Below are 212,357 nucleotides of genomic sequence, written 5' to 3'. Positions count from 1 at the left end.
CCGCAGCCTCGCTCACCTGATCCGCAATCTGATCGGCCACATCGGACATCTCAACCCTATGGTGCGGCGCAGAGGCGCCCGTGGATGTGGGGGATTCGGCATGACCCTGCATGGTCTCAGATCCTCGTTTGAGGCCAATGGCGGGTGGTTAATGATTAGTTAGTGCCGGGCTTATAGACGCCAATTAAGGGGCTGACAAGGCGGCAGCTATTTTATTTACCCTGCCTAAACAGGTTAGCTTTGTAAAAAAGTGCATATTGAACGGGGATTAAGCCGCCATAGGCGGGGTTGTCGCGCAAACCTCACGTTCAGTAGTTGATACCGAATCCCCGGCGCAGTCCGTCCGAAACAACGGCCCGGACAACAACTTACGCAGCATTCGATTGTGCGCCGCACAAGCGGAATCCGCACAGGCTGCTGGCGGCCTCGAAGCGTGGCCGTGCTGGGTCGGGCGCTCATGGTGCAGCGCCGAACCCCCAAACGAACAACCTGCCAAAACCGTTGCATCGCGAAGGAACAGAAATTCGCGACCCGGCCCGGCGCGCGTCGGACAGCCCTCTTGCGGGGCGCGGGACAGGGCTGAGCGCCGCAGCACCCCGGAAAAGGGGCCGTTCCAGCAGCGGAGCAAGTGCCGACGACGCCCGTATGGCGTCACCGATCGGCGTACCGCCCTGTGCGCGACCGCACCCGGATCGGCTGTTCCGGTCGGACGAAAGTGCGAGCCTTCGGCCATATGGCGCATGTCAGCCATGCGAATACCGAATTCGGGCGTGTAGCTCGCTAAAACGTCGCTTTTCACACCGAACTTAAGCCGCGTTATTGCGAATCCGCAAAGGCGCGGCATGTTGCCGATATGAAGAACGCGGGACCCGCCATGTGTCTATCGCGCCGGTACGGGAGCGTGTTTCCGGTCTTTGCGGCGCTGATCGTCTGTATCGCGCCGGCCAAGGCCGATATGCGCATCGATGCCGCCAAGATCACGGCCGGCGACCTGTGGGTTCTGGGCAATACCGGAGAGCCGGACACCGACATCACGCTCGACGGCCGGTTCCCGCAGCGCACCGACAGCCGGGGCGCCTTCGAGTTTCACGTGGTCTATCACCCGGCCACCTGCATCGCGACGCTGCGGACCCCCAAACAGGTGCGCAGCGTCGTCGTGGGCGAATGCGGCCAGCAGGCGCCGGGGCTTCCCGGACCGCCCGGGCCGCGCGGCGAGGCCGGGATCCGGGGCGAGCCCGGTCCTCAGGGGGCGATGGGACCGCCTGGCCCCCCGGGTGCCGAGGGCCCGGTCGGCCCGCCCGGTGAGCGCGGTCCGCCGGGACCGGAGGGTCCCGTGGGCAGCGCCGGGCCGGCAGGTCCGCCCGGACCACGCGGCCCGCAAGGTGTGCCCGGACCGATCGGGAAAGCGGCGCCCCCGAGCCTCGCCGTCAAAGCCAAGCCCTCGCCGACCCGGACGGGCTCGGTGGCCAAGCCCCGCGCGACTCCTCCGCTGCGGGAACCGGCGCCGGGCACCGACGATACCGCCCCGTCGGACCCCGGAGCGGGAGTTTCCGCGGATGATCGCTACTAGCGTCCGTTACGGGGGCGTGCCGGTCCGTGGAGATTCCGAGACGCCGCCTTGGAAAAGGAAAACCCCCTCCGACAGGCCTCAGGCCTCGCGCCGCGCCCGCCACGCGGCGTAGGGCGCCGCGCCAGCGGGGCGGATCTGGCTGAGGCGCATCGGCTGTTCGTCCAGGGGGCGGCACAGCTCCGCGTAGATCGCCGCGCTGCCGGCCCCGTGCTCCTCGGCTTCCTCGGCCGAGAAGGCGAAGTAGCCTTCGCGGAAGCCCGCGAGCCGCATCGCCGCGTGGCACATCGGGCAGGGGCGGCCGCTCGCATACATCACGCAATCGGAGAGGTCGCGGCTGGCCAGAACCTGGCTGGCCTCGCGCAGCGCCACCATCTCCGCATGGGCGCTCGGGTCGTTGGTGGCGTGCACCGTGTTCGCGGCCCGGACCAGCACGGCCCCGTCGCGCACGATGACCGCGCCGTAGGGCGAGCCGCCGGCCCGGACATTCGCCTCGGCCAGCGCGACCGCCTCGCGGATATAGGCTTCGTGCTCGGACATCCCTGCGCCTTTCCCTGAACCCGCGCCCCAACGCGCCGTCGGCCCGGGAGTTCAGAAGGCGTAGCGCACGGTGCAGTACGGCAGGGTCTCGGCCAGCAGGGCCTTGAACCGGGCGAGCCATTTCCCCTTCCAGCCGGTCCGGTAGCGCAGGTTTGTGCCGCCGCCCTCGGAGACCTTCGCCTCCTGGATGTCCGGCCGCCACAGCAATTCCTCGGCCTTGGGGTGCCAGCCGAGATTGACGTCGTGCAGGCCCGCATTGTGGGTCAGCATGATGATCTCGCATTTGAGCTGGGCCTTGGCGGCGTCCGAAAGCGTGTCGTCGATCTCGGCAAACAGCGCGCGCCAATCCGCCTCCCAGCCCTCGTAGAGGATCACCGGCGAGAAATTGGCGTGGACCTCGTAGCCCGCGGCGACGAAATCGCTGATCGCGGCGATCCGCTCCGGGATCGGGCTCGTGCGCACGTCAACGATCTTGGCGATCCGGGCGGGCATCAGCGAGAACCGGATCCGCGTCTTGGCCTGCGGGTCGTAGGCGAGGAGGTCGCGGTTGACCGCCTTGGTGGCGAAGGAGGCCTTGGCGTTCGGCAGGGTGCGGAAGCGCTCGACCAGGGTGCGCACGCCGGTGCTCACCGCCGCATCGACGGAGAGGTCGCCGTTCTCGCCGATATCGTAGATCCAGTAGGCCGGGTCGATCGTGTCGGGCTCCGGCAGGGGGCCCTGGCGGTCGGCATGCCGGGCGATCGCCGCGCAGGCCTGGTCCATATTCACGAACAGCGAGATCGGGTTCGAGAAGCCCTTGCGCCGCGGCACGTAGCAATAGGCGCAGGCCATGGCGCAGCCGTTCGAGGTCGAGGGCGCGATGAAATGGGCGCTCCGGCCGTTGGGGCGCATGGTCAGGCCCTTCTTCACCCCGAGCACCAGGGTGGAGCGCTTGATGCGCACCCAATCCTCCACGGAGCCCGCGTTGCCGTGAAGCGCCGGGATGTTCCAGTGCGACGGGACCGGGATCCGCTCGGCGTCGGGAAAGCGCGCCAGGATCTCGTGCCCGATCGGGAAATCGCCGACATTGGGCTCGTGATAGATCGTCCGGATGTCGAGGAGGTCGCTGGTGAGGGCCATGGGGGATCCGGGGCCCGGCGGCGGCCCGGGACCGGATATGGCGCGGCGTGGCGGCACCGGAATGGCTTGCGACGCGGGGTCCCAAGTCCACAGACCGTGTCGGTCGATTCAACCGATCAACACGTTCAACACTCTCTTACGACTCTGGGTGGATAATCCGTGCGCCTCGGATTGGACGCACGATGACGCTTCACGACCTGGAGGGGCGCGCTCCTGGGCTGGCGGCCCCTGGTGCGACGTCCGATGATCCGGATCGCCGGCCGCAGGCGCTTGTCCGTCGGGATCAGCTCGAGGCCGTACGGCGCAGCGTCCTCACCGCTATTCCGGTCAACATGCTGCTGGGGCTCGCCAGCGTGCTGGTGGCGTTCCAGGCGGGCAACGGCCGCGCCGGGCTGATCTGGTACGCGGCCTCGACCGGCGCCAACCTCCTGCGCATCGGCCTGTGCAGGACCGCCTGCCCGGGGCTCGCCCTGACCGCCGCGATGCCCCCCGACATGGCCCAGGAGGCCGCGCGCTCGCTCGATGGGCATCTGCGCGCCTGCACCCTGGCGGCGTTGCTGTCGGGGCTCGTCTGGGCCTTCCAGCCGCTGCTCTGCGCCGGCTACACCTCCGCCCAGACCCTGTTCTACCTCACCATCACCTGCGGCATCACCGCCGGCGCGGTCACGCACGGCACCGCCTATGCCCGGATCCCGGTCTGCTTCATCCTGCTGCCGCTGCTGTCGGTGGCCTATTGCCTGTTCGCCGCCGACGGGTTCGACCAGAGCTGCCTGGCGCTCTGCGTGCTGCTCTATCTGGCTGCCCTGTCGCGGTCGGCGTTCCAGAGCGAGGCGGGTTTTCGCGAGGCGAGCCGGCTGAAGAACGAGGCCACCGCGCTGGCCCGCTCCCGGGCGGACGCGCAGGCGAGTGCCAACGCGCTCATCGAGGAGATGCGCTGGCGCGCGACCCATGACGACCTGACCGGCCTGCTCAATCGCGCCGGCTTCATCCAGCAGGCCGAGGCTCACCGGAACGCCGGGACCGCCTGCCTGCTGCTGCTCGACCTCGACGGCTTCAAATCGGTCAACGACGTCTACGGCCACCAGACCGGCGACAGGGTGCTGGTCGAGGTGGCCCGCCGGCTGCGGACCACCCTCCCGCCGGGTGGCCTGGCCGCCCGGCTCGGCGGCGACGAGTTCGCGGTGCTCTACGATCCCTCGGCGACCGGCGTGACCTACGCGGCCCTGGCCGCCGGCCTCATCGCCGCCATCGCCCAGCCCTTCGACGGGTTCGACGAGGGGCGGGTCGGGGTCAGCATCGGCATTCACGCCGAGCCCGAGCCCAGCCTGATGGAGATGCTGAGCTGCGCCGACGAGGCGCTGTACGCGTCGAAGGCGGTCGGGCGGAACCGCTTCCGGCTGTTCGACGCCGGTTTGCGCAGCTGCCTGGAGATGCGGCGCGACCTGGAGCGCGACCTCTCGCACGCGCTGGTCGAGAACGCCCTCGAGGTCTGGTTCCAGCCGATCTACGCCCTCGATGCCCGGACCCTAGTCGGGCTGGAGGCGCTGGTGCGCTGGCACCATCCGCGCCTCGGCTGGATCTCGCCGCCTGACCTGATCGCCGCCGCCACGACGGCGGGGCTGACCGAATCGCTCCTGCGCTTCATCCTCGATCGGGTCTGCCGGATGATGCAGATCCTGCGTGCCCGGGGGCTCGGCACCGTCCGCGTTGCGATGAACGTGTCGCCCCGGGAGATGGCGCAGATCCCGGTGGACGAGATCGTGATCGAGCGCCTCGTAACCCTGGGCCTGCCGGCCGAGATGCTGGAGATCGAGATCACCGAGGAGACCGCCCTCGATCTCGGCGCGGTGCAGGGCAAGCTGCAGGCCATCTCGCGCGCGGGTATCCGGGTGGCGCTCGACGATTTCGGGATCGGCTATTCGTCGCTGTCCTCGCTGCGCCAGCTGCGGGCCGACCGGATCAAGATCGACCGGAACTTCGTCACCGGGCTCAGCGCCTCCGACGACAAGCGCGGGCTGGTCCTGGCCGTTCTGGGCCTCGGCACGCTGCTCGGGCTCGAGGTGGTGGCCGAGGGCGTGGAGACGCAGGAGGATCTGCAGATGCTGCAATCCATGGGCTGCCCGTTCCTGCAGGGCTATCATCTCGGGCGGCCCAGCCGGGTCCAGGATCTCGAAGCCGTCTTGTTCGCCCAGCAGCCGCAGGCGGCCTGAGGCGGGCGGGTCGGAACGCCTGGCGGACGCCGTGCGCACGACCGGTGCGGCGCTGCCTTCCAAGACCAACGCCGCGCCGAGGTGCTTCCTCGCGGTCGTCGAGTCGTGGAAGGAGATGCGATCTCCTCGGCAGGTCCTGATCTCACACCACGTCGCCGAAGCGGCGCGATCGCTGTGTGCGCGTCAAAGCCGTGCCGGAACAACTGAAGAGCGTATCCTATTTATCAACACAACCGGTAGACGCGCCAGCATGCAGAGGGTCGCCGCTGCCTAAAGATGCGACATTTTAACAGAATTCACAGCGCAAATTACTTGATATAGCTCTGAATTGATTGCTTAAGAGGATTAATATTTTATTAAATAGAGTTTTATGCCATGGCCTCTGAGGTGCGATATGAGGTTCTCGACGGGCTCAGAGGGGCCGCTGCAGTCGGGGTCATGATCTTTCATTTCTCCATCATCGGGCTCCCGCTCGCACCGCATGGCTATCTGGCGGTCGATTTCTTCTTCGTCTTGAGCGGCTTCGTCCTTTCCCACGCTTACGCCGCGCGGCTCGACGCGATGCCGCTGGTCGATTTCATGCGGTTGAGGCTGATCCGGATGCTTCCGCTCAGCGTGCTCGGGCTGTCCATCGGAAGCTTATATTTCCTAATTAGATTTTATACTCAGAATTATTCGCGATACAGCGTGTTCGATATCGTCGGCGGAACGGTGTTCAACACGGCCCTGCTGCCGAAGCCGTGGTCCAGTCCGGCCCCGACGGATACGATCTTCACGACGAATACGCCGCTATGGTCATTGTCGCTCGAGATCCTGATGAACCTCGTCTGGGCGGCGTTTTTTTATAAGGCCCGGTCCTGGATCTTGCTGATCGTTGCGCTCGTATCTGCTCTCGCCATCTACGCTTTCGCACTTGAGAATGGCTCGGCCGATCTCGGCGCGACGTGGCCCACCTATCCGGGCGGTCTCGCCCGGGCGGGATTCGGGTTCTTCATCGGTGTCGTTCTGTGGCGATACCGGCCTGAGCCCGACAAGGGTGGCTTTCTGCCGGAGATTGCGGCGGTGCTGCTCATCGCCGTTCTGTTCGTTCCGGACGTCGGCCCGTTATTCGATGTGTTTGCGATCCTCTTTCTGCTGCCCGCAATCATCTATCTCGCGGCCGGCTCGGATTATCGCAAGGAACGGGCGCTGTTCAGGGCCGCGGGCGGGTTGTCCTATCCCCTGTATGCCATCCATGTCCCGATGCTGCACTTCATGGTTGGCTCGGTGAAGATCCTCCACATGGAGAATCGTCCGGTCTTCGTCGCCGTACTCGCCGCGCTTCTCTGCACCGGGACGGCCTACGCGCTGGATCGGTTATATGATCGCCCGATACGCAGGGTGTTGACGCGGGCCTTGGCCTCCGACCGCCCGCGACCTTCAACCTAGCCGGTAATCCGCCATCCGCGCCCGCCGCGCGCTGCGGCGGTAGGCCATCACCGAATCGGGCCATAGGGTCGTGTTGCGGCCCTGGGCATCGAGGTACCAGCTGCGGCAGCCGCCGGCCTGCCAGATGCTGTCGGCCAGCCGGCTCCGGATCCGATCGAGGAACCGGGCCTGCGCCTCGGGGCGGACCTCGATCGCCCGGGCGCCGCCGCGCAGCGCCGCCAGGCAATCGAGGACGTGCCGCACCTGGATCTCGATCATCGCGATGATCGAGTTGTGCCCGAGCCCGGTATTGGGTCCGAGCAGCATGAAATAGTTCGGGAATCCCGCGACCGTGATGCCCTGATAGGCGCCCATCCCGTCCGACCAAGCCTCCGCGAGGCGCTGGCCGTTGCGCCCGACGAGGTTCATCCGGGCGAAGCTGCCGGTGACGTCGAAGCCGGTGGCGTAGACGATCACGTCGAGAGCGTGCGCCCGGCCGTCCGCGGTGGTGACGCCGGCCTCCGTGATCCGGGCGATGTCGCCGGTCTCGAGGGTCACGTTCGGGCGCTGGAGAGTCGGGTAATATTCGTCGGAGATCAGGACGCGCTTGCAGCCGAGGCGATAATTCGGCGTCAGCTTGGCCCGCAGGGCCCGGTCCGGCACCGCCTTGGCGAGGTGGTGGCGGGCCAGGCCCTCGGCCTGCTTGGTCAGTTTCGAGACTTTGGTGAAGCCGAAGAACGCACGCAGCTCGTGCAGCCAGAACAGGCGCGCCCGCTCAAGCCGCCGGAGGACCGGCAGGCGCCGGTAGCGCGCCTTGGTGGAATCCGCGATGGCGTGATCGTGCTTCGGCATGATCCAGGGCGGCGTCCGCTGGAACAGGGTCAGGTGGCCGGCGACCTTGGCGATCTCCGGCACGACCTGGATGGCACTCGCCCCGGTGCCGATCACCCCGACGCGCTTGCCCGCCAGATCGACGGAATGGTCCCACGTCGCCGTGTGGAAGGCCGCACCCGCGAAGGCGTCCCGGCCGGGCAGGTCGGGATAGGCCGGATGGTGCAGGCCGCCCATGGCGGAGACGATCGCCCGGGCCGTGATCGGCCCGCGATCGGTCTCGACATGCCAGAGCGCGCGCGCCTCGTCCCAGGTCGCGCCGGAGAAGGCGGTGCCGAGCTGGATCAGGGGCATCAGCCCGTGGCGCTCGGCGGTCTCGCGCAGATAGGCCTGGATCTCCGGCTGCGGGGCATACATCCGCGTCCAGTCGGGCTTGGGGGCGAAGGACAGGGAATAGAGGTGCGAGGGCACGTCGCAGGCCGCGCCCGGATAGGTGTTCTCGCGCCAGGTGCCGCCGATATCCGCGGCCTTCTCGATCACCCGCATCGGACCGATCCCGGCCTGCCGGCAGCGGATCGCCATGGCGAGGCCGGAGAAGCCGGCGCCGACGATCAGGACTTCCAGGGGCTCGGCGGCGGGCTCGGTCGCAGGGGCCTTCATCGCGGCGAACTCCCCGATCCGGCCGCGTTCTGCGGCGCGTGGGCCTTGAGGAAGGCGGCGGCCTCGCCGAGCGAGGTCCGCGCCTCCGGGAGCATATGGGCGGCGAACTGCCAGGCATGGGCTACGACCGGGAAGAGCTTCAGCTCGGTCACGACCCCGGCCGCCCGGGCCTTCTCGGCCATGCGGATCGAGTCGTCGCGCAGGACCTCGCGCTCGCCCACGTGGAACAGCAGGGGCGGGTAGCCGGTCGGATCGGCGAAGATCGGCGATATCCGCGGATCGGCCGGGTCGGCATCGCCGAGATACATCGTGCGGATCACCGCCAGCGCCCCGGGGTCGAACATCGCGTCCCGCCAGGCATTGGTGCGCCGCGATCCGTCCTCGGAGACGAAGTCGGTGGCCGGCGAGAACAGCGCGGCCGCCCAGGGCATCGGCAGGCCGCGGGCGCGCGCCTCGCCGATCAGCACCAGGGCCATGTTGGCGCCCGCGGACTCGCCGGCGACGCAGGCCGGACCCTCGGCGCTGAACGCCTGCCAGACCGCCATCACGTCCTCCACGGCAGCCGGGAACGGATGCTCGGGGGCGAGGCGGTAATCGGGGACGAAGAGCGTGAAGCCGCGATTGGCCAGCGCGCCGGTCACCGGCCGATGGGTGCGCGGCGAGCAGGCGATGAAGCCGCCGCCATGGATGTAGAGCATCCGCAGACCCGATCCGGATTTCGGGCGGACCCATTCCCCCCGCACCCCGCCCAACGTGCCGGGCTCGTAGGTGACGCCCTTCGGGTCGGGAAACGCCGGCGCCTCGAAGATCCGGCGGAAGGCGGCCGCGTCCCGGGCCTTCGACAGGGGGCCGCGCACTTTGTTGCGGACCATCCAGGTGCCCAGATAGGCGCGTAGGCTCGCCATGCTCAGACCTTCCCGCCGGACAGGCGCACGATCGTCTTCCAGTAGCCCGCCGGCATCAGGCGCTGGATCAGGGCCGCGCTGCGCGCATCCTTGCCGATCAGGATGCGCGGCTGGCGACGCTCGATCCCCTGGATGATCGTGGCCGCGGCCTCCTCGGGCGAGAGCGTCAGCAGCTTGCCGAACGCCGCGCGCGCCTTCTCGTCCTCCACCCGGGCGCGCTCGGCGGCCTCCGGGTCCGTGGGCGGGCGCGGGCTGCGGGCGCTGCGGGCGATGGCGGTGGCGACGCCGCCGGGATGGACCACCGTGACCCCGAGCCCGGTGCCGGCATATTCGTGCCGCAGGGCCTCGGTGAAGCCGCGCACGGCGAACTTACTGGTCGCGTAGGCGACCTGGCCGGGCGGCGCGATCAGCCCGAACAGGCTCGACAGGTTGACGATCTGGGCCGCCGGCCGGGCACGCAGCATCGGCAGGAAGGCGTGGCACATCCGCACGACGGCGCGCAGGTTGATGTCCATCAGCCACTCGAAATCGTCGAGATGCGTCTCGTCGAACCGCCCGCCCAGCGCGACGCCGGCATTGTTGATCAGGACGTCGAGGCGGCCGAAGCGCGCCTCGGCCCAGTCCGGGAGCGTCTGGATGGCCTCGGCGTCGGTGAGGTCCAGGACCCGGGTCTCCACGGCGGCACCGGCTGCGCGGGCCTTGCCGGCGACGGCCTCGAGGCCCGCCGCGTCCCGGTCCACCAGCAGGAGGCTGCAGCCCTTGGCCGCCAAGCCCTGGGCCAGGGCGGCGCCGATGCCGCTCGCCGCGCCGGTGAGGAGCACGACCGCGCCCGCGAGTTGGAGTTTCTGGGCCAAGCCTCACCTCCCGTTCCGCCGAGCTTGCCCGACGACGCCATGGGGATAGCCCCGGCCGCGCGGATTGTCTAGGGTGGATACCCTAGAGCGGATTCGGGGATCATGCTGACAGGCGACAGCCGCAGGGGGCGCGGGGGCGACGGCCCGGAACGGCCCACGGGGACACGCGAGAAGATTCTCGCGCAGAGCCTCGCGCTGTTCAACGCCCGCGGCCTGGGCCGGGTGACCACGGCGGAGATCGCCGCGGCATCCGGGATCCGGGAAGGCAATCTGCAATACCATTTCCCGCGCAAGAGCGGCCTCGTGGAGGCGCTGTTCTCGGCTTTCGAGGTCGAGGCCGAGACGGTGGCCGGGCGCATGCCGGCCGACCCCGCCGCCCCGGAGGCACTGCTCGCCTATCAGCGGGGCTGGTTCGACCTGATCTGGCGCTATCGCTGCATCTACCGGGACGGGATCGCCATGGTCGAGATCGCCCCGGCGCTGCGCCCGCGGGTCCATGCCCTGCGGGCGCGGACGCAGGCGCTCGCCCGCGGCGTGTTCGAGGCGGCGGTTCGGGCCGGGCGGCTGCGGATCGCGCCGGATGCCCTGGGGCGGCTGATCGACAACGCCTGGATCGTGTCGAGCCACTGGATGAGCCACCGGCTCCAGGGCAGCACCGAGCTGACCCAGGCCGATCTCGACTGGGGCTTTGCGCAGGTCAGCGACCTGTTCGCTCCCTACCTCGTGATGGACAACCCGGATTGACGGGCCGGTTGGCCCGAACCTTCCATCCGGCGGTCAAGCTCGGACCCGAAGGATGCGATGCCCGACCGCCTGATCCATGCCGGCCTCTCCATCCTGCTTCTGCTGGCGATCGCCGCCCTGTGCTCCAACAACCGCCGGGCGATCCGCCCCCGGGTCGTGCTCGCCGCCCTGGCGCTGCAGGTCGGGCTCGGCGCGCTGGTCCTGTTCCTGCCGGCCGGGCAGGCCGCGCTGAAGGCCGCCGCGGACGTCGTGGTGACGGGGCTCTCCTACGGTGACCGCGGCACCGCGTTCCTGTTCGGCGGGCTGGTCGAGCCGAAGATGTTCGAGCTGTTCGGCGGCTCGGGGTTCATCCTGGCCCTGCGGGTTCTGCCGCAGATCCTGTACGTCTCGGCGCTGATCGGGGTCCTGTACCATGTCGGCGTGATGCAGGTGCTCGCCCGGGGGCTCGGCGCGGTGCTCCGGCGGATCCTGGGCACCTCGCCGATCGAATCCTTCTCTGCGGTGATCACCATCGCCATCGGCCAGAGCGAGATCGCGGTGGCGTTGCGCCCGTTCCTGCCGCTGCTCACCGGGGCGGAGCTGTTCGCCGTGATGGCGAGCGGCGCCTCCTCCACCGCCGGGTCGATCCTGGCGGGCTACGCGGCGCTCGGTGTGCCGATGACCTACCTGCTGGCGGCCTCCGTGATGGCGATCCCCGGGGGCCTGCTCTACGCCAAGATCCTGATGCCCTCGGTCGAGCCGACCCGGATAGCCACCACCCGGGTGGAGTTCGGCGAGATCCGGGCGGCCAACATCATCGAGGCGGCCGCCGACGGCACCCAGAAGGGCCTCGCGGTCGCGGTCTCGGTGGGCGCGATGCTGATCGCCTTCGTGGGCCTCATCGCCCTGGCGAACGGGATCGTCGGCTATGTCGGGGGCCTCGCCGGTTATCCGGCGGCCTCGATCGAGGGCGTGCTCGGCTGGGCGCTCGCGCCGCTCGCCTGGCTGCTCGGCGTGCCCTGGGAGAACGCGGCGCTGGTCGGCGGCGCGATCGGCCAGAAGATCGCCTTCAACGAGTTCCTCGCCTACGCCAACCTGTCGCCGACCCTGAAGGCCGAGACCCTCGACCCGCGTTCCCAGGCGATCGTCTGCTTCGCCCTGTGCGGCTTCGCCAATTTCGCCTCGATCGCGATCCAGCTCGCGAGCTTCTCCAGCCTGGTCCCCGAGCGCCGCGCCGAGGTCGCCCGCTACGGGCTGCGCGCGATCCTGGCCGGGACCCTGGCGAACCTCACGAGCGCGGCGATCGCCGGGATGTTCGTGGCCTGAGGGGCGGGGGCGTCAGCGGCCGAAGGCGTAGCGTTCCAGCCCGACCTCTTTCGGAGACAGGTAGGTCGGGTCGTGCGCGAAGGGCAGGGCGCGCCCGTCCCGCAACGCCTCCAGAATCTCGGCGAATCCGGTCCGGCAGCGGAAGCCGAGCACCGTCTCGGCGCGACGCGAATCGTAGACCCGGCCGATGCTGGCCGGCAGCGTCCAGCCTCTTCGGGCGTAAAGTTCCGCGGCGTCGGGGAAGTGACGCGCGATGACGGATGCGGCGTCCCGCTTGAGGTCCCGTGCCTCGGCGCGGTCGAACGGTGTCGGCGCGGCGAGGAGGAACAGGCCGAACCCGATCTCGGGCGCCCGCAGCAGCGCCGCGACGTGCCCCTCGGCGGCGTCCTCGACGGTCAGACGCCGGTTCAGGAACTCGTTGGCCTTGAGGTTCTCGCCGGATAGCACCCGGTGCGTGTCGTCCTCCTCCGGGAAGAACCGGGCGGTGCGCAGGACCACGCAGGCCAGCCCGTACTCCGCGGCGTAGAGGCGGCACAGGCCTTCGGCCGCGAGCTTGGTCACCCCGTAGATGTTGCGCGGCGCCAGCGGCCCGCTGGTCTCATTTAGCCAGATTGCCGCGTCGCCGGCCTCGTCGCGGATCGCCTGGCTGATCATCAGCGAGGTCGTGGAGGTGAACACGAAACGGTCGTTGCCGGCTGAGACCGCCGCCTCGAGCAGGTTCAGCGTTCCCGTGACGTTGCAGTCGATGAAGGCCTGCGCCGGGTAGCGCACGATGTCGGGCTTATGCAGGGCGCCGGCATGGATCACGGCCTCGATCCCGCGATCGAACGCCCGGCTGACGGTGCCGCGATCCGCCACGGAGCCGACCAGATCGGTCTCGGGCCCGGGGGCTACGTCGAGGCCGGTCACCCGATGGCCGAGGGCGCGCAGGCGCGGGGCGAGGAACCGGCCGAGCCAGCCGGAGGAACCGGTGAGCAGGACGTGCATGGCCCGACCCTTGGGGACCGGCGCTCCCGCGTCGGGGATCGCCGGGACGTGTGGAAGCATCCGGCAAGGCTTCCGCCGTCAGCGACCGCCCGGGATGAGACCGCGCGAAGAAATCCGATCCTGCGCAGGTGATCAAGATCGTCCACCGGGCCAGCGCGCACAAAAAAGGCGCCGCTTCGTGTGAAGCGGCGCCCGAAACCATCCGGTGGATGGATGTCTCAGTTGAACGTGTCGATCTCAGCCGACTCGTAGCTGGTGACTTCCATGCCGACGCAGATCTCGGAAACGACGGGAGCGGACCAGGCCATGTTTTCCTCCAGGAAATGAACGATGGGACGATGACGACGACAATCCCCAGATCATTCAGCGACCCGGGGCGGGGTCGACTTAGTTGAAGGTGTCGATCTCGGCCGACTCGTAGCTCGTGACTTCCATGCCGACGCAGATCTCGGACACGATCGGGGCAGACCAAGCCATGGCGTTTCTCCTCGCTGTTGATGAGGATCATATAGGCAATATCTTGGGCGCAATACAAGCGAGCACAACACTTATATTTCTCATATGGACGCCGCCCGGTCCGGCCGCGGCCTTCCGGCAACGCTGCCGCGCCGTCGTGCACGAGGCCCGGGATGGGGGCCGGTTTCGGCTTGACGGATTTTTCCCGCAGGGGCACGAGGCAGCCGCGCGGGGCGTCCATCCGGGGGCGCCGCGCTCCCTTTCAGCATCGACCAGCGAAGCGACGTGCCAGACCGATCGTGCCTGCCGTGCCCGGCGACGCGCCGTCATCCCGCCTGAGCCGCTGAGAGGCCCGGCCGCGGGGTGAGCGGCGTGGCTCACCGGTCGCGGCCCTGAGAGCCAGCAAGACCGGCGGCGCGCCGTCTCGTCACCCGAGAGGCGAGGCCATGAACGAGATCGCCCCCATCGACGCGCGCGTCGACCCGTCCGTGCTGGCCGCACGCCTGTCGGACGAGCGCGCCCCCGACATCGTCGAGGCCCTGAACGAGGAGGCCCCCGAGGTCGCCGCGGCGATCATCCTCGGCCTGCCGATGGAGCGGGCGATCGAGGTGCTCGACCAGCCGGAACTCGACTGCGCGGCCGACATCATCGAGATGCTGCCGCGCGACCGGGTGGCCGCCTACCTCTCGGGCATGTCGGCCGACCGGGTCACGGACGTGTTCCGCGAGATCGAGGAGCCCGGCCGGTCCGACCTGCGCGCCCGCCTCGACGCCGAGACCCGCGGCGCGGTCGATCGCCTGTCGGCCTACGGCGAGGAGACGGTCGGCTCGCTGATGACCACCGAGTTCGTCACGGTGCCGGGCACCTGGACGGTGGGCCAGACGCTGGAGCACATCCGCCACGTCGAGAAGACCCGCGAGACCATCTACGCGATCTTCGTGCTCGACCCGCGCACCCGGGCGCTGACCAAGGCCGTGCCCCTGCGCCGGCTGATCTCGGGCGACCCGAACGACAACGTGCTCAGCGTCGCCCCCGGCCGCCGACCGCTCGCCGTCTCGCCCACGGCGAGCCGCGAGGAGGCCGCCCGGCTGATCTCGAAATACGACCTGCTGGCGCTGCCGGTGGTCGACGCGGTCGGCCACGTGATCGGCATCGTCACGGTGGACGACATGATCGACGCCATGGTCGAGAAGCAGACCCAGGACGTGCAGCGCTTCGGCGGCATGGAGGCGCTGCCCGAGCCCTACATGGATATCGGCTTCTTCACGATGATCCGGAAGCGCGCCGGCTGGCTCTGCGCGCTGTTCCTGTCCGAGATGCTCACCGCCTCGGCCATGCAGGGGTTCGAGGGCGAGCTGGAGAAGGCGATCGTCCTGACCCTGTTCATCCCGCTGATCATGAGCTCGGGCGGCAATTCCGGCTCGCAGGCGACCTCGCTGCTGATCCGGGCGCTGGCCCTGCACCAGATCCGTCTGAGCGATTGGTGGCGGGTGGCCCTGCGCGAGCTGCCCACCGGCATCGTGCTGGGCAGCATTCTCGGGATCATCGCGGTGATCCGGATCGTCGCCTGGCAGAAATTCGGCCTCTACGATTACGGCGAGCACTGGCCGCTGGTCGCCGCCACGGTCGGCGCGGCCCTGGTCGGCATCGTGATGTTCGGCTCGCTCGCCGGCTCGATGCTGCCGTTCATCCTCCAGCGGATCGGCTTCGACCCCGCCACCGCCTCGGCCCCGTTCGTGGCGACCCTGGTCGATGTCACAGGGCTGGTGATCTATTTTTCGGTGGCGCTGCTGATCCTGCGGGGGACGCTACTGTAGGGGCGCGGTTCCCGTTGGGCCCGGAAGCGCGGGGCAGGCAGATCAAGCCACAATGTCATGCCGGGCTCCGCTCCTCGGTCCCGGTGTGACAGGCTGGATGTTTGCGCGCCGTGCACAACGTCCCGCGTCCTGAGCGTCCCAGGTCTCGATGAGCGGTCGCTCACTCTACAGATTGAGGATGCGGCCTCACCCCAAAGCCTCAACCAGACGCTTGCGCTGCACCTTGCCGTTGGCCGTCCGGGGCAGGGCCTCCAGAAAGCGGATCTCCCGCGGGCGCTTGTAGGCGGCGAGCCGGGTCTCGCACCAGGCGAGCAGGTCCGCCGCGTCGGGCTCGGCGCCGGGCTGGAGCACGACGAAGCCGCAGATGACGGAGACGTCGGCGCGCACCGGCAGCTCGGCCACCCCGACCTCCGCCACGGACGGGTGGGCGGAGAGCACCACCTCGACCTCGTTCGGCGAGACCCGGTAGCCCATCGCCTTCATCAGATCGTTGTTGCGGCCCTCGAACCAGACGTAGCCGTCGGAATCGAGCCGCGCGAGGTCGCCGCCGACGAACCAGTCGCCGCGCATCACCTCGGCCTCCTCGTCGGGGCGGTTCCAGTAGCCGAGCATCAGCGCCGGCTCCGAGCGGTGGACGGCGAGCAGCCCGGTCTCGCCGGCGGGCAACGGCACGGGCTCGCCCTCCACCGGCAGGATCGCCACGCGCCGTCCGGGCTGCGGCCGGCCCGGGGAGCCCGGACGGACCGGGATGGTCGGGCCGCTGGAGATGTAGGTGGAGATCTCGCTCATCCCGAGCGCCTCGTAGAGCGGCTTGGCCGTCGCCCGGGTCCAGGCCTCCAGCAGCTCCGCCGACAGGGGCTCCCCCGCGGTGCAGCCGTGGCGCAGGCTCGACAGGTCGTGCCGGGCGAGGGCGCCGTATTTCAGGATCTGGCGGTAGAGGGTCGGGACAGCGGCGAACAGGGTAGCGCCGTATGCCGCGATCAGGCGCGGCCAGACCGCGGGGTCGCGGGGGCCGTTGTAGAGCACGGCGGTAGCGCCCACCGACCAGGGGTCGCTCAAGCCCACGCCCAGCGTATAGGTCCAGTTCATGGTGCCGGCATGGAGCATCACGTCGGATTCGGTGAGCCCGAGCCAGTGCGCGACCATCGGCCAGCGGCCGAAGGCGGCCCGGTGGGCGTGCAGCACGCCCTTGGGCCGGCTGGTGGTGCCGGAGGTGTAGATCAGCATCGCCGGGTCGTCGGCGGCGGTGTCGGCGTAGTCGGGCAGCGCCGGGCCGGCTTTCAGGGCGGCGATGGCGGCGGCATCGAGCAGGAGCCGGTTGCCCAGGGCCTCGGGCGGGACCGTGCAGCCGCCGCCGACCACAATCGCCGCCGCGCCGGAATTCTCCATCAGGAACGCGGCCTCGCTCTCGGTCAGCTGCGGCGAGGACGGCAGCGCCACGAGGCCCGCCGCCAGGGCGCCGAAATAGACCAGGACGTAATCGGCCTCGTTGCCCATCCGGATCATCACCCGGTCGCCTTGCTTCAGCCCGAGGCCGAGCAGGCCCGCCGCGATGCTGCGCACCGCCCGGTCGACCGCGGCGAAGCTGAGCCGGCTCTCGGTTCCGTCGCCGACCAGAACCAGGGCGGTCTTGTCCGGGCGCAGCCGCGCATTCTCGGCCAGGCAGTACCGGGCCGCGTTGAAGCGGGCCGGCGGGTGGCGGTCGTGGGGCCGGAGGGCGTCGGACAAAGGGCGTTCCCCGTGGTCTAGGGTTTTGCCCGGGTGTCCCGCATCGGCGCCGCGCCCGTCAACCGTGGGTGGGGCCGGTGCCGATGCGATGCGCGTCAGGTTCGGCGCTGGGCCTGGCCCTCCTGCTCCTCGAAGCCCTTGAGCACCTTGTCGAGGGTCATCGGGTACTCGCGGATCCGGATGCCGGTGGCGTTGTGGATCGCGTTGGCGAGCGCCGCCCCGGCGCCGCAGATGCCGAGTTCGCCGAGACCCTTGCTCTTGAGCGGGTTCGCCTTGTCGTCGAGTTCCGGCAGGAACACCGCGTCGATCGCCGGAATGTCGGCATGGACCGGCACATGGTACTCGGCCATGTCGTGGTTGACGAAGAAGCTGTAGCGGGAATCGACCACCGCGTCCTCCATCAGCGCCGCACCGACGCCGAAGGTCATGCCGCCGATCGCCTGGCTTCGCGCCGTCTTCGCGTTGAGGATGCGGCCGCCGGTGAAAACGCCCAGCATTCTTCGCAGCCTGATCTCGCCTGTATCGGCGTCGACACCGATTTCTGCGAAGTGAGCGCCGTAGGAGTACTGCGAGAATTTCTGCTTCATCTCGCCCGGCTTGATCTCGCCGGTCGCCTCCAGGCCGTTCTTGGCGAGGTCGGTCAGGGTTTCGGTCCGGTTCCCGGACGTCACGGCCCCGTCCCGGAAGGTCGCCCCCTCCGGGTTGAGATCGCCCGCCTTCAGCAGCGCCTCCCGCAAATTCTCGCAGGCGACGTAGAGCGCCGAGCCCGACGAGCCGGCGCCGAACGAGCCGCCAGAGCCGGCCGCGAACGGGAAATCGGTGTCACCCATCTCGACCCGCACCCGCTCGGGGGGCAGGCCCAGCATCTCGCCGGCGATCTGGGTCAGGATCGTGTAGGTGCCGGTGCCGGGATCGGTCATCGCCATGCGCACGACCAGCACGCCGTCCGGCCCCAGCCGCACCTTGGCGGCGGACGGCATCAGCGGGTTGAGCCGGGCGGCCGCCGACATGCCCATGCCGACGAGCCAATTGCCCTCGCGCCGGCTGCCCGCCGCCTGCCGCTTGTCCCAGCCGAACAGGCGGGCACCCTCGCGCATGCAGGGCACGAGCTGGCGGGTGGAGAACGGCACCTTCTTCTCGGGATCCTCAGCGGGCTCGTTGCGCACCCGCAGCTCAATCGGATCGATCTTCAGGTGCTCGGCCAGCTCGTCCATGGCGCATTCGAAGGCGAGCTGACCCACAGCCTCGCCCGGCGCGCGCATCGATGACGCGATCGGCATGTTCAGGTTGACGAGCCGGTGGCGCGTCACCCGGTTCTGCGCCGCGTAGAGGGAGCGGGTGACGTTGGCGGAGGTCTCGAAGAAGCCGTCGCCCTCGGCGGTGTCGGACCACGATTCGTGGCTGATCGCCGAGAGCTTTCCGTCCTTGTCGGCGCCGAGCCGGATCCGCTGGATCGTGTCGGTGCGGTGGGTCGCGACGTGGAATTCCTGCTGCCGGGTCAGCGCGACCTTCACGGGCCGCTGGATGACCTTGGAAGCCAGGATCGCCAGGGTCGCCTCCGGCTGGACCTGCAGCTTAGCCCCGAAGCCGCCGCCGATATAGGGGCTGACGATCCGGACCTTCTCGGGGGCCAGCTTGAGCACCGAACCCAGCGCCTTCTGGCCGCGGTTCGGCATCTGGTTGGAGGTGTACAGCACCACGCCGTCGCCCTCCCAGGAGGCGATCGTGGCGTGCGGCTCCATCTGGGCGTGGATCTGCGGCGGCGTCGTGTACTCCACGTCGAGCTTCACCGGGGCCGCCGCGAAAGCCGCGTCGAAATCGCCGAGCTTGGAATCCGGCGGCGAATTCATAGGCTTCGGCTCGTAGGCCGCCCCAATGTTGTCCTTCAGCAGCGCCCTGGGCTTGGCCGCGTCGTACCGGACCTTCACCAGCATCGCGGCGGCCCGGGCCTGCTCGAAGGTCTCGGCGACCACGAAGGCCACGGGCTGACCGTAGAACTTGATCTCGGTGCCCTGGAGCTGCGGCCAGACCTGCTCCTTCTTCTCGCCCTGCTCGGGCACGTTCTCGTGGGTCAGGACCAGGATCGTCCCCGGGGCCCGGCGGGCGGCCTCGGCGTCGATGGCCTGGATCGTTCCGGCCGCGATAGAAGCCGGCACGATGTAGCCGTAGGCCGGGTTCTTAAGGGCCCGGGTCTCGTAGGCGTAGGGGGCGTGCCCGGTGACCTTGAGCGGACCCTCGACGCGGTCCAGCGGCTTGCCGACGAGGCCGTCGGGCCGGTCGTCGAGGGGCGTCCGGCCGATCGGCTGGTTCATCTCCATGGGATTGGTCCTTGCTGGATTTTACGCGCGGGTCGCCTGCGCCATCACGGCGCGCAGGGTCCGCCGCGTCAGCGGGATCTTGAAGTCGTTGGCGCCGTAACCGCGGGCGCCCTTCAGAGCGGCGTCGGCGGCGGCATCGGCGGAGCCGGTCCGCACCAGCGCCTCCTCGGCCTCGGCCACGCGCCAGGGCTTGTGCGCCAGGCCGCCGAAGGCGAGCCGCGCGGCGGCAGGCTTGCCGCCTTCGGCGCCGGTGATGATTGCGGCCACCGACACGGTCGCGAAGGCGTAGGAGGCCCGGTCGCGGACCTTGCGGTAGATGTGCTGGCCGGCCACCGGCTTCGGCAGAGTCACCGCGGTGATGATCTCGCCCTTGCGCAGGTCGGTCTCGATCTGCGGCGTGTCGCCCGGCAGCCGGTGGAAGTCGGCCATCGGGATGGTCCGCGCCTGCCCGGCCGGATCGACCGTCTCGACGGTGGCGTCGAGCGCCCGCATCGCGACATTCATGTCGGACGGGTTGGTGGCGATGCAGGCCTCGCTCGTGCCGAGCACCGCCATGATCCGGTTGAACCCGCCGATTGCCGAGCAGCCCGAGCCGGGCTCGCGTTTGTTGCAGGGCATTGCCGTGTCGTAGAAATAGTAGCAGCGCGTCCGCTGGAGCAGGTTACCGGCGGTGGTCGCCTTGTTGCGCAGCTGGCCGGAGGCCCCCGCGAGCAGGGCCTTCGCCAGCACCGCGTAATCCTTGCGCACCCGCGGGTCCGCGGCGAGATCCGCGTTGCGCACCAGGGCACCGATCCGCAGGCCGCCCTCCGGCGTCGCCTCGACCTTGTCGAGCGGCAGCCGGTTGACGTCGATCAGCGTCGCCGGGGTCTCGATCTGGAGCTTCATCAGGTCGAGCAGGTTGGTGCCGCCGGCGATGAACTTAGCGTTCGGCCGCTCGGCCGCGAGCTTGGCCGCGTCCTGCACGGTGGCGGGACGCTCGTAGGTGAAAGCCTTCATGTCCGCCCCCTCAGAGGTTGCTGGCGGCGGTATCGCGGATCGCCGCGACGATGTTCGGGTAGGCGCTGCAGCGACAGATGTTGCCGCTCATCCGCTCGCGGATCTCGGCGTCGCTGAGGCTGGGCTGTGACGCGATGTCCTCCGTGACGGCGCTCGGCCATCCGGCCTTGGCCTCGCTCAGCATGCCCACCGACGAGCAGATCTGGCCGGGTGTGCAGTAGCCGCATTGGAAGCCGTCATGCTCGATGAAGGCCGCCTGCATTGGATGGAGCGTGTCGCCGGTCGCCAAGCCCTCGATCGTCGTGATCGCGTCGCCCTCGTGCATCGCCGCCAGCGTCAGGCAGGAATTGATCCGCCGGCCGTCCACCAGCACCGTGCAGGCACCGCATTGACCATGGTCGCAGCCCTTCTTGGTGCCGGTGAGGGCCAGGTGCTCGCGCAGGGCGTCCAGGAGGGTCGTGCGGGTGTCGAGGATCAGGTCACGCGGTTGGCCGTTGATCGTCAGGCGCACCGGCATGGTCTGCGCGGCGGGATCGCCGGGGGCCGCCGCGGCGGGGGCCGGGCGCAAGCCGAGGGCGCCGAGCGCGCCGGCGGCCGCGCAACCTTCCACGACGGCGCGCCGCGTCAGGGCGAACGGCTTCGTCGGTATCTCGTCAGTCATGCTGCTATCCCGCCCATGCGCGACGCTCACGGCGCGGCGCAGCCTGGAATCCAATGTCCCAACGTCAGCGTCTGCGGATTAGATCCGGTCCAGACTGCGCCCGTTCATCGCGGCCCCGCTGGCGCGGCCGAACGTCCGGCCCTGGTCGATCACCGGGCCCGATCCAGGTGAAGCGGTTGGAACACGCGTTTGGGAGTTCTCAGTATGGCCGTCACCGTCCCGACCCTGCCCCTGAACGACGGGCGCCACATTCCGCAGCTCGGCTTCGGCTGCTGGCAGCTTTCGGACGCGCAGGCGCCCGAGCTCGTTGGTCATGCGCTTCAGGCCGAGTATCGGCTGATCGACACCGCCGCCGCCTACGGCAACGAGGAGGGCGTCGGGCGGGGGATCCGCGAGGCTCAGGTGCCGCGCGCGGATGTCTTCCTGACCACCAAGCTGTGGAATGATCGGCAGGGCCGCGATGCGGCGCGCAAGGCCTTCGACGAGAGCCTGAAGCGCCTCGGGCAGGATTATGTCGACCTCTATCTGATCCACTGGCCCTGTCCGCAGCGGCGGCTGTTCGTGGATACGTGGCGGACGCTGATCGAGCTCCGCGACGAGGGCCGCGCCAAGTCGATCGGCGTCTCGAACTTCACGCCGGAGCACATCGCCACGCTGATCGGCGAGACCGGCGTCGCGCCTGCCGTCAACCAGATCGAGCTGCATCCGCGGTTCCAGCGCGCGGAGCCGCGGGCCGACGATGCCCGTCGCGGCATCGTGACCGAATCCTGGAGCCCGCTGGGGCAGGGCAAGGAGCTGAACGATCCGGTGATCGTCGCCATCGCCAGGGCCCACGGCAAGAGCCCGGCCCAGGTGGTGCTGCGCTGGCAGGTGCAGATCGGCTGCGTGGCGATCCCGAAGACCGCCCGGCCCGAGCGCATCGTCGAGAACGTCTCGGTGTTCGACTTCGTCCTCAGCGACACCGAGATGACCCAGATCGCCGCCCTCGACCGGCCGGATGGGCGGATCGGACCGGATCCCGCGACCTTCTGCTGAGCGTCATGCCCTTCGGCGGCGCAGCATAACACCGCGTCGCAAAAGATTTATGCTCAAGGCTAGCATATCTAGACAGACGGATCCGGCGCCCATAAGTTAGACGGCACAATGCTCAAACTGAGCATAATGGAGGACGCCATGACGGCGACCGTGTCACCCGTCTCTCGCACGTCGGTTCCGGGCCTGCCGCTGCCGGATCTCTACGCCCGTGTCAGCCGCCACATCCCCGCGATCGAGTGGCCGGCGCTCGCCCCCGATATCGAGGCGATCCTGCGGCTGAAGCGCGAGCGCAATGCCGTGATCCTGGCGCACAATTACCAGGCGCCGGAGATCTTCCACACGGTGGCCGACATCGTCGGCGACAGCCTCGCGCTCGCCCGGGAGGCGGTGACCGTCGACGCCGACGTCATCGTCCTGGCGGGCGTCCACTTCATGGCCGAGACCGCCAAGCTGCTGAACCCGGGCAAGACCGTGCTGATCCCCGATATGGGCGCGGGCTGCTCGCTGGCCGATTCGATCACCGCCGCCGACGTGCGCGGCCTCCGGGCCAAGTACCCGGGCGTGCCGATCGTGACCTACGTGAACACCTCCGCCGCCGTGAAGGCCGAGTCGGACCTGTGCTGCACCAGCGGCAACGCCGTCGCTGTGGTCCGATCGCTGAACGCTCCCCGGGTCCTGATGATCCCGGACGAGTTCCTGGCCCAGAACGTCCAGGCCGAGGTGCCCGAGGTCGAGATCCTGACCTGGGCCGGGCATTGCGAGGTGCACGAGCGCTTCACGCCCGGCGACATCCGCGACGTGCGCGACAGCTATCCCGGCGTCACGGTGATCGCGCATCCGGAATGCCCGCCGGACGTCGTCGCCGAATCGGACTTCTCCGGCTCGACCGCGATGATGATGGACTTCGTGCTCCAGAAGCGCCCGAGCCAGGTCGTTCTGGTGACCGAGTGCTCGATGGCCGACAACATCGCGGCCGCGAACCCGGATATCGAGTTCATCAAGCCCTGCAACATGTGTCCGCACATGAAGCGGATGAGCCTCGGCAACATCCGCCGCGCCCTCGAGACGATGACCCACGAGGTCACGGTCGATCCGGCGCTCGCCGACCGCGCCCGGGCGGCGGTCGAGCGCATGCTGCTGGTGCGCTGACGATGAACGCCGTCTCTCCCAACACGGCCGACCGCGTCGTCGTGGTCGGCGGCGGCGTCGCCGGGCTCAGCGTCGCGCTGCGGCTCGCCCCGCGTCCGGTGACGCTGATCACCGCCTCGGCCCTGGGGCTCGGCACCGCCACGGGCTGGGCGCAGGGCGGCATCGCCGCCTCGGTCGGGGCCGACGATGCCGCCGCGCTCCACGCCGCCGATACCGAGGCCGCCGGCGCCGGGCTGACCGAGCCCGACGTGGCGCTCCGGGTCGCCCAGGCCGGGCCGGAGCTGATCGACTGGCTGGTGCGGATCGGCGTCCCATTCGACCGCGCCGAGGACGGTGCCTTGGCGCTGGGTCTCGAGGCCGCGCATGGCCGGCGCCGCATCGTCCGATCCGGCGGCGACGCCACCGGCGCCCGGGTGCTGGAAGGCCTGGTGCGGGCGGTCCTGTCCGCCCCCTCCGTCGAGGTGGTCGAGGCCCGCGCCTGCGGCCTGCTGCGGGACACGAACGGCGCGGTGGCCGGCATCGTGGCCGAGCGCGACGGCGCCCGGTTCCGGATCCCGGCCCGCGCCGTGGTGCTGGCCACCGGCGGCGTCGGCGCCCTCTACGCGGCCACGACGAACCCGCCCGGCGCCGTCGGCGGCGGCCTTGCGCTGGCCGCCCGCGCCGGGGCGGTGATGCGCGACATGGAGTTCGTGCAGTTCCACCCGACCGCCATCGCGGCCGGCGCCGACCCGATGCCGCTGGCCACCGAGGCCCTGCGCGGGGAGGGGGCCCGGCTGATCGACGAGACCGGCGCGGCCGTCATGGCCGGGATCGCGGGCGGCGACCTCGCCCCGCGCGATGTGGTCGCCCGCGGCATCTTCCAGGCACTCCAGCGCGGCCGCACGGTCTATCTCGACACCCGCGGCGCGCTCGGGGCCGCGATGCCGGTGCGCTTCCCCACCGTGGCGGGCCTGTGCGCCGCCGCCGGCATCGACCCGGCCGCGCAGCCGATCCCGGTCCGCCCGGCGGCGCACTATCATATGGGCGGGGTGAAGGTGGACGCGCATGGCGCCACCTCGGTCCCGGGCCTCTATGCCTGCGGCGAGGTCGCCTCGACGGGGCTGCACGGCGCCAACCGGCTCGCCAGCAACTCCCTGCTGGAGGGGCTGGCCTATGCCGGCTTCATCGCCGACGCCCTCGACGCCCCGCTCCCGGGCGCGATCGTGCCTGAAAAGGCGGCGCCCCGGTCAGTCGCCGACTTGCCGGCGATCCGCAGGCTGATGGAGGCAAAGGTCGGCGTCGTGCGCGACGCCGCCGGCCTCGCCGAGGCGGTGTCGGCCCTCGAGCCCCGCGCGGACCAGTGCGACGCCGCCCTGGTGGCGCTGATGATCGCCCGGGGCGCACTCGCCCGCCAGGAGAGCCGCGGCGCCCATTGGCGCAGCGACTTCCCCCACAGCGCCCCGGCGGTGCACACCGAGACGACCCTCGCCGCGCTGAAGGCCGAGCACCGCGAGACCATCGAAGCAGGGACGGAGCTGACGCCATGACGCAATCGGTCCTGACGCAATCGGTCCTGACGGCAGAGATCCTTCCCCTGCCGCGGCTCCTGGTGGAGCCGGTGGTGCGCGCCGCCCTGGTCGAGGATCTCGGCCGGGCCGGCGATATCACCACCGATGCCATCGTGCCGCCCGGCGAGCGGATGCGCGGCGTGATCGCGTCCCGGCAGGCCGGTGTCATCTCCGGCACCGACGCCGCGTCCATCGCCTTCGCGCTGATCGATCCGGCCGTGACCGTCACGGTCGAGCGCAGCGACGGCGCCCGCGTGTCGCCCGGCGACGTGGTTCTGCGCCTCGAAGGGCCGGCCCGGGCGATCCTGACCGCCGAGCGCGTCGCCCTGAACCTGCTATGCCGGATGTCCGGCGTCGCCACGGCGACGAACGGCCTCGTCGAGGCGGCCCGCCCGCACGGCAATGCCTCGATCGTCTGCACCCGCAAGACCACCCCCGGCCTGCGCGCCCTGGAGAAGCACGCGGTCCGGGCCGGCGGCGGCTCCAACCACCGCTTCGGCCTCGACGACGCGGTGCTGATCAAGGACAACCACGTGGCGGTGGCCGGCGGCATCGTGCCGGCGATCGAGCGCGCCCGGGCCCGAGCCGGCCATCTGGTGAAGATCGAGTGCGAGGTCGACAGCCTCGATCAGCTGGAAGAAGCCCTCTCGATCGGGGTCGACGCGGTCCTGCTGGACAATATGGGTCCCGACCTGCTGACCCGCGCCGTCGCGATGATCGACGGCCGCGCCCTCTCGGAGGCGTCCGGCCGCATCACCCGCGAGACCGTGGGCGCGGTGGCGGCCTCGGGCGTCGACCTGATCTCCTGCGGCTGGATCACCCATTCGGCGGCGATCATCGATCTGGGCCTGGACGCCGCCTGAGACAGAAGACTCCCTCCCCGTGTTCGGGGAGGGGGCAACGAGCTTCATTCCAATGTCATCGGGTTCGGGTGACAAGTCTTCGCCGCGTTCGCGGCGGTGAGGGATTAAGTCTTCCGCCCCGCATCCGGCTTGCTAAGGTCGCGCACGACAGTGCCGCCATCGACCGGATACGCCCGTGCGCCAAGCCCTGAGTTCCGCGGCTGCTCCGGCGGTCACCCTGCCCGCCGCGCCGGTGGCGCGAAAACCCGGCGCCGTCCGGCACGGGCCCGGCCCGGCGCTCATGCTCGGGGCGCTGGGCGTCGTCTACGGCGATATCGGGACCAGCCCGCTCTACGCCTTCAAGGAGGCCGTGAAGGCGGCGACCGCGGGCGGCGCCGCGGTGCCGGCGGCGGCGCTGGGGGCGGTGTCCCTGATCCTGTGGTCGCTGATCCTGATCGTGTCGCTGAAATACGCGGTGCTGATCCTGCGCGCGGACAACCGGGGGGAGGGCGGCATCGTCGCCATGCTGGCCCTGCTCGGCGCCCGGCAGGCGCGGCCGGGGACCTGGAAAGCCGTGCTGCTGGTGGTCGGGCTGGTCGGCGCGGCCCTGCTCTACGGCGATGGCGCGATCACCCCGGCGATCTCGGTGCTCTCGGCCATCGAGGGGCTGAAGGTCGATGCGCCGGTGCTGACCCCGTTCGTGGTGCCGATCACGCTGGTGATCCTGGTCGCCCTGTTCGCCGTCCAGCACAAGGGTGTCGCGGTGATCGGTCGGGTGTTCGGCCCGGTGATGCTGATCTGGTTCGTGGTCCTGGTCCTGCTGGCGATCCCGAGCATCCTGCGCGCCCCGGAGATTCTGGGGGCGGCCAATCCCTGGCGGGCCGTGGACTTCCTCGCCCATGCGGGCTGGCATGTGAGCTTCATGATGCTCGGCGCGGCCTTCCTGGCGGTCACCGGTGGCGAGGCGATGTATGCCGATCTCGGCCATTTCGGCGCCCCGGCGATCCGCGCGGCCTGGTTCGGCCTCGTCCTGCCGGCGCTGCTGATCCATTATTGCGGGCAGGGCGCCCTGCTGATGGCCGATCCGAGCGCCATCGAGAACCCGTTCTACCTGCTGGCCCCCGAATGGGCGCATTATCCGCTGGTCGCCCTGGCGACGATGGCCACGGTGATCGCCTCGCAGGCGGTGATCTCGGGCGTGTATTCGCTCACCCAGCAATCGATCCAGCTCGGCTTCATGCCGACGATGCGGGTGGTCCACACCGATCAGGACGAGCGCGGCCAGATCTACGTGCCGGCGGTGAATTGGCTGCTCGCTGCGGGGACGCTGACCGCCGTCGTGGTGTTCGAATCCTCCGACGCGCTCGCCGGGGCCTACGGGATCGCGGTCTCGGCGCTGATGGGCATCACCACCCTGCTTGCCGCCCTCATCGCCCTGCGCTGGGGCTACAACCCGATCCTGGTTTTCGCGGTCAACGGCTTCTTCCTCGCCATCGACGCCCTGTTCTTCGCCGCCAACAGCGTAAAGCTGTTCGAGGGCGGCTGGTTTCCGCTGGTGCTCGCCGCCGCGGTCGCCTTCCTGATGCTGACCTGGATGAAGGGCAACCACGTCCTGGAGGCGGTGCGCGAGACCATGCGCCAGCCGGAGGCGACGTTCCTGGCCCGCCTCGCGTCTCACCCGCCCGTCACCCTGCCGGGCACCGCGGCCTTCCTCACCGCCGCCACCGAAGGCATCCCGATGGCCCTGGGCCGGCTGGTCGAGCGCAGCCGCTGCCTGCACGAGCGCATCCTGCTGATCACCGTGATCTACGAGGAGGCCCCGGTGATCCCCGCCGAGGAGCGGGCGCAGGTGACCCTGGTCGCCCAGGGCATCCGCAAGGCGATCTCGAAATACACCCCCGGCATGGAGCGCGTCGTCCTGCGCTACGGCTTCATGCAGACGGCCTCGATCCCCGAGGGGCTGCAATGCGCGGTGAAGAGCGGCCTGCTGCCGCCGGAATACCTGGAGGATCTGACCTACTTCGTCGGCCACGAGGTGGTCATCCCGTCGGCCAGACCCGGCATGGCCCTGTGGCGCCAGGGCCTGTTCGCCTTCATGAAGCGGAATGCCGAGCGCACCGGCGCCCATTTCTGCCTGCCGACCCGGCAGATCGTCGAGGTCGGGACCGAGATCGAGATCTGATTTCTTCACACCCTGCCGATCCCCCTGACGCCTCATTGAAAACGGCTGGTCGCGCGGGCATATCCGCCCCGCATTTTCCCCTACGCGGAGGCATCACCCGTGAGCGAGACGATTGAGCGGCACGAGTTCGGGGCGGAGGTGGGTCGGCTCCTCGACCTCGTCGTGCACGCGCTCTATTCCGACCGCGAGATCTTCCTGCGCGAACTCGTCGCCAACGCCGCCGACGCCATGGATCGGCGCCGGTTCGAGGCCCTGACCTCGGCGGCGAGCGCCCTGCCGCCGGACGCGAAGGTCCGGATCGTGCCCGACAAGGAGGCGCGCACCCTGACCATCTCGGATGCCGGCATCGGCATGACCAAGGAGGATCTGGCGGCCAATCTCGGCACCATCGCCCGTTCCGGCACCCGGGCCTTCTCGCAGACCCTGGACGCGGCCAAGGCCGAGGACCGCCCGAGCCTGATCGGCCAGTTCGGCGTCGGCTTCTACTCGGCCTTCATGGTCGCCGACCGGGTCACGGTCACGTCGCGCCGGGCCGGCAGCGACGAGGCCTGGACCTGGGCGTCCGAAGGCCAGGGCAGCTACACGCTGGAGCCCGCCACCCGGGCCGAGCCCGGCACCGACATCGTGCTGCACCTCAAGGAGGATGCGGACGAGTACCTCGAACCCTACCGCCTCGATCACCTCGTGCGGAAATGGGCCGACTTCATCACCGTCCCGATCGCCATCGTCCGCGACGGCAAGGACGAATCGGCCAACCAGGGCACCGCCCTCTGGCGGAAGCCGAAATCCGAGGTGACCGAGGAGCAGTACGAGGCGTTCTACCACGCCATCGGCATGAACTTCGACAAGCCCTGGGCGACGCTGCACTGGCGCGCCGAAGGCCAGCTCGAATTCTCAGCTTTGCTGTTCGTGCCCGGCGCGAGGCCGTTCCAGGCGCTGGAGAACGACCGGCAGAGCAAGGTCCGTCTGCATGTCCGCCGGATGTTCATCACCGACGAGGCCGAGCTGCTGCCGCCGTGGCTGCGCTTCGTCCAGGGCGTCGTGGACACCGAGGACCTGCCGCTCAACGTCTCCCGCGAGATGCTGCAATCGACGCCGGCACTCGCCCGGATCCGCCGCGCGGTGACCGGCCGCGTCGTCTCCGAGCTGACCACCCGCGCCAAGGATGCCGAGAGCTACCAGACCTTCTGGGAAAATTTCGGCGCGGTGCTCAAGGAGGGCATCTACGAGGATTTCGAGCGCCGCGGCGAGATCGCGCCCCTGCTGCGCTTCCGCTCCTCCGCCGTGGAGGGCTGGACCTCGCTGCCGGACTACGTGTCCCGCATGAAGGACGGCCAGGATGCGATCTACTACCTCGTCGCCGACGATGCCGAGGCGCTGAAATCGTCCCCGCAGCTCGAGGGCTTCAAGGCCAGGGGCCTCGAGGTGCTGCTGCTCTCCGACCATGTCGACGCCTTCTGGCCCGACCAGCTCGGCAGCTTCGAGGACAAGCCGCTCAAGTCGATCACCAAGGGCGGCCTCGACCTGTCGAAATTCGCGCTCGCGGGTGACCAGCCGGAGGCGCCGGAAGGCATCGACGCGTTCGTGGCCGCCTTGAAGACGGCTCTGGGCGCCGAGGTCTCGGACGTCCGGACCACCGACCGGCTGGTCGACTCGGCCGTGGTGCTCTCGGCCGGCAGCGCCGGCCCCGACCTGCAGATGCAGCGGCTGATGCGCCGTGCCGGCCGCGGCGCCGCCGCGCAGCCGGTGCTGGAGATCAACCCTCGCCACCCGTTGATCCGGGCGCTCGCCGCCGCGCCCGAATCGGACATCACCAAGGAGGCCGGCACGCTGCTCGACCTCGCCCGCGTTCAGGACGGTGACAGCCTGCGCGATCCGGCGGGGTTCGCCCGCACGATCGCGGCGGCCCTGGCGGCGGCCCGCGGCGCCTGACGCTGAGCGATTCGCTCCGCGGGATCGCGGCCGGGCCCCATGCGCTCGGGCCCGGCTGCGCTCGCGAAAACGGGGAGGCGCTTCGCACAGCGGACCTCTTCGCAGCCACGTTGCTGCAACAGGCGGATGTGTGCTCACACACATCCGCGACGAAAGTTTCCGAGTTCGGTTGATCATTCCGAAACAGGCGAGCCATAACTTCGCCACCGGTCGGGGCCATCCCCCGATCGGAGGCGCGGGCGCGGTGGGGGCCGCAGGCGTCTGAGCCGATCCCTCTCGTGCGCGCGGCCTGCGCGCCTCACGGACGCTGCATGAACCCGGTCGAGGCTTCAGCCGGCAACGGACAGGCGGTCGCGGCGGCGCGCACGCGGGCTCATGCCCGGGCGTACCGCCACAGCGGCCGTGTGCGGACGATGCGCCGCCTCATCCCGGTCGCGGCCGGCGGCTCGGTCGCGCTGCTGCTCGCCTATCTGTTCAATCCCTTCGCGACGAACCTGCCGGGCGTCTCTCTCGGCCCGGTGACGGTGGCCGGCTCCAAGGTCCGCATGGAGAGCCCGCGGCTCGCGGGCTTCCGCCAGGGCAACCGCGGCTACGAGGTGACGGCCGACGCCGCCCTCCAGGACGTCCGCAAGCCGAGCCTGATCGAGCTGGAGCGGATGCGCGGGCATCTCGCCACCGACGACCAGGGCGGCATGGCCCGGCTCTCGGCCGCGTCCGGCCTGTTCGACACCGCCCGCGAGGCGCTCGACCTGAAGGACGACATCCGGATCTGGACCGACAGGGGCGAGGAGGCGCGCCTGCGCTCGGCCGCGGTGGTGTTCAAGACCGGCTCGGTGAGTTCCCAGGAACCGGTCACCGTCGCGACCCCGCGCGCCACCGTGAATGCCAACGCCCTCGACGTGGTCGAGAACGGCAAGCGGATCTCCTTCGTCGGGAACGTGCATGTCGTGATCGTCAACGACGACCCGGCCGACAAGGCGCCCTCGCGCATCCTGACCTCGAACGCCGAGCCGGCGGAAGGCAGCCGATGAGCGCGCGCGCAACGCTCTGTGCGGCCCTGGCCGTGGGCCTGGCATTCGCTGGCCCGGCCCTCGCCGAGAAGCCGGCGAAGAAGGATTCGCCCTTCGGCAATATCGGCGGCGGCGGCAAGGACCCGATCAAGATCGACGCCGACCGGCTCGACGTGTTCGACCGGGAGAACCGGGCGGTGTTCGTCGGCAACGTCGTGGCCGTGCAGGGCGAGAGCACGATCCGCTGCTCGACCATGACCGTCTACTACAAGCGCGGCAAGGACAGCGCGGCCAAGGATGCTGCGAGCAAGGATGCGTCCGCGGATGCGGGTGCCGAGGCACCGGCGCCGAAGAACCCGGCCGAGAACGGGATCCAGAAGGTCGATTGCGCCGGCCCGGTCACGGTGGTCCAGAAGGACCAGGTCGCCACCGGCGATCACGCGGTGTTCGACCAGGATGCCAAGCGCATCGTGCTCACCGGCAACGTCGTGCTGAGCCAGTGCCAGAACGTCACCCGCGGCCAGCGTCTGGTCTACGATATGGGCACCGGGCGGGCGAACATGGACCCGGTGGCCGGCGGGCGCGTCTCCGCCCTGTTCGTGCCCGGCGAGAAGGCCGACGCCAAGGATGGCAAGCCGAAGGGCTGCGCGCAGCCGCCGGTCAAGCCGCGGGCCCAGGTCAATTGAGCGGCGCGGTCGCGTTCCGGGCGGAGCCGCAGGATTCGGCGGCCCGCCCGACATGGCTCGGCCGCCTGTTCGGCCGGCGCGCCGATCCGCCCGTCGCGGATGCCGACGAGATCGCTGCGGCGGAAGAGGGTGGGCCCGGCATCCTGAGCGTGCGCGGCCTGCGCAAGAGCTACGGCGCCCGCACCGTGGTGCACGAGGCGGGGCTCACGGTCCGCACCGGCGAGGCGGTGGGGCTGCTCGGCCCCAACGGTGCCGGCAAGACCACAATCTTCTACATGATCACCGGGCTGGTGGCGGCCGACCGCGGCCACATCACCCTGGACGGCCTGCCGATCACCCATCTGCCGATGTACCAGCGGGCGCGGCTCGGGATCGGCTACCTGCCGCAGGAAGCCTCGATCTTCCGGGGGCTCACCGTCGAGGACAATATCCGCGCCGTGCTCGAAGTGGTCGAGCCGGATCGCAAAGAGCGGGCGCGCAAGCTCGATGCGCTGCTCGAAGAGTTCGACATCGCGCGCCTGCGCAAGTCGCCCTCGATCGCGCTGTCGGGCGGTGAGCGGCGGCGCTGCGAGATCGCCCGGGCGCTCGCCTCCTCGCCGACCTTCATGCTGCTCGACGAGCCCTTCGCCGGCATCGACCCGATCGCGGTGGGCGACATCCAGGATCTGGTGAAGCACCTCAAGCAGCGCGGCATCGGCGTGCTGATCACCGATCACAACGTGCGCGAGACGCTGGGCCTGATCGACCGCGCCTACATCGCCCATTCCGGCCGCATCCTCACCGAGGGCACGCCGGAGGAGATCGTGGCGAATCCCGATGCCCGGCGCCTGTATCTCGGCGAGGATTTCAGGCTCTGATGGGTGTCGGCGCTGCGGGTCGGTGCCGTGTCAGGGATAGGAATATCCCGGTCGCCGTCAGCACGCATCCGGCCGTCAGCAGGAGGACGGCCTCCCGGCCGAAGCTCGTCAGGATCGTTGCCAGGATCGGCGGAGCAGCAGCCGTCACGAGGTTGAGCGGGAGCGCGATGCGCGAGGCGGCGCGCGCATAGGCGCCCCTGTCGTAGAAGGCCAGAGGCAGGGTTGCGCGCACGACCGCGAGGACGCCGCTGCCGAGGCCGTAGAGCAGGATGAAGACCATAGCCGCGCCCGGTGTCCCGCCGCCCGCGGCCAGCAGGATCAGCGCCGTCACCACGAGGATCCCGGCGAACAGGCCGCTGGTCAGCCCGTCCCACCGGCCGCCGCCCAGGAAGTCGATCCCGCGCGCGCCGACTTGAACGACGCCGAGCATCGCGCCGTAGCCGACCGCGTCCGGCCGGCTCACCCCCTCGGTGACCAGCAGCTCGATCAGTATGGCGCTGAGGCCGAACGTGACGAAGGCGTTGAGGGTGATCCCGCAGGCGATCAACCAGAACGTGCTTGACCGCGGCGGAGCAATCGCATCCGGCCCTGGCTCGACCCCGGCGGCGGGTGGCGCGCGCGGCGACAGACCGCGCCCGTACAGAGGCAGGCAGAGGAACCACATCGCTCCGGCGTAGATGAGACAGGTGCCCCGCCAGCCGCCGAGACCCGTCAGGAAGGCCGTAGTCGGCCAGAACAGGCTGCTCGACAGGCCGGTGACCAGCATCAGAGCCGCGATGGCCCGCCGGGCGCCGGACCCGGCAATCTCGTTGAGCAGGATGCTGGCCGCGTTGGTCAGCGTCGCGCTGCCGGCCACGCCGAGGAGGATCCAGGCCGCGAAATACGAGATGGGGCCGCTTGCCAGGGCCAGTCCGACGAACCCCGGTCCCGCCAACGCGCTGCCGGCAATCATCACGCTCCGCGCGCCGTATCGGACGAAGGCACGTTCGAGGATCGGCGCCGACAGGCCCATGGTCGCGTACAGGATCGAATTGCCGGCGAAAACGGCGGGCAGGTCCATCCCGAGATCGGCCGCGACCAGGGGGGCAACAACGGCTGTGAGGCCGACGCTGCCCCACCCGATGATCTGTGCAACCGCGAGGACGATCAGGACGCGGAGGCTCGCGCGGGCGGGACGCAGGGACGCTGGCGACATCTGGAGCGTGAATTTGCTGCCGACAGGATACCGTCGATCCGGCTGGTGACAGACAGGTGTCGGGCGACCATCGCACGGCACCGGGTTGCACCGTCGTATCCGTGCAGCTCAGCCGTGATCGCGAGCGGAGCGCCTCAAGGCAACGCCAGACGACAACGCGTGGCGCCGCTGGATTGCTTCGCCCGCAACGACGCGAACCCGAAAAGCCCGACGCCCGTGGCCTCACCCCTTCCAGTTCTTCAGCGCCGCGAACGGGCTGTCCGCCTCCGGCGGCTTGTCCGGGTTCAGCACCGGCTCGACCTGGGCGATCGCGTCCGTCATCGAGAAGGCCGAGCCGCTCTGGAGCCGGCCGCCGGCGGCATCGCGGTGGCCGCCGCCGCGGAACAGGCGGGCGCCGTCGAGCGCCGTGCCGTCGTTGGAGCGGAACGACAGCGTGCCCATCCGCTGCACGTTGACGACGCGCTTGGCCCGGCCCGCATCCATGATCAGGTCGGAGACCCGCTGGAACGTGCCCGAATCGAGGGCGAAGGACAGGAGCGTGCCGTCCTTGAGGGGGCGGAACAGGGCGTCCGAGCGGGCGAGCGCCCGGGCGAGCCGCATGCGCGTGGTCAGCGCCCGGTCGTCGTCCGGCGCGTCGCGCAGGAGGGTCTCGACCACGTCGGACCGGATCGCGAGGGCGCGCCGCTCGAGATCGGCCGGGGTCGCACCCTCGCGCAACGACACGGCGGCCGCCCGCAGCAGGCCGGACATGAAGGTCTCGTGCCAGGGATGGCCGACGGGCACGAAGCTCGACACGCTCTCCCAGAACAGCTCGTCGAGCGCCAGGCCCCCCGGGAAGGCGGGGCTGTCCTTGCGCCAGAGGTCAACCGCGTCGATCGCCGCCAGCAGGGCGGTGAGGTCGGTGTCGGGCTCGTGGGTGGCGAACAGGGCCCGGTGATCGAAGGCCATCCGGGTGGCGCAGACACTCTCGTCGATCAGCAGGGTGCAATCCGGATCGCCGAGGTCGATTCGGCTCAGGCCCGGCCGCTCGGGATCGGCCACGGGCTCCAGGCCTTGACGGCGCAGCTGGTCCAGCGAGGAGGCGTGGTGGTCGAGGACCACGAGCCGGTGCTTCCGGCCGTCCTCACGGCGGCGGTTCATGGCGGCGAACTTCTTCAGGCCCGCGATGGTCTGCTCCTCGAGGCCGAGATCGGTCATGAGCAGGATCTCGCTCTCGCCCGCCCGGGCCAGGCGCTTGGTCTCGTCCTCGAAGACGGGGCCGACATCGCTGTAGCGCGGCACGTGGACGACGCGCTCGACCGCCGCGCAGGCGGAGGCGACCGTGGCGGCGCCGTAGCCGTCGAGGTCGTGGTGGGTGATCTGGATCAGGCGCACGCGGGACGGTCTCGGTCGGTGGCGGGTCCGGGCGGTCTACGACGCCCGGCGCCGCGACGCGAGGGGGCCACCTGTTAGCCGGCAGCTTCCCCTGGCCGGCATTCGGTGCAGAATATCGGCGGGACGCCGTGAGTCGCTGACGCGCGATCGGGCCCGAAGCACCGTGAAGAGTGCGCGTCAGCCCAGGGGGGGAAACAGTGGCTCCAGTCGCAACGCCGCGCGTGAAGCGCATCCAGACGATCTCGCTCACCCTTCTGGTGACGGCCGGGGTGGTCAATTACGTCGATCGCGCCACCCTGGCGGTGGCCAATCCGCTGATCCGGCAGGATCTCGGCCTGTCGATTTCCAACATGGGCCTGCTGCTGTCGGCCTTCCTGTGGGCCTACGCCTTCGCGCAGCTGCCGGCCGGCGCCCTGTCCGACCGGCTGGGCCCGCGCCTGACCCTGACCCTCGGCTTGGGCTGCTGGTCGCTCGGCCAGATGCTCGGCGGTGTGGTGACCTCGTTCTGGCAGTTCGTGGGTGCGCGGATCGTGCTCGGCGTCGGCGAGGCGCCGCATTTTCCGACCTGCGCCCGGGTCTCGCGCGACTGGTTCAACATCCGTCAGCGCGGCACCGCCACCGGGATCTGGAACTGCGCGTCCTCGCTCGGCACCTTCCTGGCCCTGCCGCTGCTCACTTTCCTGATGGTGACGTTCGGCTGGCGGTCGATGTTCGTCATCATGGGCGCCGCCGGGCTGGTGCTGGCCGGCATCGTCTATCTGGTGTTCCGCAATCCCCCCGAGGTGGACCTGACCCCGGCCGAGCGCGCCTTCCTGGAGGAGGGCGACGCCCCCAACACCGACCGGCGCGTCACCTGGCACGCGTGGCAGCGGCTGTTCCACTACCGGACCAGCTGGGGCATGATCATGGGCTATTTCGGCTGCATCTACATGACCTGGCTCTACACGGCCTGGCTGCCGAGCTATCTCGAGATCGAGCGGCACTTCACCCTGCAGAAGACCGGCATCATCGGGGCGATCCCGTTCGCGTTCGGGGTGCTGGGCGGCATCCTCGGCGGGCGGATCGTCGACATCCTGGTCCGCCGCGGGATCGACCCGATCCGGAGCCGCAAGATCCCGATGGTCGTGGGCCTGCTGGCGACGGCGGCCTGCACCGTGGTGGCCGCGCTGACGCCGAGCGACACGCTGGCGATCGCATGCATCTCGGCCTCGCTGTTCCTGGTCTATGTGAGTTCGTCGGCCGCCTGGGCGATGGCCTCCGTGGCGGCCCCGGCCAACTGCACCGCCTCGCTCGGCTCCATGCAGAATTTCGGCGGCTATATCGGCGGTGCCCTGGCGCCGATGATCACCGGCTTCATCGTCGGCGGGACGGGCCAGTTCTCGCTCGCCTTCATCACCGGCGCGGCGATCGCCGTGGTGGCGGCGATCGGATACTGGGTGCTGATCCAGGACCCGATCGCCGCCGAGACCCCGGCCGAGGCCTTCGCCGCCGGCCTCACCCCGGCCGAGTAGGCGGCGGTCAGCCGCGCATATGCGGCACAGGCGCGTGGAGATCGCGCGCCGGCCTGCGGGCCTGGAAATGCCGGCGCATCAGGTCGACGAAGGTCGCGGCCGGGCCGTCCCAATCGTGGCGGGCGGCGTGCGCCCGGGCGGCGCCGGCGTCGAAGGGCAGGCGGCCGTCGATCGCGGCGCCCATCAGGTCGGCCAGCCGCTCGACCCGGTCGGGGGCGTCCGGGTCGAAATAGCTCGCCGCGCTGCCCCCCGCCTCCGGGATCGCCGTGAGGCTCGACGCGATCACCGGCGTGCCCCGGGCGAGACTGTCGAGCACCGGGATGCCCCAGCCCTCGCCGCGGCTCGGGAAGACCAGGGCGGCGGCCCGGGTGTAGAGGTCCGACAGGCCGTTATCGTCGATGCCGGCGATGTGCACCGCGTCCGGGGTCCGGGTCAGCCGGTCGAGGGTCTCGGGCCGCTCGCCGTCGCCCTTGCCCACGACGATCAGCCGAGCCGCTCCCTCGGGCAGCCGCGCGAAGGCGTCGAGCACGAGGCCGAGATTCTTGCGCGGCTCCAGGCGGCCGACCATCAGCAGGTACGGACGCCCGTCCGCCAGCGGACTCCGTTCGGCGGAAGCCCGGGGCGGTGTCGAGCCGCAGCGCACCTCCGCGATCCGCTCGCGCTCGATGCCGTAGACCTTCGCGATGGAATCGCGGCTGTAGTCGGAGATGGTCAGGACCAGCTTGGCCCGCTTGGCCGAGAGCCGGGTCAGCACGCGGTTGCGCCAGCGCATCCGCCAGGAGAAGAATTCCGGGTGGGTCTCGAACAGGATGTCGTGGACCACCACGACCTGCCGGCTCCCCGGGACCAGCGGCGGGGCGATGTAGGTGGTCAGCAGGGTGTCGAGGCGGTCGCGGATCACCAGCCACGGCCAGATCGCGAGCAGGCGCAGGCTCGCCGGCACTCGCGGCAGCCGCTTGTGCTCGATATTGGCGCCCGAGACGATGCGGGCGCAGGCCTCCGGGTCGTGGGAATAGACCAGGTAGGTCGCGTCCGGGTGGCGGGCGGCGGCCCGCCCGATGATGTTGACGAGCCAGGTGCGGCTGCCCTGGGGCTTGCCGGTGAGCACATGCGCGTCGATGCCGATGCGTAGCATGTTACGGGCTCCTGTAGGCGCCGAAGGTCGGGGCTTCGCCGGCCGCGTAGGCGCGCCCGGCGAGGTCGCGCGTCGCACCGAGCGGGATGCCGGCGCGGGCGGGGGGCGTGGTCAGCGCGAGGCCGTCCGCGAGCGGCTTCGTCGGGTCGCGGAAGGCGGGGGTGCCGACGAGGTCGGGGCCCTGGCCGTTCAGCGGCAGGGTCGCGCCGTCGCTGGTCGTGGTGGCGGCCCAGCGATAGAGCGGGGCGCCTGCGCCGCTGCCGATGAAGTTCGGCCCGATCGCGTTGTTGTTGTCGGCGGTGGTCGCCTCGACCGCGATGGCCGCGATGCCGGGCCGGGTCGCGAAGGCGATGTTGTTGAGCACCCGGTTGCCCGCGGTGCGGTCGACCTGCTTGGTATAGTCGGAGGCCAGCACGATCTCGCCGCGATAGACGTGCTTGCCGCCGGAATCGCGCATGTTGCCGGTGACGGTGTTGTTCACCACCAGGTTCGAGCCGGCATCGAACAGGTTGATGCCGGCGCCGTCATTGTCGGTCGCCACGTTGAACGCGACGGTGTTGCCGTCGCACCATTGGTCGATCTGGATGCCGTTGCCGTCCTGGCCGGTGGTTTCCTTCTGGCCGGTGACGATGTTGTACCGGATGGTGTTGCGGTCGCCCGCGTCCTGCGCGGCGTCCTTGGCGTAGACGTGGATGCCCGAGGTGCCCGACATCCCGACGCCGTTGCCCGAGACCCGGTTGCCCTCGACCACGTAGCCGGAGCCGTTGATCTCCATCCCGTGGATGCCGTTGCCGGTCACGGTATTGGCCAGGATGAAGCTCGGATCCTCCGGCGGCACGTTGATCACGTCGACGGCGACGCCGTGGGTCTTGTTGTCGGCCAGCGTGTTGCCGGTGAGGCGGTGACCGGCTCCCGCGCCGTCGCCGATCCAGATGCCGAGGCCGGATTTCGACACGGTCGAATCCGCAACCGTGACGTGGTGCGAGCCGCGGCGGATGATGAAGCCGGAATTGACCGCGCCTCGCACGGTCAGGCCGGTCACCGTGACGTAGGCGGCATTCTCGAACACCACCGAATTCGACAGGACGGGCTTGGTCCCGGCCACCGCCGCCACCGTGACCGGTGCCTCGGCGCTGCCGCGGGCGCCGATCACCGCCACGTCGCCGTAGCTGCCGCCGCGGACCAGCACGCTGGAGCCGGGCGCGAGGCTCGCGAACGGGACATCGGCGAGCCGGGCCACCGTGCGGTAGCCGTCCATCGTGCCCCCCGCCGGGTCGACCAGGATGTTCTGCTGCGACTGGGCATCGGCCGCGCCGCAGGCGGCGAGCGCCGGCAGCAGCAGAGCCGCGAAGAGGCTTCGAACGTGCATCCGCGGGCGCCTCACGCCGCCAGCGCCCGGGCGATGGCGAGCCGCTTCTGGCGCTGGAACAGCCGCCGCCAGATCGTGCGGCCGGCCTCCGGGCTGATCCGGGTCAAAGCCCGCGCCGCCATCTGCCAGCCGGGCAGAAGGGCGGTCGGCATCGCCAGATCGGCGACCCGATGGCGCGGCGAGGCGGCGAGCGGCGGCGGGCCGACGAGGCCCAGCCGGGTGAGGTCGGCGACCAGGTCCGGACGCTTGCGGTACCACAGCACCAGGGCCGCGCCCTCGCGCTCGGCGATGCGCAGATAGGCCGCCTCGTCGAGGAGGTGGTGGTGATAGGCCAAGGCTTCCGGAGCGTAGAACAGGTGCATGCCGCGCCGGGCGAGACGCTCGCCGAGCTCGATATCCTCGTGCCAGGTCAGCCGCGGGTCGAAGCCGCCGGCCTCGTCGAGCAGGCGGCGGTCGACGCTGACGTTGCAGGTCAGGAAGGCGTCCCAGCCGACCTCCACGCGCCCCGCGAGGGCGTCGTAGGACGCGTCGTGGTGCAGGGCCGAGAACGGCGAGAACGGCAGGGCCGGGTCGATGGTCATGCGCCCGAGGATCGCGGTCTCGCGCCCGCCCCGCTTGGCATGGGCGGCGCGATGCGCCGCGACGAGACCGGGGGACGGGATCGTGTCGTCGTTGACGATCAGCAGCCGCTCGCCCCTTGCAACCCCGATGGCATGGTTGCGGGCGGCGTTGGCCCCCTGGTTCTCCTGGCGCAGATGCACCACCGGAACGCGGCCCGCCGCCACCGCCCGGCTGATCACCGTGCCGGTCGCATCCGTGGAGCCGTCGTCGCAGACCACGATCTCGAACGGGACGTCGGTCGTCTGCCGATCGAAGGCCCGCAGGCACAGGCGCAGCGTATCGGCGCGGTTGTAGGTCGGGATGATGACCGAGAGCACGGGGACGTCGCTCATGACGAAGCTTCCGGGATCGACAGGGCAAGGGGATCGGTGGGCGGATCGGCGGGGGCGCGCCGGCGCAGGCACAGCCAGGCGGCCACCGCGGCGGAGAGGCCCGCGGCGGCCGGCACCGTCAGCGGCGCGAGCGCCGCCGGGCCGGCGGCCCAGACGAGCGCCGTGACGAGGCCGGGCCCCAGCACGGTCGGTACGTCAGCCAGGGCCAGGGGCGGCCCCGCCTCCCGCCAGAAGGCGTGGGCGACCACCGCCAGCATCGCGACCTCGGCGAGGAGTGCGGCCCAGGCCGCGCCGAGCAACGGATCGAGGGGGATCAGCACCGCGCAGGCCGCCAGGTTCGTGGCGCAGGCCGCCGCGCTGCCGCGGACCGCGAAGCCGGTCCGGCCGAGCGGCACGAGCCCGGCAAACAGCACCGTGGCGGCGATCAGCAGGGCGCTCATGGCGGCCGCGATGCGCAGGACCGGCGCGGCGGCGGCGAAATCCGGTCCGAACACGAAGCGGACCAGGGGCTCGGCGACGGCGCAGGCCGCCACGGTCCCGGCGATCGCGGCCGCCAGGATCAGGGTCAGCGCCGGGCGCACGCTGGCGCGGAGGCGATCGGTGCCGGATCGCGGCCGGCCGGCCTCGAGCGGCCCGACCGCCCGTCCGAAGACCGGCACGAGCGGAGCGCACAGGGTGATCGCCACCGCGGCGCCGAGCTCGAAGAACCGGAAGCCGGCGGTGAACTGGCCGAGCTCGGCCGCCCCGGCCAGGGCCGCCAGCATGATCAGGCTGATGCGGCCGTTGAGCGAGCCGAGCGCGTTCGAGACGCCGACGCCCGCCGCGGCCCGTATGGTCGCCCAGCCATGCGCCACGGAGGCGGGGCGCACGGGTACGAGCCGGGCCGCCAGGACGAGGCCGACCGCGCCGTAGACGATGCCGGAGGTCACCGCGACGACGCTCAGCGCTGCCTCGGGCCATTGCAACCAAAGCGCGAGTGCCGTGCCGCCGACCAGGGTCGCGGCGTTGGCCAGGGACGGCCAGACCGACCAGCCGGGCCGGCCGCAGACCTGGAACAAAGAGTCGAGAAAGCGCGCGGCCGCCAGCGGCATCAGCACGGCCGCGAGCGCCAGGGCCGGCCGGATCTCAGCGGGCAGGAGCGGCAGGGCGCAGAGCAGCAGCGCCCCGGTGGTGACACCGAGGAGCAGGCGCGCCGAGATCATGCGGCCGAGCTCGACCGCGCGCATCTCCGGCGCCCCGGCCCCGAGGCGCGCGCCGAAGGTCAGCGTCGTGCCGAAATCGGCGGCGATGAGCGCCACCGCCAGCACCGCCAGGGCGAGCCCGTAGCGGCCGAGCGCCTCCGGGCCGACAGCGTGGCCGACCATCACGAAGGCGGCGAAGCCCGCGGCCAGATAGACGCCGCGCCCGGCGGCCTGCCCGAGCAGATTGGCGCCGTAGCGCAGGCCGCCGGTGCGACCCCGTCCACGCAATCGATTCACCAACCGGTACATCTCTCGGTGAAGCCCTGCTGAAATCCGCGACCTACGATTGCATCGTGGCAGGCTGCGTATGGCTTGCAACCGCATCTTCAATTTATGGTTGCAGAGATAGAGCGTCTGAGGAAACCGGAGGACTGCGTATGTCCGAGCGCGCCGAGACTGCAGCCCGAGGGATCCACCTCGCGGGCGCATCGGGATCCGCTGGGGAGCGACGGCCGAGCTGGGCGCAGATCCGCGCCGCCCTGGCGGCGGACCGCGCGCACTGGCATCGCCGGGGTCACGGCTCGGCGACCCTGCGCCGGGGCTATCACGCGGTCTGGCTCTACCGGCTGTCGCGCTACAGCCACGAACGCGGCTGGCGGATGGCGGCCTGGCTGCTGTGGCTGGTCAACGGCTGGTGGACCGGCGCCGACATCCCGCCCTCGAGCCGCATCGCCGGGGGGTTGTTCCTGCCCTATCCCCACGGTGCCGTCATCGCCGGGGCCGTGGGGCACGATGTGGCCTTCGGGCTCCAGGCCTCGATCGGCGGCCTGCTGAAGGAGCCCGATCAGGATATCGGCGGCGGTCCGGGCCTGCCGGTGCTGGGGGACGGCGTGGTGCTGGAGGCCGGCGCGATCGTGCTCGGCGCGGTGCTTGTCGCCGACCGGGCTCGGATCGGCCCGCGCACCATCATCCTCAAGGATGTCCAGATCGGCGAGACGGTGATGCCGCAGCCCTGGCGTCCCCTGCCGGGTCGCGGGGCCGCCGCGTGACCGGCGCCGCTTCGACCACAGAGGCGGGCGGCCCTCCCGCTGCGACCGGGTTGGCGGAGCTGCGTCGCCTCCTGGCGGCGGATTTCGCCCGCGTCCTGCGCCAGACAACCGGCGGCAAGCCGACCTCGCGGCTGCGCCGCCTGATGCACCTCACCCTGCCGGCGATGCAGGTCGCGATCTGCCACCGCACCGCCCATCTGCTCTACGGCCGCGGCTGGCGGCGCTCGGCTGCCCTGGTCTCCGACCTGTCGCTGCGGCTGACCGGCGCGAGCCTGCATCCGGGCTCGTCGATCGGTCCCGGCCTGTTCGTGCCGCATCCGGCCCGGGTGGTGTTCTGCGCCAGCGCGGGGACCGACCTGATCCTGCTGCCCGGGACCCTTGTGGGTCCGCGGGACTGGGTGTTCCCCGGGCAGCCGTTTCCGGCGGACGCGCCGCGCCTCGGCGACGGGGTGGTGGTCGGCGCCCACGCCGCCATCCAGGGCGCGGTCACGGTCGGCGCCGGGGCGACGATCGGGATCGGCGTCTGCACCCTGCGGGACGTGCCGGCCGGCACCGTGACGATGCTGGCCCAGCGGCAGATCCGCAGCCTCCAGGCGGGGCCGGAGGGCGCCGATGCAGCCTAGCCCGGAACAGCCGGTCCGGCGCTCAGGCCGGCCCGTGCTCGTGCCGGCGCAGCGCCTCTCGGCCCCGGCGGGCGGCCCGCCGGGACGGGAGCTGGCGCCGGAGCACGTCCTCGTAGGCATCGAAGATGCCGCGCCACCCGAAGGCGTCGGCGTGCCGCTCCCGGGAGGCTGCCGACAGGGCGTCGAGCCGGCTCGGCGCGGCGCGCACGAGGTTCAGGATGCCCCGGCGCAGCTCGGTCTCGTCGCCGAAATAGACCGCGCCGTCGCCCGCCACCCAGCGGTTGAACGGGTTGTCGTGGGCGAGGATCGGGGAGCCGGCGCCGAGCGCCTCGACCAACGACGGGTTCGTCCCGCCGACGGTGTGGCCGTGGATGTGGAAGCGGGCATGCAGCCGCAGGGCCGCCACCCGCTCGGATTCGTAGATCGCGCCGGCGAAGATCACGTCGGGGCCGCCCGCGGCCTTCACGACCCGGTGGTAGGGATCGGACTCCATCAGCTTGCCGAGCACGACCAGAGGCAGGCCGGGGCGGATCTCGCTCCAGGCGCGCACGATCTGGAGCACGAGGTTCTCGGGCACCACCCGGGCGATCAGCAGCCCGTAATCGCGCGGGCGCACCTTCAGGTCGGCCAGCGGGGCGGTCGATGCCTCCAGCACCGGGTCGGCGCCGTACGCGATGGTGGTGATCCGCTTCGCCGAGGTGTTGCGGGCGAGGTGCCGGGCGATCTCCGGATGGTCGGCGACCAGATGCGTGGAGAACAGGCTGCCGAGGCGCTCGTTCAGCCAGAACCACGCCTTGGCGAGCTTCGACCACCGGTCGCGCTTCCACTCGATCCCGTCCATGTTCATCACGCTGCGCTTGCCCGTGAGCCGGTACAGGATCGAGAACGCGGCGGTGTTGTAGCCGAGGACCAGCGGCAGGGCCGGCCGGAACGCCGCCTTAAGCGTGCATTTCAGGTCGAACACGATGGTCGCGAAGGCGCCGTCGCCGCGGACCGCCACCGGGATCAGCGCGATGCCGCGCCAGACGCTCGGCGGGGTCGGTTTGCTGACCTGGCAATAGACCTCGACCCGCCAGCCGCGCTCGACGAGCTCCAGCGCCAGGCGTTCGGCCAGGGTCTCGAATCCCCCATGCGCGGCCGGCACGCCGCGGGTGCCGAGGATCGCCACGGCCGGACGCCCGTCCGGCTCGCCCCCCTTCACCACCACCGCGCGCACCGCGCCGTCAGAGGAGCCTGAAGAATGGTCACCGTCGAACAGCGCCTGTTCCGGGAGATGGGCGCCGGGGGGTATTCCCGGCAGGACCACCGGATGGAGTACATCGTCCGCGTCAACGCGCTGCTCCGGCCGGATATGCGGGTGATGGAGTTCGGGGCCGGGCGCGGCAAGTGGAGCGATGACCCGGTTCCACTGCGCCGGCACCTCGGCGACTTCCGCGGGCGCTGCGCCCACGTCATGGCCTGCGACGTGGACGAGGCGGTCCTCGAGAACAAGTCGGCCGACGCGGTTCGGCTGATCGGTCACGACGGGATCCTTCCATTCCCGGATGCGAGCTTCGACCTGATCTCGGCGTTCTCGGTCCTCGAACATATCGAGCATCCCGAGGTCACCGCGTCCGAGCTCGGCCGGGTCCTCGCCCCGGGGGGCTGGCTCTGCGCCTGGACGCCCAATCGCTGGGGCTATGTCGGGGTCGGCGCGCGGCTCATCCCGAAGCGGCTGCACGCGCAGGTCCTGCGCTGGGTCGAGCCGCGGCGGGTCGAGATCGACTCGTTCGTGCCGCTCTACACGATGAACACGGAGGCGGCGCGGAAGCGGCTTTTCCCAACTGATCGGTTCGAGCACTTCACCTACAGTTTTGACGGGCAGCCGTTCTATCATGGCGAGAACATCGTCCTGGGCAAGTTCTGGGAGCTGCTGTTCCGGCTGACGCCGGGTCCGTTGAAGGGCTATCACATGGTCTTCATCCGCAAAAAGGCTTGATGCCGGTGTGAAGTCAGCTTCGAAGACTGCGCAGGTGGGCGGAAAACCTGCGCATGTCTTCGGCCTTCCGGGCCAGTTCCGGCTGCCGTTTCAGCCGACCGGCGAGCCCGTAGGCCAGCGCCCGCAGGGTGAAGCCGAGCTGCAGCGGGCCCGAGAAGAAGGCCGGCGAGGACAGGAGCCGGCCGGCATTGCGCAGGCGGTAGATCCCCGCCAGCCCGTCGAGCCACCGGGCCGAGCGCGTGCCCGCCGATCCGCCCTGGAGATGGACGACCGCGATCCCCGGCAGGTAGGCGACCCGCCATCCGGCATCGCGCAGCCGGCAGCCCCAGTCGACATCCTCGCCGTAGAGAAACATCGGGCTCTCCAAGCCGCCGATCGTCTCGATCGCCGCCCGGCGCATCAGCACGAAGGCGCCGCAGACCCAGTCCACGTCGAGGGCGGCGCGACCTCTGGCCTGTCGGCTCGCCAGGTAGAGGCCGCGCAGGCCGAAGCGCCCGGACAGCCCGGCGGCATGGACCAGGGTCGAGAGCGGGCGCGGCTCGTAGCCGGCATCGCCGACCTGGTGCCGGCCGTCCGGGAAGATCAGGCGCGGCCCGAGCGCGCCGACATCCGGATGCGCGTCGAGATGGGCCAGCGCCCTGGCGAGCGCCTCCGGGTCGCGCAGGAACGCGTCGGGGTTGAGCAGCAGGATCGTGTCGCCCTGTGCCGCCGCGAGAGCCACGGCGTTGCCGCCCGCGAAGCCGTGGTTGGTCCGCTCCGCGATCAGCCGCACCCACGGGAAGCCGCGGGCGATCCGCTCCGGCGTCCCGTCGGACGACGCGTTGTCGACCAGGATCACCTCGTAGGGACGGTCGATCCGGCTGGCCGCGAGGAGCTGCAGGCAGGTCTCGATGTCGGCGCCGGTATTGTAGGTGACGATCAGGACGCTGAGGCGGATGCCGCTCATGGTCCGTATCCTTCCCGATACCGTTCGGCCGCAGCCCGTCTCTGCGCCGCCCGCACGCCCGCGATCAGGCCGAGGCCGGTGTAGAGCAGCTCGGCGATGCCGAGATTCAGGCGGAAGCCCGGGTCGACGAGCCCGTGCAGGAGATGGGCGATCAACCCGATCGCGCAGGCGGCCGCGATGGCGGCGAGGGGATCCCCCACCGGCGCGCGCCAGGCCGCCCGGAAACCTCGGACGATGCCGACCAGGAAGACCAGGGCGAAGGCCGCGTAGCCGACGATCCCGACCTCGGTGAGGATCAGGATGTGCAGGTTGTGCACCACGTGGTTCGAGCGGTCGAACAGGCCGGTGAGGCGGGACAGGCCGGTCTGGTCGAGCACCGCGAACTGGTTGCCGAAATTGTTCAGCCCGACGCCGAAGATCGGGAATTGCGCGAACAGCGCCAGGGCGGCCGCGTTGAGCGGCCCGCGCTGGGCCGCCGAGCCGCCATCGTCCGCGGTCAGGCGCTCCCAGACCAGCGGCCCGGCATAGATCGCGCCGATCCCGGCCACCACGACGAGCAGCGCGAACACGATTAGGCTCGCCCTGGAGAACAGCCGGTCCCGGTAGACCAGCAGGATCACCAGGGCGGCCGAGAGCGGGTAGGTCAGCCAGGAGGCGCGCGACAGGGTCAGCACCACGCCGACGACGGCCGAGCCCGCTCCGGCCGCCCCGATGAGGCGCAGGAGCTTCGGGCCCCGCGACAGGGCGAGCGCCAGGGCGAGCGGCCAGACGAACTCGTAATAATAGCCGAGGATGTTCGGGTGGACCTTCAGCCCGCCGGCCCGGCGCTGCGCGGTGAAGTTGATGTTCTCCTCGACGATCTGCTCCTCGCCGAGCACCGAGAGGCCGAGTTCGGAGCCGGAGACGTATTGCAGCCCCGCCACCGCGGTCTGCACCAGGCAGAGCGCGCAGATCGCCAGGGCCAGGGTGCGGATATCGGTGCCCGACAGGTTCGAGACCGCGACCGAGACCAGGAGGAGGCCGAGGAACCGCCAGGCATCGAACCACAGATAGGCGGTGTCGGTGGCGTTGCTGAGGGAGAGCAGGCCGGCGGTCAGGAAGCCGAGCTGTGTCAGCACGAGCGGCCGGTCGAGGCGCAGGCCCGGGACGCGCTCGCCGATGCCGGTCAGCTTGGACAGGATCAGCGTCAGCGCCACCAGGAGGGCGACGCTGACCGTCAGCCCCGCCCCGCCGCCGATGCTCGGCAGGTATTGGCCGACCGCCTCGAAATGCTGGAAGAAGCTGACGTCGAGCTTCACCGTCAGGCCGACCGCCAGGGCGACGAGCAGCAGGGGCGTCAGGCGGTACCGCTGCCCGGCGATCAGGGCGCCGACCCCGCCGAAGGCCGCCGCCAGACCGACGACCGCGAATTTCAGCGGCGCCGCGCTCAGCGCCACCGCGCCCGCCGCCGCGGCGAGGCCGAGCCCGGCGACCGGCAGGGCGCGCGCTATGAACTGCATCGAACCGGATCTCGGCTTATCGGGCGAGCGCGCCGAATTTGCTCAGACGCGACAGGCCCCCTCTCCCGCACGGGAGAGGGGACCCGCGCCTCATCCGTCATTCGAGACGAAGGCATGCCGAACCCACACTCGCCCCGCCCGTTGCTCCTGCAGGAAGGGGCGCCGCTCATCCGAGCCACCGGTACAGCCATTTCGGGATCGGCCGCCGGGTGCCGTTGAGGACGATGCCGAGCGGCGCGCCGCCGGCGGCCTTGAGGTCGGCCAGCGCCCGCTGCGCCACGGCGCGCCGGGTGCGCTCGGCGCCGATCACCACGACGAACCCGTCCACGAAGGGCGAGAGCGCCGCGGCGTCGCCGATCTCGGTGATCGGCTCGCAATCCAGGATCGCGAGGTCGAAGCGCTCGTCGACCAGTGCCAGGAAATCCTCGACCCGGCCGTCTTCCAGGGTGGCCCGCCGGATCGCCGCCGGGTTGCCGGCCGGCACGACGCTGAGGCCATCGGCCACCGGGTGGACCCCCAGGCTCGGCGCGACCTCGCCCGCGATGATGTCGGCAAAGCCCGGCCGGCCGACGAGGCCGAAGGCGTCCGCGAGGGACGGCCGCGACCAGTTCGCCTCGATCAGTGCGGCGGTCCGGCCGCGCCGGGCATAGGCGCCGGCAAGCTCGCGGGCGAGCGTGCTCACCCCCTCGCCGGGCTGGACCGCGGTGATCCCGACCCGACGGAGCCGGGTCTCGTGGCGGCTGAGTTGGACGAGTGCCGGCTCGAGCACGGCCGGGTCGATCATCGGGGCATGGGCGGCGATCATGCGACGGCTCCACCGAAACGCGGCCGCCGCTCGGCGCTCGTGCGCAGCGGAACCGCGGCCAGGACCGGCACGCGCAGCGAGCGGGCGACCTCGGACGGGCTGCGATAGGTCTGGGCGAGGATCTCCGCGAGCGCGACGTAGGCCAGCGCGGCGAGCAGCCCGAGCCCGGCCGCCAGGCCGAGGATCAGCGGGCGGTTCGGGCCGGAGGGCAGCCGCGGGGGCACGGCGCGCGCCACCAGGGCGGAGGAGGTCACGGCCTGCGCGTCGAGCCCGGTGCCGGTGCGCAGGGCGTCGATCCGCTTCTGGGTGTCGGTGATCTCGTCGGTGAGCAGGCCCTTCTGTTGCACGAGCCGCCCGTAGGCCAGGGCCGCGTCGCTCTGGCCGATGGCGGCCTTGCGGCGGCTGGCCTCGATCCCCGTGATGGTTTGGATCTTCTCCGCCAGCACCGCGAGGCGGGCCGTGTCGGCGGCGATCAGCGCCTGGTACTTCTGCCGGGTCAGGGCGGTGAGATCCCGGTCGAGGCTCACGAATTCCGGCGCGGTCGGCCGGAACCGGACGGCGAGCTCGGCCCGCTTGGTCCGGAGATCGGCCCAGCGCGTGTCGAAGGCCGCAACAGTCGGGTCGGCGTCGGGGGGCGTCGGCTGCCAGCGGTCGGGGCCGGTCTCGCGGGTGCGCTTGAGCCGGGACTCGACGCCCTCGCGCTCGATCTGGGCCGCCGACTTCTGGCGGGCGAGGTCCGAGAGGGTGCCGAGGTCGTTCTGCTGCTCGATCTCGAAGCTGGCGGTGTTGTTCCCCTTCAGGGATTTCGCCAGCTGCGCGTCGATGGCGGCGAGGTCGGCCTGCGCCCGCTCCAGCTTGCTCTGGTAGAAGGCCGCCGGGGTCTCGTCGGCGTAGACCTCGACGTGGCGGCGCTTGTAGGCGTCGAGGAGCCGGTTCAGCGCCTGGGCCGCGAAGGTCGGGTCGGTCCAGGTGAAGCCGGTCAGGATCACGTCCGTCTCCTTGACGAACACGACCTTGAACGAGGCGAGATAGGCCTCGAACAGCTTCTCGTCCGGGCTGAGATGGCGCAGCAGGCCGAGCGCCTCGAAGGGGATGCGGACCGTGTCGACCACCCAGGTCTTGACCGCCTTGGCCCCGCGCATGGCGACGCGGCCCTGGTAGATCAGCCAGTCCATCCACTCCTCGGGGGGCGGCCCGAGATCGCCGACCGGGGTGATCGCTTTCAGGGCCGCGAACTCGCCGCGCACGATGCTCGGGTCGCGCAGGATCTCGACCTCGTTGTTCACGTTCTGCGCGCGCTCGGAGAACATGTAGTTCTGGTTGGCGCCGCCCTGGACCGGGGCGGCGGCCTTCTCGCGGCCGAGACGGATGATCAGCTTGGCGTCGGCCGTGTATTCGGCCGGCGTCAGCAGCAGATAGATGCCGGCACCGAGGATCGCGGCGGTCAGGATCAGCAGCGCCGGCCGGATGTGCCGGAACAGGGCCGCCAGGGCGTCGCGGAGATCGAAGGCGCTATCCGCGACGGCGTCGGGCGCGGTCCGGTCGAAGCGGGGCAGGTCGGACTTCGTCACGTCCCGGACCTCACGGTGGCGCTGGTGGAGGTGTTGGCGGACGGGCCGGTGATGTAGTTCACCCCGAAGCCGGTGCCGTTGAAGAGCAGGATCTGGCGGACCACGAGGTCGACGGCGCGGGCGGTCTTGGCCAGCAGCGACGGCGGCACGTAGACCGTGGCGTTCGGCGGCACGATGATCGTGTCGGCGAGGCCCGGCTGGCCGATATCGACGATGCGGACGCTGCCCGCGGCTTCGGCGTCGAACCGGATGATCCGCACGGCGTCGCCCGCGGCGGTCGGCAGGATGCCGCCGGCCGAGCCCAGGACTTGCGCCAGGGTGCGGGCGCCCTGGAGGGTGACGGGACCCGGAGCCCGGACCTCGCCGAACACCATGGTGTTGGCCGGAACCAGGCTCGCGAGCCGCACGCTCGTGCTCACCGTGGCGAGCTGACGGTGGTAGGCCGCCGTGAGGTTGCCGGCGAGCTCAGCTACGGTCTTGCCGGCGGCCTGGACGGGGGGCACCATCGGCAGGTTGATCTTGCCGTCCGGCTCGATCGCCAGCACCTTCACGCGGCCCATATCGGCTCGCTGGGTGAGCTCGCGGAAATCATCGGTCACGGTGCGGAACTTGCGCAGCATGATCGTGACGACCGGGTCGATCAGCACGTCGTCGTAGGTGCTCTTGATCAGCGCGGCCGCAGCCTCGGGCGACAGTCCGGCGACCTTGATGCCGTTCTTGCCCGGCAGCGAGATCCGGCCGTCCGGGCGCACCAGCACCGTACGGTTGTATTCCGGGTGGGTGCGGAAATCGACGTCGAATTCGTCGCTCGGGTTGAGCCGGTAGGTCGGCTGGACCACGCTCGAGTCGATCAGGAACGACACTTCGAGGTTGTCGCCGACATTGAGCCGGTAATTGGCCAGGCCCAGGCGCATGGTGCGCCCGACCTCCTCCTGGGCGGCCGCCACCACCGCGGGCGGGAGACCGTCGGGGATCGAGCCGGTCTGCGTCACGTCCGGGCCGGACCGCGCGGATGAAGGCGGCTTGCCGGACATGCACCCGGTCAGCAACGGGGCGCAGGTCAGGACCGCCAGCGCGGCGGTGCGACCTCGCGGATGATCCGCGATGCTGGATGCCCGGGAGACGCGCCGGGTCGCCGCGGCAAGGAACGCAGACAGGAAAAACGCCATCGACCTTCAGCCGCACCATGCTCGACTGCGCCCGTCCGATGACAACCCGTGATCGAACCGCGCAGAGCGATACAATCGACGGGTTTGGTTAACGACGCTTGAACCCGGCCCGCCAGAACTCTATCAGAAGTTGTGAAGGCGGCCCTGTGGCAAAATGCGGAGTCGCAGAGCGCGGCTGCCGCAGCCGGAGGGACCGCATCGGGCGCCGCGACGTCGCTTCGGCGATGCCCGCACAACCCCCAGAATAGCGATTGCGGTTGCGCCCCCGCCGCGCCTCCAGAAACCGCTCCGCCAAAGCGTCGCGGATCTCGCTGACGGGCGGCTCGCGCGCGGAATGCCGCTGCGCCGAAATCAACATTCGACGCAGCCGCGGATTTTGCGGTGAACTGTCGATCGCGCGGGTTTCGCAATCTACAGCGCTAGCTCTTCAAGTGCTTGCTTGCGATTGATGGTTTGATTAGCTGGGGTATCGAGCGAATCGCCGCCGATATGCTGATGAGGCCGGGGCGATGCGGTCCTGATCGCCGGTATCCGCCGGCCCGGAGTCGAGCGCCATGCCCGGCCTGAATCCCGCGCTGTTCGCCCGCCTCCACGACGACCTGGAGGCGGGCTTTCAGGAGGATCTGGAGGAGGCGGTGGTCGATCCGGCGCGCTGGCCGGACCTGATCGAGCGGGTCTCGCTGGCCTCCGGAAGCGAAGGCGCGCTGCTTCTGCGGACCGACCGGACGGCGCTGAATGCGCTCACCACGGCGTCGCTCGCCGAGTCGTCGAAGCGCTATTTCGAGGAAGGCTGGCACCGGGAGGATCATCGGTTCCGCGGCCTGCCGATGATGCGCGCCCGGGGCATCGCGGTCGACCAGGACTTCACCACACCCGACGAGATCGCGCGGCTGCCGTTCTATCAGGACCTGCTCGCCTCCAGCGGCCTGCGCTGGTTCGCCGGGGTCGGCTTCGAGGTGAAGGGGCGGCTCTGGTGCCTGGCGCTCCAGAGGACGGTGGCGCAGGGTCTGTACGAACCGCACGAGCAGGCGCGCCTCGCCACCCTGTCGCCGCTGCTGCGGCGCGCAGGTCTCCTCACCGCGATGATCGAACAGGCGCGGCTCGCCGGACTGGCCGAGGCCTTCGACGTGATCGCGCGCGCCGCCATGATCCTCGATTCCGAGGGCCGCGCCCTGCGCTGGAACGCTGCGTTCGGGGCCCTGTTCGGTGCCGACCTGAAGCTCGCGGGCGGACGCCTCGCCGTCGAGGAGGGTGAGGCCGCACGGCAGCTCGAGGCGCTGTCGCGACCATCCGGCCGGGCGCCGATCTCCGCGATCGTGGTGGCGCGCCGGGACGCCGCGCCGATCGCCATCCATGTCGTGCCGCTCGTCGGCCCGACCCGCGGCCTGTTCGCGGGCGCAAGCACCCTGCTGATCGCCAGCGTTCCAGGGAGCGCGCCGGTCCCCGCGGCCACCATCCTTCAGACCGCGTATCGCCTGACCCCCGCGGAAGCGCGCCTCGCCCAGACCCTGTCCGGCGGCCTCACCCTGGCCGAGGCGGCGAGCCGCTTCGCGATCACCGCCGCCACCGCGCGGTCGCAGCTGAAGGCGATCTTCGCCAAGACCGGCGCGACCCGGCAATCGGATCTGATCCGGCTGGTCACCGGGCTCGCCCGCTAGAGTCACGCGATCGATCGGGATGCGGATGCCGGCGGGATCCCACGGCCCGGCGCCACCCCGGCGTCGCCGCACCCTGCGGTGCGGGGGCGGAGCGCCGGGGGAACGTGTCGGGTCGTGCAGCCGTTTGCAGGGACACGAATGGAGTGAACACGATGACCTATCGGATCGCACTGGCCTCCGCGCTGACCATCGGCGCTCTCGTCGTCGGCGCGCCCGCCGAGGCGAAGGGCTGTCTCAAGGGGGCGGTGGTCGGCGGTGTCGCCGGTCACATGGCCGGGCACGGCAAGATGGGCGCCGCCGCCGGCTGCGCCGTGGGTCATCACCGGGCCAACAAGAAGGACAAGCAGGGCTGATCGCGCCGTCCGGTCCACCGCTCGCGCCGCATCCGGCGCGGCGGCCATCCGAGACGACGCACGGCCTCGTGAAGCCGGGTCCCCGATCGGGGCCCGGCTTCACGCGTTTTGGGAGCCGGTGTTTCGCCGGCCGAGACCGACCGAGACCGACCGAGGCCGATCAGGGATCGGGGACGGGGCCGCATCGGGCCGAACCCTTGACCCTTCATTGGAGTTGTTCTAATTAACAACTGTGAGCAGGCGGCCAGCCTTCGGTCGCCTCCGAAGCCTTCACGACGACGGAGAGATACGATGACCGGTACCGCGAACGCCGCCTGCGAGAGCTGCCGCTTCTTCGACGATCACAAGCTCAACGGCGCCCAGGCGCAGGGCGACGAGGGTCTCTGCCGCTTCAACCCGCCGGTCAGCCAGCCGGCCCCGCAGTCGAAGGGTCTGTGGCCGGTGGTCGCGTCCCAGGATTGGTGCGGCCACTTCACCGCCGAGATGACCGCCGCCGAGTAATCGGACCCGGGCACGTCGATCGCGGGAAGGCCGAGCGTCCATCCCCGCGCCGTCCGGCCCGGCGATCGATCCATCTCGAAATGCGCGCGATCACCCGGCCCCACGGGGTGGTCGCGCGCATTGCCGTTCGGGCCGGCGCACGTATGCTCGCGCCGTGACCCACACGATTCGTCCCGCCACCGAGGCCGACATCCCGGCCATCGCAGCCATCTACGACGAGGCCGTCCGCACCAGTACGGTGAGCTTCGAGCTGGAGCCGCCGGGCGTCGCGGAGATGGCCCGCCGCTTCGCGCTCCTGCGGGAGGGCGGCTTCCCGTATCTCGTGTCCGTCGGGAACGGTGCGGTTGCCGGCTACGCCTATGCCGGACCCTATCACCAGCGCGCGGCCTACCGATCGACCGTCGAGGATTCGATCTACGTGGCGCGCGCGGCCCGGAGCGCGGGCGTCGGGCGGGCCTTGCTCACGGCCTTGATCGCCGAAGCCGAGCGGATCGGCGCCCGGGCGATGATCGCGGTCATCGCGCAGAGCGATATGGCGGCCTCCGTCGCGTTGCATGCCGGCCTCGGCTTCACGCCGGTCGGCACCCTGGTCGGCGTGGGTTACAAGCACGAACGCTGGCTCGACGTCACCCTGATGCAGCGCGCGCTCGGACCCGGCCGGAGCACGAGGCCGACGCGCCTCTGAACCGCCAGGCGCCGCAACGAAGACTATCCAATACCTCTCAGCCCTAGGCTGCGCCGTCATGATGCGGACAACTTCGCGCGAGAGACGGCGGGCAGGACGCGCAAGCCGCCGGGTTGTCGACCCGGCGAGAGCGCGATGACGCGAGCGAGGGGGCCTTCCGCATGGCGGGCGGTCCTGGCCCCCAGGGCTCGCGAGGCAGGGGAGTTCGGGTATGACGATGTCTTCGATCGGTCGGCGGTTCGCGCCGCTCGCGGCCCTGGCGCTGGCCGCGCTGTCGGCTCCGGCGCATGCGGCGGCCCCGGCCGACCCCAGCGGCACCTACCTGACCGAGGATGGCCGCGCCCGCGTCCGCCTCGAGAAGTGCGGGCCCGCCAACGACCGGCTGTGCGGCTACGTGGTCTGGCTGAAGGTCCCGCTCAACGACAAGGGCGAGCCGCGGGTCGACTTCAAGAATCCCGATCCGAAGAAGCAGGCGCGCCCCTCGCTCGGCCACCAGCTGATCATGGGCCTGAAGCCGAATGCCGACGCCCATTACGAGGGCAAGATCTACAATTCCGAGGACGGCAAGTCCTACGACGTCACGATATGGACGGATGCCCCCAACGAGCTGACCGTGCGGGGCTGCCTGATCGCCTTCCTGTGCAAGTCGCAGACCTGGAACAAGGTCGTCGACCTCGCCCCCGGCCAGCTCGCCGGCCCGACCAACGGCCCGAACGGCCCGCGCAGCGACCCGGAATTCGCCACCGGGTCGCCCAAGCCCACCGCCAAGGCGGGCGCCAAGGCGGCGCCGAAGCCGGCCGCCGCGGACGCCCCCGCCGCGCAATGAGCCGGGACGGCGGCCCTCAATCGTCGAGGGCCGCGTAGGTCAGGACGCGCAGCTCGCGCCGGATCGGCAGCGCCGAGGACGGCACGAGCTGCGTCATGAGCACGACCGAGAGATCCTCGGCCGGATCGATCCAGAAGGCCGTCGAGGCCAGGCCGCCCCAGGCGACCTCGCCGGGCGTGCCGAGGATCTGGGCCCGGGCCGGGTCGAGCATCACCGAGAAGCCGAGGCCGAAGCCGATCCCGGTGTAGGAGGTCTCGGCGAAGCGCGGCGTGCCCATGGAAGCGAGATCCCCCGTCAGGTGGTTCGCCAGCATCAGCGCGACGGTCTTGCGGCCGAGCAGCCGGTTGCCGTCGAGCGTGCCGCCGTTGAGGATCATCCGGCAGAAGCGCTGGTAGTCGGCCGCCGTCGAGACGAGGCCGCCGCCGCCGGAGGCGATGGCCGGAGGCCGCGCGAAGCTGGTCTCCACGGAATCGTCGAACAGCTTGAGCTGCCGCGCCCGGTCATACGTGTAGGTCGCGCAGAAGCGCGGCATGAGCTCCGGCCGGACCTGGAAGTCGGTGTCGACCATGCCGAGGGGCGCGATGACCTCTTCGCGCAGGTACTGGTCGAAGGGCCGGCCGGTGAGCGCCGCCACGTACTGGCCGAGCACGTCGGTGGCGACGCTGTAATTCCAGGCGCTGCCGGGTTGCGCGAGCAGGGGCAGCGCCGCGAGCCGGCGGGTCATCTCGGCGAGGCTGCCCTCGCGGGCCAGGAAGTCGATCCCGTGCTCGCGATACTGCGCGTCGACGAGGGTCGCCTCCATGAAGCCGTAGGTCAGCCCGGCCGTGTGGGTGAGGAGGTCGCGCACGGTGATGCCCCGGCGCGCCGGCTCGGTCTCGATCTTCGCCCGGTTGCCACCCACGGCCACCCGCATCTCGGCGAAGTCCGGCAGCACCCGCGCGATCGGATCGTCGAGCTGGAACCGGCCCTGCTCATAGAGCTGCATGACCGCCACCGAGGTGAGCGGCTTGGTCATGGAGTAGATCCGGGCCACCGTATCCAGGGTGAACGGCGTGCCCCGGGCGAGGTCGGCCTGCCCGCAGGCGCGGGCGAAGGCCACACGGCCCCTGCGCGCCACCGTGACCGACAGGCCGGCAAGCCGGCCCTCCGCCACAAGTCGGTCCATCCAGGGCGCGATCCGCGCGAGCGCGTCCGGGTTGAACCCCGCGCCCGTCGGGTCGATCTCGGTCAGCGCGCTCATAGCGTCTCCTTCGGCCGGCAAGGCTCGATCCGGGACGATAGAGTGCGCAGGCGCGGCGTTACCAGCCCATCGTGCCGGGGCCGCCCTTGAACGGGCCGACAATCCCGGGCGTGATCCAGCCGCCGTAGAAGGTGCCGGGCTGGGGCGTGACCCGCGCGGCGCCGACGAAGCAGGCATCCATCGGCAGCGCGTAGAACGCGACATAGCCCGCGATGGCGTCGAAGCCCTGCGTCGGCTCCGGATAGGACCAGGCGGCGCTGGGCGCCAGCCGGTCGCCGCCATGCACATCGAACAGCACGGCCTGGCCCTTCCATTCGCAGATGCCGCCGCGCCGCGGCCCCGAGAGGACGCCGGCGCTCACGTCGCCCGGCGGCAGGTAGTAGGTCGGGGGATGGGCGGTCTCCAGAACCCGGTAGCCGGCTTTCGATTCCGCGATCACCGCGCCACCGAGGATCACCCGCAGCGTTTCGGCGACGCGCTCCAGCCTGGGCGGCCGCGGATAGTCCCAGACACTCTCTTGGCCGGGCTGGGTCGGTTCGGGGACGGGGCGTGCGAGCGGGCGGGCCATTATGAAGCCGGCGTATATCGTATCCACAATGAACGCTAGGTTGATGCCGGGCGCCGTTCCGCGAACAATCGTCGCGTGGTAGCCCGGCCCCCGAGAGTCACGGCCCGGGACAGACCGCGATGGATATAGCCCTCTTCCTCGACTTCGACGGAACCCTCGCGGAGATCGCCCCGCGGCCGGACGCGGTGCAGGTCGAGCCCGGTTTGGTCGCAGACCTCGAGCGGCTGCGCGACCGGCTCGGTGGGGCGCTGGCCATCGTCACCGGCCGGCCGGTCTCGGTGATCGACGGATTTCTGGCGCCTGCCCGCCTCGACGCGGCCGGGCTGCACGGCGTCGAGCGCCGGGTCGGCGGGGCTTTGTCGGGCGGCGGCGCGGAGGATCATCCCGCACTGCGTCGGCAGGTCGAGCGCCTGCATGCCGAGAGCCGGCCGCTGGCCGACGTGCTCATCGAGGACAAGGGCGCCTCGGTGGCGGTGCATTGGCGCCTCGCGAACGCCGAGGACGCCGCTCGGGCCGAGGCGCTGGTCAAGGACGCGGCCGAGGCCCTCGGGAGCGCCTATCGGCTCCAGCTCGGCAAGGCGGTGGGCGAGATCGTGCCGGCGCAGGCGACCAAGGCCCACGCGATCCGCGCCTTCCTGGAACAGCCTCCCTATGCCGGGCGCCGGCCGGTTTTCTTCGGCGACGATCGCACGGACGAGATCGCGTTCGCGTCGGTGAACGAGGATGGCGGCATCGCCGTCCGGGTCGGCGACGGCGACACCGTGGCGAGCCGGCGCCTGCCCGATCCGGCCGCCGTCCGCGCCCTGGTGCGAATGTGGGCCGAGGGGGGAAGGATCGATCCCGAGGCCCTGCCGCCGGCCTGAGCCCGCCCTATCCTTCGTGGAACGCCGGTCGGCACGCGACCTGCCTGGGGCATCATCCCGAACGGTGGTTGCCGGTGTTCGGAATACGATGCTGCACACACAGAAGCCCGCTCAGGAAAAGGCCTTTCGTCGATGTTCGAGTTTCCGGTTCTGATCGGTGACATCGGTGGCACGAATGCCCGCTTCGGTCTGATCACCGAGAAGGGCGCGGAGCCTCGGCTTCTCTCGCACGAGGCGACGGCCGAGCATCCCGATCCGTCCCACGCCATCAGGGCGGCTTTGGCCAAGGGTGGGGATGCCCTGCCGCCCCCGCGCTCGACCATCCTGGCGATGGGCGGGCGGGTCGACGGCCCCGAACCGCAGCTGACCAACGCGGACTGGCGGATCGGCGGCGAGCGCATCGCGAAGGATTTCGGCCTCTCCTCGGCGGTGGTGGTGAACGATTACGTGCCGGTCGCGGCCGGGGCTGCCGATATCGAGCCCCACGACCTCACGCCGGTCGGGCCCAGTCCGACGATCCCGGGCGGCGCCCGGGTCGTGCTCGGACCCGGCACCGGCTTCGGGGCGGCGGCCCTGGTGCCCTACGCGGCCCACCTCGCCATCGTCTCGACCGAGGCCGGCCACACCGATTTCGGCCCGACGACCGATTTCGAGGAGAAGGTCTGGCATGCGCTGGAGCGGGTCGAGGGGCGGATCACCGTCGAGGCGGTGCTGTCCGGGCCGGGTCTGGCGCGGCTGCACGCGGCGGTGGCGCATGTCCGCACCGGCCAGCCGCACGAGAAGATCGATCCGGCGGCGGTGACCGAGGCCGGGCTCAAGGCCTCCGATCCGCACGCCGCGGAGGCCTTGGAGCTGTTCGGGCGCCTGCTCGGCCGCGTCTGCGGCGACCTCGCCCTCACATTCCTGGCCACCAGCGGCGTCTATATCGGCGGCGGCATCGCGCCCCGCATCGTCAAGGTGCTGGAGGAGAGCGGGTTCCGCGAGGCGTTCGAGCGCAAGGCGCCCTTCGAGGAGATGATGCGCCAGATCCCGACCAGCGTCATCACGGTCCACGACCCGGCCTTCAAGGGCCTCGCCGCCCTCGCCAACGAGGGGCGGCGCTTCGTCTACCACGGGCAGGTTTGGCGGAAGGAGGGCTGAGGGTCTACGATCCCCCGGGCTGCCGTCGCGCGGCTCTGCGAAGCTGGGGTGGGATTGGGGCCGGATCGATGCGGACGGTCACGTTGAAGGATGCCAAGTCCGACCTGCTGCGCCTCGTAGAGCAGGCAGCGTCCGGCGAGCCATTCATCATCGCGAAGGACGGCAAGCCCCTCGTCCGGGTCGTCCGGTTCGACGCGCCAGCGCCTGCCGCGACCTCGCGGATCGGGTTTCTGGCGGGATGCATCCGCGTCCCGGACGATTTCGATCGTATGGGCAGCGAAGAGATCACGGCTTCGTTCGAAGGCCGGTGAGCTATCTCCTCGATACGCATAGCCTGCTCTGGGCTGCCGCCGGATCCGACCGGCTGACCTCGGCAGCACGCCGTCTCATCGGCGATCCCGCGAATACGCTCGTGTTCAGCGCGGCGAGTCTGTGGGAGATCGCGATCAAGAGCGGCCTGGGCCGCGACGACTTCCAAGTCGATGCGAAGCGCCTGAGGACAGGTTTGCGCGACAACGGCTATGTCGAGCTTCCCGTGACGGGGGCACATGCTGCCGCTGTCGCCGACCTTCCACCCCTCCATCGCGACCCGTTCGATCGGCTTTTGATCGCACAGGCCCGGATCGAAGGGCTGGAGCTCGTCACGGCCGACCGGATCGTCGCGCAGTATGGCGGTTCGATCCGATTGGTTTGAGCGGATGCCGTTTGCCCGTTCCGCCGGATCTCGATGCGTCGCGCGCAGGGAGATCCGGCTTGGGGCCCGTTTTCCGCCTACGCCGCCGCGAGCGGCTTCGACACGTCCTCCAGGGACTTGCCCTCCGCGGCCGTGCCCCAGATCCCGCCGACCACCGCGGCGATCAGCATCAGCGCGGCGCCGATCCCGTAGCCGAACAGGACCCAGTCCCGGGAGCCGGTCTCGACCAGGCTGCCGAACAGCAGCGGGCCGGAGACGCCGCCGATGCCGGTGCCGACCGCGTAGAACGCCGCGATGGCGAGCGCGCGGATCTCCAGCGGGAAGGTCTCGGAGACGGTGAGGTAGGCCGAGCTCGCCGCGGCGGACGCGAAGAAGAACACCACCATCCAGGCCGCGGTCTGCCCCACCGGCCCGATCACGTCGAGGCGGAACAGGAGGCCCACGGCGACCAGCAGCACCGCCGAGATGCCGTAGGTGAAGGCGATCATCTGGCGCCGGCCGATCGTGTCGAACAGCCGCCCGAGGAGCAGCGGGCCGAGGAACGAGCCGAGCGCGAAGGGCAGCAGGTACCAGCCGACGCTGTTGCCCGGCACGTCGTAGAACCGCTCCAGCACCAGAGCGTAGGTGAAGAACAGGGCATTGTAGAAGAAGGCCTGCGCGACCATCAGGGCGAGGCCGACCATCGTGGCCAGCCGGTTCGTGACGAACAGGGCGTGGAACACCTCCGAGAGGGGGGTGTGGTCGCGGGTGCGGACCTTCATGCGCTTGGTCTCGTCGATCGGCGGCAGCGTGACCCCCGCATCGGTGAAGCGCTTCTCGATGCCGGTCACGACCCGGTCGGCCTCCGCGGCGTAGCCGTGGGTGGCGAGCCAGCGGGGGCTCTCGGGGATCCAGGTGCGCAGCAGCAGGATCACCAGGCCGATGGCGCCGCCGGTGAAGAACGCGACCCGCCAGCCCCAGGCCGGATCGATCACCTCGGGCTTGAGCAGCACGATCGACATGAACGAGCCGAGCGCCGCGCCGATCCAGAACGAGCCGTTGATGACCAGGTTGGTCCAGCCGCGGACGCGGGCCGGGACCAGCTCCTGGATGGTCGAGTTGATCGCCGTGTACTCGCCGCCGATGCCGGCGCCGGTGAGGAACCGGAAGAAGCAGAAGCTCGCGACGTTCCAGGACAGGCCCGTGGCCGCGGTGGCGATCAAGTAGAGGGCGAGCGTGATGAAGAACAGCTTCTTGCGGCCGATCCGGTCGGTCAGCCAGCCGAAGCCGAGGGCGCCGGTCACCGCGCCGACGAGGTAGCAGGAGGCCGCGAGCCCGACATCGAATTCCGAGAACGACATCGGCGCCTTGCGCAGGGCGCCGACCAGGGAGCCGGCGAGCGTCACCTCCAGCCCGTCGAGCACCCAGGTGATGCCGAGCGCCACGATGACGAGCACGTGGAAGCGGCCCCATGGCAGCCGGTCCAGCCGCGCGGAGATGTCGGTGTCGATGACGCGGCCGATCTCCGCGCGCTCGGGTGTCCCGGCGCTCCCCTCAACCTTGCTCGCCATGCCCGCGCATCCTCCCGATTCGTTCGTTTACCTTGCCTCAAGACCCGGCGTTTACCGCAAGACCAGACAGGTGTTGGGAACGGGTTGGGAATCGATTCGGTTCGATCCCGTCTTCATCCCCGGCAGGCAGAACGAGCGTGTCCACGCGGGTTCTCTGCCATGTCCTCCCCCTCACTGCGCTCCCGACCGTCGCGCCGGTATCGCTACGGCCTCCTCGCGCTCATCACCCTGGCCGGGCTCGCCACCGTACCCACCGAGGGCGCGGACCGGCATCTCGAGCGCCCGAAGCCGCCGGTCCCGATGGCGAGCGCCGAGCGCTGGCGCCTGCGGCCCACCGAGGTAGCGGTGCCGGTCACCACCGGCAGCCTGCGCAGGCGCGCCGCGACCGCGATTCCCGAGGATCGGCGCAACGTCCGCCTCGTCTACCCGGCCCTCGTCGAGGCGCGCTGACTTGGCGAAACCGTCGCGAGCCGGCACAGCGCCTGCATCGCCCTGAGCGGGCGTGGCCCGGGACGCGTACGGAGTTCGAGGATGGCGGAGGTTGTCGCGCTGGTCGGGTGCAAGGGCCCGGCCCAGGAGGCGGAGTACCTGCAGATCCTCTCGGCGGCGTTGCCCGGTGAGCGGCTCGTCCCGTTCCGCACCATGAACGAGGCCGAGCGCGCCCAGGCGCAGGTCGCCATCGTGGCAAATCCCGATCCCGCCGAGGTCGCCGCCCTGCCGAGTCTCGTCTGGGTGCAGAGCCTGTGGGCCGGCGTCGAAAAGCTCGTTGGCGCCTTCGACCGGCCGCTGCCGATCGTCCGTCTGGTCGACCGCGAGATGGCGCGCGCCATGGCCGAGGCGGTGCTGGCCTGGACCACCTACCTTCAGCGCGACATGCCGGCCTATGCCCGCCAGCAGCGCGACCGGGTCTGGAAGCCGCATCCCTATCGCAAGCCCGCCGACACGGTGGTCGGCCTGCTCGGCCTCGGGGCGCTCGGCACCGCGGCGGCGGAGCGGCTGACCGGGGCGGGGTTCTCCGTCACCGGCTGGAGCCGGACGCCGAAGACCATCGCGGGGATCGAGACCGTCCACGGGGCGGACGGCCTCGCGCCGATGCTCGGGCGCTGCGACATCCTCGTCTGCCTCGTGCCGCTCACCTCCGAGACCCGCGGCCTCGTGAATGCCGACCGGCTCGCGGCGCTCAAGCCCGGAGCGGCGCTGATCAACTTCGCCCGGGGCCCGATCGTGGTGACCGCCGACCTGATCGCGGCACTCGATGCCGGCCACCTGTCGCATGCCGTGCTCGACGTGTTCGATGTCGAGCCCCTGCCGGCCGGCTCGCCGCTCTGGACCCATCCCGGCGTGACCGTGCTGCCGCACATCTCCGGCCCCACCGACATGGATTCGGCCGCCGCGACCGTGGCCGCCAACCTGCGGGAATACCGCAGCACCGGGCAGCCGCCGCAGGGCGTCGATGCCGGGCGGGGGTATTAGGGACTGTTTGGCGAGCGAGCATCCACCCCTCGACCTCATCCTGAGGAGCTTGCGTGTAGCGCAAGCCTCGAAGGAGCCCTCCAGCAGCCGCGCGATCCCTGGAGGCCTCCTTCGAGGCCTCCGCTGCGCTCCGTCACCTCAGGATGAGGGGGTTGGACTGGAGGAGGTGGGATCAGACAGAGGCTTCGATCAAGATGCTGACGCCTCGATGCCCTAAGCCGCCGAGGCGACGGCCGGGGAGATCCGCTTGCGCGCCTTCTTGTCGGTGCTGCCGAGGAACGCCTGGGCCTCCTCCTTGCGCTCGAACACGTGGGGGGCGACGCCGCGCTTGGTCAGCGCCTCCTCCATCTTCAGGCGCAGGAACGCGCTGGTGACGTAGCGGGTCGTGGTCGCGTAGTAATTCGCCTGGAGATACTGGATCATCCCGGCGTAATCGTCGATCAGGTTCTCGTTGAGCCGGAAGCCGTCGTGGTTGATCACGGCGTTGACCCGCTGGCCGGCCTTGCGGCAGGCCTCGACGATGGTCATGCGCAGCTCGTCCATGTCGCTCTTCACCCGGCAATACCAGCCTTCGAGGTTGATGAAGAGGATGTTGCGCTCGCCGTCGTAGCTGATGCGCGAGGCCAGATCGAGGTTGAGCAGATCGGAGAGCAGCTCCATCGGTTCGTCGCGGAAGATGCGCGGGTCCATCGGCACCGGATTGCGCACCACCGGCTTGAAATCCATGTGGGCGAGGATGTCGCGCTCGATATCGATGCCGGGCGCCACCTCGATCAGCTCCAGCCCGTCGGCGGTGAGCTGGAAGACGCAGCGCTCGGTCACGTAGAGGACCGGTTGCGCGCGCTCGACCGCGTAGGGCCCCGAGAAGGTGTTCTGCTGGACCTGGGTCACGAACTTGCGCGAGCGGCCCTCGCTCACGATCCGGACCACCCCGTCATCGACGGCGATCTCCAGCCCGCCCGCCGTGAAGGTGCCGGCGAACACCACGGTGCGGGCATTCTGCGAGATGTTGATGAAGCCGCCGCAGCCGTTGAGCTTACCGCCGAACTTCGAGGTGTTCACGTTGCCGGCCGCGTCGCACTCGGCCATGCCGAGGCAGGTCATGTCGAGGCCGCCGCCGTCGTAGAAGTCGAACATCTGGTTCTGATCGATGATGCAGTCGGCGTTGGTCGCCGCGCCGAAACTCGATCCCGAGGCCAGCACCCCGCCGACCGCACCCGCCTCGGTGGTCAGCGTGATGTAGGGGGTGATCTTCTCCTCGTTGGCGACCGAGGAGATGCCCTCCGGCGCACCGACACCGAGATTGACCACGCCGTTCGGCGGCAGCTCGAAGGCGGCCCGGCGGGCGATGATCTTGCGCTCGTTGAGCGGCATCCGCTTGATGCCGGTGACGGGGACGCGGATCTCGCCGGCCAGAGCGGCGTCGTGCATGACGCCGTAATTCATCCGGTGCATCTCCGGCTCGGCGACCACCACGCAATCGACCAGGATGCCGGGGACCCGTACGTCCTTGGGCAGCAGGTAGCCGTCGTCGACGATGCGCTCGACCTGGGCGATGACGATGCCGCCGTTGTTGCGCGCCGCCATGGCCTGGGCCAGGCAATCGAGGGTCAGCGCCTCCTTCTCGTAGGACAGGTTGCCCGACGGATCGGCCGAGGTGGCGCGGATGAAGGCGACGTCGATCTTGGTGGCGGTGTAGAACAGCCACTCCTCGCCATCGACCTCGACCAGCTTGACGATGTCCTCCGTGGTCAGGGTGTTGACCTTGGCGCCGCCGTGGCGCGGGTCGACATAGGTCTGCAGGCCCACCTTCGAGAACAGGCCGGGCTGGCCGGCGGCGCAGGCCCGGTAGAGCTGCGAGATCACCCCCTGGGGCAGGTTGTAGCCGCGGATCAGGTTGTTCTGTGCGGCCTGCGCCACCTTCGGCATGCGGCCGAAATTGGCGGCGATCACCCGCGCGAGCAGGCCGTCGTGATGCAGGCGGCCGGTGCCGAGGCCTTTGCTGTCGCCCGCGCCCGCGGTCATGATCAGCGTCAGGCCGCGGGGCGATCCGGTCTCGACGAAGCGCTTCTCCAGGGCGGCGTGCAGCGCCTCCGGGATGCAGCTCTGGACGAAGCCCGTGGTGGTCACGACGTCGTTCACGCGGATCAGCGCGATCGCCTCGTCCGCCGTGATGACCTTGTTCTTCCTCATGAAGCCCACGATCCTCCCTCCGGCCCGGATGTCCGGCCGGCCTCGGCGCCGGCCGTCCCCGAACCTGTTATCGGCCGGCCGCCCGGCGCTGGAATAATTCCAGCTGCCCGATCAGCGACGTTTCGCCTGTCATCGCGGGTGCGCTGCAGCAAAGATTTGCGGCATTGCAGTCAATGCAGGTCGGCTACACCATGCTAACGCATAATCAGCCGACAATGCTGCTGAAAAAGTCTTTGGCGTGAGGTCAGAAAAATTGCGCGGCCGCGCTGTATATGGCCAACGCGTATCCGGCCCCCGTCGCCCACTGTCGAAACCGTGACAGCCGGTCCCGGCTGACGGCGTGAACCTCGGCGGCGAATCGCCGTTGATCGCCGGCCGCCGATCCCCGCATGCCTGCCGGGTGGCGGGCCGAGGCTATCGAAGACGATCCATGGGTTGGTCCCGCCGCATCCTCGTCACCGCCGGTCTCGCGACCGTCGCGGCCGGTGCCACGCTCGGCCTCGGCCGGTTCAGCTACGCGCCGATGCCGGACCGGGCGGACCTGCTCAACCCGGACCGCTACCCGATCCAGACCGCCTTCGACGTCCTAGGGCGCCGGGTCTCGCGCGCGGAGGCGGATCGGCTGAACGCCACCGAGGCGGGCCGCAAGGAGCTCTCGGCGTCCAGCGGCGCGGTGGCGATCGATCCCGCCATGGTTGAGCGCGGGCGGCAGGCCTTCTACCAGGAGACGTTCGGCAACGAGGTCTTCCTCACCGACGTGATGGGCATGCTGGACGGCGGGCTGACCCCCACCCAGGTGGCTTTGGCGGTGGCCAAGCTCGGCGGGCAGGGCACCACCAACCTCCAGGTCGCCCTGGCCCGCGACGTCCGCATCGGCGAGCGGACCTACCGTACGGGCGAACTGGTCCCGACCGGTCTCGACGTGCCGAAGGGCGGCGCCTTCATCATCGGGATCAAGACCTTCTCCGACCGCGGCCACCTGCGCATGGGCATCACCTGCGCCCTGTGCCACGCCGCCGTCGATCCCGGGACCGGCAAGGTCGTGGAGGGGGCGCCCAACACCGATCTCAATGCCGGGCTGCTGATGGCGCTGGCCAAGAATTCCTCCGCCTACTTCATGCATGCCAGCGTGCCGGAGGCCGACGCCAAGCCGGCGGCCGAGCCCGAGCATACCGGCTCCACCGGCAAAGGGCCGGCCCTGTCGGACGCCGAGGCGGTCGAGGCCGCCACCAAGGTCCAGGTTGCGAGCTGGCCGCCGGGCAGCTTCGATTCCTCCGCCGACCGGGTGACCAACCCGACCTCGATCCCGTCGAGTTTTTCGGCCCACGGTGAGCCTTATAGCTGGAGCGGGCGCGAGGCGATCGGGCCGTTCGCGGGCCTGTCCTCGCTCAACAACAACGTCCACGCCGCGAATTCCGACACGACCCAGCTCGCCGCCGCCGCGCCCTGGCTGTTCGGCATGGATGCGGAGACCTATCTCGGCATCGTCCTGCGCGGGGCGGCGACCGAATCCTTCCGGTACCGGCCCGGCGGGTCCTGGACGCCCTCGGAGGTGCTGCGCAGCGTCGACCCGACGCCGGCCGCGCCGGGGCTCAACAGCTACGCGGTGCTGCCGACCTATCCGGCGACCAACTACGTGACCGACAACGGCCTGTTCACCTCGGTGCCCGGGGAGCCGGTCAACCACGCCAACAACGCCATGTCGGCGTTCCAGAATCTGCTCCACCCGCCGGTTGCCAAGCGGGATGCCGCCACGGTGCAGGCCGGACGCGCGGTGTTCGAGAAGGCCGGCTGCGGCGGCTGCCATTCCGGGCCGGCGCTCACCAACCACCGGATCATCCCGGCGGCCGAGATCGGCACAGAGCCGACCCGGGCCAGGGCCGGCGCCAAGATGGAGGCCCGCCTCTCGGCCCCCAGCCTGTTCGCCACCGATACGCCGTTCCCGCTGCCCACCGACCCGGTGATCGTCCCGGTGCCGCTCGCGGGCGACACGCTCGCCCAGGTCCAGCTCGCCTGGGGGCAGGGGGGAACCGAAGGCGGCTACAAGGTTCCGAACCTCGTGGGCCTCGCCTGGACGGCGCCCTACCTGCACGATTCGGGGGTCGCGGTCGGCCCCGATCCGGCGACTCAGCTCGGCGTTCCGGGCACGCTCGCGCGCGGTATCGCCCCCGATCCGTCGAATAGCCTGCGCAGCTTGGTTGACCGGGACCTGCGGGCGAAGGTCGTCGCTGCGAACAAAGCCTCGGATACGGCGCGGATCGCGCGCGTTACCGGCGAGGGGCACGCCTACTGGGCGGATGCCGGCACCGGCGTCTCGCGCCGGGACCAGGATGCGCTGATTGCCTACCTGCTGTCGATCGATACGCTGACCGAGCCGGCGGCGACGCCCTGATCACGACGGAACGGATCCCATGCCAAACACCCAACCGGTCTGGTTCATCACGGGCTGCTCCACGGGCTTCGGCCGGGAGCTCGCCAAGCTGGTCATCGCCCGGGGCTGGCGGGCGGTGGTGACGGCCCGGGATCGGGCCAAGGTCGCCGACCTGGCGGAGGGCGCGACCGACCGGGTCCTGGCCCTGGCGCTGGATGTCACGGATGCGAGCCAGATCGCTCAGGCGGTGAGCGAAACGTCGAAACAGTTCGGGCGGATCGACGTGCTGGTGAACAATGCCGGCTACGGCTACCAATCCTCGATCGAGGAGGGCGAGGAGGACAAGATCCGCGCCCAGTTCGATGCCAACGTGTTCGGCCTGTTCGCCCTGACCCGCGCCGTGCTGCCCCTGATGCGGGCGCAGCGCGCCGGCCATGTCCTCAACGTGACCTCGGTGGCCGGCTTGGTCGGCTTCCCGGCCTCCGGCTACTACGCGGCGACCAAGCACGCCGTGGAGGGCTTTTCCGACGCGCTGGCCGCCGAGGCCGGGCCGCTCGGCATCAAGGTCACCTGCATCGAGCCGGGCCCGTTCCGGACCGACTGGGCCGGCCGGTCCTTGATCCAGACGCCCAGCACGATCCCCGACTACGCCGAGACCGCGGGCGCCCGCCTCAAGGCCACGGCGGAGAAGAGCGGCACCCAGGCCGGCGATCCGATCCGCGCCGGCGAGGCGATGATCCGGGTGACCGAACTCGCCAACCCGCCCCGCCACCTCGTGCTCGGCGCCTGGGGCTACGAGGCGGTGACGAGCCGGCTCAAGCAGCGCTTGGCCGAGATCGAGGCCTGGCGCGAGACCAGCCTGGGGGCGGATTACCCGGAGGGGTGAGTTAGCCGCGACCGCATCATCACGGTTGGGTCAGGATCGATACGGCTCCGGGAGGGATGGCTCGTCCCGAGCCGTCATCGCGCTCGCAGCGAAGCGACCCCGGGGCGGCGCGCGATTGTTGAACCTGGCGGGTCCCTGGGTTGCTTCGCTGCGCTCGCAATGACGGTGTGGGCTGTGGACTTCCGTCTTGCTGGCCGAGTTCGCATCCCGTGACACGATCGCGGACAAGATCTCTCAGATCACCGCCTCGATCAGGCCCCGCCGCTTCGCCTCCTGCGCCTCGAGATACCAATTCGCGGGCGCCTTCTCCAAGACCTCGTCGAGGCTCACGTCCGAGCCCTGGATGAGGTTCGCGAAGCCCTCGTTCTGGATCACGATCGAGCATTCGATCTCGTGCAGGGTCGCCGTCACGGAGGCGATGCAGGTGGTCAGCGGGCCCTGGACCTGGAGCTGCTTGTTCATCTTGCGCTCGTGGATCATCAGCCGCGTGCCCCGGGTGAGGTAGCGGTTCGGCCGGGCGAAGAAGCTCATGAAGGTGGTGCCGGCCGAGTAGATCGCGGCCTTGCCCAGGAAGACGAAGCGGCGCTCCGGGCTCGTCTCGGTGTGGTAGCGGATGTCCTCGCCCATCATCCGGGCGACCTCCGGGTCGCCGCCCAGCGTCGAGAGCTCGATCACGACGAGGTCACGCTCGGCGGCCGCGGCGAATTGGCGGCGGAACTCCTTGTACATGTCGTAATCGACCGGGCCGGACAGCAGCACGGCGGGGCTGCGGAACGCAGTCGGGTCGAGGGGCGTGGTGTCCATGGGGGTCCTGGGCGTTGCGCCGGCCCGCGCCCGAAGACGGGAGCGGGCCGGGGGAAATCAGCGGACCGGGTCGGGAGCGCCCTGGCCCGTGCCGACGAACGGGATGCCCTCGATCGGGCATTCCTCGGTGCCGACGCTCTGGCGGGTAATGGCCCGAACGGCGTCGCGGGTTCCGTCGGGATCCTCGATCCAGCGCCGGTAGAACTCGTAGGGGCATTCCGACATCCCGTGCCGGTTCTCCTTCGAGTTGATCATGCCGGTATAGCCGCGGTGCAGCAGCTTGAAGAGGTGGTTCTCGGACTGGCCGTGGGCGCGGAAATCCCGAATCAGGAACTTCGAGAGGGCCGCGTACTGGATGCCCATCTCCTCCTCGCCGCACTCGCCGAGCGTCCGGCCGTCGAAGCCGATGATCGCGGAATGGCCGAAATAGGTGTAGACGCCGTCGAACCCGGCGGCGTTCGACACGGCCACGTAGGTGTTGTTGGCGAACGCCATCGCCTTCGAGATGACGATCTGCTGCTCTTTGGCCGGGTACATGTAGCCCTGGCAGCGGATGATCAGCTCGGCGCCCCGCATGGCGCAGTCCCGCCAGATCTCCGGGTAATTGCCGTCGTCGCAGATGATCAGGCTGATCTTCAGGCCCTTCGGCCCGTCCGAGACGTAGGTCCGGTCGCCGGGATACCAGCCCTCGATCGGCGTCCAGGGCATAATCTTGCGGTACTTCTGAACGATCTCGCCCTGGTCGTTCATCAGGATCAGGGTGTTGTAGGGCGCCTTGTTCGGGTGCTCCTCGTGGCGCTCGCCGGTGAGTGAGAACACGCCCCAGACCTTGGCCTCTCGGCAGGCGGCGGCGAACACCTCGGTCTCCGCGCCAGGCACCGAGGAGGCGGTCTCGTACATCTCGGCGGCGTCGTACATGATGCCGTGGGTCGAGTATTCGGGGAAGATCACCAGGTCGAGACCGGGCAGGCCGGTCTTCATGCCGATGATCATCTTGCCGATCGCCTTGGCGTTCTCCAGCACCTCGGCGCGGGTGTGGAGACGCGGCATCTTGTAATTGACGACGGCGACGCCGACGCTGTCCTGGCTGGACGAGATGTCTCCGTGCATCATGGCGGGGGTTACTCCGGGTTTCGATGGATCTTCTTCGGAGGCGATGCAGATCGGCGCTCGATAAGCGCACCGTCATTCCGGGGCGCCGGAGGCGAGCCCGGAATCCAGACGCGCAGCAGCGGCAGGATCGGGCGCCGGCGGCGGCTCTGGATCCCGGGCTCCGCTGTGCGGCCCCGGGATGACACGGTGGTCGTTCGGATGTGATCGCCCGCCCCCGCGGAGGGGGAGGGCTGTTCGCGTGAGCTCAGTGGCTGATCATCCAGGGCCGTGCGCTCGGGAAGCTCTTGGCCGCGGCGGGGGCCGCATTCGTCTTCTTCGGCGCGCAGCAGCTGCAGCCGGCGCCATGGCCCGAGGAGCGTCGGGGCGCGTGGCGGCTGCGCTCGTTGGTGGCGTGGGCGGCCTTGAGCCCGGCATCCATGCCGGAGATCCGCGGCGCGGTGAGGAAGGCCCGCTGGCAGGCCTCCCCGCAATCCGGGCAGGCGTGCGGATCCTTGAACTCCGCCATCGGCCGCATGGCGGTGAACGGCCCGCAGGCCGTGCAGGCGTAATCGTAGACGGGCATTTCGAGGCTCCCGGCGAAATGTAAGGGCGCGGGTTCCCTCTCCCGTGCGGGAGAGGGTGCAGGTCGCGTCCGTGACCGGCGGCAGATCAGAGATCCGGCGAGAGCGGCATCTGGATCGAGCCGTCGAGGAACTTGGTCGGTCCGTCGGCACCGGGATTGATGTCGAACTCGAAGATCTTGGTGGGAATCCACAGGGTCGCGCAGGCGTTCGGGATGTCGACCACCCCCGAGATGTGCCCCTGCACCGGCGCCGTGCCGAGGATCGAGTAGGCCTGGGCGCCCGAATAGCCGAACTTCTTGAGGTACTCGATCGCGTTGAGGCAGGCCTGCCGGTAGGCGATGTGCACGTCGAGGTAATGCTGGCCGCCGTGCTCGTCCACCGAGATGCCCTCGAAGATCAGGTGATCGTCGAATTTCGGCGTGATCGGCGACGGCTTGAAGATCGGGTTCTTGATCCCGTACTTCGCCATGCCGTCCTTGATCAGCTCGACCTTGAGATGGACCCAGCCGGCCATCTCGATGGCGCCGCAGAAGGTGATCTCGCCGTCGCCCTGGCTGAAGTGGAGGTCGCCCATCGAGAGCCCGGCTCCGGGCACGTAGACCGGGAAGTAGATCTTCGAGCCGCGGGACAGATCCTTGATGTCGCAATTGCCGCCGTGCTCGCGCGGCGGGACCGTGCGGGCGCCGGTGGCGGCGGCCGCGTCCTTCGCCTCGCCCGTGAGGCGGCCCATATGGGCGGTCGGCCCGAAGGGCAGGGTGGCGAGCGCCGGCACGCGGTCCGGGTTGGTGTCGTAGAGCGCCTTCTCGCGGGTGTTCCAGGTCTCCAGCATCTTCGGATCGGGCAGGCAGCCGATCAACCCGGGATGGATCAGGCCGGGGAAGCGCACGCCCGGTACGTGGCGGGATTTCGTGAACATGCCCTCGAAGTCCCAGATCGACTTCTGGGCCTGGGGGAAGTGCTCGTCGAGGAAGCCGCCGCCGTTCTTCTTGGAGAAGAAGCCGTTGAAGCCCCACTGGCTCTCGGGCTTGGCGCCGATATCCAGCAGGTCGACCACCAGCAGGTCGCCAGGCTCGGCGCCCTCGACGCCGATCGGACCCGAGAGGAAGTGGACGATCGACAGGTCGATGTCGCGCACGTCGTCGGCAGAATCGTTGTTCTTGATGAAGCCGCCGGTCCAGTCGTAGGTCTCGACGATGAAGTCGGCGCCCGGCTTGACGTAGGCGACCATCGGGATGTCCGGGTGCCAGCGGTTGTGCACCATGTCGTTGTCGTAGGCCGATTGCGTGAGATCGACCTTGATCAGCGTCTCGGGCATTTTTTATCACTCCCTGCTGCGATCTTGACTGCCAAGTCTTCACGGACGGCCACACGGGATTGTCCGGCGCGACATGCCCCCTCTCCCGTTCGGGAGAGGGCTGGGGTGAGGGAGGAGAACCCTCCGGAGAGGGCACGCCCCTCACCCTGTCCCTTTCCCTCAGGAGAGGGGACCCGCGTCCGACCCGGGACCGGGCATTGCCTTCGCTGGCGCCGAAGCCGGCGGATCCTCACACCGACAGGAACCGGGCGACGGCCGCCTCGTCGATCCCGGCGCGGGGCGCCTCGTGGACGATGGCGCCGTTCTCGATCACGATCACCCGGTCGGCGACGTCGAGGGCGAAGCTCAAAACCTGCTCGGAGACCACGATGGAGAGGCCGCGGTCGTCGCGGATCTTCTTCAGGGTCCGGCCCATCTCGCGGATGATCGAGGGCTGGATGCCCTCCGTGGGCTCGTCCAGCAGCAGCACCTTCGGGCGGCTGGCGAGCGCCCGGGCGATGGCGAGCTGCTGCTGCTGGCCACCGGACAGGTTGCCGCCGCGCCGTCCCTGCATCTCGAGCAGGACCGGGAACATGTCGTAGAGGTCCTGCGGCACCTTGCGGGCGCCGGTGACCGTCAGGCCGGTCTCGATGTTCTCCTGGACCGTCATGGTCGAGAAGATCATACGGCCCTGCGGCACGTAGGCGAGGCCCTTGGCGACCCGGGCATGGCTCTTGAGCCCGGCCACCGCCTCGCCCTCGACCCGGATCGCCCCGGACTTGACCGGCACGAGGCCCATCAGGGTCTTCATCAGGGTGGTCTTGCCCATGCCGTTGCGGCCCATCACGGCGACGATCTCGCCGGGCGCCACCGAGAAGGTCAGCCCGTGCAGGACCTCGCTCTGGCCGTAGGCGGCGTGCAGGTCGTGGACGTCGAGGGCCGGGGCCACGTCCGGGATCGCGGCGCGCGGGGGCGCCTTGGCGAGGGGCGGGTGCGCGGTCTGGAGCGACGCCATCGTCAATGTCCCAAATACACTTCGATGACCTTCGGGTCGTTCTTGACCCGCTCCATCGACCCTTCGGAGAGAACCTTGCCCTGGTGGAGCACGGTGACCCGGTGGGCGATGTCCTCGACGAACTTCATGTCGTGCTCGATCACCAGCACCGACCGGCCCTTGATGATCTGATTGAGCAGCTCGGCGGTCTTGATCCGCTCGCCGACGCTCATCCCGGCCACCGGCTCGTCGAGCATCAGCAGCTCCGGGTCCTGGATCAGCAGCATGCCGATCTCGAGCCACTGCTTCTGGCCGTGGCTCAGGAACTCGGCCCGCTCCTTGAGCTGGTCCTTCAGGAAGATCGTCTGCGCGATCTCGTGGATCCGGTCGCGGACCTCGGCGTCGCGCTTGAAGGTGAGGGCGCCGAACACCGAGCGCCCGCGGGGGAACGAGATCTCCAGGTTCTCGAACACCGTGAGGTCGTCGTAGATCGACGGCGTCTGGAACTTGCGGCCGACCCCGGCCTGCACGATCGCGCTCTCGGTGAGCTTGGTCAGCTCCTGGCCCTTGTACTTGATCGATCCGGCGCTGGCCCGGGTGCGCCCGCAGATCAGGTCGAGCACCGTGGTCTTGCCGGCGCCGTTCGGGCCAATGATCACCCGGATCTCGTCCGGGTCGACGTAGAACGAGACGTCGTTGACCGCCTTGAAGCCGTCGAACGAGACGGTCAGCGCCTCGACGGCGAGGAGGTAGTCGGGCGGAGCCGCCTCGGCGCCGACCACGGGGGAGGAGAGGATCGCGGCGTTCATGACATCCTCACTCGGCCGGGGCGCTGTGGGGCGGGGCGATGGCGGACGGGGGCGCGCGCAGGCCCTTCACCCGGCGGGTCAGGCGGGGCTCGATCTGCTCGCGCCAGATGCCGGCGAGACCGTTCGGGAAGGCGAGCACCACCGCGATGAACAGGGCGCCGAGGCCGAACAGCCAGAGATCGGGAAAGCTCTCGGAGAAGCTGGTCTTGGCCCAGTTGACCAAGAGCGTGCCCCAGACCGCGCCGAACAGGGACAGGCGCCCGCCGACGGCGGCGTAGATCACCATCTCGATCGAGGGCACGATGCCCACGAAGGACGGGGACATGAACCCGACCTGGAGGGTGAACATCGCCCCGCCGATCGCCGCGAAACCGGCCGCCAGGCAGAAGGCGAAGACCTTGAAGCCGGCCACCGAGTAGCCCGAGAACCGGACCCGGTCCTCCTTGTCGCGCATGGCGACCAGGATCCGGCCGAGCTTCGACTTCTTCACGTATTGCGCCGCCAGGATGCAGGCGATGAGCAGGCCGCCGTTGACGAAGTACAGGATCACCTTGGCGTGGTCGGTGCGGATATCCCAGCCGTGGAGGGTGCGCAGATCCGTGATGCCGTTGATGCCGCCGGTATAGCCCTGCTGGCCGACGATCAGGATCGTCAGGATCGCGGCGATCGCCTGGGTGATGATCGCGAAATAGGTGCCGCCGACCCGGCGCTTGAACATCGCGTAGGAGATGATCAGCGCGAACAGGACCGGGACTGCCACCACCAGGATCAGGGTCAGCGGCAGGCTCTTGAACGGCTGCCAGAACCAGGGGAGGGTGGTGATCTGGTTCCAGTCCATGAAGTCCGGGATGCCCGGAGTCGACTGAATTTTTGTATTTTCGACACTCGAAGCTTCGAGCTTCAAGTACATCGCCATGCAATAGCCGCCGAGCCCGAAGAACACTCCCTGGCCTAAGGACAAAATACCGGCATAGCCCCAGCAGATCACCAGCCCGAGGGCCACGAAGGCGTAGGTCAGGTACTTGCCGACGAGGTTGAGGCGGAACCCGTCGAGGGCCAGCGGCAGGACCACCAGGATCACCCCGGCCAGCAGGAGCAGACTCAGCCACTCCACCGGTTTCATGAACGGGTTGTCGTTGACGGTGACCGACTTGGTCAGGGTCTGGACCGGATTGGTCATCGGGAAATCCTCAGCGCCGGACCTTGAGGGTGAAGAGGCCCTGCGGCCGCAACATCAGGATGCCGACCACCGCGAGCAGGGTGATCACCTTGGCCATCGAGCCGGAGAGGAAGAACTCCAGGGTCGACTGGGTCTGGGAGATCGAGAAGGCCGACGCGATGGTGCCGAGCAGGCTCGCGGCGCCGCCGAACACGACGATCAGGAAGGTGTCGACGATGTAGAGCTGGCCGGAGGTCGGCCCCGTCGAGCCGATCATCGTGAAGGCCGAGCCGGCGACGCCCGCGATGCCGCAGCCCAGGCCGAACGTGTAGCGGTCGACCTTCTCGGTATCGATGCCGACAGCGCCGGCCATGGCGCGGTTGGCCATCACGGCCCGGACCTGCTGGCCGAAGCGCGAGCGGAAGATCAGCAGCGCCACGCTCACGGTAATCAGGATGGTCACCGCCATGACGAACAGGCCGTTGACCGGGATCTCGATCGTGTCGGTGACCTGCACCGAGCCGATCAGCCAGGACGGCAATTCGACGCCGACCTCGCGGGCCCCGAAGATCGACCGGTAGGCCTGCTGCAGGATCAGCGACAGGCCCCAGGTGGCGAGCAGGGTGTCGAGGGGGCGCTTGTAGAGGAACCGGATCAGGCTCCACTCCACCAGCATGCCGAGCGCCCCGGAGGCGAGGAACGCGAGCCCCATCGCGACGAAGAAGTAGACCGGGAACAGGGCCGGCAGGTAGCTCTGGCAGAAGGCCGAGCAGAGATAGGTGACGTAGGCCCCGAGGATCATGAACTCCCCGTGGGCCATGTTGATCACGCCCATCTGCCCGAAGATGATCGCCAGCCCCAGCGCCATCAGCAGGTAGACCGAGAACAGGATCAGGCCGGCAAAACCCTGCATGGCGAAGATCGCGCCGAGGTCGCCGAGGGAGTAGTCGCCCAACATGTTGGCCTGTCTCCGATCCGTGAGGCGGTTCGCGCGCGGCGAAAGCCCGTGATCCCGGTCCCATCACCTCATCCTGAGGTGCCGCAGCGCAGCGGAGGCCTCGAAGGAGGGCTCCAGAACTCTGGGTGGGTGCTGGAGGGCTCCTTCGAGGCAGGGCGATCGAGGATCGCCCTGCACCTCAGGATGAGGTTGCGTCCTGGTGGCGCCTGACCGGCGCCGACTACTGGTAGCCCTTCGGGAACGGATCCGGCTTGATCAGTTCCGGGCTGGTGTAGACGATCTCGAACTGGCCGTCGGGCTTGGCCTTGCCGACCCGGGTCTTCGACCAGAGGTGATGGTTCTCGTCGATCTTGACGTAGCCCTCCGGCGCGCCCTTGAACTCCAGGCCCGGCGAGGCCGCGACCACCTTGTCGACGTCGAAGGATCCGGCCTTCTCGCAGGCCATCTTCCACAGGAACGGGCCGAGATAGGCCGCCTGGGTGACGTCGCCGATGACCGTCTTCTCGCCCCACATCTTCTTGAAGGCGGCCACGAACGCCTTGTTGTTCTCGTTGTCGATCGACTGGAAGTACTTCATGCAGGCATAGGCGCCGGCGATATTCTCGCCGCCGATGCCGTCGATCTCGTCCTCGGTGACCGAGATCGTCATCAGCACCTGCTTCGACAGGTCGATGCCCGCGGCCTTCAGCTGCTTGTAGAAGGCCACGTTCGAGCCGCCGACCACGTCGGTGAAGATCACCTTGGGCTTGGTCAGCTTGATCTTGTTGATCACCGAATTGAACTGGGTGTGGCCGAGCGGGAAGTATTCCTCGCCGACCACCTTGCCCTTGAGCACGTTCTCGACGTGCTTGCGGGCGATCTTGTTCGAGGTGCGCGGCCAGATGTAGTCCGAGCCGATGAAGTAGAAGCTGTCGCCGCCCTTCTCCTTGTGGACCCAGTCGAGCCCGGCGAGGATCTGCTGCGTCGCCTCCTGGCCGGTGTAGAAGACGTTCTTGGACTGCTCCAGGCCCTCGTAGAAGGTCGGGTAGTACAGGAGGCCGTTATACTGCTCGAAGACCGGCAGCACCGCCTTGCGCGAGGCCGAGGTCCAGCAGCCCATCACGGCGGCGCAATGGTCGTTGACCAGCAGCTTCTTGGCCTTCTCGGCGAAGGTCGGCCAGTCGGAGGCGCCGTCCTCCTGGATGATCTTGATCTTGCGGCCGAGCACGCCGCCGGCCTCGTTGATCTGGGCGATGGCGAGCTTCTCCGCCTCCTGGGCGCCGGTCTCGGAGATCGCCATCGTGCCGGTGACCGAGTGCAGGATGCCGACCGTCACCTCGGTGTCGGTCACGGCGAGCCCGGTGGTGTTCACCGCCGAGGTGGGCGCGGCGGCCCAGGCGCCGCGGGGCATCAGGGCGAGGGCCGGTGCGCCGGCCAGACCCATCAGCAGCCTGCGCCGCAGCGGGGAGCGCAAGCCGTTCGTCGCGCCGGTCTCGGTGTCGTCAGCCATCGTGCCTGCCCTGGTTCGCGTCCGGGCCTCGAGAGGCGGCCCCGGATCGACCAGTCCAGGCTAGGTCTTCGGCTACGCTACGGCCTATACGATGTTTTGCGTATGGCCGTTCTCTTGCATCGGGCGCACCATCGCGGCGCAGAAGTCTGAGGGATCGTTGGAAGCGAGGGCGGAGAGCGTGGGCGGCGCCCGGTCGGCGGAGTGTTTCCGCGCGCGCGCGCGCGGACGAAGCCCCATGCGCCGGACCGGGCTGCGATGAGCGGTCCCCAGCGCATCATCCCGATCCGCCGGGACTACAACCGCTTCGTCGCCGACGAGACGCTGGAGGATTACGCCCTCCGCTTCACCGCCAAGAAGGCCCGGCGCTGGTCCGGCTTCCAGGTGGCGCAGACGGCGCTCGGTTCGGTCTCGTTCCTGGCGCTCGAGGCGATCGGCGGGACGCTGGCGCTCACGGCGGGCTTCCCCAACACGCTGGCGGCGGTGCTGGTGGTGGGCTTGATCATCTTCGCCACCGCGGCGCCGATCACGGTCTACGCCGCCCGCTACGGGCTCGACATGGACCTGCTGACCCGGGGCGCCGGGTTCGGCTATCTCGGCTCCACGGTCACGTCGCTGATCTACGCGAGCTTCACCTTCCTGTTCTTCGCCATCGAGGCGGCGATCATGGCGCTGGCGCTGCAGCTCTGCTTCGGGCTGCCGCTCGGCATCGGCTACCTCGTCTGCGCCGCCGCCGTGATCCCGCTGGTGGTCTACGGCATCCGGCTGATCAGCCGATTCCAGATCTGGACGCAGCCGCTCTGGGTGGCCTTGAGCCTGCTGCCGCTGGTCTTCGTGGCGGCCCAGGGCGCCGCGCCCCTGCACGCGCTCGCGGCGTTCCCGGGCCTCGACGGCGGCGGGGCGGCCTTCGACATCGGCCGGTTCGGGCTCGCCACCGGGGTGCTGCTGGCCCTGCTCGCCCAGGTCGGCGAGCAGGTCGATTTCCTGCGCTTCGTCCCCGAGCCGGTGAGCGAACGCGACTGGCGCTGGTGGCTGGCGGTGCTCTCGGGGGGCGCCGGCTGGATCGTGCCCGGCATGCTCAAGATCCTGCTCGGCGCCGGCCTCGCGGTCCTGGCGCTCGGGCACGGCGTCCCGCCCGAGCACGCCGCCGAGCCGACCCGGATGTACGCGGTGGCGTTCGGCTACGTGACCGGGGAGGGCGGCCGGGCGGCGCTCCTGCTCACCGGGCTGTTCGTCCTGGTCTCGCAGCTCAAGATCAACCTGACCAACGCCTATGCCGGCTCGATCGCGTGGTCGAACTTCTTCTCCCGGCTGACCCACAGCCATCCCGGGCGGGTGGTCTGGCTGGTGTTCAACGTGGCGATCGCGGTGCTCCTGATGGAGCTCGGCATCGACAAGACCATCGAGAGCACGCTGCCGCTCTACGCCTCCGTGGTCTCGGCCTGGGTCGGGGCGCTGGCCGCGGATCTCGCGGTGAACAAGCCGCTCGGGCTCTCGCCCGAGGGCATCGAGTTCAAGCGCGCCCATCTCTACGCCATCAATCCCGTGGGGACCGGCGCCATGGCGCTGGCGCTCGCCCTCGGCGGCCTCGCCTATGCCGGCCTGTTCGGCCACGCGCTCCAGCCCTTCGCGCCGCTCCTGACCCTGGCCGCCGCCTTCGCGACGGCCCCGGTGATCGCCTGGGCGACGGGCGGCCGCTGGTACCTCGCCCGGACCCCGAAGCGGGATTGGGGGGCGGGCGAGGTCACCTGCCGGGTCTGCGAATTGCCGTTCGAGGGCGAGGACATGGCCCATTGCCCGGCCTACGACGCCCCGATCTGCTCCCTATGCTGCTCGCTCGACGCCCGCTGCGGCGACCTGTGCAAGCCGCACGGCCGGCTGGAGGCTCAGGCGCAGCAGACGCTCGGCCGGATCCTGCCGGGCCGGACCGCCGCCTGGATCGGCGCGCCGCTCGGGCGCTACCTCGCGGTCATGCTGACCCTCTGCGCGGTGATCGGCCTGATCCTCGGGATCGTGCATGCGGGGGCGACCATCGCGCATCCCGAGCATCGGGCGGTCCTGCGCACGGCGCTCACCAGCGTGTTCTTCATCCTGGTGGTGATCCTCGGGGTGGTCGCGTGGCTGTTCGTGCTCGCCCAGGAGAGCCGGCGGGTCGCCCAGGCCGAGACCATGCGCCAGACCGCGCTCTACGAGGCCGAGATCGCCGCCCACAAGCTCACCGACGCCAAGCTGCAGGAGGCCAAGGAGCGGGCCGAGGCCGCCAACCAGGCCAAGAGCCGCTACGTCGTCGGCATCAGCCACGAATTGCGTACGCCGCTGTCCACCGTGCTCGGCTACGCCCAGCTCCTCGAATCCGACCCCGCGATCCCGGCCCAGCGCCTCAACGGAATCCGGGTGATCCGGCGCAGCGCGCAGCACCTGTCCGGCCTGATCGACGGCCTCCTCGACATCTCGCGGATGGAGGCCGGGCGGCTCGAGATCCACCGGGACGAGGTCCGGTTGACCGAGTTCCTCGATCAGCTGGTCGACATGGTCCGGCTCCAGGCCCGGGAGGCGGGCCTCGAATTCCGGTTCTCCCGGCCGGAGATCCTGCCCGCGGTGGTCGCCACCGACGAGAAGCGCCTGCGCCAGGTGCTGCTCAACCTCCTGTCGAACGCGATCAAGTTCACGCCCTCCGGCACGGTCACGCTGGACCTGAGCTATCGCAGCCAGATCGCGATGTTCACGATCCGCGACACCGGCCCGGGCATCCCGGAGGCGGATCTGGCGCGGATCTTCCAGCCGTTCGAGCGGGGCTCGACCCCGGCCGCCCGCAGCACCCCGGGGACGGGGCTCGGGCTCACCATCGCGGACCTGCTGGCGCAACTGCTCGGCGGTGAGATCACCGTGGCGGCGGCGCCCGGCGGCGGCACCCAGGCGCGGCTGCGCCTGATGCTGGCCTCCGTCGCGCAGCCCGCCCCGATCGTGCTGCCGGCCCCGGCCTCCGCGCCGGAGCGGGCCTATGCCGGCGCCCGTCGCACGATCCTGGTGGCCGACGACGACACCGCCCACCGGGCCCTGATGCGGGCGATCCTGGAGCCGCACGGGATCTCCGTGCTCGAGGCCGGCTCGGGGCCGGAATGCCTGGCGGCGGTGGCCCGGGGCGGGATCGACCTGATCCTGCTCGACATCGCCATGCCGGGGATGAGCGGCTGGGCCGCCGCCGCGACGCTCCGGGCGGAGGGGCATACCGGGCCGATCGCCATGATGTCGGCCAACGTCCACGAGATCAGCCCCGTGCGCGGCGACGACGCCCCCCACGACGCGATCTTCGCCAAACCCTTCGACCTGCGCGACGTGCTGGAGCGGATCGGAAAGCTGCTCCACCTCGAATGGACCGACGCCGCGACGCCCGCCCTGCGCGAGCCCGCCCCGGCGCTCGCCGAGATCGGCCATCCCGGGCCCGAGCATGTCGGCGAGTTGCTGCGCCTCGGCCGGATCGGCCATATCCGGGCGATCGAGGCCAAGCTCGCCCAGATGGAGGGCGATTCGACGGTGCCGCCCGCCTTCGTGGCCCAGATGCGCGGGCTGGTGGAGGGCTACGACCTGCGCCGCTACCTCTCGGTCCTGCAAGGACTCGCCCGCCATGGCTGAGGCGCCGACGAACCAGCCGAGCCGCGACGTCGTCCTGGTCGTGGACGATTCGCCCGACACGCTGAGCTTCCTCACCGAGGCGATCGAGCGCTCGGGCGCCACCGTGCTGGTGGCGGTGGGCGGCGACCTCGCCTTAGCGCTGGTCGACGAGATCACCCCGGACGTGATCCTGCTCGACGCGGTGATGCCGGGCATGGACGGGTTCGAGACCTGCCGGCGGCTCAAGGCCAAGCCGCAGCTCGCCGGGGTGCCGGTGATCTTCATGACCGGGCTCAGCGAGACCGAGCATATCGTGAAGGGGCTCAGCGCCGGCGGGATCGACTACGTCACCAAGCCGATCGCCCCGGACGAGATCCTGGCCCGGATCCGCGTGCACCTCGCCAGCGCCCGGGCCGCGCAGAGCGCCCGCGCCGCCCTCGACACCGCCGGGCGCACGCTGTTCGCCGTCTCGGAGGCCGGGGCGGTGCTGTGGTCGACCCCGCAGGCCGGGCGGCTGCTCGCCGGGCTCGGCCCCGATCCGGCCGGCGCCCTCGAACTGCCCGCCCGCGCCCGGGACTGGCTGCGCGACAGGCGCAGCAGGATCTCGTCCGGGGCCTCGGCCAACGCGCTGACGCTCACCGGCCCCGACGGCACCGCCTACACGCTCAGCTTCATCGGCCGCACCCCGGACGAGATCCTGCTGCGCCTGTCGCGCGAGGAGGGCTCGGGCGCGGTCGAGCGGCTGCGGGCGCGGCTGCCGGTCACCGGCCGCGAGGCCGAGGTGCTGCTCTGGCTGTCGCGGGGGAAATCGAGCCGCGACATCGGCGAGATCTTAGGGCTGAGCCACCGCACCGTGACCAAGCACCTGGAGGGCATCTACGCCAAGCTCGGCGTCGAGAATCGCACCGCGGCCTCGATCATCGCGGCCCGCCACCTGCAGGATTGAGTCGCCGCACGACTCGCTCGCTGCCGATCCAGAGGCCGGTTCGGCGTCCGCGCGCGGGGTGAATCCACGGCCCCGACCGTTGTCCACAGGCATCGCTGCAGCGCGAAACCCGTTGGTAAGCGGCATCCCACCACGGTCCGCGCACAGACGAACCAATTCGGGAACGGATGCGATGATGACCAGCCACCAGCTCGCCGACGAACTGAGGCGGGTCGCCACCACGCAGGTCAGCGACATCACCCGCGCGGTCAAGGAAGGCCAGAAATCGATCGCGCTGAACGAGGTGCGGGACATGGCCCGCCGCCTCAGCCTCCTGGCGGACGCCTTCGATCCGAAATCGGCGACCGAGAAGGCCGAGCCCCAGGACGGCGCCCAGGCTGCTTGACCCACGCCCGCACGATCCTGAGGAGCGCTCCCGTGATCCGCGCCTATTTCTACATTCGCCTCGACGGCGCCTACCTGGCCGCGCCGACGGCCCAGGATATCGCCGACATGGATGCGGCCCGGGTTGCCGCGCGCACGATCGTCCGGGGGCTGATGCGCCAGCACGGCGGCGACCCGCGCCTGCTCGACGCCGCCCTTGTGATCGCCGACGAGGCCGGCACGACACTCCTGGAGATGTCGTTCCTCGAAGCCCTGTACCTGCCGGTCGAGCCGGTGAACGATCCCAATCGCCGCCGCCCGATCCCGCGGGAATTCGGAGCGCTCCGCACGCCGCGGATGCTGTTCAGCGCCGCCATGGCCCCGATCCGGCGCTTCGCCGCCGGGCGGGCGATGCGCTGAGCCGGCCTCAGCCGAACAGATCGGTCGTCACGAAACCCCGCTCCGCCAGCCGCTCGGCCAGGACGCGCCGGTGGCAGCGGGCGGGATCCCGCTCGAAGCACAGCAGGCAGATCGGGGACGCCTCCGCCAGGGCGGCGAGCTCGTCGAGGGCGACGCCGCCGGCCGCCGTATCGAGCACCTCCTCGCAGTAGATCTTGCGCATCAGCGCCGCATCGTCGGCCCGGGCCGCCTCGCGCCCGGATTTCGGCGTGCCCAGGCTGCGCAGATGCACGTAGCCGAGCCCGGCCTCGACCAGCCCGCTCCCCAGCGCGCCCTTCGAGAAGCCGCGCTTGCGCGAGTTCGCCACCGCCCGCACGTCGGCCAGGACCGAAACGCCCGCCGAGCGCAGCGCATCCGTAAGGCGCTCGGGGTCGAGCCCTTCGTAACCTATGGTGAATAATTGCTTGCTCACGGGACCGTGACGGGACTCGCGTTGCGGGACGGGCACTTAGCCGGATCTCGGGCTGTGCACCAACCGGGGATTGATGCGGTATGTCGCGGCAGCGCAACGCATCCCGGAATTCCGCCGCAAAGATCGCAAAGCTCCGTTAACTGCGTCAGGGCCATCGATTACGCCTGACTTTGGCGCTTCTTCGGTGGCGGGCTGAACACTGATGGTGCGGGATTACAAGCTTTCGCAGGTTCCGTCCGCCGAGCGCGGCCGTGGCGTCGGCCCCCTGAGGGGCGTCCGGCGAATCGCCACCCGGGTGCTGGCCATCGCCGCGCTGGCGGGCTTGGCGGCCTGCGCCTCGAGCACGAATTTCTACCCGACCAAGGGCGACGCGAAGCCCCATCCGGGCGTGGCCAAGGCCAAGCAGCACCCGATCCAGGGCATCGACATCTCGAAGTGGCAGGGCAACGTCGACTGGGCCTCGGTCCGGGCCGCGGGCACCCAGTTCGCCTTCATCAAGGCGACCGAGGGCGGCGACCACGTCGACGAGCGCTTCCGGACCAACTGGGATGGCGCGGCCCGGGCCGGCGTGCCGCGGGGCGCCTACCATTTCGTGTTCTGGTGCCGCTCCGCCCGGGACCAGATGGAGTGGTTCAAGCGCAACGTCCCGAACGACCCGACGGCCCTGCCGCCGGTGCTCGATGTCGAGTGGAACGGCCACTCGCAGACCTGCCCGAAGAAGCTACCGAAGGCGCAGGCCCTGGCGATGGTCACCGAGATGCTCGAGGAGATGGAGCGCTACACCGGCAAGCGCCCGATCATCTACACCGACATCACTTTCCACAAGGATGTGCTGGAAGGCGAGCTGCCGGACTACCCGCACTGGTTGCGGTCCACCGCGGCCGAGCCGGAGCAGCGCTTCGTCAACCGCAAGTGGATGCTGTGGCAGTTCACCTCGACCGGGCGCGTCCCCGGGGTGCAGGGCGACGTCGACCGCAACGCCTTCTACGGCACGCCGTCCGACTGGGCCTCGTTCCTGTCGACCGATTGTGATCCTCGCGAGCACCGGCGGCTCTCGGAACAGGGCCTGTGCACCGACAAATAATTGAGCGGGCCCGATAGACTTAAGTTGGTTCACGAACACGGGGTGGGATATAAGCGTGTCCGGTTCGCCGGCTCGCAGGCGGGCAACCGGTGAGGATCCTTTCGGGAGCCTCTTGTTCCACGATCCTCATCCCGCAATGCCCGCTGACCGCGCCGCCGCCCCGACCGGCAACCTGCTCCTCGACGCGCTTCGAGGGGCCGACCGCGCGCTGATCGCGCCGCATCTCGAGCCGGTGGCGTTCGACAAGGGCGCGATCGTGTTCGAGGCGGGCTCGGACGTGACGCACATCACCTTCCCGTGCGGGCAGACCGTGGTGGCGCTGATCATCGCCACCCGGGACGGGCGCTGCGCCGAGACCGCCACGATCGGCCGCGAGGGCGCGGTCGGGGGGATCGTCAGCGCGGGCCGGGTGCCGGCCTCCACCGAGGCGATCGTGCAGATCGGCGGCCCGATGCTGCGGCTCGAGACCGACCGGCTGCAGGAGGCCAAGCGCCAGTCCACCGAGATCCGCAACCTGTTCGCGCGCTACTCCGACTGCCTCCTGGCCCAGGTGCTGCAGGCGGCGGCCTGCAACGCCCTGCACCCGATCGAGCAGCGCTGCCTGCGCTGGTTGCTGACGCTCCAGGACCGGATCGGCGGCGACACGCTGCCGATCACCCACGAATTGCTGGCCTCGATGCTCGGCGTCCAGCGCACCTATCTGACGCGGATCCTCAGCACCCTGCAGGACCAGGGCCTGATCCGGGTCGGGCGCGGGCGGATCACCGTGCTCGACCGCCGGGCGATGTCGGCGGCGGCCTGCGAGTGCCATTCCCGCGTGCAGCGGCATTTCAAGACCGTGCTCGGCGCGGTCTACACGGCGGAGGGCCTCGACCGGATCGAGCCGCCGGCCCCGGTCGATGCCGATCCGGAGCCCGCCCTGGCGTTGCGCAGCAGCGCGCACGGCTGAGCCGGGCCGGCGTCAATCGGCCGACCGGCGCTCCAGGATCTCGATCAGCGCCCCGTCCGGTCCCTCCACGAAGGCGATCCGCAGGCCCGGGCCGCGCTCGGTGATGCCCGCCCGCACGGTGACGCCGCGGGCCGTGAGATCGGCCATGGCCGCCGCGATGTCGGCGACGCGCAGGCCGATATGCTCGATGCCCAGGCAGGGCGTCTGCGTGGCGGGGGCGGTCTCGGGCGGGGCCTGCTCGATGAAGACGGTCAGGCCGCCGAGATCGAGCACCATGCGCTGCACCGGGTCGGCGCCGACGCGCTTCACTTCCCTGGCCCCGAAAGTCTCGACGTAGAAGGACGCGGCCTTCACCGCATCGCGGCTGCGCAGATGGACGTGGTCGCAGGCGTACTGCATCGCGTGTCTGTCTCCGGGGCCCGGTCCCGGCCGGCCCGTCATGGCGTCGCCGACAAAGGGTAGGGGGTCGAGCGTCCCGGGGCGAGATCCGCCGCTTGACGCAGCGCACGAACCCGCAGACTTTCGCCGCCGCGATCGTTGCAGGGATGCAACATCCTTCCCACATCCGGGTGGAAATCCCACACCGCACAGCTCAAGAGACCGATGCGCAATCCCTACGACGTGCTGGGCGTCCCCAAGGGAGCGAGCGAAGCCGATATCAAGAAGGCTTATCGCAAGCTCGCCAAGGACTTCCACCCCGACCGCAACAAGAACGACGTGAAGGCCAAGGACCGGTTCGCGGAGGCGAACTCGGCCTACGAGATCCTGGGCGATTCGGAGAAGCGCAAGCAGTTCGACCGCGGCGAGATCGACGCCGATGGCCGGCCCCGCGCCTCCGGGTTCGAGGGATTCTCGGGCGGGTTCGGCGGCGGCCGGTCGAGCGGCTTCGATTTCGAGAACATGGCCCGCGGCCGACAGGGCGGCATGGGCGGTGGCATGGGCGGCGGCGGGATGGGCGAGGATATCTTCTCGCACATCTTCGGCGAGGCGTTCCGCGCCGGCGGCGCCGGGCCGGGCGGCGCCCGCCAGGCCGCCAAGGGCGACGACGTCGCGGCCGAGCTGTCCGTCAGCCTGGAGCAGGTCGCCAGCGAGGAGAAGCTGCGCCTGGCCCTGCCCACCGGCCGCGAGGTCGACGTGGTGATCCCCCGGGGCGTGGAGGATGGGCAGACCATCCGGCTCCGCGGCCTGGGGCAGAGCGCCGGCCCCCGCGGCGAGCCCGGCGACGCGCTGCTCACCATCCGGGTCCGGCCGCATCCCCGCTTCACCGTCGACGGGGCCGACCTGAAGACCAGCGTCGAGGTGCCGCTGGAGGATGCCGTGCTCGGCGGCACGATCCGGGTGCCGACCCTGACCGGCGCCGTCGAGATGAAGATGCCGCCCATGACCAGCTCGGGCCGCACCTTCCGGTTGCGCGGCAAGGGTCTGCCCAAGAAGGACGGCACCCGCGGCGACCTGCTCGCCACCACGGCGATCACCCTGCCGGAGAGCGAGGATCCGGCGCTCATCGAGTTCGCCCGGAGCCGGCGCGCGAAGGCCGCCTGAGCGCCTGCGTGACAGGCGCGGCCTCTCGGGCCGCGCGGCGGCCCGGTGCGGACTTCCGTCGCCGGTCCGCCTCCGCTAAGGAGACCGCCGGTGCCGCGAGGGGCCGAGAGGTTTCCAGGATCGATCATGGCGGAACACGGGCAGGGCATTCTGGCGGGCAAGCGGGGCCTCGTGCTCGGGGTCGCCAACAACCGCTCGATCGCCTGGGGCATCGCCTCCAGCGCCCGCGCGCACGGGGCCGAACTCGCCTTCACCTACCAGGGTGACGCTCTGCGCAAGCGGGTCGAGCCCCTGGCCAAGGAGCTCGACGCCCACGTCATCGGGCATTGCGACGTGACCGAGGCGGCCACGATCGACGCCGTGTTCGCGGAGGCCGCGCGGGTCTTCCCCGAGGGCATCGACTTCGTCATCCACTGCATCGCCTTCTCGGACAAGGACGAGCTGACCGGCCGCTACCTCGAGACCTCCGAGGAGAACTTCACCAAGTCGCTCCTGGTCTCCTGCTACTCGTTCACCGCGGTGGCCCAGCGCGCCGAGAAGATCATGCGCCCGGGCGGCTCCCTGGTGACGCTGACCTATTACGGCGCCGAAAAATGGATGCCGCACTACAACGTGATGGGCGTGGCCAAGGCGGCGCTCGAAGCCTCGGTGCGCTACCTCGCGGCCGATCTCGGCCCGAAGAATATCCGCGTCAACGCGATCTCGGCCGGCCCGATCAAGACCCTGGCGGCCTCGGGCATCGGTGACTTCCGCTACATTCTGAAGTGGAACGAGTACAACGCCCCACTGCGCCGGACCGTCACGATCGGCGAGGTCGGCGAGACCGCCGCCTACCTGATCTCCGACATGTCGGCCGGCATGACCGGCGAGATCCTCCACGTGGATGCGGGCTACCACGTCGTCGGCATGAAGAACCCCGAGGCGCCGGACCTGACCCTCGACAAGGATTAGTCGTCTGCGTCGTCCGCGAAATCCCCCGAGAGTCTCAGCCCCTCGATCCAGGTCTCGCCGTCGCGCTTGACCACGACCCGCGGCCGGGCGCCGCCATGGCTCGCGATCCCGTCTGCGAGCCGCACGGAATGGGTGACCAGCCAGATCTGGGTGCGCTGGGCCGCCCGGGCGATCAGCCGGGCCAGCGGGTCCATCAAGTCGGGATGCAGGCTGGTCTCCGGCTCGTTCAACGCGATGAACGGCGGCAGCCGATAGCCGAGCAGGGCGCCCATCAGGGCGAGGTAGCGCAAGGTCCCGTCCGACAATTCCGGGGGGCCGAAGACCCGGTTCGGAAAATCCGGCACCGTCATCCCGAAACGCGCCTCGCGGCCTGGCACCGGCACCAACAGCCGGGCGCCCGGGAACGCCTCGTCCAGGGCCTCGTCGAGATCCGCCATGTCCTGCCGGATATGAGCCAGCGTGGCGAACAGGGCCGCGAGGTCGGACCCGTCCGAGGCGAGCGTCGGCGTCGTCACCGCGAGGCAGGGGCGGCGGAGCGGCGACTCGGCGTCGGTGCGGAAGGCGTGGTGGAAGCGCCACGCCGTCATGGCGAGACGCACCAGGGCGATCTCGGGATACAGGGTCGCGTCGAGGAAGGTGCCGAGCGCCGTCTCGGTGGGCAGCAACTCCGTGCCGAGCGAGCGCTTGCGCCCGTCCTCGTCCCGGGCGAAGCCGGTCCGGCCGTCGCGGTCGAGGATGACGGCGGTCCGGCCGCCCGTGCGCACCGACAGGCGCTCGGTCTTGACCTGCGGCTCCTGGGCGAAGGCCGCGCCGGTGGGGATGCCGTTGACCTGCGGCACCAGCCCGATCTCGACCGCGTAGGCGAAGTCCTGCCCGGTCCCGTCCTCGTGCAGGGTGGCGGACAGGCGGACCCGCGCGGCCTCCCCCTGCCGCCGACGCCCGGCCCAGAGCGCCGAATCCATCCCGCCCTCCGCGGCGAGCTCCCGGGTGAGCGTCCCCCGGGCTGCGGCCTGCAGCAATTCGAGGCCGCGATAGAGGTTGGTTTTGCCGGTGCCGTTGCCGCCCACGAACACCGACAGGCCGTCCACCGGGAAGCCGATCCGCCGGAGCGAACGGTAGCCCGAGACCGCGACCTCCCGAACCACCAGCATGCGGCACCCCTTCGTTCAGTCCGGGACCTTCAGGTCGGCGATGCCCTTGGCGGCCTTCGGGAATCGCGGGTCCATCGCCTCCAGCGTATCGGCGATCGTGCGGGCAATCACGTAATTGCGGAACCACTTGTGGTTGGCCGGCACCACCAGCCACGGGGCGTGCGGGCTCGAGCATTGCGACAGGGCATCCGAGAAGGCCTGCTGGTAGGCGTCCCAGGATTTCCGCTCGACCAAGTCGGCCGGGTCGAACTTCCAGTGCTTCTCCGGGTCGGCGATCCGGGCCTCCAGGCGCTTCTTCTGCTCGTCCTTGGAGATGTGCAGGAAGAACTTGATCACCACCGTGCCGGATTCGGTGAGCAGACGCTCGAAATCGTTGATCAGCCGGTAGCGACCCTGCCAGACCGCGTCCGGCACGAGGCCCTTCACCCGCACAACGAGGACGTCCTCGTAATGGCTGCGGTTGAACACGCCGATCATGCCGCGCCCCGGCGTCTTGGCGTGGTAGCGCCACAGGAAATCGTGATCGAGCTCGTCGCTCGACGGCACCTTGAACGACGACACCGTGCAGCCCTGCGGGTTCACGCCCTTGAGCACGGCTCGGATCGTCCCGTCCTTGCCGCCGGTATCGATCGCCTGGAACACGAGCAGCAGGCTGCGCGCGCGCTCGGCATAGAGCCGCTCCTGCAGCGCGCTGATGCGCTCGCGCTCCTGGCCGAGGGCGTCCTTGGCCCAGAGCTTGTCGAGGCCGCCATCGGCGTCCGCGTCGACCGCCGACAGGTCGATCCGCGTCCCGGGCTCGACCGCCACGATCCCCGGGGCGGCCAGGATCGGGATCTGCCGGTGGCTGCCCAGGGCGGCCGGCACCGTCCCGGCAATCGCGTCCGCCGCCCCGGCCCAGACGGCGGTCGAGGGCGCCCGCGCCCGGGCGGCCTGGTGCCGATCCGGGCCGTCTGTCACGCTCCCGTCCTGCGAGTGGCCGGGAAGATGCTTGCCGTGCTTCTTGGACATGGGCAGGACCGTGTTGAGGGGCTTTGCCGACGAACGCGCAGAACGGTTGGCAAGCCCGGCCGTTCCGGGCGCCTGCGCAGCGACAGGATTTTAAGACGGTTGGCCACGATCTATTTCATCCGCCACGGCCAGACCGCCTGGAATGCCGAAGGCCGCCTGCAGGGCAGTCGCGACATCGACCTCAACCCGCAAGGGGAGGCGCAGGCCGTCGCCGTGGCCGAACGCCTGGCCGCGGTGGCGGGGCCGGGCCTGGCGGAGGCCGAGTTCCTCGCGAGCCCGCTCAAGCGCACCCGGCGGACCATGGAGATCCTGCGCACCACGCTGGGCCTGCCGCCGGGCGCGTACCGGACGGATCCGCGGCTGCGGGAAATCGGCTTCGGCACCTGGGAGGGCTCGACCTGGGCCGAGATCCGCCGCCGGGATCCGGGGGGCGCCTCGGCGCGCGACCGCGAACGCTGGAACCACCGTCCGCCCGGCCTCGGCGGCGAGAGCTACGCCACCCTGGTGGAGCGGGTCGGGCCGGTCCTCGCCGATCTGCAGGGGGATGCCGTGGTGGTGGCCCATGGCGGCGTCGCCCGGGCGGCCCTGGTCGCCCTCGGCCTGCTCGACGTCTACGCCGCGCCCCGCCTCGGCATCCGCCAGGGCGAGGTGCTGGTCCTGGAGCCGACCGGCTGGCGCTGGGCTTGAGCGTCGCGCGCGGGATGCCCGCGGCACGCTCGCGTGCGGTGGAAGACAGCCCGGCGGATCGTGCGTTTGGTAAGGCGCGCTAAGCCGTCCTTCACCCAGGGTTCAAAGCCGCCTCGATAACGGCATGATCGACTGGCTATAGGGCGGTCGCCACGGTATGCGCCGACCTGTTCGGTCGGCCAGCGGAGCAGCGGATGAGCGACCTCGCCGAGAAGACCCGGTCCGGACCGGCTGCCGAGGCGCGTGAGCGTCCGGCGGACGGGGCGGCCGTGCTGCGCGGCGCGCACCGCCCCGACCTGATCCGCGACGAGGTACTGGCCGAGATTTTTCTCGCCTCGGCGCGTGCCCGGCCGGAGCATCCCTGCCTGATCGACGGTGCGCGCGTGATCGCGGGCGGCGTCCACCCCAGCCTGACCTATGCCGAGGTCGCTGCCCGGGCCGGGCGGATCGCCGCCGGCCTCGCCCATCGCGGCATCGGCCCCGGCGACATCGTCGGGCTCTGGATGGCCCGCGGGCCCGACCTTCTCGTCGCCCAGATCGGCATCACCCTGTCGGGTGCCGCCTGGCTCCCGTTCGACGCCGAGGCGCCGGCCGACCGGGTCGGGGTCTGTCTGACGGATGCCGCCGCCAAGGCGCTGCTGGTCTCGCCGGCGCTCGCTGCCGCCGCGCCCGACGCGGCGCCGGCCCTGACCCCGGCTGATCTCGATGCCGCGACGCCCGCGGATGCGCCGGTGCCGGATGCCCGCGCCGCCGGCCTGACGCCGGAGCATCCCGCCTACCTGATCTACACCTCGGGCTCGACCGGCGTGCCAAAGGGCATCGTCATCAGCCACGCCAACATCTGCCACTTCCTCCGGTCGGGGAACGCGCTCTACGGCATGCGCGCCGACGACATCGTGTTCCAGGGCGCCTCGGTCGCCTTCGACCTGTCGATGGAGGAGATCTGGGTCCCGTATCTCGTCGGCGCGACGTTGTTCGTGGCGAGCCCGGCCATGATGGGCGACGTCGAATCCCTGCCGGGCATCCTGGAGGCCGAGCGGATCACGGTGCTCGACACCGTGCCGACCCTGCTGGCGATGATCTCCGGCGACCTGCCGACCGTGCGCCTGGTCCTGCTCGGTGGCGAGGCCTTGCCCGAGCCGCTGGTCGCCCGCTGGGCTACCGGTGCGCGCCAGTTGTTCAACACCTACGGGCCCACCGAGGCGACCGTGGTCGCCACCGCGGCCGAGATGCGCCCGGGCGAGCCGGTGACCATCGGCGGCCCGATCCCGAATTACTCGGTCTATGTCGCGGGCGAGGATCTGAGCCTGCTCGGCCGCGACCAGCAGGGCGAGTTGCTGATCGGCGGTCCCGGCGTCGCCCGCGGGTACCTCGCGCGGCCCGAACTCACGGCGGAAAAGTTCATCGCCAACCCGTTCGCCTCGGACGGGACCGACTCGATCCTCTACCGCTCGGGCGATGCGGTCTCGCTCGATGCCGCCGGGCGGATCCTGTTCCACGGCCGCATCGACGACCAGGTGAAGATCCGCGGCTTCCGGGTCGAGCTCGGCGAGATCGAGGCGCGGATCCGCAGCGTGCCCGACATCAACCAGGCCGCCGTGGTGCTGCGCCAGGACGACGGCGTCGACCGGCTCGTCGCCTTCCTGATCCCCGAGCGCGGCCGGACGGTGGACACCGCCACCTTACGCCGGACGCTCGCCGGCCAGATGCCGCCCTACATGGTGCCCGGCCATTTCGAGCTGGCCGAGACCCTGCCGCGCCTGACCTCCGGCAAGGTCGACCGCAAGGCGCTGAAGATCGCCCCGCTCACGGTCGTGTCGGCCGACGGCGAGCAGGAACCCCCGGCCAACGAGACGGAAGCGGCGCTGGTCGCCGCGGCCAAGCAGGTCTTCGGCAACCAGCCGATCCCGCTGGAGGGCGATTTCTTCGCCGATCTCGGCGGGCACTCGCTGCTGGCTGCCCGCTTCGTCTCGGCGGTGCGCGAGGCCCCGGCGCTCGCCGGCATCACCCTGCCGGACGTCTACGCCCTGCGCACCATGCGGGCGATGGCCGACGCGCTGATCGCCCGCACCGGCGGCATGGGCGCGGCGGCCTCGGTCCGCGACCTGAGCTTCGAACCGCCGCCGTTGCTGCGGCGGGCCCTGTGCGGGCTGGCCCAGGCCGTCGCGCTGCCCTTCGTCATCGCGCTGGCCACCGCGCAGTGGCTCGGCATGTTCGTGACCTACCTGCTGCTGACTGGCGGCGGCCTCAGCTTCTTCGCCGAACTGGGTGTGCTGCTCCTCGTCTACATCGCGATCAACGGCGTGACCGCGGTGGTCGCGGTGGCGGGCAAGTGGCTGGTTCTCGGCAAGACCAAGCCCGGCCGCTACCCGCTCTGGGGCGCCTATTACTACCGTTGGTGGCTGGCGCAGCGTCTGGCACCCCTGGTCCACGTGAAGTGGCTCCAGGGCTCGCCGGCGATCTCGGTCTACCTGCGGCTGATGGGGGCCAAGGTCGGCCGCGACGCGCTGATCTCCGACATCGAGATCGGCGCCCCCGACTTGCTCACCATCGGCGACGGCGCGTCGCTCGGCGGCCGGCTGGTGATCGCCAATGCCGAGATCGTCGGCAACGAGCTGGTGATCGGCTCCGTCGAGATCGGCGCGGATGCCGCGATCGGCACCTCCTGCGTGATCAGCCACGACACGGTGATCGGCGCGCAGGCCGAGATCGCCGACCTCACCACGATCCCGACCGGCACCCGGGTCGGCCCGGCCGAGATCTGGGATGGTTCCCCCGGCCGCAAGGTCGGCCTGGCGAACCCGGCCGAGCTGCCGGCGGCGGCCGAGGCCTCCTTCCCGCGCCGTGCCGCCTTCGCGGCGGCCTATATCGTGCTGCTCGGCGCGATCCCGGCGGTCGGCCTGCTGCCGATCTTCCCGGCCTTCTTCATCTTCGACCAGATCTCGGATTCGCTCTCCGACATCACCGATGTCGACTACCACTGGTACCTGCCGATCCTCACCTGGCCGACCGCCATGCTGATGACCGCCGGCACGGTGCTGCTGATCGCCGGCATCCGCTGGATCGTGCTGCCGCGGACCCGCTCGGGCACCTACTCGGTCCACTCGCTGTTCTACCTGCGCAAGTGGTCGCTGGCGCTCGCCGTCGAGGTGACGCTGGAGACGCTCTCGTCGCTGTTCGCCACGGTCTACATGCGCGCCTGGTACCGGCTGATGGGCGCCAATATGGGCCACGGCGCCGAGATCTCGACCAACCTCGCCGGCCGCTACGATCTCGCCGAGGTCGGCGCGAAGAACTTCATCGCCGACGAGGTCGTGTACGGCGAGGAGGAGATCCGCCGCGGCTGGATGCATCTCGAGCCGGTGCGCACCGGGGCGCGGGTCTTCGTCGGCAACGATGCCGTGGTCCCGCCCGGCGCCGTCATCCCGGACGACGTGCTGATCGGCATCAAGTCGAAGCCGCCGGCCAACGACGCGATGAGCCCCGGCGAGACCTGGTTCGGCTCGCCGCCGATCCGGCTGCCCGCCCGCCAGAAGGTCGATCTCGGATCGAACGCCCAGACCTACGAGCCCGGGATGTGGCCGAAGATCCGGCGCGGCGTGTTCGAGGCGTTCGCGACCTCGTTCTCGCCGATGCTCTACATCACCCTGGCGATCACCGTGATCGACTGGTACTTCTATCCGGCGATCCTGGAGAAGGATTGGACCGGGCTGGCCGTCAGCTTCGTCACCGCCAGCGTCTGCATCGCGCTGATCCAGTCCGCCGCGGTCATCGCGATGAAGTGGCTGCTGATGGGCGTCTACAAGCCCGGCATGCAGCCGATGTGGTCCTGGTGGGCGATGCGCACCGAGGCGATCGCGGTGGCCTATTGGGGCCTCGCCGGCAAGGTGCTGCTCGAGCACCTGCAGGGCACGCCGTTCCTGCCCTGGGCCCTGCGCCTGTTCGGCGTGAAGGTCGGCAAGGGCGTGTGCATGCTCACCACCGACATCACCGAGTTCGATTGCGTGTCGATCGGTGACTACGCCACGATCAACCGCGTCTCCGCGCTGCAGACCCACCTGTACGAGGACCGGATCATGAAGATCGGCCGCGTCGTGGTCGGCCGCGGCGTCTCGGTCGGGTCGTTCGCGACGGTCCTGTACGACACCAAGGTCGGCGACTACGCGCGCCTGCGCCCGCTCACGATCGTGATGAAGGGCGAATCGATCCCCGCCAACACCGAGTGGGAAGGGGCGCCGGCGGTGCCGGTGATCCACGCGGCGCGCGACGCGGGATAGTGTGTCTCGGCCTTGTCCCCACCCGCGCCCTCATCGTGACGTGCCCTCCGATCGCCGGGCGCCTCAGGATAGGGGCGCCGGGTCGGAGGGGGCACCAAGCAAGACCAGGCGAGCCCTCGTCGTGGACCGCGACCGGCCCCCAGGAGGGCGGGCCTCGCGCCCGTTCGGTGGCGTCCAGTACTGCGCAGCATCCATGGCGCATCGGGCCTGAAGAGGCACAGCCGCCCAAGGTCTGGGCGGCCGGACTAGCCTGAGGTGTCCCGCGACATCACAACCGAAGGTTGCTATCGCGCTGACGTGTAAGCATCGGCGCGGTATTTTCGTCGCTCCGGTGCGAAATGAGCCGGAACGTGCGTTGAGGTCCGGCCAATATCAGATGGCTCGTGCTATCGTCCGAGTCGGAGACTGATAGAACGCCGTGCATCTCGATCCAGCCACCCTGCTGATCGTTAGTTCCGTGATGACCTTGCTGGTCGGCACGCTGTTCGTTCTGTCGTGGCGGCAGGCGCCGGCGTCGCGCGCCCTGGCGCTGTGGGGCGCCGCGCATATTCTCGGTGCCGTCGGCTCCGCCGGCCTCGCCCTGCGCGGCCAGATTCCCGACCTCGTATCGATCGCGCTGTCCAACGCCGTCGTGCTGGCGGCCTATGGGCTGATCTGGAGCGGCGTCCGCTCGTTCGAGGGGCGGCCGATCCGGATCGGCCTGGCGCTCGCGGGGGCCGCCATTTGGTGCGTGCTCTGCCTGGTGCCGGCCTTCTACGGATCGATGGAGGCCCGGATCGTGTACGCGTCCGCGGTGGCGGCCCTCTATTCCGCCGATTCGGCCCGCGCGTTCTGGCGCGGCCGCGGCGAGCGCCTCGCCTCGCGGGTGGCGGCCGTGACCACGCTGGGGCTGCACGCCACCTTCTACCTTGTGCGCATCCCGTCGACGCTTCTGGCGCCGCCGCCCCCGAGGCTGAACCCGTTGACCTCGCCCTGGGTGGCGATCCTGTGCTTCGTCACGCTGCTGTTCTCGATCGCCCTGGCCTTCACCTGCATGGCCCTGGTCAAGGAACGGGCCGAGCGCGAGCAGCGCCTCGCCGCGGCGACGGACCCGCTCACGGGAATCCCCAACCGGCGGGCCTTCGCCGAGGCCGCGGCGGCGGCCCTCGCCACGCGCCGGGATGTGGCCCTGCTGCTGTTCGACCTCGACCGGTTCAAGGCGGTCAACGATGTCCACGGCCACGCGGTCGGCGACGCCGTGCTGGTCGGGTTCTGCACCATGGCGGCCTCCCTGCTGCCCCGGGAGGCGGTGCTCGGCCGGCTGGGCGGCGAGGAATTCGCCTGCCTGCTGCCCGACGTCTCCCCGGCCGAGGCCCTGGCGCGGGCCGAGGAGCTGCGCCGGACCTTCGCGAGCCTGTCGGTCTCGGAACTGCCGGACCTGCAGGTCAGCGTCAGCATCGGGATCGCGCAGGCCCGGGACGGGGTCGATTACGAGGCGCTGATGCGTCGGGCCGATGCCGCACTCTACGTCGCCAAACATGGCGGGCGCGACCGGGTCGCGGTGGCGGAGCGGGTGCAAGCGGCGTAAGCCGGCGCGGTCGGAAACCGGCCGCAGATGCGGTATCGCGGGCCGGATTGGAGACCGGCCATGGACGAGCCCACCCGCATCGATCGCCTGGAGATGCGCCTCACCGAGCAGGACTCGGTCATCGAGGATCTGAACCGCACCGTCACGGAGCAGTGGCGGGTGATCGACCGGCTGGTCCGCCAGGTCGCGGCGCTGCGGGATCAGGTCGAGGAGGCGGCGGCCCGGTCCGCGCCGCGCGGGCCGGAACCGCCGCCGCCGCATTACTGACGGATGTCGGCGCGCCGCTTGCGGCGACGCGCCGGGTCGTGATCAGAAGTTGGCCTGCGTGACGAACTTGGTCACCAGATAGGCGTCGAGCGCTTCCGAGCCGCCCTCGCTGCCGTAGCCGGATTCCTTGACGCCGCCGAAGGGCGTCTCCGGCACCGCGAGGCCGTGGTGGTTGATCGAGATCATCCCGCTCTCCACCCTGTTCGCCACCCGCGCGGCCCGCTCGGCCGAGCGGGTATAGGCGTAGGCCGCGAGCCCGTAGGGCAGGCGGTTGGCCTCGGTGAGCGCCTCCTCGTCCTCCGAGAACCGGTTGATCATGGCCACCGGGCCGAACGGCTCCTCGTTCATCATCCGGGCGGTCAGCGGCACCTCGGTGAAGACCGTCGGCTCGAAGAAGTTGCCGCGGTTGCCGATTCGCTTACCGCCGGCCCGCAGCGACGCCCCGGCCGATTCGGCATCGGCGGTGAGCGCCTCGATCGCCTCCAGGCGACGCCCGTGGATCAGCGGGCCCATCTTGGTATCGGGGTCGAGGCCGTCACCGACCTTCAGGCTCTTGGCGTGGCTGGTGAAGCCCTCGACGAACCGGTCGAACACCGAATCGTGGACCAGGAACCGGGTCGGCGAGACGCAGACCTGGCCGGCATTGCGGAACTTCGACGGGGCGAGGACCGAGACGGCCTTCTCCACGTCGGCATCGCCGAACACGATCACCGGGGCGTGGCCGCCGAGCTCCATCGTGGCGCGCTTCATGTGCTCGCCGGCCAGCGCCGCGAGCTTCTTGCCGATCACCGTCGAGCCGGTGAACGAGATCTTGCGGATCACCGGGTGCGGGATCAGGTAGGCCGAGATCGTCCCCGGGTCGCCGTAGACCAGCGACAGGGCATCGCCCGGGATGCCGGCATCCAGGAAGGCGCGGACCAGGGCGGCGCAGCTCGCCGGCGTGTCCTCGGGGCCCTTGAGGATCACCGTGCAGCCGGTGCAGAGCGCCGCCGAGATCTTGCGGACCGCCTGGTTGATCGGGAAGTTCCAGGGGGTGAAGCAGGCCACCGGGCCGACGGGCTCGCGCACCACCGCCTGCAGCACGCCGTCGGCGCGGGCCGGGATGACGCGGCCGTAGGCGCGCTTACCCTCCTCGGCGAACCAGTCGATGATGTCGGCGGCCGCCAGGGTCTCGACCCGCGACTCGGCCAGCGGCTTGCCCTGCTCCTGGGTCATGATGCGGGCGATCTCGTCGGCGCGGCTGCGCAGCAGGTCGGCGGCCTTGCGCATCAGCTTGCCGCGCTCGAATGCCGACACCTTCCGCCAAGCCGGGAAGGCACGGGCGGCCGCGGCCAGGGCCTCGTCGAGATCCGCCGTGGTGGCGACGGCGCATTGGCCGATCGTCTCGCCCGTGGCCGGATTCAGGACGCCCAGGGTCTCCCGGTCGGCGCCCGCGCGCCAGCGTCCGGCAATGTGAAGCTCGGTATCCGGATACATCGGTCAATTCCCGCCCGGCCGCATGCTCGGCCGTGGCCGACATGTGGCAACGTGGCGCGGATCGGCAATCCCGCTCGCGGCATGGCTGAGGTCGGATCGGAGCGTTCGCCGCCGGAACCCGGTCAGGCGGCGCGGGAGCGGATGGCCTCGGGGCCCGAGACGATGGTGGCGCTGCCGTGTCGGGCCCGCAGGGTGCCGCCCTTCGGAACGACCTGCCAGCCCTCGCGGCAGCCGTCGATCGGCTCGGACACGACGACGATCCCGCCCGGGCCATCGCGGAAATACAGGCTCGGCGGCCGGCCGTCGCAGGCCCAGCGATAGGCGGTCAGCGTCTCGCCGTCGGTAAGCAGGGCGGTGAAGCGCAGCGGCTCCGAGACGCCCGCCTCCTTCATCAGGCCGCGGACCGTTTCCAGGGTGCGGGCCATGGCGCCGACCGGGTCCTGCTCGAGCCCGTTGGCCAGGGCCAGCAGGAAAGTCGCCTCGGAATCGGTGCTGCCGCGCCGGTGATCGTAGAACGTGTCCGGGATCAGCGCTTCCAGCCGCCGCTTGATGCGGTGATAGCCGCCGATCTGGCCGTTATGCATGAACAGGTGCCGCCCGTAGACGAACGGATGGCAATTTGCCCGGGCCGTGGCAGTGCCGGTCGAGGCGCGGACATGGGCGAAGAAGGTCCGCGCACGCACCTGGCCGCACAGGTTGGTCAGGTTCTCGTCCGACCAGGCCGGGGAGATGTCGCGATAGACGCCGGGCTCCGGGCGCTCGCCGTACCAGCCGATGCCGAACCCGTCGCCGTTGGTCTCGGTCTTCCCCTCGTCGGCGTGCAGGGATTGGTGCACCAGCGAATGCGTCGGCGCGCAGACCAGGTCCGAGAGAAAGACCGGCTCACCGCTATAGGCGAGGAAACGGCACATGTCGGACGTCGATCCTTCTGTGGTCCGTGCGCGATCCGCTGAAGGTCACCCCCGGAACGGAACGGGTGCCCGCGAATGAGATTAACAGTCGGTCCACACGGGTGAACAGTTTCTTAACCGCGACCCAGCTGCGCCATTTTCGGGCGATCCGAGCAAAAATGGCGCCGCTTGATCGCGGAGCGGGCAAGAACGGCTCGACCACGGGGACACTTGTGAGCCGGCTCCTCGCAGGTCACCATGGCCGAATCGGGGAATCAGCGGTCCATCAATGAGGCCGCGACCCGTCGAGGGGTCGAACGCAAACCAGAACAGGAGATTTACATGGATCGCGCACAGCCCGAGTGTTCCGCCCCCGTGGCCCTTGTCGTGGAGGACGACGCGGCGGTGCGCGACCTCGCGACCGCGGTCCTGGAAGAGAGCGATCTCGGCGTGATTGCCTGCGAGAGCGCCGAGGCCGCGCTCTCGGTGCTGGAGCGGTCCGACGTCACCGTGGCGCTGCTGTTCGCCGATATCCGCTTGCCGGGCGCCATGGACGGCGTGTCGCTCGCGCAGGCGGTCGAGCGCCGCTGGCCGGACGTGCGCGTGGTCGTCACCTCCGGGGCGAGCCGCGACGAACGCCTGCCCAACCAGGCGGTCTACATGCAGAAGCCCTGGCGGGCGCTCGACGTGCTGGTCCAGGCCGAGCACGCCACGATGGCCGCCAAGGCGGCCTGAAACGGGGGTGCGGCGCGCCTCCTCCCGATGAGGGGAGGGGGCCGCGTATCCGGGCTCCGCGGAGGCTCTGTCCCGGCGAAGATGCGCGAGTTGCGATTCTGCTCAGCCGCACACGATGGTTGCCGGCAGTGGGTTGCAGCCTCTTCTGCCGTCATTGCGAGCGCAGCGAAGCAACCCAGCGAAACGCCACGTTCGGGAAGCGCGCGCAGCCCTGGGTTGCTTCGCTGCGCTCGCTATGACGGAGCTCGGCAACGAACGGGAGGCTGATGGGTATCCGTAGCTGTGGCCGCGCCCGGAACCCTCACGCTCCAAGCGATGATCGAACGCAAAAAGCCCGGCCGCTCGCGCGGTCCGGGCTCCTACCGTTCGGGGACGAACGTCTTAGGCGACGGGCGCCGGGTTCACCGGAACCTGGCCGGCGGCGTTGCCGCCCTGCGGGCCGGCGGCGGACGGCGACGGGAAGCCGGGGCGGCGGCTGCCGGCCGGGAAACGGGGCTTCGGCTTCGGAGCGGCGATCAGACCCTCGCGGATCGCGGTCTTGCGCGCCTGCTTGCGGGCGCGGCGGACGGCTTCCGCCTTCTCGCGCGCCTTGCGGACGGACGGCTTCTCATAAGCCTTGCGCTGCTTCATCTCACGGAAGATGCCTTCACGCTGCATCTTCTTCTTGAGGACGCGGAGCGCCTGATCGACGTTGTTATCGCGAACGAGTACCTGCAACGGACTTGATCCTCTGGACCTGGATTTGGGGCTCGCGCAGCCCGCCGCCGATCTGGAAACCGGCAACGTCCCTCGCCCGGGAGAACCCGGGAGGGACGGGAACGTCGGTTTCCGAATCGGCGTGGAGCCCACGCCTTGGCGCGCCTTCTACACCAAGCGCGAACCAGTTCCAACATCTTCGCGGCAGCGATCTTCGCCGTGGCGGTCTCGAAACCCCTGGCGGCGAGTCGGATACCGGTTCCACGCGCACCAGCCCTGCTCCGCCTCGATTTGGCGCCGCGCCCGATTGCAACGCGATCGGACGCGGATCTAGGCTGTGCCCATGCAACACGACGACTCGCAGCAATTCGCCAGTGACAATTACTCCGGCATCTGCCCGGAGGCGTGGTCCGCCATGGAGGCGGCCAATCGCGGCCACGCGCCGGCCTACGGTGAGGATGCCTGGACGGCCCGGGCCGCGGACGCGTTCCGCCGCCTGTTCGAGATGGAGTGCGAGGTGTTCTTCGCCTTCAACGGCACCGCCGCGAACGCCCTCGCTTTGGCCGCCTTGTGCCAATCCTACCACAGCGTGATCTGCGCCGATTCGGCCCATGTCGAGACCGACGAGTGCGGGGCGCCGGAATTCTTCTCCAACGGCTCCAAGCTGCTCACGGCGCGCACCGAGGGCGGCAAGCTCACCCCGGAGGCGATCCGCGGGCTCGCCACCAACCGCAGCGACATCCACTTCCCGCGCCCGCGGGTGGTCACGATCACCCAGCCGACCGAGACCGGGCAGGTCTACACGCTGGCCGAGCTGCGGGCGCTGTCGGCCACCTGCCGGGACCTCGGCCTTGCCCTGCACATGGACGGCTCGCGCTTCGCCAATGCCTGCGCCAGCCTCGGTTGCAGCCCCGCCGACATGACCTGGCGGGCCGGGATCGACGTGCTGTGCTTCGGCGGCACCAAGAACGGCATGCATGCCGGTGAGGCGGTGGTGTTCTTCGATCCCAAGCTCGCCGAGGATTTCGGCTTCCGGTGCAAGCAGGCCGGCCAGCTCGCCTCGAAGATGCGCTTCCTGTCCGCCCCCTGGGTCGGCATGCTGGAGAGCGGCGCCTGGCTGCGGAACGGCGCCCACGGCAATGCCTGCGCCCGGCGCTTCGCCGATGCCGTCGCCGGGCTCCCGGGGATCCGCGCGCTGTTTCCCGTCGAGGCCAACGCCGTCTTCCTGGCGATGCCGGCCGCGACCATGGAGCGGCTGCGGGCGCGGGGCTGGCGGTTCTACACCTTCATCGGCGGCGGGGCGCGGTTCATGTTCGCCTGGGATGCCGAGACCGCGCGCGTCGACGCCCTCGTGGCCGACCTGCGCGCCCTGGCGGCCGAGGCCGCCTGAGGCCGGGTTGCCGACCAGCTCGGCCCTTGGGCGGTTGATCGGCGCAGGGCCCCGACGGCGGCCGCTCAGATCAGCCCGAGATCGGCAGGGTCGGCGCCGGAGAAGACCCGGTGGAGGCTCGCCTGGTCCAGGCCGTAGAGGCGCTGGAGCAGGCCGCCGAGCAGGGCGCGGTAGTTGGTGAGCACCGGGTAATCCCGGTTCTGGAACAGATGCGCCGCGTCGGCGCGCACCTGCGGTCCGACGATGCGGCCGCCCCGGATTCCACCGCCCAGCACCCAGTAGACGCTGCCGTGGCCGTGATCGGTGCCGCGGTTTCCGTTCTCCCGGAAGGTGCGGCCGAACTCGGACAGCACCACCACGACGGTCTCGGACCAGCCCGGCCCGATCTCCTCGACGAAGCCCGCCAGGCCCCGGCCCAGTTCGCCGAGCCTGTCGGCGAGATAGCCGGTGCCGGCGCCCTGGTTTACGTGGGTGTCCCAGCCGCCGACATCGACGAAGCCGAGGTTGAAGGTCTCGCGCATCAGCCGGCCGATGCGCCGCGCCGAGAGCTCGAAGCCCTTCGGCGAGACCGCGCCGCGATCGGCCTGTCCGGCATGGTCCGAGATCGTGTTGTAGACCGCGTCGCGCACGCGAAACCCCTCGGCCACGGCGCCGGCCAGCTTGGTGTCGCCGTACATGGCGGCGATCAGCCTGGCCTGCCGGGCATCGAGACCCGGCTTGGCGACACCGTTGATGGCGACGTTCGGCACGGTCTCGCCGCCCCGGAAGATCAGCGGCATCTGCTCCGTGAAGGCGATCGGCCGGACCCGGGTCAGCTCCGCGGCGAGCCGCGCCATGAAACCGGAATTGTAGTCGCGGGTGGCGCCGACCGTCTGGCCGAGCTCGATCGTGTCCTGGGTCTCAAAATGGCTGCGGGTCAGGTCGTCGGTGCCGGCGAAGGGCACGAAGGCCGCCTGGCCCTTGGCGTAGAGCGGCAGGATCGTGTCGCGCAGCGCCGGGTGGAGCCCCCAATCGGCGTCGAGCGCCAGCGCGGCGTTCGGATTGCCGGGATCGGGCCTGGCCACGGCGAGGTTGGGCCGCGCCTGGTAGTAGAACGCGCTGCCCGTGGGGATCACCACGTTGGCCGCGTCGTAGGCGCCGCGCAGGAACACGACCAGCAGGCGGGCATCCGCCTTCGGGGCCGCCCAGACGCGGCCGGCCACGGACGTGAGGCCGAGGGCCGTGGCGGCGCGAAGAAGGTCACGGCGATTCATCGCATGAACTCCGGCGAGGCGAGGTAGAGCGTGTTCCAGTCCTGCGGCGAGACCGCCTGGGCCAGCGCGCCCTTCGTGTTTGCGCTCAGCGTCCCGGCCAGCGTCGAGAAGTAGAGGGCGTTGGCGAGGACTGGGAAGGCCGGCTCCTCGGGCCGGTCCGGGGCGGCCGGCTTGAACAATCCGGCCGGGCCGGAGCCGATCTGGCGGGCGATCTCGAACCGGGTGGTGAGCTGGCCCGGGCCGCTCCAGGCGGCGGCGTCGAGGGCGTAGCCGTCCGGCGTCGAGCGGTTGAACAGGCCCTCGCCGAGGCGGTTCAGCCAGCCGAGCACCGGGCCGGTGTTGAGGATCACCCGCTCGTCATAGGCCATCCGCAGGGCCGAGAAGACGTAGCGCACCGGATCCTTGAAGGCGCTGGTCTGCGCCGCCGCGAAGGCGGGATCGCGGATCAGGGCCTCCAACACGGCGGCGATGTCGCCGTCGGTGCGGGTGAAGATCGCGGCCAGCCGGGCCACCAGCGCGTCGTCCGGCGCCTGGCCCAGGAAGTAGGTGGCGAGCGCCCGGGACACGCTGGAGGCGGTGGCGGGGTGCCGGGCGATCAGGTCGAGCGCCTCCTCGACCTCGGGCCAGCCGCGGCCGCGGATGCGCGTGCCCAGAAAGGTCTTGTCGCCGTAATCGTGCCGGTTCGGGTTGAATTCGAACAGGCCGTCCCGGATGAAGTCGGCGGCGTGCTCCGGGCGGAGCTTGGGCGATTCGGGCTTCAGGTCGATCCCGACCCCGGTGAGGATCCGCGCGAGGGCCTCGACATCGGCCTGGCTGTAGCCGGAGCCGACGCCCATCGTGTGCAACTCCATGATCTCGCGGGCGTAATTCTCGTTGATGTGGCCCGCCGCGTTGGCGTCGTTGTCGAGGTAGCGCAGCATCGCCGGGTGGCGCAGGCTCGCCATCAGCAGGTCGCGGAACCGTCCGAGGACGTGGGGGCGGATCGCCGTGTCGACGTAGTCGCCCACCGCGGCGCGCAGGGTCGACTTGCCCTGGTGGACGTTGAGGCGGTTGAACCAGAACCAGGTCAGCCGCTCGCGCAGCTGGTCCGGGCCGTAGAGGGCGCGCAGCACCCAGGCGGAGGCGGCGTTCCGGGCGGCATCGTTCAGCGCGGCCTGGAACGCGCTCTGGGCGGCCTTGCGGGCCTCCGGATCGGCCAAGTCCTTGGCGGCCTTGGATTGCGCCTCGAGGGATCGGGCGCGTTCCAGCAGCGTTCCCGGGGGCGTCAGCGCGTCGACCTGCGCCTGCGCGGCCGGCGGCAGGCGGGGCTCGACCGGCGGGTGGAGCTGCGCCTGCAGCCAGCGGGCGCGGCCGTCCCGGCGCAGCTGCGCGAAGGCCGACGGGGTGGCACCCCAGGTCAGGGCGTCGAGGAACGCGACGTCGGCGGCCGGCGACGCACCGGTCTGCGCGGCGAGCGGCCCGGCGGCCATCAGCATCGCCGCGAAGGCCACGCGAAGGTACAGCTGTGCGGTGCGCATCATCGGTGCTCTCGCCGAAGAATTGGTCGCCCGGTCGAGCCTGATCCGGCGCGCCTGTACCGCAGATTAAGGGCTCCGGCGGCGGTTCTTTGCCAAGGCCGGGGCTTGCCGCTACACGATCCGGAGACCTTCGCCCGTGACGGCACCGCCGGGCGACGCCCCTCACGTTTTGCCGACCCAGAGCGTTCGCTCCATGCTGATGCAGACCAAGTCCGAAGCGAAGCCGGCCGATCCGGTTGCGCGGCGGCGCACCTTCGCGATCATCTCGCACCCGGATGCGGGCAAGACCACGCTGACCGAGAAGCTGCTGCTGTTCGGCGGCGCGATCCAGCTCGCCGGCGAGGTCAAGGCCAAGCGCAACCGGGTCTCGACCCGGTCCGACTGGATGGGCATCGAGAAGGAGCGCGGCATCTCGGTGGTCACCTCGGTGATGACCTTCGAGTACGGCGACTGCGTCTTCAACCTGCTCGACACGCCGGGCCACGAAGACTTCTCCGAGGACACCTACCGGACGCTGACCGCGGTCGATTCGGCCGTGATGGTGATCGACGCCGCGAAGGGCATCGAGGCGCGCACGCGCAAGCTGTTCGAGGTCTGCCGGCTGCGCGACATTCCGATCGTCACCTTCGTCAACAAGCTCGACCGCGAGGCCCGCGACCCGTTCGAGCTGCTCGACGAGATCGAGAAGACGCTGGCGCTGGACGTCGCCCCGGTCACCTGGCCGATCGGCACCGGCCGCAACTTCTCCGGGACCTACGAGCTCGGCGGCAACCGCGTGCGCCGGCTCGACGCCGCCGAGGATGCCGGCATGGTCGCGGTGTCGGGCCCCCAGGACCCGCTGTTCGACGAGCTGCTCACCGAGAACGGCGCCGCCGATGCGTGGCGCGAGGAGGTGGAGCTGGCCGAAGGCGGGCTGAAGCCGTTCGATCTCGACGCGTTCCGCGAGGGCCACCTGACGCCGGTGTTCTTCGGCTCGGCGCTGCGCAATTTCGGCGTGCGCGACCTCATCGACGGCCTCGCCAAGGTGGCGCCGCCGCCGCGCGGCCAGGATGCCGACAAGCGCCTGGTCGAGCCGACCGAGCCGCGCATGACCGGCTTCGTGTTCAAGATCCAGGCGAACATGGACCCGAACCACCGGGACCGGATCGCCTTCATGCGGGTCTGCTCGGGCAAGCTCAGCCGGGGCATGAAGGCCCGGCTGGTGCGCACTGGCAAGCCGATCTCGCTCTCGGCGCCGCAATTCTTCTTCGCGCAGGACCGCGCCATCGCGGACGAAGCCTTTGCCGGCGACGTGGTCGGCATCCCGAACCACGGCACCCTGCGGATCGGCGACACGCTCACCGAGGGCGAGGATCTGCTGTTCCGCGGCGTGCCGAGCTTCGCCCCGGAAATCCTCCGGCGGATCAAGCTCACCGACGCCATGAAGGCCAAGAAGCTGCGCGAGGCGCTGCAGCAGATGGGCGAGGAGGGCGTCGTCCAGGTGTTCGTGCCCCAGGACGGCAGCCAGGCGATCGTCGGCGTGGTCGGCGCGCTCCAGCTCGACGTGCTGAAGGAGCGCCTCCAGGCCGAGTACGGCCTGCCGGTGGATTACGAGACCTCGCGCTTCTCGGTCTGCCGCTGGGTGTCCTCGGATTCCGAGGTCGAGCTCGACAAGTTCGTCGACAGCCACGGCTCGGCCATGGCCAAGGACCTCGACGGCGCGCCGGTCTTCATGGCGACCACGGCGTTCTCGCTCCGCTACGAGGAGGAGCGCTACCCGGCGGTGCGCTTCACCGACGTGAAGGATTACCAGAAGCGGGCGGCGTGATTCCTTTGGGGTGGGGGCGTCTCGCTTCCCCCTCAGGTCGGCGATGATCGGACACGGCGACCTGTGATCTTCGGCCGTACCGGACCGCCGCTGTCACCGGATCACTTCAACCAGCCCCCCTGATCCTGAGGTGCCCGCGGCAGCGGGCCTCGACGGAGGCCTCCGGCCAGCCGTGGGATTCCGGGAGGCGTCCTCCCCGGCTGCGGCGCCGCGACTCGGGACCACGCGATTGGCCGGGATATGCCGCCGGTGTCGTGAACCGCGGTTTGTCGGCGGTCCTGGATCCCGGGCTCCGCCGCGCGGCCCCGGGATGACGGGGGGGTGGGCCGACGACGGGGAAATCCCGCCAAGCGCCTCAAAATTTCCCGAGCATCGGGAAATCCACGGTGAGCGTCGATTCGGCGGCGATCGGGGCGTCGCGCTTGCGCGGCTTGCGGTTGAGCACCTGTTTCAGCTTGCTCTTCAGCACCGCCATGTCGAACGGCTTGAGGATGAAGGCGTCCGCCCCCGCCTGGTGGGCGAGGTTGATGTCCTCGAAGTCGAAGGACGATTCGGTGAGCATGAAGGGCGTGTTCATCAGCGCGTCGTCGCCGCGGATCTCGCGCAGCAGGGCCAGCCCGTCCATGGGCTCCATGGTGAGGTCGGAGATCACCAGGGCGTAGCGGCGCGTGCGCAGCCGTTCCAGGGCCTCGGCGGCCGTGGTCACCCCCTCGACGTCGGGGAAGCCGATCCGGGTCATCAGCATCACCACGAGACGCAGGAGCTTCTCCTGGTCGTCGACGATGAGGATCGGGGGCGTATCGCTCTCGGACATCGCTCGGCTCAGATGAAGAGGTGGTCGATGCCCTGGCGGGACATCGCGTCGTTCTGGAGCGCCAGGCAGAGCCCGTGGATCGCGGTCGCCTTCGGGGTCCCGCGCTGGAGCATCGGCAGCAGATTGGCCTTGGCGAACAGGCCGTCATTCGCCGTGTTGCGCTGGGCGCTCTTGAAGGAGTGGACGAATTCCCGCTTGGCGATCTCCCGCCACTCGTTGATCTGCACGTCCCGGTGGCGCTGGTCGGCGCTGACCCGGTCGAAGGTCTCGTGGACCGAGGAGCGCTCGCCCTCGATCACCTGGCAGGCGAAGTTGCCCTCGACGATCATGAAGCTGGTGATCACCGAGAACTCGTTCTTCTTCTGCGCGACGCGGCCGATCTCGGCGATCTGCTCCGACCGCTTCGCCGGATCCGCCGACAGAGTGAGGCGCGAGAAGTAGATGATGTGGACGAGGCTCGTCCGTTTCGCCCGCATGACCTCTAGATCCGAAATCCGTATCGCGTGTGCGTTCGGGCGGGACGCGCCCCACCCAGATTGCCCCGTCGACGATCTTCGCCCGCGCCGGATAACACCCCGTAAACGCCCGCCGGCCTGCGCGCCGGACCGGTGCGGCCTTGATCCGGCAGAATCTGCCGGGCCGGCATCCCCGCTCGGCCAGGGCTGCCGGGCCCGCGGCGGCCCGTGCCTGACGAATCAAGGGCTTAGCTCTGGCACGGCGGTTGCGGTCCCTTGATCCTGCGGGCCAGTGCGGCGCGTATCGGGATCGCATGCCATGGATCTTTTTACCGCCCTGCAGACCTCGGTCTCCGGACTGCAGGCGCAATCCTACGCCATCAGCAACATCTCCGGGAACATCGCGAACTCGCAGACGACCGGATTCAAGCGAATCGACACCAGCTTCGTCGACATGATGTCCGAGACCACGCCGAAGCGCGAGGTCGCCGGCTCGGTCCTGGCGCAGTCGCAGCTGACCAACACGATCGCCGGCAACGTCGTGGCCTCGAGCGTCCCGACCAACATGGCGATCAACGGCGACGGCTTCTTCACCGTGGTGCGCAAGACCGGCGATTCGAACGGCGCGGCCACCTTCAGCGGCACGAACGTCTACACGCGCCGGGGCGACTTCGCGAAGGACAAGGACGGCTACCTGGTCAACGGCGCCGGCGGCTACCTGACCGGCACGAACCTCGACCCGGTCACCGGCCAGGCGACCAGCACGGGTCTGCTGCGGATCGGCGACACGTCGCTTCCGGCCCAGCCGACCACGTCGCTGACCTACGCGGCCAACCTGCCGGCGACGCCGGCCACCACCGCGTCGGCCACGTCGGGCTCCGATGTCTACGACCAGCTGCCCGCGGCGGTCGTCCTGACGGGAGCCACGTTGCCCGGGCCCACGGTGCCGACGACCGGGGCCGGGACCTTCGTGAACAACAGCATCGCGGGCCCGTCGATCACCGCCTACACGCAGACCGGCGCGCCGGTGACCCTGAGCACGCGCTGGGCCAAGGTGCAGGACGCCACCACGACGCCCGCGCAGCCCGCGGTCTGGAACCTCTATTACGCCTCCGACCCCACGGCCTCGGCGAATGCGACGACCTGGCAGAATGTCGGGACGGCCTTCACCTTCGATTCCACCGGAAAGCTGACCGCGCCGGCCACCAGCCCGGTCCCGCTCGGCGACGTGAAGGTCGGCGACTACACCTTTTCGGGCATGACCATGAACGTCGGCACGGCCGGGCTGACGCAGTACGCCGACACGTCGGGCGCCGTGACCACGAACACGCTGAGCCAGAACGGCAACAGCGCCGGCACGCTCACCAGCGTGGCGATCGGCGAGGACGGCAAGATCAACGGCACCTTCTCGAACGGCTCGGTGCTGGGGCTCGCCACGGTGGGCATCGCCCAGTTCGCCAATCCCGACGGGCTCAAGGCCGATTCGAACGGCAATTACCTCCAGACCGCCGAATCCGGGCCGGCTTTGGTCGGGCTGAACGGCAGCACGATCACGGGCGCGAGCAATGAGCAGTCGAATACCGACATTGCGAGCGAGTTCTCTAAGATGATCGTAACCCAGCAGGCCTACTCTGCGAACACGCGCGTCATGTCGACGGCCCAGACGATGATGTCTGACCTGCTCAACGTGATCCGCTGAGTGAGGACGCAATCCGAACCGCGGAGGCCGTGAGATGTCGTTGAACGCGCTTTCCACCGCGACCGCCGGCCTTGCGGCGACGCAGGCGGCGATCAACGTCGTCTCGCAGAACGTCGCCAATGCGGGCACTGCCGGCTACGTCAAGCGGACGCTCTCGACGGTCGCCACCGGGACCAACAATTCCGGTGTCGCAACCGGGGCGATCACCCGCAGCTTCGACGCCGCCGCGCTCAAGCAGCTGCGGCTCGAGACCTCGGGGGCGGCCTATACCAGCACCAAGGCCGGGATCGCCTCCCAGCTCGACGCGCTGTTCGGGGCGCCGGGCAGCGCGGCGGCGCTGGACGGCACGCTGAACACCTTCACCCAGTCGCTGCAGGAGCTGTCGGCCAACCCGACGTCGGCGGCGGCTCGCACCACCGTGCTGAGCAACGCCTCGGCGCTGGCCAGCCAGATCAACGGCGCCGCCAACGCGGTGCAGAACCTGCGCACCGGGGTGGAGGCGCAGCTCGGTACCGACACGCGCTCGGCCAGCACGCTCCTGTCCAGCGTCGCGAGCCTGAACGCCAAGATCCAGAACACCACCGACGCCGCGTCCCTGGCCGACCTCCAGGACCAGCGCGACCAGGTGATCAACACGCTGTCGGGCTACATGGACGTCCAGACCGTGGATCAGCGGGACGGGACGGTCTCGGTGCTGACCCGGTCGGGCGTGACCCTGGTCGACCGCGGCAGCGCGGCGGTGCTCACCTTCGACGGCCACGGCTCGCTCAACCCCAACTCGACCTACTCGTCCGACCCGACGCAGCGCACGGTCGGGACCATCACGGCCACGCTCCCGGGCGGCGGCCAGATCGATCTCGGCGCGCCCGGTGCCATCCGGTCGGGCAGCCTCGCCGCCGGGATCGAGCTGCGCGACCAGATCCTGCCGCAGGCCCAGCGCCAGCTCGACGACCTGGCCGGGGGGCTCGCCAGCGCGCTCACCGACAAGGCCGTGACCGGCACGGTGACCGGTTCCTCGGCGACCATCGACCTGACCGGCATCAAGGCCGGCAACAGCGTGACGATCCCGGTCACCGCCGCCGACGGCTCGGTCCGCAACGTCACGCTGATCGCCTCGAACGCCGCGACCGCCGCGGTCGATCCGAGCCAGACCGACGATGCCAGCGGGCTGGCCCAGACCTTCAACATCTCGGGCGGCCCCGCGACCTACGCCAACGCGATCTCGACAGCCCTGGCGGCGCTCAGCAGCCGGGCCACGGCGGCGGGCATCAAGAACGCCCCCAACCTCACCGCCACCGGCACCGGGGCAACGGTCACGATCGGGCCGGCCGCGGCCGGCACCGACAAGGTCTCGGGGGCCAGCGCCGGCATCACACAGCCGACCTCGCCGAGCGACCTGACCACGGGCTACCCGCAGCTCGCCCTGTTCACCGACGTGTCGGCGGCGCCGCCCCCGACCCCGCGGCTGTTCACCGGCTCGTTCGACAGCGGCTCGCAGCTCACCGGCTTCGCGCAGCGGATCTCGGTCAACCCGGCGCTCTCGGGCGACACCACGGCGCTCACGGCCTCCAGCGCCACCGACAAGAGCGCCTCGGGGGGCCGCGCGCAGGCGATCTTCACCGCCCTGACCTCGGCCCAGCAGACCTTCTCGTCGTCGAGCGGGATCGGGGGCGTCTCGGCGCCCTACCGGGCGAGCGTGGTCGGCTTCGCCCAGGACGTGATCGCCTCGCAGGGCGCGGCGGCCTCGAACGCCGCCGCGCTCGACGACACCCAGCAGACCGCCCTCTCTACCGCACAGAGCCGGTTCTCCGCCGGGGCGGGGGTCAATATCGACCAGGAGATGTCGAACCTGATCGCCCTGCAGACGGCCTACGGCGCCAATGCCCGGGTGCTCACCGCCGCCCGCGACATGCTCAACCAGCTGCTGCAGATCTGACCATGACGACGATCTCCCCCTTCGCGGCCGGCTCCTACATCGCCAACCGGAACACGTCGCAGCTGCTGGCGCTCAAGAACCAGCTGAACGACCTGTCGAACCAGCTCTCCAGCGGCAAGGTCTCGCAGACCTATGGCGGGCTCGGCACCGGGCGCTCCACGGCGCTCGCCGCCCAGGCGACCCTGAGCGCGCTCGACGGCTACGGCGCCGGCATCACCGCCGCCCAGACCCGGACCAATGTCGCGGTCACCAGCCTGACCCAGGTCGCGAAGCTCGGCACCGACGCCCGCACGGCCCTGAACAACGGCCTGCAGAGCATCGCGGCCAACACCACGGCCGGCCGCTCGATCGCCCTTGCCAACCTGCAGACGGCGCTGGACACCCTCAACCAGTCGGCCGCGGGCAGCTACCTGTTCGGCGGCCGCGACGCCACCACCCAGCCGGTGCTCGACGCCGACACGATCCTGAACGGCAGCACCGACAGCCAGGGCAACACGCTGGCGGGCCTCACCGCGCTGGTCAACGAGCGCGTCACCGCGGAGCTGGGCCCGGGCGGCAACGGCCGCCTGACCCAGACCGCGCCGAGCGCCACCTCAGTTCAGGTGACCGACGAGGCGAACGCCGCGACCCGGGGCCGATTCGGCTTCACCCTGTCCGGCACCCCGACCACCACCGGGACGGCGATCAACGCCGCGATCACCGGCACCGGCCCGGCCGCTCTCACCATCGGCTTGGCGGGCCAGCCGGCGGTGGGCGACAGCGTCAGCTTCGCGCTGAAGATGCCGGACGGCACCTCCACCACCGTCACCCTGAGCGCGGCCGCCAGCGCCGACTCGACCTCGACCACCAGCTTCGCCATCGGCGCCACCGCGGCCGACACGATGAAGAACCTGTCCGCGACGCTGACCAACGCCCTCAAGGGTGCGGCCACCGGCACCCTGGCGGTGAACGCCACGGCATCCGTCACCCAGGACTTCTTCACCGGCTCGGCCCGGGGCGGTCCCTCGGGGACCGGGATCATGCCCCAGCGCATCGCGTACGATGCGGCCAAGAACCCGATCGGCTACGTGGCCGCCACCCCGACCAACACGGTGCTGTGGTACCAGGGCGAGAACACCTACACGACGCCGGCGGACCCGACCCAGGCCGTGCCGACCACGGCGCTCGACACCCAGTCGGTCCAGGTCAGCGCCACCGGCCAGGTCGGCACCGGCGCCCGCGCCAACGACAAGACGATCCAGAACGTGCTCGCAGGCCTCGCGACCATGGCGTTCGCGCTGCCGACAACGAGCGACGCCAACACCAGCGCCACCTATAAGACGGTGGTCAGCAAGGCCGGGGCGCTGCTGTCGGCCTCCGACCAGACCAATCCCAGCGTCCAGGACACGGTCACGCAGCTCAGCGTCGCGGCGACGCGCCTGTCGAACGCCAAGACCACCAACACCGCCACCCAGACGACGGTCCAGAACACCCTCGACGGGATCGAGCAGGCTCCGACCGAGGAGGTCGTCGCGAAGCTGCTCGACGTCCAGAACCGGCTTCAGGCCAGCTACCAGGTCACGGCCTCGCTCTCGAAGCTCTCGCTGGTCAACTACATCAGCTGACGCCTGTATTGGGTGCCGCCACCATAGTCCTGCCGCTTTCCCGCAGTGAATCGCGCCGGACGGTCGCGTGTCGTGCGATCGAGGAGAGGTCCGCATGGCGCTGTCCGAACCCGTCCACGCGATCCGCCGCCTGGGCGCCGCGGCGCAGGTCGGCGCCATCGTGATGGCCGAGCAGGCGATCGACACCTATCTCGACGGTTGCCGCCGGCCCGACGACCGCGCGACTGCGCTCGACATCCTGCTGCGCGACCTCGCGCGGCTGCGGTTGCTCGAGCCTGATCTCGACGGCTTCATCGGCGAGGTCGAGCGCTACATCGATCTGCTGCACCGGGACCTGTCGCGCCGGGCCGCCTGAGATGGCCGGACAGCGGATCGGCTGGGTTCTGACCGCCGCCCTCGTCGCAGCGTCGAACGCTGCCGCCGCCCGGGAGCTGGAGAAGGCTCCGACCGCCGCGGCGGCGATGGCGTGCCCGTCGAAGGGGCCGGGCTTCATGCGCCTGCCCGGCAGCGCGAGCTGCATCCGCGTGTCCGGACGGGTGATCGCGGGCGCCGACCTGCGCCAGGGACACGGCGCCGGCGCAGCGGGCCCGCCCGCGATTGCCGGCCGCCTGGCGATCGACAACCGTGCCGACACCGATCTCGGCGAGGTCCGGACCTATGTGCGGATCGGCAACGGCCGGCGCTGAGCGCGGCCCTACAGGTTCCGCGACAGAACCAGCGGCCCGCTGCGGACGCCGCGCCCGTACGGGGACGGGGCCGGGGCCTGCTTGCCGTAGCCCGACGGGACCTGCGCCCGGCCGATCTCGTCCGCCAGGGACTTGATCAGCCCCTCCGAGACGGATCGGGCGCTGTCGAGGACCGACTGGTTGGCCTCGACCGCCGCGGTGAAGCGGCGATGGGCGGCCCGGAGGGTCTCGACCCCGTCCGGGTTGAAGCGCTTGAGCGCCACGGCGTTGGCCTTGGCGACTTCGAGGCCCTGCATGTAGGCCGCGGCCAGGGCCGCCTTCGGCTCGGCCGCCGCCAGGCCCTCGCGCAGGCGCCCGGCCCGGACATGGGCGGCCTCTTCGGCCAGGATCGCCTCCAGCGCGGCCATGTTGGCGAGCACGCCCCCGACCAGCGCCTCGGCGGTGACCCGGTCGCCGACGCGCAGCGGCTCAGCCCTTTGCATTGACGGCTCCATCGCTCGACGCGCCCTGCAGCTTCATGATCTCACGGAACACCGAATCGGCGATGCCGACGCCGCCGCTCTTCACGATCTGTCCCGCATATTCCTTGGTCAGCATCGAGCGGTAGACGCCGCCGCCGGTGCCGTTCTCGCCCAGCGGGCCCTCGGTCCCCTCCGACTGCATCATCCGGTCGAGGCTGTTCTCCAGGAACATCGACTCGAACTCGGTGGCGGTCTTGTGCGCCTTGGCGGTGCTGCCGGTCTTGAGGATGCCGTCGGACACGCTCGCGGCGATGGATTTCCCGACGCCGGCGGCCGCGGTGGCCGCGAAGTTGGCGAGTGGCAGCATGATTTGGCCCTCCTGTCCTTCCTGGGGCATCGTCTCGTTCCGAAAGCCGGCAACCACCTTTCGGGACGATGCACGCGACAATCACATCAGCTCGATATCGGCCTGGAGCGCCCCGGCGGTCTTGATCGCCTGGAGGATCGAGATCAGGTCACGGGGGCCGACCCCGAGGGCGTTGAGCCCGTCGACCAGCTCGCGGAGGCTCACGCCCTCCTTGACCAGCGCCAGCTTGTTGCCGTCGCCGGTATCGACCTTCAGGCTGGTGCGCGGCACGACGGTGGTGCGCCCGTTGGACAGGGGCGCCGGCTGGCTCACCTGCGGCTGCTCGGAGATCGTCACCGTCAGGTTGCCCTGCGCGATCGCCACCGTGGAGACCCGCACGTCGCGGCCCATCACGATGATGCCGGAGCGCTCGTCGACCACGACCCGGGCGGTCTGGTCGGGCTCGACCTTCAGCTGCTCCACCTCGGTGATCAGCCGGATCATGTTGCCGTTGTACTTGGCCGGGATCTGGATCGTAACGGTGGCGGGATCGGTCGGCTCGGCCGTGTCGGCGCCCATGAAGTCGTTGATCGCCGCGGCGATCCGCTTCGAGGTGGTGAAATCGGGGTTGCGCAGGGACAGGCGCAGGGCGCGGGCGTCGTTCAGCTTGAACGCGATCTCGCGCTCGATATTGGCGCCGTTGGAGATGCGGCCATTAGTCGGCACGCCCCGGGTGATCTTGGCGGCGTCGCCCTCGGCGGAGAAGCCGGCGATCGCCACCGAGCCCTGCGCCAGGGCGTAGACCTCGCCGTCGGCGCCGAGCAGCGGCGTCACCAGCAGGGTGCCGCCCTGCAGGGACTTGGCGTCGCCCAGCGACGAGACCGTGACGTCGATGCGGGTGCCCTGCGCGGCGAACGGCGGGAGGCTCGCCGTCACCATCACGGCGGCGAGGTTCTGGGTGCGCATCGTGGCGCCCCGGGTGTTGACGCCGAGCCGCTCCAGCATCGCCTGCAGGGATTGCTTGGTGAACGGGATGTTGTTGAGCGTGTCGCCGGTGCCGTTGAGGCCGACCACGATGCCGTAGCCGACGAGCTGGTTCTGGCGCACGCCCTCGATCGAGGCGAGGTCCTTCACCCGCGACAGGGCCAGCGCCGGGGTGCCGGCAGCCGCCAGCAGCAGCGCGCCGAAGACCAGCGCCGCGAAGGTCGATGCGATGAGACGGAAAGGGTGGCTCGGGCGCATGCCGGGTTTTTCGAGGGTGAACGGACCTGCTCCCCTCCTGCCAGCCCCGTGCCAGCCGGACGTTTCACCTAACTATCTGGCCGAATGGATCATTATTTGGCCGGGCAGCGTCGGGATGGTTTGATCGACCGGCACCGAACATGCCGACCCGGCAGGTTCTGCCGCCCTGTTTACCGGTGCTTAACCCTGCCGGCCGAGTGTCCGGGAAGCGCAGGGGCGCCCGGAGCGACACGAACACGATCATGCGCGTCGAGACTCGCCAGCCGATCCAGAATGCCGGTGGCGTCGCGGCCAAGGCCCGGGTCGAGGGCGGTCGCGGCTTCAGCCTCGATGCGGCGCCGGCCTCCGCCTCGGGTACCGGCGCGCCGGCCGCGGCGGCGACCCTGGCCGGGCTCGACGCGGTGCTGCTGCTTCAGGGCGAGGCCGAGACTCCGCAGGAGCGCCGCCGCCGCGCGGCCAAGCGCGGCCACGATCTCCTCGACGGTCTCGACCGGCTCAAGGCCGCGCTCCTCGGCGGCCGCGTCGCCCCGCAGGATCTGCGCGCCATCGCCGGCCGCCTGGCCGAGCGCTCGGCCTCCTCGGGCGATCCGCGGCTCGACGCGCTCATGGGCGAGATCGAGCTGCGCGCCGCGGTGGAACTCGCCAAGCTGGAAGGCCGGCGCAGCGCATAGATGCGTCGCCGTCTTTGCCAGCGGAGCGAAGCAACCCACGGCAGCGCGATCGCGAGATGTGGCGTGTCCCTGGCTTTCTTCGCTCAACAGCAATGACGAAGCGCTTGACGATCGCTACCCCGCCCGCCGCTTCGGCCCGGTGGGCAGCATCTGCGGCTCGCCCGGGCCGGTTTCGACCCCGAGATCCGGCACCGCGATGATCGGCGCGCCGCGCAGGTCCTTGCGGGTGACGATCGCGCCGCGCTCCTCGAGATAGGCCAGCATCCGCCGGGCGCGGCCGCCCGAGCTGGTGCCGTAGGCGTCGGCCAGCATCGCGTCGGTGGGGCAGGGGGCGCCCTCGATCGCCGCGCGGGCGACCACCAGGAACAGGCCGGCCAGATCGTCCGGAAGGCCGGCCGCGATCTCCTGGGCCCGCTCCCAGGTGGAATTGTCGGCGACCGCCCCCCCGGCCTCGGCCCGGGCCACAGCGAGCCGGCGCTTGAATTCCGGCAGGCCCATCGTGTCGCCGCGCAGGCGCCGGATCCGGCAGCGGACGGTGAAATCCTGATAGAGCGTCGCGGGGGTGCAGGCGGCCGCGTCGGCATCGGCCAGGACCGAGGCCAGGACCTCGGCCAGGGCGGCCTCGCGGGCCTCCGGATCCATCGGCTCCTCTTCGGGCTCCTCCGCCGGGGCCGGGGGGCGATAGCTCGCGAGCTGGACGAGCACGTCCGGGGCCGCCACCGGGCGCGGCTTCGGCCGGGGCATCGGCGGCGCCAGGCTGTCGGCCGGGCTCGCCGTGAGGATCAGCGCCCTTGCATCCTCGGTCGGGTCGGGGAGGGGGACGAGCACCGGCGACGAGCTGCGGCTCACCGTCAGGGTCGGCCCCACCGCGATGGTCAGCGGGCGCCGCGACAAAGCCGGCCCGAGCGCCACGAAATGGCCCCGGGGCAAGTCGCGGAACGTCTCGGCCTGACGGCGCTCCAATCCGAGCAGGTCGGCGGCGCGGGCCATGTCGATGTCGAGGAAGGTCCGGCCCATGAGGAAGTTGGAGGCTTCGGCCGCGACGTTCTTGGCGAGCTTGGCGAGGCGCTGGGTGGCGATCACGCCGGCGAGCCCGCGCTTGCGGCCGCGGCACATCAGGTTGGTCATGGCGCCGAGCGACAGGCGGCGGGCCTCGTCCGAGACCTCGCCGGCCGCCGCGGGGGCGAAGAGCTGCGCCTCGTCCACCGCCACCAGCATCGGGTACCAATGGTCGCGGTCGGCGTCGAACAAACCGCCAAGGAACGCCGCGGCGGCGCGCATCTGCCCCTCGGCGTCGAGATTCTCCAGCGACAAAACCACCGAGACCCGGTGCGTGCGCACCCGGGCGGCGATGCGCTGGAGCGCGACGTCGTCGCCGTCGGCCTCCACGACCACGTGGCCGTAGCGGTCGGCGAGGCTGGCGAAATCGCCTTCGGGATCGATCACCGCCTGCTGCACGAGCCCGGCGCTCTGCTCCAGCAGGCGCCGGAGCAGGTGCGACTTGCCGGAGCCCGAATTGCCCTGGACCAGGAGCCGGGTGGCCAGCAGTTCGGTGAGGTCGAGGAGCGCCGGGCGCTCGCCGGTCAGGCCGAGATCGATATCGGAACGCATGGCGCTCCATAGCATGCCGGGGCCGGATCCGGGCCTCCCCCGGACGCGCTGTCCACGTTTCCCGCGAGGCTGCCGCGCGGCTGCAATGTCGCGGCCGCGCTGGACCCGGGCGCCGCCGCCCTGTAGGGGCCGCCCTCCCTCGAAACAAACCGGATCCCTCACGCGATGGCGGCCTGCGGCCTCGATTTCGGCACGTCGAACACCACCCTGGGGCATCTCGCACCGGCGGGACCCACCCTGCTGCCGCTGGAGGGCACGCACCGGACCATTCCCAGCGCGATCTTCTTCGAGCTCGGCCAGGAGCCGCTGATCGGCCGGGCCGCGACCGCGGCCTATGTCGACGGCCATGCCGGCCGGCTGATGCGCGGGCTGAAATCCGTGCTCGGCACGCCGCTCATGGACGAGGCGACCCCGGTCGGCCGGCAACGCCTGCGCCTGCGCGACATCATCGCCCGCTACCTCTCGGCCGTGAAGGCGCGGGCCGAGGCGGCCTGCGGGCAATCCCTCGACACGGTGGTCCACGGCCGGCCGGTCCATTTCGTCGACGGCGACCCGGAGGCCGACCGGCGGGCGGAGGACACGCTGCGCGACATCGCCCGGGACGTCGGGTTCCGCGAGGTCTCGTTCCAGTACGAGCCGATCGCCGCCGCTCTCGATTACGAGCGCCAGGTCCGCGCGGAGGAGATCGCGCTGATCGCCGATATCGGCGGCGGCACCTCGGATTTCTCGATCGTGCGCCTGTCGCCCGAGCGGCGCGGCCGCCCGGACCGGGCCGGCGACATCCTGGCCAATGACGGCGTGCGCATCGGCGGCACCGATTTCGACCGGCAGCTCAGCCTCGGCACTGTGATGCCCCTGCTCGGCCTCGGCAGCCCGATGCGGCGCGGCGACCTCGCGGTGCCGAACGCCTATTACCACGACCTCGCCACCTGGTCGGCGATCAACCGCCTCTACAACGCCAAGACCCTGCGCGAGATCGACGAGGTGATCCGCGATTGCGCCAAGCCCGACCTCGTCGCGCGCCTGCGCGCCGCGGTGGAGGGCGAGCGCGGCCACGCGCTGGCCGGGGCCGTGGAGGGCGCCAAGATCGCCGCCTCCGAGGCCGGCACGACCGCTCTCGACCTCGGCCTGATCGAGCCGGGGCTGGCGGCCGAAGTGAGCCGGGACACCCTCTCGACGCAGACCGGCGACCTCGCCCGGTCGGTCGCCGCCCGGATCGCTCGCTGCCTCGCCCAGGCCGAGCTCGGGCCGGAGCGGATCGACGCCATGTTCCTCACCGGCGGCTCCACCGGCCTGCCGCACTTGCGCGCCGCGCTCACCGCCGCGCTGCCCGCGGCCCGGGTGGTGGAGGGCGACACGTTCGGCTCCGTGGGCCTCGGCCTGACCATCGAGGCGGGGCGGCGGGCGGGGTGAGCGCGCGTTAGCCGCCCGGGACCGACGGGCGGCTGGTCCAGGGATCGAGGATCCGCACCCCCGTCGGAGCGAAATCCACTCCGTTGCGGGTGACCACCGTCATCGCGTGCACCAGAGCCGTCGCGGCGATCAGCGAATCCCGTTCGGGCCGCGGGTTCGGGACGTGGAGGGCCGCGCAGCGCAGGGCCACCGCCGTGTCGACGGGCAGGATTCGCCCGGAGAATTCCGGCAGGACCTGTTCGTTCATCCAGGCGCGCAGATGCGCGCCCTGGGCCGGGTCGCGCCGCTCGGCCAGGCGGATGCCGAGGTCCAGCTCCATCACGGTGATCGCCGAGAGGTAGAAGCGATCCGCATCCTGGGCCGAAAGCCAGCGCACCACGTTGGGATCCGCCCGGCCGTCACCGACCTTGCGCAGTTCGGACACGACGTTCGTGTCCAGCAGGAACGTCACGACAGATCCGCCGCCCGCGGCAGGTCGCTGGCCGTGGGGATATCCAGCGCGATCTCCGAAAGCCCGGGCTTCGACAGCGCCTCGACGAGGCTGCGGCGCTGCCCCGTGAGCCGCCGATACTCCTCGATGCTCAAGAGCACCTGCACCGGCTCGCCGCGCCGCGTGATGAAGACCGGGCCGTGCTCGGCGGCCTTCTGCGCTTGGTTGGCGTTCTGCTGGAACGCGCGACTGGACAGGGTGGTGACGGTCATGCCCGGCCCTCCTGGGCGACAGAAATGTTGATACGTTAGAATCTTGGCGACCGACGGACAATCGGGACCGTGGCGCAGCGGCTCCGGTCTCACGCTGCGACCCCACTTCATGACGGGGCCGGCGCAGCCTCCACCCGCGATCCGCGCCCGAGGCCGGAATCCCGCGATTGACGGGCACGCCGCGATCCCCGACAAGGCGGGCGCCTCGCGCCCGGAGAGACCGGCGGCCCATCCTTCCCCTGCGCGCCGCCCCGCCCGATGCTGTTCAACTCCTTCGTCTTCCTCCTCGCCTTCCTGCCGGCCGCGCTGATCCTGCACGCGCTGGTGGCGCGCGCGGCCCCGGCCTGGCGGCTGCCGCTGCTCGTCGTCCTGTCCTTCGTCTTCTATGGCTGGTGGGATGTCCGGTTCGTGCCGCTGCTCGCCGGCTCGATCCTGGCGAACTGGTGCGTGGCCCGCCTCTACCGGCGCCGGCCCGGGCGCTGGCTGATCCCGGGGGCGATCGCCGCCAACCTCGTCCTGCTCGGGCTGTTCAAGTATCTCGACTTCTTCGCCGACCTCGCCAACCTGATCCCGGGGCTGGAGGCGCCGCGGCTCGGGCTGGCCCTGCCGCTCGGCATCTCGTTCTTCACCTTCCACCACATCATGTATCTCGCCGACCTGCGGTCCGGCCGGGCGCCGGCCTTCGGGCTGACCAAGTACGCCCTCTACATCGCCTTCTTCCCGCAGGTTCTCGCCGGCCCGCTCGTGCGCTGGAGCGAGATCATGCACCAGTTCGACGAGCAGCCCTACGCGCGGCCCGACGCCGCCGAGCGCTTCGCCCGCGGGTTGATGCTGCTCACGGTGGGTCTCGCCAAGAAGGTGTTTCTGGGCGATCCGCTCGCGGCCTACGTGAATCCGGTGTTCCAGGCGGCCGCCGCCGGCAAGGTGATCACCGTCGCGGAGGCCTGGCAGGCGACCCTGGGCTTCACCTTCCAGATCTATTTCGACTTCTCCGGCTACACCGACATGGCGCTCGGCATCGCGCTGCTGTTCGGGCTGGTCCTGCCGCAGAATTTCGATGCGCCCTATCGCGCCACCTCGCTGCGCGACTTCTGGCGGCGCTGGCACATGACCCTGTCGCGGTTCCTGCGCGACTACCTCTACATCCCCATGGGCGGGAACCGGCGCGGCCTGAAGCGGCAGGTCGAGGCGCTCGCCGCCACCATGACGCTGGGCGGCCTGTGGCACGGGGCCGGGCTGACCTTCCTGGCCTGGGGCGCCCTCCACGGGCTCGGCCTCGGCGCCGGGGTCCTGGCCCGACGGGCGCGCTTGAGCGTGCCGGCCCCCCTCGGCTGGCTGCTCACCAGCCTGTTCGTGATGCTGACCTGGGTGCTGTTCCGGGCGACCAGCTTCGAGGCGGCGCTGCTGATCTTCAAGGGCCTGTTCGGCCTCGCGCCCCACGGTTCGGGCTTCAAGTGGCGCACCATCGCGGTGGCGGCCCTGGTCGCCACGGTCGGCCCGACCGCCTGGGCCGCGGTGCACCGCCTGCCGCCCAGACGCATCCTGGCCTTCGGCTTCGCGCTCCTGTTCGTCGTCGTCCTCCTGAAGATCGGGGACGATGCGAATTACGAGTTCATCTACTTCCAGTTCTGAGGATGGCGCTCGCTCACCCCCCACAGGACCGGGCCTGGCGCGCTTTCGTCCGCACCGTGCTGCTGGCGATGGTCGGTCTGTCCGCGGCCTATCTCGGCCTGGCGGTGCTGGTCGATCCCTACGACACCGGCCGCTCGACCCTGTTGTCCCGCGGGGCCGTCCGCCCCCAGGGCCCGCGTACCGCCTCGGCGTTGCGCGGCCGCGACCCGGCCTATGCGGGGGCGGTGATCGGCAATTCCCACATCCAGCTGATCGAGCCGGCGGCCCTGACCCGGCTGACCGGCATCCCGTTCGTGCAGCTCTCGGTGCCGGCGACCGGCCCGTCCGAGCAATTCGCGCTGCTGGACTGGTATCTGAAGCACCACGCCAGACCCGAGGCGATCGTGCTCTCGTCCGACGCGTTCTGGTGCTCCGACGACCCCAGCTTCCCGAGCGAGCACGGCTTCCCGTACTGGCTGGTCGGCGACTGGCCCGCCTACCTCAAGGGCCTGCTGCGCTTCACCGCCGCGCAGGAGACGATCAACCGCCTCGGCTGGCTGCTGAACCCGCGCCGGAAGCAGGCCGCCGCCGACGGCTGGTGGGACTACGAGTCGAACTATCTGAGCCAGGGGTTCGGCCGCGACCCGGCCAAGAAGGCCGCGCTCGAACGTCCCGTCGGTCCCGAGCCCGAGCCGCATCATGGTGGCCCGTTCCCGGTGGGCGACCGGTTGCGCACCGAGCTGGCGCGGGTCCCGGCCGAGACCGCCGTGGTCCTGGTCTTCCCGCCCGTCTACGCCCGGGCCGAGCCGCCGGCCGGCAGCCCCCGGGCGGCGGCCGAGGCCGCGTGCCGCGCCGAGGTGCGCTCGGCGCTCGCCGTGCATCCGCTGAGCACGGTCGTCGAGGGCCGTGATCGGCACCCGCAGGCCGCCGACCCCGATCTGTTCTTCGACCAGACTCATTATCGGCTGCCGCTCGCCCGATCGCTGACGGACGAGATCGCCGCGGCGATCGTCAGATTGCGCAGGCGTGCAGCAGAATAAGCCCTAGACCGTGGCTTGTTTGCCTCAGGTGCGAACGCATTCGAGACAAGTTCCGAGCCCTGCAACGCTGCGCGTTGTCGCGATTACGCACCTCGACTATACGGCACCTCACGTTATCGCCGCGCACCGGCCATCCCCTGGTGGGCGGTTATGATCCAGCGAGGGTGACGCATGGCGAAGGTGACGCTGGAGGACGGCTACGTCCCGTCCGACGACGAGCCCTTCATGAACGACCGGCAGCGCGAGTACTTCCGGCGCAAGCTCCTGAGCTGGAAGAGCGACATCCTGCGCGAGGCGCAGGACACGCTGGTCGCTCTGCAGAGCGAGAACGAGAACCACCCCGATCTGGCGGACCGCGCCTCGTCGGAGACCGACCGGGCGATCGAGCTGCGGGCCCGCGACCGGCAGCGCAAGCTCACCGGCAAGATCGACGCGGCCCTGGCCCGCCTCGAGGACGGGTCCTACGGCTATTGCGAGGAGACCGGCGAGCCGATCTCCCTCCGCCGCCTCGACGCCCGGCCGATCGCGACCCTGTCGCTCGAAGCCCAGGAGCGGCACGAGCGCCGCGAGAAGGTCTATCGGGACGATTGAGGGGCGGCTCCGGCCCGGCGCCGGAGCGCATTCCGGCGCGCGTCGCCCTTGTTTGTGCCGGGAAGCAACCGGAGGCGGCGCGCGATCCCCGGGTGGCCTCGACCCGCCGCCCGGATTGTCCGACCGCGTCGCCTATTGCGTCAGCCGCAGCGCGCCGATGCTCGCCTGGATCTGCTTGAACGCCTTGATCAGGTCGTCCGAGGTGTTGGCCAGGTAGAACTGACCCGGATTCGTGGCGCAGTTTCGCAGGAGCGTCTGTCCCGCGGCGTCGATCGGGTCGGAGGGGACGCTGAAGCCGATCGTGTAGATCGCGATGTTGACGGCCTTGGCGTTCCGGCAGGCCTCCGCCGTGAGGGCGTCCAGCGCGTTGCGGGCGGACGTCGTGTCCTTCACGTTCTGGTTGTTGGGCGGCAGACGCACGTTCGCGCTCGTGTCATTGGCGTTCTGGAAATAACCGGCGGCGAAATAGAGCGATCCGGTGGGGGCGCTCGCGTTGGTCGACCAACTGTTGGTGCCGTCGGTCATTAGGATGATGATCTTGTTGATGCTCGTCGAATTCGAGGCGTTCGACGCCGGCGCGTAGGCCGCGGGCGTGCTGGTCCCCGCGAAGACGCTCTTCGGCGAGAGCGTCCGCCACCCCCACATGAAGCCCTCGTGGATGTTGGTCGCGCCAAGGGGCGCCATGTTGTTGATCAGGCCCTTCAGGGCGCCGGTGTCGTTCGTCAGGGGCAGGAGCGGCCTCGTGGTGCAGCCGAAATTCGGCCCGTTCGGGATCCCGAGATAGCTGTTGGACGTGGCGTTGCGGGGGCTGGTGTACTTGCAGGCCCGACCAAGCGCGGCGTCGTACGACAAGCCCTTGACGGGGCAGGCGCCGCCGGAACTGCTGGTATCGTCGTCGATGTAACTATTGTACGATCGATAGCTGCCGCTGCTATCGCTGAAATCTCTGTATCCGCTGCTAGCGTCCCCCGGCTCATCCGGCGAGAACAGGGGGACAAAATAAGAATCCTTGTTCGCCGCTGTCGGCGCGCCGTCCTGGACGTTGAGCGGGTAAGGCAACGTTTCCAGGCATCCCGCCCAGCCCCAGCCAGAATTGGCGGCCTGCAGCTTGGCGAAGATGTCGAACCGGCTGGCGAAGCCCGATCCGCTGGCAGATAGGACATTGGTCCAGTGGAGGCTGGATTTCCCGGTCTGGTCGATCCAGCCGGCATAGCGATTGGTCACCGGATCGACCGCCACGGCGCCGGCGAACGGCACGATCGAGACCCGGGTCGCGCTGGAGAAGGCCGCGTTGGTGTAGACGTAATTGATGAAGTCGGTGGCCGCGCTCTGCACCGCCTGCAGCTTCGATTGGCCGCCGCTCGAGGCCGCCATCGATCCGGTATTGTCGAGGACCAGCGCGATCTCGAAGGTCTTGGGCAGGGGCGTGGCGCATTGCGCGGTGGCGCCCGGGTTGATGCGGTTCGTCCCGGTCACCTTGCCGAAGAACACGGTCGAGAGCTTGTGGGCGGTCAGGGTGATCTGGCGCGGATTGCTGGTGATCGCCAGCGTGTCGACCACGAGGTCGGACGCCCCCATGGCGCCGTTCATCGCCGCCTGCGCCATCCGGTTGAGGTCGGCGTTCGAGGTGGTCAGCGGCGTCTGGCACAGGAGCAGCGCGGTCGCGTCGGTCGCGGCCTGCAGCTTGGTCTCCAGCCGGGTCGCGAAGCCGTAATCGATCGCCGCGCCGGTGAACATCAGCATCGGCACGCTCAGGAAGGCGAACAGGATCGCGACGTTGCCGCCGCGTTCCCGCGCGAAGCCGGGCGACCCCGGCCGGCGGGCGCGATCAGAGTAACGGGGCATCGCAGGCCTTCTGGGTGGTGCCCGGTAGAATGACCTCGGTGTAGGTGTTCGACCCGTAGGTCGTGCCGCCGCGGGTCGGCCACGGGACGGAGGCCGAGAGGGTGATCGTGTTGCCGACGCCCTTGACCAGCTTGACCAGGGCGGAGCCGATCATCGGCGTGTAGCTGATGCTCACCTCGGCCAGCACGTAGCGCATGCCCGAAGTCTGGTAGCCCGCGGGCACGAGCAGGTCGGTGGCGGTGCCCGTCGACCGCGGCTTGGCGTTGCCGTTGGCCACGCTGGAGCAGACCTGCGGCAGGAGGTTCAGCCGCTTCAGGTCGACGCCCATCGCGCTGACGACGATCTGGACCTTGCTGGTGTCGAACGGGCGCATCACCTTGGCGGCGGAGGCGACGATGTCGGTCATCAGCGCCGGGCTGATCGGGTTCTGCGTGTCGCCCTGCGCGGTCAGGTCGGCGACGGTCCGGGCGAGCAGGGTCAGCTTGCGCCACTCGTCGATGGCGTGGGCGAGCTCGGTCATCCCGGCCCAGATCGCCAGCAGGACCGGCAGGATCACGGCGAATTCCGTGAGCGCGCTGCCGCGCCGGTCCCGGCGCAGCCCCGCCGTCCTGCGGACCAGGCGGCTCAGCACGGGTTCTGCCCGGTGACCTGGTAGGGCTCGGTCCGGAACACCGCCGTGGAGGTGAGCAGGCTCGATCCGGCGCCGGCGCCGCTGGTGAACGCCTTGGTGCTGAGGCCCATCAGATTGAACAGGGTCGGGAACTGCACCGCCGCGGTCACGATCACGATCGTGCCGGGCTTGGCGCAGGCGTAGTTCGAGCCGAATCCGGTGGTCCAGGTGCCCGTGGTGGCGTTGACCGGCGTCGCGGCGCTGGCACCGGCCATCGTGCCGGCGGTGGACACGTCGATCTTGACGGCCTGGCAATTGAACACCGTCGGGATGGTGCCGGCGCCGGTGCCGCACATCGTGGTCTTCAGCGCCGCCAGCATCGTGGCGGCCTCGGTCTGTGCGGCATTGGCGTTCTGGAACTGCCCGGTGAAGATCGACCGGACCGCGTTCTGCAGGGCGCGGTCGAAGTTCTGGGTCGCCCAGATCTGGAACGCGATCTGGAAGACGGCCCCGACCAGCGCCAGGAACGGCAGGGCAACCAGAGCGAATTCCACAGCGGCCGCGCCGCCCGCATCCCGCCGCAGGCGCGTCAGGAGGCAACCTGAGGTAGGTTTCGCTCGTGGGACTATTTGTACTCGTCGAGTCATTGACTCAGATTGCCGCACGAAGACCATGTGATGCCGTCATGTGCGGCCAATCTTTTGCGAAACACTTAATCCGACCAAGCAGATCACGATGAGTTCAAGTATTCTACTTGGGGTTGTGTGCATCGGTCGAGCGTGGGGTCTGCGCGGCGACGCGCTGCCATTGACGCCCGGCCCCCCGGCGCCACTTCGTCGACGGCATCCGGCCGGAGAACCGCATGACGTCCCCTGGTAAGGCCGCGCTCGTCTCGGGGCTGATCGCGGCGCTGGCGCTTGCCGGCTGCGACGCGCCGAAGCCGGGGCCTGCCGGGCCGCCCGGTCCGAAGGGCGAGCCGGGCCCTCCGGGGCCGCAGGGGCCGCCGGGCCTGAACGGCGCCACCGGCGAGCGCGGCCCCGCGGGGGATCGCGGGCCGGCGGGCGCTGCCGGTCCTCCGGGACCGGCGATGAACACGCTGATCCGGCTCGACGTGGCCTGCCATCGCGACGAGGTGCTGATCGGCGCCTATTGCCGGGGCATGGCGGTGGTGCCGTCCGTGACCGTCACCGACGGCGTGGCCACGGTCGGCTGCCTCGACATGACCGCCAAGGCCGCCAAGGATGCCGAGCCGGTCGCCGTCTGCATGAGGAAGCCGTGAGACTTCTCGCCCTCGCTCTGCTCGCCGCCTCGGTCGCGTCCGGGGCCGCCGCACAGCCGTTCCTGCCCACCGAGCGGGCCGCGATCGACCTCGTGCGCAGCCGGCACACCGACAGCCTCGCCACGGTGGACGGGACGCTCGCTTATGCCGAGCGCGCCACAGGCGGCGCGTTCACGCGCGGCGGCTACCGGGTGGTGCGCCGCCCCGGCGAGCCCTTCGCCCGGGTGCAGATCTGCTACCGGCTGGGGATCGACCCGCCGACCTGCGGGCTCGACTATCTCGTCACCGTCAATCCGCCCCATATCGAGCCGGCCCAGCGCCATGACGGCCTGGCCCGGGATCTCGAACACGGCCCCCGGGCCTTCCTGCGGGCGCTCGCCCGGGAGGCCGATCTCCAGCGCCAGCCGGCGGCCCTGCGGCGGATCGAGGCCGCGCTGGAGCCCTACAACCCCTACGATTGGCGCTAGCGACTCAGAGCAGACGCGGCCAGCCGAGCAGGCGCTCGGGCGCGAAGGGTGCCACCGACACCGCCGGTTTCCGCCCGGTGGCGAGGTCGGCCACGATCTCCCCGGTGATCGGCCCGGTCGACAGGCCGATATGGCCGTGGCCGAAGGCGAAGAGCAGGCCCTTGTGGCGGGGCGCCGGGCCGATCACCGGCATGCCGTCGGGGGTGGACGGGCGCGAGCCGAGCCAGGGCTCGTTGTCGAGGGGGCCGCCCAGCCGCAGGGTCCCGGCGGCCTCGCGGGAGGCGGCTTCGATCTGGGTGTGGTCCGGCTCGGCGTGGCGGGCGTTGAGCTCGACGCCGGAGAGCACCCGCACCCGGTGGTCGCCCATCGGCGACAGGATCGAGCCGGCGCCGGTATCGAGCACCGGCCGGGTCAGGGGCGGGCTGTCCGGGTGCAGGGCGTAGTGGCGATGGTAGCCGCGCTCGGCCGCCACCGCGAAGCGGTAGCCCAGGGTCCTGGCGATCGCCCCGGAGGCCGCGCCCGCCGCCAGCACCACCTGCTTGGCCCGGACCGCGCCGGCCTCGGTGACGACGCGCCAGCCCTCCGCCTCCGGCGCCAGCCGTTCGACGCTGCCGCGCAGGCGTTTTCCGCCGAGGCCCGCGAACAGGGCCTCGCAGGCCTCGACGAGGCGCCCGGGCTCGCGCACCGAGCCGGTCTCGGTGAGCAGCATTGCCCGCGCGTAGGGGCGGACCAAAGCCGGCTCCAGATCGCGGATCCCGGCGGTGTCGAGGATGTCGAACGCCACCCCGTGCCCGGAGAGGATCTCCCGCTCCAGGGCGGCGGCCTTGAAAGCGGCCTCGCTGCGGTAGGCCTTGAGCCAGCCGGTCCGCTGAAGCCGCTCGCTGGTGCCGGCCCGGGCGGCCAGCCGTTCATGGGCCGGGTAGGCGGCGCTGGTCAGGGGCAGCAGGGCGGCGGCGGCCCGGCGCCAGCGCGAGGCCCGGGCGCTCGCCAGGAAATGCGCGGTGTAGGGCAGGATCCGCGGCAGGTGGCTGTAATGCAGGCGCAGGCCGCGGTCGGCATTGCGCAGATAGGCCGGGAGCTTGCCCCACAGGGCCGGGCTCGACATCGGCAGGATCGAGCCGCGGCTGACCACGCCGGCATTGCCGTAGGAGGTCCGGGCCCGGGCCTCGCCGGGATCGCACAGGACCACGTCGAGACCGCGATCCTTGAGCGCGATGGCGCAGGCCAGCCCGACCATCCCGCCGCCGACCACCACGATATCGGCCGTCTCGTCCATTCCGCTCATCCCGACGCGCACCAAGCGTGGCGTTCTGACGGGTTTTGCCGGCGGTGGGTAGCGGGCTGGTGCCGGGGCGGGGGGCGGTTCGCGCCACCCATGCGCGAGGAGACGCGCAAAACCCGGTGCGGATCGGCTACAGAGCGGATCATGACGCTCGTCCGCTTCGCTCCCTCACCCACCGGCTACCTGCATATCGGCAACGCCCGCCCGGCCTTGCTCAATGCGCTGTTCGCGCGAAAGGCGGGCGGCCGGTTCCTGCTGCGCCTCGACGACACGGATGCCGAGCGCTCCACGGAAACATTCGCCGAGGCGATCCGGGAGGATCTGGCCTGGCTCGGGATCGAGCCGGACCTGTTCGCCCGCCAGAGCGACCGCACGGCCCAGCACGATGCCGCCGCCGACCGCCTGCGCGCGGCGGGACGGCTCTATCCCTGCTACGAGACCCAGGAGGAGCTGGAGCGGCGGCGCAAGCGCCAGCTCGGGCGCGGTCAGCCGCCGATCTACGACCGGGCGGCCCTGCAGCTCACAGCGGAGGACCGCGCCGCCCTGGAGGCCGAGGGTCGCCGGCCGCATTGGCGCTTCCTGCTGGACGCGCGCACGGTGACCTGGGACGACCTCGTGCGCGGGCCGGCCCATGTCGATTGCGCGTCGCTCTCCGACCCGGTTCTGATCCGCGCCGACGGCAGCTACCTCTACACGCTGCCCTCCGTGGTGGACGATGCCGATCTCGGTATCACCCACGTGATCCGCGGCGAGGACCACGTCACCAATACCGGCGTGCAGGTGCAGATCTTCGAGGCTCTGGGCGCCGCCGTGCCGGTCTTCGGCCACCACAACCTGCTCACCACCGCGGACGGGGAGGGGCTGTCGAAGCGGCTCGGCCACCTGTCGCTGCGGGGCCTGCGCGAGGCCGGCTACGAGCCGGCGGCGGTGCGCTCGCTCGCCGTGCTCACCGGCTCGGCCGAATCGGTCCGCGCGGTTCCCGACCTCGACACGCTGGCGAGCCTGGTCGATCTCGGCGAGATCTCCCGCGCGCCGGCCCGGTTCGATCCCACGGAGCTCGACGGGCTCAACGCCAAGCTCGTCCACGCCATGCCGTACGCGGAGGTCGCCCCGCGCCTGGCCGATCTCGGCATCCCGCACGAGACCGCGGAGGCGTTCTGGCGGGCAGTGCAGCCCAATCTCGGCCGGGTCTCGGAGGCGCGGGACTGGTGGCAGGTCGTGGCCGGCCCGATCGATCCGGTGATCACCGAGGAGGCCGTGATCGCGGCGGCCCGGGAAACGCTGCCGGCGGAGCCGTTCGGCCCCGAGACCTGGAAGGCCTGGACCACCGAGATCCGCAGCCGCACCGGCGCCAAGGGACGGGGCCTGTTCATGCCGCTGCGCCTCGCGCTCACCGGCCTGGAACACGGGCCGGACCTCGCCGGGCTGCTGCCGCTGATCGGGCGCGATCGGGCGGCGCGGCGTCTGGCCGGCGAGGCGGCGTAGCGCCTACTCCGCCTCGGCTTCCTCCAGCCGCGTGACCAGCAGCTTGTCCACCCGGCGACCGTCGAGATCGACCACCTCGAAGCGCCAGCCTGAGATCTCGCAGGTCTCGCCGGTCTCGGGCAGGTGCTGCAGCGCCGCGATGACCAGGCCGGCGGCGGTGGCGTAGTCGCGCGAGGGCGGCAGGCGCAGGCCGAGCTGGTCGGCCAGCTCGTCGGCGGGCATCGACCCGGCGATCAGCCAGGAGCCGTCCGGGCGGCGCACCGCGTCCGGCTCGATGCTCTCGGAATGGAACGCGCCCGCGATGGCGTCGAGGATGTCGGCGGGGGTCACCAGGCCGTCGAAATGGCCGTACTCGTCATGCACCAGCGCCATCGGCACGGGACCCTTGCGCAGGGCGTCCAGGGCATCGAGGGCATCGAGCGTATCGGGCAGAACGGGAGCCCGGCGGACATGCGCCCGCAGGTTCAGCGGCTCGCCGCGTGACAGCGGGCCGATCAAGTCGCGGACCTGCACGACGCCGATCATGGCGTCCGGGCCGCCATCGGCCACCGGCAGGCGGGCATGAGGGCTCGCCAGCAGGCGCTCCCGGATGGTGTCGGGATCGTCCGAGAGGTCGAGCCACACGACCTCGGTGCGCGGGGTCATGACGCCGCGCACCAGTCGGTCGCCGAGCCGGAGCACGCCGGAGATCATCGCGCGCTCGCCGCCCTCGATGACGCCGGCGGTCTCGGCCTCGGCCACGAGGCTGCGGATCTCTTCCTCGGTGACCGCGCTGGCGCTCTCGGTCTCCTGGCCGATCAGCCGGAACACCGCCCGGGTGGAGGCATCGAGCAGCCACACCGCCGGCAGGGCGACCCGGGCGACGAGCCGCATGCCGGGTGCCACCGCGCAGGCGATCGCCTCCGGGTTGCGCAAGGCGAGGTGCTTCGGGACCAGCTCGCCGATGATCACCGACAGGTAGGTGATCACCCCGATCACCAGCGTGTAGCCCAGCGTGTCGGCCCAGCCCTTGGGCAGGCCGAGATCGATCAGCGTCAGCGCCAGACGGTCGCCCAGCGCCGCGCCCGAGACCACGCCCGACAGGATGCCGATCAGCGTGATGCCGATCTGGACCGTGGAGAGGAAGCGCCCCGGCTCCTCGGCAAGCGCCAGGGCCGCCTTCGCGCCGGGACGGCGCGCGTCGGCATAGGCGCGCAGACGGCTCTTGCGCGACGAGACCACCGCCAGCTCGGAGAGAGCGAAGACGCCGTTCAGTGCGATCAGCAGGACGACGGTGACGAGCTCGAGCAGGCGGGCTTGCAGAGCCGCGATCCCGCAGCGCGGGCCGGGCTTCCTCTGATGACACAAGATCCCAACATGGGGCCGCGGCCCGGACCGTTCAACGGCCAAGCCTCGAACTGTGTTTCAACGCTTGGTTGGCCCGGCTGTCCCGACCCGCGCTTCCCTCCTGACAGGCCGTGCGTTTCTCGATCGGCAGACGGGCTTGCACGCCAGCAGGCGGTGCGGGCGCCTCTCTCGTGCGGCCGCGGGCGATCCAATGTCCGGACGATCAATCTTGCAACCTGGATCGCGCGTAGCGCGCTCGGGACGGGGGGCGCCGTGCGCCATCCTCCGAGGATCGGACAACGCTCAGCCACCGAGGCGCCCGCTTCGCGGCCGGCTCTCAGAATCTGGGAGGGACCGGGATATCCGACGATCGGGACCGTCTTTTGCCGGCCGGTGTCGGGTCGAACACCCTCTCAGTGCGGGCGCGCCTCGATCAGCACCGAATCGAGCAGGAAACTGCCGTCGGCCTCGATCGAAAAATGCTCGGTCACTTCGACCGGGGCCGTGGCCTGGAGGGCGCGGATCGCCGCGACGTGGACGTCGGGCGTGCGCATCCGGGCGACCCAGCTGGAAAACTCCATGCGCGGCCGGTAAGCGGTCGCCTCGCCGGGGGTGAAGCCCGCCGCCGCCAGCATCGCGCGCCATTCCGAGACCCGATAGTCGCGCACATGCGAGGGATCGCGCAGCAGCTCCACCGCCTGGAGATGCGTGTCCAGCAGCGGCTCTTCGGGCGCCACGATATCGCAGACGACCAGCAGTCCCGCCGGCTTCAGCACGCGCCGCGCCTCCGCCAGCGCGGCCGGGACGTCGCGCCAATGGTGGGCGCTGTAGCGGGTCAGCACCGCGTCGAAGGCGGCGTCCGGGAAGGGCAGGGCCTCGGCCGCGCCCTGGCGGGTCTCGATCCGGTCGAGGCCCCGCCGCCCGGCCTCGGCCGAGACCGCCGCCAGCATCTCGGCCGAGAGGTCGTAGGCGGTCACCGCGGCGCCCGCCGTCGCGGCCGCGAAGGCGACGTGGCCGCCGCCGCAGCCGAGATCGAGCACCCGCGCCCCCGGCAGCCCGCGCACAAGCGCGCCGATCCGGTCGAGATCGGCGCCGGCGGCGTGGACTGCGCTCGTCACGTAGGCGGTGGCCTGGGCGCCGAACTGGTCGACGACATGGCCGGCATGGGTGCGGGCGCTCATTGTTTCCCTCCCGAAATCAGACCGTCAGCGGTGCCAGCCGCGACAGCCGAATCGCGATGGCCAGCGCCAGACCGTAGAGGGCCCCCACGAACAGCACCACGCCGGTCCAGCCGGCATGGGCGAAGAACCAGCCGCCCGCGGTGCCGAGCACCGACGAGCCGAGATAGTACAGGCACAGATACATCGAGGAGGCCTGCGCCCGGTCGCGCAGCGCCCGCCGCCCGACCCAGCTGCTCGCCACCGAATGCGCCCCGAAGAAGCCGATGGTGACCACCACCACGCCGGCGACGATCAGCAGGATGTTATCGGCCGCCGTCATCACGATCCCGGCGAGCCCGAGCGCGGTGGCGAGCCACAGCACCCGGCGCCGGCCGAAGCGGCTCGCCAGCTCCCCCGCCACCGGGCTGCTGACCATGCCGGCGATGTAGACGGAGAAGATCAGGCCGATCACCGTCTGGCTCAGCGCGAAGGGCGGATCGAGCAGGCGGAAGCCGATGTAGTTGTAGATGCAGACGAAGCCGCCCATCAGCAAAAAGCCTTCCGCGAACAGCCAGGGCAGGCCGGCATCGCGAAAATGGTGACCGAAGCTGCCCGGCACGTCCCGCCAGGCCATCCGGCGCGGCACGAAGTTGCGCGCCGGCGGCAGCCAGCGCCAGAACGCCAGCGCGGCGACCAGGGCCAGGCCGCCGATCGTGGCGAGACCGATGCGCCAGTTCACATGGTCGGCCATCACGCCGCTGATCAGCCGGCCGGACATGCCGCCGAGCGCGTTGCCGCCGACCAGCAGACCCATCGACAGGCCGATCGCCTGCGCGTCCATCTCCTCGGCGAGATAGGCCATCGCCACCGCGGGCAGGCCGCTGGCGGTGAGCCCGGACAGCGCCCGCAGGATCAGGAAGCCGTGCCAGCTCGGCACCAGGGCCGCCACGATGGTCAGCACCGCCGAGGCGAACAGGGAGGCCAGCATCACCGGCTTGCGGCCCCAGATCTCCGAGAGCGGGCTCACCACCAGCAGCGCCACCGCCAGCAGCCCGCAGGGCAGGGACAAGGCGAGGCTGCTCTCGGCCGGTGAGACGTTGAACGCCTCCGAAAAAATCGGCAGCAGCGGCTGCACCGCGTAGAGCACCGCGAAGGTCGAGAACCCCGCGGCGGCGAGCGCCAGAGCCGTGCGGCGGAAGACTGGCGTGCCCGACCGGATCAGCCGCCCGTTGCTGTCGATCGCCATCACCGTCCCGCGCTGCGAAAGCATCAGCCCGAACGGTGGTTGCCGGCTTCCGGGATGATGCGCCATCCGGTGGTGCGGTGCGGGCCAGCCGGCGTCAACCGCAGGCGGCGCGGTCTCGCCATGCGGGTGGATCAGTCGGGATCGAGGGCGCGGAGCGCCGGATCGATCAGCGCCAGCAACTCCGCCCGGGTCGCCCCGTCCCGCGCCTGGAACGAGATCGCCTGCATGATCCCGTGAAAGAACGCGGCGAGCCGCGCGATGTCCGTGCCCGCCGGCAACTCCCCGTTCGCGACGCCGCGCCGGAGCCGGTCCGCCACCAGCGCGACGGTCTTGCGCCGGGCGTTCAGGAGATGCGCGCGCGCCGCCTCGTTCACGGGCAGGCAATTGACCACCCCGAGGATCAGCAGGCATCCGCCGGGCTTTGCCGAGAGCGCGACCTCGACGCTGCCCTCCAGCATCGCCCGCAGACCCGCGCGGACCGTCGCCGCCGCGTCGAGCGCGCGCATCGGGGCTGCGCCGATCGTGGCGATGTACAGGTCGATCGCCTCGCGGAACGCCGCCTCCTTCGAGCCGAAGGCCGCGTAGAAGCTCGGCGGCTTGACCCCGATCGCAGCGGTGAGGTCGTTGAGCTGCGCGCCCTCGTAACCCTTCGCCCAGAACACCTGCATCAGGCGCTCCAGGGCCAGATCGCGGTCGAAGCCGCGGGGCCGTCCTCGCGCCGTAGCCATCGCGCACCTTTCTGTAGCAGAAGTTATAGAATGGCTTGACCGACTCGGGCAAGCCGGCCTAGCCATTCTGTAGTCGATTTTACAGAAATGGAGTTGACGATGCAGGCAACGGGGGCCGAACAAGGCAGTCTGAGCGATGTCGCGGAGCCCGGCGCCGCCGCGGTGCCGCCCTGGGTCTACCTGCTCAGCGCGACGATCTTCGTGATCACCACGGCGGAATTCATGGTCGCCGGGCTGATGCCGTCTTTGGCCGCGGCCTTCTCGGTCTCGGTGGGCGAGATCGGCAACCTGATCGCGCTCTTCGCCCTCGGCATGACCTTCGGCGGTCCGCTGGTGATCGCCCTGCTCCTGCGGCTCGGCGTGTCGAACAAGGACGCGCTGCTGTGGCTGCTCGGCGTGTTCCTGATCGGCAGCTCGCTGGCCGCCGTGGCGCCGAGCTACGCGGTGATGGCCCTCGCCCGCACCCTGCAGGGCGTGACCAGCGCCGCCTGCTTCGGGATCGGCCTGACGCTCTGCGCCGAGGCGGTCCGGGCCGACCTCCGCGGGCGCGCCGCCTCCCTGGTCCTGGCCGGGCTGATGATCGCGCCGGTGGTCGGCGTGCCGGCCGCGGCGCTGATCAACGACCTGTTCGGCTGGCGCTCCAGCTTCTGGCTGATCGTCGGCCTGACGGCCCTGTACATCGCCGTCGTCGGACCGACGATCCCGAGGCCTGCCCGCGGCACACAGGTCGACCTGGCGTCCGGCCTGGCCGAGCTGCGCAACACCCGCCTCTGGGCCGCCTACGCGACGAGCGGGCTGATCATCGGGGCGACCTTCGCGGCCTTCAGCTACGTCACGGCCATCTTCACCGCGGTGACCGGGCTGGCGCCCCGGCTGATCCCGATCGTGCTCGCCGCCTACGGCGTCGCGACGGTGATCGGCAATCTGATCGTCGGCCGGCTGGCGGACCGCCACACGATCCCCGTCCTGGCCATCGGTCTCGTCGTCCTCGCCGCGGCCCTGGCGAGCTTCGCGGCTGTCCCGACCGATGCGGCCATCAGTATCGCCGCGTTCCTGGTGATCGGCCTGACCGGCGTCTCCCTCAACCCGGCCATGGTCGCCCGGGTGATGCGGGTCGCCCATCCCGGCCCGCTGGTGAACAGCCTCCATACCTCGGTGATCACGGGCGGCCTGGCCTTCGGGACCTGGCTCGGCGGCCTCGCGATCGACCGGGGCTACGGCCTCGCGGCCCCGCTCTGGATCGGCGCGGGGCTCGCGGTGCTCGGGCTGCTCAGCCTGGTCCCGCGCCGGGCGCGGGACCTGTCGGCGTGACGGATCCGCTCAGCGCGGCGCCGCCTGCGCCGTCCCCTGCTGAAGCAGCGGCGTGATCCGCCGGACCGTGACACGCCGGTTCTCCCGGGCAGCGCCCTGCGTGTTCACCTTCAGGTACTGCTCGCCGTAGCCCTGCGTGGTCAGGTTCTCCGGCGGCACCTGGAACTGCTGGGTCAGCACGGTCGCCACCGATTGCGCCCGGCGGTCCGACAGGGACAGGTTGTCGATGTCGGACCCGACCGCGTCGGTGTAGCCCTCGATCAAAAACACCTCCTGCGGGTTGGCGCGGATCGCCCGGTTGATCGCGGCCGCGATCACCGACAGCCGGGCCGCCTGGTCCGGCGTCACCGTGAACGAGGCCGTGTCGAACGTGATCGTGTCGATATCGACCGAGCGCATCCGGGCGCGCAGGTCAGGGCTGTAGCGGACCTGGTCCAGGGTGTAGCGGCGGTCCACGGCGACGACCGGCGGGGCGGTCAGCGCCTCGTAGACCGCGCCCTCGTCCGCCTGCTCGTACTCCACCACGTACCGGTCGCGGGGGATGCGGATGTCGGGGGGCGGCAGCACGACCACGTCGTCGTAGATCGGGCGCGGCGGCCCGGCATAGCTGTTGTCGATGATCACCACCTCCCGGCCGTCGCGGAAGCGGCGGTAGCGGCGCAGCAGCCGGCCGTCATCGTCGGTCACGGTGACGATCTGCTCGCCGCCCGGCCGGTCGATGAAGCTGTAAAAGTCGGCGCCGCGCCGCTCGGACCGGAAGCCGCGCGGGTCGAGGTCGCGGAACCGCTCGTTCTCGTCGTGGCGGATCAGGTAGCCGTCGCGATCCCGGACGATGATGCGGCCGGGCTCCCGGTAGAAGGTCCGGCCGCCCTCGCTGAACTCGCGCCGGTCGCGGCGGACCTGATCGTAGTCGCGCACGTCGTCATCCGCGCGGAAACCGCCCGGGACGTAGCCGGGCTGGCCCGGCGTGTTGAACGCGCCGCGTCCGCCCGGCCCGCCGGCCGGCGGCTGGCCCGGCTGTGCGCCGGGGGGCGGGGGCGGGGCGTTCGGGCCGGGCGGCGGCCCCGGCGGCTGGACGGGGCGGCCGGGCACCCCCGGCGCCATGTTGGGCGGCAGCGGGCGTGCCGGCTCGGCGCCCGGCTGCGTCTGAGCGCCGGGCTGGGCATCGGGACGCTGCACGGGACGGCCGGGCACGCCCGGTGCCATGTTGGGCGGCACGGGACGTCCGGGCTCCGCATTCGGCGGCGGCGCGGCGCCGGGCTGGGCATCGAGGCGTTGGACCGGACGGCCCGGAACGCCGGGTGCCGCGTTGGGCGGCGGTGCGGCGTCGGGGCCACCGGGGCGCTGCGTGGGTGCCCCGCGATCCGGGGCGGGATCACGGCGCCGCGCGGGCGCGTCCGGCGCAGCGTCGGGGGCCGCGCGCTCCTCGCCCGGTGCCCGGCGCTCCTGATCGGGAGCCCGCTGGAGCTGGGCGGGTGGGTTCGGCGCGGTGCGGGGGGCGGCCCGCTCCTGATCCGGTGCCCGGCGGTCCTGATCCGGCCCGCGTTGCGGCTGGGCGGGACGCTCGGGCGCTGCCCGCGGCGCGGGTGCCGGATCGCGCGGCGGCGGCCGGTCGGGATCCCTCCGGTCCGGCCCGGGACGATCGGCGGGGGGACGCTCGGGCGTGCGCCGCTGCTCCGGCGCCGGACGCTCCGGTGCCGCGCGCTCCTGGATGTCCGGTTGCCGGTCCGGCCGGCGCTCGGGCGCGCGCTCGCGCGGGGGCGGCTCGGCCTGGGGCTGCCGCTGGGCCGGCGGTTCGGGACGTTCGCGCGGCGGCGGGGCGCGCTCCGGCCGCGGCTCGGGCCGCTCGCGCGCGGCAGGCGGCGGGCCTGGCGGCGGACCCGGACGCTCCTGCGGCGGCCGTTCCGGACGCGGGCCGCCATGTGGAGGCTCGCCGCCGCGCGGGCCGCGCTCGTCGGGGCCGCCCTGCGCCATGAGGATCGGGCCCGGGGATGCGCCCGCGGGCTGCATCAGGGCGAGGCCCGGGAGCACCGTACCGGTGAGAAGGATCAGTCGCAGCAGCCGCATCGAGGCCTCGTTTCGGATCGAGCCGACCCGAACCCGCTCAACGGCCCATGGTTCCGCGCCCGCCGCTCAAGACTCCGTCAGGGCGTCAGCCGATGGGGCACCGCGATCATGTCCGGGGCGATGATCCGCACCGCGACGTGATCGGGCTTGGCGACACTCGCCGGGGGCGCGCCGGGCTTGGCGTCGCCTGCCTTCCCGTCCGTCGCACCGGCATTCATATCGACCCCCGCGCGTCCGGCGGCGTCGGCGGCGAGCTCGGCCGCGGTCCGGTCGGCCCGGCCGACCAGGGTCAGGCGCACCTTCGGACGCGACAGGGCCTCGGCCTGCATGGGCGTGACGAAGATATCGCCCTTGTGCCGCACCAGCATGCTCTCGGCCTTCACGAGCGACTGCGCCCAGGTCTGGTTCTGGGGCTTGCAGGAGCAGTTCGGGACGAATTCCTTGCGGAACTTGAATGCGTTGGCGAGGCTCACATAGGCGCGGCTGCCCTTCACCGAGGCGGCGTGCTTCAGCGCCTCGTCGCCGTAGGGCATCGAATAGGCCTGCGCCTCGGTGCCGGGGCAGAGCGCCTGGCACATCTCGTCGGCGCCGCCGCGGCCCTCGGGCAGGTTGCGCATCGGGAAGAAGCCGCCGTCGCAGGTCCGCACGCAGACCGTCTGCGGGCCGCCCTTGGCGTAGGTCTCGCCGGTGCCGGCATAGGTTTCCCGGGCCGGGCAATTGGCGGTGACGAGCCCCTGCAGCTCGCGCTTGCGGGCGCCGCTGTCGTCGAACACCGCGCCGCCATAGGTGGCCTTGAGCGCGCGGATGCGCTGCTCCACGGCGCCGCACTGGGGCGGGCGCGTGTCGAAGAAGAGGAACTTGCCGCCCTCGCAGTTCAGCCCGCGGAAATAGGCCTCCAGCCGCCCGATCTCGTCGTTGAGTGCCCGGGTCGTGCTGGCACCGTTCTGGACGGAGGCGAGCTCGGCCCGGTAGCGCCGGCAGGCGGGCGAGGGCAGTTGCGGCGCGCCGGGCTTCGCCTCCCCGGCGACGGGCTGGCCGACCGGAGCGTCCTGCGCCCGGGCGGTATCGAGACTCTGGGACAGACCGAACGCAAGCGCCGCGCTCAAGATGAGGCGGCCGAGCGAACGGACGATCGGGCGGTCAAGCATCGGCTGCATCGCGGTGGTCGGAAATGCGGCGGTCCCCTCGGTCGGGTGCTGTCCTGCCCCGGCCTCGGGACCGAAGCAGCTTGAGTGTACGCCCCCTCGTAAGCGGGTGACACCCCTCCTACATCCGGGCCGCGCGCTTGAGCAGGGAATTGACCCGTGATGTGGTTTCGGAGTCTCACCTATGTTGGGCTTGTCGCCCTCGGCCTCTCGGCGGCCGGACCGGCCTCGGCTCAGGAGCCGGACCGGATCTTCTCCAAATCCACGGTCTGGCGGCCGCTGACCCCCAACGACAAGCTCGTGGTCTACGGCATCGACGACCCGGCGGTGTCGGGGGTTGCCTGCTGGTACACGCAGCCGGAGAAGGGGGGCATCAAGGGGACGCTCGGCCTGGCCGAGGACGTCTCCGACATCTCGCTGGCCTGCCGCCAGACCGGGCCGATCGCCTTCAAGGGCAAGCTGAGCCAGGGCGAGGTCGTGTTCAGCGAGCGGCGTTCGTTGATCTTCAAGTCGATGCAGATCGTGCGCGGCTGTGATGCCCAGCGCAATACGCTGATCTACATGGTCTACTCGGATAAGGTCATCCAGGGATCGCCGAAGAACTCGACGTCGGCGGTGCCGCTGGCGCCCTGGGGCACCGAGCCGGCACCGAAATGCGCGGACTTCGTGAAGGGCTGACGGCACGCGGCCGGGGCGCCCGTCAGTCCCGGCAGGTGATGCGGATCGGGCGCTCCGACGGGGTCGAGACCGGCTGCTCGATGGCGCCGGTATACTCGTCGGCGGCGGCGATCCCGAACGTGTTGGCGGCGGCGTAACCCTGGGCCTCGCACCAGGCATTGGCGACGACCTGGCCGCACTCGCTGCCGGGGGTCGTCAGGCAATCGCCGACGCCGTAGCCGTCGCTCGACGGGATCAGGAACGTCTTCTCGACATGGGCCGGCACCTTCGCGGGCGTCTCGCCGTCGCTGCCGGCGAACGCGCCTTGCGCGAGGCAAGCCGTGGCCAGGGCAGCGGCGATGACGAAATATCCGGCGGCCGTGCGTCGCATCGAAGATCCTTGGGCACAGTATCTTGGGTGTGAGGAGCTTGGTCCGGACGGTCCGACGGCGCGGTTAAGGAAGGCTTACCCGGCACGTGCGAGGGCCATCTCGAATTCCTCACGCTTTTGCGTTAGCCCCATCGGGCGCGCGGCACCGTCGCCGCAGTGCAACAGCGGGTCCCTGAGGCAGGGCCGGAGGCGCCACGGTTCGGCCGTTCTTCGCCTCGCAGGGCCCGCAGGTCGTTGAAGGCAGGGCCGGTTTTCCGGCGACGGCGCAGCGTCGATCATCGGCCGCGGCGCCGGAAGGGGATGGGTTTCATGGCGCCGATGTTGCGGCTCTACAACACGCTCAGCGGTGCCAAGGAGGCGTTCGCGCCGATCGATCCCGCGCAGGTGCGGATGTATGCCTGCGGCCCGACCGTCTACGACGCGGCCCATATCGGCAACGCGCGCCCGATCATCGTCTTCGACCTGCTGTTCCGGCTGCTGCGCCACCTCTACGGGCCGGCGCATGTCACCTACGCGCGCAACGTCACCGACGTGGACGACAAGATCAACGCCCGCGCGGCCGAGCGCGGCATCACCATCCGCGAACTGACCGACGGCACGCTGGAGCAGTTCCACCGGGACCTGCGCGATCTCGGCGTGCTGAGCCCAGAGGACGTGAACGTGCCGGGCGAGCCGCCCCGCTTCATCGAGCCCCGGGCCACCGATCACATCGGCGAGATGCGCGCGATGATCGACGCGCTGGTCGCGGGCGGCCACGCCTACGTGGCCGAGGGGCACGTGCTGTTCGACGTGCCGGCCATGCCGGATTACGGCCGCCTGTCGAAGCGTCCGCTCGACGAGATGGAGGCCGGCGCCCGGGTCGAGGTCGCGCCCTACAAGCGCTCGCCCCTCGATTTCGTGCTGTGGAAGCCGTCGAAGCCCGGCGAGCCGTCCTGGCCGTCACCCGCCGGCATCGCCGAGCCGGGGCGACCGGGCTGGCATATCGAGTGCTCGGCCATGTCGGCCAAGCACCTCGGGAAAACCTTCGACATCCATGCCGGCGGCATCGACCTGATCTTCCCCCACCACGAGAACGAGGTGGCGCAATCGCGCTGCTGCTTCGGGACGCCGGTGATGGCCAATGTCTGGCTGCACAACGGCTTCCTGCAGGTGGAGGGCGAGAAGATGTCGAAATCGCTCGGCAACTTCATCACCATCCGCGACGTGCTGAAGGACTGGCCGGGGGAAGTGGTCCGCCTGACCATGCTGAAGACGCATTACCGGCAGCCGATCGACTGGACCCTGCGCGGTCTCGAGGAATCGAGCCGGGTGCTCGACCGCTGGTACAATGCCGCCGGGGATACACCGGCCGCCGAGACGGTGCCGGCCACGGTGCTCGACGCGCTGTGCGACGACCTCAACACGCCGGCAGCGATCAACGCGCTGCACGGATCCGACGAGGCGGCTGCGCTGCGGGCCGGCGCGAACCTGTTCGGCCTGCTCACGCGCACCCGCAGCGACCGCGAGCAGGATCAGGTCGCCGCGGCCGGGATCGATGTCGCCGCCGTCGAGGCGCTGATCGCCGAGCGCCGGGCCGCCCGGGCGGCCAAGGACTGGGCGGCCTCCGACCGGGCCCGCGACGCGCTCGCCGCCATGGGCGTATCGGTGAAGGACAACAAGGACGGCACCAGCACCTGGACCGTGGCGCGCTGAGCGGACCGCGTCCACGCGCCCGCTTGCGTCGGCCGCTCCGCGCCGCATCTGTGGTTGCGGGGGCTCGGGCAGTTAAGGTTCGCGCGTGACGACCACCACAATCAGGACCATCGGGACGCGGCTCGCAGGGGCGGCGCTCGCAGCGACGATCGGGTTCGGGTCGGCCGGGCCGGCCGCCGCCATCGACGGCGGGGCGCCCGCGGGGCGGGACGCGCTGGCGCAGGCCACCGTCGCCATCGGGACGATCACCCAGCCCGAGGAGGCGCTGAGGCTCACGCGCTGCACCGGGATCCTGATCGCCCCGGACCTGGTGCTCACCGCGGCGCATTGCGTGAACGGCGATCCGCTCGGCGCGCTGGTCGTGTTCTTCCGCGGCACCGAGCCGGCGCGGCCGGTCTACGGCGCCCGGGTCGCCGCGCGCTACAGCCCCGATCCCGGCGAGATGCTGCCGAACGCGGCGCCCGACGTGAGCCTCGCCGACCTGTCCCTCGATCTCGCGGTTCTGCGCCTGACCGAGCCGGTGCGCGACCGGCGCCCGGTGCCGCTCGCGGCCGATCTCCGCCGTCTGCCCAAGACGCTTCGGATCGCGGGGGCCGGCCTGTCCGGGCGGGGCGTCGGGCGGTTGCGCACCGCGACCCTGACCCCGGTGGCGGCCAGCAACACCGGCCTGACCATCGCCCGGGCGAACGGCGCCCGGATCTGCTTCGGGGATTCCGGCGGGCCCGTCGTCGCGCAGGATCGCGGCGGGACCTATGTCTGGGGCGTCGCCAGCGCGGTGATCACCCGCACCGCGCCCTGCGGCGGCTACGTCGTGGTCGCGCCGGCGGCCCAGGTCTTTTCCACGACCGGGGTTCGGTAGGCCTCAAGTCGGCAGCGTCTTTTTCCGAAAGCCGGCAGCCACCTTTCGGGACGATGCGCAAAAAACGAAAACCCCGCGCGGCCGAGCCGCACGGGGTTTTTCGAGAGGCACGCTGACCCGGGTGTATCAGACCGCCATGCGCTCCTCGGCGTCCATCGGCTCGCGCAGCACGTAGCCGCGGCCCCAGACGGTCTCGATGTAGTTCTTGCCCTGGCTGGCGTTGGCGAGCTTCTTGCGCAGCTTGCAGATGAACACGTCGATGATCTTCAACTCGGGCTCGTCCATGCCGCCGTAGAGATGGTTGAGGAACATCTCCTTGGTGAGCGTCGTGCCCTTCCGGAGCGAGAGGAGTTCCAGCATCTGGTACTCCTTGCCGGTCAGGTGCACCCGCGCGCCGCCGACCTCGACCGTCTTCTGATCGAGGTTCACGATCAGGTCGCCGGTGGTGATCACCGACTGGGCGTGGCCCTTCGAGCGGCGCACGATGGCGTGGATCCGGGCCACCAGCTCGTCCTTGTGGAACGGCTTGGTGAGGTAATCGTCGGCCCCGAAGCCCAGACCCTTCACCTTGTCCTCGATCCCGGCCATGCCGGAGAGGATCAGGATCGGCGTCTTCACCTTAGCCACCCGCAGGTTGCGCAGGACCTCGTAGCCCGACATGTCGGGCAGGTTCAGATCGAGGAGGATGATGTCGTAATCGTAGAGCTTGCCGAGGTCGATGCCCTCTTCGCCCAGGTCGGTGGTATAGGTGTTGAAGTTCTCGGACTTGAGCATCAACTCGATGCTCTGCGCGGTCGCGCTATCGTCCTCGATCAAAAGTACCCGCATCGTCGGTCCCCAGCCCAGCCGGCCGCATCAGCGCGCAGACACGTCCCCACCGATCACCCGCCACCGGCCTGTGGACGGGCGCTCCGTCGCTCTTGACGTGGAACGCTATGGATTAATCGTTAACAAAACCTGATTCCCACCCGCAAGCGTCTCGTTCACCGGCCCGTGAGCTTGACGGGAGGAATAGGGTTCCTCCACGGCGCCCGGGGCCATGATTCCGCTCCATTCGCGACCGGGACGCCCACGCGTTTGGGCGTAAGTGTCTCCCCCGAAACGACCCGGTCCCGGCTGTGTCCCTGCGGACACAGCCCCACGACTTCGTGAAGTCCGGCTGACGCCGGAGCCCGGACCGGGCCGCTACGAGCCCGATGACCGCAGTGTTAAGGAGGCCGGTAAACGAAGCGTTGAGAGCCAAGCCGATGACACAGGATCCGGCAAGGTCCGTTACCAACCTCGCCGCGGCCCAGGCAGCCCTAGACCGGATCGAGGTGCTCGAGACCTTCGGCCGGGTCGTGGCGATCCGCGGGCTCCTGGTCGAGGTCGCGGGGCCGGTGGCCGCCATGCGGCTCGGCGGCCGGATCGACGTGGAGGGCGCCAACGGCCTCGGGCTGGTGCCCTGCGAGATCATCGGCTTCCAGGGCGACCGCGCCCTCGCCATGCCGTTCGGCTCCCTGGAAGGCGTCCGCCGCGGCTGCCCGGCCTATGTCCGCGACGAATCGGCGGGGGCGATCCGGCCGTCGAGCGCCTGGCTCGGGCGGGTGGTCGACGCGCTCGGACGCCCGGTGGACGGCCTCGGGCCCCTGCCGCAGGGACCGGACGTCTATGCGCTGCGCGCCGACCCGCCCCCGGCCCATGCCCGCACCCGGGTCGGGGGACCGCTGGACCTCGGGGTCCGGTGCATCAACACCTTCCTGACCATGTGCGCCGGCCAGCGGATGGGCATCTTCGCCGGCTCCGGTGTCGGCAAGTCGGTGCTGCTGTCGATGCTCGCCCGCTACACCGCCGCCGACGTGGCGGTGATCGGCCTCGTGGGCGAGCGCGGCCGCGAGGTGCAGGAGTTCCTGCAGGACGATCTCGGCGCCGCCGGCCTGGCCCGCTCCGTGGTCGTGGTGGCGACCTCGGACGAGCCGGCGCTGATGCGCCGCAACGCCGCCTACGTGACCCTCTCGGTCGCCGAGCATTTTCGCGACCAGGGCGCGAAAGTGCTGTGCATGATCGATTCGATCACCCGCTTCGCCATGGCCCAGCGCGATATCGGGCTGGCCGCCGGCGAGCCGCCCACCGCCAAGGGCTACACGCCCACGGTCTTCTCGGAATTGCCGCGGCTTCTGGAGCGCGCCGGACCCGGGGTCGGCCTCGGCACGATCTCGGCGCTGTTCACCGTGCTGGTCGAGGGCGACGACCACAACGAGCCGGTGGCCGACGCGGTCCGCGGCATCCTCGACGGACACATCGTGATGGAGCGGGCCATCGCCGAGCGCGGGCGCTATCCGGCGATCAACGTGCTGCGCTCGGTCTCCCGGACCATGCCGCGCTCCTGCGATCCGGCCTACCTGCCGGTGGTCCGCAGGGCCCGCCGGGTGCTCTCGACCTACGCCGACATGGAGGAGCTGATCCGGCTGGGCGCCTACCGGGCGGGCTCGTCCCAGGAGGTCGACGAGGCGGTGGCGCTCATGCCGGATCTTGAGGCTTTTCTGGGGCAGGGTAAGGAAGAAGCAACGTCCATCAGCGATGGTTACGCCCGGCTCAGCCAGATCGTCGGCGGGGCCTAGGCATCATGCAGCGAAGCGGTAACCGCTTGGGTGCATTGAGTGATGCGGAACCAGGGTCTGAGCAGGTTCGCCGTCGCGATCCTGCTTAGGGCACGGGCCGGGCATGGTCCCTGGCGCGGCCCCGAGCGTTGCGTGGAGTGAGCGTCCCAATGAAATCGCGTGACACGCTGATCCGGCTGCGTCGCTTCCAGGTTGATGAGAAGCGGCGGCGTGTGACCCAGATCGAGATGATGATGGCCGACTTCCAGCGCATGGCGGTGGAGCTCGACCGGGAAGTCGCCGTCGAGGAGGCCCGCGCCGGCATCACCGATGTCGGGCATTTCGCCTACCCGACCTACGCGCGCGCCGCCGCCGGCCGCCGGGACAACATGCGCCAATCCGCCCAGGCGCTGGAAGGCCAGCTGGCCGAGGCCAAGGCCGAGCTCGGCGAGGCCTTCGAGGAGCTGAAGAAGGTCGAGATCCTGAACGACCGGGAGCGCACCGCCGAGCGCGCCGCCGAGGCGATCCGCGACCAGGCCGCGATGGACGGAATCGGCCTCAACCGCGCCCGCGGCTGAGGCGCCCGCTCGGGCCTCGCGCACCCGCGCGTTGCGCCCTCCGAGGGCCTTTTCGCCGAGTCCGTGTGTGATGTGCCGGCAACGCGGCACGAAACCGTCACGATCACCTGACAAGGGGGATCGCGATGGCCTCGATCCGCTTGCGGCGCATTGCATGGCGGCGCATCAGGGGCTCTCCCCGGGGCGTCGGTGTACATGAAGAAGCTCAGCGAGTTCATCTGGCCGTTGATCGGCCTCGCAGCGGTCGTGGTATCGGGCTACTTTCTCTACCAAGAGCTGAAGACCACATCGCTGGCGGCGATCTGGTCCGCGATCCTGGCGATCCCCCCGCATCGCATCCTGCTGGCGGCGATCTCGACCCTCGTGGCCTACGCGGCCCTCGCCTGGTACGACCGGATCGCGCTGCTGCATCTGGGCGTGCGCCACATCTCGTGGCTGTTCGTCTCGCTCTGCTCCTTCACCACCTACGCGCTGTCGCACAATATCGGCGCCTCGGTCTTCTCCGGCGCCCTGGTGCGCTACCGGGCCTACACGGCCAAGGGCCTCTCGGCCGCCCAGGTCGCCGTGCTGGTGGCCCTGTGCTCCTTCACGTTCTTCCTCGGCACGGTCCTGCTCGGCGGCTTCACCCTGGTGGTGGACCCGAACCTGCTGACGCGCCTGGAGGGCAAGCTCCCTGGCTTCCTGACCGATCCGAAGACGGCGCTGGTCGTCGGCTTCTGCATGCTGGGCTTCGTGGCGCTCTACGTGCTCGGCTCGATCCTGCGCCTGCGGCCGCTGCACATCCGCTCGTTCAAGCTCGAATATCCCCGGCCCGGCATCATGGCGCGCCAGCTGCTGGCGGCGCCGCTGGAGCTGCTGGGTGCCGCGGGCATCATCTACTTCGCCCTGCCGGAGGCGATGAACCCGGGCTTCATCCCGGTTCTGGCGATCTTCCTCGCCTCGTTCTCGGTGGCGCTCGCCTCGCACGCCCCGGGCGGCCTCGGCGTGTTCGAGATCGTGTTCATCACGGCGATGCACATCACCGACGACGCCCAGAAGGACGCGATCATCGCGGCGGTGATCATCTTCCGGATCTTCTATTTCTGGATCCCGGCGCTGATCTCGGTGATCGTGGTGGTGCTGTTCGAGCGCTCGCGCCTCGCCGCCGCCATCGCGGCACCCGCCGCGGTGCCCTCGACCGTGCCGGAGCCGCCGGTGGTCGTGCCGGGGCTCGACGCGCACGAGCTGGAGCGCGAGCTGAAGCAGAAGGCGGTCTGAGGCCGGCGGGCCGGGGGCGAGCGCTTGGCTCACGGCCTCTGCTGAACCGCGTCCCGATTGACGGATCATCCACTGCGTCATTCCGGGGCGCCGGAGGCGAGCCCGGAATCCAGATACGCCGACGGTGCCGGGTTTTGATCTGTCAGCGGTTATGGATCCCGGGTTCCGCTGCGCGGCCCCGGGATGACAAGGCGTCTGTTTCGCCGTCCGTCCAACTCTCAAATCGTTGGGCGACGAGCTTTGCCCGCCGCGCTGCCGGTTAGACCCCAGCCCGCCACCCCTCAGATCGACCCCACCGTGCGCAGCCGCGCCCGCGGGTGGATCTCCGCCTGGCTCATCACCGGGGTTTCGCGGCGGAAGCGCTCGATGATCGAGCGCACGAACGGCCGGGACTGGGCCGAGGTGACCAGAACCGGCATCTCTCCCTGGCGGGCGGCGGCCTCGAAGCGGTCGCGGACCGCGGTGACGAACTCGCTGAGCTTCGAGGGCTGCATCGCGAGGTAGCGCTCCTCGCGCTCGCCCACGATCGATTCCATGAAGGCCTGCTCCCAGGCCGGCGACAGGGTGATGATCGGCAGGGTGCTGTTCTGGTCCTGATACTGGGCGCAGATCTGCCGGCCGAGCCGTGCGCGGACATGCTCGACCACGTCGCGCGGGTTCTTCACCGCGCCGGCGACTTCCGCGATCCCCTCGACGATCGCCCCGAGATCACGGATCGACACGCGCTCGGAGAGCAGGAACTGCAGCACGCGCTGCACGCCGGTGGTCGAGATCTGCGAGGGCACGATCTCCTTGAGCAGCTCGGCATGCTCCTTGGGCAGCTCGCGCAGCAGCTTCGAGACCTCGACATGGTTGAGGAGCTCGGAGACATGGGCCTTGATCACCTCGGTGAGGTGGGTCGAGACCACGGTGGCGGCATCCACCACCGTGTAGCCCTTGAGCTGCGCCTGGTCGCGCAGGGACGCGTCGATCCATGTGGCGGGAAGGCCGAAGGTCGGCTCCAGCATGTGCTGGCCGGGTAGCTGGACCTGGCCGCCCATCGGATCCATGGCCATGAACTGGCCCGGGAAGATCCGGCCCGTGCCGGCCTCGATCTCCTTGACCCGGACCACGTAGGAATTGGCGTCGAGCTGGACGTTGTCGAGGATCCGCACCGACGGCATGACGAAGCCGAGTTCGGCCGCGAGCTGGCGGCGCAGGGCCTTGATCTGGTCGGTGAGCCGGTCCTGGCCCTCGCCGTTGACCAGGGCGAGGAGCGCGTAGCCCATCTCGAGCTTGAGGTCGTCGAGCTTGAGCAGGTCGGTGACGGTCTCCTCCTTGGCGGCGGTCGCGGCGGCCGCGACTGCCTTGGCGTCCATCGGCGCGCCCTGCGCGTCCAGCGGCGGGGCCTCCTTGGCGGTCTTGTTGGTGCGCCAGGCGGCGTAGCCGGCTCCGCCGCCGAGCAGCAGGAACGGCAGCATCGGCATGCCGGGCAGGAGCGCGATCAGGAACATCACGGCCGCCGACATGCCGAGCGCCTTGGGGTAATGCGCGAGCTGCTTGCCGAGCGCCTTGTCGGCCGAGCCGCGCACGCCCGCCTTCGAGACCAAGATGCCGGCCGCGGTGGAGACGATCAAGGCCGGGACCTGGCTCGCCAGCCCGTCGCCGATGGTGAGCAGGGTGTAGCTCTTGGCGGCGTCGCCGAAGCTCATGCCCTGCTGCGCCACCCCGATGACGATGCCGCCGACCACGTTGATGAAGGTGATCAGCAGGGCGGCGACCGCGTCGCCGCGGACGAATTTCGAGGCGCCGTCCATGGCGCCGAAGAACGAGGATTCTTCTTCCAGGGCGGCCCGGCGGGCTTTGGCGACCTTCTCGTCGATCAGGCCGGCCGACAGGTCGGCGTCGATCGCCATCTGCTTGCCGGGCATCGCGTCGAGGGTGAAGCGGGCCGCGACCTCGGCGATGCGGCCCGAGCCCTTCGTGATGACCACGAAGTTCACGATGATCAGGATCGCGAACACGATGATCCCGATGACGAAGTTGCCGCCCATCACAAAGTTGCCGAAGGCCTCGATGACGTGGCCAGCCGCCGCCGTGCCCTCGTGGCCATGGCCCAGGATCAGGCGGGTCGAGGCGAGGTTCAGCGCCAGCCGCAGCATCGTGGCGATGAGCAGCAGCGTCGGGAAGACGGTGAATTCCAGCGGGTTGTCGATCGACAGGCCGGTCATCATGATCAGCACCGAGGTGATGATCGAGACCGCCAGCAGCAGGTCGAGCAGCACCGCCGGCAGCGGGAAGATCAGGACCGCCAGGATGCCCATGACGCCGGTGGCGAACATGAGATCCGAGCGCTTGGACAGCGCGTGGAGGTCGCCGCGGGTCGGCAGCGCGAGCTGACTCAGGACCGAGGCGGCCCCGCCCATCGCCCCGCCCCTGGCCGGCGCGCTCGCCGTCTCCGCCATCGTTCTCGATCCATCGCCGCCCGCCCGGGGGAATCCCGGGGGCGGACCCGGCAAGATCTGCCGAGTGGATGGTTAGCGCGCCGTTAAGAACCGGGCCGGCGCGGGCGGAACCCGCATGGCTTCAGCCGCTTGTCCCGCCGCGGCATCGTCGTCGTGCAAACGGGCGGCAGCCCACCAATCGAGGGATCCCGCATGGCCGCCCGTGTCCTGACCGCCCTGTTCGACGAGTACGACACCGCCACCGGCGTGGTCGACCAGCTCGAGGCCGCGGGCGTGCCCCATGCCGATATCAGCATCCTGGCGAACCGGGCCGGATCGGACACGCCCCGGGATCAGCCCTTCGGCGATCCGAAGCCGGACGTGGTCGATCCGGTGGACGCCGCCGGGACGGGCGCGACCGTCGGCACCGTGCTCGGGGGCGGCGCCGGATTGCTGGCGGGGCTCGGGCTGCTGGCGATTCCCGGCCTCGGGCCGGTGGTTGCGGCGGGCTGGCTGATCGCGGCCGTGACCGGCGCGGGCGTCGGCGCCGCGGCGGGCGGGCTGATCGGCGGCCTTACGGGCGCCGGACTCACCGAGGGCGAGGCCGAGACCTATGCCGAGGGCGTGCGCCGGGGCGGGACCCTCGTGACGGTGCGGGCCGAGGACCACCAGGCCGACCGGGTGATGGCGATCCTCGATCGCGCCGGCTCGATCGACCTCGACGAGCGGGCCGAAGGCTGGCGCGCCGAGGGCTGGACCGGCGCGGCGGTACGCGGCTGAGCCGGGCCGAGCGCCGCGTCTCCTTCGACGCGGCGCAGAGTGCTTCGTCGAAGGCGCTCCGGCTCAGTTCATCATCTTCCGGGCGAACATCGAGGCGGCGAACAGCACGGCCGCGCCCGCGGTGACCAGGCTGATCAACAGGATCCGCCGCGGCTCCACCGAGGATTCCGCCTTCACGGGCTCGACGATCGGGCTGAAGAACTCGATCTGCCGGGCGGCGACGATGCGGGCGCGCTCGTGGGCGGTCAGCACCTGCTGGTAGTACTTCTCGGCGTTCTTGCGGTCGTTCTCGAGGGCCTCGAACCGGGTGAGCGCGTCCGAGAGCAGGCGCTTCTGCTCCGGATCCTGGCTGGCCGATTGCCGCTCGATCCGGGCGATGTTCTCGTCGAGATCCTTGATCTGCTGCTTGATGTCGATGATGCGGCGCGATTCCGGACCGAGGTCGCGCTGGCCGATGGCGAGCTGGACCGCAAGGTTGATGCGGGCCGCCCGCAGCTCGGACACGATCTTGAGGTTCGCCTCGTTCGACTTCTGGGCATCGAGCACGCCTTCGCGGTTGCGCAGGTCGCGCATCGCCAGGCGGATCTTGGTCATGCGATCTTCGGCGATTTTCAGCTCGCGGGAGCTCTCGGCGACCGCATCCTCGCGCGCCTTCACGCTGAGGTCGTTCACCATCCGCTCCGCCTCGGTCATCACGGCTTTCGCGATGGCGAGGGATTCGTCGGGGTCGAAGGCCTCGACCGTCAGCGACATGATGCCGGAGCCGGATTCGACGTCGACGCCGACACGCCGCTTCCAGTAGCGGAGGAACTTCTCGATCGGCTTCTCGGCGTCGAAGCGCGAGAAATAGTCGATGCTGTCGCGGCTGAACCACGCGCGGATCGGCAGCTTCGCCTCGATCGCCTCGATCATCGGCCGGCTGTGGATGTATTCGTTGGTGATCAGCGTGTCCTGCGCGACCATCTGGCTCGGGACACCCGACGAGGTGCCGACCGAGTCCGGCGCCGCCTTGTCGGCCGTGCCGAGCGCCGGGCGAATCGCGAACCGGGCCTCGCTGACGTAGCGGTCGGACGCGATCAGACCGAAATAGACCGCCCCGACCAAGGTCGGCAGCACGAAGCAGATCACGAACAGGATCGGGATCCAGGGATCGTTCTTGACGTGGCTCTGGTAGGACCGGATGCCCTTCTTGCGGTCGACGAACCGCGACATGCGGGCGATCTGCCGCAACGATTCGGTGACCGCCTGCTGGCGGTCCGCGGTCGTCAGCGGCTGCCCCTCGGCTTTCCGGATCTCCATATTCATGACCTGATCCCCGGCCTCCCCGGACTCGACGGCCGGCCCGTCACCGGGCCCTCGACCGCGCCGAAACACTCGCGTCGGATGCCTCTCGCACGGGGAGGCGGCAAAAGCATGTCTTCGCGGCTGCGATCATTCAGGCGTTGAGGCGCCGATAGACCTCGATCGCGTCGTTGACGTCCTCGTAGATGATCGCCCGCCCGTTGAGCAGCACGAGGCCCTGCGTACACCATTGGCGGATGGTCTCCATCGAGTGCGAGACCATGATGATGTCGGCGTTCTTGCGCCGCTGGGAGAAGACCTCGTCGCAGCGCTTCGAGAATCGCGCGTCACCCACGGAGGTGATCTCGTCGATCAGGTAGCAGTCGAACGGGATCGCCATACTCATGCCGAAGGCGAGCCGGGCGCCCATGCCGGACGAATACGTGTAGATCGGCACATCGAGATAGCTGCCGAGCTCGGAGAAGTCCTCCACGAAGTCGAGCACGCGGCGCGGATCCTCGCCGTAGATCCGAGCGACGAACATGACGTTGTCGCGGCCGGTCATCTTGGGATGGAAGCCGCCGGCGAAGCCCAGCGGCCAGGAGATCCGCAGGCCGCGATGGATCCGCCCCCGGGTCGGATCCTCGGTCCCGGCGATGAGCCGCATCGTGGTCGATTTGCCGGCGCCGTTGATGCCGAGGATGCCGTAGGAAATGCCGGGCTTCAGGGTGAACGATACCTGTTCCAGGATCGTCCGCTTGTGGCCGTCGGTGCGGTAGACCTTGCTGACTTTCTCGAAACGGATCACCGGGGTGGTCTCCAGGGCGGATTGCCGAAAAGTCGGCCCGTGCTGTCTGGCTGCGCGGCTCCTGCCCCCGGAAAGCGGCGAATCTGAGAAGGCCGGCCGGCGCTGGCCGCGCTCCTGAGCTCGCGCGAAAGCCGTCAGCCTCACCGCCCTGGCGATTACAGCGAAGCCAACCAGGGTAGCCCGCCGTTTCGAAGCGCGATGAATCGCGCGCTCATCCGGCTGCGCTCGCGGTGTCGATCCGGGCCGTCCGGCGGCCTGTTCCCGACAGCGATCTGGCTCGCGCCGGGTGACAACCGATTTGCAACAAAATGCCGTTTTGCGCCTTCGCGGTTGACGTCTGAGGGTATTTGGCATACCAGATACCAAGACGCACAGCGAGACGCGGCGACGAGTTCCGGGCCGACCGGAACTTTAGCGCCGTATCGCAGGGAGACCGCAATGACGGACCCGAGCTTCGTTGCCCCCGATACAGCCCGCATGCCGGCCGCCCGACATCGCCGCTGGGCCGTCCGTGTCGGACGCTGACACCATGCTGGACCGCCCCGCCGGGGACGACCTCACGGGACTCGTCGCCGCCATCGGCGACGCCGTGGTGGTGGCCGATCCGGAGGGGGCGATCACGGTCTGGAACCCGGCGGCCGAGCGGATCTTCGGCTTCACCGCGGCGGACGCCCTCGGGCAGACCCTCGATCTGATCACGCCGGAGCGCCACCGCCGCCGCCACTGGGACGGCTACGCCAAGACCATGCGGACCGGCACCACCCGCTACGGGGCCGAGACCCTGCGAGTGCCGGCAATCCACAAGGACGGCCGCCAGCTCTCCATCGCCTTCACGGTCGGGATGATCCGGGACGCGTCGGACCGGGTGACCGGCATCGTCGCGGTGATCCGCGACGAAACCGAACGCTGGAGCGAGGAGAAACGCCTCCGCCAGCGGGTGGCCGAACTCGAAGCCCTTCCGAACGGATCCTGACCGGAAACCGGGACCGTCCGAAGACCGCAATCCTCAACGCGCAAGGGAGAACGCCAGATGAGCAAGCCGTTGGACGGGATCAAGATCATCGATTTCACCCACGTTCAGGCCGGCCCCGCCTGCACGCAGCTGCTGGCGTGGTTCGGCGCCGACGTGATCAAGGTCGAGCGGCCGGGCGCGGGCGACGTGACCCGCACGCAGCTGCGCCACGTCGAAGATGCGGACGCGCTCTACTTCACGATGCTCAACTCCAACAAGCGCTCGCTGACGCTGGACACCAAGACCCAGGCCGGCAAGGAAGTGCTGGAGAAGCTGATCCAGGATTCCGACGTGATGGTCGAGAATTTCGGCCCCGGGGCGCTGGACCGGATGGGCTTCTCCTGGGCCCGCATCCAGGAACTCAATCCCGGGATGATCCTGGCCTCCGTGAAGGGCTTCTCCGACGGGCACCATTACGAGGACCTGAAGGTCTATGAGAACGTCGCCCAATGCGCCGGCGGCGCCGCCTCGACCACCGGCTTCTGGGACGGCCCGCCGACCGTCAGCGCCGCCGCGCTCGGTGATTCGAACACCGGCATGCACCTCGCCATCGGCATCCTCACGGCGCTGCACCAGAAGAACAAGACCGGCACCGGCCAGAAGGTCGCCGTCTCCATGCAGGATTCGGTGATCAACCTCTGCCGGGTGAAGCTGCGCGACCAGCAGCGCCTCGATGCGCTGGGCTATCTCGAGGAATACCCTCAATACCCGCACGGGGAATTCTCGGACGTGGTGCCGCGCGGCGGCAATGCCGGCGGCGGCGGCCAGCCCGGTTGGGTGCTCAAGTGCAAGGGCTGGGAGACCGACCCGAACGCCTACATCTACTTCACGATCCAGGGCCATGCCTGGGCGCCGATCTGCAAGGTGCTCGGCCGCGAGGATTGGATCACCGATCCCGCCTACAACACCCCGCGGGCCCGGCAGGACAAAATCTTCGACATCTTCAAGACCATCGAGGAATGGCTCGCCGACAAGACCAAGTTCGAGGCGGTGGACATCCTGCGCACCTACGACATCCCCTGCGCGCCGGTCCTGTCGATGAAGGAGATCGCCGAGGACAAGTCGCTGCGTGCCAGCGGCACCGTCGTCGAGGTGCCGCATCCGAAGCTCGGTAGCTACCTGACCGTCGGCAGCCCGATCAAGTTCTCCGACATGACCGTCGAGGTGAAGGCCTCGCCGCTGCTCGGCGAGCACACCGACGAGGTGCTGACCGGCCTCGGCTACAGCCCCGCGCAGATCCAGGCGATGCACGAGGCCCGCGCCGTCTGATAAGCGGCTCCGAACCTCTGCTAATCTGAGTCGGGACAGCGCGCCCTGCGCCGTCCCGACTCATGTGCACGATGCGGATCCGATGCGATCACTGCTCAGCCGCCTCCTTCCCGAGCTGACGCCGGTCAGCAAGCGCGAGCGTCTCCGCTCGGCCGCCGGCGCCCTGCTGGGGATCCTGGCCACCGGCCTGGTCTGCCGCGCCGCGATCGGGCCGGAGGCCGCCCCGGTCCTGATCGCCCCGATGGGCGCCTCCGCGGTGCTGCTCTTCGCGGTGCCGGCCAGTCCCCTGGCACAGCCCTGGTCAATCCTCGGCGGCAACCTCGTGGCCGCCCTGGTCGGCGTCACGGCCGCGACCTGGGTGCCGGACCCGTTCGTGGCGGCCTCCGTGGCCATCGGGTTGGCGATCGCCCTGATGATGGCCCTGCGCTGCCTGCACCCGCCGAGCGGGGCGGTGGCCCTGACGGCTGTTCTCGGCGGCCCGGCGATCCGGGAACTCGGCTACGGCTTCGTGCTCTGGCCCGTGGCGGCCAATTCGCTGCTGCTGCTGAGTGCGGCCCTGCTGTTCAACAACCTCACCGGCCGCGCCTATCCGCACCTGCGCCCGGCCGGCCCGCGGACCGACGACCGGGCGCCGGCGTCCCGCCTCGGCTTCCTGGCCTCGGACCTCGATGCGGCCCTGCAGGATTTCGACCAGCTGCTCGACGTCGACCGCAGCGACCTGGAGCAGATCCTGCGGCGGGTGCAGATGCGCGTCTATGGGCGCCGCCCGGGCCAGACCACCTGCGCGGCGATCATGTCCCGCGACGTGATCGGGGTCGCGCCGCACGATTCCCTGGCGCAGGCGCTGCACCTGCTGCGCCGCCACCGGATCAAGGCCCTGCCGGTCACCGACGAGCGCGCCCGGGTGCTCGGGATCGTCACGCAGACCGACCTGTTGGACAAGGCCGAATGGGACCGGAGCGGCCCGCGGCTGGGCCTCGGCCGCCGCCTGCAGCTGACCGTGGAGCGCGGGCGGGCGCCCCATGGCTGCGCCGCCGACATCATGAGTGCGGTCGAGCCCGTCACCCCGGACACGCCGCTGGCCGAGTTGGTGCTCCGGATGGCGGAGGCGGCCCTCCACCACCTGCCGGTGGTCGATCCGGATGGCCGGCTCGTCGGGATCGTCTCGCAGACCGATCTGATCCCGGCGCTGATGGCCGATGCCGGGCCCGGCGGTCCGGCGCGGGCCCGCAGGGCCGCGGATGCCGTGCCGGCCTGACCCGCCCGCTCAGCCCTTCCTGACGTTCCAGAATACCGGCACGCCGTCGAGCACCCCGGTCACAGAGGGCTTGTACGAGGTCTGGTTGAAATACTGCCCGAGCGGCAGGTAGGGCACGTCCGCGAAGGCCTGCTTCTGCAGGGCGTCCGCGAGCGTCTTGCGCGCGGCGGTGTCGGGAGCATCGAGCCATTCCTGGCGCAGCGTCTCGAGCTTCTCGCTGGTCGGCCAGCCGACCGGGGCGCTCGCGCCGGTCCCGCGCAGGAAGGCGCTGACCGCCGGGTTGGCTTGGTCGAGCCCGGCCCAGAAGGTGCAGAAGATGCTCCAGCCGCCTTGGGCGATCGGGTCGCGCTTGGCCCGCCGCTGGACCACCGAACCCCAATCCATGACCTGATAATCGACGTTGAAGCCGGCCCGAGTGAGCATGTCGGCCGCGACATCGCTCAGCGCCTTCAGGCTCGGGAAGTCGGAGGCGCCCATCAGCACCACCTTCTCGCCCTTGTACCCGGCCGCCGTCAGCGCCTTCTTGGCGGCGTCGAAGTCGCGCTTGCTCGTCAGCACGTCGAGGCCGGCCTCGCTCGCCATCGGCAGGCCGGGACAGAAGAAGCCGGCCGGCACGTGCCGCAGCTTCGGGTCGTCGCCGGTCACCGCCTGCATGAAGTCGGTCTGGTCGACCACCTTCAGCAGCACCTGCCGGATCGCCGGGTTGTCGAAGGGCGGCAGCAGCTGGTTCATGCGCAGGCAGCCAATCAGCCCGGTCGGGTCCTTGATCGAGGTCTTCAGGCTGCCGAGCGTCGGCACGAGGTCGGCGGGCGGCTGCTCCCACCAATCCATCTCGCCGGTCTGCATCGCCGAGGCGGCGGTGGCCTGATCGGGGATGACGTGCCACTCGACCCGGTCGAGGAAGGCGCGCTTGGGGCCCGAGGTCCATTGCGGCTCACCGCCCTCGCGCGGGACATATTTGTCGAAGCGCTCGTAGACGACCCGGGCGCCGACCATCCGCTCGTCGGCCTTGAACCGGAACGGGCCGCTGCCGACCATCTCGGTCACCTGCGTGAACGCGTCCGTCTTGGCGAGGCGTTCCGGCATGATCGCGCAGATCGGCGAGCCGACCTTGCCCAGCGCGTCGGGCAGGAGCGGGAAGGGCTTTTTCAGCCGGAACTGGATGGTCCGGTCGTCGGGGGCCGAGAGCTCGTCCGTGTAGGCCATGAGCGTCTGGCCCATCGGGTCGCGCTTGGCCCAGCGATTGATGCTGGCGACGCAGTCGCGGGCGAGCACGGGCGTGCCGTCGTGGAAAGTCAGCCCGGGCCGCAGCGTCATGCGCCACAGCTTGCCGTCATCCTCGACGACGTGGCCAGCGACCATCTGCGGCTGCGCGGCGTAGCTGGCATCGGTCCCGTACAGGGTGTCGAACACCGCGAGCCCGTGGTTGCGGGTCACGTAGGCGGTCGTCCAGATCGGGTCGAGCACCGTCAGGTCGGCCTGCGGGATGAACTTGAGCACCCGGGAGGCCGTGCCCTGGGCGAGTGCCGGGGCGGCGAGCGCCGCGCCCGACAGGGCCACGAAGGATCGTCTGGTCAGCATGTCGGCTCGCCCCTGCGATGCGTGTCGCCGAAGCTTAGCACGAGGCGGGCCACGGGGAGGGCGAGCGGCCCGGATCCGCGGGAGGATTACCGGTGGTTGTTGGCTATCTGGGGGACGAGGCTCGGGCCCTTGTCGATGCCTCAAGCGACGTGGCCCCAAAAACACCGTTCAGGAGCGGCGGCCGCTGGCCACAATGTCATTCCGGGGCGCCGCAGGCGAGCCCGGAATCCAGATGCGCTGACGGCGCAAGGCTTTGCTCCACCTGAGTTTCTGGATCCCGGGATCCGCTACGCGGCCCCGGGATGACAGGGTGGATGGTCCAACGCTCAAGACACTCTCGAACGTCTGCAGAACACATCGCCCCCTGAGAGGCGTGCGCCTCACGCCTTCTTCTTGATCCCGCTCTGCGGGTTGAGGCTGCCGATATTGCCGCTCTCGCTGCCGGCGGCCGGGTCGATCACGGCGTTGATGAGCGAGGGTCGGCTGGAATCCATGGCGGCGTTGACCGCGCGGGTCAGCTCGTCCGGCGAGGTGACGTGGTAGCCGTCGCCGCCGAAGGCCTCCATCATCTTGTCGTAGCGGGAATCCTTCACGAACACCGTGGTGGCCGGGTCGCGCCCGGTCGGGTCGGAATCGGTGCCGCGGTAGATGCCGTTGTTGTTGAACACGACGATGCAGACCGGCAGCCCGTACCGGCAGATGGTCTCGACCTCCATGCCCGAGAAGCCGAAGGCGCTGTCGCCCTCCACGCACAGGACCGGCTTGCCGGTCTCGACCGCGGCGGCGACGGCGAAGCCCATCCCGATGCCCATGATGCCCCAGGTGCCGACATCCAGGCGCTTGCGCGGCTGGTACATGTCGATGATGCCCCGGGCGAGGTCGAGGGTGTTGGCGCCCTCGTTGACCAGGATCGCGTCGGGCCGCTCCTTCACGATGGTCCGCAGGGCGCCGAGCGCCGCGTGGAAGGTCATGGGCGAGGCGTTGCTCATGAGCTTGGGCGCCATCTTGGCGATGTTCGCCTCGCGCTTGGTCTTGAGCGTGTCGATCCAGTCGACCGGGGGCTGCTGCCAGCCCTGGCCCATCCCGTCGAGGAGCGCCTGGACGCAGGAGGCGATATCGCCGACCACCGGGGCCACGATCTCGACATTCGAATCCATCTCGCGCGGCTCGATGTCGATCTGGATGAACTTGGTCGAGCCCGGCTCGCCCCAGCTCTTGCCCTTGCCGTGCGACAGCAGCCAGTTGAGCCGGGCGCCGATCAGCAGCACGACGTCCGAATCCTTGAGCGCGGTGGAGCGCGCGGCGCCGGCCGAGAGCGGGTGGGTGTCGGGCAGCAGCCCCTTGGCCATGCTCATCGGCACGTACGGGATGCCGCTGGTCTCGACGAGGGCGCGGATGGCGTCGTCGGCCTGGGCGTAGGCCGCGCCCTTGCCGAGCACGATCAGCGGCCGGCGGGCGGATTTCAGCACCTCCAGCGCCCGGGTGATCGCCTCGGGGGCGGGGCGCTGGGCCGGGGCCGGATCGATCACCTTCACCAGCGACTTCTGGCCGGCCTCGGCCTCCATCACCTGGGAGAACAGCTTGGCCGGCAGGTCGAGATAGACGCCGCCGGGACGGCCTGAGCAGGCCGCGCGGATCGCCCGGGCGACGCCGATGCCGATATCGGCCGCGTGCAGCACCCGGAAGGCCGCCTTGCACAGGGGCTTGGCGATGGCGAGCTGGTCCATCTCCTCGTAGTCGCCCTGCTGGAGATCGACGATCTCGCGCTCGGACGAGCCCGAGATCAGGATCATCGGGAAGCAGTTGGTGGTGGCGTTGGCGAGCGCGGTCAGGCCGTTCAGGAAGCCCGGCGCCGAGACCGTGAGGCAGATGCCCGGCTTCTGGGTGAGGAAGCCGGCGATTGCGGCGGCGTTGCCGGCATGCTGCTCGTGGCGGAACGACACGACCCGCATCCCCGCGGCCTGGGCCATGCGGCCGAGATCGGTGATCGGGATGCCCGGGACGCCGTAGATCGTCTCGATGCCGTTGAGCTTGAGCGCGTCGATGACGAGGTGGAAGCCGTCGGTGAGATCGGGCTCGGCCTCGATCTCGGGGGCGGTGTGGACGATCTTTGCCAGAGCGGTCATCGCTGTTTCTCCCGGAAATTCAGTGTCGGTACGGGGTGCTTTCGAGGTTTCTGTCAGGATCTCCGACCCGCTATCCGCATCCTGAGGTGCCCGCGCCGGCGGGCCTCGACGGAGCCCTCCTTCGAGGCCTCCGCTTCGCTTCGTCGCCTCAGGATGAGGGGAAGGGTAGGAGATCCGTGTAGGCCGAGCGTCGTTCGAGGGACGGCGTGATGTCAAAGGCCGTTCAGGCCGCCCGGATCGGCTGGGCGGCGAGCGCCGCGGGATGCTCGGCCTCGGCGAGGTAGCGGGCGCGCAGCGGCCGCAGCAGGAAGATCGCGAGCGCGGCGGCGGCGACGTTGAGCCCGATGATCAGTGAGAACACCGCCGACCACCCATAGGCCGCCGACAGGAGGCTGGCGAACGGCACCAGGAACGCCGCGGTGCCCTTGGCGGTGTAGAGCAGGCCGGCATTGCTGGCGGCGTATTTCGACCCGAACGTATCCCCGCAGGTCGCCGGGAACAGGGAGTAGATCTCGCCGAACACCCCGAAATACACCGCGGTGGCGAAGACGAACACCATCGGGTGGTGGCCGTAGGTGAGGAGGACGATCACCGCCAGGGCCGCCGTCGAGAAGGCGATGAACATCGTGTTCTCGCGGCCGATATTGTCGGAGACGTAGCCGAAGAACGGCCGGCCGAACCCGTCGAAGATCCGGTCGAGGGAGATCGCCAGGGTCAGCGCTGCCATCTGGAGGCCGAACAGGCTGACCGGCACGCCGGCGACGTGGAAATCCTGGGCGATCGGGGCGATCTGCGCCGCCGCCATCAGGCCCCCGGAGGCGACCATGACGAACATCGCGTACATCACCCAGAAGACCGGCGTGCGCACCGCCTCGCGGGGGCTGCGGTCGATCTTCGTCTGGGGCAGGCGCAGGCTCTTGCGCTGCATCGGCACGATGGTGGTCGGCTTGCGCAGCAGGAAGGCGAGGGCGAGCACGATGGCGCCCTGGCCGATCCCGAAATACAGGAAGGCGTCCTGATAGCCGCTGGAGGCGATCATCCGGGCGATCGGCACGACGGTGATTGCCGCGCCCGCACCGAAGCCGGCCGCGGTGGCGCCGGCGGCCAAGCCGCGGCGATGCGGGAACCACTTCAGCGCGTTGCCGACGCAGGTGCCGTAGACCGAGCCGGCGCCGATGCCGCCGACCACCGCGCCGAGATAGAGCAGCGCGAGGCTGTCGGCGTAGGCGTCGATCGTCCAGGCCAGGGCGATCATCACCCCGCCGAACGCGACCACGAGGCTCGGGCCGTAGCGGTCCACGAACCAGGCCTCCACCGGCACGAGCCAGGTCTCGGTGGCGACGAACAACGTGAAGGCGAGCTGGATCGCCGCCCGCCCCCAGTGGTAGCGCTGATCGATGGGGTCGACGAACAGCGTCCAGCCGTATTGCAGGTTGGCGATCATGGCCATGCAGATCACGCCGAAGGCGAGCTGCCACCATTTCGCCGACGGCGAATCCTGGCGTTCCATCCCTGAGCCTCTCTGGTGGGCAGCGCGTCCTTGAGCTGGCGCGTCTGTCTCGTGCAGGCTCAATCATGCATATTCGGCTCAGGCATGCAATATACCAGACCGATACGGCGGCGGTTCGCTGTCAGTCTCGGAAATATTGTTCCGTCTGCCGGTCAGGTCGCGCTGGGTCCCCAGCTGCCCAGCGTCGGCTCGTCCGCCGGGACAAGCGTCTCATCGATCTCCGGTATCCCGGCGGCATCCTCGGAGATGCCGATCACCGCGCGGGCCGCCTCCCAATCGGGATCATCCGCCACCTCCGACAGGACCCCGCGATCGAGGCCGGTGACGCGCCCGCGATCGAGGCGGACGAAAACGCGGCCGGTCTCGGCCCGGGCGAACCGGACCGCGTCCATCCGGCGAAGGCAGTCGCGCAGAAAGCTGGTGTTGGCCGCCGCCGCGAGGTCGACCCCGCGAAAGACTTCGTCGGGCCCGTGGGCGAAGATGTCGACCTTGCGAAACCGATCTATGTCGATCAGCCCCTTCACGTCGAGGATGTTGAGGACCCCGCCGGCCCCGAACGCGATGGTGCGCGGGCGCTCCCCCTGCGGGACGCTGTTGTCCAGGAACTCGCAGACCACCTGCTTGTCCCGGGCGAGCGCCCAGTTGAAGAACAGGCGCGGCATGCCGGTATAGGCCTCGACATTGTGGGCCAGCAGGTCTTCGACCGCCTTGAACCGGCCGAACTGCTCGCCGCGCTTGTAGGCGCGCTCCACCGTGTCGGCCGGCGGCGTCACCATGAACTGCATGTAGACCCGCTCGCCGAACCGGGTGAGCAACTGGCCGCCGCCATCCGAGCCGGCCTCGGCCTGGAAGCTGTCGAACCGGAACCGGTCGATCAGCAGGTTCGAGATCCGCCGCTCGGCCGCCTTGCGGGTGACGTAGCGGTCGAGCTTCATGTCGATCATCTCGACCTCGTAGCCCGTGAGCGTGCCGGCATACCGGGTCGCCGGGCCGAGGCTGTCGTAGTCGAGCAAAAACTTGCGCCAGACGTCCGGGGTGATCACCGCGAAGTCGGACCAGGCCATCCCGAGCCGCCGGGCCAGCCCGAGCTGGTAGGGCCGGATCGTGCTCTTGCCGGACGCCGAGGCACCCTTGACGTTCATCACCACCGGATGGGCTTGCGGCGCGAGACGCCGATAGCCGCGGGCCTCGACCACGGCGGCGATCCAGGGCTCGATCAGCTCGCCGATGCGGCGGCTGCCGTAGCCGTTCGAGACCAGGGTCCCGGCGATGCCGCGCAACAGGGCGGGATCGCGGATCAGCGTGTTCTGCCGCGCGAGGATCCCGGAGACGACGCCGCGCAGGGCCTCGCAGGCGGCGATCTCCAGGCCGTCGCCGGCCTGCAGCGCCCGGCCTTGCCAGGCCTCGAGGTGGTTCAGCGCCCGGGTCGCGGGATCCTGCCGGGGCGGCGGGCTCGGCGGTGGCGGGCGACGCCCGAGCAGCCGGTCGAGCCAGCCGGGCTCCGGGGCTGCCGGGGGCGGCGGGTCGTCGAGGATCGCGGCGATCTCGCGCCGGAGCACGGCGTCGGCCTCGGCGCGGAGCGCCGCCAGGGCTGCCTCGACCTCACCGAGCCGGGGCTCGATGCCCTCGCGCAGGATGGCGGCGACGATCGACCGGAAATTGACGCCGAGATCCGCATAGACCGCGCCCACCGGCACCGACAGGTCGGACATGACCCGGATCAGCACCTCGTGGACCACCAGGCGCCAGGGCCGGATCCGGGTGAGCTGGCGGGCCGGCAGGCCGCACAGGTCGCTCATCTCGAGGGCGTCGCGCAGCGGCGTCTCGACGTGCTCGGGGCGATAGACGGTGATCAGCGGGGCGAAGGCGGCCGGCAGGTCCGACTGGACGCCGGGATTCCAAGGCCCGGCGACCGGGGGAGCGGCGGCCGGTCCGGTCACGGATGCGCCCGGGCGGGGCGCAAGAGCCTCGGGCATCGTCCTGAAGATCGGATCCAGGACGATGCCCTCAGGTTTTGGTGGGGCATCGTCTGTTTTCGGGTGCCGGACAGTGTCTGTCCGGACGATGCCCTAAAAGACCTTCTGGAACCAGCCGTGCGAATCCTGGGTCGTGCCGCGCTGGATATCGACCAACATGCCCCGCAGCCGGCGGGCCACCGGTCCGGCCACCGCGTCGCCGATGGTGAAGTTGTCCTCGCGGCCCTTCACGGTGCCGATCGGCGTGATCACCGCGGCGGTACCGCAGGCGAAGGCCTCGGTGAGGCGGCCGGCGCGGACGTCGGCCCGCCAGGCGTCGACCGTGTAGGGCTCCTCCTTGACGGTGAGCCCCGCCTCGCGGGCCAGGGTGATCACCGAGTCGCGGGTGATGCCGGGCAGGATGCTGTCGGAGAGCGGCGGCGTCTGGAGCGTGCCGTCGGCGAACACGAAGAACACGTTCATGCCGCCGAGCTCCTCAATGTAGCGGCGCTCGGCCGCGTCGAGGAACACCACCTGCTCGCAGCCCTGGCGCGCGGCCTCGGCCTGCGCGGCGAGGCTCGCGGCGTAATTGCCGCCGCACTTGGCCGCCCCGGTGCCGCCCGGCGCGGCGCGGGTGAAATGCTCCGAGATCCAGACCGTGACCGTGCCGGTCGGGTCCTTGAAGTAGGAGCCCACCGCCGAGGCGATGGTGACGAACAGGTATTCCGAGGCCGGCTTCACCCCCAGGAACGCCTCGTTGGCGATCATGAACGGCCGCAGGTACAGGCTGCCGTCGGGCGTGTCGGGGATCCAGTCGCGGTCGATCTGCACCAGCTTGTGCATCGCCTCGACGAACGCTTCCTCGGGGAACGGCGCCATCGCCATGCGCTCGGCCGATTGGCGGAAGCGGCGGGCATTGGCGTCGGCGCGGAACAGGGCGGCCCCGCCATCGGCGGTGCGGTAGGCCTTCAGGCCCTCGAAGATCTCCTGCGCGTAGTGCAGCACTGCGGCGGCCGGATCGAGCGGGATCGCCTCGCGCGCCTGGATCCGCGCATCGTGCCAGCCGCGACCGGCCGAGTACCGGGCTACGACCATGTGGTCGGTGAACACCTTGCCGAAGCCCGGATTCTCCATCAGGGCAGCCCGCTCGGCGCTGGTCCGGCGGGCGGGATGGGCGTGGGTCTCGAACGTCAGGTCGCTCACGGGTGGGGTCCTCATAGACTCAAGCCCTTATGCCGCGCTCCGGCGGACGAATCTACGGAGCGCGCGCATGACTCATGCGCCGGATTTGCCGTGCCGGCGGCGCGATAGCAGGTCGGCTCACGCAGCGGGCGCCGGCTCCGACAATTGCATCCGGTGCAGACGGGCATAGGCGCCCCCGGCCGCAATCAGGTCGTCGTGGCGACCGGTCTCAATGACGCGGCCGGCCTCCATCACGGCGATCCGGTCGGCCTCCCGCACCGTCGAGAGGCGGTGGGCGATCACCAGGGTGGTACGGCCGCGCATCAGACGGGTCAGCGCCTCCTGGACCAGGCGCTCGGATTCCGAATCGAGCGCCGAGGTCGCCTCGTCGAGGAGCAGGATCGGCGCGTCCTTCAGGAAGGCCCGGGCCAGGGCGACACGCTGGCGCTCGCCGCCGGAAAGGCGGTTGCCGGAGGGGCCGACGCGGAACGCGTAGCCCTCCGGCAGGGCGGTCACGAAGTCGTGGGCGGCGGCGGCGCGGGCGGCCGCTTCGATCTCGGCCCGGCTCGCCCCAGGTCGCCCGAAGCCGATATTGGCCGCGATGGTGTCGTCGAACAGCACCACCTCCTGCGAGACCACCGCGACGGCGGCGCGGAGCGAGGCCAGGGTCACGGCGCGCACGTCCTGCCCGTCGATGGTCACCCGGCCGACGGTGACGTCGTAGAGCCGCGGCACGAGATTGAGCAGCGAGGACTTCCCGGAGCCCGAGCGCCCGACCAGCGCGGTGGCGGCGCCGGCTGGAACCGTGAGGTCGATCCCCTCGAGCGCCGGCGCGTCCGGGCGGTAGCGGAACTGCACGCTCTCAAACCGGATCTCCCCGGCGGTGACGACGAGCGGCGCCGCATCGGGCGCCTCGCGGATCTGGGGCGCCTCGTCCATCACGTCGAAATAGCGCCGCAACGCCGCCGCCGCCTCCTGCAGGATGGCGTTGAGGTTGCCCAAGGCCCGGGCGGGCTGCGCGGCGAGCAGCAGGGCCGCCACGTAGCCGGTGAAATCGCCCACCGTCCGCTCGCCGGCCAGCACCCGCTGCCCGACCAGCACCAGCACGCCCGCCACCGCGATGCCGCCGCCCACCTCCAGCAGCGGGTCGAGGCGCCCGCGGGCGTTGGCGGCCTTCATCTTGAGGCGGCGCACCTCATTGAGCGCCTGCACCGCCCGGCCCTTGAGGTAGCCCTCCATGGCGTAGGTCTTGGCGACCCGGGCGCCCTGCAGGCTCTCGGAGATCAGGCTGGCGGTGGCGCCCATCTGCTCCTGCGTGGTGGTCGAGACCCGCCGGAGCTTCTTGCCGATCCGCCCGATCGGCCCGGCCACGAACGGCACCGTCAGGCCGGCGACCAGGGTCAGGACCGGATCCATCCAGATCAAGGCCGCGACCAGCCCGATCAGCATGGCGATGTCGCGCAGCAGCACCGTGGAGATGCGGGTCAGCGCCTCCTTGATGAAGGCGAAATCGGTGGTGAAGCGCTGGGTCAGCGCCGCCGGGCTCTCGCGGCCGAGCTGCGCCAGGTCGGATTCGATCAGGTGGCTGTAGAGCGCCGCCTGCATGTCGGCCTCGACCCGGGTGACGACCCGGTTGGTCAGCACCGTCTGCCCGAACAGCGAGAAGCCGCGCAAAGCCGTGACTACGATCACCACCAGCGGCCCGTAGGCGATGGCCGCCGCATCCTTGCGGTCGAAGGCGTCGAAGGCGGCCTTGATCAGCGCCGGGTACAGCCCGGTCGAGCCGCCCACCAGGGCGATCAGCACCAGCACCACGGCGAGCGTCGCGCGGTGGGGATAGAGCCAGGTGCGCCACAGGCGGACGAGGAGGGGGAAGGTGTCGCCGGGGAGGCGCGCCATGGAGCTTACCGGTTCGGTCCTGTCACCGGGCTCCCTGAGGCAAGATCCGCGGCGGCAGCGGTTTGCAGCCGCCGCCGCTGCGGATCAAGTTTTTTGCCGTCGGCGGCGTTCAGCGGTCGTCGCCGCCGGGGCCGCGCTCGTCGTCGCGATGGCGATGCCAGCCGCCGTGGCGATGGCCGCCCATCGGGCGGGCCAGGATCATGGCGCGCCGCTTCTGGCCCTCGTCGAGGCTCGCGTAGAGCGGCTGGGCGGCGTCGGCGAGCTTGCGCAGGGCCTCGCCCCGGGCGGAGGCGGCATCGGCCATCGCCCGCAGGGCGGCCGGCGCGTCGTCGGACATCTTCGGGCGGTCGCGCATCGCCGCGCGGCGCTGCTGGCGCAGCTTGACCATGTCGCGCAGCGCGGCCTCGACCGGCGGCCACAGCTTCTCCTGGTCGGCATTGAGCTTCAGGCCGGCATGGAGCCCGGCGATGCGGGCATCCGCGAAGGCGGCCCGATCCTCCGGGGTCAGCGCGCTCCAACGCCCGTGGTCCCGGACACCGTCGGAGCCACGGTCATGCGCCGCGGCCGCTCCGACGAGGCCCAGGCCGAGGGCACCGGTGACGAGAAGGGCGGCTCTCAAACGTCCGGACATGGCATGCTCCATCTCACGCTCGGTCGCCGCGGCGATGACCCGGCAGCGACCCACAGCGCGCATCAGGCGCCGGCCGTGTATCCCGCTTGTGTATGTAACATTGTTACATTACAGGCTCCGTGACCCCGGTGGATTGGGAGGACAGGACGTGCGCGGGACGGTTCGGTTGGCGTGGCTGGTGGGGCTCATCCTGGGGCTCGGCTTCTCTCTTCCGAGCCGGGCGGCCCCGGACGCCGAGAAAATCCGCGCGGTGGCGAGTTTCTCGATCCTCGGCGATCTTGTGCGTGTCGTCGGCGGCCCGCACGTGGCGGTGACGAACCTGGTCGGCCCCGATTCCGACGCGCACGGCTTCAGCCCGTCCCCGGCCGACGCCAAGAAGCTCGCGACGGCCGACATCGTGGTCGTCAACGGGTTGGGGCTCGAAGGATGGCTCGACCGGCTGATCCGGGCCTCGGGCACCCGCGCGCCGGTCGTCGTCGCCTCCACGGGGGTGAAGACCATCGCCGCCGTGCACGAGCACGCCCATGCCGACGGCGGTCACGACCACGACCACCACGCGGTCGATCCGCATGCCTGGCAGAGCGTCGCCAACGTGCGGATCTACGTCGCCAACATCCGCGACGGCCTGGCTAAGGTCGATCCAGCCCATGCGGAGGCCTACCGGGCCGCGGCCGAGGCCTACACGGCGCAGCTCGACGAGCTCGACCAGGCGGTGCGCCGGGCGGTGGAGAAGATTCCCCCGGAGAACCGCCGGATCATCACCACCCACGACGCGTTCGGCTACTTCGCCGACGCCTACGGGCTGCGCTTCATCGCGCCCCAGGGCGTGTCCACCGAGAGCGAGGCGAGCCCGCGGGACATCGCGGCGATCATCCGGCAGATCCGCCGGGAGAAGGTGCCGGCGGTGTTCCTCGAGAACATCAGCGACCCGCGCCAGATGGAGCAGATCGCCCGCGAGGGCGGCGCGCGGATCGGCGGCAGGATCTATTCCGACGCCCTGTCCGGGCCGGACGGGCCGGCGGCGACCTATCTGGACATGATGCGCTCGAACCTGCGGGCGTTCGACGCGGCCCTGACCCCGGGCTGAGCGGCCGACCCCCGATTTCGGGAGCCGAACCTACGGACGCGCTGCCGGAGCGACACAACCGCAGCGTGCATGATCCCGCATTCTTTCCCGCCGCGGGAATGACATAGCGTAAACCGCCGGTTAAGAGGCCGCCTCTACCCTGAAACGAAACGGGTGCCAGCCGATCCTCGTATCCGAGGGCTCGGGCCCTTGGGGCCTGGTGAGATCGCTTGGCTCGGAGATCGCGTGGCTTGGGGGCCTGACCGCTGGCGCTTCTATCGGCTCGTGGCGCGCGAGACCGCGCGGACCCTTCGTGCTGTCGGCGCCAGCCTCACGGCCTCGCCCGACATCCTGGCGCGGATGCGCGTCACCGGGCTGGTGATCGCCCCGCAGGACCTGCGCACCTCCGACGCCACCTTCGCCGACGACATCTATGCCGGCATGTTCGTCTTCGCCGGCCGGTCGCTCGCGGCGAGCGGCGGCTCGCCCTTCGACTACGCGGCGCCCTCGCCGGAATGGGCCGATGAGCTCTACGGCTTCGGCTGGCTCCGCCACCTGCGGGCGGCCGACACCGCGCTCGCCCGCGCCAATGCCCGGGCCTTCGTGGCGGATTTCATCGCCGGCCGGGGCGACCCAGCCCTGGCCCGCCACACCCCGGTGGCGGCCCGGCGGCTGATCTCGTTCCTGTGCCAGTCGCCCCTCGTGCTCGAGGGGGCCGACCACACCTTCTACCAGAACTTCCTGAAGGCGATCGCCCGCAACGCCCAGCAGCTGGAGCGCGACCTCCGGCGGGGCGTGCCGCCGCAATGGCGCCTGAACGCCGCCGTGGCGCTCTGCTATGCCGGCCTGTGCTGCGACGGCATCCAGCCGATCCTGCGCCGGGCGACCCGGATCCTGTCGCGCGAGCTCGACCGCCAGATCCTCACGGATGGCGGCCACCGCTCCCGCGACCCGCGCTTCGCCATGGAGTTGCTGCTCGACCTGCTGCCCCTGCGCCAGAGCTATCTCAGCCGCAGCGTCGAGCCGCCGGCCGCCCTGCTGCGGGCGGTGGACCGGATGCTGCCTCTGCTGCGGCTGCTGCGCCACCCGGACGCGTCGCTCAGCCATTTCAACGGCATGGGCGCCACCGACGCGGACCATCTCGCCACGCTCCTGGTCTATGATGGCGCGCTCGCCCGGCCGATGATGCACGCGCCCAATTCCGGCTACGAGCGCCTGGAGGGCGGCCGGGTCATCGTGGTCGCCGATGTCGGTAAGAGCCCGCCGCTGCCCTACTCGCTCAATGCCGGGGCGGGGTGCCTCGCCTTCGAGATGTCGAGCGGGCCGCAGCGCATCGTGGTCAATTGCGGCCTGCCGGCCTCCGGGCCGGACCTGCGCCTCCTCGCCCGATCCACGCCGGCCCATTCGACCGCCAGCGTCGCCGATTCCTCGTCCTGCCGGTTCCTCACCGCCACGGGCTGGTGGGGCGAGCGCGTGGTCGCCGAGTGGTTGATCCGCCGGCGCGGCGCCGTGGTCCTGCGCGGCCCTGCCGCGGTGGCGGCCGAGCGGGTCGAGGAGGCCGACAGCACCGTGCTGGCCGCAAGGCACGACGGCTACGCGCCGGAATTCGGCATCGTGCACGAGCGGCGCTGGCAGCTCTTCCCCGCCGAGGCCCGGCTCGAGGGCCGGGACGCTTTCCTGCGCCAGGGCAAGGGCCGGCTGCGCGGCCACGACGTGGCGATTCGTTTCCACCTGCATCCCGGCATCGCGGTGCGCGGGGTGCCCGAGGGGCTCGAACTGGCCTCGGCCCTCGGCGAGATCTGGGTGTTCCGGGCTTCGGGCGCCGAGATCGCCATCGAGGAGAGCGTGTATTTCTCCGGCCTCACCGGGCCGCGCCGCACCGACCAGATCGTGCTGCACCTGCGCGTGTCCGACGACGTCGAGGTGCGCTGGAGCTTCGAGCGGCTGGCCTCGGCACCGATGCGGGGCGCGACCGCCCCCTGATCCCGGCTGGCCCCGCGCCCCGGTTCCATGCTACCGCGCGCCGAAATCTCAAGGTTCGGCAAGCTGCTATGGCGCACGATCAGGTGCGGGTCTCCCGCGCGCTCCTCTCGGTCTCGGACAAGACCGGCCTCGTCGAATTCGCCCGGGCGCTCGACGCCCGCGGCATCGCGCTGGTCTCCACCGGCGGCACCCATCGCGCCCTTCAGGAAGCCGGCCTGCCGGTCACCGAGGTCGCCGACCTGACCGGCTTTCCCGAGATGATGGACGGGCGGGTGAAGACCCTGCACCCGGCGGTGCATGGCGGCCTGCTCGCCATCCGCGACAACCCCGAGCACCAGGCCGCGCTCGCCGCCCACGGCATCGGGGCGATCGACCTCCTGGTGGTGAACCTTTACCCGTTCGAGGCGACCATCGCGGCCGACAAGCCGGAGGCCGATTGCATCGAGAATATCGATGTCGGCGGGCCGGCGATGATTCGCGCGGCCGCCAAGAACCACGCCGACGTCGCCGTCGTCACCGACGTCTCCGATTACCCCGCAATCCTCGCGGCCCTGGAGCAGAACGACGGCGCCGTGGGCGGCGACCTGCGCCGCCAGCTGGCCCAGAAGGCCTTCGCCCGCACCGCCGCCTACGATGCCGCCATCGCCAACTGGATGGCAGTGCAGTTCGGGACGGAGGCGCCCGGCCGGTTCCGCGCCTTCGGGGGCACGCTCGCCCAGAGCCTGCGCTACGGCGAGAACCCGCACCAGTCGGCCGCCTTCTACCGGGCGCCGGGCCTGGTCCGGGCCGGAGTCGCAACCGCCCGCCAGCTCCAGGGCAAGGAGCTGTCCTACAACAACTTCAACGACACCGACGCCGCCTATGAATGCGTCGCGGAGTTCGACCCGGCGCGCGCCGCCGCGGTGGCGATCATCAAGCACGCCAATCCCTGCGGCGTCGCCGAGGGCGCCAGCCTGCTCGAGGCCTACGAGCGGGCGCTCGCCTGCGACCCGACCTCGGCCTTCGGCGGCATCGTCGCGCTGAACCGGACGCTGGACGCGGAGGCCGCCCGCAAGATCGTCGAGATCTTCACCGAGGTGATCATCGCCCCGGATGCGACGCCCGAAGCCATCGCCCTGGTGGCGGGCAAGAAGAACCTGCGCCTCCTGCTCGCCGGCAGCCTGCCCGACCCGCGGGCGCCGGGCGAGACCGTCCGCACCCTGTCCGGCGGCCTGCTGGTCCAGGGCCGGGATGCGGTCGTGGTCGACGACATGCCGCTCAAGGTCGTCACCAAGCGCGCGCCGACCGAGGCCGAATCGGCCGATCTCCGGTTCGCCTACCGGGTCGCCAAGCACGTGAAGTCCAATGCCATCGTGTACGCCAAGGCAGGCGCCACGGTGGGGATCGGGGCCGGGCAGATGTCCCGGGTCGATTCCTCGCGCATCGCCGCCTGGAAGGCCGCGGAGGGCGCCAAGCGCCTGGGCGTCGCCGAGAGCCTGGCGGTCGGCTCCGTGGTCGCCTCGGACGCCTTCTTTCCCTTCGCGGACGGCCTGCTGGCCGCCGCCGAGGCCGGCGCGACGGCGGTGATCCAGCCGGGCGGCTCGATGCGCGACGCCGAGGTGATCGCGGCCGCCGACGAGGCCGGGCTGGCGATGGTCTTCACCGGGCACCGCCACTTCCGGCACTGAGGCGAGGCGGTCCCGCGGCGCCCCGCACCGGGACCGGACGCATTGCCGAGACGAAGGGGCGATGGCCCCACTGCAAACCGGCCGGTTCACCCCGGGGCGGGCGGCTGCGTGGTATGCCCCGCCGGTCGGGCGCGCGGTTGCGCGGGCCTCGGACTGCCGGCGCGTGAAGCGTCGGAGCCGTTGCGCGCCGCGTTTGCGGGACAGGGGCGGGCGTCGTGTTAACGCTGTACCCAGAAACGGATGCGCCCTGACGGCATTCGGCAGCCCCGAATGGCGGGGCCGGCAGTTCGACTATGGATCTATCGGCGACACGTTGCCCACCGATCGGGCAGTCTTGCAGCATCGATTTTGCAAAACCAAATATCGGGCCGCCGAAAACGCTGTATTTTATGCGAATCGAGCAGGATGTGTGCCAGGGCTTGATATTTCAGCGCCTGCGCGGCATGGGAAATCCGCGGTCCGGCGGAACTTTTGCGACGGATTGCGCGATCTGTTCGTGGATCGCGTGTGCGGCGCCCGTGACATAGGGCTTCGGAGCCCCATTTCGGGGATGTTGTTTTAGCGGCGTGCGCTGAACAACCTTGGGCCAGGTGACGCGATGTTACTCGCTGCAGTGCTATTTGTGGTCGGCGTGCTGATCGGCTGGTCCTATACCATGCTGGTCATGATCGCGACCTCGATCCTGATCATGGTCGGGGCACTGATCCTGTTCGCCTTCGGACCGGGGCTCGACCTGCTCCACGTGCTGATCGTGCTCGGCTATCTCACCGCCCACCAAGCTGGCTACCTGCTCGGCGCCTATTGCAGCGGTCTTTACGCAGACAAGCGGAACGGGCCGTCGCCGCTACCATAGCCAGATTGGACGTTCCGCCAGGTTACAGATCAGGGCCCAGAGCACGATCGTCGTGACATTGGCGGCAAGGACCAGGGACAACGGCGGCTTGCTGCCGCTCTTTCGACGGAACTGTGTCAGAACGTCGTTCACGTTAGATATCCTGTCTTGCCATAAAGCGTGTCGAAGACGGGCGAATGCGGCTCTTGGTTCCGTCAAAACTGATTTTTGATGGGCAACAAGTGGTTGTCGCAATACAACTTGTATGTCTGTATCTCACACTTGCGCGTGCCGCCCGTACCACTAGACGGGTGGCGATGATAGTCTCTTCGCTGCCGTGTCACGCGGGAATGTCAATCTTTCGCGGTATATTGCTTTGCGGCCACGCAGGGCGTCCGGAGGTCGCAGGATAGCCAGTACCGCGCCCGGCCGGGTCCATGCGTGATCAAGCGCACCTGCGACAATAGCCTGAGCGATCGGCGCCGCTGACAGGCGCGCGTGATACCGATTCGGCCTGTTGAGGCCGCGTGACGCTGCTCTCGCCGCGACCGGCCGCGATCCGATCCGGGAGCCGGCTTTGAGCCCCCAAACGCAGAACACCCGGACCGCGCGGGCGGCCCGGGTGTCGTCAGGCGACCGGCGTGGCGGCGCTCAGGTATCGGCGAAGATATCGCGATCCTTAGTCTCGGGCACGAACAGCAACCCGATGATCACCGTCGCGACCGCGATCACGATCGGGTACCAGAGCCCGTAATAGATGTCCCCGGTCTGGGCCACCATGGCGAAGGCGGTGGCCGGCAGCAGGCCGCCGAACCAGCCGTTGCCGATATGGTAGGGCAGGGACATCGAGGTGTAGCGGATCCGGGTCGGGAACAGCTCCACCAGCATGGCGGCGATCGGGCCGTAGACCATCGTGACGAACACCACGAGGATGAACAGCAGGCCGATCACCTGGGCGACCTGCGGCCGGAAGATGTCGAACGGGTTCGCCATCTTGACGATGTCGGCATCGCCGGCCTTCGGGTAGCCCGCCGCCTGGAGCGCGGCGGTCACGGCCTTGTTGGCCTCGGGGGTGCCGCCCTGCGGATAGGCGATCTCGGTGTCGTTGACCCGGATCGTGGTCGGCTGGCCGGGCGCACCGGGCGCGGTGTCGTACTTCACCGAGGATTTCGACAGGAAGTCGCGGGCGAGGTCGCAGGGCGCCGAGAACACCCGTGTGCCGACCGGGTTGAACAGGGTCCCGCAGGCGGCCGGATCGGCCGTGACCGTGACCTTCACGCGCTCGATCGCGGCCTCGAGCTTCGGGTTGGCGGTGGCGGTGATGCCCTTGAAGATCGGGAAGAAGGTCGCCGCCGCGATGGCGCAGCCCGCCAGGATGATGACCTTGCGGCCGATCTTGTCCGACAGCCAGCCGAACACCACGAAGAAGCCCGTGCCGAGGAGCAGCGACCACGCGATCAGCAGGTTGGCCGTGTAGCCGTCGACCTTCAGGATCGATTGCAGGAAGAACAGCGCGTAGAACTGGCCCGTGTACCAGACCACGCCCTGGCCGGCGACGAGGCCGAACAGGGCGATCACCGCGAACTTGGCGTTCTTCCACTGCCCGAACGCCTCGGTGAGCGGCGCCTTCGAGGTCTTCCCCTCATCCTTCATCTTCTGGAAGGCCGGCGATTCCGAGAGCTGGAGGCGGATCCAGACGGAGATGCCGAGGAGCAGGACGGAGACCAGGAACGGGATCCGCCAGCCCCATTCGGCGAACGCCGCCTCGCCGGTGAAGGTCCGGGTCGCCAGGATGACCAGCAGCGACAGGAACAGGCCGAGCGTCGCCGTGGTCTGGATCCAGCTCGTGTAGAAGCCGCGCCGGCCGTTGGGGGCGTGCTCGGCCACGTAGGTCGCCGCGCCGCCATACTCCCCGCCGAGCGCCAGGCCCTGGGCCAGCCGCAGGACGATCAGGATGATCGGCGCCGCGATGCCGATCGTGGCGGCGTTGGGCAGGATGCCGACGATGAAGGTCGACAGGCCCATGATCAGGATCGTGACCAGGAAGGTGTATTTCCGCCCGACCAGGTCGCCGACGCGGCCGAAGACCAGGGCGCCGAACGGCCGGACGATGAAGCCCGCCGCGAAGGCCAGCAGCGCGAAGATGTCCCGCGTCGCCGGCGGATAGGCCGAGAAGAACTGGGCGCCGATGATCGCCGCCAGCGAGCCGTAGAGATAGAAATCGTACCACTCGAAGACGGTGCCCAGCGAAGAGGCGAAGATCACCCGCTTCTCCGCCGAACTCATCGGTCTCGCGGCATCCCCCGCCCGCGGGATCGCAGTTGCCCCAGCCATGACCCGGTACCTCCCAGACGACGCGCGCGGCCGATGGCGTCGGCCGCAGATGGCGGACTGCGCGCCCTGCACGGGGCGCAGATCACGTATGCGTGACGGTAAGGAACCTCTCGGTCAATCCGCAATGTGATGGTGGGAGCCGTCATCAACATGGCGGCTTGCCGACGACAGCGGCTGGCCCGAACGACGAAGGGCGCGGCTCGCGCCGCGCCCCCCGGTTCTCGCCAGTGAGCCGCCGTCTCAGTGGGCGTGCGCGCCCACAGCACCGATGCCGGTCTCGGAGCGCACGAACTGCGCCTCGAAGGCGGCGCGCTCGCGCTGGGCCTTGCGGGACTTGTCGAGGCTCGACACGGCCCAGATCGTCACGAAGGCCAGCGGCATCGAGAACAGGGCCGGGTTGTCGTAGGGGAAGATCGGCGCGGCGTTGCCGAACGTCACCACCCAGACGGCCTTGGACAGCACCACCATCCCGACCGCCGAGATCAGCCCGACGAGGCCACCTGCGAGCGCCCCCCAGGTGGTCGTGCCGCGCCACAGGATCGACATGGCGAGCACCGGGAAGTTGCAGCTCGCCGCCACCGCGAAGGCCAGACCGACCATGAAGGCGACGTTCTGGTTCTCGAAGACGTAGCCGAGATAGATCGCCACGATCCCGATCACCACGGCCGAGATCTTCGACAGGTTGACCTCGTGCTTCTCGGTGGTGCGCCCGCGGGCGATCACCTGGGCGTAGAGGTCGTGGCTGACCGCGGAGGCGCCGGCGAGGGTGAGGCCCGCCACCACCGCCAGGATGGTCGCGAAGGCCACCGCCGAGATGAAGCCCAGGAAGTACGGGCCGCCGACCGCGTTGGCGAGATTGACGGCGACCATGTTGGTGCCGCCGATCATGTCCTTCAGCTTGTCGAAGGTGCCGGCCGCGCCGAGCTTGAAGTAGCTCGGATCCGACATCAGCAGGGCGATGCCGCCGAAGCCGATGATGAACGTCAGGATGTAGAAGTAGCCGATCAGGCCGGTGGCGTAGAACACCGACTTGCGCGCGGCCTGGGCATCCGAGACCGTGAAGAACCGCATCAGGATATGCGGCAGGCCGGCGGTGCCGAACATCAGGCCGACGCCGAGCGAGATCGCCTCGATCGGGTTCGAGACCAGGCCGCCGGGCGCCATGATGGCGTCGCCCTTCGGGTGGACCTGAACCGAGCTGGCGAACAGCGCCTCGGGGTTGAAGCCGTATTTGAGCAGCACGGCGCCGGCCATGAAGGACGCGCCGCCGAGCAGCAGGCAGGCCTTGATCACCTGGACCCAGGTGGTCGCCTTCATGCCGCCGAAGGCGACGTAGACGATCATCAGCACGCCGACGATGATCACCGCGTAGAGGTAGGGCAGGCCGAACAGCAGCTGGATCAGCTTACCGGCGCCGACCATCTGGGCGATCAGGTAGAACGCCACCACCACCAGGGTGCCCACCGCCGAGATGATGCGGATCGCGGTCTGGTCGAGGCGGAAGCTCGCCACGTCGGCGAAGGTGAACTTGCCGAGGTTGCGCAGGCGCTCGGCGATCAGGAACAGCACGATCGGCCAGCCGACCAAGAAGCCGGTGGAGTAGATCAGGCCGTCGAAGCCCGAGGTGTAGACCAGGCCCGAGATGCCGAGGAACGAGGCGGCCGACATGTAGTCGCCGGCGATCGCCAGGGCGTTGGTCCCGGCCGAGATGCCGCCGCCGGCGGCGTAGAAGTCGGCGGCCGACTTGGTGCCCTTGGCGGCCTTGTAGGTGATGCCCAACGTCAGCACGACGAAGAACAGGAACATGCCGATGGCCGGCCAGTTCGTGGCCGCCTGGCTCACGGCGCCGAGATCCGGGCCGGCCGCATAGGCCGCGCAGGCCGTGATCGTGGCCAGCGTCAGGCCGAGAAGAATCCGGTTCATCGGCCGACGCTCCGCTTCAGGGCATCGCTCAGCGCGTCGAAGCGCGTGTTGGCCCGGGCCACGTAGATGCCGGTGAGGGCGAAGGCGAACAGGATCACGAACACGCCCATGAACAGCCCGAGCGAGGCGGTGCCGCCGCCGACCTTCACGGCCATGAGCGACTTGTCGAAGGCGATCAGGCCGATGAAGCCGAAATAGACGACCAGCATCAGGATCGTCAGGATCCAGCCGAACCGGGTGCGCTCGGCGACGAGCTGCTTGAATTCCGGGGTCCGGACGATCCGGTCGATCTGCGGATCGACCGCCGCAGCGGCGGTGCGGGATGGTGGGGGCGCCGTGCCCCCGCGAAGGCCGAGTGTCGAGCCGCTCATGACGTTGTCCTCCCGCGAAGGCGCTTCGGCCTTCCGGTTCCTCTTGAGACCAAGATTCGTGGTTCTTGTTGGAGACGGGCGCCGGACCGGCACCCGTCTCGTCCGCGTCACGCGCCGGCGCGGCACGCCGCGATCAGGGCCGGTTCTGCCGGTTCTCGATCAGGTCCTCGACGACCGCCGGCTCGGCGAGCGTCGAGGTGTCGCCGAGCGCGCCGAAATCGTCCTCGGCGATCTTGCGCAGGATCCGGCGCATGATCTTGCCGGAGCGCGTCTTCGGCAGGCCGGGGGCGAACTGGATCAGGTCCGGCGAGGCGATCGGGCCGATATCCTTGCGGACCCAGACCACCAGCTCCTTGCGCAGGGCGTCGTCGCCTTCCTCGCCGTCGTTGAGGGTGACGTAGGCGTAGATGCCCTGGCCCTTGACCGCGTGCGGGTAGCCCACGACCGCGGCCTCGGCCACCTTCGGGTGCGCGACGAGGGAGGATTCGACCTCCGCGGTGCCCATCCGGTGGCCGGAGACGTTGATCACGTCGTCGACCCGGCCGGTGATCCAGTAATAGCCGTCCGCGTCCCGGCGGGCGCCGTCGCCGGTGAAGTACTTGCCCGGATAGGTCGAGAAGTAGGTCTGCTCGAACCGCTCGTGGTCACCGTAGACCGTGCGCATCTGGCCGGGCCAGGAATCGGCGATGCAGAGGTTGCCCTCGCACGGGCCCTGCAGGACCTTGCCCTCGGCGTCCACCATCTCGGGCTTAACGCCGAAGAACGGCCGCGTCGCCGAGCCGGGCTTCAGGGCCGTGGCGCCCGGGAGCGGGGAGATCAGGATGCCGCCGGTCTCGGTCTGCCACCAGGTGTCGACGATCGGGCAGCGCTTGTCGCCGACGACGTTGTAGTACCACTCCCAGGCTTCCGGGTTGATCGGCTCGCCCACCGAGCCGAGCACCCGTAGCGAGGCCCGCGAGGTCTTCTTCACCGGTCCCTCGCCGCCGCCCATCAGCGAGCGGATCGCGGTCGGCGCGGTGTAGAAGATGTTGACCTTGTGCTTGTCGACCACCTCCCAGAACCGCGAGGTCGACGGGTAGGTCGGGATACCCTCGAACATCAGCGTGATCGCGCCGTTGGCGAGCGGCCCGTACACGATGTAGCTGTGACCCGTGACCCAGCCGACATCGGCCGTGCACCAATACACGTCGCCTTCGCGATAATCGAAGACGTATTGGTGGGTCATCGCGGCGTAGACCAGGTAGCCGCCGGTCGTGTGCACCACGCCCTTCGGCTGGCCGGTCGAGCCCGAGGTGTAGAGGATGAACAGCGGGTGCTCCGCCTCCACCGGCTCGGCCGGGCAATGGTCGGTCACCTGCTCGGCGGCCTCGTCGTAATAGACGTCGCGGCCCGGCTCCATCTCGACGCTGCCGCCGGTGCGGCGCACGACGATCACGTGCTCGACCAGATCGGTGCCGATCCGCTTGATCGCCGCGTCGACATTGGCCTTCAGCGGCACCTTGCGGCCGCCGCGCAGGCCCTCGTCGGCGGTGATCACCACCTTGGAGGTGCAGCCTTGGATGCGCGAGGCCAGCGAATCCGGCGAGAAGCCGCCGAACACGATGGCGTGGATCGCGCCGAGCCGCGCGCAGGCCAGCATCGCGTAGGCGGCCTCGGGAATCATCGGCATGTAGAGGGTGACGCGGTCGCCCTTGCTGACGCCGCGGTTGCGCAGGACGTTGGCCATCCGGCAGACCTGCGCGTGCAGCTCCCGGTAGGTGATGTGCTTGGACTCGTCCGGGTTGTCGCCTTCCCAGATGATCGCGGTCTGATCGCCGCGGGTCTCGAGGTGCCGGTCGATGCAATTGTAGGCGACGTTGGTCTTGCCGTCCTCGAACCACTTGATCGAGACCCGGCCGGGCTCGAAGCTCGTGTTCTTGACCTTGGTGAACGGCGTCATCCAGTCGATGCGCTTGCCGTGCTCACCCCAGAAAGCGTCGGGATTTGAGACCGACGCCTCGTACAGTGCGCGATACTGGGCGTCGTCGACGTGAGCACCCTCACGCCACGCAGCCTGCACTTCGACGACCTTGCCTTCCATGGCATTCCATCCCTGTTTGGTGCCCGATCGTATCGCGGCGTGGGCCGCGCAGCCAGGACTTCCAAAGTAAAGTAGCCTACATCTTGCGGGGACGATATCGTCGCCGGCCCGCCTGAGCCGGATCCGAAGATCCGGAATTCAATTGGGCGCAATGTAAGGCTTGATTGAAGCCCGCCCGGTGCTCTGTCAAGCCGAGCTTGGCGGCCTGAACGTCAGCCGCGGGCTGGTGTTTCGCAGTCCTGCCCGCCCGTGCGATCCCGGCCGGGCGCTCAGCCGTTCGCGGCCCGGCGCGTCGGCATGATGATCTCCACCAGGGTGCCGTCCTCCGGGCGCGCCGACAGCTGGAGCCGCCCGCCATTGGCCTCCACCAGGGCGCGGGGCAGGGCGAGGCCGTCCTCGACCTCGTCCGACGGCTCGGCCGCCGGCTGCGCCGTCCCGGCGCCGGTATCCCGCACCCGCAGCGCGACGCCCTCGCTCTCGGTCGAGCCGGTCGAGACGATGACCTGGCCGCCGGCCGCCGAGCGCCGGATCGCGTGCTCGATCACCAGGCTCGCGGCGCGACTCACCGAGCGCTCGTCGGCCTCGAGGTCGGCGAGATCGGTGGAGAAGCTGGTGCGCACCACGATCCGGCCGCGGGCGGCCTCGGCCTGAAGCCGGGCGACGCAACTCGCCACCACGTCGTTGAGCGCGATCGGGCGCGGGTCGAGCCGCAGGGCGCCGGCCTCCACGGTGGCGAGATCGAGGAGTTCGCTGACGCGCTCCAGCATCAGCCCGCCCGACGTCTTGATCTGGGTGAGGCACCCGCGATAGCGCGCGTCGCCCAGGGGGCCGAACGGCTCCCGCAGCATCGCGTCGGCGAGCTCGATCATCCCGGTGAGCGGCCCGCGGAAGGCCCGGTCCAGGCGTGCCAGGGCCGCGTCGAGGCCGGCACCGGAGGCCGGATGCGGCGGCTCGGCGGCCGGCGCGATCTCGGCCTGCGCGGCGCTGAGCACGGCGACGCGCCGCCCGTCCTCCCGGGCCGGCGAGACGCCGATCGTCAGCGCCCGGCCGCCCACCGAGACCGGGCAGGGGGCCTTGGCCGCGCCGCGCAGGGCATCGGCCACCGCGAGCACGCTCTGCCGGTCGAACAGGGCGACGAGGCTGGCGCCGACGATCTCCCGGGGATCGCAGCCGAACAGCTCGGCGGCTGCCCGGTTCAGCGCCACGATCCGCCCGGCGGCATCGAGGGTCAGGACCCCGGCCTCCAGGGCATCGAGGGCCGCTTCGGCCGCGGCCGTCCGTTCAGCCTGCGCTTCGCGGGCCAGGCGCTCGGCATCGAGCGCGCCGGCCGGATCCGCCTCGTCGAGGGGGCGCAGGACCAGGCAGGCCGCGGGCTGGCCCGCCCAGGTGCAGGCGCCGCCCAGGATTTCGACCGCGTGGGCACTGCCGTCAGCGGTCTCGATCGCGGTGCGACGCGCGGCCGGATCGGGCGCGTCCGGCTGCGGGACGCCCCGGAACAGCCGGTCGAGCCCGGCCTTGGTCAGGGCCGCGACATCGGCGAAGCCGGCCAGGTCGAGGAGCGCCCGATTCGCCGCCAGGATCGCGCCGTCGCGATGCACGAGCGTCGGCAGGGGCAGCCCGGCGAGGAGTTCAGCGTCCCGGGCGGCCGGGGCGTCGCGGGTCTCCGCGGCGGTGGGATTCGGGCCGGGAAACGGCATGACCGCGCCGCCCTCGCGCAGCACCGGTGTCTCGGCGGAGGCCTCGTCGCCGGCGTAGCGGGCGCCGAGCGCCCGGGCGATCTCCCGGAAGGCGGCGTGCTCGTCGGTGGACAGCGACGGCTGCTCGACGATGGCTGCGGGCGGCGCCGCGGCGGCAGGCGCCGGGGCTGCCGTGACAGGCGCCTCAGCCGGCAGGGACGGTTCGACCGGTTCCGGCTCGATGATGACGGCGGCCGGCTCCGCCGAGACGGGGGCAGGCACTTCGGTCGAGGGGGCCGGCTGCGGCTCGGGCGGCGCCGAGGCGACCGGGTCGGGCATCGGCTGGGGCTCGGTCTGCACCGGCTCGCGCGCGGTCGTTGCCCGCGCGGCCGGCACGCTGCGGACCAGCCCGAACCCGCCGAATCCGGAGAAGGCTGCATCTCCGCGCCCCAGGGGGGCGCCGGACAATTCCACCTGGAACGGGCCGTCGCCGAGATCCAGGCAGGCCGGCTCGCCCCGGAAGGTGCTGCGGTCGCGCAGAGCCGCGAACATCCCGTCGGCGCCGGTGATTCGGCCGGTCTCGGCCAGCTCCTGCCAGCGCTGGCCGACGAGGGTGGCGAGCCCCTCGGATCCGGTGAGGGTCGTCAGCGCGCCGGCGGCATCGCTGCGCCACAGGAAGCGGTCGCCGGTGTTCAGGGCGGCTGTCGCGGCAGGCGCCGCCACCGGTACCGGGTGGCGGGCCGGCGCTTCCGCCTCGGGCGCCGCCGGGGCGGGGTGCCGAGGGCGCGGCAAGCGCACCGGCGCCGTCGGGATCACCAGCACGACCGGTCGGCCGTCGTCGCGCGTCCCGCCGACCACCTGGCAGAGCGTCGGCGGGGTAATCCGGCGGCCGTCGAGGGCGAGCCGGGCAAGACGCGGGGCACCGTCCCGGGGAATCGAACCGGCGACCTGCCGCGCAAGCATCGTCCTGTCGGCGCTCGCCAGCGCCGCGCCCAGGGCCTGCCCCGCCGGGGAGGCGAGCAGGATCCGCCCGTCCGCGGGATCGATCACGAGACAGACCGCCTCCGGGTCGGCCAGCGCGGCCGCGAGGCTGGGCAGACGTGCCCAGGCCGCGAACGCGGCGGCCAGCCCGGCCTCATCTGCTCCGGCGGTCGATGTCAGTGTCGTCTGCACAGCCCGCGACCTCGAACCCACGCCCGATCCCTCGTCCTCCGGCCCGCTTTGCCCGAGAAACACGCGCAACCGTACCCCTATTGTAAAGCCACCTGCGTTGCGACGCTGGACTCTTGCGCCCACCGTCACACGTTTACGTCATGTCAACCTTAATGAAGGCGGCGCGGGTGGCATATGGCGGCGAATCAGATATTGTGCAGTGCACAAGGCGCCATCAACAGCCGAATATGAGAGGAGACGACGATGAGCACCCCCCCGAACTACGAAGTTCCGACCGAGATGCGTGACTTCGCCGAGAAGAGCGTCGAGCAGGCCCGGAAGGCGTTCGACAGCTTCATCGGCGCCGCCCGCCGCACCGCCGACACCGTCCAGGGTTCGGCCGAGGTCGCCCGCACCAACGCGCAGGACGTCTCCTCCCGCGGATTCGAGTATGCCGAGCAGAACGTGAACGCCGCGTTCGACCTCGCCCAGAAGCTCGTCCGCTCGCGCGACATGCAGGAGGCCATGCAGCACCAGGCCGAGTTCGTGCGCAGCCAGTTCGCCGCCATCCAGGCCCAGGCGAAGGAGTTCAGCGGCATCGCCCAGAGCGCGATGCAGCAGGGCGCCGAGCGCGCGAAGACGGCCATGCAGCAGAGCGCCGAGGAGGCCCGCAAGGCCATGGAGCAGGGCCAGGACGCCGCCAAGCAGACGGCCCAGAACGCCCAGGACGCCGCCGAGCGCTCGACGCACTGACGCCTCGGCACAGCCGACCACACCAGCGGCCCGCTTCCGGTTTCCGGGGGCGGGCCGTCTCGTTTTCGCCGGTATTGCCGTCGAAGTCGCAAGCGCCGGGTGACGAGCCCGCGTCGCGCGAAAGGATCAGGAATGCGCCTCCACGTACAGGGCCGATCCGGGCTGCGGGCCCCGTTCCGGCTGACCCTCGCCGCTCTTGTGCTCGCGGCCACGCTTCCCGGTTCGGCGGCGTTTGCGCAGTATGGCGGCGGCTACGGCGGTCCGCCCCCGGGCTACGACGACCCGGACGAGGGCGGCTACCGCCCGGTGCCGCGCCGCCGCGAGCGCCAGCCCGTCGGCTACAATTGCGATGCCGTGCAGCAGGGCCTGACCGGGCCGAAGCCGTTCGCCTGCCCGCTGCCGGGCCCGCGCCCGCTCGGCGTGCGCTGTTTCTGCGATCTCCCGATCGTCTCGTTCAGCCCGCCCCAGACGGCCGTCGGCCGCGTGGTGCCCTGACGGGCGCGGGGTTTCGGCGGCGGCGGGTGTGTCGCTTGGTGCCTGTGGCGCCGCACGTCTTCCGGCGAAGCGCGGGTTCCCTCTCCCGAGCGGGCTAGCGGATTCACGGAACGCGGTCCTGGTGATTCTCGGCCGCAAGAGACGTCGCTCCGAGGCCGACACGCGCCTTCCCTCCCCCCTCTGCGGGGGAGGGTGGCCCCCGAAGGGGGTCGGGAGAGGGGAGCAACGTAGCAGGACAGGGCTTTGCCCGTCATGCCGGTCACGCCTTGTCCTGAACTCGGGTTCCCCTCTCCCGACCCTCGCTCACGCGAGGCCCACCCTCCCCCGCAGAGGGGGGAGGGAGGCGCGCTTAGTTTGGCCCTGGTTCTCGTCCGGCAGCGATGTCTGAACATCGTAGCCCGCACGGGAGAGGAGGCGCGTCGCGGCCTGCATACCCTGACGTGCCGACGTCATCGCGGGATCGGGAAAGCAGCCCTCCGGCCGCCCCAGAACTTCGTCGCCGGCAGAATCATAAGCCGGCTTCCTTATAGTCCCCACGCATATCCCACCTTGCGTAATCCGAAGCCCGCCACCTACAAGTTGGGCAAGGGAAGCGTCGCTGCAATCGGGTGACGACGGGACGGTGCGGGCCGCACGGCACCGCACCGCAGGGAGAGAGACGCGTGACACTCGCTCGGTACGGCGCGGCCTTGGCGCTGCTCTGCGGATTCGGCCTCCTGTCGCCTGCGCGGGCCGCCGAATGCGCCAATCGCGGCCAGCTCGACGACGCCTATTGCGACGCGAACCAGGACCTCGTCGCCGACATCCCGGCCAAGACCCGCGACCCGAGCGTCATCGTGTTCGCCTACACGCCGGTCGAAGATCCCGCCGTCTACGAGAACGCGTTCAAGCCGTTCACCGCGCATCTGGCGCACTGCACCGGCAAGCGCGTCGTCTATTATCCGGTCCAGTCGAACTCCGCCGAGATCGAGGCGATGCGTTCGGGGCGGCTCACGGTGGCGGGCTTCTCGACCGGGCCGCTGGGCTTTGCCGTGAACATGGCCGGGGCGGTGCCGTTCGCCGCCAAGGGCACCGAGAAGGGGCCCGAGGGCTACAACCTGATCGTCGTCGTGAAGGCGAGCAGCCCGTACAAGACCCTGGCCGACCTCAAGGGCAAGCGCGTCGCCCACACCGCGCCGTCGTCGAATTCCGGAAACCTGGCCCCGAAGGCGCTGTTTCCCGAGCAGGGCCTGAAGCCCGGCGAGGATTACAAGGTCGTCTACTCGGGCGGCCACGACAAGTCGGCGCTCGGCGTCGGCACCGGCGATTACGACGCCGCCCCGGTGGCCTCCGACGTGTTCAACCGCATGGTCGCCCGCGGCACGATCAAGGGCGACGACTACCGGATCATCTACACGAGCGAGAAATTCCCGAGCTCGGGCTTCGCCTACGCGCACGATCTCAAGCCGGAGCTCGCCGAGAAGCTGAAGCAGTGCTTCTACGACTTCCGCTTCCCGCCCGACATGGTGAAGGATTTCGAGGGCGACGACCGGTTCGCGCCGATCACCTACCTCAAGGACTGGGCGATCGTGCGCAAGGTCGCGGAGGATTCGGGCACGCCCTACAACAAGGCCGCCTACGAGCGTGAGGCCGCCCGGGAGGCCGAGGCCGCGCGCAAGAAGGCCGAAGGCCAAGCCAAGCCGTGACGCGCGCCGTGACCGCGTCCGCCGCGCTGCGCGTGCCCGGCACCGAGGCACGGGCGGAGGATCCGCGCGCCCTGGTGATCCGCGGCCTCGTCAAGGAATACCGGGCCGGCCAGCCGGTCCTGCGGGGCATCGACCTCGTGGTGCCGGGCACGGGCCTCACCGCGATCATCGGGCCGTCCGGCACGGGCAAGAGCACGCTGATCCGGTGCATCAACCGGCTGGTCCAGCCCAGCGCCGGCGAGATCCTGTTCCGCGGCGAGGACCTCGCCAAGCTCTCCGGCCGGCCTTTACGCCGGGCGCGGCGGCGGATCGGGATGGTGTTCCAGGAATACAATCTGGTCGAGCGGCTCTCCGTGATGGAGAACCTGCTCTGCGGTCGGCTCGGCTACGTGCCGGTCTGGCGGGCCTGGCTCCGCCGGTTCCCCGAGGCCGACATCCAGCGCGCCTTCGACCTGCTCGACGCGGTCGGCCTGTCGGGCTTCGCCACGCGCCGGGCCGATGCCCTGTCGGGCGGCCAGCGCCAGCGGGTCGGCATCGCCCGGGCGATCATGCAGGAGCCCGAGATCGTGCTGGCCGACGAGCCGACCTCGTCCCTCGACCCCAAGAGCTCGGTGGAGATCATGGAGATCCTGTCGCGGCTCGCGGCCGAGCGCGGGGTGCCGGTGGTGGTCAACATTCACAACGTGGCGCTGGCCCAGCGCTTCGCCACGCGGATCGTCGGCATGTCGGGCGGGCACGTGGTCTATGACGGGCCGCCCGACCGGCTGAGCGAGCGCGACCTGCGCGGCATCTACGGCGGCGAGAATTGGCTCGAATGAGCGCCGTCCCCCAGCCGGCCGACCGGAGCGCGGCCGCCCGCATCGCCTTCCGCCCCAACTGGACCGCCCGGGCCGGCTGGCTGCTGCTCGCGCTCTACGCGGTCTACGCCGCGAGCCAGCTCGGCTTCGCGCCCGAGCGCTTCGCCACCGGGCTCAGCCACGGCCGCCAGTTCCTGGCCCGGATGTTCCCGCCGAACTTCTCCCGGTGGGAGCTGATCCAGTCCGGCATCGTCGAGAGCGTGCAGATCGCCGTGATCGCCACGGTGATCGGCATCGTGATCGCCCTGCCGGTCGGCTTCCTGGCCGCCCGCAACCTGATGCCGGCCTGGGTGACCTGGCCGACCCGGGCGCTGATCGCCCTGTGCCGGTCCTTTCACCCGATCATCGTGGCGATCCTGTTCGTGAAGGCGATCGGCTTCGGGGCGCTGGCCGGCGTGATGGCGCTGATCGTCGCCTCGGTGGGCTTCATCGCCAAGCTGTTCGCCGAGGCGATCGAGGAGATCTCGCTGAAACAGGTCGAGGCGGTGCGGGCGACCGGCGCCGGCTTCCTGTCGACGCTGATCATGGGCGTGCAGCCGCAGGTACTGCCGCGCTTCATCGGGTTTGCCACCTACCAGCTCGATTCCAACCTGCGGAACTCGACCATGGTCGGGATCGTGGGCGGCGGCGGCATCGGGGCGACCCTGTTCACCGCCTACCAGCGCTTCGACTACGACGTGGTGCTGGCGATCCTGATCGTCATCGTCGCGCTGATCATGGTGGCCGAGATCGTCTCGGGCTGGGCCCGGAAGGTGTTCCAGTGAGCGCCGGAGCCGTCCTCGCCACGCCGCGCCGCTGGCAGCGCTTCTCGCCCTGGAAGCGGCTGGCACGCCTCGCCTTCACGCTGTTCGCCGTGGCCGCCTTCGTGGCGAGCCTGCGCACGATCGAGGTGATCCCGGAATTCCTCTACGACGCCCCCGACCAGATGGCCGACCTGTTCGGCCGGATGTGGCCGATGGATGCCGGCTATATCGGGCCGACCCTGCGCGCCCTGGTCGAGACCCTGCACATCGCCACGCTCGGCACGCTGATCGCCATCGCGATCGCGGTGCCGATCGGGCTTCTCGCCGCCCGCAACATCACCCCCAGCCTGCCCCTGAACCTGTTCGCCAAGTTCGTGTTCGTGACCTCCCGGTCGGTGAATTCCCTGGTCTGGGCGCTGCTGTTCGTGGCCGTGTTCGGCCCGGGGCCGCTCGCCGGCACCCTGGCGATCGCGCTCCGTTCGGTCGGCTTCACGGGCAAGCTCCTGGCCGAGGCGCTCGAGGAATCGAACCGCGGATCCATCGAGGCGCTGCAGGCCGCCGGGGCCGGACGGCGCGCGACGCTGCTGCTCGGCTACTGGCCGCAGGTGAAGCCGGCCTTCTGGTCGATCGCGCTGTTCCGCTGGGACATCAACATCCGCGAATCCGCCGTGCTGGGTCTCGTCGGGGCCGGCGGCATCGGCGTCGCGCTCGATACCGCCCTGAACCTGCTCTACTGGGACCAGGTGGCGGTGGTGCTGGCCGCGATCTTCGGGGTGGTCATCCTGGCCGAGATCGTCGTCACCACGGTTCGCGCGAAGGTCCTGTAGGACCGCGCCGTCCCCCTCCATCGATCCCGCGACACGCAGCCTGCGCCCGAAGACGGGGCGCGGGCTGGCGGCTGCCTGCGACCGCGCCCGGCTTTTAATCCGCTCCGGTGCGTGCGTGCCGGCACGTCACGGCGGGACAAGACTTCCCATCTTCGTCTCAAGCAAGAGGAAACGGGTCCGAACGATCGGACCGTACTTGTAAGAGCGTGAGTATAACCATGAAGACCCGTATCGCCGCTGTCGTCACCGCGCTTGTCCTTGGCGTTGCCCCGGTCTCGTCTGCCATGGCCGCCAACGGTGCCCGCTGGACCGGCTTTGCACCCTACGATGTCGAGGCGACCCATTCCCTCGGGCTCGGCGTCCACGACAACCCGAATTACGAGGGCTGCCCGATGAGCTCGGCGGCCGAGGGCAACGCCAACCAGCAGACCCGCCCCGTGAAGCAGTACGGCCAGACGGCCGGCGGCTACCGCTGCTGATCGCCCCCTCGAACGCTCGGCTGCCCAGGCGGCGCAGGCGTTCCGACCGGTTGCAGGCGCATGTCCGCGGCCGTTTCGAGCGCCGGCCCCCCTCCCGAGCGGGAGGGGGGTTACGTCGAGGCCTGCAGGAGCGGGGGCACCGCGCCGCGCGACAACCGGACATCACACCCCATGCCATGAGGGGACGCCACGCCATGACATGCACGACCCTGAAGCGAGCCGGACTGATCCTCGGCCTGATCGCGTCGCCGGTGTGCCTGAATGCGGCGCAGGCCGGCCCCTATACGGGCACGGGCGGCGGTCCCGAGACGACGGTGAACGCGCCCTATCGGTCCTCGGTGGGGCAGACGGTCCCGCCGGGACGCGCCGCGGCGCCGCTGCACGATCCGCACGAGCGGACGAAGCGGCAGAAGGATCTCGATCCCGTCCTCGGCAGCATCTGCGACGCCTGCTGAACCGGCCGCAGAGCCACCCTGACGTCTGATCGGCACCAACGGGATTGGTCATTTGGATTGTTCGTACGACGCCTGTGTTCTGAGCCAGGTCCGCTGCCATCTCGGTGAGGGACCGAGCTACGATCCGCGCACGGACACGGCGTGGTGGGTCGATATCCTGGAAGCCCGCCTGTTCGAGAAGCCGGTCGCCGGATCCCGCAAGGCGCTAATCCACGTCCTGCCGTTCCAGGTCAGCGACGTGGCCGCGATCGACGGCTTCCACCAGCTGCTGGCGGCCGAGGACGGCCTCTATGTCCGGGCGATCCGCGATGGCGACATCCGGGTGCTGTGCCCGCTCGAGGAGGAGCTGACGGGCAATCGCTCCAATGACGGCCGCGTCCATCCGAGCGGCGCCCTCTGGATCGGCACCATGGACCGGGACGCCGCCAAGGGGCGCGGCTCGATCTACCACGTCGCCGGCACCCGGGTGCGGCGCCTGTTCGGCGGCCTGACCGTCCCGAACGGGATCAGCTTCTCCCCGGACGGCGCCACCGGCTACTTCGTCGACACCGACGAGGGCGTGCTGCGCCGCGTCCCGCTCGATCCGAGGACAGGCCTGCCGAGCGGCCCGCCCGCGACCCATTTCGACCATCGCGGCGGCGAGGGCGGCATCGACGGTGCCGCGGTGGACGCCGAGGGCCTGATCTGGACCGCCCGGTTCGGTGCCGCCTGCCTCGACGCCTACAATCCCGACGGCGAGCGGGTCCGCACCGTGCCGGTCCCGGTGCGGCAGCCGACCTGCCCGACCTTCGCGGGCCGCGATCTCGACCGGCTGCTGGTTACCTCCGCCTACGAGGGCATGGATGCGGCCGCGCGCGCCGCCGATCCCGAGCACGGGCGGACCTTCCTAGTCGATGTCGGCGCCCGCGGCCTTCTGGAGCCGGCCTTCCGGCTCGGCGCCTGAACACAGGAGAATCGATGTCAGATCCGGGCGAGCGCCCCTACCAGCCGATCGAAGCCTATGCCCTCATCGGCAATTGCGAGGGCTGCGCCCTGGTGGCCCGGGACGGGTCGATCGACTGGGCCTGCCTCGAGCGCTTCGATGCCGAGCCGACCTTCTCGCGGTTGCTCGACCGGCGGCGCGGCGGCCATTTCACCATCCGCCCGGCGGGCCGGTACGAGACGACGCGGCAATATCTGAGCCGCAGCAACATCCTGGAGACCACCTTCACCACCCAGGACGGCTTCGTCACCCTGCACGATTTCATGGTCGGGCCGGAGGGCGGACCGGACCGGCCGCGCCTGGTGCGGCGGGTCAGCGGCATGTCCGGCCAGGTCCCGATGGTGGTCGCGTACCGGCCGCTCGCGGGCTTCGCCGAGCGCTTCGCCCGGCCGGCGATCGACGGTGGCCGGGTCGTGACGCCGGGATGCCCGAGCCTCCTCGCCGACGTCGCCCTGGCCCCGGACGGGGATGGCGCCACCGTCCGCTTTACCCTGGCGGCCGGCCAGGAGCGCAGCTTCAGCCTCTACACCGACACGCTGCCGAATGCGCCGCCGGATACCCGCACCCTGATGGAGCGGACCCGCAAGGCCTGGGTGCTGTGGACGCAGGATGCGGCCTATACCGGGCCGCTCGCCGACGAGCTGATCCGCTCGGCCCTGGTCCTGAAGGCGCTGACCTACGCGCCGACCGGGGCGATCGTCGCGGCCGCCACGACCTCGCTGCCGGAGGAGATCGGCGGCATCCGCAACTGGGATTACCGGTTCTGCTGGATCCGCGACGCCTGCCTGTCCTTCTACGTCCTGAAGAAGTTCGGGATGCTGCGCGAGGCCGAGGCGTTCTTCGGCTTCGTCACCGACCTGTGCGAGCGGGCCGAGGGCCGGCTGCGGCCGCTCTACAGCGTCGCGGGGGAGGGCGACCTCAGCGAGACCACCATCGCGCATTTCGAGGGCTGGCGCGGCAGCGCGCCGGTGCGGGCCGGCAACGAGGCCGCCGAGCAGCACCAGGCCGACGCCTACGGCCAGGTGCTCGACCTGCTCTACCTCTACACGCGGCTCGGCGGCACGCTGCCGGAGGCGATGCAGGGCCATGGTGCCCGGCTCGCCGACATCTCGGCCGCGCATTGGCACAAGCCGGATGCCGGCCTGTGGGAGCCGCGCAAGCCCGAGCAGCGCTACCTGCACGCCGCGATCATGAACTGGGTCGCGCTCGACCGGGCGATCCGCCTGTTCGGCCCGCGGGAGAACTGGTGCCGGGAGCGCGACCGGATCGTCGCCTGCGTGAACCGCGAGGGCATCCACCGGGACGGCTACTACCCGCAATATCTCGGCGGCGACGACGTCGACGCCGCCCTGCTGATGGCCCCGATGGTCGGCTTCCCCGTGGACGAGGCCGCCTTCGCCCGCACCGTGGATGTCGTGATCGAGCGCCTCGGCCGCAGCCACCTCGTCTACCGCTACCGGAACGACGACGGCCTGCCCGGCCACGAGGGCACGTTCCTGCTCTGCGCTTTCTGGCTGGTCGACGCCCTGCTCTGGCTCGGCCGCGAGGAGGAGGCACGGACCCGCTTCAACGCCCTGCGCGCCCTGCAGAACGATGTCGGGCTCTACGCCGAGGCGGCGGCCGATGACGGCACCTTCCTGGGCAATTTCCCGCAGGCCTTCAGCCATCTCGGCTTCATCCACAGCGCCCTGATGCTCGACCTGTTCGAGCATGGCGGCCGCGCCGCGGTGCAGGGCACCTACGCCGACCGCTCCCTGCGCGAGACGGCGCTGCGCCGGGTCCCGGAACTCGCCGCCGACTGACCGCTTCCCCCTTCCATCCCCCAGCCCGGAGGTCCCATGTCCGTATCGAGCCGCCAGGAAGCCCGCCTGCTCAGCGCCGACGAGGCCGACCTCGTCGCCCGCTCCCATCACCCGAGTTTGCGCGAGGCTGACGATACCGGCCTGGCCGAGCTGATTACCCGGCTGCGCGAGCGCCGGGACCGCGCCCGGGACGTCTCCCGTCGTCAGCGCCGGGAGCTTCGCGGCAAGGCGGCACCCTCCGGCACGCGCCCGGCGACCGACAATACCGGCACCCGCCAGAAGGCGGCGCTGCTCGCGGCCGCGGTGAAGCGCGCCAGCAAGGAGAGCGAGCGGCGCCGGAACGCGCAGGCCCGCGGAAGCCTGGTCGCGACGTCGCGCCGGGCCCTGGCGCTGAAGCAGGCGGCCGGCGACCGCCCCGCCGGGCGCCCGGCCTCGCGCACCGCCAATGCCGGAATGAACCCGGTGCCGAACGAGAACCTCGCCCCGTCCGGCGCGCTCGACAGCCAGGGCCAGGAGGTCGCGATGCGGCGAGGCGGCGGGCCGCGGTAGGCACAGTCCGACGCCGCGGCTCTATGGGCTTTCACGCCGATGATGTAGTCCCTTGGAGACGGAGGGCTTCATGGCCGACGCTGCCCACCAGCCTCATCCTCTGACGATCGCCGACTACGACCGGTTCGTGGAGGCGCAGCACGACGACCGCGAATGGGAACTCGTGGACGGTGAGCTCGTGATGATGAGCAATCCGACCGAGAACCATGAGCAGATCGCCGGAAACATCGGCGCGCCGCTCAAACTCGCAATGGATGCCGCCGGATGCCGGAGCTATCAGGGCGGCATGCGCGTCCAGCGTTCAAGCGACAGCCGGGGCAAGGACAAGACAAAACCCGATATCGTCGTCCGCTGCGGTCCGCGGCAGAACCAGACTTACGTGACCGATCCGCTCGTCGTGGTCGAAGCGCTGTCGCCCTCGATGATGGACTATGACAGGGGCGGCAAGCTCAAGTTCTACAAGTCCCTGCCGACGCTGCGCCACATCGCTCTGATCTACCAGGACCAGATGCGCGTCGAACACTACGAGCGGACCGACGAGGGGTGGCGCCTCGATGTTTTGACCGCGCCAGACGATGTCCTGAGGTTCGACGCGGTCGATTTCGAGATCGACCTCGACCGGACCTATTTCGACGTTCCCGTGCGGCGACCGATCCTGGACGCCGGCTAGCTCCGTTGATCCCCGCTCCGTTCACCGCCCTCGACGACCGAAGTCGGGAGATCCCGGCGGGCTAAGGTCGGACGCCAAAGATACCGTTTCGATTTGTAACGGCGTCGCCGGTCCGCTGCCTTGTCGTTATGTAAGCGTCCGCCCGAACCACCACCCCGTCATTCCGGGCTCGCCTCCGGCGCCCCGGAATGACGGGGTGATTGCTTGGGCGTACCCGCAGACCTCTACGGTGCTCAGTAACAAAGAAGCCGGCAGATTATCTTCATGACCGGCCGGCTTCTTGCTCGAAAAACATTATGCGCTTGGCTCCACCACGCTCAACCTGAGAGTGGAAACAGCCACTGAGGTCCCAGGTGCGGTCGGCTCAGTTCAGCACGACGACCTTGGCGCCGACCTTAACCCGCTCGTACAGATCGGTGACGTCGTCGTTGGTCATGCGGATGCAGCCCGAGGAGACCGCCTGGCCGATCGTGTCCGGCTCGTTGGAGCCGTGGATGCGGTACTCGGTGTTGCCGATATACATGGCGCGGGCGCCGAGCGGGTTCTCGATGCCGCCGGCCATGTAGCGCGGCAGGTCGGGGCGGCGGGCGATCATGGCCTTCGGGGGCGTCCAGGACGGCCACTCGCGCTTGGCGGTGATCTTGTTGCTGCCGCTCCAGCTGAAGCCCGGGCGGCCGACGCCGACGCCGTAGCGGATCGCCTCGCCGTTGCCGAGCACGAAGTACAGGCGGCGCTCGGCGGTGGAGACCACGATCGTGCCCGGCGCGTAGGGGCCGTTGAACGCAACGATCTCGCGCGGGATCGGCTGGACCTGCGCCTGCGGCGCGTCCTGCACGCCCTGGCCGTAGCCCGGGGTGCCCTGATAGCCGTACTGGCCCGGATCCGAGTAATACTCCTCGGCGCCGTTCTCGCCGAACGGGTCGTAGGCGGGAGCTGCCAGCGCCGGCGCAGCGGCAAGAACAGTTGCGGCGAGGAGCGCCGCGAGCGCGGTGGCCGAGGTCTTCATGGTGAGCCTGCCTGTGCAATAACCTTTGCTATTACAAGCGTGAGCATAGGTTGGCAGTTCCACGCCGCGAAGAAGATTTTGGCTGGCGCTGGAATACGTAAGCGGGTTTGCGCGTGCCCGGCGCCGGACCCCCGGTGTTGCATCGATCCGGTGCGAATGCTGGTAACCATCCTGCGCGATCCAATCCACGCCGTCAGGCGACTTCGTCGGTATGGACATCGAAGCGCGCCAGGTGGGCGTAGCCGAAATTCGTCGAGATCGCGCAATCGGTGGCGTCACGGCCGCGGGCCATGACGATCCGGCCGATCCGCTGGCGGTTGTGCCGGGCGTCGAACGTGTACCAGCGCGGGCCGTCCGGCCCCTCCAGGTAGACCTCGAACCAGGCCGAGAAATCCATCGGCGCCGGGTCCTTCGGCACGCCGATATCGCCGAGATAGCCGGTGGCGTAGCGCGCCGGGATGTTCATGCACCGGCAGAACGCCACCGCGAGATGCGCGAAGTCCCGGCAGACGCCCTCGCGCTGCATGAAGCCATCATGGGCGGTGCGGGTGGCGTCGGCGCGCTGGTAGTCGAACCGGATGCGCTCGTGCGTGTAGGCGACGATTGCCTGGACCCGCGCCCAGCCCTCCGGCGTGCCGCCGAACAGGGACCAGGCGGTCTGCGAGAGCTTGTCGGTGTCGCAGTAGCGGGACCCCAGCAGGTAGACCATCACGTCGTCCGGCAGGTCTTGCACGGGAATCTGCCGGGCGTCGGGGGCATATTCGTCGAGCAGGCCGGAATCCTGGATCGTGAAGTCGGCCGAGATCGTCAGCAGGCCCGGCGGCGCGACGATGCGGTGGCAGACATTGTCGTACACGTCCCGGTACGCGTGCGACGGGATCCACGGGTCGAAGTTGATGACCTGCGGGGTTAGCAGGTCGGCCATCCGCGACGGGTGGACGCTCAGCATCAGGATCATCGGCGTCGGCTGAGTCAGGCTGAAGGCGATGTCGTATCCGGTCCTGATCTTCATCGCGGCCACCTGTATCCTCTCGCCCCGGCGGGTCGCCCCGCAGCTCAGTCCGGTTTTCGGGTCTCAACGCGCCACTATTGGCGGATGAGCCTCAATTTCGCGTGTTTTTCCCCGCTCGTCAGGCAGCTCGACCACGTCGACGTCCACCCGCATGCCGAGGTCGTCGCTGGCCAGGCCGAAGAACGAGCCGTGCAGGGGCACCGCCTGCGCCGGATCCCGGGCCACCGCCACGCGGATCAGGTCGCGGTTGCCGACGATCCCGTTGGTCGGGTCGAACTCGATCCAGCCGGCGCCCGGCAGGTAGACCTGCAGCCAGGCATGGGTCGAGCCTCCGCCGACATGGCGGGCTCGGTCGTTGCGCGGGTTGTACAAGTATCCGGAGACGAACCGGGCGGCCATGCCGAGCGCCCGCACCGCCTCCATCATCAGCACCGAGAAGTCGCGGCACGAGCCGCGCTTGCTACGCAGCGTCGTCAGCGGCTCCTGCACGCCCTTCTCGGAGCGGGCCAAATAGGTGAAGTTCGCCCGCACGCTGCGGGTCATGTCGGCGAGCAGCTCCTGGGTCGGGATCCGGCCCTCGCGCGGGATGAAGCTGCGCGCCCAGGCATCGACCTCGTGGCGCGGGTCGGGCCATTGCCGCTCGATCGACCGGGACAGGTCGGGCATGTCCTCGGCCCCGTAGCCGAACGGGTAATGCGTGGCGTGCGGCGCCAGCGGGAAGACCGGCGCGTGTTCGGGCGTGTGGTCGAGGGTGATGCCGCACGCGAAGGTCAGCGTCTCGGCCCGGACCGCGAAGGTCGCCACTGCGACGCAATTGCCGAACACGTCGAACATCCATCGCAAGGCGGCGGGCTCGGGCGTGATCTCCAGCGAAGCCTCGATCAGCCGCTGGTCGTAGCTGTCCCGGGGCCGGAACATGATCCGGTGCTCGCCGAAGGCGACCGGACGCCGGTACCGGTAGACCGTGCGGTGACGGACGGACAGGATCGGCAAACTCAGGGGCTCCGGGCTCGCGCCGATGTCCCGACCCTCAATGCAAGGGCCGGGCCCGACGGCGCGGCTGCGGCATCAGGTGACGGGCGGCGCCGGATCGGTCGTCGCCCGCTCGGCCTCGACCAGCACGTCGAAGGGCCGCCAGGGCTTGGCGATGAACACGGCCTCGCTCGGCAGGTCCGGGCGCCGGATCCCGTGGCCGGAGGTGACCACCAGCCGCGCCCGGGGCCACAGGGTCGCCACCGCACGGGCGAGCTGGAGCCCGTCCATCTCGCCGGCGAGCCGCACATCGGCGAAGACCAGGGCCACGTCGCCGCCGCGCGCCTGCAGGACGGTGAGCGCCGCCTCGGCGCTGTCGCAGCCGACCACGTCGAGCTCGGTCTCCTCGAGCAGGGTCTCGGCCAGCGCGCGGATCTGCGGATCGTCCTCGACCACCAGGGCGAGGCGCTGCGCCACGGCCTCGGTCGCCGCGGGCTGGGCCGGGTGCGGTGCGGCGGGCTCGGCCTCGCTCTGCCGGACCCGGCGCACCAGGGCGGCGAGATGCTCCGGCACGCCTTCGGAGACGAGATCGTCGTAGATCGAGGCGAGCGTCTGGCCGATCTGGTCGAGCGGGATGCTCGGCGAGAGCGTTTCGGTGAGCGGCGTGCCTGCGCTCGACAGAGGCTTTCTCAAGAACGTCCCCCGAAATCTCCGTATCAGGCCACGCGGACGCGGCGCTTGTGGACGAACGTCGGCAGGTCGCGGGGGGTTGCGCGCGGCGCCGCGAATTGGCGGCCCGCTCGCTCAGGCGTTACTGCGTGGCGACGCCGCTCTCGGCATCCGCGTAGGCCATGATGCCGGACACCGCCCGGACGTTCTGGTAGCGGGTGCCGCGGGTGCTCATCATCGCCTCGAATTTCTCGTGGACCTGGGCCACCGAGAGGCTCGCCGGCTTGCGGTGCCGGCCGCGGCCGACGAAGCGCCCGGCTGCGAAGAAGATCGAGCGGTTGGCCCGGGCCGGGCCGGGCAGCAGCGCGGCCGCGGCGGCGGCCGGCTTGTTCACGACGTTGGCCAGGAACTCGCCGGCATCGTCCACGCCCAGGAAGTGCGCGAGGTAGACTTCGCCGAGGGTGAGGTCGCGGCCGATGCGCTGGGCGATGCGCCCGGCATCGCGCTTCAGCATCTCGCCGGCCATCAGGGCCGAGAGATAGGGGTCGCGGCGCAGCTCGAGCACCCGGGTGCGCTCGGCGGCATCGGTGATCACCGGCCGGTCGTTGGCATCCGAGGAGACCAGGGCGGCCTCCTTCTCAAGCCCGTATTTCGGGCCGAAGTCGCGCACCACGCCGAGCCAGGTGCGCTCGATGAACTGGTAGAGGCCGGTGGCCGAGGAGGTCTTGGCCTGGACCGCAGTGACGAAGCTCGATTCCTTGTCGGCCACCGCCATCAGCAGGACCGGGTCGGTCTGGACCGCCTGGGCGGCGCGCACGATCGTCTGCACCAAGTGGCGCCGGATCTTCATCGGGCCGAATTCGAGGATGTCGTTCGGGTCGCCGCCGGCGCTCTCCGAGAGCAGGAAATCGTAGGAGACGCGGTCGACGCCGTTCGAGCCGACCGCGGTGTCGAGGTCGTGGACGGCGGCGAAGCTCGCCGAGGCGCGCAGCGGCGTACGCTCGATCTCTTCGCTCAGCGCCACGGTATGGATCCGCGGGCGCGGCATCGGCAATTCGGTGGCGGCCTGCGCCGAGGAGACGGCCTGGTTCAGCCCGACCTTGCCGAGATCGACGCCCGACCCGATCAGGGCGGCGCTGAGGCCTCCGGCGATCAGCGAGACGGTGAGCAGCGAGCGGGCGAGCGCCGGGACGCTCCCGTGGGCGCGGCCGACCATCGGCTGTGCGGTGATGGCATCGGCGCGGCCGGACCCGAACCGGCCCTGCTGACCCGTGACGTTCCTCGGCGATCCGACCGTGCGGCCCTGCATCGTGTACCCGATTCCTCACGCGCCCTTGATGGCGCCACGGACTCACCATCGCTTGACAGATGTGGCGACAACACGGCCGTGCTTGTGGCGACCGTGGGGCGGGCCGGGGAGATTTCGCGGTAGACGTGTCGGTACCCCGGGCTGGATCGCCTTCTGCGAGCGTACGCCGCGGATCCGGAGCGCGTCTCATCCAAGGCCTTGCAAGGCCTTGCCGCCCTTCGCGATTGCTACGCGATCGGGAACGGCTCTAAGAGGGCGGCATGCGGGCCCCGCCTGAAACGGGTGACGGCCCAGTCCCTTGAGCCCTGCTTAGAGTTCTGCCCCGATGAGCGGCGTCAACGAGATCCGGTCGACCTTCCTCGACTACTTCGCGCGTGCGGGACACGAGGCCGTGCCCTCCTCGAGCCTCGTTCCGAAGAACGATCCCACGCTGATGTTCACGAACGCCGGCATGGTGCAGTTCAAGAACGTCTTCACCGGTGTCGAGAAGCGCGCCTACGATCGGGCGACCACAGCGCAGAAATGCGTGCGCGCCGGCGGCAAGCACAACGACCTCGACAATGTCGGCTACACCGCGCGCCACCACACGTTCTTCGAGATGCTCGGCAACTTCTCGTTTGGCGACTATTTCAAGGACCGCGCGATCGAGCTGGCCTGGACGCTGATCACCAAGGAATTCGGCCTCAAGCCCGACCGGCTGCTCGTCACCGTCTATGCCGACGACGACGAGGCCGCGAACCTGTGGAAAAAGATCGCCGGCTTCTCCGACGACAAGATCATCCGGATCGGGACCTCCGACAATTTCTGGCAGATGGGCGATACCGGCCCCTGCGGCCCGTGCTCGGAGATCTTCATCGACCAGGGCCCGGCGCTCCAGGGCGGCCCGCCCGGTTCCCCGGACGAGGATGGCGACCGCTTCCTCGAGTTCTGGAACCTCGTGTTCATGCAATACGAGCAGCTGGAGCCCGGTGTGCGCAACCCGCTGCCGCGGCCCTCGATCGATACCGGCATGGGCCTGGAGCGCATGGCCGCGATCCTCCAGGGCGTTCATTCCAACTACGACACCGACCTGTTCAAGGCGCTGATCGACGCCGTGGCGCACGCCGTCTCGCGGGCGCCCGAGCCCGCCACCATGGCCTCCTACCGGGTGATCGCCGACCACCTGCGCGCCTCGTCCTTCCTGGTCGCCGACGGCGTGCTGCCGGGCAACGAGGGCCGCGGCTACGTGCTGCGCCGGATCATGCGCCGGGCCATGCGGCATGCCGAGATCCTCGGCGCCCGCGAGCCGACCATGTACCGCCTCGTCCCGACCCTGGTGCGCGAGATGGGCCAGGCCTATCCCGAGCTGATGCGCGCCGAGGCGCTGATCGGCGAGACCCTGAAGCTGGAGGAGACCCGCTTCCGCCGCACCCTGGAGCGGGGCCTGTCGATCCTCGATTCGGAGAGCCGCGACCTCAAGTCGGGCGACAAGCTCTCGGGCGAGACCGCCTTCACCCTCTACGACACCTACGGCTTCCCCCTCGACCTGACCCAGGACGCTCTCAAGGCCCGGGGCATCGGGGTCGACACCGAGGCGTTCACCGCCGCGATGCAGCGCCAGAAGCAGGCGGCGCGCGAGGCCTGGAAGGGCTCCGGCGAGGCCGCCACCGAGACGGTCTGGTTCGGCATTCGCGAGCGCGTCGGCGCCACCGAGTTCCTGGGCTACGAAACCGAGGCCGCCGAGGGTATCGTCACCGCGCTGCTGCGCGACGGCGCCGAGGTGAAGAGCCTGGAGGCCGGCCAGACCGGCCTCGTCCTGGTCAACCAGACGCCGTTCTACGCGGAATCCGGCGGCCAGGTCGGCGATACCGGCCTGATCCTGAGCGCCGGCCTGCGCGCCCGCGTCACCGACACCGAGAAGAAGCTCGGCGACCTGTTCGTCCACCATGTCAGCGTGGAGGAGGGGATTCTCAGCCTCGACCAGCCGGTGGAGCTGAAGGTCGACCATGCCCGCCGCAAGGCGATCCGGGCCAACCACTCGGCCACCCACCTCCTGCACGAGGCCCTGCGGCAGGTGCTCGGCGACCACGTCGCCCAGAAGGGCTCGCTGGTGAGCCCCGACCGGCTGCGCTTCGATATCAGCCACCCCAAGCCGATCGAGGCGGACGAGCTCGCCCGCGTCGAGGACATCGCCAACGCGGTGCTGCTCCAGAACGCCCCGGTGGTGACCAAGCTGATGGCCGTGGACGACGCCATCGCCTCCGGAGCCCGGGCTTTGTTCGGCGAGAAATACGGCGACGAGGTCCGGGTCGTCTCCATGGGCCTGCCGGTCGATGCGGACGGCGCCGAGACCGATCGGGGCCGGCTGAAGAACTTCTCCATCGAGCTCTGCGGCGGCACCCATGCCGCCCGCACCGGCGATATCGGGACGATCAGCATCGTCGGCGAAAGCGCGGTCGGGGCCGGCGTGCGCCGGATCGAGGCGCTCACCGCCGACGCGGCGCGCCACCACCGGGCCGAGGAGGCCCACACCCTGGCAGCATTGGCCGGGATCCTGAAGGCCCCGGTCTCGGAGGCGCCCGACCGCCTCACGGCCCTGATGGAGGAGAAGCGCCGCCTCGAGCGGGAACTCGCCGACACCCGCCGCAAGCTCGCCATGGGCGGCGAGACCGGATCGGGCTCGAACGCCCGCCAGAGCGAGGTCGGCGGCGTGGCGTTCCGGCGCTCGGTGGTCGAGGGGCTCGACATGCGCGACCTCAAGCCGATCATCGACGAGGAGAAGAAGCGGCTCGGCTCCGGCATCGTGGCGATCGTCGGGGTCTCGGCCGACGGCAAGGCCGGCCTGGTGGTCGGCGTCACCGAGGACCTGACCGGCCGCTACGACGCGGTCGGGCTGGTCCGCGCGGGGGCCGGTGCGCTCGGCGGCAAGGGCGGCGGCGGCCGCCGCGACATGGCCCAGGCCGGCGGCCCCAACGGCGCCGGCGCCGAGGCGGCCCTCGACGCCATCGAGCAGGCGCTGACCGCGGCGGCCTGAGGCGTTCACCGGAGGGCCGCGGCGTTACCGACGCGGCCCTTCGGATCCGCCCGGCGGGATGCACCAAGCTGCCCCGCCCTAACCCTCCTCGCGCGCGGATCTGCATCGATCCGGTCGACGCGCGAGTGCCTTCTCCCGTGCGGGCCAACGGATTCGCAGAACGCGATCCGGATGGTTTTCGGCCGCAAGAGGAGTCTCTCGGAGGCCAAACCGCGCTTTCCCGCCCCCAGAGGGGGGAGCGAGGCGCGCTTGGGTTTGGCCTAGGTTCTCGCCGCGGGGCGCGCCGCCACGCGCTTGATCAGTTCACCCGGGTCCAGGTCTGGCGCTTGCAGAACACGCTCATCACGCAGCCCGAGACCTCGAGCGCGTTCGGGCCGGTCAGCCGCAGCGAGCCCGAATAGGTCTTCCCGTCGTTCGGGTTGTAGAGCGAGCCGGTGAAGCTCGACCCGTCCGCCTGCTGGGCGTTGAGGATCTGCACGCCCACGACGCTGCGGTTGCGCAGGGCCGGGTCCGGGTTCTTGGCGTCGAGCGCCTTGCCGGGGGCGCTGACGATGGTGCCGCAATAGCCGCCGCCGCAGGGGGTGATCTTCACCCGGGAGCTGCCGGTCTCGGTCAGCCAGAGTCCGGCCGGGTCGGCCGCGAAGGCTGGGCCGCCGAACGGCACCGTCACCAGCACAGCCAAGACCGTCCGACGCAGCGTCGATCCCATCCGCAATCCTCTCAAGACCAATCCTCGCCGCTCTCTTACCGCGAAGCTTCCGGCAGCGCACCGCCCAGATAGGTTTCGGCGACCTCGCAGAACGGCTGGCCGGCCCCGGTGGAGAGCACCGCGTCGATCTCGAACAGCTTGTCGTCGGGGCCGGGCGCCGCGGCCTGCGGGAACGGGCGGACCTCGATCGTCCGCCGGGTCGGCTCCAGCGGTCGCACGACCCGCCCGAACGGGGTGCGGGTGCCGTCCAGGGTGGCGTTCATCTCGGGCGTCAGGCGCGCCGGGACGTACCAATTGTCGGCCTCCGACAGGACCCGGTCGCCGCAGGCCAGGCGGACCCGGCGGTAGCGCACCGGCTCGTCCGGGCCGATCGCCAGGCGGGCCCGCTGCGCGGCGCTGAGCGGCTTGTCGGCCACGTCCATGCGGCGGGCGACGAGATGCGGGTCGCCGGCGAGCTTGTGGTCGGCGCACCAGCTTTCCAGGGCGAGGGTCGCGCTGTGGGCCGCCAGCACGCGGCTCTGCAGGGAGGCGATCAGGGCGGCCTGCGGCTGGGCGGCGGCCGGCGCCTCGGCCGCGACGGCCGACGGCCTCATCGGGATCCCCGCCAGCGCCGCCGCGAGGCCGAGATGGAGTGCCCAGTCGCGCCGGACCAGGAAGGCGACGCAGCGTTTGACCGCCCGCGGATCAAGCGCCGTGAAGGTGAGCTTTGGCATCGGAACGTCCCGGAACGGATAATTCGGCACACCGCATCGTCTCGGCCCGAATCCCCCCGGGGTGGAGGCGTCCTGTTCTTCTGAAGACGGGCCGGCGCAGCCGAGCCGTCCCCGGCCTCACGCCGGACGGTTTATCCAAACCGCGTCGCGGGGTCGAGGGCGTCACGCGTGTCGGGCCCGACTCGAGCGCGTGATCCGACGCGCCCGCTTGCGCCGAACCGGCATCGCCTTCAGCGCCGGACGGGCGGCAGGTCGGTGCAGAGGCCGAGCGCGGCCTCGGCGGCGAGCCCGATGGTCTCGCCGAGCGTCGGGTGCGGGTGGATCGTGCGGCCGATATCGGTGGCGTCCGCGCCCATCTCGATGGCGAGCACGATCTCGCCGAGCATGTCGCCCGCGCTCGGGCCGACGATGGCGCCGCCGACGATGCGCTTGGTCTCCGCATCGAACAGCAGCTTGGTCAGGCCGTAATCGGCGCCGTTGGCGATGGCCCGTCCCGAGGCCGCCCAGGGGAAGCGCGCTACCTCGACCGCCCGCCCGGCGGCCTTGGCGGCGGTCTCGGTGAGGCCGGCCCAGGCGATCTCGGGATCGGTATAGGCCACCGACGGAATCACCGCCGCGTCGAACCCCGCTTTGTGGCCGGCGGCCACCTCGGCGGCGACGTGGCCCTGGTGCACCGCCTTGTGGGCGAGCATCGGCTGCCCGACGAGGTCGCCCACCGCCAGGATGTGGGGCACAGCGGTCCGCATCTGCGCGTCCACCGGCACGAAGCCGCGCTCCACCGCGACACCGGCCGCGTCGAGGCCCAGCGCGTCGCCGTTCGGGCGCCGGCCCGCCGCCTGGAGCACCAAGTCGTAGACCTGCGGCTCCGCCTCGCCCGCGAGCGTCACGGCGATGCCCTCCGGGGTGGCGGCGGCCGAGACGACCTCGGCACCGGTGCGGATCCGGTCGAACCGGTGGCCGTTGCGCTTGGTCCAGACCGCCACGAGGTCCCGGTCCACCCCCTCCAGGAGGTTCGGCAGGCGCTCGACCACGTCGACCCGGGCGCCGAGCGCGCTGTAGACCGTCGCCATCTCCAGGCCGATGATGCCGCCGCCGATCACCAGCAGGCGCCGGGGCACGAAGGGCAGCTCCAGCGCCCCCGTGGAATTCACGATCCGCGGATCCTCGGGCAGCATCGGCAGGCTGACCGGCGACGAGCCCGCCGCCACGATGGCGCTTCGGAACTCGACGGCGCGGCGTCCGCCCGCCTGCAACGCCACCGACACTGCGTTGGCCCCGGTGAAGCGCGCGGTGCCGCGCACGACCTCGACCTTGCGCTGGCGCGCCATCTGGGTGAGTCCGTCGGTCAGGCGCCGCACGGTGGCGGCCTTGAACGCCCGCAGCTTGTCGAGGTCGATCGTGGGCGCGCCGAAGCTGATTCCGTGGGCGGCGAGCCGTCCGGCCTCCTCCGTCACGGCGGCGACGTGCAGCAGCGCCTTCGAGGGGATGCAGCCGACATTCAGGCAGACGCCGCCCAGCGTCGCCTCGCGCTCCACCAGGATCACGCGCTGCCCGAGATCGGCGGCCCGGAAGGCCGCCGCGTAGCCGCCGGGGCCGCCGCCGATCACCAGCACGTCGCAGGCTTCCTCCGCCGGCGCGTCAGTCGGGGCCGCGACGGGGGCCGCCGTCTCCGTCTCCACGGTGACCCGGGCGATCAGCGTCCCGGCCGAGACGGTGTCGCCGAGGCCGACCAGCATCTCCACCAGCCGGCCGGCGACGGGCGAGGGGATGTCGAGGGTCGCCTTGTCGGATTCGACGACGAGCAGGGTCTGGTCGCGGGCGACGGCGTCCCCCGGCGCCACCGGGATCTCGATCACCGGCACGCCGGAAAAGTCGCCGATATCGGGGACGCGGATCTCGCGGGTCTCGGGCATGGCGGCGGCGATCACAGTCGAAGGGGATGGGCGGAAGGCATTGAGGTTGGCAGGGCTTTCACGCCCCGACAGAGGACGAGGCGGTGCGCCCACGTCTCTCCGGAGGCGCGACGCGCGCCCTCTCCCGTGCGGGGAGGGGACCCGCGCTAGGTCCGACGATGTGGCGATGCGCGAGCCCGCACAGGAAGGCGCGTCGCGCATCCGCCATCGCTGTCACAGCAGCGCCCGGCGCAGGTCCGACAGGACCGAAGCGATGTGGCCGAGGAAGCGGGCGGCGGCGACGCCGTCCACGACCCGGTGGTCCCAGGAGAGGCTGAGCGGCAGGATCAGCCGCGGCCGGAACGCCTGGCCGTCCCAGACCGCCTCCGTCCGCGAGCGCGCCGCCCCCAGGATCGCGACCTCGGGGGCGTTGATGATCGGGGTGAAGCCGTCGCCGCCGATGCCGCCGAGCGACGACACCGAGAAGCACCCACCCTGCATGTCCGTGCCCGAGAGGCTGCCCGCCCGTGCCTTGTCGGCGAGCGAAGCCATCTCGGTGGCGATCTCGATCAGGCCCTTGCGGTCGCAATCGCGCACCACCGGCACCATCAAGCCCTTCGGGGTGTCCACGGCGAAACCGATATGGACGTAGTCCTTCAGGACGAGGTCGGCGCCCTCCAGAGAGGTGTTGAAGCGCGGATAGGCCTTCAGGGCCAGCGCGGCGGCCTTGATCAGGAAGGTGACCATGGTGACCCGCGCCGGCGGCGTGCGCGTCTCCGTGTTGAGTCCGACCCGGAACGCCTCGATCTCGGTGACGTCGGCCCGGTCGAAATTGGTCACGTGCGGGATCGTCAGCCAGTTGCGGCTGAGATTGGCCCCGGAGATGGTCTGGATCCGCGACAGTGGCTCCCGCCGCACCGGGCCGAATTTTTCGTAGTCCACCTGCGGCCAGGGCGGCAGGCCGGCGCCGATGCCGGACGACGCGGCGGGCGCCTGGGCCGGGGCCTGGAGCGCGGCCTTGACGAAGGCGTGCAGGTCCTCCCGCAGGATCCGCCCCTTGGGGCCGGTGGCGGGCACCCGGTCGAGGGTGATCCCGAGCTCGCGGGCGAGCTGGCGCACCGACGGGCTGGCATGGACGTCGCCCGACGTGACGGGCCGCTGATCGTCGTTCGACGGCTGGGCCGGGGGAAGGCCCGCTCCGGAATTGCCACGCGCGCTCCCTCCCCCCTCTGCGGGGGAGGGTGGCCCCCGAAGGGGGTCGGGAGAGGGGAGCGCCGTATCCGGAAGAGTGGCGACAGGTGTGAAACCCGCACCGTCGCGCTGCCCCTCTCCCCCCCCGCTTCGCAGGGTACCCTCCCCCGCAGAGGGGGGAGGGAGAGGCGCGGCGGCTGCCTCGCCGCCCTCCGCAGGCTCGACCAAAAGAATCGGCGTACCCTCCGAGACCTTCGAGCCCACCGCGACCAGCAATTCCCGCACGGTGCCGGCCACCGGGGAGGGGACCTCCATGGTCGCCTTGTCGGATTCGATGCTGAGGATCAGGTCGTCCACGGCGAGGCGGTCACCCGGCTTCACCAGGAGTTCGATCACCGGCACGTCCCGGTAGTCGCCGATATCCGGGAGGGCGATCTGCAGCGCGGCGCTCATGCGGGCGGGTTTCCGTGGCTTGTCTCGGGCGGACGGGTTTTTTTTCGGGGCGAGGTCCGTGGTCGGGCCTCGCGAAGCGTTTGGGATTTCCGGGGGATCCCCCACCCACACCCTCATCCTGAGGTGCTGCGCAGCAGCCTCGAAGGAGGGCTCCGGGGATCGCGCGGCCGGCTGGAGGCCTCCTTCGAGGGCTCCGCTTCGCTGCGCCACCTCAGGATGAGGGTGCGGGCTGGATGTCTCAGATCGTCCAGGGCGCCGGCGTCTCCGCGTCGATCCCGTAGCGTCGGATCGCCTCGGCGACCGTGGCGCGGGGCACCGTGCCGGCCTCGGCGAGCGCGTGCAGGGCGGCGACCACCACGTGCTGCCGGTCCACCTCGAAGAAGCGGCGGAGCGCGTTGCGGGTGTCGCTGCGGCCGAACCCGTCGGTGCCCAGCGTCACGAACCGCGCGCCGACATAGGAGGCGATCAGCTGCGGATAGGCCCGGACGTAGTCGGTGGCCGCCACGACCGGCGCCGTGCCGGGCAGCAAGGTGGCCACGTGGCTCACCGGCGCCTCGGCCTCCGGGTGGAGCATCGCGCTGCGCTCGGCCTCGCGGGCGTCGCGGGCCAGCTCGCTGAAGCTGGTGACGCTGAACAGCTCGGCCGCGATCCCCCAATCCTGCGCCAGCAGGCCGGCGGCCGCGATCACCTCGGGCAGGATCGCGCCAGAGCCCAGCAGCCGCACCGCCGCGGGAGCCGCATCCGGCCCCGACAGGCGGTACATCCCCTTGAGGATGCCGGCCTCGGACCCCTCCGGCATGGAGGGCTGAGCGTAGTTCTCGTTCATGGCGGTGAGGTAGTAGAAGGCGTCCTCGCCCTCTTCCATCATCGCCCGCGCGCCGCGATCGACGATCACCGCCATCTCGTAGGCGAAGGCCGGATCGTAGGCCCGGCAATTCGGGATCCCGGCGGCGGCGAGGTGGCTAGAGCCGTCCTGGTGCTGCAGGCCCTCGCCGCCGAGCGTCGTGCGGCCCGCCGTGGCGCCGATTAGGAAGCCGCGGGCCCGCTGGTCGGCCGCCGCCCAGATCAGGTCGCCGACCCGCTGGAAGCCGAACATCGAGTAGTAGATGTAGAATGGGAGCATCGACAGGCCGTGGACGCTGTAGGACGTGGCCGCCGCCGTCCAGGACGAGATCGCCCCGGCCTCGGTGATGCCTTCCTCCAGCAGCTGCCCGTCCCGGGCCTCGCGGTAGTAGAGCATCGAGCCGGCATCCTCCGGCTCGTAGAGCTGCCCCTCGGGGGCGTAGATCCCGACCTGCCGGAACAGGTTGGCCATGCCGAAGGTGCGCGCCTCGTCGGCGACGATCGGGACGACCCGCGGCCCGAGATCCTTGTGCTTGAGCAGGTTGCCGAACAGCCGGACCACCGCGGTGGTGGTCGACATCTCCTTGCCGGCCGCCTCCAGGGCGAAGCCCGCATAGGTCGAGAGCGGCGGCACCGTCACGGTCGGCGCGGTGCGGCGGCGGGCGGGCAGCACGCCGCCGAGCGTCTCGCGGCGCTCGCGCAGGTAGCGCATCTCGGCGCCGTCCTCGGCCGGCTTGTAGAAGGCCAGCCCCTCCACCTGCGCGTCGGAGAGCGGCAGGGCGAAGCGGTCGCGGAAGGCGCGGAGCGCGTCCACGTCGAGCTTCTTGGCCTGGTGGGCGGTCATGCGCGACTCGCCCGCGCCGCCCATGCCGTAGCCCTTCTTGGTCTTGGCCAGGATCACGGTCGGCCGGCCCTTCGTGGCCTTGGCGGCGGCGAAGGCGGCGTAGAGCTTGCGGAAATCGTGGCCGCCGCGCTTCAGCCGGTCCACGTCGGCGTCCGACATGTGGGCGACCAACTCGCGGACCTCCTCGTCCTCGCCGAAGAAATGCGCGAGGTTGTAGGCGCCGTCCTTGGCGCCGAGCGTCTGGTACTTGCCATCCACGGTGTCGGCGAAGCGGCGCAGCAGGGCGTGGTTGGTGTCGCGGGCGAAGATCCCGTCCCACTCGGAGCCCCACAGCACCTTGATGACGTTCCAGCCCGCCCCGCGGAACAGGCTCTCCAGCTCCTGGATGATCTGGCCGTTGCCGCGCACTGGGCCGTCCAGCCGCTGCAGGTTGCAGTTGATCACGAAGGTGAGGTTGTCGAGCTTCTCCCGGGCGGCGAGCGCCAGACCGCCAATCGATTCCGGCTCGTCCATCTCGCCGTCGCCGAACACGCCCCAGACGTGCCGGGCCGAGGAGTCAGCCAGCCCACGGTGGCCCAGGTAGCGCATGAACCGCGCCTGGTAGACCGCATGGATCGGGCCGATGCCCATCGAGCCGGTGGGGACCTGCCAGAAATCCGGCATCAGCCAGGGATGGGGATAGGAGCAGAGGCCGTCGCCGGCGATCTCCTGGCGGTAATGCTTCAGCTGCTCCTCGGAGAGGCGCCCTTCCAGGAAGGCGCGGGCGTAGACGCCCGGCGCCGAATGCGGCTGGAAGTAGACGAGGTCGCCGTCCTGGCCGCCCTTGAAGAAGTGGTTGAACCCGACCTCGAACAGCTCCGCCGCCGAGGCGTAGCTCGCCACGTGCCCGCCGAGCTCGCCGTAGGCCATGTTGGCGCGCACCACCATGGCGAGCGCGTTCCAGCGCATGATCGAGGTGAGCCGCTCCTCGATGTCGAGGTCGCCCGGGTAACGCGGCTGCTTCTCCAGGGGAACTGTGTTCCGGTACGGAGAATAGGGCAGCGCCTCGTCGAGGATGCCGATCTCCTTCGAGCGCCGCTCCAGCCGGTCGAGGATGAACCGCGCCCGGGCCGCGCCCTCGGTGCGGAACAGCGATTCGAGCGCCGCCAGCCAATCCTGGGTCTCGGCCGGATCGTGGTCGACCTCGGCGGACCGCGCGATCGTCGTCCTCGGCGGTATGGCGTTCATCGGCGCGGCTCCCAGCTTTTGATCGGAGCATACGGTTTGCCGCGCGGGGCGACATGCCGAACTTTTGTTATTCCCGGGCGAAAATTGGCATATTTTGCCGGGCTGTCGCGTGAATACGGTTGATCATACCGTTGCTTGTGACGTCGCCTCCTCCTGACTCCGACGGGTCGTCCGGTTAGTCCGCCCTCACCGTCATTGCGAGCGCAGCGAAGCAACCTAGCGAGCCGCCACGGTTGGAGATCGCGCGCTGTTCTGGGTTGCTTCGCTGCGCTCGCAATGACGACGGACGCATGGCGAAATGAGGCGCCAGCATCGATCAGCGCCAAAACTTTCCTGTCATCTAGCGATTGGCGGCATGCTATGCCGGTTGCAAACCGGAGCGCGAAACAATGGTCTCCCGACCGGCCCATCTCGACGCCGCCTCCTTGCGCATCCTCGAACGCCTGCAGCAGGACAGCGAGATCAGCATCGCCGACCTCGCCGAGCAGGTCGGGCTGTCCACCTCGCCGTGCTGGCGCCGGGTCAACGACCTGAAGGAGGCCGGGATCATCCGGGGCTGCGTCGCGGTGGTGGATCCGATGAGCCTCGGGCTTGCGGTGAACGTCTTCGTCCACGTCTCGCTGGAGAAGCAGACCCAGGCCGCCCTCCAGGCCTTCGACGAGGCGGTGCGCAGCCGCCCGGAGGTGATGGAATGCTACCTGATGAGCGGCGAGGCCGACTACATGCTGCGGGTCGTGGTGGAGGATCTCGGCCAGTACCAGCGTCTGGTGCTCGACCACCTCACCCGCATCCCGGGGGTGGCCAATATCCGCTCCAGCTTCGCGCTCGGCCAGGTGAAGTACACGACGGCGCTGCCGCTCGGGCACCTGACCCGATGACCGGGTCGTTCGCTGGATAGGAGTGTTCAGAGTTTCCCAGCGGCGCCGGACTGGACCGGCCGCATCACGCTGAAGGAAGAATGGTGGAGCCTAACGGGATCGAACCGATGACCTCTTCCATGCCATGGAAGCGCTCTCCCAGCTGAGCTAAGGCCCCACTTGTCCGCCGCGGTTTGGGTCCCGCGGGGTCTCGCCGTCCGGGTTGCGTCCGGCGACGCCGGTTCTATAGGCGGCTCGTGACGCGGACTCAACCCCTTTTTTTCGGGATTCTTCGCCGGGACGCCGGCCCCTCTCCGACTCTGCGCAGGGTCTTCGAAGGGACGGCGCTGACGGGATTCAGCTCTCTTCGTCGGTTTCGATATCGCCGTCGATCAGGTCGGAGACGTCGTCGCCGGAATCCTCCTCCTCGAGGAAGGTGTCGTCCTCGGCGGATTCGCCGTCTTCGTCGCCGGCCTCGTCCTCGGGCGTGGGATCCGCCTCGTCCTCGGCGGCCTCGACCTCGTCGAGCGAGACCAACTCCGGACCCTTCTCGTCCGTCTCATCCTCGTCGTCGGCCTCAGGCCCCCGCGCCAAGGCGGGCGCCGCCACGCGGCTCGCCGCCGCCTGGTAGGCCGCGCCGCATTTCGGGCAGGTGGCGGGATCGCGGGCGAGGTCATAGAACTTCGCGCCGCAACTCATGCATTGGCGCTTCATGCCAAGTTCGGGTCGGGCCACGGGCGGACACCTCGTCATCTCTGCTGTCTTCGGAAGACGGGCCCGTTAGTCGCGGCCCCAGCCCCTGTCAATCGAGCCGCAGGACCCCGTTTTCGAAGCGCCGCCGGGCGGGCGCGATGGATGACGCGGGCCGATGCGCGTGTTAACCGCGCCGCCAGTTCACGGTCCGATTGTAGCCCCGCGGCGCCCCCGCGCGAGGCGCCGGATCCCGGCCCACCTGAGATTCCCGAACGGACGCCCCGTGTCGCACGATTCGCCTCCCCAGCCCCTCACCGCCGCCCCCGGCGCGCCGCTCACCGGGCGCCTGCGTCCGCCGGGCGACAAGTCGATCTCGCACCGGGCCATGATCCTGGGGCTGCTGAGCCAGGGCGAGACCCGGGTCGAGGGGCTGCTGGAGGGCGACGACGTGCTGCGCACCGCCGCCGCCGCGAAGGCGCTGGGTGCCGGGGTCGAGCGCCTCGGCGAGGGACGCTGGGTGGTGCGCGGGGTCGGCGTCGGCGGCCTCACCGATCCGACCGAGGTGCTGGATTTCGGCAATGCGGGAACCGGCTCCCGGCTGATGATGGGCGTGGTCGGCGGCCAGCCGGTCACCGCGACCTTCGACGGCGACGCGTCGCTGCGCTCGCGCCCGATGCGCCGGATCCTCGACCCGCTCACCCGCATGGGCGCGCAGGTCCTGTCCGAGGCCGAGGGCGGGCGCGTGCCCCTGACCCTGCGCGGTCTGAACGAGGCGATCCCGATCACCTACGAGACGCCGGCGGCCTCGGCGCAGATCAAGTCCGCGGTGCTGCTCGCGGGCCTCAACGCGCCCGGCACCACCACCGTGATCGAGGCGGCCGCCACCCGCGACCACACCGAGCGGATGCTGCGCCTGTTCGGCGCCGAGGTCCGGGTCGAGCCGCACGGGCCCGGCGGCCACGGCCGCAAGATCTCGCTCACCGGCCAGCCGACCCTGCGCGGGACCGACGTGGTGGTCCCGGCCGATCCGTCCTCGGCGGCCTTCCCCCTGGTGGCGGCGCTGATCGTGCCCGGATCCGACGTGGTGATCGAGGGCGTGATGATGAACCCCCTGCGGACCGGGCTGATCACAACCCTTCTGGAGATGGGCGCGCAGATCGAGCGCGTGGCCGAGCGGGAGGAGGGCGGTGAGACCGTCGCCGACCTGCGGGTCCGCGCCAGCCGTCTCACCGGCGTCGACGTCCCGCCCGAGCGGGCGCCCGCGATGATCGACGAGTACCCGGTGCTCGCGGTTGCCGCGAGCTTCGCCCAGGGCCGGACCCGGATGAACGGCCTGCACGAGCTGCGGGTCAAGGAATCTGACCGCCTCGCGGCCGTGGCGGCGGGCCTTGCCGCCAACGGCGTTCGCCACAGCGTGGAGGGCGACGACCTCGTGATCGAGGGCGACGGCACGGCGGCGCCCGGCGGCGGCACGGTGGCGACCCATCTCGATCACCGGATCGCCATGGCGTTCCTGGTGATGGGGCTCGCCACGAAGGCGCCGGTCACGGTGGACGATGGCGCGATGATTGCCACGAGCTTCCCCAGCTTCCTGCCGTCCATGCAGGCCCTCGGCGGCCGGATCGGGGCTTGACCATCATGCCGCTCGTCATCGCGATCGACGGCCCGGCCGCCTCGGGCAAGGGTACGCTGGCCAAGCGCCTGGCCGACCATTACCGGCTGCCGCATCTCGACACGGGCCTCCTCTACCGCGCGGTGGCGCTGGCCCTGATCGATGCCGGCCTGTCCCTGGACGATCCGGAGGCCGCGTCCCGGGCCGCCCACGCCCTCGACGCCGACAGGCTGGACGATCCGCGCCTGCGCGACCGCGCCATGGGCGAGGCGGCCTCGCGGATCTCGGCGGTGCCCGAGGTCCGCGCCGCGCTGCTGGCCTGGCAGCGGCGCTTCGCGGCCGACCCCCAGGGTGCGGTGCTGGACGGGCGCGACATCGGCACGGTGGTGTGTCCGGACGCCGACGTGAAGCTGTTCATCACGGCCTCCTCCGAGGAGCGGGCGCGCCGCCGTCACCGGGAGCTCTCCGGGCGCGGCGAGGCGGCGACCTTCGCGGCGATCCTCTCCGACATCGAGGCCCGCGACGCCCGCGACGCCTCGCGCGCCGCTGCACCGCTGCGCATGGCCGACGACGCGGTCCGTCTCGACACGACGGCCCTCGACCCGGATGCCGCCTTCGACGAGGCCCGGGGCATCGTCGAGCGCGCCCGCTGCGACGGGGACTAGGCGCCACCCACAACCCCGTGTTGACCCTCCGGCCCCGCTCACCTATTGCGAACGCGCCGTCCCCGCGCGGCCGCCCCAGGGCGGTTCCCGGACGCGAGCGCGTAGCTCAGCTGGTAGAGCAACGGACTTTTAATCTGTAGGTCCTGGGTTCGAGTCCCAGCGCGCTCACCACTTTTACCAGCAAATACAGCAACTTAGTTGGATAAGATGCTGTGACCATCCCCGGATTGTGTCCAAGGATTGGGGTGCTGTGTCCAAACCCCCTCAGGCGACCCCGGGACCGAACAGGTTGGCCCGGGTCTCTTTCCAGCACTCCTCGAGCTTTCGCATGCCGTTGATCGCGAGTCGGCGCTTGTTCACGTCGCGGCTGTAGTGCCGCACCATCTGCTCGGACATCTCGACGATCGCCGAGACCTCGGCCTCGGTGTTGCCGGCCTCCAGGAGCATGTTCACGGCGTTTTTGCGCAGGCCGTGGAACACGAAGGCGCCGTCGCGCAGGGTCTTCATCGCGGTCGCCTTGGCCGCGCTGACCTGGGCCGGGCCGCCCTTGCTGGTCTTGGATGTGATCTCGCGCTGCCAGGCCGTGCGGTAGGCTGCCAGCGTCCACGGCGCGCCGTCCTCGCGCAGGTGCAGAGCCGGGTGCTCGATGTGCGTCCGGGTCAGGATCTCGCGGTATTCCGAGTGGATCGGGACGAACACCTCGGCACCGGTCTTCCGGGCGATCAGCTCAATCGCGTTGGCGCCCGGCGCCGGCCGCAGCATCGTCACGACATCCACCGAGCGCTGGCCGGTGTAGAGCGCCGAGTAGACCG

At 70.3% G+C, this 212,357-nt stretch carries 185 protein-coding genes and 2 tRNA genes (1 of these 187 cut by a window edge); 92 read left to right on the top strand and 95 right to left on the bottom strand.

The window, feature by feature from the left end; translation table 11 throughout:
- The first annotated feature begins 901 nt into the window (after window positions 1–901).
- The gene (locus LGR69_RS16745; protein WP_230366720.1) at window positions 902–1,570 is read left to right on the top strand and encodes a collagen-like protein; all 669 of its coding nucleotides are present in this window, start codon (window positions 902–904) and stop codon (window positions 1,568–1,570) included.
- 78 nt (window positions 1,571–1,648) lie between these two features.
- Here the strand turns inward: LGR69_RS16745 and LGR69_RS16740 are convergent, their stop codons facing one another.
- Together LGR69_RS16740 and LGR69_RS16735 are read right to left on the bottom strand one after the other, a co-directional pair.
- Window positions 1,649–2,107 carry a nucleoside deaminase gene (locus LGR69_RS16740; protein ID WP_091863287.1) on the bottom strand — a complete coding sequence of 153 codons (459 nt, stop codon included), beginning with the start codon at window positions 2,105–2,107 and terminating at the stop codon, window positions 1,649–1,651.
- Between the two features lie 51 nt (window positions 2,108–2,158).
- The gene (locus LGR69_RS16735; protein WP_230366708.1) at window positions 2,159–3,226 is read right to left on the bottom strand and encodes a spore photoproduct lyase family protein; all 1,068 of its coding nucleotides are present in this window, start codon (window positions 3,224–3,226) and stop codon (window positions 2,159–2,161) included.
- Window positions 3,227–3,408: 182 nt separating this feature from the next.
- Here LGR69_RS16735 and LGR69_RS16730 point away from each other — a divergent pair, with 182 nt between their 5' ends.
- Both LGR69_RS16730 and LGR69_RS16725 read left to right on the top strand, forming a co-directional pair.
- On the top strand, window positions 3,409–5,436 hold the full coding sequence (locus LGR69_RS16730; RefSeq protein WP_230366707.1) for a putative bifunctional diguanylate cyclase/phosphodiesterase: 2,028 nt from the start codon (window positions 3,409–3,411) through the stop codon (window positions 5,434–5,436).
- A 375-nt stretch (window positions 5,437–5,811) separates the two neighbouring features.
- Window positions 5,812–6,864 carry an acyltransferase family protein gene (locus LGR69_RS16725; protein WP_230366706.1) on the top strand — a complete coding sequence of 351 codons (1,053 nt, stop codon included), beginning with the start codon at window positions 5,812–5,814 and terminating at the stop codon, window positions 6,862–6,864.
- Here the strand turns inward: LGR69_RS16725 and LGR69_RS16720 are convergent.
- Genes LGR69_RS16720 through LGR69_RS16710 form a run of 3 tightly spaced genes read right to left on the bottom strand, consistent with a single transcriptional unit; the run spans window position 6,856 to window position 10,093 of the window.
- Window positions 6,856–8,334, bottom strand: coding sequence for a flavin-containing monooxygenase (locus LGR69_RS16720; protein WP_230366705.1), 1,479 nt, complete (start codon window positions 8,332–8,334; stop codon window positions 6,856–6,858). The two genes, LGR69_RS16725 and LGR69_RS16720, sit on opposite strands and share 9 nt — an antisense overlap.
- Window positions 8,331–9,239 (bottom strand): alpha/beta hydrolase, encoded by a 909-nt coding sequence (locus LGR69_RS16715; protein ID WP_091863283.1) that lies wholly within the window; start codon window positions 9,237–9,239, stop codon window positions 8,331–8,333. The genes LGR69_RS16720 and LGR69_RS16715 overlap by 4 nt, the downstream gene beginning before the upstream one ends.
- 2 nt (window positions 9,240–9,241) lie before the next feature.
- Window positions 9,242–10,093 carry an SDR family NAD(P)-dependent oxidoreductase gene (locus LGR69_RS16710; protein ID WP_230366704.1) on the bottom strand — a complete coding sequence of 284 codons (852 nt, stop codon included), beginning with the start codon at window positions 10,091–10,093 and terminating at the stop codon, window positions 9,242–9,244.
- Window positions 10,094–10,195: 102 nt separating this feature from the next.
- Here LGR69_RS16710 and LGR69_RS16705 point away from each other — a divergent pair, with 102 nt between their 5' ends.
- Together LGR69_RS16705 and LGR69_RS16700 are read left to right on the top strand one after the other, a co-directional pair.
- Window positions 10,196–10,837 (top strand): TetR/AcrR family transcriptional regulator, encoded by a 642-nt coding sequence (locus LGR69_RS16705; RefSeq protein WP_091863281.1) that lies wholly within the window; start codon window positions 10,196–10,198, stop codon window positions 10,835–10,837.
- A gap of 57 nt (window positions 10,838–10,894) precedes the next feature.
- Window positions 10,895–12,142 (top strand): NupC/NupG family nucleoside CNT transporter, encoded by a 1,248-nt coding sequence (locus LGR69_RS16700; protein WP_007559229.1) that lies wholly within the window; start codon window positions 10,895–10,897, stop codon window positions 12,140–12,142.
- A 12-nt stretch (window positions 12,143–12,154) separates the two neighbouring features.
- Here LGR69_RS16700 and LGR69_RS16695 read toward each other — a convergent pair whose 3' ends face one another.
- From LGR69_RS16695 to pqqA (LGR69_RS16685), 3 genes are all read right to left on the bottom strand, one after another.
- A complete protein-coding gene (locus LGR69_RS16695) occupies window positions 12,155–13,189 on the bottom strand; it encodes an NAD-dependent epimerase/dehydratase family protein (protein ID WP_307354606.1) in 1,035 nt (344 codons plus the stop codon).
- 158 nt (window positions 13,190–13,347) lie between these two features.
- Window positions 13,348–13,437, bottom strand: a complete 90-nt coding sequence (gene pqqA, locus LGR69_RS16690; protein ID WP_007559225.1) for a pyrroloquinoline quinone precursor peptide PqqA — start codon at window positions 13,435–13,437, stop codon at window positions 13,348–13,350.
- Between the two features lie 79 nt (window positions 13,438–13,516).
- A complete protein-coding gene (pqqA, locus tag LGR69_RS16685) occupies window positions 13,517–13,606 on the bottom strand; it encodes a pyrroloquinoline quinone precursor peptide PqqA (RefSeq protein ID WP_007559223.1) in 90 nt (29 codons plus the stop codon).
- A gap of 425 nt (window positions 13,607–14,031) precedes the next feature.
- On the opposite strand from pqqA (LGR69_RS16685), the gene mgtE reads away from it, so the two are divergent.
- Window positions 14,032–15,402 (top strand): magnesium transporter, encoded by a 1,371-nt coding sequence (mgtE, locus tag LGR69_RS16680; protein WP_007559221.1) that lies wholly within the window; start codon window positions 14,032–14,034, stop codon window positions 15,400–15,402.
- A gap of 186 nt (window positions 15,403–15,588) precedes the next feature.
- Here the strand turns inward: mgtE and LGR69_RS16675 are convergent, their stop codons facing one another.
- The 4 genes from LGR69_RS16675 to paoA form a co-directional block, all read right to left on the bottom strand.
- Window positions 15,589–17,130 carry an acyl-CoA synthetase gene (locus tag LGR69_RS16675; protein WP_230366703.1) on the bottom strand — a complete coding sequence of 514 codons (1,542 nt, stop codon included), beginning with the start codon at window positions 17,128–17,130 and terminating at the stop codon, window positions 15,589–15,591.
- A gap of 95 nt (window positions 17,131–17,225) precedes the next feature.
- Window positions 17,226–19,448, bottom strand: a complete 2,223-nt coding sequence (locus LGR69_RS16670; RefSeq protein WP_230366702.1) for a xanthine dehydrogenase family protein molybdopterin-binding subunit — start codon at window positions 19,446–19,448, stop codon at window positions 17,226–17,228.
- Window positions 19,449–19,469: 21 nt separating this feature from the next.
- Window positions 19,470–20,444 carry an FAD binding domain-containing protein gene (locus LGR69_RS16665; protein ID WP_230366701.1) on the bottom strand — a complete coding sequence of 325 codons (975 nt, stop codon included), beginning with the start codon at window positions 20,442–20,444 and terminating at the stop codon, window positions 19,470–19,472.
- Window positions 20,445–20,454: 10 nt separating this feature from the next.
- Window positions 20,455–21,105: an aldehyde dehydrogenase iron-sulfur subunit PaoA gene (gene paoA / locus LGR69_RS16660; protein ID WP_091863276.1), complete on the bottom strand. Its 651-nt coding sequence runs from the start codon at window positions 21,103–21,105 to the stop codon at window positions 20,455–20,457.
- Window positions 21,106–21,309: 204 nt separating this feature from the next.
- Here paoA and LGR69_RS16655 point away from each other — a divergent pair, with 204 nt between their 5' ends.
- From LGR69_RS16655 to lptB, 9 genes are all read left to right on the top strand, one after another.
- Window positions 21,310–22,140, top strand: coding sequence for an aldo/keto reductase (locus LGR69_RS16655; protein WP_230366700.1), 831 nt, complete (start codon window positions 21,310–21,312; stop codon window positions 22,138–22,140).
- A 138-nt stretch (window positions 22,141–22,278) separates the two neighbouring features.
- On the top strand, window positions 22,279–23,289 hold the full coding sequence (gene nadA, locus LGR69_RS16650; protein WP_230366699.1) for a quinolinate synthase NadA: 1,011 nt from the start codon (window positions 22,279–22,281) through the stop codon (window positions 23,287–23,289).
- Between the two features lie 2 nt (window positions 23,290–23,291).
- Window positions 23,292–24,815: an L-aspartate oxidase gene (locus LGR69_RS16645; RefSeq protein ID WP_230366698.1), complete on the top strand. Its 1,524-nt coding sequence runs from the start codon at window positions 23,292–23,294 to the stop codon at window positions 24,813–24,815.
- Window positions 24,812–25,699 (top strand): carboxylating nicotinate-nucleotide diphosphorylase, encoded by an 888-nt coding sequence (gene nadC, locus LGR69_RS16640; RefSeq protein ID WP_230366697.1) that lies wholly within the window; start codon window positions 24,812–24,814, stop codon window positions 25,697–25,699. The genes LGR69_RS16645 and nadC overlap by 4 nt, the downstream gene beginning before the upstream one ends.
- Window positions 25,700–25,874: 175 nt before the next feature.
- Window positions 25,875–27,860: a potassium transporter Kup gene (locus LGR69_RS16635; RefSeq protein ID WP_370881348.1), complete on the top strand. Its 1,986-nt coding sequence runs from the start codon at window positions 25,875–25,877 to the stop codon at window positions 27,858–27,860.
- Window positions 27,861–27,959: 99 nt separating this feature from the next.
- A complete protein-coding gene (gene htpG, locus LGR69_RS16630) occupies window positions 27,960–29,792 on the top strand; it encodes a molecular chaperone HtpG (protein ID WP_230366696.1) in 1,833 nt (610 codons plus the stop codon).
- A 311-nt stretch (window positions 29,793–30,103) separates the two neighbouring features.
- Window positions 30,104–30,823 (top strand): LPS export ABC transporter periplasmic protein LptC, encoded by a 720-nt coding sequence (gene lptC / locus LGR69_RS16625; RefSeq protein ID WP_230366695.1) that lies wholly within the window; start codon window positions 30,104–30,106, stop codon window positions 30,821–30,823.
- Window positions 30,820–31,488: an LptA/OstA family protein gene (locus tag LGR69_RS16620; protein ID WP_091863269.1), complete on the top strand. Its 669-nt coding sequence runs from the start codon at window positions 30,820–30,822 to the stop codon at window positions 31,486–31,488. The genes lptC and LGR69_RS16620 overlap by 4 nt, the downstream gene beginning before the upstream one ends.
- Entirely contained in the window at window positions 31,485–32,345 is an 861-nt protein-coding gene (lptB, locus tag LGR69_RS16615; RefSeq protein ID WP_007566282.1) for an LPS export ABC transporter ATP-binding protein, read from the top strand. The genes LGR69_RS16620 and lptB overlap by 4 nt, the downstream gene beginning before the upstream one ends.
- On the opposite strand, the gene LGR69_RS16610 is transcribed toward lptB, so the two are convergent.
- Together LGR69_RS16610 and LGR69_RS16605 are read right to left on the bottom strand one after the other, a co-directional pair.
- Window positions 32,335–33,540: an MFS transporter gene (locus tag LGR69_RS16610; RefSeq protein ID WP_328505088.1), complete on the bottom strand. Its 1,206-nt coding sequence runs from the start codon at window positions 33,538–33,540 to the stop codon at window positions 32,335–32,337. The two genes, lptB and LGR69_RS16610, sit on opposite strands and share 11 nt — an antisense overlap.
- A gap of 222 nt (window positions 33,541–33,762) precedes the next feature.
- Window positions 33,763–34,914 (bottom strand): dimethylmenaquinone methyltransferase, encoded by a 1,152-nt coding sequence (locus LGR69_RS16605; protein ID WP_122162371.1) that lies wholly within the window; start codon window positions 34,912–34,914, stop codon window positions 33,763–33,765.
- 197 nt (window positions 34,915–35,111) lie between these two features.
- Between LGR69_RS16605 and LGR69_RS16600 the strand changes: the two genes are divergently transcribed.
- Window positions 35,112–36,425: an MFS transporter gene (locus LGR69_RS16600; RefSeq protein ID WP_307354604.1), complete on the top strand. Its 1,314-nt coding sequence runs from the start codon at window positions 35,112–35,114 to the stop codon at window positions 36,423–36,425.
- A gap of 7 nt (window positions 36,426–36,432) precedes the next feature.
- Here LGR69_RS16600 and LGR69_RS16595 read toward each other — a convergent pair whose 3' ends face one another.
- From LGR69_RS16595 to LGR69_RS16580, 4 genes are read right to left on the bottom strand one after another with little or no spacing between them, the layout of a single operon-like run.
- Window positions 36,433–37,560, bottom strand: a complete 1,128-nt coding sequence (locus LGR69_RS16595; RefSeq protein ID WP_230366692.1) for a glycosyltransferase family 4 protein — start codon at window positions 37,558–37,560, stop codon at window positions 36,433–36,435.
- Window position 37,561: 1 nt separating this feature from the next.
- Window positions 37,562–38,929, bottom strand: a complete 1,368-nt coding sequence (locus tag LGR69_RS16590) for a right-handed parallel beta-helix repeat-containing protein (RefSeq protein WP_230366691.1) — start codon at window positions 38,927–38,929, stop codon at window positions 37,562–37,564.
- Window positions 38,930–38,940: 11 nt separating this feature from the next.
- Window positions 38,941–39,882 (bottom strand): glycosyltransferase family 2 protein, encoded by a 942-nt coding sequence (locus tag LGR69_RS16585; RefSeq protein ID WP_007566295.1) that lies wholly within the window; start codon window positions 39,880–39,882, stop codon window positions 38,941–38,943.
- Window positions 39,879–41,360, bottom strand: a complete 1,482-nt coding sequence (locus tag LGR69_RS16580) for a lipopolysaccharide biosynthesis protein (RefSeq protein WP_230366690.1) — start codon at window positions 41,358–41,360, stop codon at window positions 39,879–39,881. Before LGR69_RS16580 ends, LGR69_RS16585 begins: the two co-directional genes overlap by 4 nt.
- Window positions 41,361–41,500: 140 nt before the next feature.
- Here LGR69_RS16580 and LGR69_RS16575 point away from each other — a divergent pair, with 140 nt between their 5' ends.
- Complete coding sequence (locus LGR69_RS16575; protein WP_007566300.1) at window positions 41,501–42,112, top strand: serine acetyltransferase; 612 nt, start codon at window positions 41,501–41,503, stop codon at window positions 42,110–42,112.
- Window positions 42,113–42,162: 50 nt separating this feature from the next.
- The gene (locus LGR69_RS16570; RefSeq protein ID WP_230366689.1) at window positions 42,163–42,735 is read left to right on the top strand and encodes a serine O-acetyltransferase; all 573 of its coding nucleotides are present in this window, start codon (window positions 42,163–42,165) and stop codon (window positions 42,733–42,735) included.
- A 22-nt stretch (window positions 42,736–42,757) separates the two neighbouring features.
- Here LGR69_RS16570 and LGR69_RS16565 read toward each other — a convergent pair whose 3' ends face one another.
- The gene (locus LGR69_RS16565) at window positions 42,758–43,951 is read right to left on the bottom strand and encodes a DUF1972 domain-containing protein (protein WP_230366688.1); all 1,194 of its coding nucleotides are present in this window, start codon (window positions 43,949–43,951) and stop codon (window positions 42,758–42,760) included.
- Between the two features lie 24 nt (window positions 43,952–43,975).
- Between LGR69_RS16565 and LGR69_RS16560 the strand changes: the two genes are divergently transcribed.
- Window positions 43,976–44,713, top strand: a complete 738-nt coding sequence (locus LGR69_RS16560) for a class I SAM-dependent methyltransferase (protein ID WP_007566305.1) — start codon at window positions 43,976–43,978, stop codon at window positions 44,711–44,713.
- A gap of 13 nt (window positions 44,714–44,726) precedes the next feature.
- On the opposite strand, the gene LGR69_RS16555 is transcribed toward LGR69_RS16560, so the two are convergent.
- The 5 genes from LGR69_RS16555 to LGR69_RS16535 form a co-directional block, all read right to left on the bottom strand.
- The gene (locus LGR69_RS16555; RefSeq protein ID WP_230366687.1) at window positions 44,727–45,659 is read right to left on the bottom strand and encodes a glycosyltransferase family 2 protein; all 933 of its coding nucleotides are present in this window, start codon (window positions 45,657–45,659) and stop codon (window positions 44,727–44,729) included.
- Window positions 45,656–47,158: an O-antigen ligase family protein gene (locus tag LGR69_RS16550; protein WP_230366686.1), complete on the bottom strand. Its 1,503-nt coding sequence runs from the start codon at window positions 47,156–47,158 to the stop codon at window positions 45,656–45,658. Before LGR69_RS16550 ends, LGR69_RS16555 begins: the two co-directional genes overlap by 4 nt.
- Window positions 47,159–47,324: 166 nt before the next feature.
- Window positions 47,325–47,963, bottom strand: coding sequence for a CpsD/CapB family tyrosine-protein kinase (locus LGR69_RS16545; protein WP_230366685.1), 639 nt, complete (start codon window positions 47,961–47,963; stop codon window positions 47,325–47,327).
- Window positions 47,960–49,534 carry a GumC family protein gene (locus LGR69_RS16540; RefSeq protein WP_230366684.1) on the bottom strand — a complete coding sequence of 525 codons (1,575 nt, stop codon included), beginning with the start codon at window positions 49,532–49,534 and terminating at the stop codon, window positions 47,960–47,962. Before LGR69_RS16540 ends, LGR69_RS16545 begins: the two co-directional genes overlap by 4 nt.
- On the bottom strand, window positions 49,531–50,568 hold the full coding sequence (locus LGR69_RS16535; protein WP_230366683.1) for a polysaccharide biosynthesis/export family protein: 1,038 nt from the start codon (window positions 50,566–50,568) through the stop codon (window positions 49,531–49,533). The genes LGR69_RS16540 and LGR69_RS16535 overlap by 4 nt, the downstream gene beginning before the upstream one ends.
- A gap of 689 nt (window positions 50,569–51,257) precedes the next feature.
- Between LGR69_RS16535 and LGR69_RS16530 the strand changes: the two genes are divergently transcribed.
- From LGR69_RS16530 to LGR69_RS16510, 5 genes are all read left to right on the top strand, one after another.
- Window positions 51,258–52,361, top strand: a complete 1,104-nt coding sequence (locus LGR69_RS16530; RefSeq protein ID WP_230366682.1) for a helix-turn-helix transcriptional regulator — start codon at window positions 51,258–51,260, stop codon at window positions 52,359–52,361.
- Between the two features lie 152 nt (window positions 52,362–52,513).
- Window positions 52,514–52,714, top strand: a complete 201-nt coding sequence (locus LGR69_RS16525) for a hypothetical protein (RefSeq protein ID WP_007566321.1) — start codon at window positions 52,514–52,516, stop codon at window positions 52,712–52,714.
- Window positions 52,715–53,005: 291 nt separating this feature from the next.
- Window positions 53,006–53,215, top strand: a complete 210-nt coding sequence (locus LGR69_RS16520) for a hypothetical protein (protein ID WP_007566324.1) — start codon at window positions 53,006–53,008, stop codon at window positions 53,213–53,215.
- 154 nt (window positions 53,216–53,369) lie between these two features.
- Window positions 53,370–53,900 (top strand): GNAT family N-acetyltransferase, encoded by a 531-nt coding sequence (locus LGR69_RS16515; RefSeq protein WP_230366681.1) that lies wholly within the window; start codon window positions 53,370–53,372, stop codon window positions 53,898–53,900.
- A gap of 211 nt (window positions 53,901–54,111) precedes the next feature.
- On the top strand, window positions 54,112–54,726 hold the full coding sequence (locus LGR69_RS16510; protein WP_007566328.1) for a DUF2147 domain-containing protein: 615 nt from the start codon (window positions 54,112–54,114) through the stop codon (window positions 54,724–54,726).
- A 16-nt stretch (window positions 54,727–54,742) separates the two neighbouring features.
- Here the strand turns inward: LGR69_RS16510 and LGR69_RS16505 are convergent, their stop codons facing one another.
- Both LGR69_RS16505 and LGR69_RS16500 read right to left on the bottom strand, forming a co-directional pair.
- Window positions 54,743–55,966 (bottom strand): serine hydrolase domain-containing protein, encoded by a 1,224-nt coding sequence (locus LGR69_RS16505; RefSeq protein ID WP_230366680.1) that lies wholly within the window; start codon window positions 55,964–55,966, stop codon window positions 54,743–54,745.
- A gap of 58 nt (window positions 55,967–56,024) precedes the next feature.
- Window positions 56,025–56,534 (bottom strand): DUF427 domain-containing protein, encoded by a 510-nt coding sequence (locus LGR69_RS16500; protein ID WP_230366679.1) that lies wholly within the window; start codon window positions 56,532–56,534, stop codon window positions 56,025–56,027.
- Window positions 56,535–56,653: 119 nt separating this feature from the next.
- Between LGR69_RS16500 and otsB the strand changes: the two genes are divergently transcribed.
- From otsB to LGR69_RS16480, 4 genes are all read left to right on the top strand, one after another.
- Window positions 56,654–57,397, top strand: a complete 744-nt coding sequence (gene otsB / locus LGR69_RS16495; protein ID WP_007566334.1) for a trehalose-phosphatase — start codon at window positions 56,654–56,656, stop codon at window positions 57,395–57,397.
- A 132-nt stretch (window positions 57,398–57,529) separates the two neighbouring features.
- On the top strand, window positions 57,530–58,537 hold the full coding sequence (locus LGR69_RS16490; RefSeq protein ID WP_007566336.1) for a glucokinase: 1,008 nt from the start codon (window positions 57,530–57,532) through the stop codon (window positions 58,535–58,537).
- A gap of 68 nt (window positions 58,538–58,605) precedes the next feature.
- Complete coding sequence (locus LGR69_RS16485; protein WP_230366678.1) at window positions 58,606–58,848, top strand: type II toxin-antitoxin system Phd/YefM family antitoxin; 243 nt, start codon at window positions 58,606–58,608, stop codon at window positions 58,846–58,848.
- Window positions 58,845–59,231: a type II toxin-antitoxin system VapC family toxin gene (locus LGR69_RS16480; RefSeq protein WP_230366677.1), complete on the top strand. Its 387-nt coding sequence runs from the start codon at window positions 58,845–58,847 to the stop codon at window positions 59,229–59,231. The genes LGR69_RS16485 and LGR69_RS16480 overlap by 4 nt, the downstream gene beginning before the upstream one ends.
- 77 nt (window positions 59,232–59,308) lie before the next feature.
- Here LGR69_RS16480 and LGR69_RS16475 read toward each other — a convergent pair whose 3' ends face one another.
- The gene (locus LGR69_RS16475; protein ID WP_007566341.1) at window positions 59,309–60,781 is read right to left on the bottom strand and encodes an MFS transporter; all 1,473 of its coding nucleotides are present in this window, start codon (window positions 60,779–60,781) and stop codon (window positions 59,309–59,311) included.
- A 159-nt stretch (window positions 60,782–60,940) separates the two neighbouring features.
- Between LGR69_RS16475 and LGR69_RS16470 the strand changes: the two genes are divergently transcribed.
- Complete coding sequence (locus tag LGR69_RS16470) at window positions 60,941–61,231, top strand: hypothetical protein (protein WP_230366676.1); 291 nt, start codon at window positions 60,941–60,943, stop codon at window positions 61,229–61,231.
- Window positions 61,232–61,312: 81 nt separating this feature from the next.
- The gene (locus tag LGR69_RS16465; protein WP_230366675.1) at window positions 61,313–62,254 is read left to right on the top strand and encodes a 2-hydroxyacid dehydrogenase; all 942 of its coding nucleotides are present in this window, start codon (window positions 61,313–61,315) and stop codon (window positions 62,252–62,254) included.
- A 213-nt stretch (window positions 62,255–62,467) separates the two neighbouring features.
- On the opposite strand, the gene LGR69_RS16460 is transcribed toward LGR69_RS16465, so the two are convergent.
- Window positions 62,468–64,447, bottom strand: a complete 1,980-nt coding sequence (locus LGR69_RS16460; protein WP_122161298.1) for an acyl CoA:acetate/3-ketoacid CoA transferase — start codon at window positions 64,445–64,447, stop codon at window positions 62,468–62,470.
- Window positions 64,448–64,877: 430 nt separating this feature from the next.
- Between LGR69_RS16460 and LGR69_RS16455 the strand changes: the two genes are divergently transcribed.
- Both LGR69_RS16455 and LGR69_RS16450 read left to right on the top strand, forming a co-directional pair.
- A complete protein-coding gene (locus tag LGR69_RS16455; RefSeq protein WP_230366674.1) occupies window positions 64,878–66,839 on the top strand; it encodes a cytochrome C oxidase Cbb3 in 1,962 nt (653 codons plus the stop codon).
- A gap of 19 nt (window positions 66,840–66,858) precedes the next feature.
- A complete protein-coding gene (locus LGR69_RS16450; RefSeq protein ID WP_230366673.1) occupies window positions 66,859–67,704 on the top strand; it encodes an oxidoreductase in 846 nt (281 codons plus the stop codon).
- Window positions 67,705–67,938: 234 nt separating this feature from the next.
- Here the strand turns inward: LGR69_RS16450 and LGR69_RS16445 are convergent, their stop codons facing one another.
- The 9 genes from LGR69_RS16445 to urtA form a co-directional block, all read right to left on the bottom strand.
- Window positions 67,939–68,508, bottom strand: a complete 570-nt coding sequence (locus LGR69_RS16445; RefSeq protein WP_230366672.1) for a ClpP family protease — start codon at window positions 68,506–68,508, stop codon at window positions 67,939–67,941.
- 57 nt (window positions 68,509–68,565) lie between these two features.
- Window positions 68,566–69,621, bottom strand: coding sequence for an aliphatic amidase (locus LGR69_RS16440; RefSeq protein WP_230366671.1), 1,056 nt, complete (start codon window positions 69,619–69,621; stop codon window positions 68,566–68,568).
- Window positions 69,622–69,865: 244 nt separating this feature from the next.
- Complete coding sequence (locus LGR69_RS16435; protein ID WP_230366670.1) at window positions 69,866–70,183, bottom strand: FmdB family zinc ribbon protein; 318 nt, start codon at window positions 70,181–70,183, stop codon at window positions 69,866–69,868.
- 86 nt (window positions 70,184–70,269) lie between these two features.
- Window positions 70,270–71,499 carry a formamidase gene (gene fmdA, locus LGR69_RS16430; RefSeq protein WP_091863243.1) on the bottom strand — a complete coding sequence of 410 codons (1,230 nt, stop codon included), beginning with the start codon at window positions 71,497–71,499 and terminating at the stop codon, window positions 70,270–70,272.
- A 229-nt stretch (window positions 71,500–71,728) separates the two neighbouring features.
- Window positions 71,729–72,493 (bottom strand): urea ABC transporter ATP-binding subunit UrtE, encoded by a 765-nt coding sequence (urtE, locus tag LGR69_RS16425; RefSeq protein ID WP_230366669.1) that lies wholly within the window; start codon window positions 72,491–72,493, stop codon window positions 71,729–71,731.
- Window positions 72,494–72,495: 2 nt separating this feature from the next.
- Window positions 72,496–73,281 (bottom strand): urea ABC transporter ATP-binding protein UrtD, encoded by a 786-nt coding sequence (gene urtD / locus LGR69_RS16420; protein ID WP_122161291.1) that lies wholly within the window; start codon window positions 73,279–73,281, stop codon window positions 72,496–72,498.
- Window positions 73,282–73,288: 7 nt separating this feature from the next.
- On the bottom strand, window positions 73,289–74,461 hold the full coding sequence (gene urtC / locus LGR69_RS16415) for an urea ABC transporter permease subunit UrtC (protein ID WP_230366668.1): 1,173 nt from the start codon (window positions 74,459–74,461) through the stop codon (window positions 73,289–73,291).
- Between the two features lie 10 nt (window positions 74,462–74,471).
- A complete protein-coding gene (gene urtB / locus LGR69_RS16410; protein WP_007566366.1) occupies window positions 74,472–75,398 on the bottom strand; it encodes an urea ABC transporter permease subunit UrtB in 927 nt (308 codons plus the stop codon).
- 220 nt (window positions 75,399–75,618) lie between these two features.
- A complete protein-coding gene (gene urtA, locus LGR69_RS16405; protein WP_007566368.1) occupies window positions 75,619–76,887 on the bottom strand; it encodes an urea ABC transporter substrate-binding protein in 1,269 nt (422 codons plus the stop codon).
- Between the two features lie 255 nt (window positions 76,888–77,142).
- Here urtA and LGR69_RS16400 point away from each other — a divergent pair, with 255 nt between their 5' ends.
- The 4 genes from LGR69_RS16400 to LGR69_RS16385 all read left to right on the top strand — a co-directional run bounded on the left by LGR69_RS16400 (window position 77,143) and on the right by LGR69_RS16385 (window position 82,225).
- Window positions 77,143–80,517, top strand: a complete 3,375-nt coding sequence (locus LGR69_RS16400) for a hybrid sensor histidine kinase/response regulator (protein WP_230366667.1) — start codon at window positions 77,143–77,145, stop codon at window positions 80,515–80,517.
- Window positions 80,510–81,442, top strand: a complete 933-nt coding sequence (locus LGR69_RS16395; protein ID WP_230366666.1) for a response regulator transcription factor — start codon at window positions 80,510–80,512, stop codon at window positions 81,440–81,442. The genes LGR69_RS16400 and LGR69_RS16395 overlap by 8 nt, the downstream gene beginning before the upstream one ends.
- Window positions 81,443–81,614: 172 nt before the next feature.
- Window positions 81,615–81,827 (top strand): hypothetical protein, encoded by a 213-nt coding sequence (locus LGR69_RS16390; protein WP_082316903.1) that lies wholly within the window; start codon window positions 81,615–81,617, stop codon window positions 81,825–81,827.
- A gap of 32 nt (window positions 81,828–81,859) precedes the next feature.
- On the top strand, window positions 81,860–82,225 hold the full coding sequence (locus tag LGR69_RS16385; RefSeq protein WP_122161285.1) for a DUF6894 family protein: 366 nt from the start codon (window positions 81,860–81,862) through the stop codon (window positions 82,223–82,225).
- Between the two features lie 7 nt (window positions 82,226–82,232).
- Here the strand turns inward: LGR69_RS16385 and LGR69_RS16380 are convergent, their stop codons facing one another.
- Entirely contained in the window at window positions 82,233–82,676 is a 444-nt protein-coding gene (locus tag LGR69_RS16380) for a DUF488 domain-containing protein (protein ID WP_230366665.1), read from the bottom strand.
- Between the two features lie 202 nt (window positions 82,677–82,878).
- On the opposite strand from LGR69_RS16380, the gene LGR69_RS16375 reads away from it, so the two are divergent.
- Together LGR69_RS16375 and LGR69_RS16370 are read left to right on the top strand one after the other, a co-directional pair.
- Window positions 82,879–83,760 carry a glycoside hydrolase family 25 protein gene (locus tag LGR69_RS16375; protein ID WP_007566378.1) on the top strand — a complete coding sequence of 294 codons (882 nt, stop codon included), beginning with the start codon at window positions 82,879–82,881 and terminating at the stop codon, window positions 83,758–83,760.
- 136 nt (window positions 83,761–83,896) lie between these two features.
- Entirely contained in the window at window positions 83,897–84,709 is an 813-nt protein-coding gene (locus LGR69_RS16370) for a Crp/Fnr family transcriptional regulator (RefSeq protein WP_007566379.1), read from the top strand.
- Between the two features lie 12 nt (window positions 84,710–84,721).
- Here LGR69_RS16370 and LGR69_RS16365 read toward each other — a convergent pair whose 3' ends face one another.
- A complete protein-coding gene (locus LGR69_RS16365) occupies window positions 84,722–85,108 on the bottom strand; it encodes a VOC family protein (protein ID WP_122161283.1) in 387 nt (128 codons plus the stop codon).
- A gap of 204 nt (window positions 85,109–85,312) precedes the next feature.
- Between LGR69_RS16365 and LGR69_RS16360 the strand changes: the two genes are divergently transcribed.
- Window positions 85,313–86,251, top strand: a complete 939-nt coding sequence (locus LGR69_RS16360) for a DnaJ C-terminal domain-containing protein (protein WP_007566381.1) — start codon at window positions 85,313–85,315, stop codon at window positions 86,249–86,251.
- Window positions 86,252–86,377: 126 nt separating this feature from the next.
- Entirely contained in the window at window positions 86,378–87,202 is an 825-nt protein-coding gene (fabI, locus tag LGR69_RS16355; RefSeq protein WP_007566382.1) for an enoyl-ACP reductase FabI, read from the top strand.
- Here fabI and LGR69_RS16350 read toward each other — a convergent pair.
- Window positions 87,199–88,353, bottom strand: a complete 1,155-nt coding sequence (locus tag LGR69_RS16350) for an AAA family ATPase (RefSeq protein ID WP_230366664.1) — start codon at window positions 88,351–88,353, stop codon at window positions 87,199–87,201. The two genes, fabI and LGR69_RS16350, sit on opposite strands and share 4 nt — an antisense overlap.
- 15 nt (window positions 88,354–88,368) lie before the next feature.
- Window positions 88,369–89,361 carry a polyphosphate kinase 2 family protein gene (locus LGR69_RS16345; RefSeq protein WP_122161280.1) on the bottom strand — a complete coding sequence of 331 codons (993 nt, stop codon included), beginning with the start codon at window positions 89,359–89,361 and terminating at the stop codon, window positions 88,369–88,371.
- Between the two features lie 99 nt (window positions 89,362–89,460).
- On the opposite strand from LGR69_RS16345, the gene LGR69_RS16340 reads away from it, so the two are divergent.
- From LGR69_RS16340 to LGR69_RS16325, 4 genes are all read left to right on the top strand, one after another.
- Window positions 89,461–90,048 carry a histidine phosphatase family protein gene (locus tag LGR69_RS16340; protein WP_007566387.1) on the top strand — a complete coding sequence of 196 codons (588 nt, stop codon included), beginning with the start codon at window positions 89,461–89,463 and terminating at the stop codon, window positions 90,046–90,048.
- Between the two features lie 194 nt (window positions 90,049–90,242).
- Entirely contained in the window at window positions 90,243–94,325 is a 4,083-nt protein-coding gene (locus tag LGR69_RS16335) for a Pls/PosA family non-ribosomal peptide synthetase (RefSeq protein ID WP_230366663.1), read from the top strand.
- 418 nt (window positions 94,326–94,743) lie between these two features.
- Entirely contained in the window at window positions 94,744–95,892 is a 1,149-nt protein-coding gene (locus LGR69_RS16330; RefSeq protein WP_230366662.1) for a GGDEF domain-containing protein, read from the top strand.
- 60 nt (window positions 95,893–95,952) lie between these two features.
- On the top strand, window positions 95,953–96,159 hold the full coding sequence (locus LGR69_RS16325) for a SlyX family protein (RefSeq protein ID WP_007566394.1): 207 nt from the start codon (window positions 95,953–95,955) through the stop codon (window positions 96,157–96,159).
- Between the two features lie 42 nt (window positions 96,160–96,201).
- On the opposite strand, the gene LGR69_RS16320 is transcribed toward LGR69_RS16325, so the two are convergent.
- Entirely contained in the window at window positions 96,202–97,635 is a 1,434-nt protein-coding gene (locus LGR69_RS16320; RefSeq protein WP_230366661.1) for an NAD-dependent succinate-semialdehyde dehydrogenase, read from the bottom strand.
- Between the two features lie 122 nt (window positions 97,636–97,757).
- Window positions 97,758–98,546, bottom strand: a complete 789-nt coding sequence (locus LGR69_RS16315) for a class II glutamine amidotransferase (RefSeq protein ID WP_230366660.1) — start codon at window positions 98,544–98,546, stop codon at window positions 97,758–97,760.
- A gap of 321 nt (window positions 98,547–98,867) precedes the next feature.
- On the opposite strand from LGR69_RS16315, the gene LGR69_RS16310 reads away from it, so the two are divergent.
- Window positions 98,868–99,260 (top strand): response regulator, encoded by a 393-nt coding sequence (locus tag LGR69_RS16310; RefSeq protein ID WP_007566401.1) that lies wholly within the window; start codon window positions 98,868–98,870, stop codon window positions 99,258–99,260.
- A 381-nt stretch (window positions 99,261–99,641) separates the two neighbouring features.
- Here the strand turns inward: LGR69_RS16310 and rpsU are convergent, their stop codons facing one another.
- On the bottom strand, window positions 99,642–99,977 hold the full coding sequence (gene rpsU, locus LGR69_RS16305; protein ID WP_007566403.1) for a 30S ribosomal protein S21: 336 nt from the start codon (window positions 99,975–99,977) through the stop codon (window positions 99,642–99,644).
- 322 nt (window positions 99,978–100,299) lie between these two features.
- On the opposite strand from rpsU, the gene LGR69_RS16300 reads away from it, so the two are divergent.
- Window positions 100,300–101,346 carry a threonine aldolase family protein gene (locus LGR69_RS16300; protein WP_230366659.1) on the top strand — a complete coding sequence of 349 codons (1,047 nt, stop codon included), beginning with the start codon at window positions 100,300–100,302 and terminating at the stop codon, window positions 101,344–101,346.
- A 65-nt stretch (window positions 101,347–101,411) separates the two neighbouring features.
- On the opposite strand, the gene LGR69_RS16295 is transcribed toward LGR69_RS16300, so the two are convergent.
- On the bottom strand, window positions 101,412–102,599 hold the full coding sequence (locus LGR69_RS16295; RefSeq protein ID WP_230366658.1) for a DUF1501 domain-containing protein: 1,188 nt from the start codon (window positions 102,597–102,599) through the stop codon (window positions 101,412–101,414).
- Window positions 102,596–104,119 carry a DUF1800 domain-containing protein gene (locus LGR69_RS16290; protein WP_230366657.1) on the bottom strand — a complete coding sequence of 508 codons (1,524 nt, stop codon included), beginning with the start codon at window positions 104,117–104,119 and terminating at the stop codon, window positions 102,596–102,598. The genes LGR69_RS16295 and LGR69_RS16290 overlap by 4 nt, the downstream gene beginning before the upstream one ends.
- 190 nt (window positions 104,120–104,309) lie before the next feature.
- Here LGR69_RS16290 and LGR69_RS16285 point away from each other — a divergent pair, with 190 nt between their 5' ends.
- On the top strand, window positions 104,310–105,923 hold the full coding sequence (locus LGR69_RS16285; RefSeq protein ID WP_007566411.1) for a peptide chain release factor 3: 1,614 nt from the start codon (window positions 104,310–104,312) through the stop codon (window positions 105,921–105,923).
- Window positions 105,924–106,278: 355 nt separating this feature from the next.
- On the opposite strand, the gene LGR69_RS16280 is transcribed toward LGR69_RS16285, so the two are convergent.
- Complete coding sequence (locus tag LGR69_RS16280) at window positions 106,279–106,737, bottom strand: response regulator (RefSeq protein WP_007566413.1); 459 nt, start codon at window positions 106,735–106,737, stop codon at window positions 106,279–106,281.
- Between the two features lie 8 nt (window positions 106,738–106,745).
- On the bottom strand, window positions 106,746–107,213 hold the full coding sequence (locus LGR69_RS16275; RefSeq protein ID WP_007566415.1) for a BLUF domain-containing protein: 468 nt from the start codon (window positions 107,211–107,213) through the stop codon (window positions 106,746–106,748).
- Window positions 107,214–107,511: 298 nt separating this feature from the next.
- Here LGR69_RS16275 and LGR69_RS16270 point away from each other — a divergent pair, with 298 nt between their 5' ends.
- From LGR69_RS16270 to LGR69_RS16250, 5 genes are all read left to right on the top strand, one after another.
- Complete coding sequence (locus LGR69_RS16270; protein WP_230366656.1) at window positions 107,512–108,891, top strand: flagellar hook protein FlgE; 1,380 nt, start codon at window positions 107,512–107,514, stop codon at window positions 108,889–108,891.
- A gap of 34 nt (window positions 108,892–108,925) precedes the next feature.
- On the top strand, window positions 108,926–110,827 hold the full coding sequence (flgK, locus tag LGR69_RS16265; RefSeq protein WP_230366655.1) for a flagellar hook-associated protein FlgK: 1,902 nt from the start codon (window positions 108,926–108,928) through the stop codon (window positions 110,825–110,827).
- 2 nt (window positions 110,828–110,829) lie between these two features.
- Window positions 110,830–112,431, top strand: coding sequence for a flagellin (locus LGR69_RS16260; protein WP_230366654.1), 1,602 nt, complete (start codon window positions 110,830–110,832; stop codon window positions 112,429–112,431).
- 94 nt (window positions 112,432–112,525) lie between these two features.
- Complete coding sequence (locus tag LGR69_RS16255; protein WP_230366653.1) at window positions 112,526–112,786, top strand: hypothetical protein; 261 nt, start codon at window positions 112,526–112,528, stop codon at window positions 112,784–112,786.
- A gap of 1 nt (window position 112,787) precedes the next feature.
- Entirely contained in the window at window positions 112,788–113,117 is a 330-nt protein-coding gene (locus LGR69_RS16250) for a porin (RefSeq protein ID WP_230366652.1), read from the top strand.
- A gap of 8 nt (window positions 113,118–113,125) precedes the next feature.
- Here LGR69_RS16250 and LGR69_RS16245 read toward each other — a convergent pair whose 3' ends face one another.
- The 3 genes from LGR69_RS16245 to LGR69_RS16235 all read right to left on the bottom strand — a co-directional run bounded on the left by LGR69_RS16245 (window position 113,126) and on the right by LGR69_RS16235 (window position 115,166).
- Entirely contained in the window at window positions 113,126–113,599 is a 474-nt protein-coding gene (locus LGR69_RS16245; RefSeq protein ID WP_050733131.1) for a hypothetical protein, read from the bottom strand.
- Window positions 113,586–113,945 (bottom strand): rod-binding protein, encoded by a 360-nt coding sequence (locus tag LGR69_RS16240; protein WP_007566429.1) that lies wholly within the window; start codon window positions 113,943–113,945, stop codon window positions 113,586–113,588. The genes LGR69_RS16245 and LGR69_RS16240 overlap by 14 nt, the downstream gene beginning before the upstream one ends.
- A gap of 81 nt (window positions 113,946–114,026) precedes the next feature.
- A complete protein-coding gene (locus tag LGR69_RS16235; protein WP_230366651.1) occupies window positions 114,027–115,166 on the bottom strand; it encodes a flagellar basal body P-ring protein FlgI in 1,140 nt (379 codons plus the stop codon).
- Window positions 115,167–115,408: 242 nt separating this feature from the next.
- Between LGR69_RS16235 and LGR69_RS16230 the strand changes: the two genes are divergently transcribed.
- Entirely contained in the window at window positions 115,409–115,837 is a 429-nt protein-coding gene (locus LGR69_RS16230) for a flagellar assembly protein FliX (RefSeq protein WP_230366650.1), read from the top strand.
- 114 nt (window positions 115,838–115,951) lie between these two features.
- Here LGR69_RS16230 and LGR69_RS16225 read toward each other — a convergent pair whose 3' ends face one another.
- Complete coding sequence (locus LGR69_RS16225) at window positions 115,952–117,448, bottom strand: helicase HerA domain-containing protein (RefSeq protein ID WP_007566434.1); 1,497 nt, start codon at window positions 117,446–117,448, stop codon at window positions 115,952–115,954.
- A gap of 165 nt (window positions 117,449–117,613) precedes the next feature.
- On the opposite strand from LGR69_RS16225, the gene LGR69_RS16220 reads away from it, so the two are divergent.
- Window positions 117,614–118,861 (top strand): Hsp70 family protein, encoded by a 1,248-nt coding sequence (locus LGR69_RS16220; protein ID WP_230366649.1) that lies wholly within the window; start codon window positions 117,614–117,616, stop codon window positions 118,859–118,861.
- Window positions 118,862–118,868: 7 nt separating this feature from the next.
- On the opposite strand, the gene LGR69_RS16215 is transcribed toward LGR69_RS16220, so the two are convergent.
- Window positions 118,869–119,312, bottom strand: a complete 444-nt coding sequence (locus tag LGR69_RS16215) for a type II toxin-antitoxin system VapC family toxin (protein WP_007566438.1) — start codon at window positions 119,310–119,312, stop codon at window positions 118,869–118,871.
- A complete protein-coding gene (locus LGR69_RS16210; RefSeq protein ID WP_007566439.1) occupies window positions 119,309–119,563 on the bottom strand; it encodes a type II toxin-antitoxin system Phd/YefM family antitoxin in 255 nt (84 codons plus the stop codon). Before LGR69_RS16210 ends, LGR69_RS16215 begins: the two co-directional genes overlap by 4 nt.
- A 258-nt stretch (window positions 119,564–119,821) precedes the next feature.
- On the opposite strand from LGR69_RS16210, the gene LGR69_RS16205 reads away from it, so the two are divergent.
- From LGR69_RS16205 to dksA, 3 genes are all read left to right on the top strand, one after another.
- Window positions 119,822–121,195 (top strand): MBOAT family O-acyltransferase, encoded by a 1,374-nt coding sequence (locus LGR69_RS16205; protein ID WP_230366648.1) that lies wholly within the window; start codon window positions 119,822–119,824, stop codon window positions 121,193–121,195.
- Window positions 121,196–121,197: 2 nt separating this feature from the next.
- Entirely contained in the window at window positions 121,198–122,214 is a 1,017-nt protein-coding gene (locus LGR69_RS16200) for a hypothetical protein (RefSeq protein ID WP_230366647.1), read from the top strand.
- A gap of 171 nt (window positions 122,215–122,385) precedes the next feature.
- Window positions 122,386–122,805 carry an RNA polymerase-binding protein DksA gene (dksA, locus tag LGR69_RS16195; RefSeq protein ID WP_007566446.1) on the top strand — a complete coding sequence of 140 codons (420 nt, stop codon included), beginning with the start codon at window positions 122,386–122,388 and terminating at the stop codon, window positions 122,803–122,805.
- 132 nt (window positions 122,806–122,937) lie between these two features.
- On the opposite strand, the gene LGR69_RS16190 is transcribed toward dksA, so the two are convergent.
- From LGR69_RS16190 to LGR69_RS16180, 3 genes are read right to left on the bottom strand one after another with little or no spacing between them, the layout of a single operon-like run.
- Window positions 122,938–124,650, bottom strand: a complete 1,713-nt coding sequence (locus LGR69_RS16190) for a pilus assembly protein (RefSeq protein WP_230366646.1) — start codon at window positions 124,648–124,650, stop codon at window positions 122,938–122,940.
- Window positions 124,634–125,281 (bottom strand): TadE/TadG family type IV pilus assembly protein, encoded by a 648-nt coding sequence (locus LGR69_RS16185; protein ID WP_230366645.1) that lies wholly within the window; start codon window positions 125,279–125,281, stop codon window positions 124,634–124,636. The genes LGR69_RS16190 and LGR69_RS16185 overlap by 17 nt, the downstream gene beginning before the upstream one ends.
- Window positions 125,275–125,814, bottom strand: a complete 540-nt coding sequence (locus LGR69_RS16180) for a TadE/TadG family type IV pilus assembly protein (protein ID WP_230366644.1) — start codon at window positions 125,812–125,814, stop codon at window positions 125,275–125,277. Before LGR69_RS16180 ends, LGR69_RS16185 begins: the two co-directional genes overlap by 7 nt.
- A gap of 308 nt (window positions 125,815–126,122) precedes the next feature.
- Here LGR69_RS16180 and LGR69_RS16175 point away from each other — a divergent pair, with 308 nt between their 5' ends.
- Complete coding sequence (locus LGR69_RS16175) at window positions 126,123–126,539, top strand: hypothetical protein (RefSeq protein WP_007566453.1); 417 nt, start codon at window positions 126,123–126,125, stop codon at window positions 126,537–126,539.
- Window positions 126,536–127,006 carry a hypothetical protein gene (locus tag LGR69_RS16170; protein ID WP_230366643.1) on the top strand — a complete coding sequence of 157 codons (471 nt, stop codon included), beginning with the start codon at window positions 126,536–126,538 and terminating at the stop codon, window positions 127,004–127,006. The genes LGR69_RS16175 and LGR69_RS16170 overlap by 4 nt, the downstream gene beginning before the upstream one ends.
- A 4-nt stretch (window positions 127,007–127,010) precedes the next feature.
- On the opposite strand, the gene LGR69_RS16165 is transcribed toward LGR69_RS16170, so the two are convergent.
- Entirely contained in the window at window positions 127,011–128,282 is a 1,272-nt protein-coding gene (locus LGR69_RS16165) for an NAD(P)/FAD-dependent oxidoreductase (RefSeq protein WP_230366642.1), read from the bottom strand.
- 150 nt (window positions 128,283–128,432) lie between these two features.
- Between LGR69_RS16165 and gltX the strand changes: the two genes are divergently transcribed.
- Complete coding sequence (gene gltX, locus LGR69_RS16160) at window positions 128,433–129,773, top strand: glutamate--tRNA ligase (RefSeq protein ID WP_230366641.1); 1,341 nt, start codon at window positions 128,433–128,435, stop codon at window positions 129,771–129,773.
- 3 nt (window positions 129,774–129,776) lie between these two features.
- Here the strand turns inward: gltX and LGR69_RS16155 are convergent, their stop codons facing one another.
- From LGR69_RS16155 to LGR69_RS16140, 4 genes are all read right to left on the bottom strand, one after another.
- Window positions 129,777–131,063: a hemolysin family protein gene (locus LGR69_RS16155; protein ID WP_230366716.1), complete on the bottom strand. Its 1,287-nt coding sequence runs from the start codon at window positions 131,061–131,063 to the stop codon at window positions 129,777–129,779.
- 449 nt (window positions 131,064–131,512) lie between these two features.
- A complete protein-coding gene (locus LGR69_RS16150; RefSeq protein ID WP_230366640.1) occupies window positions 131,513–132,280 on the bottom strand; it encodes a class I SAM-dependent methyltransferase in 768 nt (255 codons plus the stop codon).
- Window positions 132,281–132,296: 16 nt separating this feature from the next.
- Window positions 132,297–133,505, bottom strand: coding sequence for an MFS transporter (locus LGR69_RS16145; protein WP_230366639.1), 1,209 nt, complete (start codon window positions 133,503–133,505; stop codon window positions 132,297–132,299).
- Window positions 133,506–133,636: 131 nt separating this feature from the next.
- Window positions 133,637–134,233 (bottom strand): TetR/AcrR family transcriptional regulator, encoded by a 597-nt coding sequence (locus tag LGR69_RS16140; protein WP_230366638.1) that lies wholly within the window; start codon window positions 134,231–134,233, stop codon window positions 133,637–133,639.
- Between the two features lie 99 nt (window positions 134,234–134,332).
- Here LGR69_RS16140 and LGR69_RS16135 point away from each other — a divergent pair, with 99 nt between their 5' ends.
- Window positions 134,333–135,544: an MFS transporter gene (locus LGR69_RS16135; protein ID WP_230366637.1), complete on the top strand. Its 1,212-nt coding sequence runs from the start codon at window positions 134,333–134,335 to the stop codon at window positions 135,542–135,544.
- Between the two features lie 9 nt (window positions 135,545–135,553).
- On the opposite strand, the gene LGR69_RS16130 is transcribed toward LGR69_RS16135, so the two are convergent.
- On the bottom strand, window positions 135,554–137,611 hold the full coding sequence (locus tag LGR69_RS16130) for an OmpA family protein (RefSeq protein WP_230366636.1): 2,058 nt from the start codon (window positions 137,609–137,611) through the stop codon (window positions 135,554–135,556).
- Between the two features lie 77 nt (window positions 137,612–137,688).
- Window positions 137,689–138,759: a DUF2865 domain-containing protein gene (locus LGR69_RS16125; RefSeq protein WP_230366635.1), complete on the bottom strand. Its 1,071-nt coding sequence runs from the start codon at window positions 138,757–138,759 to the stop codon at window positions 137,689–137,691.
- A gap of 159 nt (window positions 138,760–138,918) precedes the next feature.
- On the opposite strand from LGR69_RS16125, the gene LGR69_RS16120 reads away from it, so the two are divergent.
- Complete coding sequence (locus LGR69_RS16120; RefSeq protein WP_007566473.1) at window positions 138,919–139,434, top strand: CreA family protein; 516 nt, start codon at window positions 138,919–138,921, stop codon at window positions 139,432–139,434.
- A gap of 22 nt (window positions 139,435–139,456) precedes the next feature.
- Here LGR69_RS16120 and LGR69_RS16115 read toward each other — a convergent pair whose 3' ends face one another.
- Window positions 139,457–139,804, bottom strand: coding sequence for a hypothetical protein (locus tag LGR69_RS16115; protein WP_050733113.1), 348 nt, complete (start codon window positions 139,802–139,804; stop codon window positions 139,457–139,459).
- A gap of 309 nt (window positions 139,805–140,113) precedes the next feature.
- Here LGR69_RS16115 and cysS point away from each other — a divergent pair, with 309 nt between their 5' ends.
- Entirely contained in the window at window positions 140,114–141,496 is a 1,383-nt protein-coding gene (cysS, locus tag LGR69_RS16110; RefSeq protein ID WP_230366634.1) for a cysteine--tRNA ligase, read from the top strand.
- A gap of 85 nt (window positions 141,497–141,581) precedes the next feature.
- Complete coding sequence (locus LGR69_RS16105; protein WP_230366633.1) at window positions 141,582–142,355, top strand: trypsin-like serine protease; 774 nt, start codon at window positions 141,582–141,584, stop codon at window positions 142,353–142,355.
- A gap of 126 nt (window positions 142,356–142,481) precedes the next feature.
- On the opposite strand, the gene ctrA is transcribed toward LGR69_RS16105, so the two are convergent.
- Entirely contained in the window at window positions 142,482–143,183 is a 702-nt protein-coding gene (gene ctrA / locus LGR69_RS16100) for a response regulator transcription factor CtrA (RefSeq protein WP_007566477.1), read from the bottom strand.
- A 419-nt stretch (window positions 143,184–143,602) separates the two neighbouring features.
- Between ctrA and fliI the strand changes: the two genes are divergently transcribed.
- The 3 genes from fliI (at window position 143,603) to LGR69_RS16085 (ending at window position 146,769) form a co-directional block, all read left to right on the top strand.
- Complete coding sequence (fliI, locus tag LGR69_RS16095; RefSeq protein ID WP_091863204.1) at window positions 143,603–144,955, top strand: flagellar protein export ATPase FliI; 1,353 nt, start codon at window positions 143,603–143,605, stop codon at window positions 144,953–144,955.
- Window positions 144,956–145,104: 149 nt separating this feature from the next.
- Window positions 145,105–145,512, top strand: a complete 408-nt coding sequence (gene fliJ, locus LGR69_RS16090; protein ID WP_007566480.1) for a flagellar export protein FliJ — start codon at window positions 145,105–145,107, stop codon at window positions 145,510–145,512.
- Window positions 145,513–145,707: 195 nt separating this feature from the next.
- Window positions 145,708–146,769, top strand: coding sequence for a lysylphosphatidylglycerol synthase domain-containing protein (locus tag LGR69_RS16085; protein ID WP_007566482.1), 1,062 nt, complete (start codon window positions 145,708–145,710; stop codon window positions 146,767–146,769).
- A gap of 281 nt (window positions 146,770–147,050) precedes the next feature.
- On the opposite strand, the gene flhA is transcribed toward LGR69_RS16085, so the two are convergent.
- Complete coding sequence (flhA, locus tag LGR69_RS16080) at window positions 147,051–149,213, bottom strand: flagellar biosynthesis protein FlhA (protein WP_091863202.1); 2,163 nt, start codon at window positions 149,211–149,213, stop codon at window positions 147,051–147,053.
- A 192-nt stretch (window positions 149,214–149,405) separates the two neighbouring features.
- Here flhA and LGR69_RS16075 point away from each other — a divergent pair, with 192 nt between their 5' ends.
- A complete protein-coding gene (locus LGR69_RS16075) occupies window positions 149,406–149,972 on the top strand; it encodes a hypothetical protein (protein ID WP_122161253.1) in 567 nt (188 codons plus the stop codon).
- Window positions 149,973–150,035: 63 nt separating this feature from the next.
- Here the strand turns inward: LGR69_RS16075 and LGR69_RS16070 are convergent, their stop codons facing one another.
- Together LGR69_RS16070 and LGR69_RS16065 are read right to left on the bottom strand one after the other, a co-directional pair.
- On the bottom strand, window positions 150,036–151,277 hold the full coding sequence (locus LGR69_RS16070) for a hypothetical protein (RefSeq protein ID WP_007566488.1): 1,242 nt from the start codon (window positions 151,275–151,277) through the stop codon (window positions 150,036–150,038).
- 130 nt (window positions 151,278–151,407) lie between these two features.
- Complete coding sequence (locus LGR69_RS16065) at window positions 151,408–152,061, bottom strand: ABC transporter ATP-binding protein (RefSeq protein WP_007566489.1); 654 nt, start codon at window positions 152,059–152,061, stop codon at window positions 151,408–151,410.
- 529 nt (window positions 152,062–152,590) lie between these two features.
- On the opposite strand from LGR69_RS16065, the gene LGR69_RS16060 reads away from it, so the two are divergent.
- From LGR69_RS16060 to LGR69_RS16050, 3 genes are all read left to right on the top strand, one after another.
- Window positions 152,591–153,034 carry a PAS domain-containing protein gene (locus tag LGR69_RS16060; RefSeq protein ID WP_007566491.1) on the top strand — a complete coding sequence of 148 codons (444 nt, stop codon included), beginning with the start codon at window positions 152,591–152,593 and terminating at the stop codon, window positions 153,032–153,034.
- Between the two features lie 57 nt (window positions 153,035–153,091).
- Complete coding sequence (gene frc, locus LGR69_RS16055) at window positions 153,092–154,342, top strand: formyl-CoA transferase (RefSeq protein WP_091863200.1); 1,251 nt, start codon at window positions 153,092–153,094, stop codon at window positions 154,340–154,342.
- Window positions 154,343–154,424: 82 nt separating this feature from the next.
- A complete protein-coding gene (locus tag LGR69_RS16050; RefSeq protein WP_230366632.1) occupies window positions 154,425–155,600 on the top strand; it encodes an HPP family protein in 1,176 nt (391 codons plus the stop codon).
- Between the two features lie 9 nt (window positions 155,601–155,609).
- On the opposite strand, the gene LGR69_RS16045 is transcribed toward LGR69_RS16050, so the two are convergent.
- The 7 genes from LGR69_RS16045 to LGR69_RS16015 all read right to left on the bottom strand — a co-directional run bounded on the left by LGR69_RS16045 (window position 155,610) and on the right by LGR69_RS16015 (window position 166,484).
- Window positions 155,610–157,181, bottom strand: coding sequence for an ABC transporter substrate-binding protein (locus tag LGR69_RS16045; protein WP_230366631.1), 1,572 nt, complete (start codon window positions 157,179–157,181; stop codon window positions 155,610–155,612).
- Window positions 157,182–157,561: 380 nt separating this feature from the next.
- Window positions 157,562–159,307 carry an oxalyl-CoA decarboxylase gene (gene oxc, locus LGR69_RS16040; protein WP_230366630.1) on the bottom strand — a complete coding sequence of 582 codons (1,746 nt, stop codon included), beginning with the start codon at window positions 159,305–159,307 and terminating at the stop codon, window positions 157,562–157,564.
- A 223-nt stretch (window positions 159,308–159,530) separates the two neighbouring features.
- Entirely contained in the window at window positions 159,531–160,817 is a 1,287-nt protein-coding gene (gene oxlT / locus LGR69_RS16035) for an oxalate/formate MFS antiporter (RefSeq protein ID WP_230366629.1), read from the bottom strand.
- Window positions 160,818–160,969: 152 nt separating this feature from the next.
- Complete coding sequence (locus tag LGR69_RS16030) at window positions 160,970–162,793, bottom strand: zeta toxin family protein (RefSeq protein WP_230366628.1); 1,824 nt, start codon at window positions 162,791–162,793, stop codon at window positions 160,970–160,972.
- 93 nt (window positions 162,794–162,886) lie between these two features.
- A complete protein-coding gene (locus LGR69_RS16025) occupies window positions 162,887–163,990 on the bottom strand; it encodes a branched-chain amino acid aminotransferase (protein ID WP_230366627.1) in 1,104 nt (367 codons plus the stop codon).
- A gap of 102 nt (window positions 163,991–164,092) precedes the next feature.
- Complete coding sequence (locus tag LGR69_RS16020; protein ID WP_230366626.1) at window positions 164,093–165,853, bottom strand: ABC transporter ATP-binding protein; 1,761 nt, start codon at window positions 165,851–165,853, stop codon at window positions 164,093–164,095.
- A gap of 109 nt (window positions 165,854–165,962) precedes the next feature.
- A complete protein-coding gene (locus LGR69_RS16015; RefSeq protein WP_230366625.1) occupies window positions 165,963–166,484 on the bottom strand; it encodes a Spy/CpxP family protein refolding chaperone in 522 nt (173 codons plus the stop codon).
- A 148-nt stretch (window positions 166,485–166,632) separates the two neighbouring features.
- Here LGR69_RS16015 and LGR69_RS16010 point away from each other — a divergent pair, with 148 nt between their 5' ends.
- The 4 genes from LGR69_RS16010 (at window position 166,633) to LGR69_RS15995 (ending at window position 172,053) form a co-directional block, all read left to right on the top strand.
- Window positions 166,633–167,571 carry a metal ABC transporter substrate-binding protein gene (locus LGR69_RS16010; RefSeq protein WP_370881347.1) on the top strand — a complete coding sequence of 313 codons (939 nt, stop codon included), beginning with the start codon at window positions 166,633–166,635 and terminating at the stop codon, window positions 167,569–167,571.
- A gap of 225 nt (window positions 167,572–167,796) precedes the next feature.
- A complete protein-coding gene (locus LGR69_RS16005; RefSeq protein WP_007564834.1) occupies window positions 167,797–169,533 on the top strand; it encodes a heparinase II/III family protein in 1,737 nt (578 codons plus the stop codon).
- 68 nt (window positions 169,534–169,601) lie between these two features.
- Window positions 169,602–171,200 carry a bifunctional phosphoribosylaminoimidazolecarboxamide formyltransferase/IMP cyclohydrolase gene (purH, locus tag LGR69_RS16000; RefSeq protein ID WP_230366624.1) on the top strand — a complete coding sequence of 533 codons (1,599 nt, stop codon included), beginning with the start codon at window positions 169,602–169,604 and terminating at the stop codon, window positions 171,198–171,200.
- A gap of 598 nt (window positions 171,201–171,798) precedes the next feature.
- Complete coding sequence (locus tag LGR69_RS15995) at window positions 171,799–172,053, top strand: hypothetical protein (RefSeq protein WP_007564837.1); 255 nt, start codon at window positions 171,799–171,801, stop codon at window positions 172,051–172,053.
- On the opposite strand, the gene LGR69_RS15990 is transcribed toward LGR69_RS15995, so the two are convergent.
- The 6 genes from LGR69_RS15990 to LGR69_RS15965 form a co-directional block, all read right to left on the bottom strand.
- Window positions 172,045–172,185, bottom strand: a complete 141-nt coding sequence (locus LGR69_RS15990) for a hypothetical protein (RefSeq protein ID WP_007564839.1) — start codon at window positions 172,183–172,185, stop codon at window positions 172,045–172,047. The genes LGR69_RS15995 and LGR69_RS15990 overlap by 9 nt on opposite strands.
- Before the next feature lie 498 nt (window positions 172,186–172,683).
- Entirely contained in the window at window positions 172,684–174,366 is a 1,683-nt protein-coding gene (locus LGR69_RS15985; RefSeq protein WP_370881346.1) for an MFS transporter, read from the bottom strand.
- Between the two features lie 240 nt (window positions 174,367–174,606).
- The gene (locus LGR69_RS15980; RefSeq protein WP_007564843.1) at window positions 174,607–176,289 is read right to left on the bottom strand and encodes a cation acetate symporter; all 1,683 of its coding nucleotides are present in this window, start codon (window positions 176,287–176,289) and stop codon (window positions 174,607–174,609) included.
- On the bottom strand, window positions 176,286–176,660 hold the full coding sequence (locus LGR69_RS15975; RefSeq protein ID WP_091863189.1) for a DUF485 domain-containing protein: 375 nt from the start codon (window positions 176,658–176,660) through the stop codon (window positions 176,286–176,288). Before LGR69_RS15975 ends, LGR69_RS15980 begins: the two co-directional genes overlap by 4 nt.
- Window positions 176,661–176,793: 133 nt before the next feature.
- Window positions 176,794–178,740, bottom strand: coding sequence for an acetate--CoA ligase (gene acs, locus LGR69_RS15970; RefSeq protein ID WP_230366622.1), 1,947 nt, complete (start codon window positions 178,738–178,740; stop codon window positions 176,794–176,796).
- A 269-nt stretch (window positions 178,741–179,009) separates the two neighbouring features.
- A complete protein-coding gene (locus LGR69_RS15965; protein WP_230366621.1) occupies window positions 179,010–181,589 on the bottom strand; it encodes a PAS domain-containing protein in 2,580 nt (859 codons plus the stop codon).
- 243 nt (window positions 181,590–181,832) lie between these two features.
- Here LGR69_RS15965 and LGR69_RS15960 point away from each other — a divergent pair, with 243 nt between their 5' ends.
- The 12 genes from LGR69_RS15960 (at window position 181,833) to LGR69_RS15905 (ending at window position 191,865) form a co-directional block, all read left to right on the top strand.
- Window positions 181,833–182,321 (top strand): phasin, encoded by a 489-nt coding sequence (locus tag LGR69_RS15960; protein WP_007564850.1) that lies wholly within the window; start codon window positions 181,833–181,835, stop codon window positions 182,319–182,321.
- Window positions 182,322–182,453: 132 nt separating this feature from the next.
- The gene (locus tag LGR69_RS15955) at window positions 182,454–182,816 is read left to right on the top strand and encodes a hypothetical protein (RefSeq protein ID WP_230366620.1); all 363 of its coding nucleotides are present in this window, start codon (window positions 182,454–182,456) and stop codon (window positions 182,814–182,816) included.
- A 662-nt stretch (window positions 182,817–183,478) separates the two neighbouring features.
- Window positions 183,479–184,501 (top strand): phosphate/phosphite/phosphonate ABC transporter substrate-binding protein, encoded by a 1,023-nt coding sequence (phnD, locus tag LGR69_RS15950; RefSeq protein ID WP_230366619.1) that lies wholly within the window; start codon window positions 183,479–183,481, stop codon window positions 184,499–184,501.
- A gap of 8 nt (window positions 184,502–184,509) precedes the next feature.
- Entirely contained in the window at window positions 184,510–185,319 is an 810-nt protein-coding gene (gene phnC, locus LGR69_RS15945) for a phosphonate ABC transporter ATP-binding protein (protein WP_230366618.1), read from the top strand.
- Window positions 185,316–186,122 (top strand): phosphonate ABC transporter, permease protein PhnE, encoded by an 807-nt coding sequence (phnE, locus tag LGR69_RS15940; protein ID WP_007564858.1) that lies wholly within the window; start codon window positions 185,316–185,318, stop codon window positions 186,120–186,122. Before phnC ends, phnE (LGR69_RS15940) begins: the two co-directional genes overlap by 4 nt.
- A complete protein-coding gene (gene phnE / locus LGR69_RS15935; protein ID WP_230366617.1) occupies window positions 186,119–186,928 on the top strand; it encodes a phosphonate ABC transporter, permease protein PhnE in 810 nt (269 codons plus the stop codon). Before phnE (LGR69_RS15940) ends, phnE (LGR69_RS15935) begins: the two co-directional genes overlap by 4 nt.
- 218 nt (window positions 186,929–187,146) lie before the next feature.
- A complete protein-coding gene (locus LGR69_RS15930; protein ID WP_007564861.1) occupies window positions 187,147–187,407 on the top strand; it encodes a hypothetical protein in 261 nt (86 codons plus the stop codon).
- Window positions 187,408–187,601: 194 nt separating this feature from the next.
- A complete protein-coding gene (locus LGR69_RS15925; RefSeq protein WP_122161238.1) occupies window positions 187,602–187,862 on the top strand; it encodes a hypothetical protein in 261 nt (86 codons plus the stop codon).
- A gap of 52 nt (window positions 187,863–187,914) precedes the next feature.
- Complete coding sequence (locus LGR69_RS15920; RefSeq protein WP_230366616.1) at window positions 187,915–188,805, top strand: SMP-30/gluconolactonase/LRE family protein; 891 nt, start codon at window positions 187,915–187,917, stop codon at window positions 188,803–188,805.
- 14 nt (window positions 188,806–188,819) lie between these two features.
- Entirely contained in the window at window positions 188,820–190,646 is a 1,827-nt protein-coding gene (locus LGR69_RS15915; RefSeq protein WP_230366615.1) for a glycoside hydrolase family 15 protein, read from the top strand.
- 36 nt (window positions 190,647–190,682) lie between these two features.
- A complete protein-coding gene (locus LGR69_RS15910; protein WP_230366614.1) occupies window positions 190,683–191,195 on the top strand; it encodes a hypothetical protein in 513 nt (170 codons plus the stop codon).
- 70 nt (window positions 191,196–191,265) lie between these two features.
- Window positions 191,266–191,865, top strand: a complete 600-nt coding sequence (locus LGR69_RS15905; protein ID WP_230366613.1) for a Uma2 family endonuclease — start codon at window positions 191,266–191,268, stop codon at window positions 191,863–191,865.
- Window positions 191,866–192,229: 364 nt separating this feature from the next.
- Here LGR69_RS15905 and LGR69_RS15900 read toward each other — a convergent pair whose 3' ends face one another.
- From LGR69_RS15900 to LGR69_RS15880, 5 genes are all read right to left on the bottom strand, one after another.
- Window positions 192,230–192,871, bottom strand: a complete 642-nt coding sequence (locus tag LGR69_RS15900; RefSeq protein ID WP_091863178.1) for a L,D-transpeptidase — start codon at window positions 192,869–192,871, stop codon at window positions 192,230–192,232.
- Window positions 192,872–193,064: 193 nt separating this feature from the next.
- The gene (locus tag LGR69_RS15895; protein ID WP_230366612.1) at window positions 193,065–193,883 is read right to left on the bottom strand and encodes a transglutaminase-like domain-containing protein; all 819 of its coding nucleotides are present in this window, start codon (window positions 193,881–193,883) and stop codon (window positions 193,065–193,067) included.
- 63 nt (window positions 193,884–193,946) lie between these two features.
- Window positions 193,947–194,876, bottom strand: a complete 930-nt coding sequence (locus LGR69_RS15890) for a transglutaminase family protein (protein ID WP_230366611.1) — start codon at window positions 194,874–194,876, stop codon at window positions 193,947–193,949.
- Between the two features lie 75 nt (window positions 194,877–194,951).
- Window positions 194,952–195,491: a response regulator gene (locus LGR69_RS15885; RefSeq protein ID WP_370881352.1), complete on the bottom strand. Its 540-nt coding sequence runs from the start codon at window positions 195,489–195,491 to the stop codon at window positions 194,952–194,954.
- 175 nt (window positions 195,492–195,666) lie between these two features.
- On the bottom strand, window positions 195,667–196,833 hold the full coding sequence (locus LGR69_RS15880) for a transglycosylase SLT domain-containing protein (RefSeq protein ID WP_007564882.1): 1,167 nt from the start codon (window positions 196,831–196,833) through the stop codon (window positions 195,667–195,669).
- A gap of 325 nt (window positions 196,834–197,158) precedes the next feature.
- Between LGR69_RS15880 and alaS the strand changes: the two genes are divergently transcribed.
- On the top strand, window positions 197,159–199,846 hold the full coding sequence (gene alaS / locus LGR69_RS15875; RefSeq protein WP_230366609.1) for an alanine--tRNA ligase: 2,688 nt from the start codon (window positions 197,159–197,161) through the stop codon (window positions 199,844–199,846).
- Window positions 199,847–200,144: 298 nt separating this feature from the next.
- Here the strand turns inward: alaS and LGR69_RS15870 are convergent, their stop codons facing one another.
- The 5 genes from LGR69_RS15870 to mdeB form a co-directional block, all read right to left on the bottom strand.
- Window positions 200,145–200,555 carry a DUF2147 domain-containing protein gene (locus tag LGR69_RS15870; protein WP_091863175.1) on the bottom strand — a complete coding sequence of 137 codons (411 nt, stop codon included), beginning with the start codon at window positions 200,553–200,555 and terminating at the stop codon, window positions 200,145–200,147.
- Window positions 200,556–200,590: 35 nt separating this feature from the next.
- A complete protein-coding gene (locus LGR69_RS15865) occupies window positions 200,591–201,268 on the bottom strand; it encodes a hypothetical protein (protein ID WP_091863174.1) in 678 nt (225 codons plus the stop codon).
- A gap of 230 nt (window positions 201,269–201,498) precedes the next feature.
- Window positions 201,499–203,181: a dihydrolipoyl dehydrogenase gene (gene lpdA, locus LGR69_RS15860; protein WP_230366608.1), complete on the bottom strand. Its 1,683-nt coding sequence runs from the start codon at window positions 203,179–203,181 to the stop codon at window positions 201,499–201,501.
- Between the two features lie 213 nt (window positions 203,182–203,394).
- Window positions 203,395–204,804, bottom strand: a complete 1,410-nt coding sequence (locus LGR69_RS15855; RefSeq protein ID WP_230366607.1) for a 2-oxo acid dehydrogenase subunit E2 — start codon at window positions 204,802–204,804, stop codon at window positions 203,395–203,397.
- Window positions 204,805–205,042: 238 nt separating this feature from the next.
- Window positions 205,043–207,718, bottom strand: a complete 2,676-nt coding sequence (mdeB, locus tag LGR69_RS15850) for an alpha-ketoglutarate dehydrogenase (protein ID WP_230366606.1) — start codon at window positions 207,716–207,718, stop codon at window positions 205,043–205,045.
- A gap of 389 nt (window positions 207,719–208,107) precedes the next feature.
- On the opposite strand from mdeB, the gene LGR69_RS15845 reads away from it, so the two are divergent.
- On the top strand, window positions 208,108–208,596 hold the full coding sequence (locus LGR69_RS15845) for an Lrp/AsnC family transcriptional regulator (RefSeq protein WP_007564896.1): 489 nt from the start codon (window positions 208,108–208,110) through the stop codon (window positions 208,594–208,596).
- 81 nt (window positions 208,597–208,677) lie between these two features.
- On the opposite strand, the gene LGR69_RS15840 is transcribed toward LGR69_RS15845, so the two are convergent.
- Window positions 208,678–208,753, bottom strand: a tRNA-Ala gene (locus LGR69_RS15840).
- A 179-nt stretch (window positions 208,754–208,932) separates the two neighbouring features.
- Window positions 208,933–209,310 carry a TIGR02300 family protein gene (locus LGR69_RS15835; protein ID WP_007564915.1) on the bottom strand — a complete coding sequence of 126 codons (378 nt, stop codon included), beginning with the start codon at window positions 209,308–209,310 and terminating at the stop codon, window positions 208,933–208,935.
- 241 nt (window positions 209,311–209,551) lie between these two features.
- Here LGR69_RS15835 and aroA point away from each other — a divergent pair, with 241 nt between their 5' ends.
- The 3 genes from aroA to LGR69_RS15820 all read left to right on the top strand — a co-directional run bounded on the left by aroA (window position 209,552) and on the right by LGR69_RS15820 (window position 211,716).
- Window positions 209,552–210,901: a 3-phosphoshikimate 1-carboxyvinyltransferase gene (gene aroA, locus LGR69_RS15830; RefSeq protein WP_230366605.1), complete on the top strand. Its 1,350-nt coding sequence runs from the start codon at window positions 209,552–209,554 to the stop codon at window positions 210,899–210,901.
- A 5-nt stretch (window positions 210,902–210,906) separates the two neighbouring features.
- The gene (gene cmk, locus LGR69_RS15825; RefSeq protein WP_230366713.1) at window positions 210,907–211,545 is read left to right on the top strand and encodes a (d)CMP kinase; all 639 of its coding nucleotides are present in this window, start codon (window positions 210,907–210,909) and stop codon (window positions 211,543–211,545) included.
- Window positions 211,546–211,640: 95 nt separating this feature from the next.
- Window positions 211,641–211,716, top strand: a tRNA-Lys gene (locus LGR69_RS15820).
- A 93-nt stretch (window positions 211,717–211,809) separates the two neighbouring features.
- On the opposite strand, the gene LGR69_RS15815 is transcribed toward LGR69_RS15820, so the two are convergent.
- Window positions 211,810–212,357, bottom strand: the 3' portion of a protein-coding gene (locus LGR69_RS15815; protein WP_230366604.1) for a site-specific integrase. The gene runs 463 nt beyond the window's last position; the window shows 548 of its 1,011 coding nt (coding positions 464–1,011); the start codon falls outside the window, past its right edge; the stop codon is at window positions 211,810–211,812.

The organism is Methylobacterium brachiatum, assembly GCF_020523825.1.
GTDB lineage: Bacteria > Pseudomonadota > Alphaproteobacteria > Rhizobiales > Beijerinckiaceae > Methylobacterium > Methylobacterium brachiatum.
This window is presented reverse-complemented; position numbering and strand designations above follow the sequence as displayed.

What these genes read in the sequence shown, in the direction of transcription:
- LGR69_RS16280 (WP_007566413.1), bottom strand. Translation starts at nt 106,737, where the DNA reads ATGTCCGAGAGCGATACGCCCCCGATCCTCATCGTCGACGACCAGGAG.
- LGR69_RS16345 (WP_122161280.1), bottom strand. Translation starts at nt 89,361, where the DNA reads ATGTCCAAGAAGCACGGCAAGCATCTTCCCGGCCACTCGCAGGACGGG.
- LGR69_RS16510 (WP_007566328.1), top strand. Translation starts at nt 54,112, where the DNA reads ATGACGATGTCTTCGATCGGTCGGCGGTTCGCGCCGCTCGCGGCCCTG.
- LGR69_RS16475 (WP_007566341.1), bottom strand. Translation starts at nt 60,781, where the DNA reads ATGGCGAGCAAGGTTGAGGGGAGCGCCGGGACACCCGAGCGCGCGGAG.
- cmk (WP_230366713.1), top strand. Translation starts at nt 210,907, where the DNA reads ATGCCGCTCGTCATCGCGATCGACGGCCCGGCCGCCTCGGGCAAGGGT.
- LGR69_RS16520 (WP_007566324.1), top strand. Translation starts at nt 53,006, where the DNA reads ATGACCGGTACCGCGAACGCCGCCTGCGAGAGCTGCCGCTTCTTCGAC.
- fabI (WP_007566382.1), top strand. Translation starts at nt 86,378, where the DNA reads ATGGCGGAACACGGGCAGGGCATTCTGGCGGGCAAGCGGGGCCTCGTG.
- LGR69_RS15895 (WP_230366612.1), bottom strand. Translation starts at nt 193,883, where the DNA reads ATGAAGATCAGGACCGGATACGACATCGCCTTCAGCCTGACTCAGCCG.
- LGR69_RS16130 (WP_230366636.1), bottom strand. Translation starts at nt 137,611, where the DNA reads ATGCGGCTGCTGCGACTGATCCTTCTCACCGGTACGGTGCTCCCGGGC.
- LGR69_RS16485 (WP_230366678.1), top strand. Translation starts at nt 58,606, where the DNA reads ATGCGGACGGTCACGTTGAAGGATGCCAAGTCCGACCTGCTGCGCCTC.
- LGR69_RS16590 (WP_230366691.1), bottom strand. Translation starts at nt 38,929, where the DNA reads ATGCACGTTCGAAGCCTCTTCGCGGCTCTGCTGCTGCCGGCGCTCGCC.
- LGR69_RS15995 (WP_007564837.1), top strand. Translation starts at nt 171,799, where the DNA reads ATGTTACTCGCTGCAGTGCTATTTGTGGTCGGCGTGCTGATCGGCTGG.
- LGR69_RS16695 (WP_307354606.1), bottom strand. Translation starts at nt 13,189, where the DNA reads ATGCTTCCACACGTCCCGGCGATCCCCGACGCGGGAGCGCCGGTCCCC.
- flhA (WP_091863202.1), bottom strand. Translation starts at nt 149,213, where the DNA reads ATGGCGGAGACGGCGAGCGCGCCGGCCAGGGGCGGGGCGATGGGCGGG.
- LGR69_RS16395 (WP_230366666.1), top strand. Translation starts at nt 80,510, where the DNA reads ATGGCTGAGGCGCCGACGAACCAGCCGAGCCGCGACGTCGTCCTGGTC.
- LGR69_RS16075 (WP_122161253.1), top strand. Translation starts at nt 149,406, where the DNA reads ATGGCCGCCCGTGTCCTGACCGCCCTGTTCGACGAGTACGACACCGCC.
- LGR69_RS16270 (WP_230366656.1), top strand. Translation starts at nt 107,512, where the DNA reads ATGGATCTTTTTACCGCCCTGCAGACCTCGGTCTCCGGACTGCAGGCG.
- LGR69_RS16210 (WP_007566439.1), bottom strand. Translation starts at nt 119,563, where the DNA reads ATGACCGTCACCACCCTGTCCAGTCGCGCGTTCCAGCAGAACGCCAAC.
- LGR69_RS16455 (WP_230366674.1), top strand. Translation starts at nt 64,878, where the DNA reads ATGGGTTGGTCCCGCCGCATCCTCGTCACCGCCGGTCTCGCGACCGTC.
- ctrA (WP_007566477.1), bottom strand. Translation starts at nt 143,183, where the DNA reads ATGCGGGTACTTTTGATCGAGGACGATAGCGCGACCGCGCAGAGCATC.
- LGR69_RS16150 (WP_230366640.1), bottom strand. Translation starts at nt 132,280, where the DNA reads ATGAGCGCCCGCACCCATGCCGGCCATGTCGTCGACCAGTTCGGCGCC.
- LGR69_RS15985 (WP_370881346.1), bottom strand. Translation starts at nt 174,366, where the DNA reads ATGGCTGGGGCAACTGCGATCCCGCGGGCGGGGGATGCCGCGAGACCG.
- LGR69_RS16045 (WP_230366631.1), bottom strand. Translation starts at nt 157,181, where the DNA reads ATGCTGACCAGACGATCCTTCGTGGCCCTGTCGGGCGCGGCGCTCGCC.
- LGR69_RS15910 (WP_230366614.1), top strand. Translation starts at nt 190,683, where the DNA reads ATGTCCGTATCGAGCCGCCAGGAAGCCCGCCTGCTCAGCGCCGACGAG.
- LGR69_RS16460 (WP_122161298.1), bottom strand. Translation starts at nt 64,447, where the DNA reads ATGAGGAAGAACAAGGTCATCACGGCGGACGAGGCGATCGCGCTGATC.
- LGR69_RS15930 (WP_007564861.1), top strand. Translation starts at nt 187,147, where the DNA reads ATGAAGACCCGTATCGCCGCTGTCGTCACCGCGCTTGTCCTTGGCGTT.
- LGR69_RS16260 (WP_230366654.1), top strand. Translation starts at nt 110,830, where the DNA reads ATGACGACGATCTCCCCCTTCGCGGCCGGCTCCTACATCGCCAACCGG.
- LGR69_RS16440 (WP_230366671.1), bottom strand. Translation starts at nt 69,621, where the DNA reads ATGATGCACGGAGACATCTCGTCCAGCCAGGACAGCGTCGGCGTCGCC.
- LGR69_RS16620 (WP_091863269.1), top strand. Translation starts at nt 30,820, where the DNA reads ATGAGCGCGCGCGCAACGCTCTGTGCGGCCCTGGCCGTGGGCCTGGCA.
- LGR69_RS16665 (WP_230366701.1), bottom strand. Translation starts at nt 20,444, where the DNA reads ATGAAGGCTTTCACCTACGAGCGTCCCGCCACCGTGCAGGACGCGGCC.
- LGR69_RS16735 (WP_230366708.1), bottom strand. Translation starts at nt 3,226, where the DNA reads ATGGCCCTCACCAGCGACCTCCTCGACATCCGGACGATCTATCACGAG.
- lpdA (WP_230366608.1), bottom strand. Translation starts at nt 203,181, where the DNA reads ATGCCCGAGACCCGCGAGATCCGCGTCCCCGATATCGGCGACTTTTCC.
- LGR69_RS16705 (WP_091863281.1), top strand. Translation starts at nt 10,196, where the DNA reads ATGCTGACAGGCGACAGCCGCAGGGGGCGCGGGGGCGACGGCCCGGAA.
- pqqA (WP_007559223.1), bottom strand. Translation starts at nt 13,606, where the DNA reads ATGGCTTGGTCTGCCCCGATCGTGTCCGAGATCTGCGTCGGCATGGAA.
- LGR69_RS16700 (WP_007559229.1), top strand. Translation starts at nt 10,895, where the DNA reads ATGCCCGACCGCCTGATCCATGCCGGCCTCTCCATCCTGCTTCTGCTG.
- LGR69_RS16315 (WP_230366660.1), bottom strand. Translation starts at nt 98,546, where the DNA reads ATGTGCCGTTTCCTCGCCTATAGCGGTGAGCCGGTCTTTCTCTCGGAC.
- LGR69_RS16535 (WP_230366683.1), bottom strand. Translation starts at nt 50,568, where the DNA reads ATGTCCGGCAAGCCGCCTTCATCCGCGCGGTCCGGCCCGGACGTGACG.
- LGR69_RS16350 (WP_230366664.1), bottom strand. Translation starts at nt 88,353, where the DNA reads ATGCTGGTGGTTCGGGAGGTCGCGGTCTCGGGCTACCGTTCGCTCCGG.
- paoA (WP_091863276.1), bottom strand. Translation starts at nt 21,105, where the DNA reads ATGACTGACGAGATACCGACGAAGCCGTTCGCCCTGACGCGGCGCGCC.
- pqqA (WP_007559225.1), bottom strand. Translation starts at nt 13,437, where the DNA reads ATGGCCTGGTCCGCTCCCGTCGTTTCCGAGATCTGCGTCGGCATGGAA.
- LGR69_RS16255 (WP_230366653.1), top strand. Translation starts at nt 112,526, where the DNA reads ATGGCGCTGTCCGAACCCGTCCACGCGATCCGCCGCCTGGGCGCCGCG.
- otsB (WP_007566334.1), top strand. Translation starts at nt 56,654, where the DNA reads ATGGATATAGCCCTCTTCCTCGACTTCGACGGAACCCTCGCGGAGATC.
- LGR69_RS15865 (WP_091863174.1), bottom strand. Translation starts at nt 201,268, where the DNA reads ATGCCAAAGCTCACCTTCACGGCGCTTGATCCGCGGGCGGTCAAACGC.
- LGR69_RS16115 (WP_050733113.1), bottom strand. Translation starts at nt 139,804, where the DNA reads ATGCGACGCACGGCCGCCGGATATTTCGTCATCGCCGCTGCCCTGGCC.
- LGR69_RS15915 (WP_230366615.1), top strand. Translation starts at nt 188,820, where the DNA reads ATGTCAGATCCGGGCGAGCGCCCCTACCAGCCGATCGAAGCCTATGCC.
- LGR69_RS16240 (WP_007566429.1), bottom strand. Translation starts at nt 113,945, where the DNA reads ATGCTGCCACTCGCCAACTTCGCGGCCACCGCGGCCGCCGGCGTCGGG.
- LGR69_RS16500 (WP_230366679.1), bottom strand. Translation starts at nt 56,534, where the DNA reads ATGGCCCGCCCGCTCGCACGCCCCGTCCCCGAACCGACCCAGCCCGGC.
- LGR69_RS16205 (WP_230366648.1), top strand. Translation starts at nt 119,822, where the DNA reads ATGCTGTTCAACTCCTTCGTCTTCCTCCTCGCCTTCCTGCCGGCCGCG.
- LGR69_RS16525 (WP_007566321.1), top strand. Translation starts at nt 52,514, where the DNA reads ATGACCTATCGGATCGCACTGGCCTCCGCGCTGACCATCGGCGCTCTC.
- LGR69_RS16645 (WP_230366698.1), top strand. Translation starts at nt 23,292, where the DNA reads ATGAACGCCGTCTCTCCCAACACGGCCGACCGCGTCGTCGTGGTCGGC.
- LGR69_RS16715 (WP_091863283.1), bottom strand. Translation starts at nt 9,239, where the DNA reads ATGGCGAGCCTACGCGCCTATCTGGGCACCTGGATGGTCCGCAACAAA.
- LGR69_RS15880 (WP_007564882.1), bottom strand. Translation starts at nt 196,833, where the DNA reads ATGCAGGGCCGCACGGTCGGATCGCCGAGGAACGTCACGGGTCAGCAG.
- LGR69_RS15855 (WP_230366607.1), bottom strand. Translation starts at nt 204,804, where the DNA reads ATGAGCGCCGCGCTGCAGATCGCCCTCCCGGATATCGGCGACTACCGG.
- purH (WP_230366624.1), top strand. Translation starts at nt 169,602, where the DNA reads ATGGCGCACGATCAGGTGCGGGTCTCCCGCGCGCTCCTCTCGGTCTCG.
- LGR69_RS16400 (WP_230366667.1), top strand. Translation starts at nt 77,143, where the DNA reads ATGAGCGGTCCCCAGCGCATCATCCCGATCCGCCGGGACTACAACCGC.
- oxlT (WP_230366629.1), bottom strand. Translation starts at nt 160,817, where the DNA reads ATGGAACGCCAGGATTCGCCGTCGGCGAAATGGTGGCAGCTCGCCTTC.
- LGR69_RS16725 (WP_230366706.1), top strand. Translation starts at nt 5,812, where the DNA reads ATGGCCTCTGAGGTGCGATATGAGGTTCTCGACGGGCTCAGAGGGGCC.
- LGR69_RS15870 (WP_091863175.1), bottom strand. Translation starts at nt 200,555, where the DNA reads ATGGGATCGACGCTGCGTCGGACGGTCTTGGCTGTGCTGGTGACGGTG.
- urtE (WP_230366669.1), bottom strand. Translation starts at nt 72,493, where the DNA reads ATGGCGTCGCTCCAGACCGCGCACCCGCCCCTCGCCAAGGCGCCCCCG.
- LGR69_RS16190 (WP_230366646.1), bottom strand. Translation starts at nt 124,650, where the DNA reads ATGCCCCGTTACTCTGATCGCGCCCGCCGGCCGGGGTCGCCCGGCTTC.
- LGR69_RS15955 (WP_230366620.1), top strand. Translation starts at nt 182,454, where the DNA reads ATGCGCCTCCACGTACAGGGCCGATCCGGGCTGCGGGCCCCGTTCCGG.
- LGR69_RS16015 (WP_230366625.1), bottom strand. Translation starts at nt 166,484, where the DNA reads ATGTCCGGACGTTTGAGAGCCGCCCTTCTCGTCACCGGTGCCCTCGGC.
- LGR69_RS16465 (WP_230366675.1), top strand. Translation starts at nt 61,313, where the DNA reads ATGGCGGAGGTTGTCGCGCTGGTCGGGTGCAAGGGCCCGGCCCAGGAG.
- LGR69_RS16125 (WP_230366635.1), bottom strand. Translation starts at nt 138,759, where the DNA reads ATGCTTGACCGCCCGATCGTCCGTTCGCTCGGCCGCCTCATCTTGAGC.
- LGR69_RS16435 (WP_230366670.1), bottom strand. Translation starts at nt 70,183, where the DNA reads ATGCCCGTCTACGATTACGCCTGCACGGCCTGCGGGCCGTTCACCGCC.
- urtB (WP_007566366.1), bottom strand. Translation starts at nt 75,398, where the DNA reads ATGTTGGGCGACTACTCCCTCGGCGACCTCGGCGCGATCTTCGCCATG.
- LGR69_RS16230 (WP_230366650.1), top strand. Translation starts at nt 115,409, where the DNA reads ATGCGCGTCGAGACTCGCCAGCCGATCCAGAATGCCGGTGGCGTCGCG.
- LGR69_RS16370 (WP_007566379.1), top strand. Translation starts at nt 83,897, where the DNA reads ATGCCCGCTGACCGCGCCGCCGCCCCGACCGGCAACCTGCTCCTCGAC.
- LGR69_RS16670 (WP_230366702.1), bottom strand. Translation starts at nt 19,448, where the DNA reads ATGGAGATGAACCAGCCGATCGGCCGGACGCCCCTCGACGACCGGCCC.
- LGR69_RS16290 (WP_230366657.1), bottom strand. Translation starts at nt 104,119, where the DNA reads ATGATGCGCACCGCACAGCTGTACCTTCGCGTGGCCTTCGCGGCGATG.
- LGR69_RS16030 (WP_230366628.1), bottom strand. Translation starts at nt 162,793, where the DNA reads ATGCCCGAGGCTCTTGCGCCCCGCCCGGGCGCATCCGTGACCGGACCG.
- LGR69_RS16450 (WP_230366673.1), top strand. Translation starts at nt 66,859, where the DNA reads ATGCCAAACACCCAACCGGTCTGGTTCATCACGGGCTGCTCCACGGGC.
- nadC (WP_230366697.1), top strand. Translation starts at nt 24,812, where the DNA reads ATGACGCAATCGGTCCTGACGCAATCGGTCCTGACGGCAGAGATCCTT.
- cysS (WP_230366634.1), top strand. Translation starts at nt 140,114, where the DNA reads ATGGCGCCGATGTTGCGGCTCTACAACACGCTCAGCGGTGCCAAGGAG.
- dksA (WP_007566446.1), top strand. Translation starts at nt 122,386, where the DNA reads ATGGCGAAGGTGACGCTGGAGGACGGCTACGTCCCGTCCGACGACGAG.
- LGR69_RS16295 (WP_230366658.1), bottom strand. Translation starts at nt 102,599, where the DNA reads ATGAATCGCCGTGACCTTCTTCGCGCCGCCACGGCCCTCGGCCTCACG.
- LGR69_RS15980 (WP_007564843.1), bottom strand. Translation starts at nt 176,289, where the DNA reads ATGAACCGGATTCTTCTCGGCCTGACGCTGGCCACGATCACGGCCTGC.
- LGR69_RS16360 (WP_007566381.1), top strand. Translation starts at nt 85,313, where the DNA reads ATGCGCAATCCCTACGACGTGCTGGGCGTCCCCAAGGGAGCGAGCGAA.
- LGR69_RS16135 (WP_230366637.1), top strand. Translation starts at nt 134,333, where the DNA reads ATGCAGGCAACGGGGGCCGAACAAGGCAGTCTGAGCGATGTCGCGGAG.
- alaS (WP_230366609.1), top strand. Translation starts at nt 197,159, where the DNA reads ATGAGCGGCGTCAACGAGATCCGGTCGACCTTCCTCGACTACTTCGCG.
- fmdA (WP_091863243.1), bottom strand. Translation starts at nt 71,499, where the DNA reads ATGCCCGAGACGCTGATCAAGGTCGATCTCACGCAATCGGCCTACGAC.
- LGR69_RS15925 (WP_122161238.1), top strand. Translation starts at nt 187,602, where the DNA reads ATGACATGCACGACCCTGAAGCGAGCCGGACTGATCCTCGGCCTGATC.
- LGR69_RS16285 (WP_007566411.1), top strand. Translation starts at nt 104,310, where the DNA reads ATGCTGATGCAGACCAAGTCCGAAGCGAAGCCGGCCGATCCGGTTGCG.
- LGR69_RS16325 (WP_007566394.1), top strand. Translation starts at nt 95,953, where the DNA reads ATGGACGAGCCCACCCGCATCGATCGCCTGGAGATGCGCCTCACCGAG.
- LGR69_RS16470 (WP_230366676.1), top strand. Translation starts at nt 60,941, where the DNA reads ATGTCCTCCCCCTCACTGCGCTCCCGACCGTCGCGCCGGTATCGCTAC.
- urtD (WP_122161291.1), bottom strand. Translation starts at nt 73,281, where the DNA reads ATGAACGCCGCGATCCTCTCCTCCCCCGTGGTCGGCGCCGAGGCGGCT.
- LGR69_RS16225 (WP_007566434.1), bottom strand. Translation starts at nt 117,448, where the DNA reads ATGCGTTCCGATATCGATCTCGGCCTGACCGGCGAGCGCCCGGCGCTC.
- mgtE (WP_007559221.1), top strand. Translation starts at nt 14,032, where the DNA reads ATGAACGAGATCGCCCCCATCGACGCGCGCGTCGACCCGTCCGTGCTG.
- LGR69_RS16560 (WP_007566305.1), top strand. Translation starts at nt 43,976, where the DNA reads ATGGTCACCGTCGAACAGCGCCTGTTCCGGGAGATGGGCGCCGGGGGG.
- LGR69_RS16175 (WP_007566453.1), top strand. Translation starts at nt 126,123, where the DNA reads ATGACGTCCCCTGGTAAGGCCGCGCTCGTCTCGGGGCTGATCGCGGCG.
- LGR69_RS16595 (WP_230366692.1), bottom strand. Translation starts at nt 37,560, where the DNA reads ATGCTACGCATCGGCATCGACGCGCATGTGCTCACCGGCAAGCCCCAG.
- urtC (WP_230366668.1), bottom strand. Translation starts at nt 74,461, where the DNA reads ATGACCAATCCGGTCCAGACCCTGACCAAGTCGGTCACCGTCAACGAC.
- lptC (WP_230366695.1), top strand. Translation starts at nt 30,104, where the DNA reads ATGAACCCGGTCGAGGCTTCAGCCGGCAACGGACAGGCGGTCGCGGCG.
- LGR69_RS16320 (WP_230366661.1), bottom strand. Translation starts at nt 97,635, where the DNA reads ATGTATCCGGATACCGAGCTTCACATTGCCGGACGCTGGCGCGCGGGC.
- LGR69_RS16545 (WP_230366685.1), bottom strand. Translation starts at nt 47,963, where the DNA reads ATGATCGCCGCCCATGCCCCGATGATCGACCCGGCCGTGCTCGAGCCG.
- LGR69_RS16165 (WP_230366642.1), bottom strand. Translation starts at nt 128,282, where the DNA reads ATGGACGAGACGGCCGATATCGTGGTGGTCGGCGGCGGGATGGTCGGG.
- phnE (WP_007564858.1), top strand. Translation starts at nt 185,316, where the DNA reads ATGAGCGCCGTCCCCCAGCCGGCCGACCGGAGCGCGGCCGCCCGCATC.
- LGR69_RS16140 (WP_230366638.1), bottom strand. Translation starts at nt 134,233, where the DNA reads ATGGCTACGGCGCGAGGACGGCCCCGCGGCTTCGACCGCGATCTGGCC.
- LGR69_RS16530 (WP_230366682.1), top strand. Translation starts at nt 51,258, where the DNA reads ATGCCCGGCCTGAATCCCGCGCTGTTCGCCCGCCTCCACGACGACCTG.
- LGR69_RS16220 (WP_230366649.1), top strand. Translation starts at nt 117,614, where the DNA reads ATGGCGGCCTGCGGCCTCGATTTCGGCACGTCGAACACCACCCTGGGG.
- LGR69_RS15975 (WP_091863189.1), bottom strand. Translation starts at nt 176,660, where the DNA reads ATGAGCGGCTCGACACTCGGCCTTCGCGGGGGCACGGCGCCCCCACCA.
- nadA (WP_230366699.1), top strand. Translation starts at nt 22,279, where the DNA reads ATGACGGCGACCGTGTCACCCGTCTCTCGCACGTCGGTTCCGGGCCTG.
- LGR69_RS16085 (WP_007566482.1), top strand. Translation starts at nt 145,708, where the DNA reads ATGAAGAAGCTCAGCGAGTTCATCTGGCCGTTGATCGGCCTCGCAGCG.
- flgK (WP_230366655.1), top strand. Translation starts at nt 108,926, where the DNA reads ATGTCGTTGAACGCGCTTTCCACCGCGACCGCCGGCCTTGCGGCGACG.
- LGR69_RS16025 (WP_230366627.1), bottom strand. Translation starts at nt 163,990, where the DNA reads ATGAGGACCCCACCCGTGAGCGACCTGACGTTCGAGACCCACGCCCAT.
- LGR69_RS16275 (WP_007566415.1), bottom strand. Translation starts at nt 107,213, where the DNA reads ATGCGGGCGAAACGGACGAGCCTCGTCCACATCATCTACTTCTCGCGC.
- fliJ (WP_007566480.1), top strand. Translation starts at nt 145,105, where the DNA reads ATGAAATCGCGTGACACGCTGATCCGGCTGCGTCGCTTCCAGGTTGAT.
- LGR69_RS16730 (WP_230366707.1), top strand. Translation starts at nt 3,409, where the DNA reads ATGACGCTTCACGACCTGGAGGGGCGCGCTCCTGGGCTGGCGGCCCCT.
- LGR69_RS16555 (WP_230366687.1), bottom strand. Translation starts at nt 45,659, where the DNA reads ATGAGCGGCATCCGCCTCAGCGTCCTGATCGTCACCTACAATACCGGC.
- oxc (WP_230366630.1), bottom strand. Translation starts at nt 159,307, where the DNA reads ATGACCGCTCTGGCAAAGATCGTCCACACCGCCCCCGAGATCGAGGCC.
- LGR69_RS16050 (WP_230366632.1), top strand. Translation starts at nt 154,425, where the DNA reads ATGCGATCACTGCTCAGCCGCCTCCTTCCCGAGCTGACGCCGGTCAGC.
- LGR69_RS16060 (WP_007566491.1), top strand. Translation starts at nt 152,591, where the DNA reads ATGCTGGACCGCCCCGCCGGGGACGACCTCACGGGACTCGTCGCCGCC.
- acs (WP_230366622.1), bottom strand. Translation starts at nt 178,740, where the DNA reads ATGGAAGGCAAGGTCGTCGAAGTGCAGGCTGCGTGGCGTGAGGGTGCT.
- gltX (WP_230366641.1), top strand. Translation starts at nt 128,433, where the DNA reads ATGACGCTCGTCCGCTTCGCTCCCTCACCCACCGGCTACCTGCATATC.
- LGR69_RS16445 (WP_230366672.1), bottom strand. Translation starts at nt 68,508, where the DNA reads ATGGACACCACGCCCCTCGACCCGACTGCGTTCCGCAGCCCCGCCGTG.
- LGR69_RS16740 (WP_091863287.1), bottom strand. Translation starts at nt 2,107, where the DNA reads ATGTCCGAGCACGAAGCCTATATCCGCGAGGCGGTCGCGCTGGCCGAG.
- LGR69_RS16720 (WP_230366705.1), bottom strand. Translation starts at nt 8,334, where the DNA reads ATGAAGGCCCCTGCGACCGAGCCCGCCGCCGAGCCCCTGGAAGTCCTG.
- LGR69_RS16575 (WP_007566300.1), top strand. Translation starts at nt 41,501, where the DNA reads ATGTCCGAGCGCGCCGAGACTGCAGCCCGAGGGATCCACCTCGCGGGC.
- LGR69_RS16145 (WP_230366639.1), bottom strand. Translation starts at nt 133,505, where the DNA reads ATGGCGATCGACAGCAACGGGCGGCTGATCCGGTCGGGCACGCCAGTC.
- LGR69_RS15905 (WP_230366613.1), top strand. Translation starts at nt 191,266, where the DNA reads ATGGCCGACGCTGCCCACCAGCCTCATCCTCTGACGATCGCCGACTAC.
- LGR69_RS16020 (WP_230366626.1), bottom strand. Translation starts at nt 165,853, where the DNA reads ATGGCGCGCCTCCCCGGCGACACCTTCCCCCTCCTCGTCCGCCTGTGG.
- LGR69_RS16235 (WP_230366651.1), bottom strand. Translation starts at nt 115,166, where the DNA reads ATGCGCCCGAGCCACCCTTTCCGTCTCATCGCATCGACCTTCGCGGCG.
- LGR69_RS16375 (WP_007566378.1), top strand. Translation starts at nt 82,879, where the DNA reads ATGGTGCGGGATTACAAGCTTTCGCAGGTTCCGTCCGCCGAGCGCGGC.
- LGR69_RS16070 (WP_007566488.1), bottom strand. Translation starts at nt 151,277, where the DNA reads ATGAATATGGAGATCCGGAAAGCCGAGGGGCAGCCGCTGACGACCGCG.
- LGR69_RS16390 (WP_082316903.1), top strand. Translation starts at nt 81,615, where the DNA reads ATGATGACCAGCCACCAGCTCGCCGACGAACTGAGGCGGGTCGCCACC.
- LGR69_RS15845 (WP_007564896.1), top strand. Translation starts at nt 208,108, where the DNA reads ATGGTCTCCCGACCGGCCCATCTCGACGCCGCCTCCTTGCGCATCCTC.
- urtA (WP_007566368.1), bottom strand. Translation starts at nt 76,887, where the DNA reads ATGGCTGACGACACCGAGACCGGCGCGACGAACGGCTTGCGCTCCCCG.
- LGR69_RS16120 (WP_007566473.1), top strand. Translation starts at nt 138,919, where the DNA reads ATGTGGTTTCGGAGTCTCACCTATGTTGGGCTTGTCGCCCTCGGCCTC.
- LGR69_RS16200 (WP_230366647.1), top strand. Translation starts at nt 121,198, where the DNA reads ATGGCGCTCGCTCACCCCCCACAGGACCGGGCCTGGCGCGCTTTCGTC.
- LGR69_RS16310 (WP_007566401.1), top strand. Translation starts at nt 98,868, where the DNA reads ATGGATCGCGCACAGCCCGAGTGTTCCGCCCCCGTGGCCCTTGTCGTG.
- LGR69_RS16245 (WP_050733131.1), bottom strand. Translation starts at nt 113,599, where the DNA reads ATGCAAAGGGCTGAGCCGCTGCGCGTCGGCGACCGGGTCACCGCCGAG.
- LGR69_RS16365 (WP_122161283.1), bottom strand. Translation starts at nt 85,108, where the DNA reads ATGCAGTACGCCTGCGACCACGTCCATCTGCGCAGCCGCGATGCGGTG.
- LGR69_RS16300 (WP_230366659.1), top strand. Translation starts at nt 100,300, where the DNA reads ATGCAACACGACGACTCGCAGCAATTCGCCAGTGACAATTACTCCGGC.
- LGR69_RS15960 (WP_007564850.1), top strand. Translation starts at nt 181,833, where the DNA reads ATGAGCACCCCCCCGAACTACGAAGTTCCGACCGAGATGCGTGACTTC.
- fliI (WP_091863204.1), top strand. Translation starts at nt 143,603, where the DNA reads ATGACACAGGATCCGGCAAGGTCCGTTACCAACCTCGCCGCGGCCCAG.
- LGR69_RS16505 (WP_230366680.1), bottom strand. Translation starts at nt 55,966, where the DNA reads ATGAGCGCGCTGACCGAGATCGACCCGACGGGCGCGGGGTTCAACCCG.
- LGR69_RS16250 (WP_230366652.1), top strand. Translation starts at nt 112,788, where the DNA reads ATGGCCGGACAGCGGATCGGCTGGGTTCTGACCGCCGCCCTCGTCGCA.
- LGR69_RS16655 (WP_230366700.1), top strand. Translation starts at nt 21,310, where the DNA reads ATGGCCGTCACCGTCCCGACCCTGCCCCTGAACGACGGGCGCCACATT.
- LGR69_RS16610 (WP_328505088.1), bottom strand. Translation starts at nt 33,540, where the DNA reads ATGTCGCCAGCGTCCCTGCGTCCCGCCCGCGCGAGCCTCCGCGTCCTG.
- LGR69_RS16550 (WP_230366686.1), bottom strand. Translation starts at nt 47,158, where the DNA reads ATGCAGTTCATAGCGCGCGCCCTGCCGGTCGCCGGGCTCGGCCTCGCC.
- LGR69_RS16490 (WP_007566336.1), top strand. Translation starts at nt 57,530, where the DNA reads ATGTTCGAGTTTCCGGTTCTGATCGGTGACATCGGTGGCACGAATGCC.
- LGR69_RS16585 (WP_007566295.1), bottom strand. Translation starts at nt 39,882, where the DNA reads ATGAGCGACGTCCCCGTGCTCTCGGTCATCATCCCGACCTACAACCGC.
- LGR69_RS16335 (WP_230366663.1), top strand. Translation starts at nt 90,243, where the DNA reads ATGAGCGACCTCGCCGAGAAGACCCGGTCCGGACCGGCTGCCGAGGCG.
- LGR69_RS15900 (WP_091863178.1), bottom strand. Translation starts at nt 192,871, where the DNA reads ATGAAGACCTCGGCCACCGCGCTCGCGGCGCTCCTCGCCGCAACTGTT.
- frc (WP_091863200.1), top strand. Translation starts at nt 153,092, where the DNA reads ATGAGCAAGCCGTTGGACGGGATCAAGATCATCGATTTCACCCACGTT.
- mdeB (WP_230366606.1), bottom strand. Translation starts at nt 207,718, where the DNA reads ATGAACGCCATACCGCCGAGGACGACGATCGCGCGGTCCGCCGAGGTC.